This window comes from Dickeya sp. MK7, assembly GCF_000406305.1.
Taxonomy (GTDB): Bacteria; Pseudomonadota; Gammaproteobacteria; order Enterobacterales; family Enterobacteriaceae; genus Dickeya; species Dickeya fangzhongdai.
Genome location: NZ_CM001984.1, coordinates 613391 through 821190, shown reverse-complemented (window position 1 = coordinate 821190; position 207800 = coordinate 613391). Strand labels below are relative to the sequence as shown.

General features: G+C 57.3%; 179 protein-coding genes, 7 tRNA genes, 1 pseudogene and 1 CRISPR repeat array. Of the genes and pseudogenes, 72 read left to right on the top strand and 115 right to left on the bottom strand.

The genetic code is table 11. The features are described 5' to 3' along the window. Positions 1-151 precede the first annotated feature (151 nt). The 8 genes from iolB to iolG form a co-directional block, all read right to left on the bottom strand. On the bottom strand, positions 152-979 hold the full coding sequence (iolB, locus tag DXXMK7_RS03775) for a 5-deoxy-glucuronate isomerase (protein ID WP_038917928.1): 828 nt from the start codon (positions 977-979) through the stop codon (positions 152-154). A 24-nt stretch (positions 980-1003) separates the two neighbouring features. Continuing rightward, entirely contained in the window at positions 1004-1894 is an 891-nt protein-coding gene (iolE, locus tag DXXMK7_RS03770; protein WP_038917927.1) for a myo-inosose-2 dehydratase, read from the bottom strand. Between the two features lie 28 nt (positions 1895-1922). Next, positions 1923-3887 (bottom strand): 5-dehydro-2-deoxygluconokinase, encoded by a 1965-nt coding sequence (gene iolC / locus DXXMK7_RS03765; protein ID WP_038917926.1) that lies wholly within the window; start codon positions 3885-3887, stop codon positions 1923-1925. 54 nt (positions 3888-3941) lie between these two features. Then, complete coding sequence (locus DXXMK7_RS03760; RefSeq protein WP_038917925.1) at positions 3942-5090, bottom strand: Gfo/Idh/MocA family protein; 1149 nt, start codon at positions 5088-5090, stop codon at positions 3942-3944. Positions 5091-5107: 17 nt separating this feature from the next. After that, positions 5108-6142, bottom strand: a complete 1035-nt coding sequence (locus DXXMK7_RS03755; protein ID WP_038668909.1) for an ABC transporter permease — start codon at positions 6140-6142, stop codon at positions 5108-5110. A 16-nt stretch (positions 6143-6158) separates the two neighbouring features. Then, entirely contained in the window at positions 6159-7706 is a 1548-nt protein-coding gene (locus DXXMK7_RS03750; RefSeq protein WP_038917924.1) for a sugar ABC transporter ATP-binding protein, read from the bottom strand. A 56-nt stretch (positions 7707-7762) separates the two neighbouring features. Beyond that, positions 7763-8701: a substrate-binding domain-containing protein gene (locus DXXMK7_RS03745; protein ID WP_033111610.1), complete on the bottom strand. Its 939-nt coding sequence runs from the start codon at positions 8699-8701 to the stop codon at positions 7763-7765. A gap of 215 nt (positions 8702-8916) precedes the next feature. Continuing rightward, positions 8917-9903, bottom strand: coding sequence for an inositol 2-dehydrogenase (gene iolG, locus DXXMK7_RS03740; protein ID WP_038917923.1), 987 nt, complete (start codon positions 9901-9903; stop codon positions 8917-8919). Between the two features lie 152 nt (positions 9904-10055). On the opposite strand from iolG, the gene DXXMK7_RS22490 reads away from it, so the two are divergent. The 9 genes and pseudogenes from DXXMK7_RS22490 (at position 10056) to DXXMK7_RS23235 (ending at position 15161) form a co-directional block, all read left to right on the top strand. Further along, positions 10056-10319, top strand: coding sequence for a hypothetical protein (locus tag DXXMK7_RS22490; RefSeq protein WP_123251654.1), 264 nt, complete (start codon positions 10056-10058; stop codon positions 10317-10319). Positions 10320-10625: 306 nt separating this feature from the next. Further along, the gene (locus DXXMK7_RS23000; RefSeq protein ID WP_238555977.1) at positions 10626-11015 is read left to right on the top strand and encodes an AAA family ATPase; all 390 of its coding nucleotides are present in this window, start codon (positions 10626-10628) and stop codon (positions 11013-11015) included. Further along, positions 11012-11374 (top strand): AAA family ATPase, encoded by a 363-nt coding sequence (locus DXXMK7_RS22995; RefSeq protein WP_238555976.1) that lies wholly within the window; start codon positions 11012-11014, stop codon positions 11372-11374. Before DXXMK7_RS23000 ends, DXXMK7_RS22995 begins: the two co-directional genes overlap by 4 nt. A 190-nt stretch (positions 11375-11564) precedes the next feature. Further along, positions 11565-11924: a hypothetical protein gene (locus tag DXXMK7_RS22485; RefSeq protein ID WP_127353470.1), complete on the top strand. Its 360-nt coding sequence runs from the start codon at positions 11565-11567 to the stop codon at positions 11922-11924. Positions 11925-11959: 35 nt separating this feature from the next. Beyond that, positions 11960-12211 (top strand): hypothetical protein, encoded by a 252-nt coding sequence (locus tag DXXMK7_RS03730; protein ID WP_038917921.1) that lies wholly within the window; start codon positions 11960-11962, stop codon positions 12209-12211. Beyond that, positions 12211-12504, top strand: a complete 294-nt coding sequence (locus DXXMK7_RS21585) for a 2Fe-2S iron-sulfur cluster-binding protein (RefSeq protein ID WP_071605154.1) — start codon at positions 12211-12213, stop codon at positions 12502-12504. The genes DXXMK7_RS03730 and DXXMK7_RS21585 overlap by 1 nt, the downstream gene beginning before the upstream one ends. 8 nt (positions 12505-12512) lie before the next feature. Further along, entirely contained in the window at positions 12513-13178 is a 666-nt protein-coding gene (locus tag DXXMK7_RS03725; RefSeq protein WP_038917920.1) for a hypothetical protein, read from the top strand. Between the two features lie 678 nt (positions 13179-13856). Continuing rightward, positions 13857-14639: pseudogene (locus DXXMK7_RS23240) on the top strand (PAS domain-containing protein); the annotation flags it as partial. A gap of 78 nt (positions 14640-14717) precedes the next feature. Next, positions 14718-15161 (top strand): methyl-accepting chemotaxis protein, encoded by a 444-nt coding sequence (locus DXXMK7_RS23235; RefSeq protein ID WP_225622676.1) that lies wholly within the window; start codon positions 14718-14720, stop codon positions 15159-15161. 209 nt (positions 15162-15370) lie between these two features. On the opposite strand, the gene DXXMK7_RS03715 is transcribed toward DXXMK7_RS23235, so the two are convergent. Continuing rightward, the gene (locus DXXMK7_RS03715; RefSeq protein ID WP_049842630.1) at positions 15371-15892 is read right to left on the bottom strand and encodes an NUDIX hydrolase; all 522 of its coding nucleotides are present in this window, start codon (positions 15890-15892) and stop codon (positions 15371-15373) included. A gap of 130 nt (positions 15893-16022) precedes the next feature. Here DXXMK7_RS03715 and sbmC point away from each other — a divergent pair, with 130 nt between their 5' ends. Continuing rightward, positions 16023-16484, top strand: a complete 462-nt coding sequence (sbmC, locus tag DXXMK7_RS03710) for a DNA gyrase inhibitor SbmC (RefSeq protein WP_038917919.1) — start codon at positions 16023-16025, stop codon at positions 16482-16484. A 194-nt stretch (positions 16485-16678) separates the two neighbouring features. Here sbmC and iolD read toward each other — a convergent pair whose 3' ends face one another. Both iolD and DXXMK7_RS03700 read right to left on the bottom strand, forming a co-directional pair. Then, positions 16679-18610, bottom strand: coding sequence for a 3D-(3,5/4)-trihydroxycyclohexane-1,2-dione acylhydrolase (decyclizing) (iolD, locus tag DXXMK7_RS03705; RefSeq protein ID WP_038917918.1), 1932 nt, complete (start codon positions 18608-18610; stop codon positions 16679-16681). A 26-nt stretch (positions 18611-18636) separates the two neighbouring features. Continuing rightward, complete coding sequence (locus DXXMK7_RS03700; RefSeq protein WP_038917917.1) at positions 18637-20148, bottom strand: CoA-acylating methylmalonate-semialdehyde dehydrogenase; 1512 nt, start codon at positions 20146-20148, stop codon at positions 18637-18639. Positions 20149-20460: 312 nt separating this feature from the next. Here DXXMK7_RS03700 and DXXMK7_RS03695 point away from each other — a divergent pair, with 312 nt between their 5' ends. After that, entirely contained in the window at positions 20461-21318 is an 858-nt protein-coding gene (locus DXXMK7_RS03695) for a MurR/RpiR family transcriptional regulator (protein WP_038917916.1), read from the top strand. Between the two features lie 221 nt (positions 21319-21539). Next, positions 21540-22346 carry a 2,5-didehydrogluconate reductase DkgB gene (gene dkgB, locus DXXMK7_RS03690; protein ID WP_038917915.1) on the top strand — a complete coding sequence of 269 codons (807 nt, stop codon included), beginning with the start codon at positions 21540-21542 and terminating at the stop codon, positions 22344-22346. A 66-nt stretch (positions 22347-22412) separates the two neighbouring features. On the opposite strand, the gene yafC is transcribed toward dkgB, so the two are convergent. Continuing rightward, the gene (gene yafC, locus DXXMK7_RS03685) at positions 22413-23300 is read right to left on the bottom strand and encodes a DNA-binding transcriptional regulator YafC (protein WP_038917914.1); all 888 of its coding nucleotides are present in this window, start codon (positions 23298-23300) and stop codon (positions 22413-22415) included. 106 nt (positions 23301-23406) lie between these two features. Between yafC and DXXMK7_RS03680 the strand changes: the two genes are divergently transcribed. Next, on the top strand, positions 23407-24582 hold the full coding sequence (locus DXXMK7_RS03680) for an MFS transporter (protein ID WP_038917913.1): 1176 nt from the start codon (positions 23407-23409) through the stop codon (positions 24580-24582). 64 nt (positions 24583-24646) lie between these two features. Here the strand turns inward: DXXMK7_RS03680 and DXXMK7_RS03675 are convergent, their stop codons facing one another. From DXXMK7_RS03675 to DXXMK7_RS03660, 4 genes are all read right to left on the bottom strand, one after another. Next, positions 24647-26068 (bottom strand): APC family permease, encoded by a 1422-nt coding sequence (locus DXXMK7_RS03675; protein WP_038917912.1) that lies wholly within the window; start codon positions 26066-26068, stop codon positions 24647-24649. A 111-nt stretch (positions 26069-26179) separates the two neighbouring features. Beyond that, positions 26180-27334 carry an iron-containing alcohol dehydrogenase gene (locus DXXMK7_RS03670; RefSeq protein ID WP_038917911.1) on the bottom strand — a complete coding sequence of 385 codons (1155 nt, stop codon included), beginning with the start codon at positions 27332-27334 and terminating at the stop codon, positions 26180-26182. 11 nt (positions 27335-27345) lie between these two features. Beyond that, the gene (locus DXXMK7_RS03665) at positions 27346-28716 is read right to left on the bottom strand and encodes an aspartate aminotransferase family protein (protein ID WP_038662126.1); all 1371 of its coding nucleotides are present in this window, start codon (positions 28714-28716) and stop codon (positions 27346-27348) included. Positions 28717-28883: 167 nt separating this feature from the next. Continuing rightward, the gene (locus DXXMK7_RS03660) at positions 28884-29708 is read right to left on the bottom strand and encodes an AraC family transcriptional regulator (protein WP_038917910.1); all 825 of its coding nucleotides are present in this window, start codon (positions 29706-29708) and stop codon (positions 28884-28886) included. Between the two features lie 182 nt (positions 29709-29890). Here DXXMK7_RS03660 and ddlA point away from each other — a divergent pair, with 182 nt between their 5' ends. After that, positions 29891-30991, top strand: a complete 1101-nt coding sequence (gene ddlA, locus DXXMK7_RS03655) for a D-alanine--D-alanine ligase (RefSeq protein WP_038917909.1) — start codon at positions 29891-29893, stop codon at positions 30989-30991. Positions 30992-31036: 45 nt separating this feature from the next. Here ddlA and DXXMK7_RS03650 read toward each other — a convergent pair whose 3' ends face one another. Both DXXMK7_RS03650 and DXXMK7_RS03645 read right to left on the bottom strand, forming a co-directional pair. Then, the gene (locus DXXMK7_RS03650; RefSeq protein WP_038662136.1) at positions 31037-31321 is read right to left on the bottom strand and encodes a YciI family protein; all 285 of its coding nucleotides are present in this window, start codon (positions 31319-31321) and stop codon (positions 31037-31039) included. A gap of 14 nt (positions 31322-31335) precedes the next feature. Then, the gene (locus DXXMK7_RS03645) at positions 31336-31731 is read right to left on the bottom strand and encodes a VOC family protein (RefSeq protein WP_038917908.1); all 396 of its coding nucleotides are present in this window, start codon (positions 31729-31731) and stop codon (positions 31336-31338) included. Positions 31732-31820: 89 nt separating this feature from the next. Here DXXMK7_RS03645 and DXXMK7_RS03640 point away from each other — a divergent pair, with 89 nt between their 5' ends. The 4 genes from DXXMK7_RS03640 to DXXMK7_RS03625 all read left to right on the top strand — a co-directional run bounded on the left by DXXMK7_RS03640 (position 31821) and on the right by DXXMK7_RS03625 (position 35739). After that, positions 31821-32003 carry an N-acetyltransferase gene (locus DXXMK7_RS03640; RefSeq protein ID WP_231348840.1) on the top strand — a complete coding sequence of 61 codons (183 nt, stop codon included), beginning with the start codon at positions 31821-31823 and terminating at the stop codon, positions 32001-32003. Positions 32004-32077: 74 nt separating this feature from the next. Further along, on the top strand, positions 32078-32317 hold the full coding sequence (locus DXXMK7_RS03635) for a DinI family protein (protein ID WP_013316433.1): 240 nt from the start codon (positions 32078-32080) through the stop codon (positions 32315-32317). Between the two features lie 399 nt (positions 32318-32716). Next, complete coding sequence (locus DXXMK7_RS03630; RefSeq protein WP_038917907.1) at positions 32717-34153, top strand: glycoside-pentoside-hexuronide (GPH):cation symporter; 1437 nt, start codon at positions 32717-32719, stop codon at positions 34151-34153. A gap of 35 nt (positions 34154-34188) precedes the next feature. Further along, entirely contained in the window at positions 34189-35739 is a 1551-nt protein-coding gene (locus DXXMK7_RS03625; RefSeq protein ID WP_038917906.1) for a glycoside hydrolase 43 family protein, read from the top strand. A 192-nt stretch (positions 35740-35931) separates the two neighbouring features. Here the strand turns inward: DXXMK7_RS03625 and DXXMK7_RS03620 are convergent, their stop codons facing one another. Next, positions 35932-36657, bottom strand: a complete 726-nt coding sequence (locus DXXMK7_RS03620) for a YnfC family lipoprotein (protein WP_038917905.1) — start codon at positions 36655-36657, stop codon at positions 35932-35934. Positions 36658-36753: 96 nt separating this feature from the next. Between DXXMK7_RS03620 and DXXMK7_RS03615 the strand changes: the two genes are divergently transcribed. Next, positions 36754-37377, top strand: a complete 624-nt coding sequence (locus DXXMK7_RS03615) for a LysE family translocator (protein ID WP_038917903.1) — start codon at positions 36754-36756, stop codon at positions 37375-37377. A gap of 9 nt (positions 37378-37386) precedes the next feature. On the opposite strand, the gene DXXMK7_RS03610 is transcribed toward DXXMK7_RS03615, so the two are convergent. Further along, the gene (locus DXXMK7_RS03610) at positions 37387-37932 is read right to left on the bottom strand and encodes a GNAT family N-acetyltransferase (RefSeq protein WP_038917902.1); all 546 of its coding nucleotides are present in this window, start codon (positions 37930-37932) and stop codon (positions 37387-37389) included. Positions 37933-38070: 138 nt separating this feature from the next. After that, positions 38071-38493 (bottom strand): hypothetical protein, encoded by a 423-nt coding sequence (locus DXXMK7_RS03605; RefSeq protein WP_038917900.1) that lies wholly within the window; start codon positions 38491-38493, stop codon positions 38071-38073. A 551-nt stretch (positions 38494-39044) separates the two neighbouring features. Here DXXMK7_RS03605 and nifJ point away from each other — a divergent pair. The 6 genes from nifJ to DXXMK7_RS03575 all read left to right on the top strand — a co-directional run bounded on the left by nifJ (position 39045) and on the right by DXXMK7_RS03575 (position 48977). Beyond that, positions 39045-42578 carry a pyruvate:ferredoxin (flavodoxin) oxidoreductase gene (nifJ, locus tag DXXMK7_RS03600; protein WP_038917899.1) on the top strand — a complete coding sequence of 1178 codons (3534 nt, stop codon included), beginning with the start codon at positions 39045-39047 and terminating at the stop codon, positions 42576-42578. Positions 42579-42827: 249 nt separating this feature from the next. Continuing rightward, positions 42828-43916 (top strand): L,D-transpeptidase family protein, encoded by a 1089-nt coding sequence (locus tag DXXMK7_RS03595; RefSeq protein ID WP_038920798.1) that lies wholly within the window; start codon positions 42828-42830, stop codon positions 43914-43916. A 298-nt stretch (positions 43917-44214) separates the two neighbouring features. Next, complete coding sequence (locus tag DXXMK7_RS03590) at positions 44215-44670, top strand: MarR family winged helix-turn-helix transcriptional regulator (RefSeq protein WP_038917898.1); 456 nt, start codon at positions 44215-44217, stop codon at positions 44668-44670. Then, positions 44667-45788, top strand: coding sequence for an HlyD family secretion protein (locus DXXMK7_RS03585; protein ID WP_038917897.1), 1122 nt, complete (start codon positions 44667-44669; stop codon positions 45786-45788). The genes DXXMK7_RS03590 and DXXMK7_RS03585 overlap by 4 nt, the downstream gene beginning before the upstream one ends. Beyond that, positions 45775-47379, top strand: a complete 1605-nt coding sequence (locus DXXMK7_RS03580) for a DHA2 family efflux MFS transporter permease subunit (RefSeq protein WP_038917896.1) — start codon at positions 45775-45777, stop codon at positions 47377-47379. Before DXXMK7_RS03585 ends, DXXMK7_RS03580 begins: the two co-directional genes overlap by 14 nt. A 101-nt stretch (positions 47380-47480) precedes the next feature. Next, on the top strand, positions 47481-48977 hold the full coding sequence (locus tag DXXMK7_RS03575) for a mannitol dehydrogenase family protein (protein WP_174213727.1): 1497 nt from the start codon (positions 47481-47483) through the stop codon (positions 48975-48977). Positions 48978-49132: 155 nt separating this feature from the next. Here the strand turns inward: DXXMK7_RS03575 and DXXMK7_RS03570 are convergent, their stop codons facing one another. Further along, entirely contained in the window at positions 49133-49342 is a 210-nt protein-coding gene (locus DXXMK7_RS03570; protein ID WP_038917895.1) for a helix-turn-helix transcriptional regulator, read from the bottom strand. Between the two features lie 452 nt (positions 49343-49794). Between DXXMK7_RS03570 and DXXMK7_RS03565 the strand changes: the two genes are divergently transcribed. From DXXMK7_RS03565 to DXXMK7_RS03550, 4 genes are all read left to right on the top strand, one after another. Continuing rightward, positions 49795-51321, top strand: a complete 1527-nt coding sequence (locus tag DXXMK7_RS03565) for an MFS transporter (protein ID WP_038917894.1) — start codon at positions 49795-49797, stop codon at positions 51319-51321. A gap of 259 nt (positions 51322-51580) precedes the next feature. Continuing rightward, positions 51581-53449: a DUF1800 family protein gene (locus DXXMK7_RS03560; RefSeq protein WP_231348839.1), complete on the top strand. Its 1869-nt coding sequence runs from the start codon at positions 51581-51583 to the stop codon at positions 53447-53449. 14 nt (positions 53450-53463) lie between these two features. After that, the gene (locus DXXMK7_RS03555) at positions 53464-54687 is read left to right on the top strand and encodes a DUF1501 domain-containing protein (protein WP_038917891.1); all 1224 of its coding nucleotides are present in this window, start codon (positions 53464-53466) and stop codon (positions 54685-54687) included. Positions 54688-54714: 27 nt separating this feature from the next. Beyond that, a complete protein-coding gene (locus DXXMK7_RS03550; RefSeq protein WP_157987364.1) occupies positions 54715-56529 on the top strand; it encodes an addiction module in 1815 nt (604 codons plus the stop codon). Positions 56530-56836: 307 nt separating this feature from the next. Here the strand turns inward: DXXMK7_RS03550 and DXXMK7_RS03545 are convergent, their stop codons facing one another. The 12 genes from DXXMK7_RS03545 to DXXMK7_RS03490 all read right to left on the bottom strand — a co-directional run bounded on the left by DXXMK7_RS03545 (position 56837) and on the right by DXXMK7_RS03490 (position 71444). Beyond that, complete coding sequence (locus DXXMK7_RS03545; protein WP_038917890.1) at positions 56837-57289, bottom strand: hypothetical protein; 453 nt, start codon at positions 57287-57289, stop codon at positions 56837-56839. 495 nt (positions 57290-57784) lie between these two features. Then, positions 57785-58795: an AI-2E family transporter gene (locus DXXMK7_RS03540; protein ID WP_038917889.1), complete on the bottom strand. Its 1011-nt coding sequence runs from the start codon at positions 58793-58795 to the stop codon at positions 57785-57787. Positions 58796-59021: 226 nt separating this feature from the next. After that, positions 59022-59972, bottom strand: coding sequence for a DUF4880 domain-containing protein (locus DXXMK7_RS03535; protein WP_038917888.1), 951 nt, complete (start codon positions 59970-59972; stop codon positions 59022-59024). A 4-nt stretch (positions 59973-59976) separates the two neighbouring features. Next, positions 59977-60450, bottom strand: a complete 474-nt coding sequence (locus DXXMK7_RS03530) for a sigma-70 family RNA polymerase sigma factor (protein WP_038917887.1) — start codon at positions 60448-60450, stop codon at positions 59977-59979. Between the two features lie 227 nt (positions 60451-60677). Further along, positions 60678-61451 carry an ABC transporter ATP-binding protein gene (locus tag DXXMK7_RS03525; protein ID WP_193745948.1) on the bottom strand — a complete coding sequence of 258 codons (774 nt, stop codon included), beginning with the start codon at positions 61449-61451 and terminating at the stop codon, positions 60678-60680. A 42-nt stretch (positions 61452-61493) separates the two neighbouring features. Then, positions 61494-62387 (bottom strand): ABC transporter ATP-binding protein, encoded by an 894-nt coding sequence (locus tag DXXMK7_RS03520; protein ID WP_082202662.1) that lies wholly within the window; start codon positions 62385-62387, stop codon positions 61494-61496. Beyond that, complete coding sequence (locus DXXMK7_RS03515; RefSeq protein ID WP_369831427.1) at positions 62359-63162, bottom strand: ABC transporter permease; 804 nt, start codon at positions 63160-63162, stop codon at positions 62359-62361. Before DXXMK7_RS03515 ends, DXXMK7_RS03520 begins: the two co-directional genes overlap by 29 nt. 98 nt (positions 63163-63260) lie before the next feature. Then, positions 63261-64319: an ABC transporter permease gene (locus DXXMK7_RS03510; protein WP_038917884.1), complete on the bottom strand. Its 1059-nt coding sequence runs from the start codon at positions 64317-64319 to the stop codon at positions 63261-63263. 85 nt (positions 64320-64404) lie between these two features. Continuing rightward, on the bottom strand, positions 64405-66015 hold the full coding sequence (locus tag DXXMK7_RS03505; protein WP_038917883.1) for an ABC transporter substrate-binding protein: 1611 nt from the start codon (positions 66013-66015) through the stop codon (positions 64405-64407). 79 nt (positions 66016-66094) lie between these two features. After that, the gene (locus DXXMK7_RS03500) at positions 66095-67249 is read right to left on the bottom strand and encodes a mandelate racemase family protein (RefSeq protein ID WP_038917882.1); all 1155 of its coding nucleotides are present in this window, start codon (positions 67247-67249) and stop codon (positions 66095-66097) included. Between the two features lie 822 nt (positions 67250-68071). Next, positions 68072-70459: a TonB-dependent siderophore receptor gene (locus DXXMK7_RS03495; RefSeq protein ID WP_038917881.1), complete on the bottom strand. Its 2388-nt coding sequence runs from the start codon at positions 70457-70459 to the stop codon at positions 68072-68074. A 592-nt stretch (positions 70460-71051) separates the two neighbouring features. Continuing rightward, the gene (locus DXXMK7_RS03490) at positions 71052-71444 is read right to left on the bottom strand and encodes a hypothetical protein (RefSeq protein ID WP_033569682.1); all 393 of its coding nucleotides are present in this window, start codon (positions 71442-71444) and stop codon (positions 71052-71054) included. 757 nt (positions 71445-72201) lie between these two features. Here DXXMK7_RS03490 and acs point away from each other — a divergent pair. The 3 genes from acs to actP all read left to right on the top strand — a co-directional run bounded on the left by acs (position 72202) and on the right by actP (position 76250). Next, entirely contained in the window at positions 72202-74163 is a 1962-nt protein-coding gene (gene acs, locus DXXMK7_RS03485; protein WP_038917880.1) for an acetate--CoA ligase, read from the top strand. 120 nt (positions 74164-74283) lie between these two features. Beyond that, positions 74284-74595: a DUF485 domain-containing protein gene (locus DXXMK7_RS03480; RefSeq protein WP_038917878.1), complete on the top strand. Its 312-nt coding sequence runs from the start codon at positions 74284-74286 to the stop codon at positions 74593-74595. After that, positions 74592-76250, top strand: coding sequence for a cation/acetate symporter ActP (gene actP, locus DXXMK7_RS03475; protein ID WP_038917877.1), 1659 nt, complete (start codon positions 74592-74594; stop codon positions 76248-76250). Before DXXMK7_RS03480 ends, actP begins: the two co-directional genes overlap by 4 nt. A 47-nt stretch (positions 76251-76297) precedes the next feature. On the opposite strand, the gene DXXMK7_RS03470 is transcribed toward actP, so the two are convergent. The 4 genes from DXXMK7_RS03470 to DXXMK7_RS03455 form a co-directional block, all read right to left on the bottom strand. Next, on the bottom strand, positions 76298-77944 hold the full coding sequence (locus tag DXXMK7_RS03470) for a Na+/H+ antiporter (protein ID WP_038662213.1): 1647 nt from the start codon (positions 77942-77944) through the stop codon (positions 76298-76300). Positions 77945-78157: 213 nt separating this feature from the next. Beyond that, complete coding sequence (locus DXXMK7_RS03465) at positions 78158-79525, bottom strand: NCS2 family permease (protein WP_038662216.1); 1368 nt, start codon at positions 79523-79525, stop codon at positions 78158-78160. A gap of 793 nt (positions 79526-80318) precedes the next feature. After that, positions 80319-81242 carry a kdo(2)-lipid IV(A) palmitoleoyltransferase gene (gene lpxP, locus DXXMK7_RS03460; RefSeq protein ID WP_100850402.1) on the bottom strand — a complete coding sequence of 308 codons (924 nt, stop codon included), beginning with the start codon at positions 81240-81242 and terminating at the stop codon, positions 80319-80321. Between the two features lie 253 nt (positions 81243-81495). Beyond that, complete coding sequence (locus tag DXXMK7_RS03455) at positions 81496-81924, bottom strand: molybdopterin-binding protein (protein ID WP_038917874.1); 429 nt, start codon at positions 81922-81924, stop codon at positions 81496-81498. A gap of 231 nt (positions 81925-82155) precedes the next feature. Here DXXMK7_RS03455 and DXXMK7_RS03450 point away from each other — a divergent pair, with 231 nt between their 5' ends. From DXXMK7_RS03450 to DXXMK7_RS03430, 5 genes are read left to right on the top strand one after another with little or no spacing between them, the layout of a single operon-like run. After that, positions 82156-83028 carry a carbohydrate ABC transporter permease gene (locus tag DXXMK7_RS03450; protein ID WP_038917873.1) on the top strand — a complete coding sequence of 291 codons (873 nt, stop codon included), beginning with the start codon at positions 82156-82158 and terminating at the stop codon, positions 83026-83028. Further along, positions 83018-83905, top strand: coding sequence for a carbohydrate ABC transporter permease (locus DXXMK7_RS03445; RefSeq protein WP_038917871.1), 888 nt, complete (start codon positions 83018-83020; stop codon positions 83903-83905). The genes DXXMK7_RS03450 and DXXMK7_RS03445 overlap by 11 nt, the downstream gene beginning before the upstream one ends. A 10-nt stretch (positions 83906-83915) precedes the next feature. Then, the gene (locus DXXMK7_RS03440; protein ID WP_038917870.1) at positions 83916-84737 is read left to right on the top strand and encodes a phosphodiesterase; all 822 of its coding nucleotides are present in this window, start codon (positions 83916-83918) and stop codon (positions 84735-84737) included. Continuing rightward, a complete protein-coding gene (locus DXXMK7_RS03435; RefSeq protein ID WP_038917869.1) occupies positions 84737-85822 on the top strand; it encodes an ABC transporter ATP-binding protein in 1086 nt (361 codons plus the stop codon). Before DXXMK7_RS03440 ends, DXXMK7_RS03435 begins: the two co-directional genes overlap by 1 nt. Beyond that, positions 85815-87137, top strand: a complete 1323-nt coding sequence (locus DXXMK7_RS03430; protein WP_038917868.1) for an ABC transporter substrate-binding protein — start codon at positions 85815-85817, stop codon at positions 87135-87137. Before DXXMK7_RS03435 ends, DXXMK7_RS03430 begins: the two co-directional genes overlap by 8 nt. 60 nt (positions 87138-87197) lie before the next feature. Here DXXMK7_RS03430 and DXXMK7_RS03425 read toward each other — a convergent pair whose 3' ends face one another. Together DXXMK7_RS03425 and DXXMK7_RS03420 are read right to left on the bottom strand one after the other, a co-directional pair. Further along, on the bottom strand, positions 87198-87746 hold the full coding sequence (locus DXXMK7_RS03425; protein ID WP_038917867.1) for a sugar transferase: 549 nt from the start codon (positions 87744-87746) through the stop codon (positions 87198-87200). A 9-nt stretch (positions 87747-87755) separates the two neighbouring features. Beyond that, on the bottom strand, positions 87756-88730 hold the full coding sequence (locus DXXMK7_RS03420) for an NAD-dependent epimerase/dehydratase family protein (protein ID WP_038917865.1): 975 nt from the start codon (positions 88728-88730) through the stop codon (positions 87756-87758). A 155-nt stretch (positions 88731-88885) separates the two neighbouring features. Between DXXMK7_RS03420 and DXXMK7_RS03415 the strand changes: the two genes are divergently transcribed. Then, entirely contained in the window at positions 88886-90787 is a 1902-nt protein-coding gene (locus tag DXXMK7_RS03415) for a nucleoside-diphosphate sugar epimerase/dehydratase (RefSeq protein ID WP_038917864.1), read from the top strand. A 190-nt stretch (positions 90788-90977) separates the two neighbouring features. Here the strand turns inward: DXXMK7_RS03415 and DXXMK7_RS03410 are convergent, their stop codons facing one another. From DXXMK7_RS03410 to DXXMK7_RS03380, 8 genes are all read right to left on the bottom strand, one after another. Next, positions 90978-91355 (bottom strand): helix-turn-helix domain-containing protein, encoded by a 378-nt coding sequence (locus tag DXXMK7_RS03410; protein ID WP_038917863.1) that lies wholly within the window; start codon positions 91353-91355, stop codon positions 90978-90980. A gap of 230 nt (positions 91356-91585) precedes the next feature. Then, positions 91586-92305: a phosphatase PAP2 family protein gene (locus tag DXXMK7_RS03405; protein WP_049842624.1), complete on the bottom strand. Its 720-nt coding sequence runs from the start codon at positions 92303-92305 to the stop codon at positions 91586-91588. A gap of 149 nt (positions 92306-92454) precedes the next feature. Next, a complete protein-coding gene (locus DXXMK7_RS22480; RefSeq protein ID WP_127353471.1) occupies positions 92455-92679 on the bottom strand; it encodes a hypothetical protein in 225 nt (74 codons plus the stop codon). Between the two features lie 137 nt (positions 92680-92816). Continuing rightward, positions 92817-93395 carry a class I SAM-dependent methyltransferase gene (locus tag DXXMK7_RS03400; protein WP_038917862.1) on the bottom strand — a complete coding sequence of 193 codons (579 nt, stop codon included), beginning with the start codon at positions 93393-93395 and terminating at the stop codon, positions 92817-92819. A gap of 75 nt (positions 93396-93470) precedes the next feature. After that, complete coding sequence (locus tag DXXMK7_RS03395; protein ID WP_038917861.1) at positions 93471-94895, bottom strand: heavy metal sensor histidine kinase; 1425 nt, start codon at positions 94893-94895, stop codon at positions 93471-93473. After that, positions 94879-95580, bottom strand: a complete 702-nt coding sequence (locus tag DXXMK7_RS03390; RefSeq protein ID WP_038917860.1) for a heavy metal response regulator transcription factor — start codon at positions 95578-95580, stop codon at positions 94879-94881. The genes DXXMK7_RS03395 and DXXMK7_RS03390 overlap by 17 nt, the downstream gene beginning before the upstream one ends. Then, complete coding sequence (locus DXXMK7_RS03385) at positions 95577-98657, bottom strand: efflux RND transporter permease subunit (RefSeq protein WP_038917859.1); 3081 nt, start codon at positions 98655-98657, stop codon at positions 95577-95579. The genes DXXMK7_RS03390 and DXXMK7_RS03385 overlap by 4 nt, the downstream gene beginning before the upstream one ends. Next, complete coding sequence (locus DXXMK7_RS03380) at positions 98657-99784, bottom strand: efflux RND transporter periplasmic adaptor subunit (protein ID WP_038917858.1); 1128 nt, start codon at positions 99782-99784, stop codon at positions 98657-98659. Before DXXMK7_RS03380 ends, DXXMK7_RS03385 begins: the two co-directional genes overlap by 1 nt. A 293-nt stretch (positions 99785-100077) precedes the next feature. Between DXXMK7_RS03380 and DXXMK7_RS03375 the strand changes: the two genes are divergently transcribed. Next, positions 100078-102597 carry a hypothetical protein gene (locus DXXMK7_RS03375; RefSeq protein ID WP_038917857.1) on the top strand — a complete coding sequence of 840 codons (2520 nt, stop codon included), beginning with the start codon at positions 100078-100080 and terminating at the stop codon, positions 102595-102597. 437 nt (positions 102598-103034) lie between these two features. On the opposite strand, the gene DXXMK7_RS03370 is transcribed toward DXXMK7_RS03375, so the two are convergent. The 3 genes from DXXMK7_RS03370 to DXXMK7_RS03360 all read right to left on the bottom strand — a co-directional run bounded on the left by DXXMK7_RS03370 (position 103035) and on the right by DXXMK7_RS03360 (position 104757). Beyond that, positions 103035-103108, bottom strand: a tRNA-Gly gene (locus DXXMK7_RS03370). An 85-nt stretch (positions 103109-103193) separates the two neighbouring features. Further along, a complete protein-coding gene (locus DXXMK7_RS03365; RefSeq protein ID WP_038917856.1) occupies positions 103194-103865 on the bottom strand; it encodes a LysE family translocator in 672 nt (223 codons plus the stop codon). A gap of 136 nt (positions 103866-104001) precedes the next feature. Beyond that, complete coding sequence (locus DXXMK7_RS03360; protein WP_038917855.1) at positions 104002-104757, bottom strand: AraC family transcriptional regulator; 756 nt, start codon at positions 104755-104757, stop codon at positions 104002-104004. Between the two features lie 456 nt (positions 104758-105213). Between DXXMK7_RS03360 and DXXMK7_RS03355 the strand changes: the two genes are divergently transcribed. The 4 genes from DXXMK7_RS03355 to DXXMK7_RS03340 all read left to right on the top strand — a co-directional run bounded on the left by DXXMK7_RS03355 (position 105214) and on the right by DXXMK7_RS03340 (position 109933). After that, positions 105214-106641, top strand: coding sequence for an alkaline phosphatase family protein (locus DXXMK7_RS03355; protein ID WP_038917854.1), 1428 nt, complete (start codon positions 105214-105216; stop codon positions 106639-106641). A 149-nt stretch (positions 106642-106790) separates the two neighbouring features. Then, positions 106791-107255, top strand: coding sequence for a hypothetical protein (locus tag DXXMK7_RS03350; protein ID WP_038917853.1), 465 nt, complete (start codon positions 106791-106793; stop codon positions 107253-107255). Positions 107256-107265: 10 nt separating this feature from the next. After that, positions 107266-108861 carry a GMC oxidoreductase gene (locus DXXMK7_RS03345; RefSeq protein ID WP_038917852.1) on the top strand — a complete coding sequence of 532 codons (1596 nt, stop codon included), beginning with the start codon at positions 107266-107268 and terminating at the stop codon, positions 108859-108861. Positions 108862-108871: 10 nt separating this feature from the next. After that, positions 108872-109933 carry a ferritin-like protein gene (locus DXXMK7_RS03340; protein WP_038917851.1) on the top strand — a complete coding sequence of 354 codons (1062 nt, stop codon included), beginning with the start codon at positions 108872-108874 and terminating at the stop codon, positions 109931-109933. A gap of 83 nt (positions 109934-110016) precedes the next feature. On the opposite strand, the gene lysS is transcribed toward DXXMK7_RS03340, so the two are convergent. The 5 genes from lysS to xerD all read right to left on the bottom strand — a co-directional run bounded on the left by lysS (position 110017) and on the right by xerD (position 116265). After that, complete coding sequence (gene lysS, locus DXXMK7_RS03335) at positions 110017-111534, bottom strand: lysine--tRNA ligase (RefSeq protein WP_038917850.1); 1518 nt, start codon at positions 111532-111534, stop codon at positions 110017-110019. Between the two features lie 8 nt (positions 111535-111542). Further along, positions 111543-112641 (bottom strand): peptide chain release factor 2 gene (prfB, locus tag DXXMK7_RS03330; RefSeq protein ID WP_100848936.1). Its coding sequence is split into 2 segments (ribosomal slippage): positions 111543-112565 and positions 112567-112641, totalling 1098 coding nucleotides; the frame shifts between segments, so codons are not numbered across the junction. Positions 112642-112806: 165 nt separating this feature from the next. Further along, entirely contained in the window at positions 112807-114537 is a 1731-nt protein-coding gene (gene recJ, locus DXXMK7_RS03325; RefSeq protein WP_038917848.1) for a single-stranded-DNA-specific exonuclease RecJ, read from the bottom strand. A 23-nt stretch (positions 114538-114560) separates the two neighbouring features. Beyond that, complete coding sequence (gene dsbC / locus DXXMK7_RS03320; RefSeq protein WP_038917847.1) at positions 114561-115277, bottom strand: bifunctional protein-disulfide isomerase/oxidoreductase DsbC; 717 nt, start codon at positions 115275-115277, stop codon at positions 114561-114563. 88 nt (positions 115278-115365) lie between these two features. After that, positions 115366-116265 (bottom strand): site-specific tyrosine recombinase XerD, encoded by a 900-nt coding sequence (gene xerD / locus DXXMK7_RS03315; protein WP_038917846.1) that lies wholly within the window; start codon positions 116263-116265, stop codon positions 115366-115368. A 262-nt stretch (positions 116266-116527) separates the two neighbouring features. Here xerD and DXXMK7_RS03310 point away from each other — a divergent pair, with 262 nt between their 5' ends. Next, on the top strand, positions 116528-117853 hold the full coding sequence (locus DXXMK7_RS03310; RefSeq protein WP_038662304.1) for an MFS transporter: 1326 nt from the start codon (positions 116528-116530) through the stop codon (positions 117851-117853). Positions 117854-117981: 128 nt separating this feature from the next. Continuing rightward, positions 117982-118500, top strand: coding sequence for a flavodoxin FldB (gene fldB, locus DXXMK7_RS03305; RefSeq protein WP_038917844.1), 519 nt, complete (start codon positions 117982-117984; stop codon positions 118498-118500). Between the two features lie 99 nt (positions 118501-118599). Here fldB and DXXMK7_RS03300 read toward each other — a convergent pair whose 3' ends face one another. Together DXXMK7_RS03300 and sdhE are read right to left on the bottom strand one after the other, a co-directional pair. Next, the gene (locus tag DXXMK7_RS03300) at positions 118600-119031 is read right to left on the bottom strand and encodes a protein YgfX (RefSeq protein ID WP_023637601.1); all 432 of its coding nucleotides are present in this window, start codon (positions 119029-119031) and stop codon (positions 118600-118602) included. Then, a complete protein-coding gene (gene sdhE / locus DXXMK7_RS03295; protein WP_023637600.1) occupies positions 119012-119278 on the bottom strand; it encodes an FAD assembly factor SdhE in 267 nt (88 codons plus the stop codon). Before sdhE ends, DXXMK7_RS03300 begins: the two co-directional genes overlap by 20 nt. Before the next feature lie 310 nt (positions 119279-119588). Between sdhE and ygfZ the strand changes: the two genes are divergently transcribed. Next, entirely contained in the window at positions 119589-120569 is a 981-nt protein-coding gene (ygfZ, locus tag DXXMK7_RS03290) for a tRNA-modifying protein YgfZ (RefSeq protein WP_038917843.1), read from the top strand. Between the two features lie 72 nt (positions 120570-120641). Here the strand turns inward: ygfZ and DXXMK7_RS03285 are convergent, their stop codons facing one another. Continuing rightward, the gene (locus tag DXXMK7_RS03285; RefSeq protein ID WP_038917842.1) at positions 120642-121292 is read right to left on the bottom strand and encodes a hemolysin III family protein; all 651 of its coding nucleotides are present in this window, start codon (positions 121290-121292) and stop codon (positions 120642-120644) included. A gap of 210 nt (positions 121293-121502) precedes the next feature. On the opposite strand from DXXMK7_RS03285, the gene DXXMK7_RS03280 reads away from it, so the two are divergent. Further along, the gene (locus tag DXXMK7_RS03280) at positions 121503-122111 is read left to right on the top strand and encodes an HD family hydrolase (RefSeq protein WP_038917841.1); all 609 of its coding nucleotides are present in this window, start codon (positions 121503-121505) and stop codon (positions 122109-122111) included. A gap of 70 nt (positions 122112-122181) precedes the next feature. On the opposite strand, the gene DXXMK7_RS03275 is transcribed toward DXXMK7_RS03280, so the two are convergent. From DXXMK7_RS03275 to gcvT, 4 genes are all read right to left on the bottom strand, one after another. Continuing rightward, a complete protein-coding gene (locus DXXMK7_RS03275; RefSeq protein WP_038917839.1) occupies positions 122182-122832 on the bottom strand; it encodes a LysE family translocator in 651 nt (216 codons plus the stop codon). Between the two features lie 177 nt (positions 122833-123009). Continuing rightward, positions 123010-125883, bottom strand: coding sequence for an aminomethyl-transferring glycine dehydrogenase (gene gcvP / locus DXXMK7_RS03270; RefSeq protein WP_038917838.1), 2874 nt, complete (start codon positions 125881-125883; stop codon positions 123010-123012). 169 nt (positions 125884-126052) lie between these two features. Then, positions 126053-126460, bottom strand: a complete 408-nt coding sequence (gene gcvH / locus DXXMK7_RS03265; RefSeq protein WP_038662332.1) for a glycine cleavage system protein GcvH — start codon at positions 126458-126460, stop codon at positions 126053-126055. 31 nt (positions 126461-126491) lie between these two features. Beyond that, complete coding sequence (gene gcvT, locus DXXMK7_RS03260) at positions 126492-127592, bottom strand: glycine cleavage system aminomethyltransferase GcvT (protein ID WP_038917837.1); 1101 nt, start codon at positions 127590-127592, stop codon at positions 126492-126494. 652 nt (positions 127593-128244) lie between these two features. Here gcvT and fucO point away from each other — a divergent pair. After that, positions 128245-129396, top strand: coding sequence for a lactaldehyde reductase (gene fucO / locus DXXMK7_RS03255; RefSeq protein WP_038917835.1), 1152 nt, complete (start codon positions 128245-128247; stop codon positions 129394-129396). A 308-nt stretch (positions 129397-129704) separates the two neighbouring features. Here fucO and alsS read toward each other — a convergent pair whose 3' ends face one another. Together alsS and budA are read right to left on the bottom strand one after the other, a co-directional pair. Then, a complete protein-coding gene (gene alsS / locus DXXMK7_RS03250; RefSeq protein WP_038917833.1) occupies positions 129705-131384 on the bottom strand; it encodes an acetolactate synthase AlsS in 1680 nt (559 codons plus the stop codon). Between the two features lie 55 nt (positions 131385-131439). Continuing rightward, on the bottom strand, positions 131440-132228 hold the full coding sequence (budA, locus tag DXXMK7_RS03245; protein WP_087881257.1) for an acetolactate decarboxylase: 789 nt from the start codon (positions 132226-132228) through the stop codon (positions 131440-131442). Between the two features lie 111 nt (positions 132229-132339). Between budA and DXXMK7_RS03240 the strand changes: the two genes are divergently transcribed. Together DXXMK7_RS03240 and DXXMK7_RS03235 are read left to right on the top strand one after the other, a co-directional pair. Beyond that, positions 132340-133233: a LysR family transcriptional regulator gene (locus DXXMK7_RS03240; protein ID WP_038917832.1), complete on the top strand. Its 894-nt coding sequence runs from the start codon at positions 132340-132342 to the stop codon at positions 133231-133233. Positions 133234-133361: 128 nt separating this feature from the next. Beyond that, a complete protein-coding gene (locus tag DXXMK7_RS03235; RefSeq protein WP_013316348.1) occupies positions 133362-133646 on the top strand; it encodes a DUF1435 domain-containing protein in 285 nt (94 codons plus the stop codon). A 116-nt stretch (positions 133647-133762) separates the two neighbouring features. Here the strand turns inward: DXXMK7_RS03235 and DXXMK7_RS03230 are convergent. From DXXMK7_RS03230 to DXXMK7_RS03215, 4 genes are all read right to left on the bottom strand, one after another. After that, positions 133763-133848 (bottom strand) — tRNA-Leu (locus tag DXXMK7_RS03230). A 90-nt stretch (positions 133849-133938) separates the two neighbouring features. Next, positions 133939-134024: transfer RNA gene (locus tag DXXMK7_RS03225), tRNA-Leu, on the bottom strand. A gap of 31 nt (positions 134025-134055) precedes the next feature. Further along, a tRNA-Leu gene (locus DXXMK7_RS03220) sits at positions 134056-134141 on the bottom strand. 116 nt (positions 134142-134257) lie between these two features. Then, entirely contained in the window at positions 134258-135160 is a 903-nt protein-coding gene (locus tag DXXMK7_RS03215; protein WP_038920793.1) for a LysR family transcriptional regulator, read from the bottom strand. 112 nt (positions 135161-135272) lie between these two features. Between DXXMK7_RS03215 and DXXMK7_RS03210 the strand changes: the two genes are divergently transcribed. Next, positions 135273-136268, top strand: a complete 996-nt coding sequence (locus DXXMK7_RS03210) for an aldo/keto reductase (RefSeq protein WP_038917831.1) — start codon at positions 135273-135275, stop codon at positions 136266-136268. 37 nt (positions 136269-136305) lie between these two features. On the opposite strand, the gene rsmC is transcribed toward DXXMK7_RS03210, so the two are convergent. Continuing rightward, on the bottom strand, positions 136306-137334 hold the full coding sequence (rsmC, locus tag DXXMK7_RS03205) for a 16S rRNA (guanine(1207)-N(2))-methyltransferase RsmC (RefSeq protein ID WP_038662357.1): 1029 nt from the start codon (positions 137332-137334) through the stop codon (positions 136306-136308). 162 nt (positions 137335-137496) lie between these two features. On the opposite strand from rsmC, the gene DXXMK7_RS03200 reads away from it, so the two are divergent. From DXXMK7_RS03200 to DXXMK7_RS03175, 6 genes are all read left to right on the top strand, one after another. Beyond that, positions 137497-137916: a DNA polymerase III subunit psi gene (locus DXXMK7_RS03200; protein ID WP_038917830.1), complete on the top strand. Its 420-nt coding sequence runs from the start codon at positions 137497-137499 to the stop codon at positions 137914-137916. Next, positions 137885-138328: a ribosomal protein S18-alanine N-acetyltransferase gene (gene rimI / locus DXXMK7_RS03195; protein ID WP_038917828.1), complete on the top strand. Its 444-nt coding sequence runs from the start codon at positions 137885-137887 to the stop codon at positions 138326-138328. Before DXXMK7_RS03200 ends, rimI begins: the two co-directional genes overlap by 32 nt. Positions 138329-138446: 118 nt before the next feature. Beyond that, positions 138447-138986: a sigma-70 family RNA polymerase sigma factor gene (locus DXXMK7_RS03190; RefSeq protein WP_038917827.1), complete on the top strand. Its 540-nt coding sequence runs from the start codon at positions 138447-138449 to the stop codon at positions 138984-138986. After that, a complete protein-coding gene (locus DXXMK7_RS03185) occupies positions 138983-139966 on the top strand; it encodes a FecR domain-containing protein (RefSeq protein ID WP_038917826.1) in 984 nt (327 codons plus the stop codon). The genes DXXMK7_RS03190 and DXXMK7_RS03185 overlap by 4 nt, the downstream gene beginning before the upstream one ends. A 93-nt stretch (positions 139967-140059) precedes the next feature. Then, the gene (locus DXXMK7_RS03180; protein ID WP_049842622.1) at positions 140060-142528 is read left to right on the top strand and encodes a TonB-dependent siderophore receptor; all 2469 of its coding nucleotides are present in this window, start codon (positions 140060-140062) and stop codon (positions 142526-142528) included. Positions 142529-142559: 31 nt separating this feature from the next. Beyond that, positions 142560-144242, top strand: a complete 1683-nt coding sequence (locus DXXMK7_RS03175) for an ABC transporter ATP-binding protein/permease (protein ID WP_038917825.1) — start codon at positions 142560-142562, stop codon at positions 144240-144242. Between the two features lie 71 nt (positions 144243-144313). On the opposite strand, the gene deoD is transcribed toward DXXMK7_RS03175, so the two are convergent. The 4 genes from deoD to deoC all read right to left on the bottom strand — a co-directional run bounded on the left by deoD (position 144314) and on the right by deoC (position 148753). Further along, the gene (deoD, locus tag DXXMK7_RS03170; protein WP_038917824.1) at positions 144314-145039 is read right to left on the bottom strand and encodes a purine-nucleoside phosphorylase; all 726 of its coding nucleotides are present in this window, start codon (positions 145037-145039) and stop codon (positions 144314-144316) included. Positions 145040-145141: 102 nt separating this feature from the next. Beyond that, the gene (gene deoB, locus DXXMK7_RS03165) at positions 145142-146365 is read right to left on the bottom strand and encodes a phosphopentomutase (RefSeq protein ID WP_038917821.1); all 1224 of its coding nucleotides are present in this window, start codon (positions 146363-146365) and stop codon (positions 145142-145144) included. 172 nt (positions 146366-146537) lie between these two features. Beyond that, positions 146538-147911, bottom strand: coding sequence for a thymidine phosphorylase (deoA, locus tag DXXMK7_RS03160; RefSeq protein WP_049842628.1), 1374 nt, complete (start codon positions 147909-147911; stop codon positions 146538-146540). Positions 147912-147973: 62 nt separating this feature from the next. Further along, entirely contained in the window at positions 147974-148753 is a 780-nt protein-coding gene (gene deoC, locus DXXMK7_RS03155; protein WP_038917820.1) for a deoxyribose-phosphate aldolase, read from the bottom strand. 183 nt (positions 148754-148936) lie between these two features. Next, a CRISPR array of direct repeats spans positions 148937-149678; the repeat unit is 29 nt; unit sequence CGGTTTATCCCCGCTGACGCGGGGAACAC. A gap of 205 nt (positions 149679-149883) precedes the next feature. Between deoC and DXXMK7_RS03150 the strand changes: the two genes are divergently transcribed. Further along, entirely contained in the window at positions 149884-150186 is a 303-nt protein-coding gene (locus DXXMK7_RS03150) for a GIY-YIG nuclease family protein (RefSeq protein WP_038917819.1), read from the top strand. On the opposite strand, the gene DXXMK7_RS03145 is transcribed toward DXXMK7_RS03150, so the two are convergent. Then, positions 150173-150676 carry a GNAT family N-acetyltransferase gene (locus DXXMK7_RS03145; RefSeq protein ID WP_038917818.1) on the bottom strand — a complete coding sequence of 168 codons (504 nt, stop codon included), beginning with the start codon at positions 150674-150676 and terminating at the stop codon, positions 150173-150175. The genes DXXMK7_RS03150 and DXXMK7_RS03145 overlap by 14 nt on opposite strands. After that, complete coding sequence (locus tag DXXMK7_RS03140) at positions 150670-151194, bottom strand: SCP2 domain-containing protein (RefSeq protein WP_038917817.1); 525 nt, start codon at positions 151192-151194, stop codon at positions 150670-150672. The genes DXXMK7_RS03145 and DXXMK7_RS03140 overlap by 7 nt, the downstream gene beginning before the upstream one ends. 319 nt (positions 151195-151513) lie before the next feature. On the opposite strand from DXXMK7_RS03140, the gene DXXMK7_RS03135 reads away from it, so the two are divergent. The 3 genes from DXXMK7_RS03135 to DXXMK7_RS03125 all read left to right on the top strand — a co-directional run bounded on the left by DXXMK7_RS03135 (position 151514) and on the right by DXXMK7_RS03125 (position 154547). Beyond that, complete coding sequence (locus DXXMK7_RS03135) at positions 151514-152512, top strand: peptidase U32 family protein (protein ID WP_038917815.1); 999 nt, start codon at positions 151514-151516, stop codon at positions 152510-152512. Positions 152513-152532: 20 nt separating this feature from the next. Beyond that, entirely contained in the window at positions 152533-153411 is an 879-nt protein-coding gene (locus DXXMK7_RS03130; protein ID WP_038917814.1) for a U32 family peptidase, read from the top strand. Between the two features lie 116 nt (positions 153412-153527). Next, positions 153528-154547, top strand: a complete 1020-nt coding sequence (locus DXXMK7_RS03125; RefSeq protein WP_038917813.1) for an LLM class flavin-dependent oxidoreductase — start codon at positions 153528-153530, stop codon at positions 154545-154547. A 79-nt stretch (positions 154548-154626) separates the two neighbouring features. On the opposite strand, the gene DXXMK7_RS03120 is transcribed toward DXXMK7_RS03125, so the two are convergent. The 17 genes from DXXMK7_RS03120 to rlmE all read right to left on the bottom strand — a co-directional run bounded on the left by DXXMK7_RS03120 (position 154627) and on the right by rlmE (position 172631). Then, the gene (locus DXXMK7_RS03120; protein WP_038917812.1) at positions 154627-156507 is read right to left on the bottom strand and encodes a DEAD/DEAH family ATP-dependent RNA helicase; all 1881 of its coding nucleotides are present in this window, start codon (positions 156505-156507) and stop codon (positions 154627-154629) included. Positions 156508-156519: 12 nt separating this feature from the next. Next, positions 156520-156579 carry a protein YrbN gene (gene yrbN, locus DXXMK7_RS23230; RefSeq protein ID WP_107760761.1) on the bottom strand — a complete coding sequence of 20 codons (60 nt, stop codon included), beginning with the start codon at positions 156577-156579 and terminating at the stop codon, positions 156520-156522. Between the two features lie 108 nt (positions 156580-156687). After that, positions 156688-157572, bottom strand: coding sequence for a lipoprotein NlpI (gene nlpI / locus DXXMK7_RS03115; RefSeq protein WP_013316326.1), 885 nt, complete (start codon positions 157570-157572; stop codon positions 156688-156690). A gap of 127 nt (positions 157573-157699) precedes the next feature. Beyond that, on the bottom strand, positions 157700-159820 hold the full coding sequence (gene pnp / locus DXXMK7_RS03110; RefSeq protein ID WP_038920790.1) for a polyribonucleotide nucleotidyltransferase: 2121 nt from the start codon (positions 159818-159820) through the stop codon (positions 157700-157702). Positions 159821-160070: 250 nt separating this feature from the next. Then, positions 160071-160340, bottom strand: coding sequence for a 30S ribosomal protein S15 (gene rpsO, locus DXXMK7_RS03105; RefSeq protein ID WP_012771120.1), 270 nt, complete (start codon positions 160338-160340; stop codon positions 160071-160073). A 107-nt stretch (positions 160341-160447) separates the two neighbouring features. Continuing rightward, positions 160448-161404, bottom strand: a complete 957-nt coding sequence (truB, locus tag DXXMK7_RS03100; RefSeq protein WP_038917811.1) for a tRNA pseudouridine(55) synthase TruB — start codon at positions 161402-161404, stop codon at positions 160448-160450. Continuing rightward, entirely contained in the window at positions 161404-161805 is a 402-nt protein-coding gene (rbfA, locus tag DXXMK7_RS03095) for a 30S ribosome-binding factor RbfA (RefSeq protein WP_038662414.1), read from the bottom strand. The genes truB and rbfA overlap by 1 nt, the downstream gene beginning before the upstream one ends. A 74-nt stretch (positions 161806-161879) precedes the next feature. Further along, positions 161880-164594: a translation initiation factor IF-2 gene (infB, locus tag DXXMK7_RS03090; protein WP_038917810.1), complete on the bottom strand. Its 2715-nt coding sequence runs from the start codon at positions 164592-164594 to the stop codon at positions 161880-161882. Between the two features lie 25 nt (positions 164595-164619). Beyond that, on the bottom strand, positions 164620-166110 hold the full coding sequence (gene nusA, locus DXXMK7_RS03085; RefSeq protein WP_038917809.1) for a transcription termination factor NusA: 1491 nt from the start codon (positions 166108-166110) through the stop codon (positions 164620-164622). 21 nt (positions 166111-166131) lie between these two features. Continuing rightward, positions 166132-166584, bottom strand: a complete 453-nt coding sequence (gene rimP, locus DXXMK7_RS03080) for a ribosome maturation factor RimP (RefSeq protein ID WP_013316320.1) — start codon at positions 166582-166584, stop codon at positions 166132-166134. Positions 166585-166802: 218 nt separating this feature from the next. Next, positions 166803-166879 (bottom strand) — tRNA-Met (locus DXXMK7_RS03075). A 59-nt stretch (positions 166880-166938) separates the two neighbouring features. Then, positions 166939-167025: transfer RNA gene (locus tag DXXMK7_RS03070), tRNA-Leu, on the bottom strand. A gap of 55 nt (positions 167026-167080) precedes the next feature. Beyond that, positions 167081-167416 carry a preprotein translocase subunit SecG gene (gene secG / locus DXXMK7_RS03065; protein WP_038662423.1) on the bottom strand — a complete coding sequence of 112 codons (336 nt, stop codon included), beginning with the start codon at positions 167414-167416 and terminating at the stop codon, positions 167081-167083. A 299-nt stretch (positions 167417-167715) separates the two neighbouring features. Continuing rightward, complete coding sequence (gene glmM / locus DXXMK7_RS03060) at positions 167716-169053, bottom strand: phosphoglucosamine mutase (RefSeq protein WP_038662425.1); 1338 nt, start codon at positions 169051-169053, stop codon at positions 167716-167718. 8 nt (positions 169054-169061) lie between these two features. Further along, a complete protein-coding gene (folP, locus tag DXXMK7_RS03055) occupies positions 169062-169895 on the bottom strand; it encodes a dihydropteroate synthase (protein WP_038917807.1) in 834 nt (277 codons plus the stop codon). Between the two features lie 106 nt (positions 169896-170001). Continuing rightward, complete coding sequence (gene ftsH, locus DXXMK7_RS03050) at positions 170002-171954, bottom strand: ATP-dependent zinc metalloprotease FtsH (protein ID WP_071605151.1); 1953 nt, start codon at positions 171952-171954, stop codon at positions 170002-170004. Between the two features lie 47 nt (positions 171955-172001). Beyond that, the gene (gene rlmE, locus DXXMK7_RS03045) at positions 172002-172631 is read right to left on the bottom strand and encodes a 23S rRNA (uridine(2552)-2'-O)-methyltransferase RlmE (RefSeq protein ID WP_038917805.1); all 630 of its coding nucleotides are present in this window, start codon (positions 172629-172631) and stop codon (positions 172002-172004) included. A gap of 158 nt (positions 172632-172789) precedes the next feature. On the opposite strand from rlmE, the gene yhbY reads away from it, so the two are divergent. Continuing rightward, positions 172790-173083 (top strand): ribosome assembly RNA-binding protein YhbY, encoded by a 294-nt coding sequence (gene yhbY, locus DXXMK7_RS03040; RefSeq protein ID WP_013316313.1) that lies wholly within the window; start codon positions 172790-172792, stop codon positions 173081-173083. Between the two features lie 125 nt (positions 173084-173208). On the opposite strand, the gene greA is transcribed toward yhbY, so the two are convergent. Continuing rightward, positions 173209-173685 carry a transcription elongation factor GreA gene (greA, locus tag DXXMK7_RS03035; protein WP_019843796.1) on the bottom strand — a complete coding sequence of 159 codons (477 nt, stop codon included), beginning with the start codon at positions 173683-173685 and terminating at the stop codon, positions 173209-173211. Between the two features lie 216 nt (positions 173686-173901). On the opposite strand from greA, the gene dacB reads away from it, so the two are divergent. After that, the gene (gene dacB / locus DXXMK7_RS03030) at positions 173902-175335 is read left to right on the top strand and encodes a serine-type D-Ala-D-Ala carboxypeptidase (RefSeq protein WP_038917804.1); all 1434 of its coding nucleotides are present in this window, start codon (positions 173902-173904) and stop codon (positions 175333-175335) included. 105 nt (positions 175336-175440) lie between these two features. Here the strand turns inward: dacB and cgtA are convergent, their stop codons facing one another. The 4 genes from cgtA to rplU form a co-directional block, all read right to left on the bottom strand. Then, positions 175441-176616, bottom strand: a complete 1176-nt coding sequence (cgtA, locus tag DXXMK7_RS03025) for an Obg family GTPase CgtA (protein ID WP_038917803.1) — start codon at positions 176614-176616, stop codon at positions 175441-175443. A 266-nt stretch (positions 176617-176882) separates the two neighbouring features. Next, positions 176883-177827: a DMT family transporter gene (locus tag DXXMK7_RS03020; protein ID WP_038917802.1), complete on the bottom strand. Its 945-nt coding sequence runs from the start codon at positions 177825-177827 to the stop codon at positions 176883-176885. A gap of 121 nt (positions 177828-177948) precedes the next feature. Further along, positions 177949-178206, bottom strand: a complete 258-nt coding sequence (rpmA, locus tag DXXMK7_RS03015) for a 50S ribosomal protein L27 (protein WP_022632116.1) — start codon at positions 178204-178206, stop codon at positions 177949-177951. A 19-nt stretch (positions 178207-178225) separates the two neighbouring features. Then, complete coding sequence (gene rplU, locus DXXMK7_RS03010; RefSeq protein ID WP_016943772.1) at positions 178226-178537, bottom strand: 50S ribosomal protein L21; 312 nt, start codon at positions 178535-178537, stop codon at positions 178226-178228. Positions 178538-178797: 260 nt separating this feature from the next. Between rplU and ispB the strand changes: the two genes are divergently transcribed. After that, positions 178798-179769, top strand: coding sequence for an octaprenyl diphosphate synthase (gene ispB, locus DXXMK7_RS03005; protein ID WP_038662450.1), 972 nt, complete (start codon positions 178798-178800; stop codon positions 179767-179769). Position 179770: 1 nt separating this feature from the next. Here the strand turns inward: ispB and DXXMK7_RS03000 are convergent, their stop codons facing one another. Together DXXMK7_RS03000 and DXXMK7_RS02995 are read right to left on the bottom strand one after the other, a co-directional pair. Beyond that, on the bottom strand, positions 179771-180145 hold the full coding sequence (locus DXXMK7_RS03000; RefSeq protein WP_038920789.1) for a DNA-binding protein: 375 nt from the start codon (positions 180143-180145) through the stop codon (positions 179771-179773). 226 nt (positions 180146-180371) lie between these two features. Continuing rightward, positions 180372-180758: a DNA-binding protein gene (locus DXXMK7_RS02995; RefSeq protein ID WP_038917801.1), complete on the bottom strand. Its 387-nt coding sequence runs from the start codon at positions 180756-180758 to the stop codon at positions 180372-180374. A 188-nt stretch (positions 180759-180946) separates the two neighbouring features. Here DXXMK7_RS02995 and DXXMK7_RS21575 point away from each other — a divergent pair, with 188 nt between their 5' ends. Further along, positions 180947-181228 carry a helix-turn-helix transcriptional regulator gene (locus tag DXXMK7_RS21575; protein ID WP_071605150.1) on the top strand — a complete coding sequence of 94 codons (282 nt, stop codon included), beginning with the start codon at positions 180947-180949 and terminating at the stop codon, positions 181226-181228. Positions 181229-181298: 70 nt separating this feature from the next. On the opposite strand, the gene mdh is transcribed toward DXXMK7_RS21575, so the two are convergent. Beyond that, a complete protein-coding gene (mdh, locus tag DXXMK7_RS02990; protein WP_038662455.1) occupies positions 181299-182240 on the bottom strand; it encodes a malate dehydrogenase in 942 nt (313 codons plus the stop codon). Positions 182241-182730: 490 nt separating this feature from the next. Here mdh and argR point away from each other — a divergent pair, with 490 nt between their 5' ends. Continuing rightward, positions 182731-183201, top strand: coding sequence for a transcriptional regulator ArgR (gene argR, locus DXXMK7_RS02985; RefSeq protein ID WP_013316302.1), 471 nt, complete (start codon positions 182731-182733; stop codon positions 183199-183201). A 45-nt stretch (positions 183202-183246) separates the two neighbouring features. Here argR and tsaD read toward each other — a convergent pair whose 3' ends face one another. After that, positions 183247-184260 (bottom strand): tRNA (adenosine(37)-N6)-threonylcarbamoyltransferase complex transferase subunit TsaD, encoded by a 1014-nt coding sequence (tsaD, locus tag DXXMK7_RS02980; protein WP_038917799.1) that lies wholly within the window; start codon positions 184258-184260, stop codon positions 183247-183249. A gap of 246 nt (positions 184261-184506) precedes the next feature. On the opposite strand from tsaD, the gene rpsU reads away from it, so the two are divergent. From rpsU to DXXMK7_RS02960, 4 genes are all read left to right on the top strand, one after another. Beyond that, positions 184507-184722, top strand: a complete 216-nt coding sequence (gene rpsU, locus DXXMK7_RS02975; protein WP_001144069.1) for a 30S ribosomal protein S21 — start codon at positions 184507-184509, stop codon at positions 184720-184722. Positions 184723-184849: 127 nt separating this feature from the next. Continuing rightward, the gene (gene dnaG, locus DXXMK7_RS02970; protein WP_038917798.1) at positions 184850-186604 is read left to right on the top strand and encodes a DNA primase; all 1755 of its coding nucleotides are present in this window, start codon (positions 184850-184852) and stop codon (positions 186602-186604) included. A gap of 156 nt (positions 186605-186760) precedes the next feature. Next, entirely contained in the window at positions 186761-188596 is a 1836-nt protein-coding gene (rpoD, locus tag DXXMK7_RS02965) for an RNA polymerase sigma factor RpoD (protein WP_033570667.1), read from the top strand. 262 nt (positions 188597-188858) lie between these two features. Beyond that, positions 188859-188934: transfer RNA gene (locus DXXMK7_RS02960), tRNA-Ile, on the top strand. A 149-nt stretch (positions 188935-189083) separates the two neighbouring features. On the opposite strand, the gene DXXMK7_RS02955 is transcribed toward DXXMK7_RS02960, so the two are convergent. From DXXMK7_RS02955 to DXXMK7_RS02940, 4 genes are read right to left on the bottom strand one after another with little or no spacing between them, the layout of a single operon-like run. Continuing rightward, entirely contained in the window at positions 189084-190085 is a 1002-nt protein-coding gene (locus tag DXXMK7_RS02955; RefSeq protein WP_038917797.1) for an NADP-dependent oxidoreductase, read from the bottom strand. 29 nt (positions 190086-190114) lie between these two features. After that, positions 190115-190519, bottom strand: coding sequence for a hypothetical protein (locus DXXMK7_RS02950; protein WP_038917796.1), 405 nt, complete (start codon positions 190517-190519; stop codon positions 190115-190117). A gap of 16 nt (positions 190520-190535) precedes the next feature. Next, positions 190536-191348: an oxidoreductase gene (locus DXXMK7_RS02945; RefSeq protein ID WP_038917795.1), complete on the bottom strand. Its 813-nt coding sequence runs from the start codon at positions 191346-191348 to the stop codon at positions 190536-190538. Positions 191349-191360: 12 nt separating this feature from the next. Then, positions 191361-192224 carry an SDR family oxidoreductase gene (locus tag DXXMK7_RS02940; protein ID WP_038917794.1) on the bottom strand — a complete coding sequence of 288 codons (864 nt, stop codon included), beginning with the start codon at positions 192222-192224 and terminating at the stop codon, positions 191361-191363. Positions 192225-192335: 111 nt separating this feature from the next. Between DXXMK7_RS02940 and DXXMK7_RS02935 the strand changes: the two genes are divergently transcribed. Continuing rightward, positions 192336-193385, top strand: coding sequence for an aldo/keto reductase (locus DXXMK7_RS02935; RefSeq protein ID WP_038917793.1), 1050 nt, complete (start codon positions 192336-192338; stop codon positions 193383-193385). 92 nt (positions 193386-193477) lie between these two features. Beyond that, positions 193478-194059, top strand: coding sequence for a TetR/AcrR family transcriptional regulator (locus DXXMK7_RS02930; protein WP_038917792.1), 582 nt, complete (start codon positions 193478-193480; stop codon positions 194057-194059). A 37-nt stretch (positions 194060-194096) separates the two neighbouring features. On the opposite strand, the gene DXXMK7_RS02925 is transcribed toward DXXMK7_RS02930, so the two are convergent. From DXXMK7_RS02925 to uhpA, 9 genes are all read right to left on the bottom strand, one after another. After that, on the bottom strand, positions 194097-195068 hold the full coding sequence (locus DXXMK7_RS02925) for an FAD:protein FMN transferase (protein WP_038917791.1): 972 nt from the start codon (positions 195066-195068) through the stop codon (positions 194097-194099). A gap of 119 nt (positions 195069-195187) precedes the next feature. Then, a complete protein-coding gene (locus tag DXXMK7_RS02920) occupies positions 195188-197965 on the bottom strand; it encodes a flavocytochrome c (protein ID WP_038917790.1) in 2778 nt (925 codons plus the stop codon). Positions 197966-198661: 696 nt separating this feature from the next. Continuing rightward, the gene (locus tag DXXMK7_RS02915) at positions 198662-200098 is read right to left on the bottom strand and encodes a coniferyl aldehyde dehydrogenase (RefSeq protein WP_038917789.1); all 1437 of its coding nucleotides are present in this window, start codon (positions 200096-200098) and stop codon (positions 198662-198664) included. A gap of 160 nt (positions 200099-200258) precedes the next feature. Next, positions 200259-201308 carry an FAD:protein FMN transferase ApbE gene (gene apbE / locus DXXMK7_RS02910; protein ID WP_038917788.1) on the bottom strand — a complete coding sequence of 350 codons (1050 nt, stop codon included), beginning with the start codon at positions 201306-201308 and terminating at the stop codon, positions 200259-200261. A gap of 223 nt (positions 201309-201531) precedes the next feature. Continuing rightward, positions 201532-201999, bottom strand: coding sequence for an ATP-independent periplasmic protein-refolding chaperone Spy (gene spy, locus DXXMK7_RS02905; RefSeq protein ID WP_038917787.1), 468 nt, complete (start codon positions 201997-201999; stop codon positions 201532-201534). 282 nt (positions 202000-202281) lie between these two features. After that, the gene (uhpT, locus tag DXXMK7_RS02900) at positions 202282-203673 is read right to left on the bottom strand and encodes a hexose-6-phosphate:phosphate antiporter (protein WP_038917786.1); all 1392 of its coding nucleotides are present in this window, start codon (positions 203671-203673) and stop codon (positions 202282-202284) included. A gap of 254 nt (positions 203674-203927) precedes the next feature. Then, positions 203928-205289, bottom strand: coding sequence for an MFS transporter (locus DXXMK7_RS02895; protein ID WP_049842621.1), 1362 nt, complete (start codon positions 205287-205289; stop codon positions 203928-203930). After that, positions 205289-206800, bottom strand: a complete 1512-nt coding sequence (gene uhpB / locus DXXMK7_RS02890; protein ID WP_038917785.1) for a signal transduction histidine-protein kinase/phosphatase UhpB — start codon at positions 206798-206800, stop codon at positions 205289-205291. The genes DXXMK7_RS02895 and uhpB overlap by 1 nt, the downstream gene beginning before the upstream one ends. Next, positions 206800-207390, bottom strand: a complete 591-nt coding sequence (uhpA, locus tag DXXMK7_RS02885) for a transcriptional regulator UhpA (RefSeq protein WP_038917784.1) — start codon at positions 207388-207390, stop codon at positions 206800-206802. The genes uhpB and uhpA overlap by 1 nt, the downstream gene beginning before the upstream one ends. Between the last annotated feature and the right edge of the window lie 410 nt (positions 207391-207800).

The window sequence follows — 207800 nt, the reverse complement described above, 5'->3', positions numbered from 1 at the left end:
AAGCCTCTCCTTGTCGTGCGTGCGATGAAATGGCAAAGAAACGGCTCTGTTCATTCCGCACGAAACCATTCACTGCCCAGACAGACTTCACCATACCAAACAACATGACCAGTTGGGTTGGCAACCCGGTTTTGTCTGCACGATAAAAACCTCACCCGCTGTGCTTTGCCGCGTATTCCGCACTATTCACCCACTGGTGGTCCTGCTCCCAGCTAAAACGCCACTGGCGCACCGGCCCGGCCATCACGTTGAGGTAGTAGCTGTCGTAGCCCGCCAGCGTCGCCACCGGATGATAACCGCGCGGCACCATCACCACGTCCCGGTCATACACCGCCATGCATTCGTCCAGCGAGCGATCCTCGGTGTAGACCCGTTGCAGGCAGAACCCCTGCGGCGGGTTGAGCCGGTGATAGTAAGTTTCTTCCAGATACGTTTCCTGCGGCGGGTTGTCCACATCGTGCTTGTGGCTGGGGTAAGAACTGGTGCAGCCCTCGTCGGTGTAGACCTCGACCACCAGCAGGCTATCCGCCACCTTGTCCTCCGGCAGGATGTTGTGCACGAAACGGCGGTTGCGCCCGCTGCCGCGCGCTTGCGCGCCGATATCCTGCGGGGCGATCAACCGGGTGGGGTGATTGCTCCACCCCGGCGCGGCGCATACCGCCAGTTCCAGCGGCGTATCGGCGGTGACGGTCACCGTTTCTCCCGGCGCGACGTACACCGCCCAGGGTTTCTTGCGCTCGAACGGGTTCATGCGATCGCCGATATGCTCAAACCGCGCCTGCGGCGTCGCCACCGTCGCCCGACCGCCCACCAACACCAGACAGCGCTCCTCGACCACCGCCGGTAGCGCCAGCGTTGCGCCGGTCGACAACTGGTAAACCTCAAACCCGACATGACGCCAGCCCGCGCGAGCCGGGGTAATCTGCTGGATACGACCTTGCTTATCCGGCGCATGATAACGGGACAGTAATTCAGACATCGCCCACCTCCCTGCCTGCAACAGTCAGATCAGACCCGCGTCGCGGGCAAACCGCTGCAGATTGTTGAACCCCAGCGTGGCGTAAGTCAGCGGATGCGCCACCGCCGGGTCCTGTTCGGCTTCCACGACCAGCCAGCCCTGATAATCATGCGCTTTCAGCAGCCGGAACAGCGACGGATAATCGACGCAGCCGTCGCCCGGCACGGTGAACACGCCGCTCAACACCGCATCCAGGAAGCTGGTTTTGCGGTTTTTCACCTCTTTCAGCACCTCGGGACGGATATCTTTACAGTGCACATGGTTGATGCGTTGCACCCAGCGCTGCGCCACCGCCAGCGGGTCGGCGCCGGCAAAGGTCAGGTGACCGGTATCCAGCAGCAGGCCCACTTCCGGCCCGGTGTGGGTCATCAGTTGATCCACGTCGTCGGCGGTTTCAATCACGGTGCCCATATGGTGGTGATAGGCGATTTGCACGCCCTGCTGCTGGGTATAGCGGGCGAATTCGCTGAGCTTGTCGCCGTATTCCTGCCAGCGCGTCGCCGGAAAACGCGGGCGCAGATGCACCGGCGTACGCTGATCGCCATGCACCGCGCCGGTCACTTCGGCGAACACCAGTACGGTGGCGCCCAGCTCGCGCAGCAGGTTAAGGTGATCCTGCACCGCGGCGATCTCGTCTTTTACCGAACGGGTCAGCAACTGGCCGGAATACCAGCCGGAAACCAGACTCAGCCCATGTTTTTTCAGAATCGGCCCCAGCACGCCGGACTGGCGCGGGAACTTGTTGCCCAGTTCGAACCCGGCGAAACCGGCCTGACGCCCTTCGCTCAGGCAGGTTTCCAGCGGAGTTTCCGCCCCCAGCGACGGCAGGTCATCATTGGTCCAGGTCAGCGGATTGATACCCAGTTGAACAGTCATTCTCGATTCCCTCTCATAATAAATGGATTTAGCCGCGTTGACGCCACAGGGCGATCAGCTGCAGGTAGTTATCTTTGACGTCGGCGATCAGTTGCCGATCGTCGATATCGCCGCGCAGCCACTGCTGCGCCGGCTGCGCAAACAGCGTGCGCCCCACCGCGAACCCTTTCACCACCGGTTGGCCGGCGGCAGCGTTGAACCCCTGACGTAATATTTCGATCGGCGCGTCCAGCCCGAGGATCACCACGCCGCGGCAGTGGGGATCGCGCTCTGCCAGCAATCGCTCCAGCCGCTGCCAGCCGTCGGCGGACAGCGGCGGCAGTTTCCACCAGTCCGGCCGGACGCCGATGTTGTAGAAACGCTGGATCGCCCGCAGGTAAAGGTCATCGCTGCGCGGCATGTCGGCAGGCAGAATCACCTCCAGCAGCAGTTCGTGGCCGGACTGACAGCAGGCGCGATACACCTCGCTCACCTGCCGTTCCTGCGTCAGCCGCAACGGGCTGTCGTCTTCCGGGTGGAAAAACACCAGGCACTTCACCACATGCTCCAGCGGCCAGCTCACCAGTTGCGAGCCGATGTTGCCGTGCTCCAGCACCAGCGGGCGCGAACCCGGCAGTTCGATCGGGCGACCGATCCACCAGCCTTGCCCGGTAATGGTATTGAGCGCGTCCTGCCCGAAGGTGCCATCGCATAATAATCCGGCTTTGCCGGGCGATAATCCGGCCTTGCCGGACGGCAATCCGTCTTTACCCGATGATGATCCGGCGCTCTGTAGTCCGGCCTGCTGCGCCGCCTGCTGGCTGGCCTGCAAAATCAACTGTTTAAGCGCTGGGATCCGGCGGCGATCGGCGCCGCAGGCCAGCGCCATCTCCTCCAGTTGGCTGCGGTGATCAAAGGCGATCACGCACAGTTCTTCCCAGCGCTGACGGCGGGTGGTGACGCGATGTAAATGGTTCAGTTCCGGGTCCAGATCCGGCCGCGGCACCGCATGGGCGCGCGCCAGATAGTTATCCAGCTCGATGCGGCTCGGCATCGCCGGGGCGCAGCCGTGGCGAGACACCACCAGCGCGCCGCAGGCATTGGCGTAAGCGCAGGCTTTCTCCCAGCCCTCGCCGCTCAGGTAGCCACGCAGCAGGCCGGACATGAAAGCGTCGCCCGCCCCCAGCACGTTGAGCACTTCGACGCGCACGCCTTTGACGGTAATGCCCTCATCCAGCGACGCCGGAATGTCGCCGGTGAACACCGAACAGCCGAGCGGACCGCGCTTGCACACCAGCTCCGCCGCGGTATGCGCCCGCACCTGACGCAGCGCCTGTAGAGTGTCGGTGCTGCCGCCGGCGATATGAAACTCCTCTTCGGTGCCGACGATCAGATCGAACAGGTTCAGCACCTGTTGCAGTTGCGCCGTTACCGCCGTTGACTCGATGAAACGGGTTTCGCCGTCGCCTAACGAAGTCAGCCCCCACAGCACCGGCCGGTAGTCGATATCCAGCACCGTTTTCACGCCGTGACGACGGGCGTAACGCAGCGCAGTCAGCACCGCCTCGCGGGTGTTCGGGTGCGACAGATGGGTGCCGGTGATCGCCAGACAGCGCGACGAGGCGATGTAATCCTCGCTGACGTCCTCCGGCGTGATCGCCATATCGGCGCAGTTATCGCGGTAGAAGATCAGCGGGAAGGTTTCCCGATCCTTGATGCCGAGCAGCACCAGCGCGGTCAGGCGCGTCGGATCGGTTACCAGATGACTGGTGTCGCAGCCGACCTGCTGCAACTCTTCGCGCAGAAAGCGCCCCATGTGCTCGTCACCCACCCGCGCCAGCATTGAGGAACGCAGCCCCTGCCGGGCGGTACCGTAGGCCACGTTACCGGAAGAGCCGCCCAGGTATTTGGCGAAACTGCCCATGTCTTCCAGACGCGCGCCGATCTGCTGACCGTACAGGTCCACCGCCACGCGCCCCATGCAAATCACATCAAACTGCTTTTCCGTACTCATAACGCCCATTCCTGTCAGTCAAAAAAGGAAATCGACAACACGTCGGCACGACCGTTATCCCGCTTCATGCACTGTCACCTCATGTACCGCCACCCAGCGCGCGGCCTGATGCGACAGCACGATGGCGTCCAGCACCCGGGAGACGCGCCAACCTTCGTCAAAATCGGGCCACAGCGGACTCCCGGCGGCGATGCCGTCGATCAGGTCGCGCACCTCGACGGTTTTCTGATCGTTAAAACCGATGCCGTGCCCGGCGCTGGCGCAGAACGCGGCGTACTCCGGGTGCTGCGGCCCGATCAGCAAGGTCTGAAACCCCTGTCGGTTGACCGGGTCGTCATGCCGGTACAGTTTTAGTTCCGCCATGCGTTCCTGGGTAAAACTGATGGCGCCGCGGGTGCCGGTGATGACATAACTCAGCCCCATCTTGCGTCCGCATGCCACTCTTGACGCCTCGATCACCCCGCGCGCGCCGCTGGCGAAACGCACCATCGCGTGCGCCTGATCCTCGTTTTCCACCGCCACCCGGTCGGCGCTGCCCGCGCTCACCGGCCGCTGCGGCACCACCGTCTGCAGATCGCCGCACACCTCGATGATGTCACCCACCAGGTAGTGCGCCATATTGACGATGTGCGCGCCCACGTCGCCCAGCGCGCCCAGCCCGGCGGTGTGCCGGAAGCAATGCCAGTCCGCCGGTTTCAGCGGGTCGGCCAGATAGTCTTCGTTATGGGTGCCGTAGAAATGGGTCACTTCGCCGATCTCGCCGCGCGCGATGATCTCTTTCGCCAGTTGCGCCGCCGGGTTCTTCATGTAGTTGAACCCCACCAGCGTTTTTACTCCGGCCTGACGGGCGGCGTCCGCCATCGCACGTGCGTCGGCGGCGTTGAGCGCCAGCGGCTTTTCCGAATAGACGTGTTTGCCGTGGCGAATCGCCGCCATCGCCATTTCCTGATGCAGAAAATTAGGCGCGCAGATATCCACCACGTCGATAGCCGGGTCGGCCACCAGTTGATGCCAGTCGCTGGTAAAACGGGCGAAGCCCAGTTCCCGCGCCCGCTGCTTTGCCAGCTCCGGCGAGACTTCCGCCAGCATCTCGCACACCAGTTGCCCCTTGAGCGGGTACACCACCGGCGCCTGCGCATAGGCGATGGCGTGGGCGCGGCCGATGTAGCCGGTGCCGATCAAACCGATTCGAACCTGTTTCATGCCTGTCGCTCCCTGTGTCAGATGGCGCCGCGTCGGCTCTTGGCGTAGGTATCGAAGGCTACCGCCAGCACGATGATGAGCCCGGTGATGATCTGCTGGTAGTAGGCCGAAACGTTCATCAGCACCAGCCCGTTAATCAGGATCCCCATAATGACGGAGCCGATGATGGTGCCGCTGATGCGCCCGTAACCGCCCATCAGCGAGGTGCCGCCAATCACCACCGAGGCGATCACCCGCAGTTCGAACGAGATGCCCGCCACCGCTTCGGCGCTACCCAGCCGGGCGCTGAGGATGAACCCCGCCAGACCGGCCAGCGCGCCGATCACCACGTAGACGCTGACCAGTACCCGCTGCACGTTGACCCCGGCCAGCCGCGCCGCCTCGGTGTTGCCGCCGATGGCGTAGACGAAGCGCCCCCAGCGGGTTTTATGCAGCGCCAGCCAGCCTACCAGCGCCACCAGCGCGAAGATCCAGATCGGGATGGAGATGCCGAGCAAATCACCCCGCCCCCACCAGCGGTAACCGGGGTCAAACCCGGCGATGGGCGCGCCGTCGTTGACAACCAGCGTCAGGCCGCGCCAGATGGTCATGCCGCCCAGCGTGACGATGAACGGCGACAGCCGCAGACGGGTAACGCCCAGTCCGTGCAGGAAACCGATAACGGTGCCCATCGCCAGACAGATGCCAAGCCCTACCAGCCAGCTCATGCCGCCCCAGGCCTGAGCATCGACGGTGGTGAAGTTATCGCCTTTGATCACGTAGGCGGCGGTCATGGCGCACACCGCCAGAATCGACCCGACCGACAGGTCGATGCCCGCGGTCAGGATCACGAAGGTCATCCCCACCGCCATGATGCCGTAGATGGACACCTCGGTGAGGATGTTGGTGATGTTGCGTTCGGTCAGGAAGTTGCTGTTCTGCGACTGGAAAAAGATCAGCAGCAGGATCATGAAAATGAACACCCCGAAACGCTCGAAGAAGGCGATCGGGTCGATGCGTCCCCGGCCGTTAGCCGGCGCCGGCAGTTTGGTACGGGATAAGGGTTGCTGCATGCTCATGGTATCTCCGTTATGCGGCCTGTGGTGCGTCATGGCAGATGGCCATCAGGGTCATCAGCCGCTCTTCCGTGGCGTCATCGCCGTGCAGTTCGCCGGTGACCCGGCCTTCGCTAAGGGTGATGATGCGATCGGAAATCGCCATCACCTCCGGCAGATCGGAGGAAATCACGATCACCGCCACGCCCCGTTTCGCCATATCGAACAGCACCTGATGCACTTCGGACTTGGTGCCGACGTCGATACCGCGCGTCGGCTCATCGACGATCAGCACCCGGGGGTTGAGCGCCATACAGCGCGCCAGAATCACTTTCTGCTGGTTGCCGCCGGAGAGCTTGCGCACCTCCTGCTCGCTGTCCACCATCTTGATGCGCAACGCCTGCCGGTAGGATTCGATCAGGTCGTCCTCGCGGCGGGTGTCGACGAAGTAGCGCCAGCGCAGCAGCGACGACAGGCTGGAAAGCGACAGGTTGTTGCGGATCGACAAGCCCAGCACCGCGCCCTCTTTCTTACGATCTTCCGGCACCAGCGCAATGCCCAGATCGAGCGCGTGCAGCGGATCGACCGGATGATAGGCTTGGCCGTCAAGCCAGAATTCGCCGGAGGTAAACGGGTCGGCGCCGAACAGGCAGCGCGCCACCTCGGTACGCCCAGCCCCCACCAGCCCGGCGATGCCGAGGATCTCGCCCGCGTGCACCTGAAAACCGATGTTGTCGAGCGCGATGCCGTGCGGATCGAGCGGCGGTTTTTCCCGGCACAGCCCTTTCACTGCCAGCCGCACCGGTTGGTCCTGATGATGGGTTTCCGACGGCGGGCGACGGCTGAACACCACGTCGCGCCCGACCATCATGCGGATAATGCCCGCCACGTCGATGTCGGCCACGTTGCCGGAGCCGGTGTAACGGCCGTCCTGCAATACGGTGAAGCGGTCGCACAGCTGGAACACTTCGTGCAGCCGGTGCGTCACATAAATCACGCTGACGCCGCGCGCTTTCAGCTCACGCACCACCCGGTGCAGGCTCTCCACCTCGCTATCGCTCAGCGCGGCGGACGGTTCATCCATCACGATCAACCGGGCGTTGAGGGTCAATGCGCGGGCGATTTCCACCATCTGCTGCTGCGCCACGCTCAGCCGCGCCACCTGCGTGGTCGGTGATATGTTCAGTTGCAGGTACTCCAGCACCGTGCGAGCTTCCTGATTGACCGCCTGCGCATCGACAAACAGCCGGCTGCGTTGCTGTTCGCGGCCGAGAAACATGTTTTCCGCCACCGTCATGTTGGGCAGCAGGTTGAATTCCTGATAGATGGTGACGATGCCGCGGTTCTGCCGTTCTACCGGCGAGTCCTGCGGCGACAGCAGTTCGCCGTTGAAGCGGATATCGCCGCTGGTCTGGGGTTGCGCACCGGCCAGCGCCTTGAGCAAGGTGGACTTGCCGGCGCCGTTCTCGCCCAGCAGGGCGTGGATCTCTCCCGGTAGTACCGTCAGTTGCACTTTATTGAGCGCCCAGACGCCGGAGAAATTCTTGGCCAGATCGGTAATGTTCAGTAAGGGTTCAGTCATGGGATGGCCCTCGTTGCGCACCGGCCGCCGGGCCGGTGCGTGAGTGGTATGTCCGCTTATTTGCCCGCTTCGCCGATACGTTCCGCGTCGTTCAGGTTGTCTTTGGTGATCATGGTCGGCGGGTAATCCGCGCCGGTGATCGGCGACTTGGTGCGAATATTGTTGGTCAGTTGGGTCATCGCCTGCGTCACCGCGTAGCCGGGGCGTTGATCGGCGGTCACCGACAGCCAGCCGTCACGCACGCGGGCCAGCGCTTCCGGCACCGCGTCAAACCCAGTCACCATCACTTCGCCCGGTTTCAGCCCCTGACTTTGCAGCGCTTCGATCGCCCCCAGCGCCATGTCGTCGTTGGCCGACAGAATCACCTGCGGACGCTTGGGCAGCGACGGCAACACGCTTTCCACGATGCGCATCCCTTCGGAACGCATCCAGTTGCCGGTCTGATCCGCCACCAGGCGATACTTGCTGCCGCCCGCTTTCAGGCTGTCGCGGATACCCTGGGTGCGTTCAATATTGGACGATGAACCCGGTTGTCCGGTCAGCAGCACGATGTCGGCGCCGTTCGGAAAGCGCGCTTTGACGAAATCGGCAATCGCCTGACCGCCCTTGTAGTTGTTGGCGCCGAAGTGCGGCACTTTCTTGTCGGTCTTCACCGAGCGGTCCAGCGTCACTACCGGCAGTTTGGCGTCCTGAATCTCCGTTACCGCGCCCGACACCGCGTTGACGTCATTAGGCGACACCACAAAACCCTGCGCGCCACGGGTGATGGCGTTTTCCAGATCCGCCACCTGTTTCGGGGAACTGCCCTGGCTGTCCAGCACCTGCAGGTTAACGCCCAGCTCTTTGGCGGCCTTGACCGCGGTACGCTGCATGTGAACTTCAAATGGCATCGCCAGATTGGGGGTACTGAACACAATCTGCTCGTTCTGGGCCTGCGCCAGACCGGACGACATCGTGAAGGCCATCGCCGCGGCCATGATGGTTATCTTTTTCATGGTGTTGTCTCTGCATCAGTTGGGTGTAAGTTATCCCCGTCATACTTCAAGTTGCCGATGCGTTGGCTTTCCTCGCTCACCCCAGTCACTTACCGATGTAAGCTCCTGGGGATTCACTGCGTCGCCGCCTTCCTGCAACTCGAATTATTTAGGGTATAAACGTCAGGTCATGTTGTTATGTCAGGGGCCGCCGCCGTGCCGGCCCTCTGGTTATGTCAGAGCGAAATAGCGCGCCCCGTCGCCAGCGATTCCAGCGCTTTGTCGGCCAGATACAGCGCCCGCTCGCCGTCGACGCCGCTGCACTCGGGCGGGGTACGCCCGTGCAGCACCTCGACGAAATGACGCCATTCCGCCGCGTAGGCATCGCGGTAACGCTGCAGGAAAAAGTGTTCCGGTTTGGCGGCGAGGCACCCCGCGTCGCCCCAGTGTTCCACCTGATTTTCACGGATGTTGCCCGCGCTCAGCACGCCGAGCTCGCCGTGCAGCTCCAGGCGCTGGTCGTAGCCGTAGCCGGAGCGGCGGCTGTTGACGATGGTCGCCATCGCGCCGGAGGCGAATTTGAACACCACCAAAGCGGTGTCGATGTCGCCGGCCGCGCCGATGGCCGGGTCCACCAGATTGCTGCCCTGCGCGAACACCGACACCGGCTCTTCGCCCATGATGAAACGCACCATGTCGAAATCGTGAATGGTCATGTCGCGGAACATGCCGCCGGACACACGCACATACTCCGCCGGCGGCGGCGATGGGTCGCGGGAGATAATCATCAGCGATTCGGGCTTGCCGATACGTCCTTCGCCCGCCAGCGTTTTCACCCGGCGAAACTGCGGGTCGTAGCGGCGGTTAAAACCGACAAACAGCGGCACCTGCTGCTGCTCCACCACCTTCAGGCAGTCGCGCACCCGGGCGATATCCAGATGCACCGGTTTTTCGCAGAAGATGGCTTTGCCGTGGCGGGCGGCCAGTTCAATCAGGTCGGCGTGGGTATCGGTGGCGGAGGCAATCAGCACCGCGTGTACCGCCGGGTCGGCCATCGCCTCGTCGACGGTTTGCAGACGGGCCTGATATTTATCAGACAGCGCCCGGGCGTTGGCGGGGTTGGGGTCCACCACCGAATAGAGGCAGGTTTCCCGATGTTCGGCGATGTTGACGGCATGAACCTGGCCAATGCGGCCGGCGCCCAGTAAAGCAATGTTAAACATGGCTACTCCCTCGATACCGCGGGGTATCACTGGTTGGTTGTAGGGGTTCAGGGTCTGTTGTGCTTTTAGAGTAAAGACAATAAAACGTTTATTTCAATTTCAGTAAAACTGGAAATTATGTTTTTGCGCGCCAGCTAACATTTTGGTGACATATGAGCAAAATAGTGTTAGCACAATCACGAAACCGCGGCCGGGTCGTCAGCGCGTTGCAGGACGAAAAAAAACGTAATCAAGGCATGGAATTAGTAAACAAGGATGACGTCGTGTCTTGCGGCTGGCGCGCAGATAAAGCGGCCGGAGCACCTGCAGGCATCACCGCCCGGCCGTCCCCGGCTGCGAATAAAAATGAAATAAATATTTCAATAGCTGCCTCTGTTGCAGCGCAGCAAGAACCTCAGCACCATATTTTTTCATAGGAATAACGGTTCTCCTGAAAATAACGGTTTCCCTAAAAACAACGTTGATCTTGATAATGATAACCATTACTATCTGTGTGGTTGTTGGTTTTAGCGACCATGCATCGCCTCATAAAAAAACAAACGAATGATATTGCCTGCGGTTTAACAAAACGGTTCACCAGCATTGCATACCGCCCGGGAATAAAGGCATTGGAATAATTGACCCACTGTGGTAGTGAATAGCTGTAGTAGCAAATAGCTATGGTGGTAAATAGCTATGGTGGTAAACAGTTGTGGGCAGTCCATGGCAGGAAATGACGCAGAATGATTTCGACTCAATACATCAGCCGTATCTCTCTTAATCGCGATAAGGTGCCATCATTTGACCTTTATCCGTTTTCTATTCCAGCGATTCATTCGTTTGACTTTATTGACCCCCATCCCAAGGTTACTTTTTTTATTGGCGAGAACGGCGCCGGAAAGTCAACGCTGCTGGAAGCCATTGCCGTATCAATGGGGTTTAACCCTGAAGGCGGCACCCGCAACTTCAATTTCAGCACACGGGCGTCGCATTCAGAATTATCGAATTACCTGAGAATCGCCAAAGGCGTACCACGTCCCCGTAATGGATTTTTTTTCGTGCCGAGAGCTTTTTTAACCTGGCCTCCGAAATCGAACACCTTGATGCCGAACCGTCTTTCGGCCCGCCGGTGATTAATTCGTATGGCGGCCACTCCTTGCATGAGCAGTCGCACGGCGAATCTTTTCTCTCATTAATGATGAACCGTTTTGGCGGCAAAGGGCTGTATCTGCTCGACGAACCGGAAGCCGCGCTGTCGCCGGCCAGGCAGTTGGCGATGCTCGCCAGAATGCATGACCTGATTCTGGATGATTCCCAATTTATTATCGCCACCCATTCGCCGATTCTGCTGGGTTACCCGGACGCATTAATCTATCAGTTTGATGGCGATAGCCTCTCCCAGGTGAATTATAAAGACACGGATCATTATCAAATCACGCGTTCGTTCCTGAACAATCCTGAAAAAATGCTGCAGGAGTTAATGAAGAAGTAATAGAAAAGCCATTAAAACCACGTAGTGCATTCAGTTGCCTATACACCATTAATGATCATTGCATCCATAAAGTCATGGAGGAATATCAACGACCGAATTTTAAAAAAACCATATGAAATCACACAGAATCATTCTGATTTAACAAATCAATAAAATTGTACTTCTGAGGGCATCTTTAAAGGAATAATAGATGATCAATCTATCTATAAAAAGAATATTATTTACTTCAACGTTATTAACCATGACCTTATTTTATCAAAACATAAGTATCGCCGATGGAGATATAAATGCAAAATTGACATACAAAAATGAGCGTGAGACAATAAAAAAATTAGCAAATTATTCCAGAGTCAGCGCGTCATGCGCTATTAAAAAAAATAAAATAGTGCCAGACTCAGCCAGTAGCACGCTGAATTCAAGCATGGGAGATAAGAAAGACCGATGCATACAAGAATGTTTATACACATTACCAACTGGCTCGTTTGATGGCGGCTCCTTTCACAGCTGTATGGCTGAGTGTATGGGAATGATCCCCATGTGTGATATTTAATTTTTATTTAAAAACAAAATTATGGAGTCATAACCATGTTCATTTCAGACAAAGACGTCGCCAGGAAAGTCATTAATAAATCATCGGCACTCATCACTTTAATTGAAAAAGAACTGACCGATCTGGGAAGTCAGCTGCCAGAAGAAGAATATAACAACTGCAAACGTATCGCAGGCGAGCTCCTTTATACCCTGTGTATGAACGTTTTAAATGAAATCTCCATTGATCACCCTGACTTAAAGCCAAAAGGATTTACCGTTTACGTTCAAAAGGAGGAGAAAAAATAATGCCGATTTATCATATAAGCATCATGAGCTGTGGAACAACGAAGACAATAAAATGCAGCGATGACCAATATATACTGGATGCCGCGGAGCAAGAAGGAATACAACTGCCCTACAGTTGCCGGGCCGGCGCATGCTCGTCATGCGCATGCAGACGTTTAACTGGACAATATGATGACTCTGATCAGTCTTTTCTCGATGAAAGCCAACGGGGACAATATATACTCCCATGCGTCACCTATCCACAATCTGATATGTTTATCATGTCTCATGCCGAGGAGGATTTGACCTCATGAACAGGAGAATGTTCATCATATCCGGGTTAGCGTTAGGGCTTTATGGCGTCACGCATCGAACGTATAGTGCCCTAACGAAAAAGCCCATCATAATAAATACCGCACTCATTAACGACGAGCAGAAAATTATCGGCAGGCTGGATAAATTTCTCTTTAAAAAGGGGCAATGCAGTTTTTCAGACTCGAAAGGCCGTATCCCTGTAAAATTCATTTTGCGTTTTTTTGAAAAAGACACCATGAAGCCGCTGACTGGCGCTAAAGTAGGGCTGTGTCTTTCTGATGCGTTCAAAGCACAAGGGAAAACGCCTTCAGTAAATAATACGTGTAATGCAACATGGGCAGAGGTGACGGAGAGCAATCATTTGGAATTTGCCACCCACATCCCCAAAATTACGCTTAAAAAAGACCGACTCATGAACCCCATCGATTTTATCATCAGAAAAGAGGATAAATTCTCGATATCCAGATTTAACTTCTCGAATGATTTTCTGCAAACACGGAGAGATCTACATACGGAGGTTAAAAATGGCGTATATACCCATACATTAACCGATCGGGCGCTGGAAGTTTATGGTCAGGACGTTGATAGTGCGGTAGCGGAGTTAGTGCCTGAAATGATGAACGGCTATTTTCACGTCGCGATGGATTTTATTGTCGAAGATCTTAATTCATAGCGGTATGAATGGCGGTGAAAAAATAGGGGGATGCTATTGCCTCCCCCTCCGACTAATACCACCAATGCCACCAATGCCACCAATGCCAGTGCAGCGATGAGTGATGCGGCAGGAAAACCGACATCACCGAATAAGGTTCTCGTAGCCCAACAACCGGGCGCTTCTGTCGAGAGAAAGGCAGGCAGAGCCTTACAGAGGCGTCATGTCCTCATCATCAAGGCATCGGCATGAAATAAAAATTTTACTGATTACCGTGCATCATGAAGACCGCGCCGGGAAAAACCGGTGCAGTAATCCCCCGCTGAATGCCGTCATTTCGATGCTAACGCCAGAACGGGCATGCGCCTAACATACTGACGGACTGGGTCACCGGGCGCTGACAAAGCCGGGGCGGTCGATAAATCGCAGGAACCGCATTCGGCGCGATATGGCGCGGCCCAGTCGGACAACGCCTGAAACGAGCCCGTTAACGCGGCCCACTCGGCTAAAACGGTATGACCCATCAAAAATGAATAAAACAGCATTAGGGGCTGCCATAAATCCAAATCTGCACTATTACTTTCTTATCAGCTCCACATCATTTACCCGTCATGCTTCAGGTTGCAGGCATGCTGCCCTTCCTGCAACCCGAATTACTTAGGGCATAAAAAGGTCACTGGTATGTTTCCGGTATAGGGGATGGCGATGTTTGGATTATCAAAAGTGCTGAGCACAGAAGGAAAAAAGATTACGGCATCGAAGGCAAGCACGTCGGAACAAGATATGAATGCGATTAAGCAAAGCATCGCTTATATCGAATTTCTGCCTGATGGCACCATTCTTTATGCCAACCCGATTTTCCTCGACCTGCTTGGTTATACGCTGGATGAAATACAGGGCGAGCATCATCTTATATTTTGCGACCCGCACTACGTATCCACGGAGAATTACCGTATATTCTGGCGCCGACTGGCCAGCGGCGAATCCTTTTCCGGCGTATTCGATCGCTATAACAAGCAACACGATAAGTTCTTCCTGAGAGCCACCTATTTCCCGGTAAAAAACCGTAATGGCGAGGTAGTGAAGGTCATCAAACTGGCGTCCGACATTACCCAGAACCATCAGGCGCTGGTGGATAAAGACGCCATTCTCTCCGCCCTGCACCGTTCATTGGCGGTGATTGAATTCACCCCGGAAGGAAATATTATCTGGGCCAACGATAACTTCCTGAAAACCATGGGCTATAGCCTGGAAGAAATACAAGGCCAGCACCATCGGATGTTCTGCTACGACATGTTTTACCGGGAAAACCCGCGCTTCTGGGACAAGCTCAATAACGGCGAGTCGTTCGTCGGCCGTTTTGAGCGCAAAACCTCGCAGGATGAACGGGTCTGGCTGGAAGCGAGTTATAACCCGATTCTCGATGCCCACGGCAACGTGTACAAAGTCATAAAATTTGCTTCCGATATCACCACCCGAGTCGAAAACGCCAAACGCATCGCGGATATCGCGGTCACCACGTCGGAACAAACCTCGCAAATCACCTACAATGCCAGCGAGGTGCTGACGGAAACGGTCAACAATTCCGAACGGATTACCGCGCAGGTCAAGTCGGCATCGGAAATCGGCGCCAGCCTGAATGAGCATGCCAAGAACATCAGTGCGATTATCAGTACCATCGACGCTATCGCTTCCCAGACCAACATCCTGGCGCTGAACGCGGCGATTGAAGCCGCGCGGGCCGGCGAGTCCGGGCGCGGTTTCTCCGTGGTGGCGGAAGAGGTACGAAAACTGGCGATCTCCACCTCGACGGCGACGCAAAAGATCACCCATATGGTTGAGGACAACGCCCGATTAATCGAACAGATGTACCAGCAGCTGGATCAAATTAATCAATTCTTAGGGGACGAGAGAGAGAAAATACACGACCTGTCGCGCGGCTTTAGTGAAATTAACAGCGGCGTGTCCGCATTTGTCGATGTGATACATAAATTAAACGTGTAATTCAGCTACGATTCCGGCGACTTATTTTTATGACCAGATAATAAATAATCTCCAGATCATTATTTTGGCGATCATATAAATATGACCCGACGTAAGATACGCCGCCGGTTTTTAACGTTATCGTTTATTAATGCTATCGTTTGTTAATGCTATCGTTTATTAATGCTATCGTTTGGAGCGCATATATATTGAAGGGACTGCTTGAAGCGTTATTCATCCCAGACTTCGAGCGGTTCATCAATTATGCGACCGGCTATAAGGGCATCGGCATGACGTGGAAGGGTGATGGGATAGAACGTTTCTTGCGATACCCTTAATTCGCCCAACGGCCACCACTGATAGCGAAGGTGGTCCTCACGTTCGAACGGTTCTCTATAACGCTCATCAATGGTTTGAGGCGCTATCTCGATCCTGGCACAACAAATCGCCTCATGCTGCAGGCGGCGCTCTCCGCGGTAGGTATAGAGGACGTCCCGCTTCCATAGCGGTGAGCTTACGGACGAGGCTGAGAGGGTGATTCCCGTTTCCTCGTAGAGTTCGCGTATCACTGCCTGTGTGATCGATTCGCCCGCTAAAACGCCGCCGCCGGGCAGTTCCCAGGATTCTAAAAACTCCGGATTGCTGGCGTCTCGGGTGCTCAGGAGAAGAACGCGGTTTGAACCGTCAATAAGCAGTACACGCGCAGCGAATCGCTCTTTACGTCCACTGAGGTTCTTTATCGACTTCGGCATGGCTATCAATCTCGTTAATTTGTCCCACAATGGGATCTTACACGGTATAGCTCGATGAAACATGCCGCTATCATGCCCTCAGCCGGTAACACCGATAAATACACAGTCATCATCTTCGTAAGGATCAGATATGGATTACAACGTTCAGCATGTGAATAAACGCCATGCGGCCGGGTTCCATCTGGTGGGTCCCTGGGAACAAACGGTGCCGCAAGGATTTGAACAACTGATGAAATGGGTGGACGAGCACGCGGTACAGCCGCTGGAATGGATTGCGGTTTATTACGGCAACCCGCAAGAAACCCCGCCGGAAAAACTGGCGGCGGATACCGTGGTAAGCGTGACCGCTGAGTTTCGTCTGCCCGCCAACAGCAGCGGGGCGATCGCGACGGAGATCGCCGCGGGGCGGTACGCGATTGCCCGCGCGCGCGTATCCGACGATGATTTCGGCCTATCGTGGCAGGCGTTTTTTGCCGCGTTACTCGGCGATGGTAACACCGTCGACACAACGCGATCCTGTTTCGAGGTCTACCTCAATGACGGTTATAGCGACGGCTACTGGGATATCGACATGCATATTCCGATTCAGTGACGCATAGCACGTGGCATGCCTCAGCCGTATTGATAGCGGCATTGATACGGATATAGCAGCATTGATATGTAGTAGCGGCGATAGTAGTAACGATGAGAGTAGTAACGATGATGCGCATCTGCGCCTACGACGAAATCATCGTGAGCGCAGATGCCGCTAAACATGCCGCCTGAAAGGTGTATTCGTCATCAGCCCTAATACTGCCGTGCTTTCGCGCGTTGTAATTGCACCTCGCGCGCCGCGGTTTCAATCGCCGGGTTGTCCGCCACCTGCGCGGTGCCGGTGTTCCACCAGGCGTCGTAGCCGTGGGTCATGGTTTTCGGCAGCACTTTGATATCCAGCAAGCACGGGCCGGGGTGCGCCTGCGCCTCGCGCAGCGCCTGCAATAACGACGCCTCGTCCCGCACCGTCCATGCCCGACAGCCGTAGCTTTCGGCGTTGCGGGCGAAATCCACCGTCACCAGCGAACCGGTCAGTTTGCCGCTGTCCCGATCGCGCCGCCGGTTCTCGGTGCAGAAACTGCCCATCCCCTGACTCATCTGCAGGTTGTTGATACAGCCGAACCCGGCGTTGTCGAACAGCAGCACGGTAATTTTGATGCCTTCCTGCACCGCGGTTTGCAGCTCGCTGTGCAGCATCAGGTAAGAACCGTCGCCCACCATCGCGTACACCGGCTGTCGCGGCGCCGCCAGCCGCGCGCCCACCGCCGCCGCGATCTCGTAGCCCATGCAGGAGTAACCGTACTCCAGATGATAGCTGTCCGGCGTTTTCACCTGCCACAGCCGTTGCAGGTCGCCGGGCAGCGACCCGGCCGCGCCCACCACGATGGCGTCGTCTTCCAGCGCGTCGTTCAACAGCCCCAGCACGCGGGTTTGCGTCAGGCGGGTGCCAAGCGTCTCGCGGTACTCCGCCAGTTGCGCGTCCAGATGTCCGGCGATTTCCAGCTCCTGCCCGTCTTCGTCGCGCCGCTCAAACAGCCGCTGACGCTCTCGTTGCCAGTCGAGACGGGCCTGCGCGACCTCATCGCCCCAGCCGCTGCGATAGCCCTGAGCCTCCAGCGCCTGCGCCAGTTGCGTCAACCCTTCGCGGGCGTCGGCGATCAGCGCGACGGCATCCAGTTTGAACGCATCGAACTCCGCCACGTTGAGCAGCAAAAACTCAACCTGCGGATGGGTAAACAGCGATTTGGAGGCGGTGGTGAAGTCGGTCAGCCGGGTACCGACGCCAATCACCAGATCCGCCTGCGCCGCCAGCCGGTTCGCGGCCTGCCCGCCGGTCACGCCGATGCCGCCGGCGTTAAGCGGGTGCTCCGACACCAGCGCGCCCTTGCCCGCCTGGGTTTCGCCAAACGGCAGATTAAAGCGCTCGGCAAACTGGCGGAAAGCATCGTGCGCGCCGGCATAACGCACCCCGCCGCCGCAAATCAGCAACGGGCGGCGTTTGCGCGCCAGTAATGCCGCCGCCTGCGCCAGCCGGGCGCTATCCGGCGGACGGCGTTCCAGATGATGTACCCGCCGCTGGAAGAACGCCGCCGGGTAATCCCAGGCTTCCGCCTGCACGTCCTGCGGCAGGCACAGCGTCACCGTGCCGGTATCCGCCGGGTCGGTCAGCACCCGCATGGCGTTGACAAGCGCGCTCATTAGCTGTTCCGGGCGGCTGATGCGGTCCCAGTAGCGCGACACCGGCCGCAGGCAATCGTTGGTGCTGATGGTGGCGTCATGATACTGCTCGATTTGCTGCAACACCGGGTCGGGCTGACGGCTGGCGAACAGATCCCCCGGCAGCAGCAACAGCGGAATGCGATTGGCGGTGGCGGTGGCCGCCGCCGTCACCAGATTGGCGGACCCCGGCCCCACCGAGGTGGTCACCGCGTACACGCGCCGCCGCCGGTGCTGTTTGGCAAAACCCACGGCGATGTGCGCCATGCCCTGCTCGTTGCACCCCTGATGCACCTGCAGGTGCCCGGCATCCTGCTCCAGCGCCTGCCCGATGCCGAGCACGTTGCCGTGCCCGAAGATGGTCATCACCCCGGCGAACAACGGCGTTTCCTCACCGTCCACCTGGAGATACTGCTGATTGAGAAACCGGACCAGCGCCTGCGCCATGGTCATTTTCAACGTGTCCATCGTTTGCTCCCGCAAGTCAGGTGGAATTACTCCAGCGTTGGCATCACAAAACTACTGGCGTGCTGCTCCAGCCGCACGCTGGCCGGCCAGCGGCTGGTGACGGTTTTCATGCGGGTGTAGAAACGCACGCCGTCGTTGCCGTGCACGTTGAGCGCGCCAAAAATGGAGCGCTTCCAGCCGCCGAAGCTGTGGAACGCCATCGGCACCGGGATCGGCACGTTAATCCCCACCATGCCCGCCTGCACCTCTTCGCTGAACTGGCGGGCGGTTTCGCCGTCGCGGGTGAATATCGCCGTGCCGTTGCCGTATTCGTGCTGGTTGATCAGGGTCAGCGCGGTCTGGTAATCCGGTACGCGCACCACCGACAGCACCGGGCCGAAAATTTCTTCCCGGTAGATCTGCATCTGCGGCGTGACGTTGTCAAACAGCGTCGGCCCGACGAAATAGCCCTGCTCATGTCCCGGCACCCGAAGTCCGCGGCCGTCGACCCGCAGCGTGGCGCCCTGATCGATACCGCTTTGAATATAGCCGGTAATCTTGTCGCGGTGCGCGCCCGAAATCACCGGCCCCATGTCGTTTTCCTTGCCGTCGACCAGGCCGGGGCCGACGCGCATGGCGGCGACCTGCTGCTCCAGCTTGCGGCACAGCGTCTCGGCGGTGTCATCACCCACCGCCACCACCACCGACAGCGCCATGCAGCGCTCGCCCGCCGCGCCGAACGCCGCGCCGAGGATGGCGCTGGCGGCCATGTCCATATCGGCGTCCGGCATCAGGATGCAGTGGTTCTTGGCGCCGCCCAACGCCTGACAGCGCTTGCCATGAGCCGACGCGGTGCGATAGATATACTCCGCCACCGGGGTGGAGCCGACAAAGCTCACCGCCTGTACGCGCGGGTCGGTCAGCAGCACGTCCACCGCTTCTTTATCACCCTGCACCACGTTGAACACGCCGTCCGGCAGCCCGGCCTCTTTCAGCAGCTTCGCCAGCAGCAGCGACAGCGACGGGTCCTTCTCCGACGGTTTGAGCACGAAGGTGTTGCCGGTCGCCAGCGCGATCGGGAACATCCACATCGGCACCATCGCCGGGAAATTGAACGGCGTGATCCCCACGCACACCCCCAGCGGCTGCATCAGCGAATGGCTGTCCACGCCGGTGCCGACGTTGGCGGAGTGCTCGCCTTTTTGCAGATGGGGAATACCGCAGGCGAACTCCACCACCTCCAGCCCGCGGGTCAGTTCGCCCACCGCATCGGAATAGACTTTGCCGTGCTCTTCGGAAATCAGCCGCGCCAGCGTGTTCAGGTTCTCTTCCAGCAGGGCTTTGAAACGAAACAGGATGCGGGCGCGACGCAGCGGCGAGTGTTTCGCCCAGTCGGGAAACGCCGCCGCCGCCGCGCTGATGGCCTGCTTCACCTCATCGGCGCTGCTCAGCGCCACCTGACGAATCTGTTCGCCGCTGGCCGGGTTGAACACCGGCGCGACGCGCGCGCTGTGGCTGGGCGCGATTTCGCCGTGAATGAAATTGGATACGGTTTCCATGGTTACACCTCTGCAGGGGTTTAGGGTGACAGATGGCTGATATCGCCTTACTGTATATGAAATAAAAATTCCATTTTAATAAGAAATAAAACAAATGTTGATTATTGTGATCCAGGATAGATTTTCCGGTAAACGGCAGGTAACCAGCGTTTAACCGGCTTTTTACGCGGTTTCATCAGCCGGTAACGCACAGAAAAACTGAATTATTCATTCTATTTTTCACCGAAAAAATGACAAATCGGTTTGAAATGCCGGTTCAACTCACTAGAATCGGATCAACAGCATCCCGCCGGGATGACGGAGAACAACACTATGGCTATGGCGACCAGCCTGAGAGAATTACAGGAGCAGATCCGCGCGCGGTACGACTCCCTGAGCAAGCGTTTGCAGCAGGTGGCGCGCTACGTGCTGGACAACACCAACAGCGTGGCGTTCGACACCGTGGCGGTGATTGCCGAGCAGGCGGACGTACCGCCCTCCACGCTGATCCGCTTCGCCAACGCCTTCGATTTCAGCGGTTTCAATGAAATGAAACAGCTGTTCCGCATGAATCTGGTGGAGGAAACCGCCAGTTACACCGATCGGGCGCGGCTATTTCGGGAGATGGAAGACACGGTGCCGGAACGTCCGCAGGACATCCTGCACGAATTCGCCCGTTCCAACGCGCAGGCGATGCAGCAACTGGCGGCGCGCACCCAGCCGGAAGACCTGGAAAAAGCGGTCGACCTGCTGGCGCAGGCCGACACGATCTACATCGTCGGGCTGCGGCGCTCGTTCAGCGTCGCCACCTACCTGTCCTACGCGCTAAGTCATCTGGAAAGCCGCCCGGTGCTGGTCAACGGACTCGGCGGCATGTTCCGCGAGCAGTTGTGCCGCCTGAACGCCAAAGACATCGTGGTGTCGATCAGCTTCTCGCCGTACGCGCAGGAAACGGTGATGGTAAGCGAAATGGCCGCCAGCGCGGGCGCGCGCCAGATCGTGATCACCGACAGTCAGGTAAGCCCGCTGGCGACGCTCAGCGATGTGTGCTTTGTGGTAAAAGAAGCGCAGGTGGACGCGTTCCGCTCCCAGTCGGCCACGCTGTGTCTGGTACAGTCGCTGATGGTGTCGCTGGCCTATCGTCAGGGCAACAGCCTGCGCCAGCGCGAAGAAGGCCAGAAAAGCGCCTGACTGCTGCATCCATTATCGATTTAAGTCAGAGGAGCCCCGGTGTTGTGCCGGGCTTTTTTCCGTCTCAGCTTTTCTGCCGCTACGTTCCTATACCTGTACCGCCGGTCTTCCGCCGTATTATTGCCGCAGCAGCAAAAAACCTCTGCATTTGTTCACCTTTTTCACAGAGTCGCGCCTCGTGATAATTCTCCGCCTTATTCCTGTGACAAACGAGGTCAATCATGGCAGTTCCTGCATTCGGGTTAGGTACGTTCCGCCTTAAAGACGAGGTGGTGATCGCATCGGTCAAAGATGCGCTGGCGCTGGGCTATCGCGCTATCGATACCGCGCAGATTTATGACAACGAAGCGGCGGTGGGTCAGGCGGTGGCGGAAAGCGGCGTGCCGCGCGGCGAGTTATATCTCACCACCAAAATCTGGACCGAAAACCTGAGCCGGGAAAAACTGATCCCCAGCCTGAAACAGAGCCTGCATAAGCTGCGCACCGATGATGTGGATCTGACGCTGATCCACTGGCCGTCGCCCGGCAACGCCGTCAGCGTGGCGGAATCCATGCAGGCGCTGGTGGAGGCGAAACAGCAGGGGCTGACGCGCGAAATCGGCGTGTCCAACTTCACCATCGCGCTGATGCAGCAGGCGATTGACGCCGTCGGCGCCGGGCAAATCGCCACCAACCAGATAGAGCTGTCGCCGTACCTGCAAAATCGCCGCGTGGCGGACTGGGCGCGTGCGCACGGCATCCATATCACCTCGTATATGACGCTGGCCTACGGCAATGCGCTGAAGGATGAGGTCATTGGCGCGATCGCCGCGAAGCATCAGGCCACGCCCGCGCAGGTGGTTCTGGCCTGGGCGCTGGCGCTGGGTTACGCCGTGATCCCGTCATCGACAAAACGCGAGAACCTGCAAAGCAACCTGCTGGCGCCAACGCTGACGCTGGATGCCGACGATATGGCGGCCATCGCCGCGCTGGAACGCCATGGCCGACTGGTTAGCCCGGACGGGCTGGCGCCGGAGTGGGATCGGTAATCCGGTTCTGGCGAATAGCCGTCAGGCCCGTGCCGCCTTGCCGCACGCCGGACGGTTTTTGCTTTTTCACCGCGTCACCTGCTCGCTCAGAAAATCGATAAACGCCCGGATGCGGGTGCTGACGGCGCGGTCGCTGTAATAGACCGCGCTGAACGGCATCGCCACCGGCAGGCGCCGATCGGCAAGCAGTTCCACCAGCTCGCCGCGGGCGATTTCCCCGTCAATCATGTAATCCGACAGGCAGGCGATGCCGTTGCCCGTCAGGCTCAGTTGCTTAAGGGTTTCGCCGCTGTTGGATGATAACCCCACCTCAATCTCATACAGTTGACCGTCTGCGCGCGCCACCGGCCAGGTGTTGAGCGATACCGGCTCGGTAAACCCCAGACAGAGATGCTGCGCCAGCGCATCCACATGCTGCGGCGCGCCGTGTTTCGCCACATAGTCCGGCGAGGCGACGATCTTGCGATAGCTGGTAAACAACGGGCGGGCGCGCAGGCTGGAGTCGGTCAGCGTTCCGGCGCGGATCGCCACATCGACCTTGCGCTCAATCAGGTTGATAAACGTCTCCGACGACACCAGCGACAGCGTCACCTCCGGGTAACGCTCGCGAAACGGTTTGACCAGCGGCATCAGCAGATGCAGCACTACCGGCGTGGCGGCGTCGATACGCAACAGACCGCGCGGCGTGCGCCGGGTTTCCATCAGTTCGGTTTCCGCCGCCGCCATCTCCTGCAATATCTGCTGTACCCGGCGAAAATAGCGCTCGCCCTCTTCCGTCAGGCTCAGTTGCCGCGTGGTGCGGTTCAGCAGGCTGACCCCCAGTTTCATTTCGAGTTTTTTCACCGCCCGGCTCACCGCCGAGTTCGCCAGCCCGAGCTGTTCCGCCGCCCGGCTGAAGTTGCCGCTTTCCACCACCGAGACAAAAATCGCCAGCTCTTCCGAGGTCGCCTTCATTTTTGCTTCTCCAGCAAAATTCCATTGAGATTTTAGCTATTTTTGTTATTTAAGCAGTTCTCCATACTGTTCGCCATTATTCGAACCCCGTTCTATGGAGATAATTATGCCGCTGGCGTTACTGGCTCTGACCATCAGTGCCTTTGCAATTGGCACCACCGAATTTGTGATTGTCGGCCTGGTGCCGACCATCGCCGACCAACTGGCGATCTCGCTGCCCTCGGCAGGACTGCTGGTTTCCATTTACGCGCTGGGCGTCGCCGTGGGCGCGCCGGTGCTGACCGCGCTGACCGGCGCGCTACCGCGCAAACCGCTGCTGGTCGGGCTGATGGCGCTATTCACCGCCGGCAACCTGTTGGCCTGGCTGGCCCCCAACTACGCCACGCTGGTGGCGGCGCGATTGCTGACCGGGCTGGCGCACGGCGTGTTTTTCTCGATTGGCTCCACCATCGCCACCAGTCTGGTGCCGAAAGAAAAAGCCGCCTCGGCGATCGCCATCATGTTCGGCGGACTGACCGTGGCGCTGGTGACCGGCGTACCGCTGGGTACCTTCATCGGCCAGCACGCCGGCTGGCGCGAAACCTTTCTGGCCGTCTCGGCGCTGGGAGTGATTTCATTGTTAAGCAGCCTGATGCTGGTGCCGAACACCATCCCCGGTAGGGCCATCGCCAGCCTGAAAGCGCAGTTGCAGGTGCTGACTCACCCCAGGCTGCTGATGATCTACGCGATTACCGCGCTGGGTTACGGCGGCGTGTTCACCGCCTTCACCTTTCTGGCGCCGATGATGCAGGATCTGGCAGGGTTTAGCCCGGCCGCCGTAAGCTGGATTTTGCTGGGTTACGGCGTGTCGGTGGCGATTGGCAATCTCTGGGGCGGCAAACTGGCGGATCGCCACGGCGCGGTGCCGGCGCTGACATTTATCTTCGCCGCGCTGGCGCTGTTGCTGCTGGTGTTCCAGTTCACGGCATCTATTCAATACGCGGCGCTGGCGACGGTGCTGGCGATGGGGGTGTTCGCATTCGGCAACGTGCCGGGCCTGCAGGTCTATGTGGTGCAGAAGGCCGAACAGTATGCGCCCCACGCCGTGGACGTCGCCTCCGGTTTGAACATTGCGGCGTTTAACGTCGGCATCGCGCTGGGGTCGGTGATTGGCGGGCAGACGGTCGCCCGCGGCGGACTGGCGCAAACCCCGTGGATTGGCGCGGTGATTGTCGCGGCGGCGCTGCTGCTGATCACGCTCAGCGGCCGGCTGGACAGGCAGCCTCGTCCGCTGCTGGATTGAAAAAACAGCGCATGCCGGGGACTCTTCTCCCCGGCAGGACGCCTCTCCCCGGCATGTTCCGCCGTTATCCCTGTGAATCCATGTTCTCCAGCGTGAAGGCGCGCCCCGTTTGCCGGGGCCAGCAGGCGAACAGATACCCCGCCAGCGCCATCCCCACCACCGCCCACGGGATGAAGAACACCAGTTGTGACGAAGACCCGCTCAATACGTCCATGTTGTCGCTCACCATCAGCAACGCCACGCCCATCAAGACTGCCGAGCACAGCGGCGCCCAAAGGCGACTCCAGGCGGACGCCGAATAATGGGGCGCGCGATGGAAGAACATCACTACCGCCACCGATACCCCGCCCTGCAGCAGCAGGATCGCCATCGTCGCCACCGCCGATCCCCAGGCGAAGATATGCATCATCGGGTCCGCGCCGCTCGCCGCCAGCACCAACAGCAGCGTCAGCATCATCAGGGTTTGCACCAGGCTGGCGACGTAGGGCGTGCCTTTGTCGCCGCGCACCCGCGCCATCTTCGACCACAGGACGCCGTCGCGGCTGATGCTGAACAGGTAACGGGAAATGTTGTTGTGGAACGCCTGCGCGGCGGCGAACAGGCTGGTGATCAGCAACAGCGACATCACCTGCTCCGACCAGGGCCCCAGCAGGCGGCTGGCGACGTCGAACACGAACCGCCCCGGATTGTTGAGCGCCTGCTCGCGCACCTGATCCAGCCCATACGCCTGCACCATCGCCCAACTGGTCAGCGCGAAGAACAACGTGATTAACGTTACCGCCAGCAGGGTGGCGCGGGGAATGGTTTTGGTCGGCTCCCGACACTCTTCGCCGTAAATGGCGGTCGATTCGAAACCAATAAAGGCGGCGATGGTGAACACCAGCGCGATCCCCAGATTGCCCTGCTGGATCACCGAGGGCATAAAGGAGGCGAACGTCAGCGGTTGCGGTCCGTGCGACCACAGGATCGCGACGTCGGTCAGCAGCACGATGCCCACTTCCAGCAGCATCAGAATGCCCAGCACCTTGCCGCCGATCTCCACGCTTTCGATCCCCAGATAGCAGATCACCAATAGCATCGCGCCGCTGTACGCCCACCAGGGAAAATTGACGCCGAGATGATCCTGCACGTACATCTGGCTGAAGAAACCGAACAGCGCCACCACCGCGATCTGGATGGCGAAATAGGCCAGCAGCGCCACCGTCAGCGCGCTCACGCCGGTGCGCTGCCCCAGCCCCAGCGCGATGTAACTGTAAAACGCGCCCGCGTTGGTCACATAACGGCTCATGGCGATATAGCCAAAGGAGAACACCAGCAAAATCGCCCCGGCCAGCACATACATGGCGGGAATGCCCGCGCCGTTGCCCGCCGACATCGCCACCGGCAACCCGCCGATCACCCCGGTCAACGGCGAAGCGGCCGCGACCACGAAAAACACCAAAGACCACAGCCCCAGACTGTTCTTTTTCAGTTGATTCTCTTTCATTTCGGCCCTCGCGATCTCGCAGCGGGTTGATAAGCTGAAGGACGTCACCGCCGCGCCGGCGGCAGTGCGTCCGTATGGTTGTGTCTACATGGTTGTGTCTACATGGCTGTGTTACAGGCAGGCCCGGTACAGGGCTTCCACCTCATCCCGCGTGGCGATGCGCGGGTTCTGCTGCAGGCTGAAGCCCATCGTCTGCACGCAGTTGTCCGCCATCCACGGAATGTCTTTCTCATCAACGCCCAGATCCCGCAGCGTGAAGTTCAGCGCCAGCGTCCCCAGCAACTGCCGGACCAGCACGATGCTGCGCTGAGCCTGTTCTTCTTCGCTCAGCGTCGCGACATCGTCGCTCATCGCCCGCGCCACCGCGGCAAACCCGGCTACGTTGTCGCGCCAGGAAAACGCCATCAGCGCCGGATAAAGCGCCGCCAGCCCCTGACCGTGGGTGATGTTGTACAACCCGCTCAGCGGGTGTTCCATCGCGTGCGGCAAGCCGCAGGCCGACAGGCCAATCGCCATGCCGCCGAGGGTATTGGCCCAGCACACCTGATCCCAGGCGTCCAGATCGCCGGCGTCGCGCCAGACGCGCGGCAGATAGCGCGCCAGCAGGCCGATGGCTTCCCGGCTCATGATCGCGGTCATCGGCTGAACATAGCGCCCGACCAGCGCTTCGATGTTGTGGCTCATGGCGTCAAAGCCGGTAGACGCCACCATCGCCGGGGTCTGGGTCACCATCAGCGTCGGGTCGATGATGGCGGTGTGGGCGAACAGCGCCGGGCTGACGAACACCAGTTTGTCGTGGGTGGCCGGGTTGGTGACTACCGCCACGCAGTTGCCTTCGCTGCCGGTGCCCGCCGTGGTAGTCATCAGCACCAGCGGCAGCGCGTCGCCCGCCGGGGCGGGAACGGATAAATACTCGACCACCGAACCGGTATGCTTCGCCATGAAGGCGATGGCTTTGGCGGCATCCATCACACTGCCGCCGCCGACCCCCAGCACTACGTCGCACTGGTGCATACGCGCCAGCCGCGCGCCGTCATCCACCGTAGTGCTGAGCGGGTTGGACTCGATGCGTTCAAACAGAAAACAGGTCACGCCGCTGGCCGCCAGCGCGTCCGTCACCCGGTCCAGCAGGCCGGTTTTGCGGCAACTGGCGGTGCCGGTCACCAGCAGCACCTTGCGGCCCAGCTGCGCCACCACCTGCCCGACCCGCTGCGACTCGCCGCGGCCAAAGCACAGGTTGACCGGTTGTCGATAAGAGAATTTCATGGCGTCACCTCTCATGCCGGCGTCGCCGACAGGGCGGCGGCCTTCACCTGCTCCACCACCTGCGCTACCGAGGCTTCGAACGCATCCAGCGCGTAATCCAGCTCCTCGTCGGTGATGGTCAGCGGCGGCAGGAAGCGGAACACCGCCAGATTATTGATGGTGAAATTCACCTGAATGCGCCATTTCTCCACCATCAGGCCGGCAATGGGCGCGGAGTAGTAGTCGCCGAGCGACGCGCGCAGCGCTTCCGGCATCGGGCAAAATTCCATGCCGATCATCAGCCCTTTGCCGCGCACCTCGCGGATCACGCCGGGGTAGCGCCCCTGTACTTCGCGCAACCGCTGCATCATGCGCTCGCCTTTACGCGTCGCCATGCCGCACAGATCGTTTTCAACGATGAACTGCAACGCGCCCAACGCCGCCGCCGCGCTGAGGGTATTTTCCTGATAGGTGGCGGTGTGGTGATAACAGGTTTCGATGGTGCCGTAGGCCGCTTCGTACAGCGCTTCGGTACACAGGTAACCGCCGAACGGCACCAGCCCGCCGGACAATCCTTTGGCGAACACGATGCAATCCGGCACCACGTCTTCGTGCTCGCAGCACCAGAACGTGCCGGTACGCGCCGCGCCGCACTGGATTTCATCCAGCACCAGCAACGTGTCGTAACGGTCGCACAGCTCGCGCGCGGCCTTCAGATACCCCGCCGGCGGCACCAGAATGCCGCCTTCGCCCTGAATCGGCTCGACCACGAACGCCTTGTACTTACCGGTGGAGAGCGCCGCCGCCAGTTCGTCGACCGAACCGTAGGCCACATGGTCGATGTTGCCGAGCGTCGGCTGCTGGCCGAAGCGCCATTTGTCCTTGCCGCCCAGCGACACCGCGCCGGAGGTCTTGCCGTGAAACGCGCCCAGCGTCGCCAGCAGGTGGGTTTTCTCCGGCTTGTGGCGGGTGCCGAGCTTCACCAGTTTGATCATGCCTTCGATGGCTTCGGCGCCGCCGGTGGCGGTGCCCATTTTGGTGAGTTTGCCCTGCGGCGAGAGCAGCGCCATGTTATGCGCCAGCGCCGCCGTGACGCTGTGGTAGGAGATGGCGCCCATCATGAACAGGCGATTGTCGAAACACTTCTGCAGGCAGGACCAGACGAACTCGTTGTTGTTGCCGACCGTCACCACCCCAACCGCGCCGATCATATCCAGATGCTTGTCGCCGTTGTCGTCGATAAAGGTGCTGCCTTCCGCCCGTACGAAATACTTGGCATGCCCATCCAGCGACCGCATGCGGTTCAGGTGGGTCAATTGCAGTTCCCGCGTTGTTTTGCCATCCAGCGCGATCGCTTCGTCAATGGTATAGAACCCCGGCACAACCTGTTTTGCATCCGCCATAACACCCTCGCTCAACTCTGATTGATGAAGAAAGAAAAACGTTCTGTGAGCTGTTTATAGCGGGATGGCGGGGTAGGAAAATAGAATAAATCGGCACAGGCCACGGTGCAGAACCGGCGTTGTTTTGGTGCATTTTCGCACTAAAAAAAGGCACCCGCGCAAAGACGTCAACACTGCCGGATGCGGTGCTGATAACGAATGGCCTGAATCCCCGCCAGATAGGCTTTCGGCGAGCAGGAAGCGAAGTCTTTAAATTCGCGCAGGAAATGCGACTGATCGGCATAGCCGAGCCGCTGGGCCAGCATCGCCATGTTCTGCGCCTCGCCCTGATTGAGCAGCGACAACGCGCGCTGAAAGCGGATGGTGCGGCAAAACGCCTTGGTGGACATGCCGCAGTGATCGTGAAACAGCCGGTGGATATAACGGGCGGAATAGAGGGTTTTCCGCTCCAGCTGTTCAACCCGGATCACACCGTCATGCGCCATGATCAGATCGATCATCTGCAACAGCAACGGCGGAGAAACCCTACCCATCTGGCGGGAAAAATAGGCCAGAAACAGCGATACCTGCTCGCCGAAGTCCCGGCTGTCGGCCAGCCGCTCCACCAGCCGCCCGGCGCCGGGCGCCGCGTCCTGAAACGCGACCTCCTGCCCGGCCAGTTCGCCGGCGGACAGATCCAGCAACGCCGGCATCACGCCCGGCATAAAGCGTACGCCGAAATAACGTTCTCCCGGGCTGAGTCGGGTCGCCTGCGCCGCCTCGGTGCTGCCGCATACCCGCCCGAACGGCGCGTCGCGATTGATGTTGAACAGAATATCCACGCTGCCGTCCGGCACCGCCAGCGTCACCGGCTGTTCTCTGGCCACGGAAAAACAGTAAAAATGCGCAATCGGCGAGTCGATAAGCGCCTTTTTCAGGTAATCTTCAGCAGCATTGATCACAAACCAGGGCTGCAGCGGCCTGACTGCGAGCGACGTTGAACCGGTACGCATACCCTTCTCCTGTTGCGCATGTCTTCCGGATGAGCAATTTCTGCGCCAGAACCGGAAAGGCGCCGCCGCCGGCCGGAAAAAAGTCCCGCGTTGCGGCATGAAGTGATACTCTTGCAACCACAGGTCAAATGACGTCTTATCAAGCGGTAAACAGTACAACGATCCATAATGGAAAGAGTGATATGAGTAAAATTCGGGTTGGCGTGGTTTTTGGTGGTAAATCCTCTGAGCACGAAGTGTCACTGCAGTCCGCAAAAAACATTGTAGACGCCATTGATAAAACGCGGTTCGACGTGGTGTTGCTGGGCATCGACAAGCAAGGGGAATGGCACGTCAACGACGCCTCCAACTATCTGCTCAACGCCGATAACCCGGCGCTGATCGCCCTGAACCGCACCAGTCAGAACGTGGCGCTGATCCCGGGCCAAACCCACCATCAGTTGATCGATACCGCCAGCGCCAGCGCGCTGTCGCAGATTGACGTCATTTTCCCGATCGTTCACGGCACGCTGGGCGAAGATGGTTCGCTGCAAGGGCTGTTGCGCATGGCGAACATTCCGTTTGTCGGCAGCAGCGTGCTGGGATCCGCCGTCAGCATGGACAAAGACGTCACCAAACGGTTGTTGCGCGACGCCGGCCTGCTGGTGGCGCCGTTCGTCACCCTGACCCGCGCCAACCGCGCCCGCCATCCTTATGACGACGTTACCGAACAACTGGGGCTGCCGCTGTTCGTCAAACCGGCTAATCAGGGGTCGTCCGTCGGCGTGAGCAAGGTGCGCAATCAGGCGGAATTCGAGCGGGCGGTGGATCTGGCGTTCCGCTACGACCATAAAGTGCTGGTGGAATCGGCGATTGTCGGCCGTGAAATCGAATGCGCGGTGCTGGGCAACGACTATCCGAAAGCCAGCCTCTGCGGCGAAATCGTGCTGCACGACGAGTTCTACTCCTACGACACCAAATACATCAACGAAGATGGTGCGGCGGTAGCGATTCCGGCGGCGATGGACGACGAGGTGCACCAGCATATCCGCGATATCGCCCTGCGGGCTTTCCAGACTCTGGATTGTCAGGGTATGGCGCGGGTAGACGTGTTCCTGACGCCGGACCAGCAGGTCATCGTCAACGAGGTCAACACCCTGCCCGGTTTCACCAACATCAGCATGTATCCGAAACTGTGGGAAGCCAGCGGCCTCAACTACACCGACCTGATCACCCAGTTGATTGAACTGGCGCTGGAGCGCCACGCGCAGGATAGTAATCTGCAAAGCTCGGTGCGCGAGTGATGGATGCGCTCCGGTGCGCGCGCGGCGCATACCGGAGCGTATTACTCAGATGCGGCTGAGGGCCGCGAAGGTATCAACGGTCATGGACGGTTGGAAATCGATCACCTCGTAGTTGGCCACCGCCTGAAACGGATCCTGCTTTAGAAAATCCTCCAGCTCTTCCCGTTCGACGCTCTTGGCCAAAATCACCCCCCCGGTACGCGGATTTTTACGCCCGGACGCCACAAACACGCCTTGTTCATATCCCCGTTTCAGCCAGGTCACATGTCGTTCCAGCAAGTTTTCCACTTCATCCAGCGGCGCGTTGTATGTCAGATTGATGATATACATGGTTATTCTCTTCGTTATAAGTCGGCATTCGGCCAGCGCCCTTGCTGCAACACTACCCGGTAACCGTCGGGATCACGGAAAGTTTTGCCCTGCCGCTCCCAGTAAGGATTAAATGACGCCACTACGCTGAACCCGGCCTGCACCATGCGATCGCAGGACGTCTGCCACCCTTCATGGTCGGAAACGTACAGCACCAGTAAATCGTCTTCCGTCGGCGCTGGCATGACCGGATGAGTATGACAAACGGTAAACTCAAGGTGCCAGGCCAGCCCCCGCCGACCCAGCATAACACCACTGAAGCCGCCGTGTTGCGCAAAGGAGCCTAATTTCTGCAACCCCAGCCCGTCACAGTACATCCGCTCGCTGCGCTGTAGGTCCGTTACCGGCCGCGCCACGCGTAATGTGGTCATGCGTTACTCCTTCTTATGGCTGAAAAGTCTTATGGCTGAAAAGTCTTATGGTTGAAAAGTTTTATGGTTGAAAAGTTTTATGGTTGTTGATGCGCCAGTTGGAAAAGCATGCGCGTCTGGCGGGTTGTCGGGTGATCCGGCTGGAAACCAGCATACATCAGCCGCAGGCGATCCGGCTCTATCTGCGTCATGGCTATCGCCAGCGCGGGCCATTTTTTCCCTATGACGACGATCCGCTTAGCGTTTATATGGAAAAAACGATCGCTGGCTGATCCTAAAAAACCGATTGCAGAACTTTGAACCAATGCTGTATATTTAGCCAGTATTTTTCATGGAGATGCAGCTAATGTACGTAGAGTTGGTTTACGATAAAAGAAACGTGAGCGGGTTACCCAACGCGGCGGAGCAGATTAAAAACGAACTCGCCAAACGCATTCATCGGGTATTTCCAGACGCGGAAATCAAAATAAAACCGATGCAAGCCAACGCCATTAATTCCAACGCCAGCAAACAGGATAAATCCACCATTAACCGGATTATCGAAGAGATGTTTAACGAAGCCGACGAATGGCTGACGCCGGAATGAATGGCGGTCAGGCCGGTTTCCTGTTTCGCTCGCGGCACCGCTTCGCCGCCGCAAACGCCATCATGACCCGCTAACCGGATCGTTGCCGGGCGCGCCTGACCGGCATAACCGTTCCCGGCGGTTCGCAGGCTGCCAGCGGTCAGCGGACCAGCCAACGGCCACCACATTGTTATACCACCCCACCACCTGACTGACAGGTTAATAGGCTGTATTTAAAAGCAAAAAAACCTATCACTGCCGTATATCGTCTGCTCTTCTTCCACAAATTCGTGAGCGGTATAACAGATACCAGTAAACATAATCGGCATAAGAAATTCCGCAATAGTCACCCGTTCAACTAACCACAACAATACGCGGGAACAAAGCAAACGCTGCTTTTATCCATCATCGGAGTTTCCAATGACTAACAATAACAAGTTAAGCACGGCGGAAAAAATCGGTTTCGGCATGGGAGACGCGGCCTGCGGCATCGTCTATTCCTCTGTGACCATGTTCCTGACCTATTTTTATACCGATATTTACGGCATTTCCGCGGCGGCGGTGGGCGTGATGTTTCTGGTAACCCGCGTACTGGACGCCGTCGTCGACCCAATGATCGGCCTGCTGGCTGACCGAACCCGCACCCGCTGGGGACATTTTCGCCCCTGGTTGATCTGGTTCGCGGTCCCGTACGCCGTCATTGCTGTACTGACCTACACCACGCCGGACCTGGCCGGCAGCGGGAAACTGGTTTACGCCTACATCACCTACACCCTGTTGATGATGTTCTACACCTTTATCAACATTCCCTACTGTTCGCTGGGCGGGGTCATCACCACCGACGAAAAAGACCGGCTTTCCGCCCAGTCTTACCGCTTCACCATCTCTTCCGCCGCCGGGCTGCTGGTGTCGGTGGGAACCCTGTGGCTGGTGGACTGGATCGGCCGCGGCGATAAGCAGCTCGGCTATCAGGGCACCATGGCGGTGATGGGCGTATTGGCCGTCATCATGCTGATTTTCTGCTTTTTCACTACGCAGGAGCGAATCAATCCACAGGTGGATCAAGGGCAGAACGTCTGGGACGATGTGAAAAATCTGCTGAGCAACGACCAGTGGCGCATCGTCGCCGTCATTACCTTTTTCTCCAGTATGGCCGGCGTGATGCGCGGCGCCGCCACGCTGTACTACGCCACCTACCTGATGGTTGACCCGGCACATACTGGTGCCGTCGGCACCGCGATGAAAAGCGCGTTTATCACCACCAGCGTGGTCGGCACCATTATCGGCGCCATGCTGGCCGGTTATTTCGCCAAACGCTACCGCAGCCTCAGCCTGTTCAAAAACATCAACCTGCTGCTGGTCGCTACCGGTGTGGTGCTGTTTTTTGTGCCGCCCACCTGGCTTGCCGTGGTGTTTCCGCTGTATTTCCTGGTCGGTTTCTTCCACCAGATGTATCAGCCGTTTAAGTGGAACATGATGGCGAACGCCGCCGACTACGGCGAATGGAAAACCGGCCGCCGCATCACCGGCCTGTCTTTCTCCGGCAATCTGTTCGCTCTCAAGCTGGGAATGGCGGTCGCCGGGGCGCTGGTCGGGTTCGCTCTGGGCTGGTTCGGCTATGTGGCGGGTTCGCCCACCCAGACATCGCTTGCCACCACCGGCATCATTGGCCTGCTGAGTATCGGCCCGTCGCTGTCCTACCTGATTCTGTACTGGCTAACGCGTTTCTATAAACTGGATGACAAGACTATGGAACAGATCCAGACCGACCTCGCACGCCGTCATGCCGCGCCGCAGCCGGCGCCAGAGCAGGACGACGGCGTCAATCCGCACCTGACCCCGCGCGGCGTGGCCTGACAGTTAAGGAGAAGAACAACGTGGAACCTTCACCGATGACATCCCCCTGGAACCCGGATCGGGGCGACGGCCGCTACCGTAACCCCATTCTGTTCGCCGACTATTCCGACCCCGATATCGTGCGGGTGGGCGACGACATTTATCTGGTGTCGTCCAGTTTTAATCACATGCCGGCGCTGCCGATCCTGCATTCGCGGGATCTGGTGAACTGGACGCTGATCAACCACGTGTTTGCGCGTTTCGACCTGCCGGGCTACGAGCGGTTTCAACCGGGAAAAGGCGTCTGGGCGCCCAGCATCCGTTACCATGCCGGGAAATTCTGGGTGTTTTTCAGCACGCCGGACGAAGGGATCTTCATGTGTCAGACCGACGAGCCGCGCGGCGACTGGAGCGCACCGCATTGCGTGAAGGCAGCCAAAGGCTGGATCGATCCCTGTCCATTCTGGGACGACGACGGCAGCGCCTGGCTGGTTCACGCCTTTGCCTTCAGCCGCAGCGGGCGCAAGCACCAGCTTCAACTGTGCCGGATGAGCAGCGACGGCCATCAACTGCTGGATGAAGGCCGGATTATCGTCGACGGCACCGCCAGTCAGCCAACGCTGGAAGGCCCGAAACTCTACAAGCGCAACGGCTGGTACTACATTTTTGCCCCGGCCGGCGGCGTGCCCACCGGCTGGCAGACGGTGCTGCGCGCCGCATCGCTACAGGGGCCGTGGCAGGCGCGCGTGGCGCTGCATCAGGGGTCTTCCGCCGTTAACGGCCCTCATCAGGGCGGCTGGGTCGAGCTGGAAAACGGCGAGAGCTGGTTCGTGCATTTTCAGGATCGCCACGCTTACGGCCGTGTGGTGCACCTGCAACCGATGCAATGGCAGGATGACTGGCCGCTGATCGGCGCGCCATCGGGCGACGGCGGCCCGGGCGAGCCGGTGGCGGAAGCGGCCATGCCCGCCGTCAGAGCAAACAACATCCGCGCCCAGCCGGCGACGTCTGACGATTTCACGGCCGACCGGCTCGGTTTGCAGTGGCAATGGCAGGCCAACCCCGATGCAGGCTGGTACGAACTGCGCCGACCTGGACTACGGCTGTGGTGCCAGCCGATGCCACAGCGTCATGGCGTGCCGTCCTGGTATGACGTTCCTAACCTGCTGATGCAGAAATTTCCGGCGGAGACCTTTACGGTCACCACCCGGCTACGGGCAACGCTGGAAAACGTGGGCGATCGCTGTGGGTTGATCGTCTACGGCGAGCGCTTCGCTTTTCTGGGGCTGGAAAAAACGGCGGACGGCGTAGCGCTGACAAACGGCTATGGCTGGATGACCGACGCACAGGAACTGCGCCAGTACGCCGGAGCGACATTGCCTTTTGAGGAAGCGCACACGCTTGAACTGCGGGTGACGGTGCTGCCGAACGCACGCTGCCAGTTCGCGTGGCGCACGCCTGACGGCGGTTTTACCCCGGTCGGGGAGCCTTTCGCCGCCGGGCCGGGGAAATGGGTGGGCGCCAAAATCGGGCTGTATGCGCTGTCGTTACCGGAACAGCACGGTCAGGGCCGCGCCGACGTCGATTTTTTCCACGTTACCCCCTGAACGCCAGTCGCGGCCCGCATCCGGGCCGCACCGGCAAACCGCCGGCTGTATTCAACCCACGGCAATGGTTGCATCCACGCGCAATGAGCGCATTCACCGGCAATGACCGCGGCGGCGGTCACGCAGAATCGCGGTCGTCGCATTAAACGATCGCCGCTAAATAGCGGCTCCACGCATAAGAAAAGGCGCAGCCTAGTAATACTCGATTTTGGTGGTATGCGTCAGAGTGGTGACCGTTTGCGCAGCGCCTTTGCCGTTCGAGACCAGCACCTGACACAAACGCGGATTGAAATGCTGGTCATACTGACAACTGGTGCGGGTCACGCTGACCTGTTCGTTGTTTTCCGTCACGATAACGGTGGCATCAAGCCGTTTTTGCGCCGGCGCATCGTTGCGCATCTCGACCTTAGTCACGTTGCCGTTTTCCGGCGAGACAAACGTCATGCTGACCGGGAAGCCGTCATCGTCGTAGCGATAGCTCGCCAGCGGCGTCGGCTTATCGCGGTAAACCACCTCAGCGATGGCGTGTTGGTCGTTCGAACGGTAGCTCAGGCGGCCATCGGTGGTTTTCGCCAGTTGGCAGTGATCCGTCAGTTGAAACAGCGCCTGACGATCGCTCTGCTCCACCAGCGTCTGCCCATCGCGCACTAGATCCAGGTCGAGATTCATCGACGGCTGATAGGTACGCAGCGCAGCGAGGCACCCTTCGGCATCAAATTCGCCCTCGACATAGGCCGTCACCTTGCCGGCCTCATCGGTCTGGGTTTGCGTAAAGCGTTTGACCTTTCCCCGCAGCGCATCAAAGCCAAAGATATTGGAAAGCCCGGCCAGTACCGGGTTCACCGGCTCTGCGGCCGGTTTCAGGTCACACCCGGCCAGTAATACCGAGCCCGCCAGCAGCGTGGCGCGTAGTTTCATAGTCCTTATCCTGGATACCTGTTGAATCGCGTCAGTTTACGCCAATTCCAAAAGAGAGGATAAAGATAACTATCCATCACAACCAAGGAGCAGGGAATGGGCAGTGACATACTGGCTATCGCCGCCATCGGCGGAGTACTGGCGCTCGGCGCCATGAGTCCGGGGCAAAGTTTCATTCTGGTCGCGCGGACCGCGCTGGCTTCATCCCGGCGCAATAGTCTCGCCGTCTCGCTGGGGATGGGCGTCGGCGCAGCCATCTTCGCGCTGGTGGCGTTGCTGGGCCTGCAATCGCTGCTGCTGGCGGTGCCCTGGTTATATCAGACGCTGAAAATCGCCGGCGGGATTTACCTGCTGTATCTGGCGTTTACCCTGTTTCGCGCCAGACCAGACCACGCCGCGCCAGCGCTGCACAGCGGCCACGAGCCGCCTCAGACGCACGCCTTTCGGCTGGGGCTGTTGACGCAACTCAGCAACCCGAATACGGCGCTGGTGTTCGGCGGGGTGTTCGCCGCGCTGCTCAGCCAGCACATTGCGGGCTGGATGTACGTGGCGTTGCCGTTGCTGGCGTTCGTGATCGATTTTCTGTGGTATGCGCTGGTGGCGTTGTTGCTGTCTTCCAGCGGGCCGCGCGGCGCCTATTTGCGGTTCAGAACGTTATTTGACCGCCTCAGCGGTACGGTGATGGCGGCGCTGGGCATCCGGTTGCTGCTGCAAAAATAGACCGGCGCCTCATGCCGTCGCCATCGCCGGCGACGGCATCATATAAACGGCAACGGTCTCCTGCCGCTGGCGGGAAGCCAGAAACACATGGCGCATTCCCAGCGAATGAAAACCGCATTTGAGCAATACCCGGCCGGACGCCACGTTCTGCGGCAAATGACAACCGTAGATTTTCTCAACATGCAGTTGGCTAAAGGCAAACTGGCATAGCGCCAGGCTGGCTTCGGTGCCGAATCCCCGTTGCCGGAAATCGGCGCCCAGCCAGTAACCGATCTCCGGCTGGTCGGTTTCCAGCGACACCAGCGAAATCGAGCCAATCAACTGCTGACTCTGCGATAAACAGATGGCGTAGGCCACCCCTTTACGCCGCTCCCAGTTGCTCTGCAAATCGGCAATCCAGTTGACCACCGTTTCACGCGGGCAGGGATAGGGAATCAGCATGGTCATAGCGGAAATATCGGGCGCGCTGTTCAGCAAGGTGCAGACATCAGTGACGTCCTGCGCCTGCAGCGGCCGCAATTGCAGATGTTCAGTGGTCAGGGTAGGTTGTCGCATCAGATTCTCCTCATCAGTCATGTCCACGGGCGCTCTGTTAGGTGGCATCATGGCGGAGAATGGTTCCGGACCGGCGACGCTTGCGCCGGCCCCACATGCAAAGGATGATAGCCTGTCGTCCTCGTTGGTCGACAACTCTCAGGAATACAGGCTGTTCGCTGCCTGCTCGCTTTCCTCACGGGAGAATCCCCCGTAAGTCATGGCGGAGATAAACGCAGCGCGGTCGGTCGTGGGGTAAACCTTTTCATGCAGCACCAGCCGGCCAACTTCTTCCGCAGTTAACTGTGGAAACTGCTCATGAATACCACCTACGACATCCCAACTGGCGTACCCCAACATGCGGATGATCCCCGCGATCTCCTGCGGTGAGGTTTCATCCTGGTAAGTCGAGTGAATCACATCGGCTATCAGTTTCGAGGTCAGCACATTGACTTTGGACACATCGCTATAACGGCTGCCCAGAGATTGAACAATATGATTGATGGCTTCTTCCGGTCCATAGCCTCTTTCACGGATTCTGGCTAATACCGATACCATTTTGTCTCTCAGATCGATAAACATAGTGCTGTTCCTTCGTCAAAGTCGATAATCAACCCGAAGAGCGCGAAGGCTATCCCTGAAGTATGAACAGATTTCCTTAATGGTCGCGTCTGGGATTTTTCTGCCGGCCTGACGCTGACGCCCGCATCAGGAGGTGTCCGGCGCTTTATTTCAGCATAGGCGCAGATGCCTATCCTTCCACTGGCATTTCCCGCTTTGCGGGCGAATGCCGGATTTTTAATCGGACAGCGCCACGCCCTTGTCAGACTGTACGATAATAGGTGATATAGTCTGATTTTATTAACGATACATTAACACCGCTGTTTATCGCCAGCGTCATCTTCCCTCGCAGGGATGTGAACGGCCGGGCAAAGGATCTGCCGCAACGTATCCGGTTGGGAACTGCACAGTATGTCCCTAAACTGCTATTATTGCCGGCCTGTGGCGCGCCGCCTGCTCGCCATATACATATTGAAACAACTCAGCGGGCTATAATCGGTCAAAAAAACTCGCCGGGCAGCGATAATAGCCGCCACACAGGGACATCGTTCAGCAACAAAGAAGGTTAAGTCATGATCACCACCGACGGTAATAACGCGGTCGCTTCGGTCGCCTGGCGAACCAATGAAGTTATCGCTATCTACCCCATCACCCCCAGCTCCACCATGGCCGAACAAGCGGCCGCCTGGTCGAGCGACGAACGCAAGAATATCTGGGGAGATACCCCTCGGGTGGTTGAAATGCAATCCGAAGCGGGCGCCATCGCCACCGTGCACGGCGCATTGCAGACCGGCGCGCTGTCCACGACCTTTACTTCCTCGCAGGGCCTGCTGCTGATGATCCCGACGCTGTACAAGTTGGCCGGTCAGTTGACGCCGTTTGTACTGCACGTCGCCGCCCGTACCGTGGCGACCCACGCGTTATCCATTTTCTGCGACCATTCGGACGTGATGGCGGTGCGTCAGACCGGCTGCGCCATGCTGTGCGCCAGCAACGTGCAGGAAGCGCAGGACTTCGCGCTGATTTCCCAGATGGCGAGCCTCAACAGCCGCCTGCCGTTTATTCATTTCTTTGACGGCTTTCGCACCTCGCACGAAATCAACAAGATCGAGCCGCTGAGCGACGCGCAATTGCACACCCTGCTGCCGCAGGCGGCGATTGATGCGCACCGTGAGCGGGCGCTTACTCCTGAGCGTCCGGTGATTCGCGGCACCGCCTCCAATCCGGATACCTTCTTCCAGGCGCGCGAAGCCACCAACCCGTGGTACAACGCGGCATTCGGTCATGTGGAACAGGCGATGAACGACTTCGCCCGCGAAACCGGCCGTCAGTACCAGCCGTTCGAGTATTACGGCCATCCCGACGCCACCCGCGTTATCGTGATGATGGGCTCCGGCGTCGGCACCTGCGAAGAGGTGATCGACACCCTGCTGACGCGCGGCGAGAAAGTCGGCGTGGTGAAGGTTCGGCTGTACCGGCCGTTCTGTGCGCATCATCTGCTGGCGGCGATTCCGCAAAGCGCGCAGTCCATCGCGGTACTGGACCGCACCAAAGAACCCGGCGCCCAGGCTGAACCGCTGTATCTGGACGTGATGACCGCGCTGGCGGAGGCGTTCTCACGAGGTGAGCGCCCACTTATGCCGAAGGTGATCGGCGGCCGTTACGGTCTGTCTTCGAAAGAATTCACCCCGCAGTGCGTCGAGGCGACGTATAAAGAGTTAGCGCTTACTAACCCCAGACCGCGTTTTACCGTCGGTATTTATGACGATATCACCCACCTGTCGTTGCCGCTGTCCGAGCAGCCGATGCCGACGCAGGCGTCGCTGGAAGCGCTGTTCTACGGGCTGGGCAGCGACGGCACCGTGTCCGCCGCCAAAAACTCGATCAAAATCGTCGGTAATTCGACCCCGCTGTTCGTGCAGGGCTATTTCGTTTACGACTCCAAAAAAGCCGGTAGCCTGACGGTTTCCCACATGCGCGTCGGCCCGCACCCGATTCATTCCGCCTACCTGATTGAACAGGCGGATTTCGTGGCCTGCCACCAGTGGCAGTTCATCGACAAATACAGCATGGTGGAGCGCCTGAAACCGGGCGGCATCTTCCTGATCAACACGCCTTACAGCGCCGACGACCTGTGGCACCGGCTGCCGCAGGAAGTACAGGCCGGGCTGAACCAGCGTCAGGCGCGGGTGTTCTGCATCAATGCGGCGAAAATCGCCCGCGAATGTCAGTTGGGCGCGCGCATCAACACCGTGATGCAGATGGCGTTCTTCCATCTGACGCAAATCCTGCCGGGCGGCGACGCGCTCGACAAACTGCGCGCCGCCATCGCCAGCAGCTACGGCAGCAAAGGCCAGGAACTGGTGGAACGCAACTGGCGCGCGCTGGACGCGACGCTGGCCGCGCTGGAAGCGCTGGCGCTGGAGCCGGTGAATCCGGACAGCCCGTGCCGCCCGCCGGTGGTCTCCGACGCCGCGCCCGATTTCGTCAAAACCGTCACCGCCGCGATGCTGGCCGGTCTGGGCGACAGCCTGCCGGTGTCCGCCCTGCCGCCGGACGGCACCTGGCCGGTCGGCACCACCCAGTGGGAAAAACGCAACATCGCCGAAGAGATTCCGTTGTGGAAACCGGATCTGTGTACCCAGTGCAACCACTGCGTGGCCGCCTGCCCGCACTCCGCTATCCGCGCCAAGGTAGTGCCCGCCGACGCGATGGCCGACGCCCCTGCGTCGCTGCAGTCGCTGGACGTGAAAGCCCGCGACATGCGCGGTCAGAAATATGTGCTGCAGGTTGCGCCGGAAGATTGCACCGGCTGTAATATGTGCGTGGAAGTGTGCCCGGCCAAAGATCGCCAGAATCCGGAAATCAAGGCCATCAACATGGAATCGCGTCTGGACCATGTGGCGACCGAGAAAACCCATTACGATTTCTTCCTCAAACTGCCGGAAATCGACCGCAGCAAACTGGAGCGCATCGATATCCGTACCTCGCAGTTGATTACGCCGCTGTTCGAGTACTCCGGCGCCTGTTCCGGCTGCGGCGAAACCCCGTACATCAAGCTGCTGACCCAGCTGTACGGCGATCGTCTGCTGGTGGCCAACGCCACCGGCTGTTCCTCGATTTACGGCGGCAACCTGCCGACAACGCCCTGGACCACCGATGCCAACGGCCGCGGGCCGGCATGGGCCAACTCGCTGTTTGAAGACAACGCCGAATTCGGGCTGGGCTTCCGCCTGAGCGTCGACCAGCATCGCCAGCGCGCCCTGCGCTTGCTGGATCAGCTCAAGCCGCAATTGCCCGCCGATGTGGTGGCCGACCTGCTGGAAGAATCCGTTGCTGCCGATACGCGCCGCGAACAGATTGCCCGCCTGCGTCAGTCACTCAGCGCCATCGACAGCGCCGACGCTCGTCAACTGATAGAGGAAGCCGATCATCTGGTGGATAAATCCATCTGGCTGATTGGCGGCGACGGCTGGGCCTACGATATCGGCTACGGCGGTCTTGACCACGTGATGAGCCTGTCGGAAAACGTTAACGTGCTGGTGCTCGACACCCAGTGCTATTCCAACACCGGCGGCCAGCAATCCAAAGCCACCCCGCTCGGCGCCGTCACCAAGTTTGGCGAGAATGGCAAACGCAAGGCGCGTAAAGACCTCGGCATCAACGTGATGATGTACGGCCACGTCTACGTGGCGCAGATCTCGCTGGGCGCCCAGCTTAACCAGACGGTGAAGGCGATTCAGGAAGCGGAAGCCTGGCCGGGTCCGTCGCTGATCATCGCCTACAGCCCTTGCGAAGAGCATGGCTACGATCTGGCGTTCAGCCACGACCAGATGCGCCAGTTGACCGCTACCGGCTTCTGGCCGCTGTACCGCTTCGACCCGCGCCGCACGGCGGAAGGCAAACCGGCGCTGGTGACGGATTCCCGTCCGCCGTCAGCCAGCCTGAGCGAAACTCTGCTCAACGAGCAACGCTTCCGCCGGCTCAATAGCCAGCAGCCGGAGGCCGCCGCCCTGTTGTATGAAGAAGCCGAGGCGGATCTGCGCCGCCGCTATGACTTCCTCAGCCTGCTGGCGGGCAAGGCGGAGAAAAACGCCCAGGAATAATGCCGTTTAGTCGGATCACACAGGGAGCGGGAAACCGCTCCCTGATTCTTTCTGGCACACGTCGGCCACACGGTTCGTTCCCTTTATTGGTCGCCTTATTTCCCCGCACCGAAGCTTATAATGTAATGGATTGTACATCTGGTTTTCCTGCCGCCCTTCTGCACATATAATGCGCATCCGGACTTTTTGTACCGGATAACAACAATTCCTTTGCCGCAATGGCTTTTAACACTCAACAAAGATATGAAAATGAGTATTCGCGCGATCCTGACATTAGTTGTGGCGGCGGCTGCTTTCAGCCAGACAGCACTCGCCGTGGTTTATCCATTGCCAGCCCCGAATAGCCGGCTGGTGGGTGAAAATATCCAAGTTACCATTCCCAGCGATAGCACCGACGCGCTGGAACACTTTGCCGCTCAGTACCAGATGGGCCTGAGCAACCTGCTGGAAGCCAACCCGGGCATTGACGTTTATCTGCCAAAACCGGGCAGCACCATGACCGTGCCGCAGCAACTGATTCTCCCTGACGCTCCGCGCGAAGGCATCGTGATCAACAGTGCCGAAATGCGTCTGTATTACTACCCGAAAGGTTCCAAAACCGTGGTGGTACTGCCGATCGGCATCGGCCAGCTCGGTAAAGACACCCCGATCAACTGGGTGACCTCGGTTCAGCGTAAGAAAGAACGCCCGACCTGGACGCCGACCGCCGCCATGCATGCAGAATACGCCGCCCGCGGTGAATTCCTGCCTCAGGTTTACCCGGCCGGTCCGGACAACCCGATGGGCCTGTACGCGCTCTACATCGGTAACCTGTACGCCATCCACGGCACCAACGCTAACTTCGGCATCGGCCTGCGCGTAAGCCACGGTTGCGTGCGTCTGCGCGACAAAGACATCAAATACCTGTTCGACCATGTTCCGGTCGGCACCCGCGTTCAGTTCATCAACGAGCCGGTGAAAGCCACCGTCGAGCCGGATGGTTCACGTTATGTCGAAGTTCACAACCCGCTGTCCCGTACCGAGGAAGAGTTCAACTCCGACACGCCGGTTCCGCTGAAGCTGACCCCAGCAGTAACCAAAGTGCTGGCGGACGCCAGCGTCAGTGAAAGCACGGTGAATCAGGCGCTGCAAACCCGCATCGGTATGCCGACGAAAGTGAACGGTCCGGCGGAAAACATCGCGCCGATCGCGCCGGCTGAACCAGCGGCTCCGCAGGCGCCGGCCATTCAGCAGACCAGCACGCCGGATAATGCACAACCGGCGGCGCCTCAAGCCCAGCCGACGGCAACCGACGCCGTGCCGGCAACCGCTGCTGCGACTGACGCCAGCAAATCCTGATCGATCCCCGGATTTTAATCCTGTTCACAGGGCAGCTTAGGCTGCCCTGTTTGTTTTTGGTGAGTTCTTTCCTGCACTCACCCGTTTCATCCCGCCTGACTATCATCGATAACCCTCATCGATAAATCCTCATTGATAACCTTTCATTGATAAAACCCTCTCCCCACGCCGCGGTAAGGCGTAATTTGCATTAGCAGTCTGTTGCACCGCTGTTTATGATTCACTTCACAAAATCAATTGACTTATCATTAGTTGACTTGTTAACTAATAACATTTCATCTATCCCACGGACTTCATCATGTCACAGACCGAATCTTCCGCCCGTCGACGCTTCGCCCTGCAGTTGGGTCAGACCTCCCGCTTGTGGCGCCGGGTTATCGACCGGGAATTGCAACCGTATGGATTGACCCAGGCGACCTGGCTGCCGTTGCTGTTCATCGCCCGCGAAGAAACCCCCATCCACCAGAAAGCGCTGGCCGAATCGCTGGGGCTGGACGCTTCCGCTGTGGTCCGGGTACTGGATAGTCTGCAAAAGCAGGGATTTATCGAAAGACGTGAAGGCAACGATCGCCGTTTTCGCGAGATCCATCTCACCGCGCTCGGGCTGGAGCTGGTGAAGAAGGTGGAGTCTATCGCCGGTCAGGTGCGTAATCAGGCGCTGGCTGGGGTATCGGAACAGGATATTGAACAGGTCAGCCGGATCATCAATCAGGTTATCAGCAACCTCTCCCGAACCGAAAACGGTCACTCATGAATACTCACGCATCCAAACTGGCGGGGTTCCGGCGTCTGAGCCAACGCCAGCGTACCTTTTTTCTGGCCGGCGCCGCCTTGCTGTTGCTGGCGGTGCTCGTACTGGCGTACTGGTTTCATCAGCGTTTCACGCATATCGGCGAAACCGACGCCCGCGTAATGGGCGAAGTGATTTCGCTGGCCAGTCGGGAAAGCGGCTGGGTGACCGCCCGTCCCGTTATTGACGGCGATGCTATCCGCAAGGATCAATTGCTGGCGCAGATCGACGATCGCGACGCCCGTTTGCGGCTGGCGGAGCAGGAGGGCAATCTGGCCGCCGCCGATGCTCAAATCAGCTACAGCCAGACACAGCGTCAGGTCACCGATCTCACTACTCAGGCCTCGCTGGATGAAGCGCGGGCGAAACTGGCGTCGAGCGAATCCGCGGTAAACAACGCCGGTTACCAGCTCAGCCTGGCGCAGAACAACTTCCAGCGCGACGATCAACTGCTGAAAAGCAACCTCACCGCCCGCAAAACCTGGGATGAGTCCCACACCACGCTGTTGCAGCGTCAGGGCGAATTGCGGGAAGCCGAAGCCCAGCGCAGCGCTCAACAGGCGGCGTTGAACAACGCCGTGGCGCAGCGCAACACGCTGCAGGTGCTGGACCGGCAGATCGAGATGCAGCGCCAGCAGCGAATCGCGTTGCAGGCGCAGGTGGATCAGCTCAAGCAGGAGATCGCCGACCGGGCGTTGCGTTCCCCGGTGGACGGTGTGGTGGATCGCACCATTGTGAATGTGGGCAGTTACGTACAGGCCGGACAGTGGATCATGCTGGTGCACGACCCGCGCAATCTGTGGGTCGAAGCCAACATCAAGGAGACGGCCATCGGCCGGGTTCGGGTCGGTCAAAAAGTGGAGATTCAGGTGGACGCCTACCCGGACAAACATTTCAGCGGCCATGTGATCCGGGTCGGCGATGCAGCCACCAATCAGTTTGCACTGCTGCCGAGCCCGAATCCGTCCGGCAACTTCACCAAAATCACCCAGCGCGTACCGGTGCGTATCGCGCTGGACGATCCGGACAACGGCCTGAAGCCGGGCCTGATGGCGGAAGTCAGCATCAATGTCGCCGATTGAAGCCCAGGCCGCCCGTTTCGGTCACCGCTATCGCTGGCTGGCGACGGTCACCATCATGCTGGGTACCATCGCCACCACGGCCACGGCGACCATCGTCAATGTCGCGATGCATGACATCATGGGCGCGTTCGGCATGGGTCAGGATCAAGCACAGTGGCTTTCCACCGCCTTCCTGGCCTCAATGACCGCCACCATGCTGGTCACCGCCTGGACGCTGGAGCGCTTTGGCTACCGCGCCACCTACGTCGGCTCACTGGTGGTGTTCGTCGCCGGCAGCCTGCTCGGCACCTTCAGCCAGAGCAGCGCCGAGGTGATCCTCGCCCGCATTCTTCAGGGCGGCGCCAGCGGCGTGATCCAGCCACTGGCGATGATCATCATTTCGCAGGTGTTTCCGGTATCGGAACGCGGCAAAGCGATGGGTATTTATGGCGTCGGGGTAGTGCTGGCGCCAGCGCTGGGGCCGGCCGCCGGTGGGCTGATGGTCGATCAACTCGACTGGCGCGCGGTCTTCATGGTGGTGGTGCCGTTCTGTCTGGCCGGGATCGCCGCCGCACTGGTGATCCTGCCGGCTAAAAGCGCACAGACCGACAGCACGCCCCGGCGTTTCGACACCCTGGGGTTTATTCTGCTGGTGACGGCGCTGACCTCGCTGCTGGCCGGGCTGTCCAACGGGCAGCGCGAAGGCTGGGGGTCGTTCTTCATTCTCTGCCTGCTAACCACCGCCGTGATCGCCACGCTGGCGTTCATCGTCCGCGAATTCACCACGCCGCACCCTCTGCTCAGCCTGCGAGTGTTCGCCAACCCGGCGTTTACCTCCGGCTGTATCGTGGCGTTCGCGCTGGGCGCGGGTATCTACGGCTCGACTTACATCATCCCGCTGTTTGTGCAGAGCATTCAGGGATACACCCCGACCCGTTCCGGCCTGCTGCTGATGCCGGCGGGACTGGCGCTCGGCATGGTGTTCCCGCTGGCGGGATCGCTCAGCGACAAGCTCAAACCCCACCTGCTGGTGGTGGCGGGTTTGCTGCTGTTCGGGCTGTCCTGCTGGCTGTCCAGCGCGGCGGACACCGATACCCCGTTCTGGACCATGGCCTGGTGGATTGTCATCGGCCGCGTCGGGCTTGGGGTGATGTTGCCCGCCATGAACGCCGGCGCGCTGCGGGCGCTGCCGCACGCTCAGCTGGCGCAGGGCGCGGGCAGTCTCAATTTCATCCGTCAGTTGGGCGGCGCGATGGGGGTCAATCTACTGTCGGTATTTATCGAACGGCGCGCCACCTTTCACGGCCAGATGCTGGCGCAGTCGCTGACGCTGGACAATATCCGCAGCACCGACGCCATCCGCCAGCTCAGTCTGCTGTTCGGCCACGGCGGCAATCCGCTCGGCGATCCGCTCAGCACCAGCATCAACCCCGGCATCATGACCTACCTGCAATCGGTGCTGGCGCCCAAAGCGCAGATGTTCGCCTATCAGGACGGCTTTTTCATGGTGGCGATGTTCTTTTTTCTGGCGATGTTGCCCGCCTGGTTTATTCGACCGCGTCCGGTGCTAAACCCAACCTCGCAACCCGGTGCGGCCAAGGCGCCGGCATGACTCTGTGAACCGGCTTCAGAACACGCCATATGACAGTTGCCGCCCAACCGAAAGACCGTTAAGGTTGGGCGGTTAATTTTTCTCTTTTCAGGACGCCATCTATGTCCAGTAACAGTTTGTCCGGCAACGAAAAAAATCTGTCCAACACGCTGCTGCCCGCCGCAGTGCAACAACCCCGTTACGACCGTCAGTCGCTGAAGCCTCGTATCGTACACATCGGCTTCGGCGCGTTTCATCGCGCGCATCAGGCGTTGCTGACCGATCGGGTGCTCAACCGTCAGGGCGGCGACTGGGGGATTTGCGAAGTGGTGTTGTTCAGCGACGATACCCTGATTTCCGCCCTGCGCCGTCAGGATCACCGGTTTACCGTGCTGGAGAAAGCCGCCCACGGCAATCAGGCGATCGTGGTTGGCGCGGTCTGCAAGTCGCTGCACGCCCGAGTGGAAGGGATCGCGGCGATTCTGGAACAGCTGGCGGACCCGATCGTCGCGATCGTCTCGCTGACCATCACCGAGAAAGGCTACTGCCGCGCAGGCAACAAAGGAGAACTCGATCGGGACAATCCGCTGGTGCAGCAGGATCTGGCCCACCCGCGCCAACCTTCGTCGGTGCCGGGATTGCTGGCCGAAGCGCTGCGTCTGCGCCGTGAGCGAGGCATTACGCCCTTCTCCGTGCTTTCCTGCGACAACGTACCGGAAAACGGCAAAGTGACGCGTCAGGTGGTGGTGGATGCCGCACGCCTGCAGGATCCCGCGCTGGCGGACTGGATCGCGCAGCATGTCACCTTCCCCAATACGATGGTGGATCGGATAGTACCGGCCGCCACGCCGGAAACACTGAGCCAGGTAGCCGACGCCGTCGGCGTGGCGGATCCGTGCGGCATCGCCTGCGAGCCGTTTATTCAGTGGGTGGTGGAAGACAGCTTTGTCGCCGGCCGCCCCGACTGGGAACTGGCGGGCGCCCAACTGGTGGACGATGTGCTGCCGTTTGAAGAGATGAAACTGCGCATGCTCAACGGCAGCCACTCTTTCCTGGCCTACCTCGGTTATCTGGCGGGTTACGAGCATATCAACAACGCTATGGACGACCCTTGCTACCGGCAGGCGGTGCGCCACCTGATGCTGCAGGAGCAGGCGCCGACCCTGCATGTGTCCGGCGTAGACCTGACCGCCTATGCCGACCAGTTGCTTGAGCGTTTTGCCAACCCGGCGCTGAAACACCGCACCTGGCAGATTGCGATGGACGGCAGCCAGAAACTGCCCCAGCGCATGCTGGCGTCGTTACGCTGGCATCTGGCGCGCGGCAGTGACCATCGCGCGCTGACGCTGGGCGTAGCAGGTTGGATGCGTTACGTCGGCGGGGTTGATGATGCCGGCCAGGCGATCGATATCCGCGATCCGCTGGCCGCCACGTTGCAGCAGATCGTCAGCACCACCCGTGACGACGCAGAGCGGGTCCGCGGTCTGTTGTCCATCAGCGCGCTGTTTGGCGATGACCTGCCCGGCAACGCGACGTGGGTAGCGGCACTGACCGACGCTTATCTGTCGCTGCGCGACAACGGCGCCAAAGCAACCGTTGCGGCGTTATTCAACGACTGATCTGTATTCAACGACTGATCGGTGTGGCGCCATATCACACGGCGCTGACGCCATCCCCACATGCCGCGCTCAGGAAAGTACTCGGAGCGCGGCTGTTCAGATGCCGTCTGTACGCCGTGATATCCCGATGCCGCCCCTCTCAGGCGCACCGGCCATCACTCTTCCGGCGAATACTCCAGCACATCGCCAGGCTGGCAGGACAGCACCTCGCATATTCTCTGCAATGTATCGAACCGGATGCTTTTCACCTTGCCGGATTTCAGCAGCGAAAGATTCTGCTCGGTAATGCCGATCAACCCCGCCAGCTCGCGAGACTTCATCTTTTTTTGTGCCAGCAGCACGTCCAGTCTGATAATGATTGGCATAGCCCGTCTTACCAACAATTCACTCATGACCCGATAAAATACACTGTCTGGTGCCGTGAGATAAATCACACTTTGCGTCACGCGTAATATCCAGGATCACAAGCCGATCACAGTTCATCGCTATTTTTTACAATTATTCTTGATTTTTGCGGGCCGGCATTGCGAAATAACGATGATAGTTTCACCACCTTCCCCGACGCTATCGTTCCTGCCGCCGATAATTTTTATCGTCTTACGATAAAAAAATGATGCCAACCGACAAACATCGCGTTTTTCAGGTCAATACTCGTGATCAAATTAAAAAACTTATTTCATGATCTCCCTGACAGATTCCTATTAAAAGCAGCCAGGAGTGGGATGGCTAGTTTACTTTTGTCTCGAACGGGCAAATGATAAGAACATAAGTTCATTTCAAATGAAATAATGTTTTAATATTGTTAGGCGAATTGATCATGAGTAAACCCATAACTTTGAAACACACGCTCTGTTACGGCAGCGCGAACTTGCTAGGCAGTGGCGCCTTAGCCATTAGTGGCGCCTGGCTAATGTACTTCTATACCACCTTTTGTGGATTGTCTCTGGTTGAGGCCGCTGCCATTTTCTCCGTGGCCAGCGTCATCGACGCCATCAGTAACCCGATCATGGGTTACATCAGCGACAACTTCTACAATACCCGCATCGGCCGCATGTTCGGTCGCCGTCGCTTCTTCATCCTGCTCGGTATTCCTTTGGTACTGGTCTACCCGATGCTGTGGATGGAAGGGCTCGGCTTCTGGTACTACCTGTCGACCTATGTGCTGTTCGAGCTGATTTACACTTCCATCATGGTGCCGTACGAAACGCTCGCCACCGAGATGACCACCGACTTCAAAGTCCGCTCCAAACTGACCGGCTCCAAAGCCATCTTCGGTAAGGTCGCCAACTTCCTGGCCGCCTTTATTCCGGGGCAGTTCATCGGTATCTACGGTAAAGACTCCGCCACGCCGTTCTTCTACACCGGTCTGGCTTATGGCTTCATCATGTGTGCGGCGATGATCGCCCTCTACTTCACTTCCTGGGAACGTTCTCCGAGCGAAGTGGCGCGTGAACACACCCAGAACCTGTGGCAGTCGCTGAAAAAACTCAGCATCGACATGGCGTCTACTTTCCGTCTGCGTATTTTCCGTAAACACCTCGGGATGTACCTGTTCGGTTTCGGTGCTGAATGGCTGTTCGCTTCCGCCTTTACCTATTTCATCGTATTCGGTCTGAAGCAGAGCACCGCGGTAGTGTCCCAGCTCAACAGCTTCAGTTCGATTATGCAGTTTATCTCCACCTTCCTCTTCATCGGCATCTGCGTGAAAATGGGCTTCGGTCGCCCGTATCGCCTGGCGCTGACGGTGGTAATTGTCAGCGTGATCGCCTACGCAGCGCTCTATTTCACTGGCTGGTCTCAAACTGCGACCATCATCGTCCTGTTCGGTATCACCGCTATCTTCGGTCTGAGCACCGGCGGTATCTACTACATTCCCTGGACGGTCTACACCTTCCTGGCGGACGTGGATGAAGTGCTGACCGGTCGTCGCCGTGAAGGGATTTACGCCGGCGCCATGACCTTCGCCGGTAAGATGGTGCGTTCCGTTATCGTCTTCGCCATGGGCTGGATTCTGAGCCAGTTCGGATTCGTATCCGGCAAAGCGGCACAGCCGGAAAGCGCCGTGCTGGCGATTGTGGGCGTGTTCTCTCTGGGCGTGGTTGCTCTGGCGGTCGTCGCGATCTACTACAGCACCCAGATGCGTCTGGACCGTAAGAATCACATGATTCTGCTGCAGGAAATTGCTCGTATCAAAGCTGGCGGTGCGATTGCCGATGTTCCAGCGGAAGCCCGCGCGGTTGCCGAAGAACTGACCGGCTGGAAATACGAACAGTGCTGGGGCAATAACCCGCTCGGTATGCAGCAAGACGTTCCGGAACCAGTGGTTGCGACGTCTCATCGCTAAGATTACCCTCGGTCTATCATCATTCAATGCCGCCCTCCGGGCGGCATTTTTCTTTTCTTAATTCTTATCGGCTCTCTCTTTCTTTCCCGACACCAACAGGGGGGGAACGGTTCCACCTGGCACGTCGGCTAAAACACCATAAAGTAGTCCATACAGCAGGATGCTGTAGTTTCGGACCACTAAGGAAACAGCCACGATGCCAGCATACTTTTCCGTCCTTTGCGCACGCCTATCACGTCGCTTTTTCATCCGTTCATCTATGGCTGGAATCTTGCTGCTGGTTTGTACCAGCGCCAGCGCACTGACCGTCGATGAAGCCAGGCATTTACTGGGACGAACCAGTTTTGGCGCCAGTCAGCAAGATATCAACGCGTTACTGCCGTTATCCAAAGAGCAGGCGGTCTCACGGTTATTATCATCACTTGAGCAACCCAACTACCTCCAACCCCCGTCTTACCTTTCACAACCGCGCCCGAATTACTGGGACAAGGACTGGGAAAAACAGGACGTGGTGGCTTATCGCATCAATGAAATTAGCCAGTTGCAGAGTTGGTGGATACAGGAAATGATTGAAACCCCCTCGCCATTTGCCGAACGTCTGGCCCTGTTCTGGCACAACCATTTTGTTTCACGTTTCCAGAACACTCGCGTTTCCGCGCCTTTTTATGATCAACTGATGTTGTTTCGCCAATGGGGCGGAAAAAGCTTTCGTGAACTGCTGAAAGGAATACTGCGCGATCCGATGATGTTAAGCGGGCTGGACAACGTTAAAAACACCCGTATCTCTCCCAATGAAAATCTGGCTCGCGAACTGATGGAACTGTTCACACTGGGCATCGGCCGCTATAGCGAACAGGACGTTAAGCAGGTGGCCCGCCTGCTGGCCGGGCATACCGTAGACCAAAATCAGGGTTGGTATTACAAGGTCAACGAGCAGGACAGGGACACGGGCGTAAAAACCGTACTCGGTCAAACCATTGCCGCAAGCGCCTCGGACGAACTGGATCAACTGGTGGAGGTTTTACTGCGGCAACCCAGCACCGCGGAACGGATTGCCGCCAAATTTTTCTACGAATTCGTATCCTTGCAGCCCAATGCTAGCGAAATTGCCCAACTGGCCACCACGCTACGTGAAAGTAACTATGACCTGAATGCACTGCTGAAAACCCTGTTGCTCAGCGAGGCATTCTGGGCGCTGGAGAACCGCGGCAGTCTGATCAAATCACCACTGGATCTGGTTGTCGGATTTGCGCGCACTTTCCGCCTGCGCCTGCCGGATTATCGTGTACTGGCCGACTACAGCGAAGTGCTGGGGCAGGAACCGTTCCTGGCACCGGATGTTTCTGGCTGGAAAGGGGGCTATCACTGGCTTAACAATAGCAAGATCATTAACAGAAAACGCATTATTGAACGATTGTGGGTCGCCGTTGATCAATCACGCAAGCTCGCCGCGACGCCGACCGACGGCCTGCATATCCGCTTCAACTCAGAATACCGCCGCACGCCCGCGCAATTCAGCGTGCGCGTCAACGGCCGGCCGGTAGCCGATATCACGGCGCAGGCCGGTTTGCACACCCAGGGTATCGAGAAGGCGTCCAATGAGTCTGCGGCGATGAAACCGATGTGGGAAAACGCGCATATCCCGGTTTCCGCACTGCCGGCAAACCCGAAAACCGTCACCATCGCCTTTACGCTGACGGATGTGGATACCCATCTATTTATCAACTGGATAGCGCTGAACGGGCAGCGTTACAACCCGGCGGGGTCGCGCTGGGTCAATACCACATACGGGCGTTGTCCACTGGGGGTGCCGCCAGCCTCCTTTTATTGCGACGCCCAGTTGGAATTCACGCTGAACCCGGCAAGCAGTCCGGAACAGGCGTCACTGGACGACCTGCGCACACCGTTGAATTCCAGTATCGAATACGGTACGGCGCGCCTGCAGCTGATGCCGCAACAAGCATCGGCTAACACGCCGCCCCCACTGACTCAAATGCCGCCACTCATGCCAACGTTCACCGACGATATGGCACCGATGATGCAGGAAACGTCCGTCAGCCAGGTGTTAAGTCTGCAACAGCAAATCTACCGGCTCCTCACGCTAGACCCGGCATATAACCTGAAATAACTCATGGAGTTGTTATGGATAAATCTATCCTGCGTACCCGCAGAAACCTGCTGAAACTGTTTGGTTCGCTGCCGCTGGTGTCATTATTACCAACATCGTCGCTGGCGGAAAATCTTCAGGCGCTGAGTCGGCAAACCGGTCGGCGTCGGCTGATTATTCTGGAATTATTTGGCGGCAACGATGCGCTGAATACGCTCATTCCTTACCGCGACCCGCTCTATCGTCGCTACCGCCCCAATCTGGCGATTTCCCCCAAGGATTGGATCAGCTTAAGTGATGAGCTGGCGTTTAACCCGTCATTCAAACCTCTGGGAGAACTTTATCAGCGCGGCGAGCTGGCCGTGATACCGGACGCAGGCTATCCCAATCCATCGCTGTCGCATTTCGATTCCACCGCTATCTGGAACACCGGCTATGTTGACACAGCACAGCGTTCCGGATGGGCTGGACGCACTATCGCGGCAAACCGTAGCTGGGCCGTGCCCCATGACGCCAACGGCATCGTTTTTTCTGGTTCGCCCGCGTTTCTACAGCAAGAGGGGGTACGCATTCTGGAACTTCAGGATACCAGCGCCCTGATGTCCTCCGATGACGTGGCGCTACGGCCTGCCGTTCAAGCGCCTAATTCAGCGACTCACTACATCCGTTCATTGCTTGAAAACCATCGCGATATCAGCCAACGAATCCGGCAAAAACTCAACCGCCCCAACCCGTTCGAACGGCTGTTCAGGAGCAGCGAGTACGGCTACCTGGAGCCGATTTACATTCAGGGCGCACAACTCCTGTGGCTGATTGCCTGCGATGTAGACACGCCGGTATTTAAGCTAGGCATGTCTGGGTTTGATTTACATGGTTTGATGAATGAACTGCACCGTCCGCTATTACATCAGGTGGCCACGCTGCTGATGGGATTACGGCGGGGATTAATGGACATCGGCACCTGGCAGGACACGCTGATTCTGGTGCAATCCGAGTTTGGCCGTCGCCCGGAGGAAAATGCCTCCGGCGGCACCGATCACGGCACCAGTGGTGTCGCCCTACTGCTGGGCGGCGCGTTAAGCGGCGGGATTTATGGCTCACCCAGTGACCTTGGTAAGCTGGATGAGGCGGGAAATCCATACTTTACCACTGACTTTCGCCGTATTTACTCCAGTATTGTGACCGATTTTTGGCGGCTGCCTCACAATCCATTACGGAATGAAGGCTTTGAACCACTGGCCTTGCGCCTTTCGGCCTAAACGCTCATGTTGACAAGGATGACTCTCATGAACAGGATTTCCCCCGCTCTTGCCGCCGGAAACCGGGCAATACCACAGACGGATACGTTTGCTGTAGCGATTGAAGCGCTGCCGGAGGGCAGACTGATTTATCCCCGGCACTTACCTGCCACCAGTAAAATAATGGCCTGTGTAACGCTATACAATGAGCCGCCCGCAGCGCTGCTGAATACGCTGACAGCGTTGTGCGCCAGCCAGTTTTCCACCACGCTCGAAGACGCGCCGTCGCCCCCGCTGGTGATATGCATGGTTACCGATGGCGAAGCGGCACTGCATCCGCAAACTCGGACACAGTTGTCTTCGCTGGGTTTTGACCTGTCTTCTCCATCACCGCCTTCCGACGCCGATAAAAATATGGGTAACCAGTTGACGCTTCAGTGCCTTACCTTATCCGCCAGTGAAATATTGCCGCCGTCGCCACGCATCTCCCCCACACAGAACGCATTATCATCGGTGACGCTGGTACTGGCTCTTAAGCACCATAATCGCGGCAAACTGGACTCACACAGCTGGTTTTTCCGCCATATTTGCCGGCTGATCACGCCGAGCTATGCTCTGCAAATTGATACCGGCTCTGTTCCCGATGCTCATTGCCTGTCTCGCCTGCATGACTATCTGGAAGAACACCACCACTGTGGGGCGGTGACAGCCCGTATCCTCACCCCGCCGCCGACCGACCGGCGACTGATACTGAACTGGCAATATGGCGACTTTTGGTGGGAAAAAATCACTGACTGGCCCGTCAACCAACGGCTGGGGTATATGGAGGTCGTGCCGGGTCAATGCAGCCTGATTCGCTATGCAACGTTCAGCATGCCGTCTTCAACCACGTCATCGCCACTTCAGCGTTATTTACGCGGCCTGCACCCGCAGGGCTTGCTGGAGCATAACCAATTTCTGGCTGAAGATCGGGTGTTGGGGTTTGAGATAGTCAGGGAGAGTATTCCGCCTTCTACGACCGAATATCGTTCTGACGCCATACTGGAAACCGATCCCTGCCACACCTTTGCCGAACTGGTGCGACAACGGCGCCGCTGGATTAACAGCACACTGGCGGTACGAGCCACCACCTTGCTGGCCTTGCCCGCGCTATGGCGACAAAACACGCTCTCATCGGCCAGAAAAAGGCAAATCATCGCGTCCCTGTTCTGGAATTACAGCCAACTGCTTACCTTGTTTCTCTTCCCTTCGCTGTTTAGTGTATTGGGAGCCGCGGGTGTCGAATCATTCGTTCCGACTTCATTCGGTGAAACCGCACGCTATGTGGCGGCAGGCAGCCTGCTTGGGCTCTGGTGCGGCGTGCTGTGGCTCAGTCGGATATACAACGTCAACACCCCGACGGGGGTACGCCTGCATAGTTTTGCCATCAGCATGATGGGGCTCATCATCAATCTGATCATGCTTATCAACATCAGTAACCACCCGGTGCCAGGCAGCTTTCTCCTGCTGGTGCCGCTACTGGCGCTGCTCTTATCTTCATTGAGGAACCTAAATACGTTATGGCGCGTAGCAGTTTTTTATTTACCGAGTCTGCCGTTCTTCCACTTTTATCTCACGAGCTATTCTGTGGCGAATTTCAGCGATATTAGTTGGGGTACAAAAGGATTGACGCAACAAACCAAGCTCTCCCAGTCAGGGGCCTGGTCACGACAGCGTGACATACTGCTGTGCGCCTGGGTTGGATGTAATACGGTACTGACGTTTTCCATGCTGGTGTTGGGGCAGCAGGCCAGCACGACTTTTGTGTCTATCTTTATTCTATTTATGCTGGCGCGTTATCTGTGCGCCGCACTATGTAGGTAGCCGCCTGACCGAGCGTATTCTTCTTTTCTGTGCCAGCCGGGTTCTCTCAACGCGACAGCCGCAATAACCTGACAACAGTATCATCCGGAACGTACCATAATATATATCTGGTGCGTTTCGGACTACTCGCTGTGCCAAAAATCGGTTCAGTCAGTCGTATTATTTTATCCGCCGCCATTACCTTTCTATTTTTTACCTTATCTGCAAACGTTAGGCATACCAATTGAAGAGTTAAAGGCTGAATAACTCCCAATCGTTTTCAGCCGCATATATATACTGCCACGAAATAGTCAGATGATGCGGCCGACTATCCGTCGGCCATAATTTTTCGTAACGCACGCTCTGTCATGCCAAAATCCCGCGCGATCTGCTCCAGGTTCACGCCTGACTGTAATAGCAATCTAATCGCAACATTTCTCAGCTTCAGATAGATCCCCCATGCAGAGGGAATGTCCAGCACACTATCAGAAGCTGAGTGCAGTAACATGTTCCGGTATGTTTTTTCCGATAACGCGATGCCTACTTTTTGTGTAAACGCGGCATAATCTTTATTAATATAGATCCGACAGCCGCCATAACGCCTGACAAACTCCAGCATTATGTCGAACCCATCATTTTCAATTAATTCGGAAACCAGCCAGGGTAATGTTGCGAGCACGTCGATTTTATTATTCTGATAGAAATCATCAAATAAATAGAAACGCGGATCGTCAACAGAAGGCAATCCAGAGAAAATCCCCTGAAGTATTCTATAATCCATAATTACTCCTATCCTTGAGCAATATATTTTATTTATATACCCAAAACAGTTTTAGTTGCAGAAAAAAAACACTTGCGTTTTGAACAACGCAACGCGTTGGCCTTCAGGACGAGGCCATGAATAGGCCAGGTAATAAAGACAGCACTCCTGCAATTTAACGTATGACGGGTATAATAATTAAAGGCATCAAATAGCCTTATTCTTATAAAAATCATCAGCCCAGAAACTGATGTTTTTTCAGCCTACAATAAAAAAATAAAAGACAAGGATATCTATTTAACGAAAGGGTGGCTCTAATATTTATAATATATCTCGTATTACCAATACGTTGGCTATATGACGTTCATCATCACCTATAGATAATCAGGAAAACATTATTATTGTCAGAGTAATATATGACTATCTACGAAAACATAGCCAGGTCGTCTGCGCACACGACCTGGCTATGAATGGTTATGCGGCTGAGGCTGCATCCGGTAATGATGCAGGCGCAGCCTAAATCAGCGCCGCTTCCCGTAGTTCGCTTTTTAGGTAGGCGTAGTAAATGGGTGCGGCAATCACGCCGGAAATACCGAATGCGGCTTCAAACACCAGCATCGCCAGCAGAATCTCCCAGGCGTGCGCCTTGATGCGGGTGCCGACAATCTGGGCATTGAGGAAATACTCCAGTTTGTGGATCAGCATCAGATAGACCAGCGCCAGCAGCGCGATCGGCACAGAAATCGACAGCGCGGCGATGAACACCACCGAGTTGGAGATCAGATTGCCAATCACCGGCAGCAAACCAAAAATGAAGGTCAGCACCACCAGCGTTTTGGCAAACGGCAGATGAATGCCGAAGCCGGGCAGCACGCCCAGAATGAAAATGGCGGACAGCACCGTGTTTACCAGCGAAATCTTCACCTGCGCGAACACGATGTTGCGAAACGAGGAGGACAACAGCGCCACCCGGTGCATCAGTTCGGTTTTCAGCAACGGCTTATCCACCGTCGGCTCGATGTTATACAGGGAGATGATCGCCCCGAGGATCATGCCGATCAGCATGGTGACGAAACCGTGCAGGAAATCTTTCCCCATGTTTTGCAGCATCACCACGTGCTTTTGCAGCCACATCACGAACTCGTGCTGCAACTCCTCCACGCTGACCGGCAGATAGCCCGGCAGGTAGGTCATGATCTGCTTTTGCACATCGTCGAGAATAAAGGCGATGCGGGCGTTGAACACACTGGTGTCTTTCATTTCCTGCATCAGCAACCCGACCAACGCGCCGAAAATCACGCTCAACAGGCAGACCACCAGCGTGCTGATCACCGCCACCACCGCCAGCCGGGCGCGTTTGCCGCTGATCACCTTCTGGAAATACGGCGTCAGCAGATTAATGATTTCATACACCAAAAAACCGGCGATAAAGCAGGCAAGCAGGCGCAGCTCAATCAAGAGCAACAGCCCCCCCATGATAAAGACGAAGCTCAACAATCTGGCCTGTTTCAAATTCAACAACTGCATATGACATCCTGTTTCGTACTGCTACGTCAGGGGAATCGCAGCGCCTGCCAACGAAGGGGATCGCCCCGTCGCCAGAGGTGGCAATACTCTGACCGTGAAATAATATTTCAGCGACCATTCTTAGCATTTTAACCACGAAACACCAGCGTGATTAGCGTCATTTTTGGGCGTCTATCGTGTGGATAGACAAGGTAATGGCGGGAAAAATTTCAGAAACGGCAGGAAATTACGCCTGACGCGAGCGGATCATCACCCACCAGTGAAAACGCTGAGAAAGGGTGATCGGCAGGGTTTTCGTCAACGCATTGAACAGCCGTTCGGTGTCCTGCAACGGGAACACCCCGGAAATACGCAGCGCCGCCACGCCGTCATCCAGTTGGAAATGCAGCCGCTGATAACGGGCGATCTCCCCGGTCAACTGATCCAGCCGCATATTATCGGCCACCAGCACGCCGCCCGACCAGCTTTGCCGGAAGGCTTGCACCGCCACCGGCGGCTGCCACTGTTCGCGCGAGTAAGTCACTTCTTGCCCGGCAGGCAACCGCAGGCGATGGTCAGCTCCGGCGCCCAGTTGCAAGTGCGCTTCGCCGCCGAACACCGCCAGACAGCTGCGCTGCTCCCAGGTTCGCAGGGACAGCTTACAAGATGAAGCGGGCATCACGCTGCCCTGCCCCGTTTCCAGCCGCAGCACCGTATTCCCGCCGGCTGCTCGCTCCAGCAACAGTTCACCCGACAGCAGTTGCAGCACCAGTTCCTCGTTCTGATGGCGAACATTCAGCGCCGAATCGGTATTCAGCCATACCTGAACCCCTTGCGCCAACGTCAGCTGACGGCGTTCTCCCACGCCGGTGCGATAATCGGCGGCATAGCTGCGCCACGGCAGGCTATAGCCTAATGCCCCGCTCACACTGGTCAGCACCAGCAGTTTAAGCGCGCTACGCCGCTCGCGCCCCTGACGGCTCAGCACCGAGGAGATCAGCCGGTTGTCCGGCGTCTGAAAACGCGCCTGAATCTGTTCCACCTGACGCCAGGCCAGTTGATGACGTTCATCGCTCTCCAGCCAGCGGCGCCAGGCGCGCCGCTCCTGTTCGCCGCATCCTTCGTCGTGCAGCGTGGCGAACCACTCCGCCGCGGCGGACAGGATATCGGAAGACAAGGAGGAGGACGGCGACGTCATGGTATTACGCTTGAGCGGTCAGGCAGGTCAGCATGGCCTGCGCCATGTACTTTTTCACCATGCGCTCCGACACCATCAGGCGTTCCGCTACCTGACGATAGGTCAGCCCTTCCAGTTGCACCCACAGGAACGCCTGTCGGGCTTTGGACGACAACGAGGACAACAACGCGTCGATCTCCACCAGCGCATCGACGATCATCGCCTGCGCTTCCGGCGACGGACTGACCACAAACTCCTGGCTGGCCAGCGTCTGCAAATACGCCTGTTCCAGATCTTTGCGCCGCCAGTGATTGACCATCAGCCCATGCGCCACGGTGCTAAGCCAGGCGCGCGGTTCACGAATCGGTTCGGCGGGAAAGTGCGTCAGCAACCGCAGAAAGGTATCCTGCGCCAGATCCGCCGCCTGCTGGGAACAGCCGAGGCGACGCCGCAGCCATCCTTGCAGCCAGGAATGGTGCTCGGAATAGATCTGCTGCACACGCCGTTGGTCATCATGGCGGTCATCAGCCTGTTCGGGGCAAAGGGCGGCGGAGTGATTCACGTTGCTGGCTCGTCAGAAAACAATCAAATGATTTTCATTCTCAATATTATCAATGTCAACCTTTTATCCGCCCGTTTCCAGAATGGAAACGGGAAGGCAACCGCCGTCGCCCTCCCGTCTTATTACGCATCCGTCTTATGCACATCCATCCATAGACGCCCGGTTTACATCCGCTCCGATCGCACCGCCAAATCCCGACTGTACTGTCGGCTGGCATCCACCAACATCGTGGTATAAGCACTTTTGGGCGTATCGCGGGCTAAATCGCCGATCGCGAGCGTTTCCAGAATACGGCCATATTGCATCACCGCGACGTTGTGGCACAGGTGCGCTATCACCCCCAAATCGTGCGTCACCATGAGGTAGGTCAATTTCTCCTGCTGCTGTAATTCCGCCAGCAGATTGAGGATTTCCGCCTGCACGGACACATCCAGCGCCGAGGTGGGTTCATCCAGCAGCAGCACCCGCGGTTCCAGAATCAACGCTCTGGCGATCGCCACGCGCTGACGCTGCCCGCCGGAAAGCTGGTGAGGATAGCGGCGGCGAAACTGCGGTCCCAGCCCCACCTTGCCCAATAACGTACCGATACGGTCATCCCGATCGTCGAAGCGATGAATTAACAGCGGTTCTTCCAGAATCGTCTCCACCGTATGACGCGGGTGCAGCGAACCATAGGGATCCTGAAACACCATCTGCACCCGTCGGCAGCGCGCCTGCTCGATACGATGCGCCAGCGGTTGACCATCGATCCATAACTGCCCCTGCCAGTGATTGAACAGCCCGGCCAGACATTTCAGCACCGTGGTTTTTCCGGAACCGGATTCGCCGACCAGACCGAAGATCTCACCGTCATTGACGGTGAGATTCACATCGTACAGCACCTGATTTTGCGCGCTTCCCTCGCCGAACGTCAGGTTCAGGTTACGCACCTCAATCATCGCCCGCGTCTTGTGGTTTGCCTCAGTCGTCATATGCGCTCCTTAGGGGTTAAGCCAGGCTGGATCGCGATTCATGACCGGCAGGCGCGGCCGCGGATGATCGATATCCGGCAATGAATTGAGCAAACCTCGGGTGTAGGGGTGTTGCGCATGGTCCAGATCGACGGCCGCGATCGATTCCACCACCCGGCCGGCGTACATCACCAGCACCCGATCGCAGAAGCTGCGTACCAGATTGATGTCGTGACTGATAAAGATCAGCCCCAGACCGCGCTCGCTCACCAGATCATCCAGCATCGCCAGCACCTGCAGGCGCACGGAGACATCCAGCGCCGAGGTCGGCTCGTCGGCAATCACCACTTCCGGCTCGGTGATCAGCATCATCGCGATCATAATGCGCTGCCCCTGACCGCCGGAAACCTCGTGCGGGTACAGGCCGTATACCCGTTCCGGCTGGCGGATGCGCACGATGTCCAGCATCGCAATCACCTTTTCCTTCGCCGCCTGCCGCGAGACGCGGTGGTGCGCAAGATAGGCTTCGGCGATCTGATCGCCGACGCACACTACCGGATTCAGCGAATACTTAGGATCCTGCATGATCATGGAGATGCGTTTGCCGCGAATCTGGCGCATCCGCGCTTCATCCGCCGCCAGCAGGTCAATGCCGTTAAAATCCATCCGGTCGGCGGTGATGCGGGCGCTACGCGGATGCAGCCGCAACAGCGCGCGCCCGACGGTGGATTTGCCGGAGCCGGATTCACCGACAATCGCCAGCTTTTCACACCCCAGCGAGAAGGACACGCCGCGCACGGCATCGGTCACCGCGCGGCCATTGACGAAACTCACCCGCAGATTGTCCACCTCCAGCAGCGAACCTGCTTCCAGCTTGCGGTGAGCCGCATTCACATTATTCAGTTCTGGGATCGAGGATGTCACGTAAGCCGTCTCCAAGGAAATTGAACGCCAGACTGTTGATCAAAATCGCCAGCCCCGGAATCGTCACCAGCCACCAGCACTCCATCATGTAGCGGCGGCCGGCCGAAATCATCGCCCCCCATTCCGGGTCGGGCGGCTGCGCCCCCAGCCCGAGAAAGCCCAGACCGGCCGCGGTCAGAATGATCCCGGCCATGTTCATGGTGATACGGATAATCACCGACGGCAGGCACAGCGGCACAATGTGGTGCAGCAGAATGCGCAGCGAAGACGCGCCCTGCAGTTTCACCGCCGAGACAAAATCAGCCTGACGCAGCGACAGGGTTTCCGCCCGCGCCAGACGCGCTATCGGCGGCCAGGCGGTGAGCGTAATGGCGATCACCACATGCTCCAGCCCCGGGCCGAGCGCCGCCACAAACGCCAGCGCCAGCACCAGACTGGGAAAAGAGATAAAGATATCGGTGATGCGCATCAGAATGGTGTCGACCACCCCGCCGTAATACCCCGCGACCACGCCCAGCAGCAGCCCGATCGGCCCGACGGTGATCGACACCAGCGCCACGATATACAGCGTGATGCGGGAGCCGTACACCAGACGACTAAACACATCGCGTCCGAACTCGTCGGTGCCGAACCAATGGCTGGCGCTCGGCGCCTGCAGCGTGTTGGCGAGATCCTGCGCCAGCGGGTCATGGGTGGCCAGCCACGGCGAAAAAATGGCCATTAGCATCAGCACCAGAACAATCGCCGACCCTATCGCCGTCAGCGGGTTGCGCATCAACAGCGACAGAAAACCCAGAATACGCGCGCCGCGCAGCTTCAAACGGCCGGCGCGCTTGTGCGGCCGGGCGCGCAATACCGGCTCGGAGGAAATCGTCATACTCTCGTCCTCGGATCAAAGACCTGATACAGCATGTCCGACAGCAGATTCAGGCTGACGAAAATCAACCCGACCAGCAGGACACAACCCATCACCGCGTTCATGTCGCCCAGCAACAGGCTACCGGTGAGATAAGAGCCAAACCCCGGCCACGAGAACACGGTTTCAATTAATACCGCGCCTTCCAGCAGCGACCCGTAAGCCAGCGCCACCACCGTCAGCAGTTGCACCAGAATGTTGCGGAACGCGTGCGCCCACACGACGCGAAACTCCGACAGCCCTTTCACCCGCGCGGTGATGATGTATTCCTGCGACAGCTGCGCCAGCATGAAACTGCGCGTCATGCGGCTGATGTACGCCAGCGAGTGGAACCCCAGCAGAGTGGCGGGCAGCACCAGATGATTGAGCGCGCTGCGAAACACCTCCCAGTTGCCGTCCAGCATGGCGTCGACCAACAGCAGGCCGGTGCGGTTTTCCACCAGCCCGTCATAGGCCATGTCCACCCGCCCGGCGCCGCCAACCCAGTTCAGCCAGGCATAGAACACCAGCAGCCCCATCATCCCCACCCAAAAGATCGGGGTGGAATAGCCGGCCAGGCTGATGAAACGCACCACATAGTCCGCCCATTTGCCACGCCTTGCCGCCGCCAGCACGCCGAGCGGCACGCCCAGACCGGCGCCGACGATGATCGCCATCGTCGCCAGTTCAATGGTGGCGGGAAAAACGCGAATAATGTCGTCGATAACCGGGCGGCCGGTCAGCAGCGCATTGCCAAGATCGCCATGCAGCAGCGCGTTGAAATAGATCCAAAACTGAACGTATAGCGGCTTATCCAGCCCCAGTTGCTGGTAAACCTGTTGGTAGGTGCTTTGGTCGGCATCCTGCCCCACGATCGCCAGCACCGGATCGATGGGCATGACGCGACCGATAACAAACGTCAGGATCAATAAGCCGAACAATGTGACCACAACCTGGAATAAGCGTTTCGCCAGCCGGCGCAACACGCCGCCCGGTTTAAGCCACTCGCCTGGTTTGATCCGATCAGAGAAAACCATGTTCTTTCTCCCGAGCCCCCGGCCGGCGACGGACATCAGGCCGCCGCCGGCGCAGTGATTTCACGTTGACGTTCTGCGTCGCCAACTAGCGTTGCTTGTACACGTCCCGCAGATGGGTCGTGGAGGACGGATGCGGCACATACTTCATGACATCCTTGCGTAGCACGACCGAATCGATCATCTGGGAAACCGGGATAATGGCCGGGTACAGCGCCTCATAACGGTTCTGGACGTCGATGTACATTAGCTTCTGCTTTTGCGGATCCTTTTCCAGCAACGCCTGATCGATCATCTCGTTCAGCTGTTTGTCGTAGAACGAGGTGCGCCAGCCCTGAAAATTGGTCAGTTTGGCTTCGTCGCTGTTATCCGGGTTGTAGACCACGGAACGCAGGCTGGAATGCGGATGAGGATCGACGCCGCCGCCGCCGCGCCCGACCAGCATGTCGAACTTGCGATCGCGCATCGCGCCATACACCTGATTGCCGGTGCCGGAGAGGATCTGAACTTTGATGCCGGCTTGCGCCAGCGTGGACTGCACGGAGGTGGCGAGGTTCAGGAACGGCTGATCCGACAGCACTCGCAGCGTGGTGTCAAACCCGTTCGGATAGCCCGCTTCCGTCAGCAGGGTTTTGGCCCGCGCCACATCCAGTTTGTAGCCCGGATCGGGCAGCGTGGCGTCCATCCCTTTCTGGATCGGGCGCTGATGATAGAAACCATAGCCGGTCATCACAGTGTTATTGATGCCGTTGTAGTCGATCAGATAACGCACCGCTTCGCGCACTTTCGGATTGGCGAAGTACGGGTTCTTCAGGCTCATCGCCACGTAATACAGCGTGCCTTTGGTCACCTCCTTCACCGTCACGTCTTTATCCTGCTTGAGCGCATTGATATCCGGCACCGACATGCCGGTCGCCACGTCAATGTCGCCTTTCTCGATCATCAACCGCAGCGCCTGCGATTCGGTCATATGTCGGAAAATGACGCGCTTCATTTTGGCGTCGCCCTGCCAGTAACCGCTGACGCGGCTGATGCGCAGCACATCTTTCGCCTGCCACACATCCAGCTTGAAGGGGCCGGAACCGGCTTCATTGGTGGTCAGCCAGCCATTGCCCCAGTCGCCGTTTTTCTCGTGTTGCAGCACCGTTTTGCGATCCAGCACCGAGCCGCTGCCCAGCGTCGCCAGCGAGTAGATGATAAGCTTGGGATCGTTGGGCTTGGGCAGTTCGATCTCCACCGTATGGGCATCTTTGGCGCGGATCATCTTCGCGACGTTTTCCGCGGTAAAGCCGTACGATTTCCAGGTGGTCGCCTGCGCCATGTTCAGATGCAGCAGCCGGTTCATTGACCAGACAAAATCTTCCGCGGTCACCGGGTTGCCGGAATGGAATTTCGCGTTATCGACCAGATTGAAGGTAATGACGTTGCCGTCGTCGCTGACGCTCCAGCTTTTCGCCAGCGCGGGCAAAACGTGGCTCAGGTTGTCGGGGTCCAGTTCGACCAGCGAGTCATAGAGGTTTACGACCACCCCCACCACTTCATTGCCGGTCATGGCGGCCGGATCCAGTGACAGCATGTTGTTCATGTTCATGCCGACAATCAGTTGATCGTCAGGGGTTTTGGCTGACAGCATGGCCGGCGTGGCGGCCATACACAGTGTGCTCAACAGCAGGGTACGAAGTATTGCTCGTGCTTTCATTATTCTTCTCCAGGTGTGGAAGTATGGAAGACGACAACATTTGTTTTTTTAGTGGTTACTCGCGTACAGACCGCAAGCGCTACGCCTGACTCAGGGTATGCGCTTCAATCCAGTCAAAATTAATGTCTTCCCCCAGTCCCGGACGCTGGGGCAGATGAACGAATCCGTCGTCGTCCATCGGGTCGATGAGAGAATTCAGGTAGGCGACAGGTTCGTCGTAATCAAGGAACGGATGCAGCAGGCCGCGTTCGTACCAGCGGCAGTTTTTAATCGCCCCCACCACCGCCAGGTTCGGCGCGCCGTTGCCGTGAATTTCGCAATCCATGCCGAAGGCTTCCGCCAGATGCGCCACCTTGAGGCACGGCGAAATCCCGCCCACGCCCTGCACCCCGGCGCGCAGAATGTCGCAGGCGCCCTCTTTCACCCAGTCGGCGCGGCTGAAATATTTCCCGCCCAGGCTTTCCGGCCCGATGACGTCAATGTCCAGATTCTTGTTCAGCCAGCTGTAGGACGCCATGCTCTGCTCTTCCATCGGCTCTTCGAACCAGGTGAAGTTCAGTTTTTGCAGTTCACGGCCGATATACAGCGCCTCGCTGCGGCTGTACCAGTGGTAGCCGTCCAGCATCAGGCAGATATCCGGCCCCACCGCCTCGCGCACCGCCGCACAGGCTTTGACGTCCATTTTCGGGCTGGGCGCGAACGACACCGGCGGCATCCAGGTGTGCAGTTTGATGGCCTTGTAACCGCGTTTCACCAGCTTTTCAGCAAACTGGCCGTATTCTTCCGGCGTGGACAGGCCGCCTGTCAGCTCGTCGCCGCACATGGTGCTGCCGTAGGCCGGCACTTTATCGCGGTAGCCGCCCAGCAGTTTGTACACCGGCAGGTTCAGCGCGCGCCCGGCCAGATCCCACAGCGCCTGCTCGGCGATCGCCAGCGCGCGGTCGGTCAACTGGTTGGCGCTGCCGCGCTGCCAGTGCACCAGATCCTGCCACAACCGCTCGCGATCAAACGGATCCTGCCCAATCAGCACTTTGCGGAAAAAGCTGTTCACCACATACGGGCGGATCACTTCCGGCGGCGCAAACGCATAGCCTTTGTGACCTTCATCGGTGCTGATCGTCAGTAACGCCATGCGGGCCTGATTCTCGGCGCCGGGATGGGAATGTCCGGCGCTGTCGGAGACGCGACGAGTGGGATAGGTGAAGACGGTGACATCAATCGATTCTATTTTCACGTTGTTACCTGCCTGGATAGTTAACTCATTTACAAGATTTTCAGCAATAAACTGTGTGTATCGAAAAATGCATCAGATATATGGCGTAAGTCTGTATCAAGCAAAGCGCAGATATATTTCTCTGTCGCCATACGGCAGAGAGATCAACATCACAAAAAAGGAACCATGTATTAATTAAAGAAAAACCCTGTTTTATTTAAATTATTGTGGCTGTGTTTCATTTAGTCATTAGGCAATATCTCCCATATGATGAAATTATGACATGGAAAATTAGGCAAACGCCCATAACCTTGTGAGCATTATCACGAGGAAAAATCTATCCCTTATCATTTGAAAGGTTAAAGACAGGCAGGAGACAGGCGGGAGCGAGGCAGGCAAGGCGCAACTACCGGAAGGGCCAATGTCGTTATAGATAAAGACAATTTATCAATTGGAAGTGCACCGTGACGCATCACGGCAGGCTGGTATCGGTATGACTGGCGCCGTCGGAACACCTGCAGCAGCGACGTTGGTTCAGGCGTATACCCTGGTTAATTCATTTATTTTTTTATTAGCCTGCAACCTGCGGGAATATATAAATATGACGTCGATTAATCAGATGATAAATATTGCATGTAAGAGGCAATATCCCGCCGTTAAATATAACGGGATACTGCCTGATGCATCGTTTATACCCGTCATACTTCAAGTTGCAGGCGCGTTGGCGGCCCTCGCTCGGTTGCCGCGTTGCAAGGCTCTTAATGAGCCTTGCCCTAAGGGCCAGCGCATTGCATTGTTCAACACGCGAGCGAGTTGTCCTGCAACTCGAATTATTTAGGGTAATTACCAGCGATACGTCACATTGGCGGTAATATCACGCCCTTCTCCGTAATAACACCAGAAATTACAGGCGCTGACATAGTGATGATCCGCCAGATTGGTCGCGTTAACCTGCACGCGCCAGTTCTTGGTCACATCGTAGGCGATCATCGCATCCCACAGCGTATACGCCGGGACTTTCAGGCTGGCGCTTTCCAGACGGTCGCCGTAGGAACTGCCGATGTAGCGCACGCCGCTGCCGACGGTCAGCCCTTCCAGCGGACCGCTGAACGCGTAGCTCACCCAGGTGGAGAACATATGTTCCGGTAACCCCGGCAGCCGCTTGCCGTTTTCTCCCGCTACGCCGGATTGGGTGGTTTCCACATTGTTATAGGTGTAGTTGCTGGTTAACGTCACGCCTTTATACACTTCACCGCTCAGTTCAAGCTCGATCCCACGGGAACGCGCTTCGCCCGACTGCACCTGACGGCTCGGGTTATTGACGTCGGTGGTCAGGATATTTTCCTGACGCAGGTTATACAGCGCCGCCGAGGCATAACCGTTGAACCCTTGCGGGGTATACTTCACCCCCACTTCCGTCTGTTTGCCCATGGTCGGCTTGTACTGGTTGCCATAGGCGTCATAATCCGCCAGCGGCTGGAACGACTCGGCATAGCTGACATACGGCGAAATGCCGTTATCAAACAGGTACATCGCGCCAGCCGTTTTGGTGAACTTGGTGTCGCTGGTGCGGGAGTCGATCCCCATGATCGTGTTGCGCGTGTAGGATTTGGCGTCGTCGTAACGGCCGCCCAGCAGCAGGATCAGACGATCGTCATACTTGATCTGGTTCTGCACATAGTAACCGTTCTGATGACGACCAGAACGGTGATTGGACAGCTGGTTATCGCTCAGGGTGTAACGGCCATAGACCGGGCTGAAAATGTCCAGCGGCGCGCTGTTGAACTGGTAGAGCGAGGCGTTGTACGGCGACAGATCCGCATCGCGGCTCTGGGTATTGGCGCGACGGTAGTCAACGCCCAGCAACAGGGTATTGTCGATATCGCCCCAGCGCCATTCGCCTACCATGCGGTTATCCACCGACCAATTCTGCGCAAAGCCGTCGCGGTAGGTCAGCCCACGATTAACGGTACGATCGTCCAGTTGGCCCATGGCATAGACCCCGCGCAGGTCCATGTTCAGGTAGGTGTAGTTCGTGTTCTGGTGGAAGGTCCAGGTATCGTTCAGGTGGTGCGTGAACTCATACCCGAGGTTCAGTTGGCGGCTATCGAACCGGTTCAGGCTCGGTTCCCCCAGCGAGGTCTTGTAGCCAACCTTGCCGTAGGGCGTGTCGTGCAGGGTGCCGTAGGGCGTCTTGAAGCCATTGGTCATCCCGGAACGGGTATCCATGTAGCTGCTCAACAGCGTCAGTTCGGTATTGTCGCCCATCAGGAAAGTCAGGCTGGGCGCGAGGTAAAACCGCTTGCTGTCGGCAAAATCCACTTCGCCGGACGTATCGCGCGCGGTGCCGACCACCCGGTACAGCACCGTGCCGTCGTCGTTCAGCGGGCCGGAGCTGTCCACCGCCAGCTGACGGTAGTCATTGGAGCCGTACTCCACCGATACCTGACCCTGCGGCAGACGCGTCGGACGCTTGGTGATCACATTCACCAGCCCGCCCGGCGGATTCTGACCATACAGCACCGATGCCGGGCCTTTCAGTACCTCAATGCGTTCCACGCCGAACGGTTCCAACTGCTGAGTATAAAACCCGTCTTCGTTCAGGGTAGCCAGCCCATTCTGGAAGCGGGAAAGATCGCTGAAGCCGCGGATCACCAGCCATTCGGTCTTATTGTCCGGCCCGTAGGGCGTCGCCAGCACGCCCGCGCTGTAACGCAATGCCTGATCGATCTTCTTGGCGCCGCGCTCTTCAATCTGCTGTGCGTTCACGACTGCGACGGCGCGGGGCGTTTCCGACAAGGGCGTGTCCAGCTTCAGGGCGGTATTTGGCGGCGCGGTCACCACTATCTGCTCGTTTTTGGCGGCTGTGTTCGCCGGCGCGGCGGCGGGCGTTGCCGTCGTCTGCTTCGCCAGCGTAACCGTTCCATCCGCGCCAACCTGCGCCTGCAGACCACTATTGGTCAGGATGGACTGAAACCCTTGCTCAACACTGAAGGAACCACGCAGGCCCTGACTGGCTTTTCCCTGGGTCAGCGCCGGATCGTAAGAAAGCAGTACCCCGGATTGCTGTGCAAACTGATTCAGCACCTGGTTCAACGGCCCGGCGGAAACGGCGTAAGTCCGGGTGACGGCGTTGGCCGATGCCGCCTGACTCACCCCCACGGGCAGCGCCGCATACACGGATAGCCCCAGCACCCCGGCCCGAAGCAGGCGGGTACGATATGTCAACATAGTGATTCCCCTTCAGTATCGAATTTTCAGCATCAATCATGTGGTCTTTAACGCCGTTGGCGGTGTCTATTCACCGCACTCATGCATCGACCAGGGACACAACCGCATCACGTCCCAGGCACCACCTGATTGCTATGCCAAACCAGTCACGCCAAAAGGGAACCGCCGATCAAAAAAATTTTCGCGCAGCTTCTGATTCAACGGGCGGCTACACCGCGACAAGCGGGAATAAAGCGCCTTTAGCGCTGCGATATTCCGGCAAAATAACCCGAACAAGCCGCGAATAATTAGCCTTGCAACGTTATGTCGCCATTATTGAAGGTGAGTAAAAAAAGAATCTTTTTCTGTTGTCCATTTTATTATGGATTATGTAAAAAAGACACTTAACGCTAAGAAGTGTATTTAAATATGGATTTGTTATTCGCTTGATCGTGGAGTGAGGTATCGAAACGTATCGATATAAAAACAACACAAAAAGAAAGAGAATAGCGCTATCGTTAGGACGCTTGATAATAGCCGACATGAAAACACAAAAAAATCACATCAATGAATGAATTGATACGGTGTGCGTTTAATTTCCGGACATCCGGCGTCATGACGCCATGGTTGTGGTGATGTCGCCATCATCCTGGTTGAGGATTAACAGCGACAATACCCGATCTTCCACATTCAACTTGGAAAACGAGAGCGTACTGAGCGGCTTTTTGGCAAACCCGTCAGACAGGAGATCCCAGGCGACATGTGTACTGAGCAGATCGTTGTTGGTCATGAAATCCTGATACGCGAACCGCACATTCACCGGGAGCACTTCGTCAATGGAAGCCGGCGTTGTGGTGCCGGTGCGCAAACCAAAATGTGCATTAAATGCGGAATTCGCGCAGAGTATCTTGCATTTGTCATCAATGACTGCGATCGCTCGTCTATCATTGTGAACAGGGGCGCTTAACATACTCATGATCTCATTCTGCCCAAATATCAGACTCATATGTCCTCTGCTTCTTGCTATGTGAAATCTATCCCCCCTGAAGCTGCCTAAATGTGGACGGCTCGGGGAGTCCGGGGATAGTTTTAAAGTCAACCAGATAAATTACCTGGTAAATGCAATAATTAAACCGTTGATATAATTAGAATTCAGCCAACTAGGACAAAGGGTGTTCTGAGCAAGAACTTAATTTCCTGCGTTATTATGCAGTCCAAACAATATAGATATTATACTTTGGTAAATTATATCCCACGTCTTCCGGCGGACTGAAAGTCGAAATTATCTATCACAATAATCAGCCCATTTATTGCCTACAAATTGTTTACAACCAAAACAATTTCGTAACGAAATAGAGGCATTAAATGTCACCCTTTTAGGGATCATTAGCACTATATCTGCTTTCGCCGGGAGTCGATCGTCCAAATAAGGCCGATCTTTTGCTTGTTTGATCATATCGTCCGATCAAATTCTTATTAATGATAGTTAATGTCGATGAAATAGTCATTTTCATTAACTATTCCCTTTACGAATTCAAAGAACGACACATAAGTAACAAAAATGTGAGCAAAGTCGCACAAACTTGTGTGCTTTGGCTGCTTCCTGCGCATGCCGCCGCCAACTCAGACTATCTTTAAAAGCAAACGTCTCAGCTCTTTCCTGCAATGCGTGATCCATCGCGCAAAAAAGAAACAAATGTTAATGGCTCACTGTTATTAACTATTGATTGACATAATATTAACAATGTTTAAGGAGAAGCGCTATGAGCCAATATAATAAGCACCCTATACCCGCCGCCATTGCGGAAAACGCCTTAATCACCGCCGAACAATATAAAAAGATGTATCAGGAATCTGTGCAGGATCCTGATGCCTTCTGGCGGGAACAAGGCAAGATCGTTGATTGGATCAAACCCTATCAACGGGTTAAAAACACCTCTTTTGACCCGGGCCATGTCCGTATCCGCTGGTTCGAGGACGGTACATTAAATGTAGCGGCCAACTGCCTCGATCGCCATCTCGACACGCTGGGTGATCAAACCGCGATCATCTGGGAAGGCGACGACGCCGGAGAAAGCAAAAAAGTCACTTACCGCGAGCTGTATCAGGCGGTTTGTCGTTTCGCCAACGTACTGAAATCCAAAGGTATCCGTAAAGGCGACGTGGTCGCTATTTATATGCCGATGGTGCCGGAAGCCGCCGTGGCGATGCTGGCCTGCGCCCGCGTCGGCGCCGTGCATTCGGTGATCTTCGGTGGATTCTCCCCGGAGTCCATCGCCGGCCGTATTGTCGATTCCAACGCCAAACTGGTGGTCACCGCCGATGAAGGCATTCGCGCCGGGCGGGCAATTCCGCTGAAAAAGAACATTGATGAAGCCCTGCGCAACCCGGCGGTCACCAGCGTCAATCATGTGATCGTATTCCGCCGCACTGGCAATCCCGGCAGTTGGCAAAACGATCGGGATCTGTGGTGGCACGAATTGATCGCTCAGGCGGACGATCATTGCCCGCCGGAAGAAATGAACGCCGAAGATCCGCTGTTTATCCTGTATACCTCCGGCTCCACCGGTAAACCCAAAGGGGTGTTGCACACCACCGGCGGGTATCTGGTGTACGCCGCCACCACTTTTAAATATGTGTTCGATTATCACCCCGGCGACATTTACTGGTGTACCGCCGACGTCGGTTGGGTCACCGGTCACAGTTACCTGTTGTACGGCCCGCTGGCCTGCGGCGCTATTACGCTGATGTTTGAAGGCGTACCCAACTGGCCTACCGCCAGCCGTATGGGGCAAGTGGTGGACAAACACCAGGTCAATATTCTGTATACCGCGCCCACCGCCATTCGCGCGCTGATGGCGGACGGCGACAAGGCGATAGAAGGCACCTCGCGTCAGTCGCTCAAAATCATGGGCTCGGTGGGGGAACCCATCAACCCGGAAGCCTGGGAATGGTACTTCCGGAAAATCGGCAATAGCCGCTGCCCGATCGTCGACACCTGGTGGCAGACGGAAACCGGGGGATTCATGATCACCCCGCTGCCGGGCGCCATCGAAGCCAAACCGGGATCGGCGACGTTGCCGTTCTTCGGGGTGCAACCGGCGCTGGTGGACAACCTCGGCAACCCGCAGGACGGCGCCTGCGAAGGTAATCTGGTGATTACCGACTCCTGGCCCGGTCAGGCGCGCACGCTGTTTGGCGACCACGAGCGCTTTGAACAGACCTATTTCTCCACCTTCAAAGGCATGTATTTCAGCGGCGACGGCGCACGCCGCGACGAAGACGGCTATTACTGGATCACCGGCCGCGTGGACGACGTGCTGAACGTTTCCGGCCACCGGCTGGGAACGGCGGAAATCGAATCCGCGCTGGTTTCGCACCCGAAAATCGCCGAAGCGGCGGTGGTCGGCATTCCGCACAGCCTCAAGGGGCAGGCGATCTATGCCTATATCACCCTGAATCACGGTGAAGAACCTACCAGCGAGCTGTATACCGAAGTGCGCAACTGGGTACGTAAAGAGATCGGCCCCATCGCCACCCCGGATATCCTGCACTGGACCGATGCGCTACCGAAAACCCGATCCGGCAAAATCATGCGCCGTATTCTGCGCAAGATTGCAGCCGGGGATACCAGCAATCTTGGGGATATCTCCACCCTCGCCGATCCTGGCGTGGTAGAGAAACTGCTGGAAGAAAAACAAGCCATGAATCACACACCGTCCTAACTGTCATCTGATAAAACAGCGCCCCCGCACCAGATCGCATTACGCCGTCTGGTGTGTGGTGGCACCTAAAAAAACAGCCGCCCGTAAGGGCGACGCGACTTATCTGACTGGAGATTTATGATGAATGATCTCATTTATCAACGGATTGAAGATAACCCGCTATTTAAAGAACTGATCCAGAAACGGCAGCGCTTTGCCGCCTTTCTTTCACTGATCATGCTGGTGTTGTACGTCGGTTTCATTCTGTTGATCGCCTTTGCGCCGGGTTGGCTGGGGACGCCGATCGCGCCCGGCGCGGGGACGACCCGCGGCATCCCGTTGGGTATTGGGCTCATCGTTATCTCTTTTGTGCTTACCGGTATTTATGTCTACCGCGCCAATGGCGAATTTGACCGCCTGACCAAAGAGTTGCTCAACGAGGTGCAAAAATGAAAAGCCGCATTTTCCTGCTGACCGCTTTGCTGGGGCTACCGATATGGGCGCAGGCGGCGGATGCCGTTTCCGGCAACGTCCAGAAGCAACCACTGAATATTCAGGCCATCGCACTGTTCGTACTGTTTGTAGCGGCAACGCTCTACATCACCTACTGGGCTTCCAAACGCACCCGCTCGCGTAGCGATTACTACACCGCGGGCGGCAACATCACCGGCTTTCAGAACGGGCTGGCGATTGCCGGCGACTATATGTCCGCGGCCTCGTTCCTCGGCATTTCGGCGCTGGTCTACACCTCCGGCTTTGACGGCCTGATCTACTCGCTCGGCTTTCTGGTGGGCTGGCCGATCATCCTGTTCCTGATTGCAGAGCGGTTACGCAATCTGGGCCGCTATACGTTCGCCGACGTCGCCTCCTACCGGTTACAGCAAAAACCGATTCGGACGCTGTCCGCCTGCGGCTCGCTGGTGGTGGTGGCGCTGTACCTGATTGCCCAGATGGTAGGCGCCGGCAAGCTCATTCAGTTGCTGTTCGGGCTGAATTACCACATCGCGGTGGTGCTGGTCGGTATTCTGATGGTGATGTACGTGCTGTTTGGCGGCATGCTGGCCACCACCTGGGTACAAATCATCAAAGCGGTGTTGTTGCTGTGCGGCGCCACCTTCATGGCGATCATGGTGCTGAAAACGGTGAACTTCAGCTTCGATAGCCTGTTCACCGAAGCGACCAAGGTTCACGCGAAAGGTATTGCGATCATGAAACCCGGCGGGCTGGTGTCCGACCCGATTTCCGCGCTGTCGCTCGGGTTGGGGCTGATGTTCGGCACCGCCGGCCTGCCGCATATCCTGATGCGTTTCTTCACCGTCAGCGATGCCCGTGAAGCACGCAAAAGCGTGTTCTTTGCCACCGGGTTTATGGGGTATTTCTACTTCCTGACCTTCATCATCGGTTTCGGCGCGATTCTGCTGGTAGGCGCCAACCCGGCGTTCAAAGACGCCGCCGGCGCGCTGATCGGCGGCAACAATATGGCGGCGATACATCTGGCGAATGCGGTAGGCGGTAACTTCTTCCTCGGCTTTATCTCCGCCGTGGCCTTCGCCACCATTCTGGCGGTGGTGGCCGGGCTGACGCTGGCCGGCGCATCAGCCGTATCGCATGACCTGTATTCGAACGTCATCAAGAAGGGTCAGGCTACCGAGCGCGACGAACTGAAGGTATCGAAACTCACGGTGCTGGCGTTGGGGATCATCGCCATCCTGCTGGGTATTCTGTTCGAAAATCAGAATATCGCCTTTATGGTGGGACTGGCGTTCTCGATTGCCGCCAGCTGTAACTTCCCGATTATCCTGCTGTCGATGTACTGGTCCAAACTGACCACCCGCGGCGCCATGATCGGCGGCTGGGCCGGGCTGCTGACAGCGATAGTGCTGATGGTGCTTGGGCCGACCATCTGGGTGAAAATCCTCGGTCACGCCAGCCCGATTTACCCGTATGAATACCCGGCGCTGTTCTCGATGCTGGTGGCGTTTATCGGTATCTGGTTTTTCTCGATTACCGACAATTCAGCCAACGCCGTCGAAGAACGCGGCAAATTCAAGGCACAGTTCATCCGTTCGCAAACCGGCCTTGGCATCTCCAAAGGGTCATCTCACTAAGTTCCACAATACTCACGACAACCGGGGAGCGTGCTCCCCGGTTTTTTTTACACTTTCTCGCTGAGTACCGCTTCCAGCAAATCCAGTTCGCGCAGCATTTTCTGCAACGTTTCGTTGCTGATGCGCTGCGTGGCGCGCAGGTGATACAGTTCGGCGCGCTCTGCGCTGACGGCGGCCAGACGGAAGCGCCGTTCCAGATTCTCCACCGCCATGTTGTTTTCCAGCTCGTCGGTGCCCGCCACGCGACGATGCAACATACCGATGACGCGCGCGCTCACCTCCGCCAGCACCTGATCGTCCAGGTTCTCTTCCCGGTCCGCCGCCAGTCGCTCCTGCATTTTCTTCAGGCTATCGATAGCGACCTGCGCCATCGTTACCCGCGCGATGCGTTCCTCTTTTTTCTGTACGCTGTGGTCGGTCAGCGTAATGCCCCTGAGCAGCAGCGGTAGCGCCATCACACCGCACAGCAGTGAAAACAGAATCACGCCGGTGGCGATAAACACCAGTTGATAGCGGGATGGGAACGGCTCGCCGCTGCTCAGAAACAGCGGAATGGACAGCACACCCGCCAGCGTGATGGCGCCCCGTACGCCGGCAAAGGTGCTGATCCAGATCTCGCGCGAGGTGTAGTCGGCGAACAGCATCGGGCGTTTGTTCTGTACATAACGGCTGTAGAGCTTCATCAGCCACAGCCAGGCAAACCGCAGCAACAGCAAGGCGCAGTAGATCAAGGCGATATCGGCGAACAGCATCCAGGTTTCGATGGTCGGATCCAGCTCCGCCTGCACAATCGACTCTTCAATCACGCCGGGCAATTGCAGCCCCAACATCAGGAACACCATGCCGTTGAACACAAACTCCAGCATGTTCCACACGCCGTTGGCGCGCAGCCGCATGTTGAGCGGCGCCTGCCGCAACAGCTGGGTTCGGCTGATGGTCATCCCCGACGCCACCGCCGCCAGAATGCCCGATACGCCGAAATGTTCGGCGATCAGGTAGGCGGCGAACGGCAACAGCAGCAGTAATACGATTTGGGTGGCGGCATCGTCATCGTTCTGATGGCCGAGCAACGACAGGGATTTACTGTACACCCAGGTAACGCCGATCCCGGCCAGCAGGCCGCCCAGCGCCACCTGCAAAAACGCCAGCGTCGCGCCGGAAACCGTGAACACCATAGTTCCCATGGCGATCGCCACCGCAAACTTGAGCGACACCAGCGCCGAGGCGTCGTTCATCAGCGCCTCGCCCTGCAGGATCCCCATCAGCTTTTTCGGGATCCGGTCTTCACCAACGATACCGGACAGGGCCACCGCATCGGTAGGAGACAGGACGGCAGCCAGCGCAAAGGCGGCCACCAGCGGCATTTCCGGGATCATCCAGTGCAGCAGGTAACCGATACCCACCACGGTAATCACCACCAGCACCAGCGCCAGTCCCAGAATTTCACGCATATGGTGCAGGAACTCGCGTGTCGAGGTTTTCCAGCCGTCGGCGAACAGCAACGGCGGAATAAACAGCACCATAAACAACTCGGGATTGAAATCGACATGCAGACCGAATTGCGGCCAAGCCAGCATGGCGCCCAGAGCGATCTGCATCAGCGGCAGCGGTATCTGGAAAGGCAGGATGCGCGTCACTACGCCTGAAAGAGAAACGATCAGCGTCATAATCAGAATGGTGAAAAATATTTCCATGTGTTCCCTGGTTGCTTGCCGTTACATGAAAGGAGGTCGGGTAGCTGCCATCGGGCGCCGACTGCACCATCCGGTGGATGATCTGTTGAAATAATAACAAGATACAAAGCAATGAACAGGAATCGAAGACAAAAAAACAGCGCTTTCGGCACAGAGAAACAAAAAAGGGGAACCCGCGTTCCCCTTATTACATGGTGTGGAATAAAAGACGGCTTAGAGCGCCCAGCCGCCGGCGTAAAATACCACCAACGCTACGGCGATAATCACGGTGCCGAGATTGAGTTTACGCCATTCGCCAGAGAACAGACGGCCTAATACCAGAGAGCCAAAGCCCAGCATGATGCCGGTGACGATGTTACAGGTCAGCACGATGAATACCGCGCACACCAGGCCGGACATGGCGTCGACAAAGTCGTTGAAATCCAGTTTGGAGACGTTGCTCAGCATCAGCAACCCGACATACATCAGCGCCGGCGCCGTGGCATAAGCCGGCACCAGATAAGACAGCGGCGACAGGAACAGGATCAGCAGGAACAGCACGCCCACTACGGTCGCGGTCAGACCGGTTTTACCGCCTGCGGCAGTACCCGCTGCGGACTCAATGTAGACCGCCGCCGGCGACGTTCCCACCAGACTGGAGAAAATGCTGCTGACGGAGTCGGCGGTCAGCGCGCGGCCGCCATTGATAATCTGGCCGTCTTTGTCCAGCAGGTTGGCCTGCCCGGCCACTGCGCGAATGGTGCCGGTGGCGTCAAACACCGCCGTCATCACCAGCGCCAGCACGCTCGGCAGCACTACCGGCTGCAACGCGCCCTTGATGTCGAGGCTGAAAATCAGCGACTGGCCGTTAGCATCGGTCAGGCTCGGCAGGGCGAACAGCCCCTGATATTTCACGTTCGGGTCAAAAATCAGACCGATGACTGAAATGGCGACGATCACCAGCAGGATCCCGCCCGGCACGCGGCGTTTTTCAAGACCGATAGTAGCAGCCAGACCGATCAGCGACATTATCACCGGAAACGCGGTGAAGTGACCCAGCGCCACCGGCAAGCCGTCGATCGGGTTCTTGATCACCAGACCAATGCCGTTGGCGGCGATAATCAGCAGGAACAACCCGATACCAATGCCTGCGCCATGCGCCACGCCCATCGGCAGGTTGCGCAGGATCCAGGAGCGGATGCCGGTAGCGGAAATCACGGTAAACAGCACGCCCATCATGAAGATGGCGCCCAGCGCGACCGGCACGCTGATATGCTGGCCCAGCACCAGACTGAAGGCGGTAAACGCGGTCAGCGAAATCGCACAACCGATCGCCATCGGCAGGTTGGCCCACAATCCCATCAGCAGTGAACCGAACCCGGCCACCAGACAGGTCGCCACAAACACCGCTGCGGGCGGAAATCCGGCTTTACCCAGCATGCCCGGTACGACGATGACCGAGTAAACCATCGCCAGAAAAGTAGTCAGGCCCGCCAGCACTTCCTGACGAACGCTGCTGCCGCGCTGCGTAATCTTGAAAAAGGCATCAAGCGCGCCTGCGGGACGAGCCGCATCGTCAGCCTGACGAGTGGTATTGGACATGGTGTATCCCCTGAAATGTCGTTTTATGGTTATCAAACGTTATGGTTCAAACGTTATGGTTATCAAGCGCCGTGACCGGCACTTGGCCAGTATTCGGTGAAAACGGTGTGATTCGACGCCCCTTGCCAGACGCCGGACAGCCTGCCGTTTTCCCACTCCAGCCTGACACGCAAACGATTAACCGTTGCGTTACAAAGCGGCTGAATCCTGCCAGTTGTTGTTGAGGCGGCAGATTATCCTGCCTTCGGGACATCCATTTCAACTGCTATTCCCCGCATTCACGCCGTGGTCGCGCTGAAAATGACGCAAACCAAACGCCGCATGCCGTTGCCGCGATCATCAGACCAACGGCTCTTCGCCACCGTTCGAATAGCAACATCTTGAGTATGAAAGAAAATAAAACCGCGGTTCAGTCAGAGTAGACTACTCGTTCATCTTTTTGTGATGCGCGTCACAAAAAAGTTGACCACTCCCTGAGCAGGGTGTATCTTTAAAACCGTGAACAACGTCACAGAAATAATGAATCACACAGAGGAATACGACAATGAAACTGCTGCACAAAATTATCGCCATGTTTGAAAACTTCACCATCAACTTCGGTACTTTCAACCAATAATTCTTTTATGCGTATGGGGGAAACACCATGAGTATTGTCCGTCAAATCACTCAAATCCTAAAAGCGCTGGGCAAAACCTACCGCGGTGTTAATCCCTACGCGCTGTTTCGTTAATCATCAGTCATTCTCTCCTTCTTGTGGCTGCCTTCGGGCAGCCACTTTTTTTTGCGTCTGGCCTTAGCGGTACAGCGACGCCTCGCCGCACGGGCGGGTCTTGAAGCGACGGTGCAGCCATAAATACTGTTCCGGCGCACGCAGGATTTCCCGCTCAATCACCCGATTCATGTACTGCGCCGCCTGCTGCTGATCCTGACTCGGATAATCTTCCAGTTCCGGCTCAATCACCAGCTGATACCCTTGCCGGTTCGGCTTGCGAATCAGTACCGTGGTAATTATCGCCGGTTTGGCCAGACGATGGATGGTGGCCGTACCGCAGGTCGTCGCCGCCTGCTCTACCGCAAAGAAAGGCGCGAACACGCTGCCTTTCGGGCCGTAATCCTGATCGGGAGCGAACCACACCGCTTCGCCGCTTTTCAGCGCCTGCACCATGCCGCGCAGATCCTTACGGTCGATCATCGCTTTGTTGGAGCGGGAGCGCCCCCAGGTCTGCACCAGTTCCATCAGTTTATTGTTATGCCGCCGGTACATCGCCATCATCGGCTGACACAGCCCCATAGCGCGGCCGCCCAGTTCCAGCGACATAAAATGAATGCCAATCACCATCACGCCGCGCTGTTCGCGCCCGGCCTGCTGAAGGTTCTCGAAGCCGGAGACGTCGAACCACGCTCTGACTCGTCTGTCCGACCAGAACCAGGCCATGCCGGTTTCCATCAGCGCCATCCCCAGCGAGGCGAAATTCGCCTCCAGCATCACTTCACGTTGTGATGCCGGCATATCGGGGAAGCACAGTTCCAGGTTGCGGCGGGCAATACTCACCCGACGCTTGAGAAAATGACGGGAACTACGCCCCAGTCGACTGCCCAACCGCATCAGCAGCGGATAAGGCAACTGCACCAGCAGAAACAGCACGGCAAGGCCGAACCACAGCAGCCAGTAGCGGGGGTGGAACAATTCCCTGGTAAAGGTTTGTTGAGTCATTATGAATATCTTCTTGATTGCCATACCAGCCAGTTTTAACAAACTAACCATGCACGACATTGTCGTTATCCAGGCAGCCCGGAAGAAAACACAGTCAATGTGAAAAAAGAGGAGAAACGTGCGGCAAAGTACAGTCCGGCGCATGCCGCACGTCTCTGCCGCTAAAAAGCGACTCAGATTACCCGAAATCCACCGAATAAAGGAGGGATTCGAGTGTAAAGATTGTGTGCGGCGTCAATGTCGTTGCCGCTCGCCATCAGGCGCGGGTCGCCAGAATGACGCTGGAAGCCTTGATCAGGGCGATCACCGCCGATCCGGCCTGCAATCCCATCTCTTCCACACTTTCGTTGGTGACGCTGGCAGTCAATTTCAGACCTTTGGCGGTGGTGATATGCACCGTGGCGTGTACCGCGCCTTTGACCACGTCATCAATCGTACCGCTGAACTGATTACGGGCGGAGAAGTTCAGGCCGCAATCGGCCGAAGCCAGAATCACCCACGGCGCCTTAATCAACGCCAGCGCCGCTTTACCCGGCGCCAGTCCGAGCGTCGTCACGCTGCTGCGGGTAATCACGGTAGTCAGTTGCTCGCCGCTTTCCAACGTTAGCACCACTTCGCTATTGACCGCGCCTTCCGCCACGCTGGCCACTGTTCCACTAAGTTGATTTCGTGCAGAAACGGACATAGAACCTCCTGGATAAATCGGTAAATAACCATAAAAGCGTTTAATGGATCATCAAACGCTTTTTCCCGCCGCAGTACAAGCCATCAGCAACAGTTTTATTTTATGGAAACCTTCGTCACCAAATCGTCACCGGCCTGCCATGCCCTTGCAGTATTCCCTGCGCAGCATATGCCTTCCGTTTTACGAAACCCGTTGACTGGCATTAACCATCACCATGCGAAAACTATCACCATGCAAAAAAACTGGCTCCCCTGGGTGATTCTGTCGCCTTCTTTGCTGTTCCTACTCTTGTTCACCTACTTTCCACTGTTGCGCTCCGTTTATGACAGCCTGTTCGATACCCGTATGGCGGGCGCAGACGCGCCGTTCGTCGGTTTGGGAAACGTGGTTCGCCTGCTGAATGACGCCGTATTCTGGCGCGCGCTGTTCAATAACCTGGCCTATATCCTGCTGACGGTGATCCCCGGCGTGGTGCTGGCGTTGCTGCTGGCGGTGGCGCTATGGGAAAACCACGCGGTCAACCGCTGGCTGCGTACCGCGTTTTTTTTCCCGATGATCATCCCGATGGTCAGCGCCGCCGCGCTGTGGCTGTTTATCTTCATGCCCGGCATCGGCCTTCTGGATTACTATCTGGCCAAGCTGTTCGGCCCGATGAACAACAACTATCTGGGCCGCAGCAACAGCGCGCTGCTCGCCCTTGCGCTGATTGGCGTATGGAAATTCGCCGGTTACTACATGCTGTTCTTTCTGGCTGGTTTGCAGAGCATCCCGCCGTCCACCCGCGAAGCCGCGATTATGGAAGGCGCCACGTCGACGCAGGTGTTTTTCCGGGTCACGCTGCCGCTGCTGCGCCCAACGCTGAGTTTCGTCATTACCACCGCGCTGATTTACTCCATCACCCAAATCGACCACGTGGCGGTGATGACCCACGGCGGGCCGGACAACGCCACCACCGTGTTGCTGTACTACATCCAGAACCTGGCCTGGGACACCCACGACCTCGGCAAAGCCTCGGCCGCTACCTTCCTGACGCTGGCGGGGCTGTTCGTTTTCTCGCTGATTAACCTGAAAGTGCTTGAGAAAGGGGCGCATTATGAGCGTTGAGATCTCCCCCGCCGTTGCCTGTTCCACCCGCGCGCCCTTGCCGGCATGGCTGCGCTGGCGCCAGTCGCGCCGGGCGACCCTGAGCCTGTTGATGATCTGCGCCGCGCTGCTGTGGATAAGCCCGTTTATCTGGATGCTCTCGTCGGCATTCAGCGCCACCACCTTTGGCGTGGGAATGGCGTCGCTGTTGCCGCGCTGGCCGCTGACGCTGGATAACTTCCGCGACGCCTGGCAGAGCGCCGACTGGCTCAGCCTGTACGCCAACACCATTTTCTTTACCTTCGGCACCTTTTTCGTCCAGTTGCTGACCATCACCACCGCCGGTTACGTCTTCGCCTGCCACGAGTTTCGCGGCAAGCAGACGCTATTCCTGCTGTTTCTGGTGCAGTTGATGATCATGCCGGTGGTGATGATGGTGCCCAACATGATGACGCTGAAGGCCTTTGGCCTGCTCAATACCCTGACCGGCGTGATGATGCCCTATTTCACCTCGGCGTTTGGCGTATTTCTGATGCGTCAGGCGTTTCTGGCTATTCCCAAAGAGATTGAAGAAGCCGCGCTGATGGAGGGCTGCCGCTGGTGGCAGGTGTTATTCCGCGTGCTGCTGCCGATGTCCTGGCCCTCCATTCTGGCGTTCGCCACCGTCAGCATTACCTATCACTGGAACGAGTATTTGTGGCCGCTGATGATGCTCAACGACCCGGACAAACAGGTGCTGACCGTTGGGCTGGTGTCATTCGCCATGGGCGCCGAATCCGGCGGCCAGTGGGGAATGATCAGCGCCGGGACGCTGATGGTGTGCCTGCCGCTGATGCTGGCGTTTATCGTTTTCCAAAAACAGTTCCTGAGAAGTTTTGGTTTCTCAGGAATAAAATAAGGAGTTTTTCATGCTGTTAGCGCAAATTTCCGACACCCATTTTCGAAGCCCAGGGCAGAAACTGTACGATTTCATCGACATCAACGCCGGCAACGCCGACGTGGTGTCGCAGCTTAACGCCCTGACCGAATGCCCGGACGCGGTGGTGATTAGCGGCGATATCGTCAACTGCGGTCGCCCGTCGGAATACCAGGTGGCCCGCCAGATTCTGGGCAATCTGGCCTACCCGCTGTACATCATCCCCGGCAACCACGACGACAAAACCCACTTTCTGGAGTATCTGCAACCGTTGTGCCCGCAACTGGGCCACGACCCGCAGAATATGCGCTACGCAATTGACGATTTCGCCACCCGGCTGCTGTTCATCGACTCCAGCCGCGCCGGCACCTCCAAAGGCTGGCTGACGGAAGAGACGCTGGCCTGGCTGGAAGCGCAACTGATGCGTGATGACAAGCCCACCTCCGTGTTTATGCACCACCCGCCGCTCGCCCTCGGCTCCGCGCAAATGGACCGCATCGCCTGCGAAAACGGCCACCGCCTGCTGGAACTGGTGGAGCGTTTTCCATCGCTGGTGCGCATTTTCTGCGGGCATAACCACTGCCTGATCATGACCCAGTACCGTCAGGCGATCATCGCCACCGTGCCGGGTACGGTCCATCAGGTGCCCTACTATCACGAAGACACTCGCCCTTACTACGACATGTCGCCGCCGGCCTGTCTGATGCACCGTCTGGTGGACAAACAGTGGGTCAGCTATCTGCACCCGCTGTCGCATTACGCCGGTCCGTGGCTGTACAACGAAAGCATCAGTTGCCCGGTGGATGAGCGTTAATGGCTACGTTACGACTGCACAACGTCAGCAAACGATTTGACGACAAACCGGCGCTGCGCTCGCTGTCGCTGGAGATCGCCGACGGCGAATTTCTGGTGCTGGTCGGGCCGTCCGGCTGCGGCAAAAGCACCCTGCTGCGCCTGCTGGCCGGGCTGGAAACGGTAAGCGACGGCGAGATTTGGCTGGATGGCGACGACATCACCGCCCGGTCGCCGCGCGAGCGCAACTTCGCGATGATTTTTCAGAACTACGCGCTGTTTCCGCACCTGACGGTGAAGGACAACATTACCTTCGGCATGCAGATTCGCCATGAACCGAAAGCGAGCTGGCAACCCCGGCTGGAGAAAGTGGCGCAGTTGCTGCAACTGGACGAACTGCTGGACCGCAAACCGGGCAAGCTGTCCGGCGGCCAGCGTCAGCGGGTGGCGATGGCGCGCGCCATCGTCCGCAACCCCAGGTTGTTTCTGATGGATGAACCGCTGTCCAATCTGGACGCCCGGCTGCGCACCGAAGTGCGCGACGGCATCATGACGCTGCACCGGCAGTTAAAAACCAGCACCGTCTACGTCACCCACGACCAGACCGAAGCCATGTCGATGGCGGATCGCATCGTGGTGATGAACAACGGCGAAGTCCAGCAGGTCGGCACGCCGGAGCAGTTGTATGCCTTCCCGACCAACCGGTTCGTGGCGAGTTTCATCGGTTCGCCCGCCATGAACCTTATTACGCTGCCTTGCGCAGGCGGCGCGGTGCAGGTGGGTGAGCAAGCGCTTCCTCTGCCGCCGCACGCCGGCCAGCTCCAGCAGGTGATTTTCGGCATCCGCCCGGAACACCTTACCGATGCTCCGGAAACCGAACAGCATACGCTGCGTCTGCCCGGCACCGTGACGCAACGAGAATTGATGGGCGCGGACTATCTGCTGCACATCAGCACGCCGATTGGCGAACTACGCTACAGCCGCAAAAACCGCGGCGACGCCCCGATGGTCGGCGATACCGTCAGCCTCGGTTTTTCACCTTTTGATGTTCATCTTTTTCATGCTGATACACAGCAGAACGTATACCAGGAGATCCCCCATGCATAAGCCCCTGAAACAGCGGTTACAGGCGCTCACCCTCGGCATCACGCTGGCCTTCGCCGGTTCGGCGCTGGCCAAACAGAACATCGATTTCATGTTTCCAGCCCCGGTGGACGGCAAACTGACGATGGAAATGACCCGCATCATCAAAGAATTCAACAGTTCCCAGCAGGATGTAGAAGTGCGGGGGATTTTCACCGGTAACTACGACACCACCAAAATGAAAGCGGAAGCGGCGCAGAAAGCCGGCCAGCCGCCCGCGCTGGTGATCATGTCCGCCAACTTCACCACCGATCTGGCGCTGAAAAACGAAATCCTGCCGATGGACGAACTGTTCAAATTCGGCAACGAAAAAGCCGGTACGTTTTTGACCAACGAATTCTGGCCGGCCATGCACAAGAACGCGCAGGTGATGGGCGTAACGTACGCCATTCCGTTCCACAACTCGACGCCGATCCTCTATTACAACAAGACGATGTTCGAAAAAGCCGGCATCGCTCAGGCGCCGCAAACCTGGCAGGCGCTGCTGGAAGACGCCAAAAAGCTGACCGACCAGAGCAAAGGCCAGTGGGGCATCATGCTGCCGTCCACCAACGACGACTACGGCGGCTGGATTTTCTCCTCGCTGGTGCGCGCCAACGGCGGCAACTACTTCAACGAGGACTATCCGGGCGAGGTCTACTACAACACCCCGACGACCATCGGCGCGCTGCGCTTCTGGCAAAACCTGATCTACAAAGACAACGTGATGCCGTCCGGCGTACTGGATTCCAAGCAAATCAGCGCTGCGTTCTTCTCCGGCAAACTCGGCATGGCAATGCTGAGCACCGGCGCGCTGGGTTTTATGCGTGAAAACACCAAAGACTTTGAACTGGGCGTGGCGATGCTGCCCGCCAAAGAGCAGCGCGCGGTACCGATCGGCGGCGCCAGCCTGGTAAGCTTCAAAGGTATTTCCGACGAGCAGAAAAAGGCCGCCTACCAGTTCCTGAGCTATCTGGTCAGCCCGCAGGTTAACGGCGCCTGGAGCCGCTTCACCGGCTATTTCTCGCCGCGCAAAGCCTCATACGACACGCCGGAAATGAAAACCTATCTGGAAAAAGACCCGCGCGCCGCCACCGCGCTGGAGCAGTTGAAGTATGCCCATCCGTGGTACTCCACCTATGAAACCGTAGCGGTGCGTAAAGCGATGGAAAACCAGCTGGCCGCGGTGGTGAATGACGAGAAAGTCACGCCGGAAGCGGCGGCCAAAGCCGCCCAGCAGGAAGCGGACACCATCATGAAACCCTACGTGGACCAGACGGCGCTGGCCCCGGTGAAGTGATCCTTCCACACCATGAAGAGATGTTAGTTACGATGCCGGTTTGACCGGCATCGTTTTTTCTCACCGCACCCGATCGCCGGAACCTTTGCCGACCACCGTTTGCACCAGATAAGTGAAGTAATGTTTTACCGACAGGGTCTGAATCATGCGTTGATCCCACTCCGCCAGTTTCTGCGGCGTAGACATATCGATAGCGTTAACCTGCGCCAGCCCGGTAATCCCCGGCAACACATCAAATACGCCGCGCGCCTGACGTTCGGCAATCAGTTCCTGTTGGTTAAACAGACAAGGACGCGGCCCCACCAGGCTCATCTCCCCTCTCAACACATTAATAAACTGAGGCAACTCATCCAGCTTGGTTTTACGCAAAAACGCGCCTAATCGCGTCACGGCACTGCGGCTGGCGAGGTGCGTCGCCACTGACTCGGTCGTCACCGCCATCGTGCGGAACTTAATCAGGTTAAACGGGCGCTGATGTCGGCCGACCCGCTGCTGAATAAAAACCGGCGAACCGGTATCAAACAATCCCAACACATAAACAATCAGCATCACCGGCCACAGACACAGCAAGCCAATCAGCGCCAGTAATACATCCAGAACACGCAGCATAATAATCGGTCAACCTTTTTTGGATTCGGACTCGGAGACGCCGGACGTTTCCGACAGAAACGCCCGCGCCGTGATGGCAATCGCCTGATGATAAGGGACGGCGGGCTGCCAGCCAAGCCGTTGCCGGGTTTCGCGGATATCCACCTGCAGCGAACCCAGCAGGCGCTCCGCCACCGCGGATTTTCCCAGCAGGGCCGCGGCGCTTTTCAGTACCCACGGCGGCAGCGGCCAACAGCGGTTTTTCACCCCCAGCGCCGCCGCCATATCCGCCAGCAGATCGGCGGTGGAGACGTCGTGGTCGTCCGACGCCAGCCACACCCGCCCCGGAGCCTGCGGATGGCGCAGACTCAGCAGAATCAGGTCGGCCAGGTTGTCCACAAATACCAGACTGCGCTGGTTTTGAACCGCCGCCAGCGGCAGCGGCACGCCTTTGCTGGTCCAGTTCATCATCGCCCGGAAATTGGCTTTGACGCCCGGTCCATATACCAGCGGCGGGCGAATAATCACCACCTCAAGACCGGTTTCCTGCGCCAGACGCATCAGCGCCTGCTCCGCCTCGTATTTGCTCACGCCGTAAGGATCAGCGGGCGGTACCGCCACATCGGGCTGAAAAGGCCGGCCAGGCTGAGTGGTTTCGCCATTCACCTTGATGGAACTCAGAAAGACAAACCGTTTAACGCCGGCTTCCGCGGCCTGCTGCGCCAGTCGCAACGTCCCCGCCACATTGGTTTCCCGATAAAGCGCCAATGCATCACCGCCGTCCTGCATCTGATGCACTCTGGCGGCGCAGTGTACCACCGCATCCACACCCTGCAGCGCCGGCGTCCAGTCGGTCGTGGCGGTCAGATTGGCGCGAATCATCGGGCTATCGGATACCTCTGCACGCTCGCTGCAATGCAGAACACAGGCGATGCCTTGCTCGCCCGCCAGCGCGACCAGCCGCTTCCCGATAAACCCACGGCTTCCCGTTACTAAGATTTTCAATATGGTTACCTTCCGCAGGAAAATACCTGATAATACCTTGGTACCCGCTATACCAGAAATTGAGATTCTCACAGCTGGTCAAGACGTTGTCGGACCACTAAAATGTCCGCCTAATTTACTCCAATTGTCGTCTCACACAGACATTCAGGCCCCAGATGTTTAAACCCATTCCATTTTTGCTAAGTACTGAGCGTAGAAACAAACGCATCATGACGGTGCTCTATGATGCGATAGCCATTGTAGTTTCACTTTATCTGGCCGTCGCCGTTCGTTTGGGCACCTTGGATTTTCCTGTGGGTTACGCTGAAATCGCCAGCGTCCTGATCACGTTGTCCATCACGCTTTTGGTATTTATTCGCTGCGGTATGTACAGGGCCGTGCTGCGTTACATGATGCTGCCGGCAATGGGGTATGTTTTTCTGTCGGTGATTCTGTCGGCCATCAGCCTGGCGCTGAGTAGTTTCTTTTTTCAGTCGTTTGTGCCGCGCAGCGTCCCTTTTATCTACGCCGGACTGGCGACGCTGGCGCTGGGCAGCCCTCGCGTACTCATTCGCACGTTTTATTACCACTATTACAAACGTCAGAAGCCAAATGTCTTTATCTATGGCGCGGGAGCAACCGGGCGTGACCTGCTTTATTCCCTGATCCAGGGAGACGAGTTTCATCCGGTGGTGGTGCTTGATGATGACGAAAAAAAGATTGGTCAAATCATCTGCGGCATCAAGGTGCATCACAGTAGCGAATTCGAAAAACTGAAACCGTTATATCAACCGGTAAAACTGCTGCTGGCGATTAATAACATCAAAAAAGGCCAGCGATTGAGATTGCTGGAAAAATTGTCGCACTGGCCGATTGAAGTGCAATCCGTACCCTCGGTCGAAGACATTGCCGCCGGAAAGGCTGTTGCGACAGAAATACGGGATTTGGACGTGGCGGACTTGCTGGGACGTGAAGCGGTAGGCCCCGACAAGCAGCTGATGTCTAAAAACATTACCGGCAAATCGGTCATGGTTACCGGGGCTGGCGGTTCCATCGGCTCAGAGCTCTGCCGCCAGATTCTGACGCAGCACCCCCGCACGCTGGTGCTGTTTGAACTGAATGAATACAACCTCTATACCATCGACCAGGAGCTTCAGGGCATCAAGAAACGTTTGCTGCTTGATACCAAAATCGTTGCCGCACTGGGGTCGGTGCAAAAGCAAAACCGGATCCAGAAGCTGATGCGGGCCCATCAGGTAGAAACCATTTATCATGCCGCGGCTTACAAGCATGTGCCGTTGGTGGAAGACAATGTCATCGAAGGTATCCGCAATAATGTCTTCGGCACGCTGGCCTGCGCCGAAGCCGCAATAGAGGAAGGGGTGCGCAACTTCACCCTGATTTCGACCGACAAAGCGGTGCGCCCCACCAACATCATGGGGACCAGTAAGCGAATGGCAGAACTGATTCTGCAAGCGCTGGCGGAACGGCAAAGCCAGACGACCTTCACCATGGTCCGTTTCGGCAACGTATTAGGTTCCTCTGGCTCTGTCGTTCCGCTGTTTAAAAAACAGATTCGTCAGGGAGGCCCGGTTACGGTAACCCATCCGGACATTACCCGTTATTTCATGCTGATACCTGAAGCGGCGCAACTCGTTATACAGGCAGGCGCGATGGGGATTAACGGCCAGGTTTTTGTTCTGGATATGGGGGAGCCGGTTAAAATCCTCGATTTAGCGCGCAGAATGATCAACCTGATGGGAATGAAAGGGTGCATCGAAGGCTATGGCGAAGATGGCGATATCGTTATTAAATTCACGGGATTACGCCCGGGAGAAAAGCTCTACGAGGAATTGTTGATTGGCGAAAATGTAGAAGGCACCAGCCACCCCAGAATCATGACCGCGCAGGAAGAAAGACTGAGCTGGCAGGAAATGGAACAACTGTTACAAAAGCTCGACAAGAGTTGCCATGATTATGATGTCGGCGACATCAAGGAGATATTGCTGGAAGCGCCAACGGGATATACACCCATCGCCAATAATAATATTGCGAATAATAAAGAGCGGAAGGATTAACGGGTATGATTAATGGCCGGGGCCGACCTCATACCGCGGCTTTTTAATAACCCCCGTCCGTAAATCGCTGAGATTGCCTGTTCCCGATACATTGCATGTATCACGACAGGCATCATCGCCTTTTCAAAAGGCCAGTCGGATTAAACCGCAGCCCTCATCGTCGGATAGAGAAGCGCTACCGATTAAACGATTATGCCGCCGTGGAAGCCGAATTAAGCTCGTCGTAGCGCTGCTGGGCGAGCATGACTTCATCAATATTGCTCTCTGCCCAGTGGGTCAGTTCGTGTACGGTCTTGACCAGCGTCTTACCCAGCGAGGTAATCGAATACTCCACCGTCACCGGCACCGTGGCGAACACCTGCCGACGGATCATGCCATCGCGCTCCAGATGCTTCAGCGTCTGCGACAACACCTTCTGCGATACGCCTTCAATGTCACGTCTTAATTGATTAAATCGTACCGGCTCGCACGCCAGACGATCCAGAATCAACAGCGACCACTTATTGGACAAACGATCCAGCACCACGCGCGCCGGACAGGTTTTGCTGTAGACATTGAATTCAGGCATCTTGTTACCTCTGCTCCATCTGCTGCCGTTGATGAGTTTCTATTTCATACCTGCATAACCATACTGCATTTTGTTTCCTTTTGGGAGCTGGTTTATTTTTGAAACTGTTAATAGCATGTCGCGTTGTTCAGGCACCTCAAGGTATGCGGCACATACGGTTATGCCGCGCTCAGCCAGTGACTGATCTGAACCGGTCTATCCGATGGATACCCCGTCGATGCGCGGGTCGTTCAAACCGGAACCGTACGGTTGATCATCTTGATCGAAGGATACGTCAGGATCAGAGCCAGCCCTGTCGATCCAAGCAAGTCGACCGGCCAGTGCATACCAAGCAGGAGACGGCTTGCCAGCACGCCGGCGGCCCAGGCGATCAGCGCCACCGCGCCGATAAAACGCCGCCGCGGCCACAGTAACCCGACCCCGAGCATGGCCCAGGCGGCGGCGAAAATAGAGTGACCGGAAGGAAATGAATAGCTGGTTTGCTCCGCCCAGTGGGCTTTTTGCCAGACAGGCATCGTGGCATGGTCCTGAAGGCCGTCAAATACGATGCGGCGGCGTTTATCGGTATCCAGATTGTAGAAACGGTGAATTTCCGCTGGCTGGTTGTGGCTTAACCACGCCACAAACGGCCGCGGCTCCTGTACGCATCGCTTCAGTACGCCAACGGACACTTGTCCCAGCAAAATGGGCGCGATAATCAACAAAGCGCATCGCCAGACGAGCGTCTTCGCGGGTTTTAACACCCATAGTAGCGCGCCCAGTAAAAACAGCGCCGTGATAATACCGAACGGATTACTCACCGTTTGCGTCAGAAAATAAAAAAAGGCCAGCAGCCGGGACGGCGCATCCGGATTCCACTGCCAGCCCGTCATCCATGCGATACAGGGCACCGCCAATAACGCAGCCAGGCAAACGCCTATTCCGGTGAATACTTTCGGTTGTTTTTTCATTACGCGAACATCTCTTTTTTTAGCGTACTATCAGCCGCTGTTGAAATACGATAAAACACCTGTTCCGGGCAGTATCACGTCGCCGGAGTCAGGATTTATCCGCTGTTATTGATTAGCAATAACAAAGGGGGTTCTGTTTATTTCTCACCTTATTTATCGGTAGATAACCGATGGGGAAAGTCATTATTTCCCGTTGAGTTTTTATTAATATCGAACGGATGATTTTCGGGTGTCGTATCCGTATGGGGATACCAGGCCGCCGGAGAAAGTATCCATGTATTTCCCACTTTATTTACACTCGCCTGGGCAGGGCTTTGCTCGATAAGAAAAAACGACGCCGCCGCCAGCATTATGTATAAAATATTTACTTTCATCCGACCTCCTCGCTACAGGACTAAAAAAACCGATATTCTCCGCCTGCCGGGATAATATATCGCCGCAGGCGATGTGAGGCTGTACGGAAACAGCACGGCGATATCGTATCGAACACAGGGAACAGCAAAGAAATGCGTTATTCTTCCCGCAGCGTACAGACGTAGACCAGCGCGGGCGGAACGTTTTTCACCACGACAATCCGTTGCCAGTTAAAATAATGCGACAATAATTTCTCCGACAGCGGACTATATTGAAACTGAACAAACGTACTGTGCGGCGCCATACATTTACGAATCTGATTCAGAATGCGCACGGTAATTCTGGTGGGCATCGACAACAGCGGCAGGCAGGAAAAAACAATATCATAACGATTAATGAGTGTTTCTGCCGATGCAGCGACGACATTCAGCCGTTTATCTCCAATCTTTTGTAGCTGATTAACGAACCCCGGATTAATTTCATACGCATCCAGCACCGCGTCGGCGCGCATTCGCTCAAGAATGCCTTTGGTCAATACGCCGTTCGCCGCGCCAAGTTCGGCGATAGAAAGATTCGTGCACCAGTCCACCTGGTTCATCATCGCGCGGCACAGCGTGGCGGATGACGGAATAACGGAGCCTACCGAGCGCGGCGCGGCAATAAACTGCCGGACATATGAAAAATAATTTTTCAGTTGAGCGCGAGACAACGCGGTGTTTTGCCTATTCTGAATCATAGTCTGAACCAGCCTCCTGTATGATAATAGGGTCTATTATCAGTGCGTCATGATGACCCAGGCTCAACGCATAAATTACAATTTTGTCAGGTTGGCGATGTCTTCCTTGCGCGTCGGCAGCACCAGCGTAAAACAACTTCCCTTCCCTTCCTCGCTCGCCACCTGGATTTTGCCGCCGTGCATCTCGGCGATGGTTTTCACCAGCGCCAGCCCTAAGCCGGTGTTTTCCGCGTTGCTGCGGGCGTCATCCACCCGATAGAAACGGTCGAAGATATGCGGCAAATGATCCGCGCTGATGCCTTCGCCGTTATCAATAACGCTCAGACAGGCCTTGCCGTTGTAGTTCACCGCGCTCAACAAAATCCTCCCGCCGGGCGGCGTATGGCGCAGCGCATTGGACAGCAGATTCGCCAGCGCGCGCTGCAAATGAATGGGATCGGCATAGAAAACGACGTCGCCTTCGCTCGACAAGTCGATATTCTTTTCTTCCGCGAGAATATCGTAGAAATTGATCAACCGGGCGAATTCGGTTGCGCTGTTCAGCTGTTCCACGTTGAGCGGCTCGCGGCTGTTATCCGCACGAGCCAGAAACAACATGGATGAAATCATGCGCGACAGCCGCTCCCCTTCCTCCACAATCGCCGCCAGCGTTTCGCGGTACTCATCCTGACTGCGCGCCTTGCTTTGCGTCACGCTCGCCGCCGAAATCAAATTGTTGATTGGGCCGCGCAACTCATGGGCGATATCCGATGAAAAGCGGCTCAACTGCTTAAACGATGCCTCCAGGCGGGTCATCATGCCGTCGAACGAGGCGGCCAGCGTATTCAACTCCGACGGCCAGCGCTGTGTGGACAGGCGGGTGTGCAAATCTTCCGCGTGGATATGTTCGATTTCCCGGCTCATCGTCCGCAGCGGCAGCAGCCCTTTGCGGGCCAGCCAGTAGCCAATGGCGGAGAAAATGACGATGGACAGCGCCGCGGCAATCTGCATGCGCTTCCAGTAATCCTCAATGATTTCATTGTTTTTTGAGACGTTCAACGCCGCCTGCACCAGCCACGGCTGGTTATCCTTGAGGACAAAATCGGTCGAGGCGATCAGGTATTTTTCGCTGGCTTCGTGCGCGCGATAGCGCCACGCGCTGTAGCGAAACTCGCTGGATGGCGCGGGAAAATCCTGCTGCGGAACGCGCATATTTTTCGACTGCGCCCAGACTTTGCCGTCCGGGCTGATGATCCTGAGCGAAAGGCGTTCCTGACGGGCGACGAACTCGAACAGCTCCTGCTGCCAAAGGTCTTTCGGCCCCTGACGTTCGCTGATGGTAGCGGCGATTTCCTGCTGAAAGCGCAGCGTACTGCGCAGTTCATCTTCATCCTTCTGGCTAAGCTGGTTGCGCATCGTGGAGTACAGCAGCCCCGAAACGCTGTACAGCACCAGACTCATGGCGAGGGAAAAATAAAGCGTCAGCCTCAGGGTGATCGGAAAATTACGCGGTATCAGCATCGTTTCTCACTTCCAGTACATATCCGGCGCCGCGGATAGTGTGCAGCAGTTTGATCTCATAGCCATCGTCGATTTTGCTGCGCAGCCGGCGAATCGCCACGTCAATGACGTTCGTTTCAGGGTCAAAATTCATGTCCCAGACCTGCTCCGCCAGCACGGTGCGCGACAGCACTTCGCCGCTGCGGCGCATCAGCAGGCTCAACAGCAAAAACTCTTTTTGCGTCAGCTCGATGCGTTTTCCGCCGCGCGACACGCGATGTTTAAGGAAATCCAGCTGCAAGTTGCTGATTTGCAGAACGGATTCCTCCACCGCCGGCGCATGTACCGCCTGCCGCCGCATAATGACACGCACCCGCGCCAACAGCTCGCTAAAGGAAAAGGGTTTGATCAGATAATCTTCCGCGCCCAATTCCAGACCACGCACCCGGTCTTCCACCTCGTCGCGCGCCGTCAGGAACATGACGGGGGTCAGTTTCCCGGCCTGACGCGCCAGCTCCAGGATCTTCCAGCCGTTCATACCGGGCAGCATGACGTCGAGGATCGCCAGATCATAATCGTTGGTCAGCAGATAGTGCAGGCCATCCACGCCATCGTGAGCGACATCGACCACAAAATCATTCTCCTTGAGCCCTTTGGAGATGTAATCCGCCGCCATGGTTTGGTCTTCTACCAGCAATAGTCTCATTGTTCCTCCACCTGATGCGCCATCGTCGCCATTTCAACGTTTGGCCGATCAAACAGCAGATACAGAACGGGGGTAATAAACAGCGTAATCAACTGCGAGAACAGCAACCCGCCTACCACCGCCACGCCCATCGGCTGACGCAGCTCGGCCCCGGCGCCCCAGCCAAAGGCAATGGGCAGCGCCCCCATCATGGCGCACAGCGTCGTCATCATGATCGGCCGAAAGCGCTGCATGCACGCCTGTATAATGGCGTCATGGGGCGACAGACCCCGCGTCCGCTGTGCGACAAGAGCGAAATCGATCATCATGATGGCGTTCTTTTTTACGATGCCAATCAGCAACAGAATGCCGATCATGGCGATAAACGTCAGATCCAGATTCAGCAGCCGCAACGCCAGCAGCGCGCCCACCGCGGCGGACGGCAACCCCAGCAGGATAGTCAGCGGATGGATCCAGCTTTCATACAATACGCCCAGAATGACGTAAATCACCGCCAGCGCCATCACAATCAGCCAGACCTGACTGGTCTGGGACTGCTGGTAGAGCGCCGCCTGCCCCGCGTAGCTGCCGATAACCGAATTAGGCATCTGGATAGCCTGCTGTACCTGCGCGATCGCGTTGGTGGCGTCGGAAAGCGATTTCCCGGGCGCCAGATCGAACGAAACGGTGATCGCCGGAAGCTGCCCCTGGTGGTTTACCGCCGTCACCCCCTGTGAACGCGTGATGTGGGTAAAGGTCGTCACCGGCAGCAAGGTGTTCGCCGACGAGCGGACATAGATTTTCGACAGGTCGCTTTCATTCTGCCTAAAGGCGCTGTTCACCTCCATGATGACCTGATAACTGTCTTCCGGCGCGTAAATGGTCGATGCCTGCTGCGTCCCGAAGGCGGCGTACAGGTTGCTGCGGATCTGATCGATATCCACGCCCATCAGCGACGCTTTGTTGCGGTCAATCTGCAACTGCGCCTGCAAACCGTTCAGCTGCGCGTCGCTGTTCACGCCCACGAAAACGCCGGTTTTTTTCATTCCGTCCATCAGCCTGTTCGCCCAGTCATTTAACGATAGTCCATCGCCGCTGTTCACCGACTGTAGCGTGTACTGGTAGTTGCTTTTTGACGAACGCCCGCCGACTTTCAGGTTCTGCACCGGGCTGTAAAACACGGTAATCCCCGGCAGATAGCGCGTTTCGGCGCGCATTTTCTGCAACACCTGCGCCATCGGCGGCCGCTGCGCGCTGTCTTTTAGCGTCAGCATCAGTTGCGTGGTGTCATGGTCGACTTTGGTCACCATATCGCTGACGGCCAGGTCCTGTAGCAGGGTATTGCCCAACTGCTGCGCCACCTTCAACCGCCCTTCGTAGGACATATCCTGCGGCGTATCAATATTCGCCGTCACCTGGCCGAGATCTTCCTGCGGAAAAAAACCTTTGGGCGCACTCCAGTACAGTAAAACGCTGAGTAATACCGTCGCCAGCGCGGTGAGCACCATCACCCAGCGATGCCCGATGGCCCAGTCGAGCGCGTTACCATACCCGCGGCGCAGGGATTCAAACCCGCGTTCAAATAGCTGGCTCCAGGCCGGCTCCGGCGCCGGATGTTCCTGATGCTTGATCAGCATCGGCACCAGCAGCGGAATCACCGTCAGCGACGCCGCCGCCGACACCAGTATCGCCAGCGACACCACCCAGGCGAATTCATGGAACAGTAGCCCCAACGTGCCGGGCATAAAGAAAATGGGGATAAACACCGCCACCAGCGACAGCGAAATCGACACCACGGTAAACGCCACCTCTCTGACCCCGAGCAGCGCCGCCCGCCAGGGCGACTCGCCCTCCTCCATGTAGCGCATGATGTTCTCCAGCACCACAATGGCGTCGTCAACCACCAGCCCCACGGCAATCGTCAGCCCCATCAGCGAGATATTGTCGAGGCTCATCCCGAGCAGGTACATCAGCGCAAAAGCGCCCAGCAGGGACACCGGCACGCTGAGCGCCGGGATCAGCGTGGCGCGGAAATGGCGCAAGAAAAGCAGAATAACCAGCACCACCAACGCGATGGTCAGCATCAGGGTGAGATTCACATCATGAATCGCCTGACGAATCGAGACTGAACGATCGTTCAGCAGCTTCATTTGTACCGACGGCGGCATCTGCGCCTGCAATTTGGGCAGCAGTTGGTTGATGGCGTCGAGCGTCGCCACGATGTTCGCCCCCGGCTGGCGGTTGATGCTCAATACAATCGCGGTATGCCCGTTGACCGCGCTATAGCTTAGGGCATTTTCGATGCTGTCCTGCACGCTGGCGACATCCGACAGCCGTACCGGCTGCCCGTTACGCGTAGCGATAATCACGTTGGCGAAATCCGCCGCCTTCATCAGATCGCCGCGGGTTTGCAGCATCATCATCTGACGCTTGCCGTCCAGCTCGCCGATGGGCGAATTCGCATTGGCGGCCTTCAGCGCCGTCTGCACTTCAGACAACGTCATATCGGTCGCCGCCAGCCTGTCGGGGTCGATTTCCACCCGCACCGCATAGCGTTTCTGGCCGATCACATTCACCTCCGCCACACCTTTAATGGTCGATAGCGCGGGGGAAATCAGGTTATCGGTGAAACGGTTGAGATCGGAAAGCGTCATGGATGGCGAGTCGATGCCAATCGCCGCGATGGGCGCGTCCGCCGGGTTCACCTTGCGAAACGAGGGCGGCGTCGTCATCTGCGACGGCAGCTTTTTCATCGTCTGGTAGAGCGCCGACTGCACGTCAACGGCGGCCGCGTCGATGTTCACGGACGGGTCGAACTCCAGCACGATGGTGGTCGCCCCCTGCAAACTGGTCGAGGTCAGCATCGACAAACCGGGGATCGTGGACAGGTTCTTCTCCAGCGGCGTGGCGACCGACGACGCCATCGTTTCCGGGCTGGCTCCGGAAAGCGATGCGCTCACCCTGATGGTGGGCATATCAAACGACGGCAACGCCGCCACGGGCAGTTTCGTCCAGCAGATGACCCCGGTGACGATCACCGACAGCCATAGCAGCATCACGGCAATGGGGCGGGACAGGCACAGTTCGGCGAGTTTCATCAGTTCTGCCCTGCCGCATCTTTTTTCGCCACGGCGACTTTCATACCGGGACGCAAATTGTTGGCGCCCTCAATCACCACATCGGTCCCCTGCGATATGCCGTCCACCACGGCCATCTGCTGCTGGATGCGCAACAGGTTCACCGGCTGCATCACCGCCTGACGTTGTTTATCGACGAGATAGACGAAATGCCCGTCCGGGCCGTTCTGAATCGCCTGCGGCGGCAGCACGACCACGTTTTCCGCGCCCGCGTCAATGTTGACCGCCTGATACGCGCCCGGCCACAGCAGATTACCGGCGTTGCTAAACCGCGCCTTCAGCGCGATGGTGCCGGACTCGGTGCTGACGGTGTTATTAATAAAATCCAATATGCCTTCCACCGCCTGCCCTTTGGCGTTATTCACCCATACCCGTACCGGCCCTTGCGCCTGCGCGGCCAGCACCGGGTTGAGATCTTTTTCCGGCAGCGTAAAAGAGACGCCAATCGGGTCGAACTGGCTGACGGTGACAAGGGGAAGCGAACTGCCGGGTTGCACCAGGCTGCCCGGATGAACGTTCAGCGCGCCGGTTTTGCCGTTAACCGGCGCGTAAATGCGCGTGTAACCAAGCTGCGCCTGCGCGCTGCGAATATCGTCCCGCGCCGCGTTGAACTGCGCGTCATACTGTTGTCGCGCGCTTTGCAGCGCGTCCCAGTCGGACGCCGAGATATAATTCTGCGCTTTCAGCGCCCGTCCGCGGTTTAGATCCCGCTGCGCTTTATCCAGCAGCGAGCGTGATTCCGCCTGCGACGCCACCGCCCGGTGCAAGGCCGTCTGCTGCGTGTTGTCATCCAGCGTGAACAGCAGTTGTCCCTGATGCACCACATCCCCTTCTTTGAACTCCACCGATTTTACGGTTCCGGTAATCTGCGACTGGATATCGACCTGATTTAGCGAGACGACATGCCCCTGCGTGGCGAGCGTCAGCGGCAGCGATTTGACCTGCGCCGGCACCAGGCTCACCAGCGGAGCGGGCGCGCTGTGCGGAGTGGCGGAAACGGCGCTTTGGCGGGAATACAGAAAATAGAGAATAACGGCGCCAACCATCAGGCTGGCAACGATAAACGGCCTTGAGCGTAATAATTTCATGGCAATGAACACCCGGAAAGAAATAGCTCAAGTCTACCCACCGCCAACCGACAGAAATGCGCTGCCCAGATGACAATTTTGTCATCTCAGTCGTGAGGACAGGATATGCCTACTGTTGTAGGGGCGGTCCAAATGTGGAAAATAATAGCCAGTTGCTGGAGGCGAGCATTACGCTTGCACAAGCCCATGGCGTCTCGAGAAGAGACAAGAGCATTAAAAACGCGGATGATCTGGACGCTTTTATGATGGCGTGATGCCGGGATGAAACAGTTAAAGAAAGGATAAAAATAATAATGCTACAGATAATTGGTGCATTAATTCTTCTGGTTATAGGGTTTGTTGTCCTTAAAGCGTTGTTTCGGGCATCGCTCAATATTCTGGGCGTGGTATTTGGCCTCGGCGTACTTATCGTGGCAGGCCCGCCGTTATTAGCGGGCTATATTGTGGAACGAGTAACCTTTGCGCTTCGCCTGCGCTGGCTGCTGGGTGTTCCACTCGTCATTGTTGGCATGATAATTAGCTTTATGTGGGGACTGGACGGCGAACACATTGCCTATGAAGCACATACCTTTGATTCAATGAAGTTTATTTTGACTGCGGCGCTTGCCGGCGGCCTACTGGCGGAACCCCTGCAAACCAAAGCTATCCTGAAGAATGGGCTCGCTCCCGTCGATATTGCCGGAAAACTCAAAGAATACTATTGCTGTTTTTACACATCTTATTTTCTTATGGCCTGCTCGGCGGTTACACCGTTTATCGCATGGGAATACGCTATTTCGCCTTCACTAATGTGGTGGGCAGGGCTGCTTTACTGGATTGCAGCCTTACTGACGCAGTTCTATGCAGCAAACCAGCTTCAGGAACTGAAGAAGCTAACGATGGCCGTTAAAGAAGGATTGAAGGAACAAAAAGCGATCAATAGCCGGAGCTGGCTGGCGGAGCTAAAGAAAGCAAGCAACCTCTCCGCAGAATTAACCGAAAGCGTTTTTCTAAAGCTAGTCTCGCAACATATTCTGCAGGGCGAGACACGAGAGCAAGAATTGGCGGGTGATAACTGGTTGTTGAATGATGCCTGGTATGAAGGAAAAATGGCGGAATTCAACGGGCAGTTGAACAGCAAGCTAACGCATTCGCCGGATGAAGTAAAAACGCTCTTCAGCAATCGACTGAATTTACCTGCCGCTGCAAATGATGACCTTCTGAATCGTTATCTTGACGGTGGGAGTTATTATTCGTTTTCAGACGGGCGCAAATTTGTATCATTCCGCTTTATTGATGAGCTTTGTACCTGCGCGTCATGCGGTTTGAGTGAGATTAAAAGCGTGAGCGGTTCCGGTAGCGGAAATCATGAATGGTATTGCTCTGATATATGCCGTGAAACCGAAAAACTTTGCCAGGAAATCCATGAAAGACCGCAGGCTGAATTTATTTCCAGCGCGGCGACGAATGGCCTGATTCTCATGACGCTGCCAGAAGCCTGGAATACCAACGAAAAAATGTTCGCCGTGGGCGGACAAGGACATGGTTTTGCTGCTGAACGGGGCAACCATCTTGTCGATAGAGTACAACTGAAAGACGCTCAAATCCTCGGTGACGACAATGCAAAAAATGGCGCAGACAGGCTGGTTAACGGTACTGAGATCCAAACAAAATATTGCTCAACCGCCGCGCGCAGCGTAGGTGCCGGTTTTGATGGGCAAAATGGACATTATCGTTACTACGACAGTAACGGCGCGCCGATGCAGCTCGAGGTGCCAAAAGACCAGTACGCAAAAGCGCTTGAGACCATGGAGAACAAAATTCGCGATGGCAAAGTGCCTGGCGTTAACGATCCAGCCGAAGCGACAAAACTGATACGTCGGGGGCACCTCACCTACGCGCAGGCGCAAAATATCACTAAATTTGGTACGTTCGAATCCATTACCTACGATCTTGCGGAAGGATCCATTGTCAGTCTTGCCGCAGGCGGGATTAGTTTCGGTCTGACGGCTTCCATTTTCTATCTCAATACCGGCGATCGTAAGGCTGCGTTACAAACTGCCGCGATACAAGCCGGGAAAACCTTTACCCGCACGCTGACGGTTTATGTAACGGTCCAGCAATTACACCGTATTAGTGCCGTTCAGGGGCTGCTTAAAAATATCGATTTCGCTGCTGCCAGCCCGACGGTACGTAATGCGCTTCAGCGGGGAGTCGGAGCCAATAATCTAAATTCTCTAAATAAAATGATGCGTGGCACGCTGGTGACCTCTTTCGCGCTGGTAGCCGTTACCACTGGCCCGGATATGATCAAGATGGTACGTGGTCGTATTTCAGGAGCCCAGTTCATAAAAAATCTGGCTGTAACCTCTTCCGGCGTCGCTGGGGGTGCCATTGGCTCTATTGCCGGCGGTGTGATGCTTAGCCCATTAGGGCCGTTTGGCGCTTTAGCTGGACGTGCAGCAGGTGGTTTACTGGGCGGCATGATTGCAGCGGCTATTTCCAGAAAAATTGCCGGCGCGCTGATTGAAGATGATCGGGTTAAGGTGCTGGAGCTAATTCAGGAGCAGGTGGCATGGCTTGCGGCAAGTTTTCTGCTTACAGAGCATGAGCTGGAAAACCTTAACGCGAATCTGGCAAGCGTGCTCAACCAAAAAACGCTGGAGATCATCTTCGCCGCTAAGGAACAGGGCCGCGCAACAGCAAATATGTTGCTCAAGCCGCTGGTGGTGAGTGTGGTTAAGCAACGACCAGTTCTGACATACGGGCAAGAACAAATCAGCGAGATGGTTGATCAAATGGAGACGGCTGTTCCAGTTTCTGCCGCTGCATAACGAAAGTACTACAGAAACAATTTTTTGACGCATCCAATCGGACTGGGCTGAGCGTGTTGCAGCCCAGCCACAAACTTGAATAAGGGCGCAGGCGCGCTTCTTTGATAACTCGCTTTATTACCTATAAATCAATGCTACAGGCTACGTCTCGTTAACTGTAACAGTCTGCCAGGAATGGCAGACTACTCCAAACCACCACGGCTCCAGGGCATTTTATTGCAAGGAAAAAAATGACCGTATACACACGTGATAGATTCAAGGAGTACCGAATTGAACCAAGGGAAGAGAGCAAACCTGACGAGCAGTTAACTTCATTGAGGGTAAGTTTATATCCCCATTCCCCTACATCAACGTTGAGTATGAGTGACGAAAAAATTCTATAATTGATTATTTAACAAGGAAAAATTGAATTTAGTGCAGTTCAGGAGCGTTGATTTTGGAGCGGGCGAAGGGAATCGAACCCTCGTATAGAGCTTGGGAAGCTCTCGTTCTACCATTGAACTACGCCCGCGTCGAAAGTGACTGGCATTATAGCGTCATCTGTCTGGCGGGCAAGACAAAACACCGGCTGACTGCGCGCGTTTTAAGCAGTCGATTCAGTTGGCCGGCGTCAGCAGCGTTTGGTATCCGTTAACGATCACCTGTGCGGCGAACACGGCGAACAGCACGGCGGATAACGCGCTGCAATAAAACGACAGTCGGCCTTTCAACGCGCCGCGCCCGTACTGGATCAACAGCGCCATGAACAGCGTCCAGAGCACGCCGCCGATAAAGAATCCCCCCAGAAACAGCGCTATCTGTCTGGCGGAGCCGTCGGTGGCCTGTGCAATCAACGTCCCGCCGACCGCCGCAAACCACAGCAACGCGCTGGGCGACGCCAGCGCCATTCCCATTCCGCTGATAAAATCGCGGTGAGCCGACGCCGGCGCGCGCGGCGAAAACACGGTAACGGTATCGATCGGCAAACCGCGCTGCTGGCGGTAGTCGCGCCAGGCGCTGCGCGCCATGCTGAACGACAGCCACAGCAGTACACCGCCGCCGCCTATCCACAACAGCCAGCGTACCGGCGTATAGTTGAAAATCACCGCCATCCCCAGCACCGACAGCGTGGCGTAAATCAGGTCGCCGAAGCAGGACCCCAGGCCGATAAAAAACGCCGCGCCTGCGCCATCCCGGACGCCGCGATTAATAATGGCGGTATTGACGATCCCCAAATCCAGGCACAGCGACAACGACAACAGCAAGCCGCTCAGCATCACCAGTAACATAGCGTCCCTCAGTTATTCTTTTTTCCGGTAACGTTTTTCCGGTCGCTCTGGTGCGTTTCCGGTAATTAATGTCTGTTTCCGGTAACTTAATGATTAATGTGCGACGAGCTTACGGCGATATTCACCGTCTGTATTGTCAAAATTTGATATCGCGAAACTGCCCCGGCGTCATGGCGCTATAACGGCCGAACGCCTTGGTGAAATGCGCCTGATCGGCGAACCCCAGCGCCAGCGCCACCTGACTGATAGGCATCCCCTGACGCAGCCAGATTCGCGCACGGCGCATACGCACCTGCATCAGCCACGCCAGCGGCGAGATACCTTCCGAATGGGTGAAACCGCGCACCAGATGGGCGGCGGAAATACCCTCCTGCCGCGCCAGTTCGGACAGCGTTGGAATCTCGGCCAGATCTCTCGCCAGCCGCGCCTTGATCCGGCGGATCCGGGCCGGCTCCCGTATGGGATGGGGAACAGAAGCGCCGCGGGCTTGCGTCATCAGTTCAGATAACCACATCACTATCTGTTCCTCACGCTGCGCGGGCGTCATCACCGCCGTCACCAGTTGGGTCAATTGGCGGGCCAGCCGGGGAGACACGCTGGCCGGACGTGAAAACAGGAACGATTGCTGGAAATAGTCTTCGAACGCCCGTGGTTGTACGTACAGCGACGCGCATTGCCAGCGGTCGTGGCTGTGTTCGCTGCCCTGCAACTGGCCGGGATTATAGGTCGTGACCATCGACGTGTCGGCAACAAAGGTGTCGCCGTCCAGCCAGACCTGCTCCAGCCCGCCCAGATTGGCGCTGATGACGAATTCGTCATGGCTGTGACGAGGGAAACGCTTGCCGTTGGTCAGCAACGCCAGCTCGAACGCGTCATTACGGTACGTGATCATCATCATCCCCGGTTAGAAACAACATACCGACGATAACACGGCGACTATCGCAGAAAGAAGCGATGCCCGCTTTTCCGCCGCCGGCATCCCCAGTAATGATCATTCTGCGCTAATTCCCTTAGGTAAAGTAAGCGAATTAATTATTTTACCCTCTGTCTATTCCCGACAAAAAAACATTTATATTAAAAATAGACACTTCAGCATGTCATTTATTTTTAATTTGACAGAATAAACAGCCGGACTAAATTATCGATACATAACACGAATAAAATCCTTTATTCCCGCCCTTGTATCAATTGGCTTCATGACATCCCCACCAGGCCGAGAACCCAGGCAAAGCTACCAATACATTGATATATAACTTTTATACCCGTCATACTTTGAGTTGCAGGTGCGTTGGCTTTCCTGCAACTCGAATTATTTAGGGTATATATCAACATTCGCTGAGAGGTTGTCATGGCCAATACCGGATTATCGAATATTGAGCATATTGTTGTATTAATGCTGGAAAACCGTTCTTTTGATCATATGTTGGGATTTCTTTACGCCGACCGGAATAACCTTTCTCCGCTCGGGCATCCCTTCGCCGGTTTAACCGGAAATGAAACCAATCCAGACAGTAACGGCAATCCGGTTCAGGTATTTAAAATTACGCCGGATACGCCCAATGCGTATTTCATGCCGGGATCCGACCCCGGAGAGGGGTATTACGCGACGAATTCGCAACTGTTTGGCGATATTCATGCGCCAGGCGCCCCACCCGCCGACAGCAATCAGGGATTCGTCACCGATTACGCCTACACTCTGGGCTGGCAGTCGCAGGAAAGCGGCTGGAAAATCCTGCCTGGCACCCAGGCCGACAATATCATGGGTTGCTTTACGCCACAGGCGCTTCCGGTATTATCCGCGCTGGCGACGGGCTATGCCGTCTGCGATCGCTGGTATGGCTCCGCGCCCACCGAGACGCTGCCCAACCGGGCGTTCGTTTCGGCCGCCACCTCTCAAGGGCACATGAATGACAAGACCAAGAGCTATACCTGCCCTTCCATTTTTGGCCTGCTCAGTCAGTCAGCCATCACATGGTCCATCTACGGTTATGACCAGCCGCCGCTGACCCGCCACAATTTTCCCGATACTCAACAGGCTGATGACAGTCACTTCGGCTTGTTCAGCAATTTTCAGCAGGCGGCCCGCAACGGCACGCTGGCGTCGTATGTTTTTCTGGAGCCCAGTTGGGGTGAAGATGGCAACAGCCAGCACCCGGTCGCCGACGTCGCGCAGGGGGAACAGCTGATTCACGATGTTTACTATGCCCTGCGCAATAGCCCGCTCTGGAACAAGACGTTGTTGATCATTACCTACGATGAACACGGCGGCTGCTACGACCATCTGCCTCCTCCGTGGAATGCGACGCCGCCGGACGACAGTACCGGCGAGTACGGCTTCGACTTCACCCGTTTCGGGCCGCGCGTGCCCACCGTACTGGTTTCCCCCTGGGTTGAAGCGGGTACCGTATTCCGGGTTCCGGATCAGGCTACGCCGCTGGATCACACCTCGATCCTCAAAACCGTGGAACAACGCTGGGCGCTGTCGCCCCTGACAAACCGCGATGCCGCCGCCTCCGGCGTGGGGGAAGTTCTTACGCTCACGACGCCACGCACCGACGATCCGCTGGCTGGAGTGGCCGTTCCCACCTCAACCGGAAAAAATCCGGCGCTGGGCATGCCGTCCCATCTGCAACAGGTCCATGCCGAGCTGGTCAGCGAACTGCCGGTATCGGACGCGCAAGGCGGAATGCACCATCAGATGCCCGATATGACCACCGCGGCCGAGTACGCCGACTACATCCGCCAGCGCACACAAGACTGGCTGAATTCCCGTTAACCGTTTCCCGGCCAGACCGGGATCGGACGACAGAATCAGCGGGGGCGCTACCGCTCGGCCCGCGTCCCGCTGTGTTTTGGCAAGGTTTTCACCCGCAACGCTTCAAACCTTGCTGTTTTTCTTTCTCCTGCGCATTTCTGTGAGGACCTATGTCTGACATCAACACACAACATTACCTTAGCGCCCAACTGGCGCCTCTGGGTATAACCACGCTGGACGCCATGTGGCAACTGTTTGTACACATCGGCAAGTTCTGGCGCAATCTGGACGACTCGCCCACCTATCAGCCGCTGCTGTACTCCTTCATGGCAAACCGTATTGATACCAACCCGCTGTACCAACAGTACTACGCCACCGCCCAAACGGTGATCGCACAGTTGATACAGGAGCATGGTCAGGAAGGCGCTTATACCTTCCTGTTTACCGACGCGAGCGCCAATCAGCCCCCGGCCCTGACGCCGTTGACCATTACCCGGCAGAAAGTCTCCAATGAATTCATTGCCCTACAGTTATCGCTGGGCGGCTTCAAATCCTTCGGCGGCGCGCTGAACTATCCGGGGTACTTTGGCGGCGCCAACGTTCCCGGCGCTCCAATACCCTATCGTTCATTCTGAGGGCTCCATCATGCGTGTCGATACGTTGATTATTGGTTCCGGCATCGCCGCCGCCGCCCTGTCGCAGCGTCTGCTGGATCACGATCCCCATGCCTCCATCCTGCTGCTGGAAGCCGGCGGCAGGGTGAAAATGCAGGATTACAACACCTGGACGACCTATCTGGTCAACGGCAAGCTGCCTTATGAAAAGTATTACGATCTCCCTTACCCGGAACGGGATCATCCGGGAGAAAACCTGAATGCCGGCGGTACGGAAATCCCGCTGGCCGGCGCACGGGCGCTAACCTACGGCGGCTCGACCATCCACTGGGGCGGCTGGTCCTTTCGTCTCAAACCGGAAGATTTTTTCCTGCACAGCAATACCGGCGAGTCGATCGACTGGCCGTTCGATTACCACGAACTGGAGCCCTATTACTGCGCCGCGGAGCATTACATCGGCGTCTCCGGCGACTCCCACGACCCCACCGTACCGCGCAGCGCTGGCTATCCGTTCCCGGCCTTCCCCTATACGCTGGAGGACCAACCGATGGCGACGGCGATGGAATCGCTCGGCATCGGCTATAGTCACGTCCCGATCGCCCGCCACGGCATGACGGATACCGTGTCTCGCCATGCGCCGTGCCAGACGACCGGCACCTGCAAGTACTGCCCGTTCGGCGCCCGCTACGCCGCCACCAACTTTCTCAACGATATGCAGACATGGGAAAACCACGAAAACTTCCATATCCGCACCAACGTCATCGTTGAGAAAATCCTGATGGACGGCAAACAGTCGGCAACCGGCGTGGAATGCGTTGATAAAGAGGACGGCCAGACGGAAGTTATCCACGCCAAACGTATTATCGTTGCGGCAGGCACTATCGAATCCGCCAAACTGCTGTTACGTTCAACCTCGACAAACTGGCCCGGCGGGCTTGGCAACCAGCATGACCTGGTCGGTCGGAATTTTATTACCCATCCTTATTTCATCTTCACCGCCAACCTGCCGGACAACCCGCAGGCGCTGCAGCCGGAGATGAATTTTCCCACCCTGTGCTCCCGCCATTTCGACAGCCCGGAAGAGCAGGCCAAAGGGAAGTTCATGCTGATCAATCCGCCCGGCAGCCCGCTGCTCAATCTGGCGCAGCAGATGCAAAACGGCCTGACGCGCGAAAAGATGGATGCCTATGTTTCCGGTCCGACGCAAATCCAGTTGCACGGTATGCTCGAAGTGTTTTCACGCTATGACAACCGCATCCTTAACTTTAACAAGATCAATCATCTGGGAATGGAGGAAACCCTTGTCGACTACACCAAAGATGCAACCTTCGACCAGCGGATGATGGAAATTCAGTCCCATGTTAATCAACTGTTTGGGCAAATTGGCGCTACGCTGGCCGGCAAACCCAGCATTTCCTGGCGCGCCGACCACGCGGCCTGCGTGACCCGAATGAGCCACGACGAAAAACAGGGTGTGGTCGATCCGCACCTGCGCATTCATGGCACCGACAATGTCTACGTCTGTTCGAATGCGGTGTTCCCTTCAACCGGCGCCATCAACCCGACCCTGACGCTGACGGCCCTGTCTCTGCGTCTGGCGGATCACCTCCACCATCGTGGCCTGTAAGGAGTTGAACATGAGCCTTGAAATCCAAAAGACCGAGCTGCTTGACTGGCTGAAAACCGCCATGACGCTGGAGTTCGGCACCATTCCGCCTTACATGATGGCGCTGGTCAGCCTGCACCCGGATAAAAACCGGGTGCCCGCCAATCTGATCAGAGCGGTGATGATTGAAGAGATGCTGCACATGACGCTGGTCGGTAACCTGATCAACAGTCTGGGCGGCCGGGTCGACCTCGGTCCGGACTCGCTGCCGAGCTATCCGCTGGCGATGGAGTTCAGAGGAAAGCGCTTCAAAGACCGGAAGTTTGACGTCAACCTGCAGGCGTTCAGCCCGCAGGCGATCGAAATCTTTATGATGATTGAGCTGCCTTCCGATTGGGCGGAACGGGAGTCGTTGATGCTGATGGCCGCCGACGAACTGGATATCGACGGCCTGACGATTGGCGACTTTTACCTCAACATCTTGCATCAACTGGAAGAACTGTGCGGCAAGTACGGCGAAAGCGCCGTTTTTTGCGGCGACCTCGCCTTGCAGATCAGTCAGGATTATTACTGGTCCAGCGGCGGCAAACCGATCGTGATCACCAATCTGTCCAGCGCCCGGGAAGCGATTACAACCATTATCGAACAGGGTGAAGGGTCATCCACCAGTATCTACGACGATGACCACCTTACCTTCGGGCAACCGGTGGAACTGGCGCATTTCTACCGGTTCAGGGAGATTTATTTCGCCCGCTATTACCAGCCCGGCGACGAACCGCATCAACCGCCCAGCGGCGAGCCTTTTCCGGTCGACTATCAGGCCGTGTACCCTATCAAGACCAACCCGGTGGCGAGCGATTACGCGCCGGACACGCCGCTGGCGACGCTCAACGAGCAATTTAACCGGCAATACACGCTGATGCTGTTGCAATTGCAGCAGGCCTTTAGCGGCCATCCGAGAGCGCTGTATACCGCGATCATGAACGGCATGCACGGCATGGTGCCCATCGCCATCAATATGGCCAGCCAGCCGATACCCGGCGATGCCGATCTGCGTCACGGCACGCCGACATTCAGTTGGTTTACGCCCTAGCGCGCCCGGCGCAAGTTGCAGCCATAAAAAAACCGGTGCCAGCAGGCACCGGTTTTTCATCGTGCGACCATCGCCAGACAGAATTATTTCTGCGGACGCATCGCCGGGAACAGGATCACGTCGCGAATGGTGTGGCTGTTGGTGAACAGCATGACCATACGGTCGATACCGATGCCCAGACCGGCGGTCGGCGGCAGGCCGTGCTCCAGCGCGGTGACGTAGTCTTCGTCGTAGAACATGGCTTCGTCATCGCCGGCGTCTTTCGCAGCAACCTGATCCTGGAAGCGTTGCGCCTGATCTTCAGCGTCGTTCAGCTCGGAGAAACCGTTGCCGATTTCACGTCCGCCGATGAAGAATTCAAAGCGGTCGGTGATTTCCGGGTTCTGATCGTTACGACGCGCCAGCGGAGAGACTTCCGCCGGGTATTCGGTGATGAAGGTCGGCTGAATCAGATGCGCTTCCGCTACTTCTTCGAAGATCTCGGTTACGATACGGCCCAGACCCCAGCTCTTCTCAACCTTGATGCCGATGGACTCCGCGATGGCTTTCGCCGCGTCGAAGCCGTCCAGATCCGCCAGGTTGGTTTCCGGGCGGTATTTCTTGATCGCCTCACGCATGGTCAGCTTCTCGAACGGCTTGCCGAAGTCGAACAGCTGGTCGCCGTACGGCACTTCGGTGGTGCCCAGCACGTCCTGCGCCAGCGTGCGGAACAGCGACTCGGTCAGTTCGATCAGGTCTTTATAGTCCGCGTACGCCATGTAGAGTTCCATCATGGTGAACTCAGGGTTGTGACGCGGCGACACGCCTTCATTACGGAAGTTACGGTTGATCTCGAACACGCGTTCAAAACCGCCCACCACCAGACGCTTCAGATACAGTTCCGGCGCAATACGCAGGTACATGTCGATATCCAGCGCGTTGTGATGGGTGATGAACGGACGCGCGGATGCGCCGCCGGGGATCACCTGCATCATCGGGGTTTCCACTTCCATGAAGTCGCGGCCGACCATGAACTGGCGGATACCGGCCAGAATCTGCGAGCGCACACGGAAGGTGTGGCGGGACTCGTCGTTAGCGATCAGGTCCAGATAGCGCTGACGGTAACGGGTTTCCTGATCCGCCAGGCCGTGGAACTTGTCCGGCAACGGGCGCAGCGCTTTGGTCAGCAGACGCAGTTCGGTACAGTGGATCGACAACTCGCCGGTCTTGGTTTTGAACAGCTTGCCGCGCGCGCCGACGATATCGCCGAGGTCCCACTTTTTGAACTGTTCGTTGTAAACGCCTTCCGGCAGATCGTCGCGCGCCACATACAGCTGAATGCGGCCGCCCACGTCCTGCAGCGTAACGAACGACGCTTTGCCCATGATACGGCGGGTCATCATGCGGCCGGCCACGTTCACTTCCAGACCCAGCGCTTCCAGCTCTTCGTTGTCTTTTTCGTCGTAGCTGGCGTGCAGCCGATCGGCAGTGCTGTCACGGCGGAAGTCATTCGGGAAAGCCACGCCGGTTTCACGCAACGACGCCAGCTTCTCGCGGCGCGTTCTGAGTTCGTTATTGAGATCCAGCGCCTGCTCGGCACCCTGGTTTTGTGGTTCAGACATGAGATTCCTTATAACCCCGCTTTTAAACTTGCTTCGATAAACTTGTCCAGATCACCGTCCAGCACCGACTGGGTATTACGTGTTTCCACCCCGGTGCGCAGGTCTTTAATGCGGGAGTCATCCAGCACATAAGAACGAATCTGGCTGCCCCAGCCGATGTCGGACTTGTTGTCTTCCATCGCCTGTTTCTCCGCGTTCTTCTTCTGCATTTCAAACTCATACAGCTTGGCTTTCAGCTGCTTCATGGCCTGATCTTTGTTCTTGTGCTGGGATCGATCGTTCTGGCACTGGGTAACGATATTGGTGGGAATGTGGGTGATACGCACCGCGGATTCAGTACGGTTAACGTGCTGGCCGCCGGCGCCGGACGCGCGGTATACGTCGATACGCAGGTCCGCGGGATTGATCTCGATATCAATGTCGTCGTCCACTTCCGGATACACGAAAGCGGAACTGAACGAGGTGTGACGACGGCCGCCGGAATCGAACGGACTCTTACGCACCAGGCGGTGTACGCCGGTTTCGGTACGCAGCCAGCCAAACGCATAGTCGCCCATGATCTTGATGGTGGCGGATTTGATGCCGGCCACTTCGCCTTCGGACTCTTCAATGATTTCAGTCTTGAAGCCTTTGCTTTCCGCCCAGCGCAGATACATGCGCAGCAGCATGCTGGCCCAGTCCTGCGCCTCGGTGCCGCCGGAACCGGCCTGCAGGTCAAGGTAGCAGTCCGCGCTGTCGTACTCGCCGGAGAACATACGGCGGAATTCCAGCTGACCCAGCTTGTTTTCCAGCTGATCCAGCTCGGCAGCGGTTTCGTTGAAGGTGTCTTCATCGTCTTCTTCCACCGCCAGTTCCAGCAGACCGGAGACATCGTCCAGCCCCTGAACCATCTGATCAATGGTGTCGACAATCATTTCCAGGGAGGAACGCTCTTTCCCCAGCGCCTGCGCGCGTTCAGGCTCGTTCCATACGTCGGGCTGTTCCAGCTCGGCGTTTACCTCTTCCAGACGCTCTTTCTTGGCGTCATAGTCAAAGATACCCCCTCAGAACAGCTGTCCGTTCAGACAGGTCCTGAATGCGGTTTTTTACCGGATTGATTTCAAACATGGTGTTAGGATCTTAATGTTGTTTGTCGATGACAGAATGCATGTAAACGGCGAATTGTAGCGGATCCGCGCCGTGGTTTATAGCTTTTTACCGATTTTAGCGGGATACGCCGCATAGCGAAAAGAAAACGCCGGGAAACCCGGCGTCAGTTGTGGCGCCTGCATACTACAGCGGCCACAGGTGTTCGATCAGCAGTTGTACCGAGCGTTTGCCGCGGAATTCGTTGACGTCCAGTTTGTAAGCCAGTTCAACTTCGCGCACGCTGCTGTCGGGCCACAACAAGGTGTCGACGTTGAAAGCGATGCCGTCCAGCAGCGGGCCGCCGCCCAGCGGTTCCACCATCACCTTGAGGTGGCGCTCGCCGACCAGTCGTTGCTGCAACAGCCGAAAACGCCCGTCGAAGGTCGGCTCCGGAAACGCCTGCCCCCACGGCCCCGCTTCACGCAGCATTTCAGCGGTGCCGAGCGTCAGTTCAGGGATCGCCAGTTCGCCGTCGGACCAGACGACGCCTTCCAGTTGCGACGCATCCAGCCACTCGCCCACCAGCTCGGCAAAACGCTGGCGAAACTCGTCAAAACGGTCTTCCACCAGCGACAATCCCGCCGCCATCGCGTGGCCGCCGAACTTCAACATCAGACCGGGGTGGCAGGTATCAAGGCGCTCCAGCGCGTCGCGCAGATGCAGCCCGGCGATAGACCGCCCGGAACCTTTCAGAATACCGTCGCCCGCAGGCGCAAACGCGATCACCGGGCGGTGAAAACGCTCCTTGATGCGCGACGCCAGAATCCCCACCACGCCCTGATGCCACTCCGGGTGGTACATCGCCAACCCCAGCGGCAGCGTGTCGCGGCTGCGCTCCAGCTGTTCGCACAAATGCAGCGCTTCCACCTGCATGCCGGCTTCGATTTCACGGCGACTCTGGTTCAGCGCATCCAGATCGCTGGCCAGCATCCGCGCTTGCACGATGTCGTTGCATAACAACAGTTCTACGCCGACGGACATGTCGTCCAGCCGTCCCGCAGCATTAAGACGCGGCCCCAGCGCAAAGCCCAGATCGCTCGCCACCAGTTGGACGGCGTCGCGGTTGGACACTTCCAGCAGGGCGCGAATCCCCGGTCGGCATTTGCCGGCGCGAATCCGGCTTAATCCCTGCGAAACCAGAATACGGTTGTTGGCGTCCAGCGGCACCACATCCGCCACCGTGCCCAGCGCCACCAGATCCAACAGTTCCGTCAGATTGGGAACGGCAAGACCGCGTTCGGCAAACCAGCCGGCGTCGCGCAGGCGCACGAACAGCGCCATCATTAAATAAAACGCCACCCCGACGCCCGCCAGCGCTTTCGATGGAAACGCGCAATCCGACAGGTTGGGGTTGATCATCGCCTCGGCCGCCGGCAGGGTTTCCCCCGGCAGATGGTGGTCGGTCACCACCACCGCGATGCCGCGCCGGTGCGCATCGTCCACCCCGGCGTGCGACGAAATGCCGTTATCGACGGTCACGATCAGCTCCGCGCCTTTGGCGGCGGCCTGCGCCACCACTTCCGGGCTGAGCCCGTAGCCGTCCTCAAACCGGTTGGGCACCAGATACTGAATCTCGCGGCCGCCCATGCTGCGCAGCGCCAGCACCGTCAGCGCGGTGCTGGTGGCGCCGTCGGCGTCGAAATCGCCGACGATCACGATGCGACGGTTGTCCGCCAGCGCCTGACGTAACACCTCTACCGCCTGCTCAATGCCGCCAAGCAGACGGTAATCCAGCAGGCCGCGCAGACTGCGCTCAAGCTCCTGCATCTGTCGTACGCCGCGCTGGGCGTATAAACGACGCAGCAATGCGGGGAGGGAGTCGGGTAACTCTGTCTCCGTCGTCGGGCGACGACGGAGTTGGGTAACAACATTCACGCTTGATTAACCACTCGATTCAATTAACCGCCTGATTTCAGCGAGGCTTTGTGCGCATCCAGCATCGCCATCATCTCTTTTGGCGGCTGATACCCCGGCACCACCGTGCCGTCTTCCAGCACGATCGCCGGCGTACCCTGCACGCCAAACAGCACGCCCAGTTGATAATGGGCGCCGATGTCGGTTTTACAGGTGGCGGGCGACACGTCATCGCCTTTCATGGCGGCGTCAAACGCCTTGTTGCGATCCGCCACGCACCAAATCGACTGCATGTCTTTCGCCGCCTGAGAGTTCATGCCCTGACGGGGATACGCCAGATAACGCACGGTAATGCCGAGCGCGTTGTAGTCTTTCATCTGCTCGTGCAGTTTGTGGCAGTAACCGCAGGTGATGTCGGTAAACACGGTAATAACATGTTTTTCCTGCGGCGCTTTATAGACGATCATCTGGTCTTTTAACGCATCCAGACGCTCGTTCAGAATATGGTTGGTGACATTCACCGGGTTCTTGCCGCTGACGTCATACAGCGGCCCCTGCAGCAGGTGCTTGCCGTCTTCGGTGATGTAGAGCACGCCATTCTCGGTCAGCAGGGTTTTCATCCCGCTGATGGGGGAATCCTTCACTTCCGCGCTCTGCAAGCCCAGACGGTTTATGGTCTGCTTGATTGCGGCGTCATCCGCGCGCGCCGCGCCGCTCAGGGCCAGAGTCAGCAATGAAAAGAGTACTACACGTTTTTTCATGGAATTATCCTGTTATCAGGGCGCAAGCGCCGTGCTTATCCATCATTGGCGGGGAACCCGCCATGACATCCTGTCAGCCCGCCGGACATCATGCCCGGGGATGGTGCTGTTGATGCAGCTGTCGCAGCCGCTCCGTCGCAACGTGGGTATAAATCTGCGTAGTGGACAGATCGCTGTGGCCCAATAACATCTGCACCACTCGCAAATCCGCACCGTGATTCAGCAGGTGGGTTGCAAAGGCATGACGCAAAACATGCGGAGAAAGTTTATTGCTGTCAATAGACGCCAGTGTCGCATAGTGCTTGATGCGGTGCCAGAACGTCTGGCGCGTCATCTGCTGGGCGCGGTTGCTTGGGAACAATACATCCAGCGTCTGGCCGTTCAGCAGCCAGGGGCGGCTGTACTCCAGATACTGCTCCAGCCAGTACACCGCCTCTTCTCCCAGCGGCACCAGCCGCTCCTTGTTGCCCTTACCTATCACGCGCACCACGCCCTGCCGCAGGCTGACATCGCTGATGGTCAGCCCCACCAGTTCCGATACGCGCAGGCCGGTGGCGTACAGCAGTTCCAGCATCGCTTTGTCGCGCAGTTCAAGTGGCTGATCGGTAACCGGCGCCGCCAGCAGCGCTTCCACCTGCGCTTCCGTCAGATCCTTCGGCAGCCGCTGCGGCAGTTTCGGCGACGACAGCGGCGCGCTCGGGTCGTCGGTTCGCTGCTTTTCCCGGTACAGGTACTGAAACAAGCGCCGCATCGCGCTCAGCAAACGCGCTGAACTGGTGGCCTTGTAGCCGCCTTCCAGGCGTTCAGCCAGAAAGTCCTGCAAATCCGACGGCTGCGCCTGCAACAGGCTACTGTCGTGATGAGCCAGCCAGTCCGCCAGCGAACGCAGGTCGTTGCGATAGGACGACAGCGTATTTTCCGCCAGATTGCGCTCCAGCCACAGGGCATCCAGAAACTGCTCGATTAACGTCTGATCCTGTTTCTGCATCACTCTCTCCCGTCATGCCGCCAACGGCTCCATCCCGCCATTATGCCTCACAGAGTATGTTCGGGGTACAATTCGGTAATCATTCTCAACTTCATCACATCCTGTGGCAAAACGAAGCGCGGAAGGGATTATATTTTCTTATTCCAGCGTATCCCGGAATGCCTTTGCCGCAAGGGCCGGCGTCAGTCGCGGCGCTGGTTTGAAAAGAACTTTTTTCTATGCATAGAATGCGGGTCCGTGTGTTACAAAAAAGCAAAAAACTATGCAAGCCTCCATCTCATCCACTATTGATAATCAAACACCAGATGCGCCGGTAAACTCGCGCAATAAAGTGGTGGTCGCCTCGCTGATCGGCACCGCCATCGAATTCTTCGATTTTTACATTTATGCTACCGCTGCCGTGCTGATCTTTCCGCACATTTTCTTCCCGCAGGGTGATGCTACCGCCGCCACGCTGCAATCGCTGGCGACCTTCGCCATCGCGTTTGTGGCGCGCCCGATCGGCTCCGCGCTATTCGGCCACTTCGGCGACCGTGTCGGCCGCAAAGTGACGCTGGTCGCGTCGCTGCTGACCATGGGTATTTCCACCGTCTTGATCGGCCTGCTGCCGAGCTATGAAACCATCGGCGTACTGGCTCCGCTGCTGTTGGCGCTGGCCCGCTTCGGCCAGGGGCTTGGCCTCGGCGGCGAATGGGGCGGCGCGGCGCTGCTGGCGACCGAAAACGCCCCGGCCAACAAACGCGCGCTGTACGGCTCCTTCCCGCAGTTGGGCGCGCCGATCGGCTTCTTCTTCGCCAACGGCACCTTCCTGCTGCTGTCCTGGGTGCTGACCAACGAGCAATTCATGAGCTGGGGATGGCGTGTGCCGTTCATCGCCTCCGCCGTGCTGGTGATCATCGGTCTGTATGTGCGCGTATCGCTGCACGAATCGCCGGTATTCGCCAAAGTCGCCAAAGAAGGAAAACAGGTGCGCGTGCCGCTGGGCACCCTGCTGAGCAAACACGTGAAAGCCACCGTTCTCGGCACCTTCATCATGCTGGCGACCTATACCCTGTTTTACATCATGACCGTCTACTCCATGACTTACGGCACCACCCCGGCGCCGGTCGGGCTTGGTATTCCACGCAACAACTTCCTGTGGATGCTGATGATGGCGGTGATTGGTTTCGGTCTGACGATTCCGGTGGCGGGCTATCTGGCTGACGCCTTCGGCCGTCGCAAGACCATGATCACCGTGACCTGCATCATGCTGGTGTTCGCGATGGCGTTCCCGTCTTTGCTGGGCTCCGGCAACCAGACGCTGATTATGGCGTTTCTGGTATGCGGCCTGAGCCTGATGGGGCTGACCTTCGGCCCGATGGGCGCGCTGCTGCCGGAACTGTTCCCGACCGAAGTGCGTTATACCGGAGCATCATTCTCCTATAACGTCTCTTCTATTTTGGGCGCGTCCGTGGCGCCGTACATCGCCGCCTGGCTGACCAGCCACTACGGGCTGTTCTACGTGGGCGTTTACCTCGCCGCGATGGCATCACTGACGCTGATCGCCTTGTTGCTGACGAAAGAAACCCGCCACCAGTCTCTCGGTTAAGTCTTTTAGGGATGAAGGCATCGCCTTCATCCCTTCTTCCGCTCCCGCCCTGTACGCTCTTGTGATATTCCGTTAGGCTAAACGCTCTGCGATACCGCCTTTATTGATGCAATCACGATCAGACACTTATGAAGATAGGACTTTTTTACGGCACCAGCACCTGCTACACCGAAATGGCGGCGGAGAAAATCCGCGACATTCTGGGCGAGGAACTGGTAGACCTGCACAACGTGAAAGACGTTGCGCCCCAGGAAATGGAAAACTACGAGATGCTGATTCTTGGCATCCCCACCTGGGACTTCGGTGAAATTCAGGAAGACTGGGAAGCCGTCTGGGCGCAACTGTCGACGCTGAACCTGAAAGACAAGATTGTCGCGCTGTATGGCATGGGCGACCAGTTGGGGTACAGCGAATGGTTTCTGGATGCGCTCGGCATGTTGCATGACCAGCTCAAGCCGCTGGGCGTGCGTTTTATCGGCTACTGGCCGACCGAAGGATACGACTTCACCAGCCCGAAGCCGGTAACGGAAGACGGTAAACACTTTGTTGGTCTGGCGCTGGATGAAGTGAATCAGTACGACATGAGCGACGAGCGGATTCAACAGTGGTGCGAGCAGATCCTGCACGAAATGGCGGAGTTACTCTGACGCGCTACGCCTGGGGCGGCGTTCAGGCGTTGCGTGCATGCCATTCGTGACATTAATGCAACGCCTGATGCCGATTCGATGCGGCTCCCGCCGGCAGCCTTAATGATGGCGGGAAGATTCAGTTCCCTGCAGCGGGTGCTGCTGCAACAGCTGGCGCAACAGCCGCCATTCTTCATTGCCCATACTGTCTGACGCCAGCCACAGGCGCTGATGCCCTTTGCCGGTCGTCGCCCGCAACGACAGCAACACGCCGTTGCGCATCACCCACGGTCGCCGGGCTATCTGCCAGTCACGCTGCTGCCAGTGCAGTTGGTTTTCCCCATGCAGGGAAATTTCCCCCTGACGCGACTTGATGATGCGCTGACTGCGCACGAAACCGAACACCACCAGCGTCACCAACCCCAGCCACAGCGGCGCATAGCCGTCCGGCCAGGGAGCCAGCAGGATCATCAGCACCAGGAACCCGTGCGTCAGCAGAGAAAACAACTGCATGCGCCAGGATACACGCAAATCACATTGCCACTGGGCCACGGTCTTTATTTCGCGTCTGAATAAGGGAAACCATGCGCTTCAGCTCCGGATCCACCGGCTCGCCGTGGTTCATCAGCCAGTTGAACAAGTCGGGATCGTCGCACTGCAACAGACGGATGAAATGCTGCTTGTCGTCGTCGCTCAGCGTGTCGTACTCATGCTCGAAAAACGGCATGATGGAAATATCCAGTTCACGCATTCCGCGTCTGCACGCCCAGTGAATGCGTGATTTGTTATTGATGTCCATGTTCATTTCGCCCACTTCTCTGTATGGTTATCCGCGCAGGGTGATGATGACCGTCGGTGTAACCCTATTCTACCTGATGGCCTTCTACTAATAGTAACACTTTGACATATTTTCGCGTATTACCGCGTGTACTATTTCACGGATGCGCAGCATATCGCACGATTAGACTATCCTTTTGCCTTCTCGCCCCCGCCTTCTGTTCCCCCCGTTCGCCGCCTTATGGCGGAACACAGCCTAAACTGCTTGCAAACCGTTGTCGCTCTTTTACCATTGGGTCATTCGCTGACATTACGCATCGCAGGATTGTAATATGGCTCATCCGTTTACCGCACGACCGCTGTTTTCTTCTGCTCAACTCCCCGCCACCCTGATAGCGCTGGATGACTGGGCGCTGGTCACCCTTACCGGCCCGGACACGGTCAAATACCTTCAGGGCCAGCTTACGGCCGACGTCGATGCCTTGCAGACCGGTCAGCACGTGCTCTGCGCCCACTGCGACGCCAAAGGGAAAATGTGGAGCAATGTGCGCCTGTTCCATTATGGCGACGGGCTGGCTTATCTGGAGCGCCGCAGTGTGCGGGATAGCCAGTTGACTGAGCTGAAAAAATACGCGGTCTTCTCCAAAACCACCATCTCGGCCGACGACAACGTGGTGCTGTTGGGCGCCGCGGGCCTCGACATTCGTTCGCATCTGGCGCCCCTGTTCGATGTGCTGCCCGACGCCGATAACGCCGTGGTGCAGCAACCGGGAGCGACGCTGTTGCATCTGGCCCACCCCGACGAACGTTTCCTGCTGGTGCTGGATGCGCAACGCGCCGCCGCGCTCATTGAAACGCTGCAAGCCAGCGTCAAGCTCAACGACAGCCGCCAATGGCAAGCGCTGGATATCGCGGCCGGGCTGCCCATTATTGACAGCGCCAACAGCGCACAGTTCATTCCACAAGCCACCAATTTACAGGCGTTACAAGGCATTAGCTTCACCAAAGGGTGCTATGCCGGTCAGGAGATGGTCGCGCGCGCCAAATACCGCGGCGCCAACAAACGCGCGCTGTACTGGCTGGCGGGCACCGGTGCGCAGGCCCCCGCGGCAGGCGATGAGCTGGAACTGAAACTCGGCGATAACTGGCGCCGTACCGGCACCGTGCTGGCGGCCAGCCAGTTGCATGACGGCACGTTGTGGGTTCAGGCGGTGCTGAACAACGATCTGGAGGCTGACAGCGTGCTGCGGGTGCGCGACGACAGCGGCAGCCAGCTCGCCATTCAGCCATTGCCTTATTCTTTGGAAGAGTAACCGGTCCTGCAAAGCATCGGGGATGCCCCGGCTCCCTGATGCTTATCCGGCTGACGGCGATATCTGCACCGGTTATCCCACGTACAGATAGATCGCCAAAAAGTGGCACACACTGCCTCCCAGCACAAACCCATGCCAGATGGCGTGATTGAACGGTATACGCTTGCAGACGTAAAACACCACGCCCAACGTATATACCGCGCCGCCGATCGCCAGCAACGTCACTCCGCCGACGGACAGTTTCATCGCCAACTGATAAATAACAATCAGCGATAGCCAGCCCATCACCAGATAGGTCATCAGCGACAGCATTTTAAACCGGTGCGCAAACGCCAGCTTGAATATGACGCCAAGCAACGCCAGGCTCCAGATGGTGATCATCAGTCCACGCGCCAGCGGCGAGTTAAGGCCCACCAGCAGAAAAGGCGTATAGGTTCCGGCAATCAGCAGATAGATAGCGCAGTGATCAAATTTCTTCAGCCAGCGTTTTGCGCGCTGATGAGGAATGGCGTGATACAACGTCGATGCGAGAAACAGTAAAATCAGGCTGCCGCCATACAGACTATAACTGGTGATAGCCAGAGACGTGGCGCCATTGTCCAGCGCCTGCACCAGTAATAACACCAGCCCGACAATCCCAAAGATAAAACCAATTCCATGGCTGATACTGTTGGCGACTTCTTCCGCCAGCGTATACCCCGATTCCCCCATTTTTTTCTTCATGCAAACCTCTTGTCCCACACTTACCCCTATGCTCGCACCGGCGGCCTTCCCTGCCACGCTGAGCAAGCTTTGAGCAGCTTAACTGAGAACAATTCCAGTGTACACCTGTACGCTAAAATAAAAATCAGCGGCTTTCAGACGGTATTCTTGCATGTTCATCTTATGGCGCATCCCCTACAATAGAGCCTCTTTATTGCAGGAGATTAACGGATGTCGTTCGCTTTACCCGTACTGGATTTCGGCCCCATGACCGATGTCGTCCGGTTTCTGATGGAAATCGACAAACTCAAGAGCGTTCAGCGCCGTTCCAAGGTGATTGGCACCGATCGTCAGGAAGACTCTGCAGAGCACAGCTGGCATTTTGCGGTCGCGGTGATGAGCCTGGCGCCTTATGCCGATGACGGTATCGATATCACCCACGTGCTGAAAATGGCGCTGATTCACGACATCGTGGAGATCGACGCCGGAGACGTGCTGGTGTATGACCTGAAAGCCCGCGAAGCCATTCAGGAACAAGAGCAAGCCGCCGCGGCGCGCATTTTCGGCCTGCTGCCGCAACCGCAGCACGACCAGTTTCTGGCGTTATGGCACGAATACGAAGCCGGAGATACCGCCGAAGCGCGTTTCGCGCTGATGATCGACCGTGTAATGCCGGTGCTGATGAACCTGCACAACGGCGGCCAAAGCTGGGTGGAACACGGTATCCGGCTGGAGCAGGTGTTGAGCCGCAACGCCTTTATCAGCGACGTCAACCCGGCGCTGTGGAGCTATCTGAAACAGCACCTGGAAGAGGCGCAGGCGAAGGGCTGGCTGAAATAGCCGACGATCGTCAACCGCATGAGCGGCGCCAGAGGCCGCTCATATCGGCGAACAAAAATGTCTGTATCGGTCAGTTTTTTGCCGTCATCGCCAGCTTCACGCCCAGTGAAATAAACAGCACGCCAATGGTTTTATTCAGCCAGAAGCGCACCATTTTGCTGACTTTCAGCTTGCTGCTGGCCAACGCGGTCGACGCGGCCAGAAAGTGACACCACAGCATGCCGTTGAAATTGAAGATCAATCCCAGAACGATAAACGCCAGCGCTTTCTGCGGCGCCTGCGGGTCAATGAACTGAGGCACGAACGCCAGAAAGAACAGCGCTACTTTCGGGTTTAACACGTTGGTGAGGAACCCCTGCCAGTAGATTTTCCGCATGGAAAGCACAGGCCGGTTGGCCGGCAGAGCACCGCTGTCGGCATTAGCGCGGTGAGCGGATTTATCCAGCAACGCTTGCACGCCCATATACACCAGATAGACAGCCCCCAGCACTTTCACCACCGTAAACGCGGTGGCCGAGGTAGCCAGAATGGCGGACAGCCCCAATGCCGCGGCCAGAACATGCACCAGCGTGCCGGAACCGATGCCCAGCGCCGCAGCCGAGCCCGCGCGCCATCCCTGCGACGAACTCTTGGTCATAATCAGCAACGAATCCGGTCCCGGCATGATGTTGAGCAAAATGCCGGACAGGATAAACAGTGAAATATCGTGAATGCCTAACATGATTTTCCCGCCATCTATTAATATTAATTCTGCTTCAGCTCCCGCTTCATTTTTCAGGGGGAGAAGCGACCACTCTACCACGCCGGACAAAAAAAACGGGCGCCGCTCACGCTGCACCCGTTTGTATCAGGAGGCTCTCGAACCACCTCCCAATTATTCACACTGTAAAAACCGCGCTTACTGATATTCGCTCATCGGCACGCAGGAGCAGAACAGATTACGGTCGCCGTACACGTCATCCAGACGTTTCACCGCCGGCCAGTATTTGTGGGTCTGTCCGGCCGGGAATACCGCCAGCTCGCGGCTGTACGGATGCGACCAGTCGGCTGCCAGCTCAGTCTGGGTGTGCGGCGCATTTACCAGCGGATTGTCTTCGTGCGGCCATTCGCCCGCCGCCACGCGGTCGATCTCGGCACGAATCGCCAGCATCGCGTCGATGAAACGGTCCAGTTCCACTTTGCTTTCCGACTCGGTCGGCTCGATCATCAACGTACCCGCCACCGGGAACGACATGGTCGGCGCATGGAAACCGTAGTCGATCAAGCGCTTGGCGATATCCATCTCGCTGATGCCGGTGCTCTCTTTCAGCGGACGAATGTCCAGAATGCACTCGTGCGCTACGCGATCATCACGGCCGGTATACAACACCGGATAAGCGTCTTTCAGGCGCGTCGCCACGTAGTTGGCGTTCAGGATCGCCAACTGGCTGGCCTGTTTCAGCCCATGCGCGCCCATCATGCGGATGTACATCCAGCTGATCGGCAGGATGGAAGCGCTGCCGAACGGCGCAGCGGAAACCGCGCCCTGACGAGTCAACACGCCGTCCATCGCCACCACCTGATGGCCCGGCACAAACGGCGCCAGATGCGCTTTCACGCCGATCGGTCCCATGCCTGGGCCGCCGCCGCCGTGCGGAATGCAAAACGTTTTGTGCAAGTTGAGGTGCGACACGTCCGCGCCGATGTGACCCGGCGAGGTAATGCCTACCTGCGCGTTCATGTTGGCGCCGTCCAGATACACCTGGCCGCCGTACTGATGAACAATCTGGCACACTTCGCGGATAGTTTCTTCGTACACCCCGTGGGTGGACGGGTAAGTCACCATGATGCAGGAGAGCTTATCGCCGGCCTGCTGCGCTTTTTCCCGCAGGTCGTGCAGGTCGATGTTGCCCTGCTTGTCGCAGGCCACCACCACCACCTGCATCCCCGCCATCTGGGCGGAAGCCGGGTTGGTGCCGTGGGCGGAACTGGGGATCAGGCAGAGGTTGCGCTCGCCTTCGTTACGGCTTTCGTGATAACGGCGGATCGCCAGCAGACCGGCGTATTCGCCCTGAGCGCCGGAGTTCGGCTGCATACACACCGCGTCATAGCCGGTTAGTTGCACCAGCCAGTCGGACAGCTGCGTGATCAGTTGACGGTAACCCAGCGCCTGTTCGGTCGGGCAGAACGGATGCAGTTCGGCGAATTCCGGCCAGGTAATCGGCAGCATTTCCGCCACCGCGTTGAGCTTCATGGTGCAGGAGCCGAGCGGGATCATCGCCTGATTCAGCGCCAGATCCTTACTTTCCAGACGATGCAGATAGCGCATCATTTCGGTTTCGCTGTGGTACTGGTTGAATACCGGATGAGTCAGGATGTCGTCACTGCGCAGCAACGCCGCCGGGATCGACGCCGACCGGCTGCTGACCGCCGCATCCAGCGTATCGATATCCAACCCGTGATCGTCGCCCAGCAGCACGGCGAACAGCGCCAGCACGTCGTAGCGGCTGGTGGTTTCATCCAGCGCGATGCCGACCGCGCCATCCAGATCGGCGCGCAGGTTAATGCCGGCGCTCAGCGCGCGGCCCTGTACCGCCGCCTTATCGGCGACCTCAACGGTCAGGGTATCGAACCAGTGCTGATGACGCAGCGTCAGACCGCGTTGGGTCAGCCCGGCGGCCAAAATGTCGGCCAGACGGTGGATGCGCCCGGCAATGCGTTTCAGCCCCTGCGGCCCGTGATACACCGCGTACATGCCGGCAATGTTGGCCAGCAGTACCTGCGAGGTGCAGATGTTGGAGTTGGCTTTTTCGCGGCGAATGTGCTGCTCGCGGGTCTGCATCGCCATGCGCAGCGCGGTGTTGCCGGCGGCATCGCGCGAAACGCCGATAATACGGCCCGGCATGGCGCGTTTGTATTCGTCGCGGCAGGCGAAAAACGCCGCGTGCGGGCCGCCGTAGCCCATCGGTACGCCGAAACGCTGGGCGGACCCCAGCACAATGTCGGCGCCCTGTTTGCCCGGCGCGTCCAGCAGCACCAGCGCCATGATGTCCGACACCACGCTGATGATCACTTTGCGGTTTTTCAGCTCAGACATCAGCGCGCGATAGTCATGCAGCTCGCCGGTGGTGCCTGTCTGTTGCAACAACACGCCGAAGACGTCGTCATACTTCACCGCGTCAGCCGCGTTGCCGGTAACGATGTCAAAGCCGAAGGTCTGAGCGCGGGTGCGCACCACGTCCAGCGTCTGCGGATGCACGTCGTCGGCGACGAAGAAACGGTTTGCCTGCTTGAGCTTGCTGACGCGTTTGGCCATCGCCATCGCTTCCGCGGCGGCGGTCGCTTCATCCAGCAACGAAGCGGAAGCCAGCTCCAGACCGGTCAGATCCTGCGTCACCTGCTGGAAATTCAGCAGCGCTTCCAGACGTCCCTGCGACACCTCCGGCTGATACGGCGTATAGGCGGTATACCAGCCCGGGTTTTCCAGCACGTTGCGCAGAATCACCGGCGGCGTCAGCACCGCGTGGTAGCCCATGCCGATGTAGCTTTTATAGCGCAGGTTGCGGCCGGCGATCGCCTTCAGCTCGGCCAACGCCTGATATTCGGTGGCGGCATCGCCTACCGCCGGCGGTTGGGGCAGTTGGATGTCGGCGGGTACGATCTGGCGGGTAAGGCCGTCCAGTGAATCCGCCCCGATAGCGGCCAGCATCTGTTGTTGCTGAGCGGCCGACGGGCCAATATGGCGCTCCGTGAAGGCGCTACCGTGTTCGAGCTGACTGAGAGTCTGGGTCATGTGGGGGAATTTCCTGCATTTAGCACAGTGATGTGCAGCACAATTAACTAATTCAGAAAACAAGCAAATCATTCAGAAAAACAAGCAAACAATTCACAAAACAAACAGATCACAAAAACAAGCGGACAATAAAAACGCCCCGTCGCGGGGAGCGAACGGGGCGTCAGGCTTATTCTTCGTCGTCGCCGTCTTCTTCTTCCAGCAGCGCCTGATAACCAGCGGCATCAAGCAATTCGTTCAGTTCGTCTTCATCAGACGCCTTGATGCGGAACAGCCAGCCTTCAGCATACGGCGCGCTGTTCACCAGTTCCGGTGCGCCTTCCAGTTCTTCGTTGATTTCCACCACTTCGCCGCTGATCGGCGCGTAGATGTCGGACGCGGCTTTGACGGACTCCGCCACGGCGCAGTCATCACCGGCGTTGACCGTGCTGCCGACTTCCGGCAGATCGACAAACACCATATCGCCCAGCAATTCCTGCGCGTGCTCGGTGATGCCCACGCTGTAAACGCCGTTGCCTTCCGCCATCACCCATTCATGGGACGAGGTATATTTCAATTCTGCCGGAACATTGCTCATTGCCACCTTCTCCTTCCATTAACGCCAAAAATTAAAACTGAACCAGCGCCTTGCCGGCGCGAACGAAATTGGGTTTGGTCACATGCACCGGCATTTCGCGATTACGAATCTGCACGATAGCCTGTTCGCCGATACCGGCGGGAACACGAGCCAGAGCGATGCTGACGCCCAGCGTGGGCGAAAACGACCCGCTGGTGATCACACCTTCCTGCATGACGCCATGATTATCGGTAAAGCGGACCGGCTGACCGTGACGCAGCACGCCTTTTTCGGTCATCACCAGGCCGACCAGTTGTTCGGTGCCTTCCGCCTGCTGACGCTCCAGCGCTTCACGGCCGATGAACTGGCGGTCTTCCGGCTGCCAGACGATGGTCCAGCCCATGTTGGCCGCCAGCGGCGAGATGGATTCATCCATGTCCTGACCGTACAGGTTCATGCCCGCTTCCAGACGCAGCGTGTCGCGCGCGCCCAGTCCGCAGGGTTTAACGCCGGCCGCCAGCAGTTGTTGCCAGAAGCCGACCGCCTGTTCCTGCGGCAGCGCGATTTCATAGCCCGCTTCGCCAGTATAGCCAGTGGTGGCGATAAACAGATCGCCCGCCTGTACGCCAAAGAAGGGTTTCATGCCGGCTACTTGCTCACGCTGGGCATCGTTCAGCAGACTCCGCACTTTTTCCTGCGCCTGCGGCCCTTGCACCGCGATCAGCGACAGATCCTCACGTTCGGTAATCTCCACCATGAACGGTTTGGCATGCTCGGTGATCCAGGCCAGATCCTTCTCGCGGGTGGCGGAGTTCACCACCAGCCGGAAATAGTCTTCGGTCTGGAAATAGACAATCAGATCGTCGATCACGCCGGCGGAGGGCGTCAGCATCGCGGTATAGAGCGCTTTACCGGGCTGGGTGAGTTTGGCGACATCATTCGCCAGCAGATAACGCAAAAATTCACGCACGCGGGCGCCGCGCAGATCCACGATGGTCATGTGCGACACATCAAACATGCCGGCGCTGTTGCGTACGATGTGATGTTCGTCCAGTTGAGAACCGTAGTGCAGCGGCATCATCCAGCCATGAAAGTCCACCATTTTGGCGCCATCGGCCAGATGCTGTTGATACAACGGAGTGTGGTTTGCCATTCTTTTCTCTCTACGTTAGCCGCGCGTTGTGACGCCAGGCCCCACGACGCAAACGTTTATCCTGCCCCAGAACTTACCACCGAAGCGCGCGTTCCACCACTCCCACAACCATAAGTTTATCTATATAAAAAGCCAAACCGGCATTGAATTACCCAATCACCCAATCAGGATATAAATCCGTAAAATTTCACAAAATAAAAATTTAAATCCAAATTAAAAAATAAAACCAATACCACAAATTATTAATGCATGACTTTCTGGTTTGATGTCAGAAGAGACAACCACAAGTTAAATTAGATTAAGTAATGCGAAAAAACCCTAAAATTAGATTATTTCAGGTAAGGCCACGCCCGTTTTTCATTGTCTTCACACTCCGATTCTGTGATCACCGTCGTGGACACCTTCCCGTCAGCGACAGTACGACGCGGCTGATGGCAGCCGTAAGAAGGCAGCGAGTCCCGACCGGTTTCACACTGGGTTCATCGGCGGGTGATCCCTCTGACAAAGGTTTGACTTTTATCAACCGGAAGCGAGCTTTTGTCTCGCTCTGCGCGGTGCGCGACTAGATTAACTATTAACCACACCGGCTACTGGCGCAAATGGATAACCGATACGCCTAAATGATTAAAAATCAATGCGTTAAGGAGAAATCATGGCACACAGAATGATACTGAATGAAACGTCCTATTTTGGCGGCGGCGCCATCGCCCACCTGACCGAAGAGGTACAGCGACGCGGCTTTCGCAAGGCGCTGGTGGTGACGGACCAGGAACTGATGAAGTACGGCGTAGCGGGTAAAGTAACCGCGCTGCTGGACAAAGCAGGCCTGCCTTATGACATCTATGACGGCGTGATTCCCAACCCAACCATCGCCGTCGTCCGGCAGGGCGTCGAACGTTTTCAGGCATCTGGCGCCGACTACCTGATCGCGATTGGCGGCGGTTCGCCGCAGGACACCTGTAAAGCCATCGGCATCATCATCAACAACCTGGAATTCGCCGATGTGCGCAGCCTGGAAGGGGTCGCGGCCACCCGCAAACCCAGCGTGCCGATTCTCGCCATTCCTACCACCTCCGGCACCGCGGCGGAAGTTACCATCAACTACGTCATCACCGATGAAGAGAAACGGCGTAAATTCGTCTGCGTCGACCCGCACGATATCCCCATCGTGTCGTTTATCGACGCGGACATGATGAGCAGTATGCCCGCCTCACTCAAAGCCGCCACCGGCATCGACGCCCTGACCCACGCCATCGAAGGGTTCACGACTCTGGGCGCCTGGGAATTGACCGACATGCTGCACCTCAAAGCCATCGAGATCATCAGCCGTTCACTGCGCGACTCGGTGGCCGGCAAACCGCAGGGCGTGGAAGCGATGGCGCTGGGGCAATATATCGCCGGTATGGGTTTTTCCAACGTCGGCCTGGGACTGGTGCACGGTATGGCGCATCCGCTGGGCGCGTTCTATAACACCCCGCACGGCGTCGCCAACGCGATTCTGCTGCCCCATATCATGGCCTGGAACGCGGAATACACCGGTGAGAAATTCCGCGCCATCGCCGTGGCGATGGGGGTACAAGGCGCGGGCAACATGCCGCTGACGCAGGCGCGGAACGCGGCGATTCAGGCGGTGCGGCAGTTGGCGCAGGATGTGGATATCCCGGCGCAATTGCGTCAGGTCGGCGTTAAAGAGCAGGATATTCCGGCGCTGGCGCAGGCGGCGTTCGACGATGTCTGCACCGGCGGCAACCCGCGCCCGGCCAGCGTGAAGGAGATTGAGGCGTTGTATCAGTCGATCTACTGATAATCAAACCAAATGACAATCAAACTGCGGATCGTGCGATTTGTCGATGCGTGACGGGAAGTGACAAAAAACGCGCGTCCTGCCAATGATGAACCGGAACCTGCCGCGTCAAACGCCGCGGCAGGCCGGTCAAGCCCGTATTACTATCGGGGCTTCAGGACGCGTGGAGCAACCAGCGCCTGTGACGAACATTCAGCATTCACAATGCAGCATTTACGCTGGAATATTCGTTACAGGCGAACACGGCTCAAAGGCTGCAAAGCCTTGCAGCAGGTAGGATCGTAGCATCTGAACCGAGCGTATCACGCTCAGATCAGGTGGCTGATATTCACGTTCTCCATCAGATAATGGTTGTCGGAGTAATCCACCGGAATGGCAATCACCGCCGGGCCATCCACATCCATCGCCTGCCAGAGCTTCGGCACCAGTTCGGCGGCGGACTCCACGGCGAAACCTTTAGCGCCGAAGGCTTCCGCATAGGCTTTGAAGTCAATCGGCCCGAATTTGACGCCGGAAGCGCGGTGATATTTTTTCTCTTCCTGAATTTCCACCATGTTGTAGGCGTTATCCACCCAGATGATGTGCAGAATGTTGGATTTCAGCCGCACCGCGGTTTCCAGTTCCATACTGGACTGCATGAAACCGCCATCTCCGGACACCGACACCACTTTCTGTTGCGGATTCACCAGCGCGGCGGCGATCGCCCACGGCAGCGCCACCCCCATAGTCTGCTGACCGTTGGTCATCAGCACCTGACGGGCGCGGAAGCTGTAGAGATAACGCGCCAGCCAGATATGGAAGCTGCCCATGTCCACGCACAGGGTAACGTCTTTATTGACCAGATCCTGCATCACCCGCACCAACCGCAGCGGATGAATAGCGAAGCCGTCCATGTTGATGGCGCGGGTCGCCAGTTCATGGCGCAGTTGACGACGCTCCTCCAGAATCGCCTCCGACTGGGACGACAGCACGATCGGCGAACTCAGTTGCTCATTGAGCGTATCAATGGTGATGCTGATGTCGCCAACCAGTTCCACATCCGGGCGGTAGGCGTTTTCCACTTCGGCGGGCAACACATCAATGTGCACCAGCGTGGCATTACCAGAATTCCACAGCGCCGGCGCATACTCCACCGGGCTGTAGCCGACCGTGACGATAAGGTCGGCCTGCTGTAGCAGCTTGTCGCCGGCCTGATTGTTAAACAACCCTACCCGTCCGGCGAAATGGTCAAAATGCTGTTGATCGATTACCCCGGCGGCCTGATAGGTACTGGTCACCGGCAGGCGGCTGTGATGCAGCAGGCGGCGCAGCGCCTCGGCATTTTTCGGCTGGCTGGCCATCAGCCCCAGCAACAGTATCGGGTTTTTGGCTTTCTTGATCAGCCCGACCACCCGTTCAACATCCGCACGCGGCGCGCTATTGAGGGTCGGCAGCGAGGTACGAGCCAGAATCGGGCTGTCTACCGGTTCATTGACAATATCTTCCGGCAGACTGATGAACGACGCGCCCGGCCGACCGAGCTCAGCAGCGCGAAAGGCGTTAGCCATCACTTCTGAAATGGCGGACGACACCGTGATTTCGGCGCTGTATTTGGTCACCGGCTGAAACAGGCTGACGGTATCCAGGCTCTGGTGGGTCAGTTTCAGGCGGTCGGCGCGTTTGACCGCACCTCCCAGCGCCACCAGCGGGTCGCCTTCCGCCGTCGCGGTCGCCAGCCCGGTCACCAGATTCGAACAGCCCGGCCCCGACGTCACCAGCGTCACGCCGGCCTTGCCGGTAAGACGGCCGACGGCGGCCGCCATAAAGGCGCCATTAGCCTCATGGCGCACGGGAATGGTTTGAATCGGCGAATCCACCAGCGAATCAAACACGCGGTCTACTTTTGCACCAGGAATGCCGAAGACATAGTTGACGCCTTGCTGCTCAAGATGTTTTACGATCAGCTCCGCACCGCTAGACCAATGCTGTTGACCATCCCTATTTTCCATAATGTTTATCCTCTGCATAACAGTGTGCTTTTGCTTTCAGTACCTGCTCGATGCCTCAGCTCTCCACGGAGTGAATGACGCTATCGAGATTTTCAGGGGATAAATTGGCTTTCAGGAAATCCCTGTCGCGGGGAAGGTCAATAACCAGTTTGGCGATAGAGCCAAAGGTCAATACGCCTTCTTCCAGTCGATAATCAAGGATATGCCCGCCGCCTTTGCGGTCATCAGTGATGAAATGCTCGTGATAACCGGCAACATTAATCCCCTGGACATAGGCAGGACTACGGAAACCGATAACGCTGCCCTGACACTGTTCGAAACGGAACGTGGGTTGTTGGGCAATCGCTTCCAGCATCGGTTTATAAGGGCGTTCCTGGCGAGGTACCGTACGGGTTTCCACGTGGCTAAAGCGGCCATCTATCCGCAGGGCACAAAACAGATTATCTGTTGCAATCAAGTCATTAATGCGCTGATGAATCGCTTCGCGGCTGGTGGCCTGCCCGAAATGGATTTGCTCCGTCGGGCGGAAAAAGGTCATTACCGCGAAGGGAGTTTTTTGATACGGCAGCGCTGCTCGCGCGCTGCCATCCTCACGGAGCTGGAAGATACGGCTGTTAAGCGCCACCAGTTCACCGTCGAGATCATTAAACGTCCCTAATCCAAAATCGCCATGTTTCAGAAGTTCTTCCATAGTGATGTTACCTTCATAAACGCCATTAATAAGCCCGCTCATTAATGACGTCTGATAAATAACGCACTCTGGATGCTGTTTCTGATGATGAAGTGCAAAGCTGGCCAGTTCCCTGACACAGGAGTCGACGCAGTTAACATCTTTCATATCCATTCCCTTCTGACGATGATCAACTTAAATTTATTTAATGTTTCACTTGAATATTGACCTCCGTCACACCAAAGTTCCAATACAGAGATGTGGCCATTTGGAGATCGAAAATATATGGAATTACGTTACCTGCGCTATTTTGTCGCAGTGGCCTCAACCCGGCATTTCACCCGCGCGGCGGAAATTCTCGGCATATCACAGCCGCCGTTAAGCCAGCAGATTCAAAAACTTGAGCGGGAAATCGGGACGCCGTTGTTCAAGAGGCTGACCCGTGGCGTGGAGATGACGGAAGCTGGCGAAGCGCTGTATCAGGACGCCAGCCATATTCTGGAACTGGCCGAATCGGCCGTGGAGAGAGTGCGCAGCATCGCCCGCGGGGAGAGCGGCGCGATCAACATCGGCTTCTCCTGTGCGGTGACGTTTCATCCCACGGTGCTGGCGCTGTTGCGCCGTTACCGGCAGCATTATCCCAGCGTCCAGCTGCGGCCGCGGGAAGAGCACATCAACGAGATTCTGGAGAGCCTGCGCAACCGCACCACCGACATCGCGTTTGTGCGCCTGCCATGTGATATCGGCGAGGAGTTCGAAGGCGAATTACTGGCGGACGAGCCGATGCGGCTGGTACTGCCGGAAAACCATCCGTTCAGCGATCAAACGCGAATCAATCTGGGACAGCTGCGGCAGGAACCGTTGATCATCTTTCCGCGCGAACTCTGCCCTAGTCTGCACGACCTGATTATCCGCGCCTGCTACCTGTCGGGCTACCAGCCAAAAATCAACCCGCTGGCGCCGCATATCACCGCCACCATCAGCATGGTGGCGTCCGGTTTTGGCGTGACCTTTGTCCCTGAATCGCTGGCCAGCATCCAGACCGGCAATGTGACTTATCACGACACCAACACGCCGCACCTCACCACGCAGATTGCCGTTATCTGGCGCAAACATGACCGCTCCGCTACGCTGCTGAACATGCTGCAACTGGTGCGCGACTATCTGCACAGCGCCTGATCGTTCTCAGGCATCCAAAAACCTGCCGTCGTCAAACGGCAGGTCACACAAAAATCATGCGGCACCGGTTGTATAGCGGCAAATCTTATATATGATATTAGTTATCATTATCAACAAGAGAAGCCACAATGCTGACCGCCATGATCGCCGCCTGCGGGCTATGGGGAATAAGCTGGTATTTTGGCAAGCGTCTGTCCAGCGCCTGGGGCGTTCTGCTGCCGGCGGCGCTGATGCCGTTGCTGGCCCTGCCGGAACTAAACCTGACCCACCTGAAGTACATCTGTGCGCTGGCGATGCTGCTTACGTTGAGCATGCTGTTCCATCGCCGTATGCGTCACTATCTGCTGCTGCCGTCCTGCATTGCGCTGGCAGGCGGCCTGGCGGCGCTGTCGCTTACGCTAAAGGGATGGTGATACCGACCCTGAACGGGCATAACGCACAAGATAAAGGAAGAAAACGCGCTGTTGATTTTATGAGCGAGAAGAATTGCTGTGCTGGAAAAAGACAAGAAATATAAGGATGAGGAGAGTGGTGCGAAGAGAGGGACTTGAACCCTCACGTCCGAAGGACACTAACACCTGAAGCTAGCGCGTCTACCAATTCCGCCACCTTCGCACTGTTTACTACGATACTATTTACTATTCACTACTTACTACGATTACTACTTACTACGATAATGCTGCTATATCTTGATTTGTATCCCAGTGGTGCGAAGAGAGGGACTTGAACCCTCACGTCCGAAGGACACTAACACCTGAAGCTAGCGCGTCTACCAATTCCGCCACCTTCGCAGGTACTGTGAAATACAAATCTGTGGTGATTTGGTGCGAAGAGAGGGACTTGAACCCTCACGTCCGAAGGACACTAACACCTGAAGCTAGCGCGTCTACCAATTCCGCCACCTTCGCAAACCAAGCAACATTACGTCACACAATGTCACCACGGAGGCGAATTCTAGAGATTTTCGCACCAACGTCAATCATTATTTCCATGTCGTTAAAGCGTTTGCTGTAAAAAACAGCATTCAGACAAACGGGGCCTGCTGGAAGCATTGTTGAAGCCACTCAATCACCACCCGGATGCGCGGCGCCAGAAAGCGCCCGGAGGGATACATCACATACAGCGGCATATCGGGCGGCGGCAACTGCGGCAGGATCTCCACCAGTTCCCCGCTCGCCAGCAACGGCGCCAGACCGTAGCGCGGCGCCTGAATAATCCCCATTCCGGCCTGGCAGGCGGCGATATAGGCATCGGCGCCGTTGATTTCCACCAGACTGGGCAGCGAGCGGGTAATGACTTGCCCCTGCTGCATAAATTCCAGCGGGTAACGCTGCGATGTGCGTAGCGAAAAATAGCTCACCATACGATGAGACGTCAGCGCCTCCAGCGTGTCGGGCACGCCGTATTCGGCGCAATAAGCCGCGGAAGCGCAGGTTATCTGCGGCAGCGACGGCAGCGAACGCGCCACCAGCGAATCATCATCCACCTGCCAGGCGCGCAGCACGCAGTCCACGCCTTCGCGCACCACATTAATCGCGGCATCGTTGGCGCTCAGCACCAACGCAATCTGCGGATAGCGGCGGTAAAACGCGGGCAACGACGGGATCACCACCTGCCGGGCCAGCGAATGCGGCATGTCGATTCGCACCCGTCCGCTGGGCTGCTGGCGCTGACGGGAAAACAGCGCGTCCGTTTCCTCAATTTCCGCCAGCAACTGCACGCAGCGCTGGTAGTAAAGCAAACCTTCGTCCGTCACCTGCACCTGACGGGTGGTGCGTTGCAACAGACGCACCCCCAGCCGCAGTTCCAGCCGTTTCAGCGTCTGGCTGACGGTCGCCCGCGGCAGTCCCAGCTTTTCCGCCGCCCGGCTAAAACTTTCCGCTTCCACAATGCGCACAAACACCCGCATCGCCTGAACCTGATCCATCACCGGCCCCATTGTTTGCATTTTACAAACAGTGTTGCATAAAACTGCGAATTTATCTTTTTGATTCAAACAACCACACTGAAAAACGCGGTTAATAACACGGAGCAATAACATGCAACAGCGAAAACTGGGCCCGCAGGGGCCAACGGTATCTGCACTGGGTCTCGGCTGTATGGGGATGAGCGATTTCTATTCCACCGGGCAAGATGAAAAAGAGGCTGTCGCCACCCTGCATCGTGCGCTGGAACTGGGCGTCACCCTGCTGGATACCGCCGACATGTACGGCCCTTACACCAATGAAACGCTGGTGGGCAAAGCCATCAAAGGCAAACGGGATCAGGTATTTCTGGCTACCAAGTTTGGCATTCTGCGCGACCCGGCCAACCCGAACCTGCGTGGCGTCTGCGGCCGGCCGGAGTATATCCGTCAGGCGGTCGAAGGCAGTCTGAAACGTCTGGGCGTCGAGGTCATCGATCTTTATTACCAGCACCGCGTCGATCCGGCAGTGCCGATTGAGGACAGCGTCGGCGCGCTGGCCGATCTGGTTAAGGCAGGCAAGATTCGTTATATCGGCCTGAGCGAAGCCTCCGCCGCTACGCTGGAACGCGCGCACCGCGTTCACCCTATCACCGCGCTGCAAAGCGAATACTCATTGTGGACGCGGGATGTGGAAGCGGAGATTCTGCCCGCCTGCCGCCGTCTGGGCATCGGCTTCGTGCCTTACAGCCCGCTGGGACGTGGTTTTCTGACCGGCGCCATCAAACGACAGGACGATCTGGCCGCGGACGATTTCCGACGCGCCAACCCGCGCTTCAGCGATGAAAACTTTGCTAAAAACCTGCAACTGGTGGACAAAATCACGCAGCTGGCTCAGGAAAAATCGGTAACGCCATCGCAGCTGGCGCTGGTCTGGGTGCTGGCGCAGGGCGAGCACATCGTACCGATTCCCGGCACCAAACGCCGTCGCTATCTGGAAGAAAATGTCGGCGCGCTGTCGGTTTCGTTGACGCCGCGCGAGCAGGATGACATTAACGCCATCTTCCCGCCGAAGATCGCCGCAGGCGCGCGCTACGGACAGGAAGGCATGGCGACGCTCGATAACGCCTAAGCGTCGCATCGCGCCCGGCGAAAGCCGGGCGGATCAGTTAACGTTTTTTATTGCGGCGCAGCACCGCGCGATAAACGCGGAAACGACCGGTCTGGGCGATAACTTCATGGCTGCCGAAGGTTTCGTCCAGCAGCGCCGGGTACGGCAGGAAAGCGTTGGCGACAATGCGCAATTCGCCTTCCATATTCAGGTGCGAGGCGGCGCCGCGAATCATCACTTCCGCCGCGTGCAGGCTGGTCTGCATGCCGTCATGGAACGGCGGGTTGGAGATAATGAGGTCAAAACGCCCCTGAATATCCGAATACGCGTTGCTGGCGATCACCTGCCCTTCCAGACCGTTGGCCGCCAGCGTCGACCGGCTCGCTTCCAGCGCGGCGGCGCCGACATCGCTGAGCGTCAGGCGGATTTTCGGCGATATGCGGGCAAACGACGCCGCCAGCACCCCAGCGCCGCAGGCGAGATCCAGTACCTTGCCCTTGCGATGCGGCTCCAGCGTCGAGAGCAGCAACTGGCTGCCGGTGTCCAGCCCCTCGCGGCTGAATACGCCCGGCAACGTGTGTACCGGCACGCCATCCACGTCATACTCCAGCCACCAGTCCTCCAGCGCAAAAGCAGACGGTGCTTCCAGACGACCGTGATACAGGCCGCAACGGCGGGCGCTGTCGATCTTGTTGATGGCGGCGATCGGCTCCAGAATGCCCTCGGCGCTGCGTACCCCGCTGCGGTTCTCGCCGACGACGAAAATGTCGCAACCCACCGGCAGCAGCGACAGCAGGTTGGACAGCTGGAACTGCGCTTCCTGTTTGCTTTTCGGCCAGTAGTAGATCAGGGTGTCGCACCCGGCTACGGTTTCCGCCTGCGCCAGCAGCGAGAAATGCACGTTGTCGCCCAGTACGGGCTGCAACTGCTGCCAGTGATGATACTGCGTGGTGTGCACGGTGACGGCGGCTGCGTCAAAATGAGCGGGCAGCGTATCTTGCAGATCGCCGGCAAACAGCACCCGGCGGGAAACAAATTCATCACTGTGGCGCAGTATCACTTCACTGGCGGGGGTTAATGCTGACATCAGGTCTGGCTCCTCAATAAACTGAGCGAGGATTATAGTGGTTTGTTGGCGCATGTTCAGCGATTTGTTAGCATAGCGCCGCACAATCGTGCGCCACTATTGTTTATCGCGATGATCATATCGCGGTTATCGTATCGCGGTTATCGCGCGCGGAGTTAAGGCATGACATCAAGACGGGACTGGCTGTTGCAGCAACTGGGGATCACCCAGTGGACTTTGCGTCGTCCGTCGGTGCTGAAAGGCGAAATCGCCGTCAACCTGCCGCCTGACGTCCGGCTGCTGATCATCGCCGATCCGCTGCCCGCCAGCGACGATCCGCTATTGCAGGATGTGGCGCGCAGCCTGAATCTCGCCCCGCAGCAGATAGTCAGCCTGACGCCGCGTCAGGCGCAGATGCTGCCGGAACACACTCGCTGCCACAGCTGGTGGCTTGGGCAGCCCGCCGCCGACCCGTTGACGTTGGACGGCGTGCAACTGACCAGCCCGGCTCTGGCCGAGCTTTATCACAACGCCGGGGCGAAACGCGCCCTGTGGCAACAGATTTGTCACCATGAACATGATTTCCACCCTGACCACGGCTGACCTGCCGCGGGCGTTTGAGATTGAATGCTTAAGCCACGCCTTCCCGTGGAGCGAAAAAACCTTCATCAGCAATCAGGGCGAGCGTTACCTCAACCTGAAACTGTGCCATGACCAGCAGTTGGTGGCCTACGCCATCACCCAGGTGGTGCTGGATGAAGCCACGCTGTTCAACATCGCCGTCGCCCCCGACCATCAGCGTCACGGCTACGGACGTCAGTTGCTGGAACACCTGATCGCCGAGCTGGAGCGCAGCGATGTGGTGACGCTGTGGCTGGAAGTACGTGCCTCCAACGCGCGCGCCATCGCGCTGTATCAAAGCATGGGATTCAACGACGTGTCGGTGCGGCGGGATTATTACCCGACCGTCGGCGGCCGGGAAGACGCCATCATTATGGCGCTGCCGCTGGGCTGACGGCGCGCTTTTCCCATCAGTCCGGCCGTTTCCTTCCGGTTGTCAATAATTTGAAATGGAAATCATTCTCAATTAATATGCGGCGATATTTTGCGCTTTCCGTTTTCAGGAACCCGTTATGTCCGCCGTCAACACCGCCAGCCCTTGCGACCTTCAGCAGCTTTATCAGCAGCATCACGGCTGGCTGCAGGGGCTGCTGCGCAAACGGCTGGGCAATCTGTGCGACGCCGCCGATCTGGCGCACGATATTTTCGTACAGCTGCTGACCCGTCCGCGCCACTTCGACAGCCATGAAGGCGCGCGCGCCTACCTCAGCGTGATGGCGCAGGGCCTGTGCGTCGATCTGTGGCGCCGCCGGGCGCTGGAACAGGCCTGGCGGCAGTCGCTGAACGACTGCGAGCAAGTGCATGCGCTGTCTGCCGAGCAGCACACCATCATTCTGGAAACCCTGTATCAGGTCGACGCGATGTTGCGTCAGTTGCCGGACAACGTGCGCGTCGCCTTTATCCTGGCGCAGATTCAGGGGCAGACCTACGCGCAGATCGCCGTCACACTCGGCGTCAGTGAGCGGATGGTGAAAAAATACATGGCGCAGGCGATGCTGCACTGCATCCTGCTGGAAGCGGAGTATCACGGCCATGAGGCAATGCAGCGGTGAACCGACAGACGCCGGCGTCGCCACCGGATTATCAGGCGCTGCAACAGGCGGCCGACTGGTACGCCCAACTGCTGGATTCCGCCCACGACAGCGAGCTGCATGCCCGCTGGCAACAGTGGCTGTCGGCAAGCGACGCGCACCGTCTGGCCTGGCAATATGTGGAAACCGTCAGCCAACGCTTTCAGCCGTTGCGCGGCGACGTCACGCCGTTGACGGCGCAGACGCTGCTGCAACCGTCTACACCGCTCACCCGCCGCCATACCCTGCGCCTTGGCGCACTGCTTGCCACCGGCTCGCTGCTGTCCTGGCTGACCTGGCGCCACACGCCGGTGCGCGAAAGCCTGCTGGCGCTGACAGCCGACTACCGCACCGGTACCGGCGAAATCCGCGACTTTACGCTCAGCGACGGTACCCGGCTCTGGCTTGATACCGCATCCGCGCTTGATGTCCGCTACACCGATACCCGTCGCCAGTTGAACCTGATCGCCGGCGAAGCGCTGATCGACACCGCCGCCGACAAGCGGCGACCGCTGTTTGTCGCCAGCCGGGAAGGCAGCATGCAGGCGCTCGGCACCCGCTTCAGCGTGCGCCAGTTGGCAGGCAGCACCCAACTGACCGTATACGCCGGCAGCGTGGCGGTCACGCCGCGGCAGACAGGCCCGCTGCGCCAGATCGACGCCGGTCGACAGTGGCGATTTGACGCCAGCGGCGCCGGGTTCGAAACGTGCATCAGCGCGCAGGATGCCGACTGGCGTCAGGGAATGCTGCACGCCAACAACACCCCGCTGGGCGACGTGGTGGCGCGTCTGGCCCGCTACCGCCACGGTCATCTGGCCTGCGCGCCGGATGTCGCCGCGCTGCGCGTGGTCGGCACTTTCCCGCTGATGGACACCGATCGGGCGCTCGCCATGCTGAGCCGGGTGCTGCCGGTGCGCATCCACCGCCGTTTCGACTGGTGGATCACCGTCGAACCTGTCTGAAAAAAATTATCGCCCGCCGGTTCCCTTTTTGCGCCGCTCGTTCGATTCCCACTAAAAGCACGCTCTTTTACTCTGGGATACAAGGCATTCATCATGACATTCACTACACCTGCTCGCGCTGGCCTGCGCCAGATTCTCCGCCCACAAAAACCGCTGGTCGTCGCGCTGCGCCTCGCCCTGCTCAGCCTGTCGCTGCAGTGCGTCATTCCAGCCAGCGCCGCGCAGGAAAGCCCGGCGACGCGCCATTACGCGCTCGCCGCCGGTCCGCTTGGCAACCAATTGAACCAGCTCGCCGGGCAGGCCGGCATCTATCTCGCCGCCGACGCCAGCCTGACGCAGGGGCTGAGCGGCCCGGCGTTGCAGGGCGATTACACGGTGGATGAGGCGTTACGTCGCCTGCTGAGCGGCAGCGGGCTGACCGCGTCACGCCAGCCGGACGGCAGCTACGTGCTGAGAAAGCCGGCGGACGGCGAAGAAATGTATGTTATCCGCCAACCCAGCCTGAACGGCCCGACCGAAGACACCGGCGCCTACACCACCCGTAATCTGAGCACCGCCACCCGGATGACGCTTTCGCCGCGCGAAACGCCGCAATCGGTCAGCGTGGTCACCCGCCAGCAGATGGACGACCAGCACATGACTTCGCTGGAAGACGCGATGGCCGTATCCACCGGCGTCACCGTGGTGAAAGAGAGTTCGTATCAGACCCGTGTCCAGTCCCGTGGCTTCATGATGGACAACGTGCAGGAAGACGGCTCCGGCAGCTCGTTCCAGAACAGCGTGTCGGGCATGGGCTCGGCGGAATCCTCCAGCGAGTCGCCCGATCTGGCGATCTACGATCGGCTGGAAATTCTGCGCGGCGCGTCCGGGCTGTTGCAGGGCAACGGCGAGCCGGGCGGCACCGTCAATCTGGTGCGCAAAAAACCGACCTACGATTTTCGCAGTACGCTCAGCACCAGCGCAGGCAGTTGGGATCATTACCGTCAGGAAGCGGATGTGTCCGGCCCGCTCAATAGCGACGGTTCGCTGCGCGGCCGTTTTGTCGGCGTCACCCAGAAAAAAGACAGCTTTGTCAATGAGGTACACAGCGAACGCCATGTCATGTACGGTACGCTGGCCTATGATCTCACCAGCGACACCACCGTCACCACCGGTGTTAACTGGCAGAAAACCCGCACCGTGCCGGATCTCTACGGCGTACCGATGTCCACCGATTACGCCAGCCTGAACCTGCCGCGATCCACCTTTCTGGGCGCCAGCTGGAACCGGATCGCCTTCGAGAAAATCAACGCGTTCGCCGAACTGGAACACCGCTTCAGCAGCGACTGGACGCTGAAAAGCGCGCTCAACTATACCCACTCCACCGCCGTCGGGCGCTTTACCGGTATTTTCGGCAACGGCACCAGCGGCGTCGGCAGCAACGGCACCGGGCGGCTCAACAACATGCTGGCGCGGGATAATCAGGCCGATCAATGGAGCTATAACCTCACGCTCAACGGGCCGTTCGAACTGCTCGGGCGTCGCCATGAGCTGGTGGTGGGCGGCGATTACCAGAAAGAAAACTTCGACAACCTGTTCGGCCGGGTGATCAACACCAACGTCGTGAACGTGTATAACTGGAACCCCGACGCGCTGGCCGAACCTGCCTGGCCCGCCTACAGCAACAATTACACCTACGATCTCTACCAGCGCGGCCTGTTCACCACCGCCCGCTTTACGCTGGCGGACGACTGGAAGCTGATTGTCGGCACCCGCTACAGCAACTTCAGCTATACCAACAACTTGCGTAATCTCAGCAGCGGCTCCGCCACCCAGACCCACTTTAAAGCCAACGAACAATGGACGCCGTACGGCGGCCTGCTGTGGGACTTCGCCGATCACTACACCTGGTATCTGAGCTACGCCGATATCTACAAGCCGCAGGAAAATATCGACAACCGCGGCAATCTGCTGCCTGCCGTCACCGGCAAAAACTACGAAACCGGGGTGAAAGGCGAGTTCTTCGGCGGCGCGTTGAACACCTCGGCAGCGCTATTCCGCATCGTGCAGGAAAACCGGGCGGTCGAAGATATCAACTGTCAGGTTTCCACCACCTGTTACCGCGCCGACGGCAAGGTGGAAAGTCAGGGACTGGAACTGGAAGCGGCCGGCAAACTGGCGACGGGCTGGCAGTTGTCCGCCGGTTATACGCTGACCAACAGCAAATACCTGAAATCCGATGAGGGCACGCAGGGGCGACGCTACAGCCTCAATACGCCGCAGCACCAGTTCAAGCTTTACACCAGCTATCAGTTGCCCGGCAGCCTGAATCAATGGACGGTAGGCGCCGGGCTGACCGCGCAAACCGACACCACCACCAGCCGGGGGGTGACGCAGGGCGGTTATACGCTGCTCAACGCCAACGTGAACTATCAGTACAACTCGCATCTCAGCTTCAACCTGGCCGGGTATAACCTGACCGACAAGGTGTACTACGTGAACGTGTCGAACCGTCATCGCGGCGGCAACAACTTCTACGGCGACCCGCGCAATGTGATGCTAACCGCCAAATGGGCCTTCTGATGGCGGCGCTAAACCTTTGGCGCCGGGAGCCATGACCAGCCTGCGGCGTTTCTGCCGGCTAGCCGCGCCGCTGTGGCTAAGCCGCGGCGCGTTATGGTTATGGCTGCTGCTGTTTGCGGTTATCGGGCTGACGCTGTCGGTCGTGTGGATCAGCGTACAGTACAACAACTGGAGCAAAGCCTTCTACGATGCGCTGGCGGACTACTTCCGCCATGCGTCGATCCGCGCGCTGGCGCTGAGCTATCTCGGCTACACCGCGCTGTTTGTCGCGGTGGTGGTGTGCGGCAACTGGCTGAAAAAACTGCTGATGCTGCGCTGGCGCGAGCAGATGACGCGGCAGTTCGAACAGCAATGGTTGCAGCGCCACGCGCACTATCGGCTACAACTGATGCCCAACGGCGCGCCGGATCACCCCGACCAGCGCATCGCCGAGGATATCCGCCTGCTGACGGAACAAAGCCTGACGTTGCTGCTGTCGTTGCTGAAAAACACCGCCCGGCTGTTCTCCTTCCTTGCCATCCTGTGGCAGATCTCCGGCGTGCAGACCATCACGCTGGGCGACTGGCGCCTGACCGTGCCGGGGTATCTGGTCTGGATTGCGCTGGGGTATGCGCTTTTCGGCAGCGCGGTCACACACTGGCTCGGCGCGCCGCTGCATCGCGTCAATGCCCAGCTACAACAGGTGGAAGCCGGCTATCGCGGCACGCTGTTGCGTATCCACGACCACAGCGAGCAAATCGCGTTTTATCAGGGGCAGACGGCGGAACACCAGCGGATGCAACGGCACTTCGGCGCGATCGTCGCCAACGCCTTTCAACTGATGGGGCGCGAGTTTCGACTGGAGAGCTTCACCACCAGCTACTTCCGCCTGAGCCTGATTATTCCGGTGTTCGCGGTGCTGCCGCTTTACCTGCTGCAACAGATTTCGCTGGGCGCCATCATGCAGGCGCGCGCCGCCTTTGGCTACGTGCTGGACGCCTTTGGCTGGTTCATCGACAGCTACCGGGAACTGGCGCGCTGGTCGGCTACCGTCGACCGGCTGTGGGAACTGCAACAACAGTTGCAGCAGTTGCCGCCCTGCCCGACCCCGCAGCGCCGGGGCGAGGCGCTTATCGTCGATCGCCTGCAACTGCGCTCTCCACAAGGGCATGCCTTACTGGAGTCGGTGTCGCTATGCCTACAACCGGCCAACTGGTGCCAGTTGCAGGGCGCGAGCGGCAGCGGCAAAACCACCCTGCTGCGGGCGCTGGCCGGGTTATGGCCGTTCAGCGCCGGACCGGTGATCCACCCCGCCGGCGAAGTGCTGTTCTTGCCGCAAAAACCCTATCTGCCGCAGGGAACGCTACGCCAGCTGTTGAGCTATCCGTCGCCGCACACGCCGCACGATGATCAGTTGCAGGCCGTACTGCAACAGGTGCAGTTGCCTCATCTCGTGCCGTTGCTGGACTGCGAGCACCCCTGGTCGATGCGTCTGTCCGGCGGCGAGCAGCAGCGGCTGTCGCTGGCACGCGCCTTGTTACAAAAACCGGCGTTGTTGTGCCTGGATGAAGCCACCAGTCAGTTGGACGATGACAGCGCGTATCTGCTCATGCGGGAATTGCGTCATCAGTTGCCGCACGCCATCGTGCTGGCGGTGACGCATCAAACGGTGCTGGCGGAGCTGTTCGATACCACGCTGACCACAACGACAGCCGGGCGGGCGAACGCGGCCTGAGCGACAGGGAAAAATACCGTCAGGAAAGAAACCAAAGAAAGCGGCCCGAAGACAGCGGGCCGCCAGAGGGATTAGGCGTCGGCTTTGTCGCCCAGCAGTACCGATTCGAGCGCGATCTCGATCATCTCGTTGAAGGTGGTCTGACGCTCGGCCGCGGTGGTCTGCTCGTGGGTACGGATATGGTCGGACACGGTGCAGATAGCCAGCGCTTTAGCGCCGAATTCCGCCGCCACGCCGTAGATACCGGCCGCTTCCATTTCCACGCCCAGAATGCCGTATTTTTCCATCACGTCGAACATTTGCGGGTCCGGCGTGTAGAACAGATCGGCGGAGAACAGGTTGCCGACGCGAGCGTCGATGCCGCGCGCTTTGGCTGCGTCCACCGCATGACGCAGCAGATCGAAATCGGCAATCGCCGAGAAGTCGTGATCTTTAAAGCGCATCCGGTTCACTTTGGAATCGGTGCAGGCGCCCATGCCGATCACCACGTCACGCAGTTTCACATCGGCGCGCACCGCGCCGCAGGAGCCGACGCGGATAATTTTCTTCACGCCGTATTCGGTGATCAGCTCTTTGGTGTAAATGGAACAGGACGGAATGCCCATGCCGTGGCCCATTACGGAAATGCGGCGGCCTTTGTAGGTACCGGTGAAACCCAGCATACCGCGCACATTGTTCACTTCCACCGCGTTTTCCAGAAAGGTTTCCGCGATGTATTTGGCGCGCAGCGGGTCACCCGGCATCAGCACTACGTCGGCGAAGTCACCCATTTCTGCATTGATATGTGGCGTAGCCATGCTTTTTCTTCCTTTTCAAATTCAGTGTGAAATCATGATGATAAATTATAGCGCCCGTCACCGGTCCGTGTCACAGCATTGACCTGTCACAGAATAGTCCTGTCACAGAATAGACTGGCCGTAATCCATCGGCGACAGCCCGAAATAACCGGTAACCGTCTGGCCGATATCGGCAAAGGTGGTGCGGTGGCCGTAATCGCCCGGCTTAACGTTCGGCCCGTAAATCAGCACCGGCACATGCTCGCGGGTGTGATCGGTGCCGGGCCAGCTCGGGTCGCAGCCGTGGTCGGCGGTCAGGATCAGGATATCGTCGCCGGTCACGCGCGCCAGCATCTCCGGCAGACGGCGGTCAAACAGCTCCAGCGCCGCCGCATAGCCGGGCACATCACGGCGGTGGCCGTAGGAAGAGTCGAAATCGACAAAGTTGGTGAACACGATGGTGTCGTCGCCCGCCTGTTCCATCTCTTTCAACGTGGCGTCAAACAGCGCATCGATACCGGTGGCTTTCACCTTTTTGGTGATGCCGACGTTGGCGTAGATATCAGCGATTTTGCCCACTGACACCACGGTGCCATTTTTCTCGTCCACCAGCTTTTTCAGCATGGTCGGCGCCGGCGGTTCGACCGCCAGATCGTGGCGGTTGCCGGTGCGCTGGAACTGACCCGCTTTGTCGCCGACGAACGGACGGGCGATCACCCGGCCGATATTGTAACCGCCGTCGGTCAGCTCTTCGCGGGCGATTTCACACAGCTCGTACAGTTTCTCCAGCCCGAAGGTTTCTTCATGGCAGGCAATCTGAAATACCGAGTCCGCCGAGGTATAGAAAATCGGTTTGCCGGTTTTCATGTGTTCCTCGCCGAGCTGGTCGAGGATCACGGTGCCGGAAGAATGGCAGTTGCCAAGATAACCCGGCAGCCCAGCGCGTTCGACCAGTCGGTCCAGCAGCGCCTGCGGGAAACTGTTGTGTTCGTCGAGGAAATAGCCCCAGTCGAACAGCACCGGCACCCCGGCGATTTCCCAGTGGCCGGACGGCGTGTCCTTGCCGGAGGAAATTTCGCTGGCGTACGCGTAGGCGCCGATGATATCGGCCTGTTCATCCAGCCCCGGCGGGAACTGCCCGGTGGAACCTTCCGCCGCCTTGCCCAGCCCCAGACGGCTCAGGTTCGGCAGCCGCAGCGGCCCTTGTCGGCCGACATCGGCCTTGCCTTGTGCGCAGGCTTGTGCGATATGGCCCAGCGTATCTGAACCTGCGTCGCCAAACCGTTCGGCATCAGCGGCGCTGCCAATCCCGAACGAGTCGAGAACCATAATAAATGCACGTTTCATGTAGTTATCTCCTGCGTCGTGCGTAAGGCACAGCTTATACGTAAAACGTAAAGCATCGGTGTACGTAAGGCCGGGCGGCGACAGTGCGGTTATACCCGTCATACTTCAAGTTGCAGGTGTGTTGGCTGCGTTCGTTCACCCGAATCACTTACCTGAGTAAGCTCATCGGGATTCACTCACTTGCCGCCTTCCTGCAACTCGAATTATTTTGGGTATAGATGTCCGTAGCGTCCAGACGACGATAAATCAGCGGACAAGGCGCAGGCGGTTGATCGTCAAGGCGAATCGCCTCGCGCAGCGCCTGCGCGGCCAGTTGCCAGTCCGACTCGGTTCTGGCGTGGACAACCGCCAGCGGACGCTGCGCATCCACCCGATCGCCCAGACTGACCATGTCGCTCAGCCCGACACTGTGATCAATGATATCACTGGCCTGACGTCGACCACCACCCAACGCCACCACTACCATGCCCAACGCGCGCGCATCCATCGCGCCGACAAAGCCGTCGCGCCCGGCGAACACCGGTTTGCTGAGCGTGGCGGGCGACAAATAGCGATCGTAATGTTCGACAAAATCCGTCGGGCCGTGCTGGGCCGCCACCATACGGCCAAATACCTCCGCCGCCCGGCCGTTGTCCAGCACCGACTGCAGTTTCGCGCGCGCCTCGGCGGCATCGCGCGCCAGGTGGCCCGCCAGCAGCATGGATTCGCACAGCGCCATCGTCACCTCGAACAGACGCGGGTTACGCTGCTCGCCGGTCAGAAAGCGCACAGCTTCGCGCACTTCCAGCGCGTTACCGGCGCTGGAAGCCAGCACCTGACTCATGTCGGTCAACAGCGCGCTGGTGCGGCAGCCGGCATTATTGGCCACGCCGACAATCGCCTGCGCCAGTTGCTCCGACTGTTCATAGGTCGGCATAAACGCGCCGGAACCGACTTTGACGTCCATCACCAGCGCGTCCAGCCCTTCCGCCAGCTTTTTCGCCAGAATCGAGGCGGTGATCAGCGGGATGGAATCGACGGTGGCGGTGATATCGCGGGTGGCGTAAAAACGCTTGTCCGCCGGCGCCAGCGAGCTGGTCTGCCCGATAATCGCCACCCCAACCTGACGGATGATCTGCCGAAAGACGTCATCCTCCGGGAAGATGTCCAGCCCAGGAATCGACTCCAGCTTGTCCAGCGTACCGCCGGTGTGGCCCAGACCGCGGCCGGAAATCATCGGCACATAGCCGCCGCAGGCCGCCACCATCGGCCCCAGCATCAGCGACGTGACATCGCCGACGCCGCCGGTCGAGTGTTTGTCCACCAGCGGACCGTTCAGGTTTAGCCCGGACCAATCCAGCACCGTGCCGGAATCGCGCATCGCCAGCGTCAACGCCACCCGTTCATCCATGTTCATATCGTGGAAGAAGATGGTCATCGCCAGCGCGGCGATCTGCCCTTCCGACACGGTGTTATCGCGCACACCGTTGATGAAAAAGCGAATTTCCTCCGCGCTGAGCGGATGCCCGTCGCGTTTTTTGCGGATAATTTCCTGAATCAGAAACAAGGTGCGTTCTCCTGCATAATCCATGAGTACCGATGTATCGCGCCCGTCAGGCGCGAACCGCATCAGTAGCCGCTGCGTGCCTGCCCGGCTTCGTGGCCCAGCGTGGTCAACAGGCTACCGAGCAAGCCGGACGCGCCAAATCGGAAATGGCGGGCATCCGCCCAACCGTCGCCCATGATAGCGTCGGCAAGTTGCAGATAATGCGCCGCATCTTCCGCCGTGCGCACGCCGCCGGCCGGTTTAAAACCGACGCGCTCGCCCACGCCTTTATCGCGGATCACGCTCAGCATCACTTCGGCAGAATGCAGCGTAGCGTTCACCGCCACTTTGCCGGTAGAGGTTTTGATGAAATCCGCTCCGGCGTCGATGGCAATTTCGCTGGCTTCGCGAATCAGTTCATCGCTTTTCAGCTCGCCGGTTTCAATGATTACTTTCAGCAGCACGCCCGCCGCGGCACAGGCCGCCTTACAGGCTTTCACCAGCTCGAAACCGACCTGACGGTTGCCGGCCATCAGCGCCCGATAGGGGAACACCACGTCCACGTCGTCGGCGCCGTAAGCGATAGCCGCATTGGTTTCCGCCAGCGCAATGTCAATGTCGTCGTTGCCGTGCGGGAAATTGGTCACGGTAGCGATGCGGACATCCGGCGTGCCCTGCTCGCGTAGCACCTTGCGCGCCAGCGGCACAAAACGCGGGTAGATACAAATGGCGGCGGTTTTTCCCGCCGGGCTGTTAGCCTGACGACACAGGGCGATCACCTTCTCATCGGTATCGTCATCATTCAGGGTGGTTAAATCCATCAGTCCCAGCGCGCGTTGCGCCGCCGCAGTCAAATCACTCATACAACACTCCCGCTCTCAGCCACACTATTGCGTTTCCTGGCATTTAACCCTGATAACGCACTCTGTTATGTGATTTTATTCACACCAAAAAGAAATTAAACGCACATAAATCATCATTTGTGTGAATATTGTAACACCAAAGAAGGTAAGCACTGTATCGAATTATATGAAGCCTGATAATGCAGGCTTATCCCCGCTAGCGCGGGGAACACGGTAGTTGTTATTGGTCAGAACTCCCGGAAGACGGTTTATCCCCGCTGGCGCGGGGAACACCGATCGACTTCACTCGCCAGCGTGCCAAAATCCGGTTTATCCCCGCTGGCGCGGGGAACACGTACCATCCATAAACGACACCAGCGCGTGACCCGGTTTATCCCCGCTGGCGCGGGGAACACATCAGCAGTTTCGAGCGGTTTACTGTCAGTCGCGGTTTATCCCCGCTGGCGCGGGGAACACTAATAATACCGCCCCAGTAAAGCCGGGGGCACCGGTTTATCCCCGCAAAGGGGTCGAGGACCAGATCGCCGGTCGGTTTATCCCCGCTGACGCGGGGAACACGTCGAGCAGACGGATTACAGCAACGACAACGTCGGTTTATCCCCGCTGACGCGGGGAACACACGAAGACGCTATCGGCGACAGAAATATCCCGCGGTTTATCCCCGCTGACGCGGGGAACACTATGAATTATCTTCTGGAACGACTGAAAGAGCCGGTTTATCCCCGCTGACGCGGGGAACACGTTGGCGGGGTCCGTATGAAAAAACATTCAACCGGTTTATCCCCGCTGACGCGGGGAACACGCAGACCCCGGTTTTCGCGGCAGCGTCTGCCATCGGTTTATCCCCGCTGACGCGGGGAACACGCTTTCCGGGAGTGTGATTTTGTTCAGCCTGACGGTTTATCCCCGCTGACGCGGGGAACACTCTAAAACTATATACTTGTTTTTTAATGACTTTTAAAGCCTGGAAAATTCCACCAACTTTTTTATGTTGTTAAATAGCGCTAACTTATTGATAAATAAAAGCCTCAAATTTTTCCACCATCGGCCACCGACGAATACGGCAGCACAGGCAGCCTTTATCGAGATATCACCGTAAGATAAGCGCGGACCCACGAAAAGGAAATGACGTGAAAAACAGTGAGACCACATGGTTTCTGTACCTGCTGCGCACCGACAGCGGGCTGCTTTATACCGGCATCACCACCGACGTGACGCGGCGGCTGGCGCAGCATCAGGCCGGGAAAGGAGCGCGCGCGTTGCGCGGCAAAGGACCGCTGACGCTGGCGTATCACTGCGTGGCGGGCGATCGTTCCACCGCGCTGAAATGGGAATATCGCGTCAAACAGCTAAGCAAAATGCAAAAAGAAAGGCTGGTGCAGCACCAGCCTCCGACGCTTACCGATTTTATGCCCCTGTTCAGAAGCGATTGAACGGCGCGGCGTATTCCACCAGACCGCTGGCGCCCTGAAAGTGGTTGTCCGCCAGCGGGTAAACCTGAAAGGCCCGTTCGCTGCCCGGCCAGCGACAGCGCAATTGCTGCTCCTGCGCCGGCACAAAACCAAAACGAGCGTAATAATGCGGGTCGCCCAGCACCACCACTGCGGTGTAGCCAAATTCGTTGAGCGCATCCAGCCCTTCATACACCAGTTGCTCGCCGATCCCCCGGCGGCGCAGGCTTTCGTCTACGGCCAACGGCGCCAGCGCTACCCACTGCAGGTCTTCGCCGCCCAGCGTCACCGGGCTGAACGCGGCATATCCCACCACGCCGCCTTCGTCGTCGGTAGCGACGATACCCAGCGTCAACTGGCCGTCCTCACGCAGCTGATGCACCAGCTCCGCTTCGGCCTCGCTGGAGAACGACCGCCGCAGCAAGGCGTCGATGCCAGGCGCATCAACCGGAATTTCGACACGAATCAGCATGACACTGGCGCGTGCGGACTGGCTTGCTCTGCGCCCTCCTGTAAACCGGCGGCCACGAACCCGGCCAGTTGCAGCAGCGCAACGCGCAGCGGCGCGGGCATACTTTCCAGCTCAATGGCGTCCATCAGGTTCTTGACGTACAGCCCCAGTTCGGTGTCCCCTTCAATACGCAGGCGGCGCTGGAAAAACAACGTGTCCGGATCTTCACGACGGGCGGCGATCAGGATCAGATCGTTGGCATCGGCGCTGAAGCTTACATCCGCCAGTTCGTTGTGACTGATTTCCAGCCGGTTATCCCGCAACGTGACAAACCACTGCAAACCGATATCGCGGACTTCGATCTGCAACCAACGCCCGTCAAGAAAATCCAGCTCGCCTTCTTCCAGCGCCTGACGGAACTGCCACCCCAGCAGTTGCTCCAGCACCCGGCGTTGCAGGAAGAAAGGCGTTAACGCTAACGGCTTACTCAGTAAACGTGGCCCTTGACGCACAATCTGCGCACGTAGTTTTTCCAACACTGGCGTACTCCTCATAAAGCGATGCTGCTTAACCGATATGGTCATTATTCTGCCACAGAACGGGAAACCGGCAGCAGGGGTCTACATCAATAAAAAACGCCAGACGCGTTTTTTAACATCGCGTAGCGACCCCCGCAGGCAAGTCGCTGGAATGTGACGAGTTAAATTTAGCCTGTTCTGCGCCAAATCACGACCGGTAAGCGCCAGCAATTCCCCGATATGCTGGTTTAAATCAAAGTCGCTGGCAGCCGGGTTCACTAAGATTCCTTTTCATTGCAAACCGGCCCGCTGCGTCAGGCCGTGATGAAAGGACGTAAGAATGGAACTGCTTTGCCCCGCCGGTAATCTGCCGGCACTAAAAGCCGCCATCGACCATGGCGCCGACGCGGTGTACATCGGGCTGAAAGACGACACCAACGCCCGCCACTTCGCCGGCCTCAATTTCAACGACAAAAAACTGCAGGACGCCAGCGACTACGTGCATCGCCACCGCCGCAAACTGCATATCGCCATCAATACCTTCGCCCACCCGGACGGCTATCAGCGCTGGCAGCGGGCGGTGGATACCGCGGTGCAGACCGCCGGCGCCGATGCGCTGATTCTGGCGGATCTGGCGATGCTGGAATATGCCGCCGAGCGCTATCCGACGGTAGAGCGACACGTGTCGGTGCAGGCATCCGCCACCAACGAGGAAGCCATCCGTTTTTATCAGCGCCACTTCGATGTCGCTCGTATCGTGCTGCCGCGCGTGCTCTCCATTCATCAGGTCAAACAGCTTTCGCGCACCAGCCCGGTGCCGCTGGAAGTGTTCGCCTTCGGCAGCCTGTGCATCATGGCTGAAGGGCGCTGCTATCTGTCCTCCTACCTGACCGGCGAGTCGCCCAACACCGTAGGCGCCTGCTCGCCGGCACGTTTCGTGCGCTGGCAGCAAACGGAAAACGGCATGGAATCGCGGCTGAACGATGTGTTGATCGATCGCTATCAGGACCATGAAAACGCCGGCTACCCGACCTTGTGCAAAGGCCGTTATCTGGTGGACGGCCAGCGTTATCACGCGCTGGAAGAACCCACCAGCCTGAATACGCTGGAACTGCTGCCGGAACTGATGGCGGCCAATATCGCCTCGGTGAAAATCGAAGGCCGTCAGCGCAGCCCGGCGTACGTCAGCCAGGTAACCCAGGTATGGCGGCAGGCGATCGACCGCTGCAAGGCCGATCCGGCGCATTTCACCCCTACCGCCGAGTGGATGGAGGCGCTGGGCGCCGTCGCCGAAGGTACGCAGACCACACTAGGCGCCTATCATCGCCAGTGGCAGTAGACAGGAGACATCGACACAACATGAAATATTCACTGGGCGCCCTGCTCTACTATTGGCCCAAAGCCGACATTGAAACGTTTTATCAGGCAGCGGCCGCCAGCAGCGCCGATATCATCTATCTGGGTGAAACCGTGTGCAGCAAGCGCCGGGGCATGAAAGTCAGCGACTGGCTTGACCTCGCGCGCGCGATCGCAGCCAGCGGCAAGCAGGTGGTGATCTCCACACTGTCGCTACTACAGGCGCCTTCCGAACTGACCGAGCTGAAAAGGTATGTGGAAAACGGCGAATTCCTGCTGGAAGCTAACGATCTGGGCGCGGTCAACATGGCGGCGGATCGCGGCCTGCCGTTTGTCGCTGGCCACGCGCTCAACTGTTATAACGCCTACACCCTGCGGTTACTGCACAAACAGGGCATGATGCGCTGGTGTATGCCGGTGGAACTGTCGCGGGACTGGCTGCAACATCTGCTCAACCAGTGCGATGAGCTCGGTTTTCGCCATCAGTTTGAGGTGGAAGTGCTGAGTTATGGTCATCTGCCGCTGGCGTATTCCGCCCGCTGCTTTACCGCCCGTTCGGAAAACCGCCCCAAGGACGAATGCGAAACCTGTTGCATCAATTACCCGCAGGGGCGCCAGATGCTGTCGCAGGAAAACCAGCAGGTGTTTGTGCTTAACGGCATCCAGACCCAGAGCGGTTACTGCTATAACCTCGGCAACGATCTGGCGTCAATGGACGGGCTGGTGGATATCGTGCGCCTGTCGCCGCAAGGGCCGGATACGCTGGCGATGATCGATAATTTTCGCGCCAACCAGCACGGCGAACAGCCGCTGACGCTGGCAAACCAGCAGGATTGCAACGGCTACTGGCGACGGGTAGCCGGGCTGGAGCTGGTCGGTTAAATCAGTCGGGACGATGCGCACGCATCGTCCGTTGCAAATTGTTAAGATCGCGTAACATCTCATTTGTGTTTATTTGGGCTGGCACCGTCAGCCCCTCAACCCGATGAGTCACGCTTATGACAGCTACCGTTCCTTTCTCGCTGCTCGATCTGGCCCCTATCCCGCAAGGCAACACAGCCCGCGATGCGTTCCACCATTCTCTGAGTCTGGCGCAGCACGCGGAAAAATGGGGATATCAACGCTACTGGCTGGCGGAACATCACAACATGACCGGTATCGCCAGCGCGGCCACGTCGGTGCTGATCGGTTACATTGCCGGCGGTACGCAACGTATCAAGCTCGGTTCCGGCGGCGTCATGCTGCCAAACCATGCTCCGCTGGTGATTGCCGAACAGTTCGGCACGCTCGAATCACTCTATCCCGGTCGGATTGAACTGGGTCTGGGACGCGCGCCGGGCACCGACCAACGTACCATGCAGGCGTTGCGCCGCCATCTGAACGCCGATATTGACGATTTTCCCCGTGATGTGCAGGAACTTCAGCGCTACTTCGCCCCTGCTCAGCCGGGACAGGCCGTGCAGGCGGTGCCGGGACAGGGGCTGAACGTCCCGATCTGGTTGCTTGGATCCAGCCTGTACAGCGCACAGTTGGCTGCATCGATGGGATTGCCGTTTGCCTTCGCCGCCCATTTCGCGCCGGACATGCTCCTGCAAGCATTGCAGCGCTATCGGGATAACTTCCAGCCATCCGCCCAGCTTGAAAAACCGTATGCCATGGTGTGCGTCAACGTGGTCGCCGCCGACAGCGAGCGGGACGCCCGTTTTCTGTTCACCTCGTTGCAGCAGCAGTTTATCAACCTGCGACGCGGCACGCCGGGACCGTTGCCTGCGCCGGTAACGTCGATGGAGGCGCACTGGTCCGCCGCGGAACAGTTTGCGGTAGAACAGACTTTACGACTGGCGGTGGTGGGCGATCCGGCCAAAGTGCGTCACGGCCTGCAAACCCTGTTGCGGGAAACCCAGGCGGACGAGCTGATGATTAACGGCCAGATATTCGACCATCAGGCGCGGCTGCGTTCATTTGAACTGGTGGCACAGTTGCAAGCGGAAATCGTGCGGGAACCGCGCATTCAGTGATCAAAAAACCATCACATAAAAATCGTGACATAAAAAAACCAGCCCGAGGGCTGGTTTTTCATATCAACGTCAGACGTTATCAGGCATTGCTGAAACGGCGCGGCGCGCGCTGACCGTCACGGCTGCCGCCACGACGTTCGCCGCCTTCACGACGTTCGCCATTGAACGGACGACCGCGGCCATTGCCGGCACCGGCGCGCTCGCCAAAGCTACGACCACCACGATCGCCGCGCTCACCGCCTTCACGACGCTCACGGCGTTCATGCGGCTGAGCATCGCCCATCAGTTGCATATTCATCGGCTTGTTCAGAATACGCGTACGAGTGAAGTGCGACAGCAGATCGCCCGGCATGCCTTTCGGCAGCTCAATGGTGGAATGCGAGGCAAACAGTTTGATGTTGCCAATGTAACGGCTACTGATGTCGCCTTCGTTAGCAATCGCGCCCACGATATGACGCACTTCCACGCCGTCGTCGCGACCCACTTCGATCCGATACAGATCCATTTCGCCGACGTCACGACGCTCACGACGAGCCGGACGATCCTCGCCACGCGGGCCACGATCGTTACGGTCGCCACGACGTTCGAAGCGCTCGTCGCGTTCGCGGAATTCACGGCGCGGACGACGCTCAACCACCGGATCCGGCGGCAGAATCAGCGGACGTTCGCCCTGCGCCATCTTCAGCAGCGCGGCTGCCAGCGTTTCGATGTCCAGCTCTTCCTGCGGTTGCAGCTTGCTGAGCAGCGCACGGTACATGTCCAGATCGCTGCTTTCCAGTTGCTGCTGTACTTTAGCGGCAAACTGCGCCAGACGGCGCTGACCCAGCAGTTCGGCGTTCGGCAGATCCACTTCCGGAATCGTCAGCTTCATGGTGCGCTCAATGTTGCGCAGCAGGCGGCGTTCGCGGTTTTCCACGAACAGCAGCGCGCGTCCGGCACGGCCAGCACGACCGGTACGGCCGATACGGTGTACGTAGGACTCGGAATCCATCGGGATGTCGTAGTTCACTACCAGGCTGATACGATCAACATCCAGACCACGCGCGGCAACGTCGGTCGCGATCAGGATATCCAGACGACCGTCTTTCAGGCGCTCCAGCGTTTGTTCACGCAGCGCCTGATTCATGTCGCCGTTCAGCGCGGCGCTGTTGTAACCGCTGCGCTCCAGCGCTTCGGCCACTTCCAGCGTGGCGTTCTTGGTGCGCACGAAAATGATCGCCGCATCAAAATCTTCCGCTTCCAGGAAACGGATCAGCGCTTCGTTTTTACGCATGCCGTATACCGTCCAGTAGCTCTGGCTGATATCCGGACGAGTGGTCACGCTGGACTGAATGCGGACTTCCTGCGGATCGTTCATGAAACGGCGGGTGATACGACGAATCGCTTCCGGCATGGTGGCGGAGAACAGCGCCGTCTGATGTTCAGCCGGGATCTGCGCCATGATGTTTTCCACATCTTCGATGAAGCCCATGCGCAGCATTTCGTCAGCTTCGTCCAGCACCAGACCGCTCAGGTTGGACAGATCCAGCGTACCGCGTTTCAGGTGGTCCAGCAGACGCCCCGGGGTACCGACGACAATCTGCGGTCCCTGACGCAGCGCGCGCAACTGCACGTCATAACGCTGGCCGCCATACAGAGCAACCACGTTGACGCCCTGCATATGTTTGGAAAATTCGTTACAGGCTTCCGCAACCTGCACCGCCAACTCACGAGTCGGCGCCAGCACCAGCAACTGCGGCGCTTTCAGGTCAGCCTTGATATTGTTCAGCAGCGGCAGGGAAAATGCCGCGGTCTTGCCGCTCCCGGTCTGCGCCATACCCAGTACGTCGCGCCCGTTGAGCAGATGAGGAATACATTCCGCCTGAATCGGGGACGGCTTTTCGTACCCCATCTCAGACAGTGCATTCAGAATCGGAGCGGACAGCCCCAGACTAGCAAAAGAGGTTTCAAACTCTGCCATGTAAACTTTGCCTCACTTCAAAATGGCGGCCAGTCTACATAACTTGTCGAGAAAATACTCAATCATTTTCATTGAAAAGTGTGAACCGGCTCAAATTGGATTAAAAAGCGAACAAAAAAGCCTCGCCCGTTAAGGCGATGAAGAAATCGTCATGATTTCAGGCTGAAAGGTGTTCGTCAGCTATTGCTGGTCCGATCCTGATAGGTCGTCTTGCTCTTGGCCTAACTGCGCCAATTCCAACAATGCATAGCGGTGCTCAACAAAGTTGTGAACATTGTTAGCAACCGTCAGCTTGAACAACGCCTCGGCGGTGTTCTTGTCCCCCAGACTTAGGTAGTGCTTACCTAAATAGAAGTCAGTTTCACTGAGATGCTCGGCGAGCGAAGTGTTATCCTTAGCTTCTTCCTGCACACGCTGCATCAACACTTTTTCGTTGATGTCGCCCAGGTAGAATTCGACAATCGTCCATCCCCACACACCTTTCTTTGCCCCTTCGTAGCGTTCTTTCAACGCTGATTTGGCCTTCTCGGGATTGATTTCTCTCTCCACCAGGTAAAGCCACAGGGAACGGAAAGGATCATTAGGATCGTCGCGATAAAACGCTAGCAGATCATCCTGCGCCAACAGGTAGCGACCGCCGTAGTACAAAGCGATGCCCCGATTCAAACGCGCATAATTGTAAGTTGGATCAAGCTCTAATACAGAATCAAACGCTTCATAGGCAGCATCAAAATTGCCTGCCTGCGTCAAGTAAATGCCGAGATAGTTAAATACTTCCGGCATATCGGGACGGATGGAAAGCGCTTGTGAAAAATCATTTCGCGCCAACGCCCGTAACCCGAGGCTATCATACAGCACTCCGCGCTCATATAACAGCTGTGCTCGTTCATCGGGAGTAATTGCCCGGCTCGCCAGGATCTGCTCCATGCGCGCCAGGATGACTTCCTGCTGCAGCGTTGGCTGCAACGGTACCGCCAGCAATGCATCTTTGCGCCAATCCGTGTTGCTGCATCCTGCCAGCATAATTGCTGTCGCAACATAACACCAGCGCAAGAAAGGCTTCATTTCCCACTCCCGAAGACAAACATTGGATGAACATCCTGTCCCCGACTGCTCAGCATAAGGATATCCGTTCCTTATAATACACGCAGCTCCTTCACATCGTAAGGAGCTGCCAATCGATTATCCGCTATTATTCTTCCTCGGAAACCGGAACAGTTTCCTGAGATTGAGCATTTGCTTCTTTTATGCTCAAACGGATACGACCCTGACGGTCCACTTCCAGTACCTTGACCGGTACTTCCTGGCCCATCTGCAGATAGTCGGTCACTTTCTCAACACGCTTGTCAGCGATCTGAGAAATATGTACCAGACCTTCTTTACCGCCGCCGATGGCGACAAATGCGCCAAAGTCAACGATACGGGTCACTTTGCCCTGATAGATACGGCCCACTTCGATTTCAGCCGTGATCTCTTCGATACGACGAATGGCATGTTTCGCTTTTTCGCCGTCGGTCGATGCGATTTTCACCGTGCCGTCATCTTCGATCTCGATGGTAGTACCGGTTTCTTCGGTCAACGCACGGATCACCGAACCACCTTTACCAATCACATCTTTGATCTTGTCGGTGCTGATCTTGATGGTGTGAATACGCGGTGCGAATTCGGAGATATCGCCACGCGGCGAGCTAATCGCCTGTTCCATCACGCCCAGAATGTGCAGACGCGCACCCTTGGCCTGATTCAGCGCCACCTGCATGATTTCGCGGGTGATACCTTCGATTTTGATGTCCATCTGCAGCGCGGTCACGCCTTCACTGCTACCAGCCACTTTGAAGTCCATGTCGCCCAGGTGGTCTTCGTCACCCAGAATGTCAGACAGAACCACGAAGTTGTCGCCTTCCTTCACCAGACCCATCGCGATACCGGCAACGGCAGCCTTGATCGGCACACCGGCATCCATCAGCGCCAGCGACGCGCCGCACACGGACGCCATAGAAGAAGAACCGTTGGACTCAGTGATTTCGGATACCACACGCACGGTGTACGGGAAGGCTTCCGGTTTCGGCATCACAGCCAACACACCGCGTTTAGCCAGACGACCGTGGCCGATTTCGCGGCGTTTCGGCGAACCGACCATACCGGTTTCGCCCACGGAGTACGGCGGGAAGTTGTAGTGCAGCAGGAAACGATCGGTACGTTCGCCGGTCAATTCGTCAATAATCTGCGCGTCGCGCTCGGTACCCAGCGTCGCGGTCACCAGCGCCTGAGTTTCACCACGGGTGAACAAAGCGGAACCGTGAGTACGCGGCAGTACGCCGGTACGAACGTCCAGACCACGTATCATGTCTTTTTCACGACCGTCGATACGCGGTTCGCCGCTCAGGACACGGCTACGCACCACATTCTTCTCGATGCTGCCGAGAATATCGCGCAGTTCATTCTCGTCCAGCGTGTCATCTTCCGCCAGCAACGCCGCAACCACGTCGGATTTGATGGTATCAACCTGAGCGTAACGCTCCTGTTTCTCGGTGATGCGATAGGCATCGCCCAGACGGGATTCAGACAGCGCCTGCACACGGTTGTGCAGTTCGACATTAACTTCCGGCGCCTGCCAGTTCCACTTCGGCTTGCCGGCTTCCGCCGTCAGTGACTTGATGTTTTCGATAACAATCTGCTGCTGATCGTGACCGAACACTACCGCGCCCAGCATCTGATCTTCGCTCAGCAGATCCGCTTCGGATTCAACCATCAGCACCGCGCCTTCAGTACCGGCAACCACCAGATCCAGACGGCTGGTTTTCAGTTCTTCGGTAGTCGGGTTCAGCACATACTGGTCGTTGATGTAACCAACGCGAGCCGCGCCAATCGGGCCGTTGAACGGAATGCCGGACAGACTCAGCGCAGCGGAAGCACCGATCATGGCGACGATATCCGGGTTAACCTGCGGATTAACGGAAACTACAGTGGCGATAACCTGCACTTCATTAACGAAACCATCCGGGAACAGCGGACGAATCGGACGGTCGATCAGACGGGAAATCAGAGTTTCGCCTTCGCTCGGACGGCCTTCGCGACGGAAGAAACCACCGGGGATGCGGCCAGCAGCGTAGGTACGCTCCTGATAGTTAACGGTCAGCGGGAAAAAGTCCTGACCCGGTTTGGCCTGTTTGGCACCTACCACGGTCACGAATACCGCGGTGTCATCCATGCTGACCATCACGGCGGCAGTGGCCTGACGAGCCATCATGCCGGTTTCCAGTGTCACGGTATGCTGACCGTACTGGAATTTACGAACGATCGGATTAAGCAAAATACTGTCCTTTACCAGAGGCGCGCGCCATATCCCTGATACGGCACACCAGTTAATACCCGACCCGCTCATTACATCCTCGCGACTAATGACAGTCCTCATCCGACGCCACAGATAAAGCCTCTCATTAGCCGCGCGAATCGCTGTAATAACGGATCATATTCACAACAGCAATACATTACTCTGTTTTGCTGGCACTTCCTAGAAGAAAGGGGCCCAAAGAGGCCCCTTTCTCCTGAAACTCGTCGAATTAGCGACGCAGACCCAGACGTTCAATCAGGGTGGTGTAGCGTGCCAGATCTTTACGCTTCAGGTAGTCCAGCAGCTTACGACGCTGAGAAACCATACGCAGCAGACCGCGGCGGCTGTGGTGATCTTTCTTGTGCTCGGCAAAGTGACCCTGCAGATGGTTAATCTGAGCAGTCAGCAGAGCAACCTGAACCTCGGTAGAACCGCTGTCATTCGTACCACGACCAAATTCCGCAACAATTTTCGCTTTCGCTTCAACGCTTAGAGACATGATTTACTCCAAAATATTATAGATAGAACAGGCGCCGATCTCTAATTCAGCCGCCCAGGATTTAAGCCGCGTCATTTTACTCTCAGCGCCATCTAATCGCAAGGCGCTCAGGCATCCGTCGGCACAGGGTTTTCTACTACCAGACGACGCGGCGCGACCCGACCTTCGTCATCGATTTCCCCCATACCGATAAACCGGCGCGCGTCACCCTCGGTAATGCGCACCATACCGTTAGCCGGCGTAGCGGCAGCACGCACCGCTTGCCCCAGCTTGAGATAACCCGCCACCACCGGCGACAGATTAACTTCCGGAAACGCCTGCACAGCGGTATCCATCGGCAACAGCAGCACATCCAGCAATTCGCCGATCGGCTGCTCCTGCGCTTCCGCCTGTTCACGCAACGCCTGCAACTGCTCCAGAGTCACCATCCGCTCGATCGGATAAGTCGCCACCTGCAACCGGCGCAGGTAAATCACATGGGCGCCACACCCCAGCTTCTCGCCCAGATCATCAATAATGGTGCGGATGTAAGTTCCCTTGGAACAATGGATTTCCAGTTCCAGCTCATCCCCTTCCCAGCGGATAAACTGCAACTCATACACCGTGATATCACGCGCTTCACGCGGCACGGTCAGCCCCTGACGCGCATATTCGTACAGCGGGCGACCCTGATATTTCAGCGCGGAATACATTGACGGCACCTGTTGGGTATCGCCGCGGAAACTGTCCAGCGCCTGCATCAGCAGGTCATGGGTAAAGGTTACCGGACGCTCCTGAATCACATTGCCGTCGGCATCCGAGGTATCCGTACGCTGCCCCAGACGAGCTATCACCCGGTAGCGTTTATCGGCATCCAGCAGGTACTGGGAAAACTTGGTCGCCTCACCCAGACATATCGGCAACATGCCGGTTGCCAGCGGGTCCAGCGCGCCGGTATGCCCGGCTTTATTGGCATTAAAGAGGCGTTTTACCTTCTGCAGCACATCGTTGGACGATGCTCCTTGCGGTTTATCCAGCAGCAAAACGCCGTGGATATCCCGGCCGCGGCGACGAGGACGCGACATTACCCCTCCTGCTCATCATCTGCGGCAGGGGTACGACGTTCCGCATCACGTCTGACCACGTTGGTCACCAGATTGGACATCCGCATCCCTTCCACCAGGGAATTGTCATAGGAGAAGGTCAGTTCCGGCACTACGCGCAGACGCATGGCCTTGCCCAACAACATACGGATAAAACCGGACGCATCCTGCAACGCCTTCACTCCGGCTTTGACCTGCTCCGGTTCGTTGTCATTCAGAAAGGTCACAAATACTTTGGCGTAAGCCAAATCGCGCGACACTTCCACGCCGGATACCGTCGCCATGCCCACACGCGGATCTTTCACTTCACGCTGAATGATAATGGCGAGTTCTTTTTGCATTTCCTGAGCCACACGCTGCGTGCGGCTGAATTCTTTTGCCATGATGAATCCTCAGAGAAAAATCGGGGGGCACTCGGCCCCCCAGCATGAAAACATCAGGTACGTTACTGCACGTATCAGTCGATGGTGCGTTTGATCTCAATGGTTTCAAACACTTCGATCACGTCGCCAGTGCGAACGTCATTGTAGTTCTTCACGCCGATACCACATTCCATACCGTTACGGACTTCGTTGACGTCGTCTTTGAAGCGGCGCAGGGATTCCAGCTCGCCTTCAAAGATAACCACGTTGTCACGCAGCACGCGGATTGGGTTGTGACGTTTCACCACCCCTTCGGTCACCATACAGCCGGCAATCGCGCCAAACTTCGGTGACTTGAACACATCGCGCACTTCCGCCAGGCCGATAATTTCCTGCTTGTATTCCGGCGCCAGCATACCGCTCATCGCCTGTTTCACTTCGTCGATCAGGTCATAGATGACGGAGTAGTAACGCAGATCCAGGCCTTCCGCCTCGACGATACGACGGGCAGAGGCATCCGCACGCACGTTAAAGCCAAGGATGATCGCGTTGGAGGCCGCGGCCAAGGTGGCATCGGTCTCGGTGATCCCACCCACGCCGGAACCCACAATCTTGACTTTGACTTCGTCGGTGGACAGTTTCTGCAACGAATCGGAAATCGCTTCCACAGACCCCTGAACATCGGCTTTCATCACAATGTTCAGCTCGGAAACTTCGCCCTCGGTCATGTTGGCGAACATGTTTTCCAGCTTGGACTTCTGCTGACGCGCCAGCTTCACTTCGCGGAACTTACCCTGACGGTAAAGCGCCACTTCACGAGCTTTCTTCTCGTCACGCACCACTGTCGCTTCGTCACCGGCCGCCGGTACACCGGACAGACCCAGAATTTCCACCGGAATGGACGGACCCGCTTCGGTGATTTCGCGACCCAGTTCGTCACGCATGGCACGCACGCGGCCATATTCGAAACCACACAGTACGATGTCGCCCTTGTTCAGCGTACCTTCACGTACCAACACGCTCGCAACCGGACCACGACCTTTGTCCAGGAAGGACTCGATCACCACGCCGCTGGCCATGCCGCTGCGAATAGCTTTCAGTTCCAGAACTTCGGCCTGCAGCAAAATGGCTTCCAGCAGTTCATCGATGCCTTCGCCGCTTTTGGCGGATACATGCACAAACTGCGATTCACCGCCCCACTCTTCCGGCATGATGCCGTACTGAGACAGTTCGTTTTTGACGCGATCCGGATCGGCTTCCGGTTTGTCGATTTTGTTGACGGCAACCACCACCGGTACCTTGGCGGCCTTGGCATGCTGAACAGCTTCGATGGTCTGAGGCATCACACCGTCATCAGCGGCCACAACCAGCACCACGATATCCGTAGCCTGCGCGCCACGCGCACGCATGGCGGTAAACGCGGCGTGCCCCGGCGTATCCAGGAAGGTAATCATGCCGTTGTCAGTTTCAACGTGATAGGCACCGATATGCTGGGTAATACCGCCAGCCTCGCCAGCCGCTACCTTGGTGGAGCGGATGTAGTCCAGCAACGAGGTCTTACCGTGGTCAACGTGACCCATGATGGTCACTACCGGCGCGCGCGATTCGGCGGAGGACAAACCGGTATCGCGGTCGCTCATTACCGCTTCTTCCAGCTCGTTTTCACGGCGCAGGATCACTTTATGACCCATTTCTTCCGCTACCAGCTGCGCGGTTTCCTGATCGATAACCTGGTTGATGGTGGCCATCGCGCCCAGTTTCATCATGGCCTTGATGACCTGAGAACCTTTGACGGCCATCTTGTTCGCCAGCTCGGCCACAGTAATGGTTTCGCCAATCACCACGTCGCGGTTGACCGCCTGCACAGGCTTATTGAAGCCCTGCTGCAGGGTACTCGGCTTACGCTTGCCTTTACCGCCGCGAGTCACCGCACGGGCTTCTTCGCGATCGGCCTTCGATTCAGACAGACGGCTGCCTTTTTTCTGTTTGGTAACCTTGCTGCCGCGACCGCGACCGCGACGATCGCCTTCCACCTGACGATCATTCTCATCTTCCGCTTCACGCGCGTGATGGGAGGTGGTTACGTGGTAATCCGCGTCTTCGGTTTCATCGCCTTCTTTTTCCCAACGTCCGGCATTTTCTTCTGCCATCTGGCGAGCCTCTTCTGCGATACGACGAGCTTCTTCCTCGACCTTACGACGAGCCGATTCTTCCGCCTTACGCTTGAGCTCAGCCGCTTCCGCTTCGCGACGCGCTTTCTCAGCCTGAGCTGGTTTAGTCATACTATCGTTTTGTTGGTTGCTCACTTTCTCTTTTTCCGCTACGTCACGCTTAGCTTTTTCAGCGGCCTCACGTTTGGCTTGCTCTTCAGCAACAGCGCGCTTTGCCTTCTCTTCTTCCTCACGTTTGGCCTTTTCTTCGGCCTCGCGTTTGGCTTGATCTTCGGCTGCGCGTTGCGCCTGTTCTTCCGCTTCACGCCGTGCCTGCTCTTCCTCAGCCGCAGCCTGCTGCTCGTCGTGAGGATCGCGTTTTACATAGGTGCGCTTCTTGCGGACTTCGATCTGCACCGATTTACTCTTACCACCGGTGCTGGGGATATTTAAAGTGCTACGTGTTTTACGCTGCAGTGTCAATTTTCCCGGCGCGCCGCCGCGGTCGCGGTTCAGGTGCGCCAGCAGTGTTTCTTTTTCATTCTGAGTCACAGAGTCCGATGCAGACTTGGTGATTCCCGCATCAGCAAACTGCTGTATCAGGCGGTCAACCGGCGTCTGGATCTCTGCGGCCAGTGATTTTAGGGTTACATCTGTCATGCTGTTCCTTTCCTGCTACAGTTCGTTATTCGTTACTGCCACCAAACCAACAGATATTACGTGCAGCCATAATCAGCTCGCCGGCTTGTGTTTCATCAAGCCCTTCAATATCTGCCAGGTCGTCGACGCCCTGCTCAGCAAGATCTTCCAGCGTGCAAACACCGCGCGCGGCCAGTTTAAACGCCAGCTCGCGGGACAGACCAGATAAATTGAGCAAATCTTCCGCTGGCTGACCACTGCCACGGTTTTCTTCATTCGCCAGAGCCAGCGTGGTCAGCGCCGCTTTTGCCCGTTCGCGCAGAGCTTCGATGGTTTCTTCATCCAGACCATCGATCTCCTGCAGCTCATGGATTGGCACATAAGCCAGTTCTTCCAGCGAAGAGAAGCCTTCTTCAACCAGCGCCGTCGCGAATTCTTCGTCAATATCCAGGTGCTTGGTGAAAATATCGATGGCGGCATGAGCCTCTGCCTGGTGTTTCGCCTGCAGATCTTCAATCGTCATCACGTTCAGTTCCCAACCGCTCAGTTGAGAAGCCAGACGAACGTTCTGACCGTTGCGACCGATAGCCTGCGCCAGATTGCCGGCTTCAACCGCGATGTCCATAGTGTGTTTGTCTTCATCAACTACAATGGACGCCACATCGGCCGGCGCCATGGCGTTAATGACAAACTGCGCCGGATTATCGTCCCACAGAACGATATCGATACGCTCGCCGCCCAGCTCGCTGGATACCGCCTGAACGCGCGCGCCGCGCATCCCCACACATGCACCGACCGGATCAATACGCTTGTCGTTGGTTTTGACCGCGATCTTGGCGCGGGAACCCGGATCACGGGCTGCAGCTTTGATCTCAATAACTTCTTCGCCGATTTCCGGCACTTCGATACGGAACAATTCAATCAGCATTTCAGGGCGGGAACGGCTCACAAACAGCTGCGCCCCACGCGCTTCCGGACGAACGGCATACAGGACGCCGCGAATACGGTCGCCCGGGCGGAAGTTCTCACGCGGCAGCATGTCTTCACGGCCGATCACAGCTTCAGCATTGCTGCCCAAATCCAGCGTGATGTTATCGCGGTTAACTTTTTTGACCACGCCGGTGACGATCTCGCCTTCCTGTTCACGGAACTGGTCAACCACCATGGCGCGCTCGGCTTCGCGCACTTTCTGCACGATAACCTGCTTGGCGGTCTGAGTGGTGATGCGGTCGAAAGTTACGGATTCGATCTGATCTTCGATGTAGCCACCCAGTTCCACGCTTGGCTCTTCAAATTGCGCCGCTTCCAGGGTGATTTCGCGTGTCGGCTGGGTGACTTCGTTCACGACCTGCCAACGACGGAAGGTATCGAAATCGCCGGTTTTGCGATCGATACAGACACGAACATCAATTTCCTGCTCGTATTTTTTCTTGGTCGCTGTCGCCAGTGCAGTCTCCAGCGCTTCAAAAATCTTTTCACGCGGCACGGCTTTTTCATTGGAAACCGCTTCAACAACAGCCAGAATCTCTTTATTCATCCTAGTTGCCTCATCCAAACTTTAAAAGTGGGGTACCAGGTTCGCCTTCTGGATATTGCTCAGCGCGAACACTTCATCTTTGCCTTCCACTGTTACGGTGATCATCTCGCCTTCAACGGATTTGATGATGCCCTGCCACTTACGGCGATTCTGCACCGCCATGCGCAGCACCAGGCTAACTTCTTCACCCGCGAAACGCTCGTAATGCGCAGCGGTAAAGAGCGGCCGTTCCAGGCCCGGCGACGACACTTCCAGGTTATAGGCAACGGATATGGGATCCTCAACATCCAGTACCGCACTGACCTGGTGGCTAACATCAGCACAATCATCAACAGTGATGCCATCTTCACTATCAATATAGATTCGCAGTGTCGACTGGCGTCCCCGAATGAACTCAATGCCTACCAGCTCATAGCCCAGGGCTTCAACAGGTGCCGAAATCATCTCTGTTAACTTTTGTTCTAATGTGGACAAGCCCACCCCCAAGACATAAAAAAAGGGCTTAATAGCCCAGTAATTCTGCTGTCAGATAACAAAAAACCCCGATATATCGGGGCTTTGTGCAACTGGACCCTATTTACCGCAAACTACTGCGGCATAACTACCATCAAGTATTCTTTCAGAATTCACCGTAGATAATGCGCTTGATGCAATACAGTTTATTTGAAAAAAAACTTTTCTGGGAAGTTAAGTGGTTGCGGGGGCCGGATTTGAACCGACGACCTTCGGGTTATGAGCCCGACGAGCTACCAAGCTGCTCCACCCCGCGTCCGAAAACGTGGCAAATACTACGCTGACAACCGCAAAAATGCAAGTTATCTATAGGATTGGTACCGAGGACGGGACTTGAACCCGTAAGCCCAATCGGGCACTACCACCTCAAGGTAGCGTGTCTACCAATTCCACCACCTCGGCATCACAATTGCTTTTTATCATCAGCGGCGTTTACCCGCCGATGAAACGCCCGCGATTATTTAGGAATATCGCTTGACGGTGCAGTCGGTGCTTTTGACTGCTCTGCTTTTTCGGGCGCAGCTGGCTGACTCAGGTTTTCCCACTCGCTGCCTTTCTTGCTGTGGTCGGAACTCATGTTCCCCAGAATCAGGCTGAGTACGAAAAACAGCGTGGCAAACAGCGCCGTCATTCGGGTCATAAAATTGCCGGATCCGCTCGAACCAAACAAGGTAGCGGAAGCCCCTGCTCCGAACGACGCTCCCATATCTGCACCTTTACCTTGTTGCAGCATGATAAGACCAACCAGGCCAATCGCCACAATCAGGAAAATTACCAGAAGAGCTTCGTACATAGTCGTACCTGTTATTTATCCCCACCACCTGGTGAGGCATCGCTAATTCTTGCGGCTTACCCGCGACTACCCGCCAGGAGAGGTAACTCCCCTATAAAGCGGGTCTGAATACTAACTAAAGCATCGGGCGTACGCAAGGGTAATTTGGCGCCAACCCACTGATTGAGGAAAAAACCAGCGGCCGAAAAAGAAAGACCGGAAAATACTGGCTAGCCGACTGATTACATAGGCATTCACGCTATCACGCCGTGTGACAGGCATTCGCAGCCTGCCACCACCGTCGGCGCATTATTCTGCCCTTAGCCGGCCGCTTTTACCGCATCGGCAATGCGATTTGCCATCTGCGTCACCGTCGCTTCGTCTTCCCCTTCCACCATGACCCGGATCAAGGGCTCTGTACCGGACTTACGCAGTAATACCCGGCCACGACCGGCCAATTGCTCTTCCACCGCTTGCGTGGCCTGCTTCACCAGCTCGCTTTCCAGCGGATCTCCTTCTCCGGAGAAGTGCACATTGACCAGTATTTGCGGAAAGAGCTTCATGCCGCTGCACAGGTCATGCAGGCTCATATGGTTGCGGACCATGGCAGTCAGTACCTGTAAGCCTGCGATAACGCCATCACCGGTAGTGGTTTTATCCAACAGGATAACGTGGCCGGAGTTTTCAGCGCCCAGACGCCAGCCTTTCGACTGCATCAACTCCAGCACGTAGCGGTCTCCCACCTTGGCACGAGCAAACGGGACGCCTAACTGTTTTAGCGCCAGCTCCAGTCCCATGTTGCTCATCAATGTACCGACCGCACCACCGCGCAATTGCCCCTGACGCAGCGCTTCGCGCGCGATGATGTACAGGATCTGATCGCCATCGACTTTGTTGCCCTGGTGATCAACCATAATCAGGCGATCGCCATCACCATCAAACGCCAGACCGACATCCGCTTTTTCAGACAGCACCCGCGCCTGCAATTGCGTGACGTCAGTAGCTCCGCACTGTTCATTGATGTTCATGCCATCGGGTTCACAACCAATGGCAATCACCCGTGCGCCTAACTCACGCAGCACGCTGGGCGCAATGTGGTAGGTAGCGCCATTGGCGCAATCCACCACGATTTTAAGTCCGCTGAGGCTCAGTTCACTGGGAAACGTGCCTTTACAAAATTCGATATAGCGCCCGGCAGCATCAACGATACGGTTCGCCTTGCCCAATTCGGCGGATTCGACGCAGGTCAATGGTTTTTCCATTTCTGCTTCGATCGCCTCCTCCACTTCGTCCGGCAACTTGGTGCCGTCAATCGAAAAGAACTTGATACCGTTGTCGTAGTAGGGGTTATGTGACGCCGAAATCACGATCCCGGCTTCAGCACGAAAGGTACGGGTCAGATAAGCCACCGCCGGGGTTGGCATAGGTCCGGTGAACGATGCGGACAAGCCAGCCGCCGCCAGCCCGGCCTCAAGCGCAGACTCCAGCATGTAGCCGGAAATACGGGTATCTTTGCCAATAATAATTTTTCTGGAACCATGACGCGCCAGAACTTTGCCGGCAGCCCATCCCAGCTTCAATACAAAATCAGGCGTAATCGGCAGATCGCCCACCTTGCCCCGAATACCGTCAGTGCCAAAATATTTGCGGCTACTCATAATTGTTGTTATTCCTTCGCTGATAGAGTTGCTTCGACTACACGTATTGCATCCACCGTCGCTTTCACATCATGGACACGGATAATATGGGCACCCTTCATCGCGGCAATAACCGCCGCTGCTACACTGCCATAAACCCGTTCAAGCGGCGGAACACCCAGCAATTGCCCAATCATGGTTTTTCTGGACATACCAACCAGCAACGGCAAACCGAAGCGATGTAATTCTTCCAGGTTCCCCAGCAACCGATAATTATGCTGCAGATTCTTGCCGAAGCCGAACCCAGGATCCAGCAATAACTGGTCGCGCGGAATACCGGCGGCGACACAACGGGCAATATGATGCTCAAAAAACGCCGAAACCTCACCTACCACATCGTCATAATGCGGCGTATGTTGCATGGTTCTCGGCAATCCCTGCATATGCATCAGGCACACAGGAAGACCTGTTGCCGCCGCCGCCTCCAGCGCACCCGGCTCTCTAAGCGCCCGAATATCGTTGATAAGGTGTGCGCCGGCCTGCGCACAGGCGGTAATCACTTCAGGCTTGGACGTATCCACCGAAATCCAGGTTTCAAAGCGTTGCGCCAGCGCTTCCACCACCGGCACAACCCGCTCCAATTCTTCATCGGTACTGACTTCGTCTGCGCCCGGTCGGGTAGACTCGCCCCCCACATCAATGAAAGTGGCGCCGGCAGAAATCATCTGCTCGGCATGGATCAAAGCCGTGTTCAGCGTGTTGTGTTTACCGCCGTCGGAGAAGGAATCCGGAGTGACATTCAAGATCCCCATAACCTGGGGACAGGAGAGATCCAGCGTCAATCCACGAGCGTTCAGTTTCATGTTTTGCTTCTCAAATTCGTCTAGCCAGCATGCCCTACCGGAGTAAAAAACCCCGGCAAGCCGGGGTTGGAGGGAAGCTGTGGCCCGCCAGGGGGCCGTCATACCATTACTTGTCGTTCAAAGGCCCGGACATGGTATTGCCCGGTGTCGGCGCATGAGGTTCATCCGCCGGCGTCGGCGCCTTAGGAGCCCCGCCATTGTCAGACGACGAAGAGTTATTGCCCGAAGTCGGTTCTTCCCAGCCGGCTGGCGGGCGAACGTCTTTACGCGACATCAGATCATCGATTTGCGGCGCATCGATAGTCTCATACTTCATCAGCGCGTCCTTCATCGAATGCAGAATGTCCATATTGGCCATCAGCAATTCGCGGGCACGCTGATAGTTGCGTTCGATCAATGCCTTAACTTCCTGATCGATGATACGCGCCGTTTCATCCGACATATGCTTGGCTTTGGCTACAGAACGGCCGAGGAACACTTCGCCTTCTTCTTCCGCATACAGCAAAGGCCCCAGCTTTTCCGAAAAGCCCCATTGCGTCACCATGTTGCGGGCGATGGACGTCGCCACTTTGATGTCATTGGAAGCGCCGGTAGAAACATGCTCGGATCCGTAGATGATTTCTTCAGCCAGACGGCCGCCGTACAGCGTGGAAATCTGGCTTTCCAGTTTCTGACGGCTGGCGCTGATCGCATCACCCTCAGGCAGGAAGAAAGTCACACCCAGAGCACGGCCGCGCGGGATGATCGTCACTTTGTGCACCGGATCGTGCTCCGGCACCAGACGGCCGATAATCGCATGGCCCGCTTCGTGATAGGCGGTGGATTCTTTCTGCGCTTCGGTCATCACCATAGAGCGGCGTTCCGCCCCCATCATGATTTTGTCCTTGGCCTTCTCGAATTCCACCATCGAAACCACGCGACGGTTGCCGCGAGCCGCAAACAACGCAGCTTCGTTCACCAGGTTAGCCAAATCCGCCCCAGAAAAGCCCGGCGTACCGCGTGCGATAACGGAAGCGTCAATATCCGGCGACAGCGGTACGCGGCGCATATGGACTTTCAGAATCTGTTCACGTCCACGGACATCCGGCAAGCCAACCACCACCTGACGGTCAAAACGACCGGGACGCAGCAACGCCGGGTCCAGCACGTCGGGACGGTTAGTCGCGGCGATAACGATGATGCCTTCGTTGCCTTCAAAACCATCCATCTCAACCAACATCTGGTTCAGCGTCTGTTCGCGTTCGTCATGACCACCGCCCAGACCCGCGCCACGCTGGCGGCCCACGGCGTCGATTTCATCGATAAAGATGATGCAGGGCGCAGCTTTCTTGGCCTGCTCGAACATGTCACGCACACGAGAAGCACCGACGCCCACAAACATTTCTACGAAGTCGGAACCGGAAATGGTGAAAAACGGCACTTTCGCTTCACCGGCGATGGCTTTCGCCAGCAAGGTTTTACCGGTCCCCGGCGGGCCGACCATCAGCACGCCTTTCGGAATTTTACCACCCAGTTTCTGAAAGCGGCTCGGCTCGCGCAGGTACTCCACCAGCTCGGCAACTTCTTCTTTGGCTTCATCACAGCCCGCCACATCGGCGAACGTGGTTTTAATCTGATCTTCCGTCAGCATCCGTGCCTTGCTTTTACCAAAAGACATGGCACCTTTGCCGCCTCCGCCCTGCATCTGGCGCATGAAGAAAATCCAGACACCAATCAGCAACAGCATCGGGAACCAGGAAATGAAGATAGAAGCCAGCAGGCTCGGTTCTTCCGGCGGTTCGCCAACCACTTTCACATTTTTGGTCAGAAGGTTATCCAGCAGTTTAGGATCGTTGACAGGGATGTACGTGGTGTAGCGGCTGCTGTCTTTTTTGACAACATTGATCTCGCGCCCGTTGATACGCGCTTCACGGACCTGATCCTGATTCACTTCAGTCAAAAAGGTTGAATAATCCACCCTACGGCCATTCGACTCGCTGGGCCCAAAGCTCTGGAATACGGACATCAGCACTACCGCGATGACCAACCAGAGAATCAGGTTTTTCGCCATGTCACTCAAGGGATTAACCTCATATTACAACTGTGTTAAAAAATAGCGTCAGGGTACTACAGTTTACGACCTGTCGCTACAATGTACACCTCACGGGACCGGGCTCGCGAGGCATCTGGCTTACGAATCTTCACCGTCGTAAACAGGGAGCGAATCTCACGCAGATACTCATCGAAGCCCACTCCCTGAAATACTTTCACTACGAAACTGCCACCGGGCGCTAATATATCCCGACACATGTCCAGCGCAAGTTCAACCAGATACATGGCGCGGGGAATATCCACCGCCGGAGTACCGCTCATGTTCGGGGCCATGTCGGACATCACCACCTGAACCTTCTCGTCTCCAACCCGCTCCAGCAGGGTTTTGAGCACTAATTCATCACGGAAATCCCCTTGAAGGAAATCGACTCCAACAATAGGATCCATCGGTAAAAGATCGCACGCGATAATGCGCCCTTTTCCACCAATCTGACTGACAACATACTGGCACCATCCGCCTGGCGCTGCGCCAAGATCCACCACGGTCATGCCGGGTTTGAACAGCCGGTCAGTCTGCTGTATCTCATCAAGTTTAAACCAAGCGCGCGAGCGAAGCCCTTTTTTCTGCGCCTGCTGTACATATTTGTCGCTAAAGTGTTCCTGCAACCAGCGGGTGGAACTTGCAGAACGCTTTTTGTTAGCCATCGATTTTCCAACTATGATTTTTTCTAACTAGTGTTAATTAAGTGCCAGCGGCGGGCAAAACGTCTCAACGACAGCCAATCTGTATAGCCGGATTGGTGATAATCATGAGATGGCGGTAGAATGGCCCGTTTTCAATCCCAACCTAAGCAAAAAAGACAATGAATCTGAGTAACAAACAAAAACAGCACCTGAAAGGCCTGGCTCACCCGTTGAAGCCGGTCGTCATGCTGGGCAACAACGGCCTCACTGAAGGTGTGCTGGCTGAAATCGAGCAGGCTTTGGAACATCACGAACTGATCAAGGTGAAAATCGCCGCTGAGGATCGTGAAACCAAGGGCCTGATTGTCGATGCCATTCTGCGCGAAACCGGCGCCAGTAATGTCCAGGTCATCGGCCACACTCTGGTACTCTATCGTGCGTCAAAAGAACGCAAGATTGTGTTGCCCCGTTAACATTTTCGGTTCAGGTTACCCTGTTTCCCGGCAAGGTTCCATGACCCGCTGGTGAGAAAAAAGGCCGATATCGGCCTTTTTCCTTTCTTTACAATCGAGGCTGGCGCCTTGCCAGTCAATAGGAATCAGAGATATTCCACCTTCAGGATTTCGTACTCCACGACCCCGCCCGGCGTGCTGATCGTCACCACGTCATCCTCTTCTTTGCCTATTAACCCCCGCGCAATCGGCGAGTTGACAGAAATGAGGTTCTGTTTGAAGTCGGCTTCGTCGTCACCCACGATACGGTAGGTCTGCTCTTCTTCGGTATCCAGGTTCATCACGGTTACCGTAGCGCCAAAAATCACGCGACCGTTCGCCGCCATCTTGGTGACGTCGATAACCTGGGCGTTAGACAGTTTGGCTTCAATTTCCTGAATCCGACCTTCACAGAATCCCTGCTGCTCGCGAGCGGCATGGTATTCTGCGTTTTCTTTCAAATCACCGTGCTCACGCGCCTCGGCAATCGCCGCAATAATTTCGGGCCGGCGTACTGACTTCAGGAAGTCCAGCTCCTCGCGTAACTTTTCAGCACCACGCAACGTCATCGGAAATTGTTTCATATCGTCACTACCTCTAAAAAATCCGTACGGCTCACGTTACCGTCATCCTGACAATTTAAACAAAAATAGCCTCGCCCGGAACATTCCTTCCAGGCCAGACGCGTTTTTGCATTTTGATACGCATTTTACCCCAGAGTTCCACCAGGGTCATCGTTTACTTTATCCCTTGATGCGCCGTAGTATGACCACCACGTTACCCTGTACTTAATTGAGATTATGCGTTTTTTATCGATTCTGACCGGTTTTGCCTGCGCAGTTGCCCTACAGGCCAACGCCGCCCCCATTGACGAGTACACCAAATATCTGCCCGATGGGGCCAATCTGGCGCTGGTGGTGCAAAAAGTCGGAGCATCTACCCCGGCTGTCGATTATCACAGTCAGCAGATGGCGCTGCCCGCCAGTACGCAGAAAGTCATCACCGCGCTGGCTGCGCTGTTGCAACTGGGGCCGGATTACCGTTTCGTCACCACGATGGAAAGCAAAGGCACGCTCGCCAACGGGGTATTACGCGGCAATCTGGCGGTGCGCTTCAGCGGCGATCCATCGCTGAAACGACAGCAACTCCGTAACATGGTACAGGAACTCAAGAAACGGGGAATTCGAGAAATCAGCGGTGACGTCCTGATCGATACGTCCGTATTCGCCAGCCACGACAAGGCGCCCGGCTGGCCCTGGAATGATATGACTCAGTGTTTCAGCGCGCCGCCCGCTGCCGCGATTGTCGACAAAAACTGTTTTTCCATCTCGCTCTACAGCGCCCCCAAGGCAGGCGATAACGCATTTATCCGCGTCGCGTCCTATTATCCGGTGCAAATGTTCAGTGAAGTTCGCACCCTGGCGAAAGGCTCCCCAGACGCTCAGTATTGCGAGTTGGATGTAGTGCCGGGTGAACTCAACCGCTTTACCGTTACTGGCTGCCTGACGCAGCGCGCCGAACCGTTGCCGCTGGCGTTCGCCATACAGGACGGCGCCAGCTACGCCGGCGCGATCGTGAAAGACGAACTGCAACAGGCGGACATCCGCATCGCCGGCAGCCTGCGCCGGCAATCGCTGCCTGGCGCTCCCGGCACCGTACTGGCGCAAACCGAGTCGGAGCCGTTGCACGAATTGTTGACCACCATGCTGAAAAAATCGGACAACATGATTGCCGATACCGTATTTCGCACCATCGGGCATGAGCGTTTCAAGGTTCCCGGAACCTGGCGCGCCGGCGCTGACGCCGTTCGCCAGATCCTGCGTCAGAAAGCCGGAATCGACCTGGGCAACACCATCATCGTTGACGGCTCAGGGTTGTCCAGACATAACCTGATCGCGCCGGCAACCATGATGCAGGTGCTGCAGTATATTGCTCAACACGATAACGAATTGAATTACATCAAGATGCTGCCGCTGGCGGGCTATGACGGGACATTACGCTATCGTGCCGGCCTGCATGAAGCCGGGCTTGATGGCAAAGTCTCGGCCAAAACCGGCGCGTTGCAAGGGGTGTACAACCTGGCGGGCTTTATCACCACCGCCAGCGGCCAGCGAATGGCCTTCGTACAGTATCTCTCCGGTTACGCGGTTCCACCGGAAGATCAAAAAGAACGCCGCATTCCGCTGGTTCGCTTCGAAAGCCGCGTTTACAAAGATATATACCAGAACAATTAACTGACTGATAAAAAATTCCCTTATCTGCCTGGCTGATAAGGGAAACATACACAACTAACAAGCAAATTTTTCTTTTCGACCACTGCCTAGATGGCCTGGTGGCGATTAATGCTGGTAAATAATTTCAACGCCTTCGTCGTCATCTTCATCCCAGTCGTCATCCCACTCCTCTTCAGCTTCCGCCTTGGCGGCTTCCAACTGTTCGCGGTGGTAATCATCCCACATGAAGTCGACTTTCTCAGGCGCCTTGTTCTCTGCTTCGGCCAGCACTTTCGGCTGAGTATTGAGGAAATTCATCACATCCCAGCACAGGGCATTTACCCCTTCCCGGTTGGCTGCGGAAATCAGGTAATATTTACCTTCCCAGCCAAGTGCGGCCGCGATCTCTTTCGCGCGTTTTTCCGCCTCGCCTTTCTCCAGCAGATCAACCTTGTTGAACACCAGCCAGCGCGGTTTTTCCGCCAGAGACGCGCTGTACTGCTGCAATTCATTAACGATCACTTTGGCATTTTCGATCGGATCGGATTCATCGATCGGCGCCAGATCGATCAGATGCAGCAACACGCGGCAGCGCTCCAGATGCTTCAGGAAACGGATCCCCAGCCCAGCGCCTTCGGACGCGCCTTCGATAAGACCGGGGATGTCTGCCACCACGAAGCTCTTCTCGCTGTCCATGCGCACCACGCCCAGGCTCGGCACCAGCGTGGTAAACGGATAATCCGCCACCTTCGGCTTAGCGGCCGACACTGCGCGAATAAACGTTGATTTCCCGGCATTCGGCAAACCCAGCATACCGACATCCGCCAGCAGCAACAGCTCCAGCATCAACTCACGCTCTTCGCCCGGCGTACCGTTGGTTTTCTGTCGCGGCGCACGGTTGACGGAGGATTTGAAGCGGGAATTACCCAGCCCGTGCCATCCGCCTTTGGCGACCATCAGTTTCTGCTGATTACGGGTCATGTCACCCAGTACTTCACCCGTGCTTTTATCCAGCACGCGCGTACCGACGGGGACCTTGATGGTGATGTCTTTGCCACGCTTGCCGGTGCAGTCACGGCTCTGACCATTCTGGCCGCGTTCCGCACGGAAGCTTTTCTCAAAGCGGTAGTCAATCAGGGTATTAAGGTTTTCATCCGCCAGCAGGTAGACGTCACCGCCGTCGCCGCCGTCACCGCCGTCAGGCCCGCCATTGGGAATATATTTTTCACGACGGAAGCTGACACAGCCATTGCCACCGTCACCCGCCACCACCAGAATGGTGGCTTCATCTACAAACTTCATGAACTGTCTCCGCAAAAAACCAATAGAGAATGACCGACGCGTTTGAATAATTTATTGGTTCTCTTTGGCTCAACGAATTGGGTTGATGACAGATAACCGCAGTATGTCACCTGCCACTGAAAAACCGACGCATCAGAACCGTTCCGATAAAAGGGCGCTGATTGTACCTGCTTGGCGAAAGGATTTCACCTGTATTAAAAATAATCAGCCCTGATTCGCTTCGCCACCCTTTGTTCAGAGTATCCGCGCGGCCTGTTCCTACCTCATCAAACCCTAGGACGCTTGTCGCGTTTTAATGCGATCAGACGATGCCCAATCGCAGAGAACATCGCGCCGGTCACCACGACAAAGGCGCCGATATACCCCAGCAGATTGAGAGCCGGCGCGGCAAATACCGAAGGCCAGGCCAATGACAATAAATCCGAAAAAAACAGCGTAAACAACGGCGTCAGCGTAATGATGGTACTCACCTGAGCGGCCTGCCAGCGCGCCATAGCCTCAGCCAGCGCCCCGTATCCCACCAGAGTATTCGCGCCGCAAAACAGCAGACAGGCCAATTGCCAGCCAGTCAGTTGGAAAATCACCCCCGGTTTTGCCAACGGGGTGATAAACAGTACACAGAGCGTATACAGCAGAAAAAGCAGCTGTTGCGAAGTCAGACGACGCAGTAACACCTTTTGTGCCACTCCATAGGCCACCCATACCGTGGAAGCCGCTACCCCCAGCAATATCCCGAAGGTGTAATCCGTCAGTCGGGTAAAAAGCTCCACCAGACTATTGTTGAAAAACATCAATAATCCGCAAATCAGTACCCCGGCGCCGATGATTTGATTCACGCGCATCTTTTCCTTGAGGATCACAACGCTGGCAACCATCAACCCCACCGTCGACAACTGCCCGATCACCTGCGACGCCGTAGGGCTCAGATATTGCAAAGATGAGCTGAACAGCACGAAATTGCCCAGCAACCCGCCGGTGGCTATCAACAGCAGAATCCACCAACGCTGATGATCAAATACCCGCGGCGTCGGCAATTTGCCTTTGCTGTACAGGAAAATCCACAGCCCGACGGAGGCGATCAAAAAGCGGTACCAGACGATGGTATAAGGCTCCATCGCTACCAGAACCTGTTTCATCGCGATTGGCAGCGCTCCCCAGCATATGGCGGTAGTCAGCGCCAGACAAAACCCGATGACAGCATTCTGTTTCATCACATCACCTGTTCTTTTTATCGATTTCTGTATTATGCCGCGTATCTGTATTGTGCCGCGCAAATGTAAAAAGCCCTGCAACAAGTTGCAGGGCTTTATTATTCAACCTGATACCGAAAAATTACTCAGCGACGATGCTGATATATTTACGGCTGTTCGGGCCTTTAACTTCGAATTTGACTTTACCGTCAGACAGAGCAAACAGGGTGTGGTCTTTACCGCAGCCTACGTTGCTGCCTGCGTGGAACTTGGTGCCACGCTGACGAACGATGATGCTGCCAGCCAGAACTGATTCACCGCCGAAGCGTTTTACGCCAAGACGTTTGCTTTCTGAGTCGCGGCCGTTACGAGTAGAACCGCCAGCTTTTTTGTGTGCCATTAATCCGCTCTCCTAAAACTTAAGCGCTGATGCCGGTGATTTTCACGTCAGTGAACCACTGACGGTGGCCAGCCTGCTTACGGTAGTGTTTACGGCGACGAAACTTAACGATTTTAACTTTCTCGCCACGGCCGTGAGCAACGACTTCAGCCTTGATTTTGCCGCCGTCGACGAAAGGAACGCCGATTTTGACATCTTCACCATTGGCAACCATCAGAACCTGGTCAAACTCAACAGCTTCACCGGTTGCGATGTCCAGCTTTTCCAAGCGAACGGTCTGGCCTTCGCTTACTCGGTGTTGTTTACCACCACTTTGGAAAACCGCGTACATATAAAACTCCGCTTTCCGCGTGCTTCTTTGAATGATGTGAAGCGCGCTATAAATATTCACAATAGGGCGCGAATTCTACGCAAAAAACCCACTGATGACAAGCGCAGAATCAATCAATGTGAAGAAAAAGGATACAACCCATGAACTGCCGTTTATCTGCGCCGTTTTTCAAGTACAATCAGGCCTAACGTTCCCCTTTTCAGTGCCGACACCATCAGCATTTTCACGGCAGAAACAGAAGCAATCAGCTGGCAGAAACAATGAACTTAGAGCAAATCACAGCGTTAAGCGCACAGGATATGGCCGCCGTCAACCAGACCATACTGGATCAGCTCAACTCCGACGTTGTCCTGATCAATCAGTTAGGAAATTACATCATCAGCGGTGGCGGCAAGCGTATCCGGCCTATGATTGCGGTATTAACCGCCAGGGCGCTGAACTACCAGGGTGACAAACACATTACCGTTGCCGCGCTGATTGAATTCATCCATACCGCCACTCTCCTTCACGACGATGTGGTCGACGAATCCGATATGCGTCGGGGAAAAGCTACGGCAAATGCCGCGTTCGGCAATGCCGCCAGTGTGTTGGTAGGCGACTTCATTTATACCCGCGCTTTTCAGATGATGACCAGCCTGGCTTCGTTGCGCGTCATGTCGGTGATGTCCGACGCCGTCAACGTCATCGCAGAAGGCGAAGTGCTTCAGCTCATGAACTGCAACGATCCGGACATTACCGAAGACAGTTACATGCGGGTGATTTACAGCAAAACGGCCCGGTTGTTCGAGGCGGCGGCGCAGTCATCCGCCATTTTGTCGGGCGCCAGCAGCGAGCAGGAACAGGCCTTACAGGACTACGGCCGTTACCTCGGCACCGCCTTCCAACTGATTGACGATTTGCTCGATTACAGCGCCGACGGCAAAACGCTGGGGAAAAATACCGGCGATGATCTGAACGAAGGCAAGCCCACGTTGCCGTTGCTGCATGCCATGCATCACGGCAACGAAGAGCAGCGCGCCATGATCCGCCAGGCGATCGAAGAAGGTAATGGGCGCCATTTGCTGGAGCCCGTGCTGGCGGCCATGCAATCCTGCGGCTCTCTGGCTTACACCCGACAGAGAGCCGAAGAAGAAGCCGACAAAGCTATTACCGCTATTCAATGCCTGCCTGCCAGTGATTTTCGCACGGCGCTTGAAGGCCTGGCTCATCTCGCGGTACAACGCGACTTCTGAGTCATTCTTCCTTAATTTTGTACTCCTGCGGCCCGTTTTCCAGGCGGGCCAGCATTCCCATCGCCCCTTCGCGCAGAATATGTCCAATCAGCCGGGTACGTTCTTCCACGGAAAGCTGGTGGTAAATCTGTATCCAGGTGTGTTCCTGAACAGTCGCCGATTTCCCGACGTAGTCGGGCGGGGTTTCCTGCATGAGGCTGGTTTTCACCTCCTCCGGCAAGCTCCAGACAGCGTATTCGACGCCCTTACCCTGAACACCTTTGCGACGCCGTTTCTCCCAGCCATGTTCCTTGGCTCTTTTATTGAGCCCCTGGCGAGACTTCGGCAACCCTGCCACGCCTAACAATTCATTGGTGGTAAACCATGCCTTTTCCATCATCCTTCTCCCTTTCATCTCGTTCCTGATACGAATACGCAATTAGATGACTAAAACAGCAATTACGTTTCCATATAATAGACTAATTTTATTCAAACCACTAATGCAATAGTGTTAAAGGTAGCATTAATCGCGATCAGGAAAGTTCCACAGAGAGAAATCAGGTGAGGATAAAGAGGGGAGAAAGCCATTCCGCAATACAAAAAATCGGGAATGGCTGAGTCACTTAATCAGAAAAATCTTTTATCAAAGTCGCGCTTGCCGGATTGGCAAGACCCAGCTGTTTCAGCGTGGCAGACACGCCTTCGCGCATGATATACGCAATCAGTTTTTCCCGTTCCGGGACAGATAACTGATGGTAAATCTGGATCCAGACTGACAGCATGTCTGACGGCTTTGCCGAATATTCACCTGACGTTTCCTGCATCAGCAGTGTTTGCTGAACAGACTGAGGCAAGCTATGGATAGAATATTCTACCCCTCGTCCTTGTACACCTTTACGGCGACGCTTTTCCCAACCATCTTCTCGGGCTCGCTTATTCAATCCTTGCCGTGATTTAGGGAGTCCGCCAATACCAACCAATTCGCTGGTCGCAAACCACTCTTTTTTCATGTCCTTTTCATCCCGATAGAGATACTCGTTACCTATTCAGATCCATTTGGAAATTAATTTGGAAATATTAAGGAAATTGGTGCTATATTATTTCCAAATAATGGCTTTTGGTTAGCGAAACCATTCACCATGAGCCGTTAGTTATACCATTAATACGCTGTCGTCTTAATAGCAATAAGGGAAGGATTATGAATTCAAGGAAAAATGACTGGCATCCCGCCGATATTATTGCGGCACTGAGAAAGAAAGGGACAACGCTCGCGGCCGTATCACGAGCCGCCGGGTTGAGTTCTTCCACGCTGGCCAATGCTTTATCCCGCCCATGGCCGAAGGGCGAATGGTTAATAGCCGACGCGCTGGGTATTCACCCATCGGAAATATGGCCCAGTCGCTATTACGATCCTGAAACACAAGAACTACTCGACCGCAAAAAACTGATCCGTCCGCCGTATGATCCGCAATCCGAATAATGCTTCCGGAAAAAAGAAAGGCCGGGGAATAGACTCCGGCCTTATCAACAGTATGTTCACACAAAGGTGATTATTTCTTGTTAACGAACTCTTCGCCCAGCGCGATATCCTGCTTCAGGGTATCCAGCATGCTAACCAGAGCCTGCTGTTCAAACGCGCTCAGCGCACCGATGTCTTTACGCTCAGCAATGCCGTTTTTGCCCAGCAACAGCGGTTGAGCAAAGAAACGAGCGTGTTTGCCATCGCCTTCCACATAAGCGCACTCAACCACGCCGCTTTCACCCTGCAGAGCGCGAACCAGAGACAGACCAAAGCGTGCGGCTGCCTGGCCCATAGAAAGGGTTGCTGACCCGCCGCCGGCTTTCGCTTCCACAACTTCGGTGCCCGCATTCTGAATACGTTTGGTCAGATCGGCCACTTCCTGCTCGGTGAAGCTCACGCCCGGAATCTGGGACAACAACGGCAGGATGGTGACGCCGGAGTGGCCGCCGATAACCGGCACGTCGATGGCCTGCGGCTGTTTGCCTTTCAGTTCGGCAACGAAAGTGCTGGAACGGATAATGTCCAGCGTCGTGACGCCAAACAGTTTGTCTTTGTCATACACGCCGGCCTGCTTCAGCACTTCGGCGGCAATCGCCACCGTGGTATTGACCGGGTTGGTGATAACGCCGATACAGGCTTTAGGGCAGGTACGGGCAATCTGCGAAACCAGGTTACGCACAATCCCTGCGTTCACATTAAACAGGTCGGAACGATCCATCCCCGGCTTACGGGCCACCCCGGCAGACATCAGCACAACATCTGCGCCTTCCAGAGCAGGAGTAGCATCTTCACCGCTGAAACCTTTGATTTTCACATCGGTGGGAATGTGGCTCAGATCGACAGCTACACCCGGCGTAACGGGGGCGATATCATAAAGAGAGAGCTCTGAACCTGAAGGAAGCTGGGTTTTGAGGAGAAGGGCAAGGGCTTGACCAATACCACCTGCGGCTCCGAGAACTGCAACTTTCATCCTAAACTCCTTATTATGTTAAGTAAAATTACCGTGGATGCGTTTAGTTAAAAACGTTTATGCTCGCGAGAGAAGCCAGGCGTCAGACCTGTTTTCAGAAGGACACTACATAGGTCCGCAGCGATAAATAGGCACGCAGCGATAACGCACTATGTGATTAATAATAAACTAACAATCTGCCTGATATCTGAAAGGTAATTAAAGTAACAGGCAATTGTAGTATGCCCCGGCATAAGCCCACGACTGATTAACGGGTGTGTTACATTACACCGACCATCAGCCTCCAAACAACATCATTTTGATAACATTTATTTTACTTTTATGTGATGAAGAGCACATTTTTTGACACCCTGGTAAAGTATTGCCCCACCGCCCACTAAGTCCGCTGTCTCAGGCCAATAATCCGGTTTTATACGCGCTCATATTGCATAAAAATTCATTCAAATGCATAATGGCCGCATGTTCCACTTTTTCCCGGACACGGTGCAGAATGCGTAACTCCACTAAACAAGAAGATCTGGTTAAGGCGTTCAAAGCGCTGTTAAAAGAAGAGAAATTCAGTTCGCAAAGCGAAATTGTGCAGGCGCTGCAGGACGATGGGTTCGAGAACATCAACCAGTCCAAGGTATCCCGCATGCTGACCAAGTTTGGCGCGGTGCGTACCCGCAACGCGAAGATGGAAATGGTTTACTGTCTGCCTGCCGAACTGGGTGTTCCCACCACCACCAGCCCGCTAAAAAACCTGGTGCTGGACGTGGATTACAACGACGCGGTGGTCGTGATTCACACCAGCCCTGGCGCAGCCCAGCTGATCGCCCGCCTGCTGGACTCGCTGGGCAAATCGGAAGGGATTCTCGGCACCATCGCCGGCGACGATACCATTTTCACCACCCCAGCCCGGGGCTTCAGCGTCAAGCAACTGTATGAAGCAATACTGGTATTGTTTGAACAGGAACTGTAATGCTTCTCCGCCCCGCTATGCGTTTGGGGCGGAATAGCCGGAAAATCACAGCGCAGGCAATTCAGCCAGCGGCCAACGCGGCCGAACCGTGATGCCAAGCTCATCCGTCACGCCCTGGGCAAGACGAACCGCTCCGGCATAAGCAATCATCGCGCCGTTGTCGGTACAGAATTCAGGGCGGGCATAGAACACGTCGCCGCCTCGTTTCGCCATGATGTCCGCCAGCCGCTGGCGCAATGTCCGGTTGGCGCTCACGCCGCCGGCCATCACCAGCCGGCTGAACCCTGTCTCATCAAGCGCACGCCGGCATTTGATGGCCAACGTATCCACCACCGCATCTTCAAACGCCCGCGCGATATCCGCCTGCGTCTGCGGATCGCTGCCGTTTTCACGGATAGTATTGGCGGCGAAAGTCTTCAGCCCGGAGAAACTAAAATCCAGACCGGGTCGATCGGTCATCGGCCGGGGAAAAACAAAACGGTCGGAATGTCCGCCTTGCGCCATTTTCGACAGCAACGGCCCACCGGGATAATCCAGCCCCAGCAGCTTGGCGGTTTTGTCGAACGCCTCGCCAGCCGCATCGTCAATGGACTCACCCAGCAACCGGTATTCGCCAATGCCGGTAACGCTGATCAACTGGGTATGGCCGCCGGACACCAGCAGCGCGACAAACGGAAACGCCGGCGGATTATCTTCCAGCATCGGCGCCAGCAAGTGACCTTCCATGTGATGCACCGGAATGGCCGGCACATCCCAGGCAAACGCCAGCGAGCGCCCTACCGTCGCACCGACCAGCAGCGCCCCAACCAGACCAGGGCCGGCCGTGTAAGCGACGCCATCGATATCACTGTGCTGTAGCCCGGCGTCTTTCAACGCCGCCTGAATCAGCGGCACGGTCTTGCGAACATGATCGCGGGAGGCCAACTCAGGCACCACGCCGCCATAATCGGCATGCAACTTCACCTGGCTGTAAAGCTGATTCGCCAGTAGCCCGGCCTGCGTGTCATAAATCGCGACCCCGGTTTCATCGCAGGATGTTTCAATACCCAATACGCGCATTGCTGTTTTCACTCTCGTTTACATTTACGGCGGCGGTTACATTTACGGCGGCCCGCCACGGCTGCTTGATTCAGGCGGGGCATAGTCTATCATAAGCCAGTCCACTGACGAGCGAACCGGCGCCGCGCGTTTTATGATCGCTGATGCACTTTACAAACGCGCCACAGTTGCAGTAGAATTCCGCACCATTTTGAAAAGGCTGGCACAAGGCCAGCAGCAAACCGAATTTACTGAGGTGAGAGGCACATGCCGGTAATTAAAGTACGTGAAAACGAGCCGTTCGACGTCGCTCTGCGTCGTTTCAAGCGTTCCTGCGAAAAAGCAGGTGTTTTGGCTGAAGTTCGTCGTCGTGAGTTCTATGAAAAACCGACTACCGAACGTAAGCGCGCTAAAGCTTCTGCTGTGAAACGTCACGCCAAGAAGCTGGCTCGAGAAAACGCACGCCGCACTCGTCTGTATTAATTTTCTGGAGGGTTATCCTCCACCGCGTGATTAATCCGCAGACTTAGCAGTTGCATACGAAGGCCGTGCTTTCCGAAAGGAATGCGCGGCTTATTGTCGTTTATAAACGTATATAGATAAGGGGCTTATGGCTGGACGTATTCCCCGCGTATTTATTAATGACCTGCTGGCCCGCACCGACATCGTTGACCTGATCGATGCGCGCGTCAAACTGAAAAAGCAGGGCAAGAATTATCACGCGTGTTGCCCGTTCCACCACGAGAAAACCCCTTCGTTCACCGTTAACGGTGACAAGCAGTTCTACCATTGCTTCGGCTGCGGCGCCCACGGCAACGCGATTGATTTCCTGATGAATTATGATCGTCTGGAATTTGTTGAAAGCATTGAAGAACTGGCTGCAATGCACGGCCTGGAAGTTCCTTACGAAGCAGGCACCGGTCCGACCCAGCTCGAACGCCACCAGCGGCAAAGTTTATACGAGCTGATGGAACAATTAAGCGCTTTTTACCAACATACCCTGAACCAACCTGCGGGTACGCCGGCCAGAGAGTATCTGTCCAGACGCGGCCTGAGTGATGAGGTGATCCGGCAATTCGCCATCGGATGTACGCCGCCAGGGTGGGACAATGCGTTAAAGCGTTTCGGCCGCAGCAGCGAAAACCGGACCACGTTGACCGACGCCGGCATGCTGGTGACCAACGATAATGGCCGTACTTACGACCGTTTCCGCGATCGGGTGATGTTCCCAATCCGCGACAAACGTGGACGGGTTATCGCTTTTGGCGGTCGGGTGATGGGCGATGGTATGCCCAAGTACCTGAACTCGCCGGAAACCGAGATTTTTCACAAAGGCCGCCAGCTGTACGGCTTGTACGAAGCGCAACAGAAAAATCCGGAATTGAAGCGGTTGTTGGTAGTCGAAGGCTATATGGATGTGGTCGCGCTGGCCCAGTTTGGCATCGATTACACGGTGGCCTCGCTAGGAACATCAACGACTGCGGACCATATCCAGTTGTTGTTTCGCGCCACCGATCAGGTGGTGTGCTGTTACGATGGCGACCGCGCCGGACGCGACGCCGCCTGGCGCGCGCTGGAAACCGCGCTACCCTATCTGGATGACGGTCGGCAGTTGCGCTTTATGTTCCTGCCCGACGGCGAAGACCCGGATACGCTGGTGCGTCAGGAAGGCAAGGCTGCTTTCGAGCAACGTATCGAACAGGCAATGCCGCTGTCGGCGTTTTTGTTCGACTCGCTGCTGCAGCAGGTGGACATGAGCACCCCGGACGGGCGCGCCAAGCTCAGTACGCTGGCCCTACCTCTAATTGGGCAGGTACCGGGCGAAACGTTGCGATTATACTTACGTCAACAACTTGGCAATAAACTGGGGCTGTTGGACGACAGCCAGCTGGATCGCCTGCTGCCGAAAGCGGCGGAGCAAACATCGTCCTACCAGCCTCCACGGCTAAAAGTCACAACTATGCGTATACTGATAGGACTTTTAGTACAAAATCCGAGGTTGTCCGCCGAGGTGCCGGAACTGGCGCTGGAAGGGGTGGAAGAGAACAAAGTTGCAGGACTGGAGCTGTTTCTGGATCTGGTGAAAACCTGCAATGAAAGCCCAGGCATGAACATGGGACTGCTGCTGGAAAAATATCGCGAAAGTAAATATCGCAAGCAGCTTGAAACCCTGGCCGCCTGGGACCATATGATTGAAGAGGAAGAGCTCGAAGAAAAATTCAGGGTCAGCCTGGCCGAGCTCTACGACCAGTTGCTGCAGTTGCGGATGGACACGCTAATCGCCCGCGAGAGAACGCATGGGCTGAGCACGAACGAGCGCAAGGAACTGTGGTCGCTGCAACTGGCGCTGACGCGAAAAAACTGATTTCCCGCGGCTTAATTGCCGATAAATAGTAGGGTCGAGCCCTACAGCGTGCCGCTACGGGGGCTGCGGCGATAAGAAAAATTCCCCTAATGTTATTGTTAGCGATTTACGCTGACCGACACCAACCCCAATATTCTGAAGTGTGGATACCGTCTTATGGAGCAAAACCCGCAGTCACAGCTCAAGCTACTTGTCACCCGTGGTAAGGAGCAAGGCTACCTGACCTATGCCGAGGTCAATGACCATCTGCCGGAAGATATCATCGACTCCGATCAGATCGAAGACATCATCCAGATGATTAACGACATGGGCATCCAGGTGATGGAAGAAGCACCGGATGCCGATGATCTGATGCTGGCTGAGAATACCGCCGATGAAGACGCTGCCGAAGCAGCGGCGCAGGTATTGTCCAGCGTTGAATCGGAGATTGGCCGCACGACCGATCCGGTTCGCATGTACATGCGTGAGATGGGTACCGTCGAACTGCTGACCCGTGAAGGGGAAATCGATATCGCCAAGCGAATCGAAGACGGTATCAATCAGGTTCAGTGCTCCGTAGCCGAGTATCCGGAAGCCATCACCTATCTGTTGGATCAATACGATCGCGTCGAAGCGGGAGAAAGCCGCCTGTCCGATCTGATCACCGGTTTTGTGGATCCGAACGCCGAAGAAGATCTGGCGCCGAATACCACGCCCGAGAACGCCGAATTGGCCGACGACGGCATGGATGATGACGACGACGAAAACGAAGAAGACGAAGACGACTCCGATGATGACAACAGCATCGACCCGGAGCTGGCGCGTCAGAAATTCACCGAGCTGCGCGATCAGTATGAAGCGACCCGCGTAAGCATCAAAGCGCATGGCCGCAGCCACCCGACCGCGATTGATGAAATCAATAAGCTGTCTGAAGTGTTCAAGCAGTTCCGTCTGGTGCCGAAGCAGTTTGACCTGCTGGTGAACAACATGCGCACCATGATGGACCGCGTGCGCACGCAGGAACGCCAGATCATGAAACTGTGCGTCGAGCTGTGCAAAATGCCGAAGAAAAACTTCGTAACGCTGTTCACCGGCAATGAAACCAACAGCAAGTGGTTCGACGCCGCGCTTTCCATGGGCAAACCCTGGTGCGAAAAATTGCGCGAAGTGGAAGACGACGTGCACCGCAGCCTGCAGAAACTGCAACAGATCGAAGAAGAAACCGGCCTGACCATCGAGCAGGTGAAAGACATCAACCGTCGCATGTCGATTGGTGAAGCCAAGGCGCGCCGCGCCAAGAAAGAGATGGTGGAAGCCAACCTGCGTCTGGTTATCTCGATCGCCAAGAAATACACCAACCGCGGCCTGCAGTTCCTGGACCTGATTCAGGAAGGCAACATTGGCCTGATGAAAGCGGTAGACAAATTCGAATACCGCCGCGGCTACAAGTTCTCCACCTACGCCACCTGGTGGATCCGTCAGGCGATCACCCGCTCCATCGCGGATCAGGCGCGCACCATCCGTATTCCGGTGCATATGATTGAGACCATCAACAAACTCAATCGTATTTCCCGCCAGATGCTGCAGGAAATGGGCCGTGAGCCGACGCCGGAAGAACTGGCCGAGCGTATGCTGATGCCGGAAGACAAGATCCGCAAGGTATTGAAGATCGCCAAAGAGCCGATCTCCATGGAAACCCCGATCGGCGATGATGAAGATTCGCATCTGGGGGATTTCATCGAAGATACCACGCTGGAACTGCCGCTGGATTCCGCAACGTCGGAAAGCCTGCGCTCCGCCACCCATGACGTGCTGGCCGGCCTGACCGCCCGCGAAGCCAAAGTGCTGCGTATGCGTTTCGGTATCGACATGAATACCGACCATACGCTGGAAGAAGTCGGCAAACAGTTCGACGTAACCCGCGAGCGTATTCGTCAGATCGAAGCGAAAGCGCTGCGTAAACTGCGTCACCCGAGCCGTTCCGAAGTACTGCGTAGCTTCCTGGACGATTAATAAGATTCTTTATTGAATCGGTGCTATCAACCCCCGGTCCCGACCGGGGGCTTTCTTTCTTATATCCGTGGTTACTCACTGCGTAACGCCAGACCAATACATTCTGGTCCCCTGCCTTTATTCACGATTACCGCCCTATCCCCACGGTAAATACAATGAATTCTTAATAATAACAATCTGCTGAATACTGGATATAAAACAACCATATGGCCGCCAGACTATAGACCCCACCAGCCGGATTACCTATAATCGAAGTATAATTGGCCCCTTAGCTCAGTGGTTAGAGCAGGCGACTCATAATCGCTTGGTCGTTGGTTCAAACCCAACAGGGGCCACCAGATTTCAGCAGAAAAATCATATAATTAAGCCACCTTTGACGGGTGGCTTTTTTACTAATGCAGCTTAGCGTGGCGATTCAATGCCAAAGTAGCACACAGGACCATCGGGCAGCTAAGCCGTCACGCATCCCTTCACCAACAGATAACCACTATCTCAATCTGACGACCACCTTACCTTTCGCCCGCCCGGTCTCAACGTAAGACAGCGCATCTGCCGTTGCATCAAATGGAAAGACCCGATCCACCACCGGCCTGATGATGCCTGACTCAATGAGAGCGCTAATTTCATCAAGCTGCTCTCCGCTAGCCCGCATAAAGACAAACGCATAACTCACGCCCTTCTGCCGGGCCTGCTTCCGGATACGGTGACTCAGGAGACGCATCACCTGTTTCAGTCCCCATGACAACCCCTGTTCTGTCGCAAACTCCGGTGCGGGCGGGCCGGAGATGGAGATGAGCTGCCCACCGGGTCTCAACACCCGCAGCGATTTTTCCAGCACGTCATTGCCCAAACTGTTCAGCACCACATCGTAGCCATGCAGTACGGTTTCAAAATCCTGCTTCCTGTAATCAATGACCACATCCGCCCCCAGCGCTTTTACCCATTCAACGTTACTCGTGCCGGTGGTGGTGGCGACGAAAGCGCCGAGATGTTTGGCAAGCTGGATAGCGATGGCGCCCACGCCGCCGGAGCCGGCATGAATCAGCACCTTCTGCCCTTTCTTCAACTTTGCGGTTTCAACCAACACCTGCCAGGCCGTCAGGCTGACCAGCGGAATAGAAGCCGCTTCTTCCATGCTGAGGTTGCCGGGTTTCAGCGCCAGCGAATCCTCTTTGACGGCGATGAATTCGGCAAAGGCGCCGATACGTTCCTGGTCTGGCCGTGCGTAGACCTCATCGCCCGGCCTGAATCGCGTTACCTTTGACCCGACGCGAACGACAACGCCTGCGACATCGTTTCCCAACGCCAACGGCAAACGATACGGCAGAATCAGCCTGAATTCGCCGTTCCTGATTTTGGCATCAAGCAGATTGACGCCGGCGGCATGAACCTGAATCAGGACGTCATCGCCCCGTAACTCCGGCTCAGGCATTTCGCCAATTCGTCCGCTGCTTCTGCGGCCATAGCGATCGATAATGAACGCCTTCATAAAGTGTTGCTCTCCAGAATGATTACCTATTAACGGCCTGCCCGCCCGCGGTTATCGGTACGAATGACGGAAAGAAAAGCCAGTGCGAGGACCACTTCTAACACGGCAGCCAGCAGGATCCCGCTATTGGCGTGTCCTGCAACAAACTCCCCCACCCCAAGCGTTGCAAGTATCATGCAAGTGACCACTACGCCCTTCATCAGGGATGAGCGGGCTGGCGATGGCGCTACATTTCTGGCCAGGAAGAACATGACGCCAACTCCGGCATACAGCGCCGCTGAACGACGACTAACCAGCCCCGCAGAACTATTGAAGTCAACGCCCCAACTGGCCAGCATCAGAGCTGGCACCGATATCCAGGCGACGGCGAGCACAAAGAACAGCAGCGCCGACAAGATAGCCAGCGGCCGGAATCTGAGTGATAAGACGGTCATATGCTGAGTTCCTAAGCTACGCATCAAGCTGCAAACTTTTGCGGATACCCGAGTCTAGTAAACCCGGCGCGAATCGGCGCAGCAGTCGCAGGCGAGCCGCGGCCGCGCCTGCCGTATAGCGAAGTTCCGGACGTTTTGCGCGGGCCGCTTTCAGTACAACCTCAGCTACCACAGCCGGATCATCCGCGCTCGCCATTGCCAGCCTCACCACCTTTTCCAGCGCCCGGCGTACCGGGGCGTATTCATCCAGCACCGCATCCGGCGGCACGTTGTTGGACTCGAACTGCGTTTTGGTATACGCAGGCTCAATGACCGAAACCCGGATACCGCGCGTGCGTAATTCGTGATCCAGCGCCTCTGAATAGCCTTCGACCGCATGTTTGCTGGCCGCGTAAAGCGCCACATAAGGCATCGGCACAACGCCGAGAATGGAACCGATGTTGATGATGCGGCCGCCGCCCTGTTGGCGCATGTGGGGCACCACGGCGCGGGTCATGCGGACAACGCCCAGAAAATTGGTGTCGAAGACCGCTTGCGCCTGTTCGATTGAGCTTTCTTCCGCCCCGGCCGGGCTAAGTCCAAAACCCGCGTTGTTCACCAGCAGATCGATACGCCCTTCCCGCCGGAGTAGCTCGCTCACGGCGGCGTCGACCGATTCATCAGAAGTCACATCCAGCGCCAGCAGATCAAACCGCCGCTGCCCGGCCTGAGCACCTCGTCTGCTGGTGCCGTATACCTTATAGCCGGCCTGTACCAGCCGTTCCGCTGTAGCTTCACCGATTCCCGATGAGGCGCCGGTAACCAGCGCGATGGGTTTATTTGATGTCATAAAATACCTTGTCTATTGCTTCGTCATCAGGCTGTCTGTTGCCTGAGTAAATAAAACCGGCGCGCTACGGACGCAATTCTGTATCGGCGAGTGCATCAGTCGATAACGTGCGGCGGCATTCGCCTGCGAAAACCCCGGCAGCATGGCTTGCCGGGCGTGTTGATAAGCATCCCATTGCCCGGCTTCGTGGAGCGGCGGGATAGTTACCGGCTCGCGGCGATCAAAACCAACCAGCGCGGCATCCACCAGTTCCTCAACTTCCATCACGGCGGGAAGCGTATTGATGTCGGTGCCTGAACGTTCCCAAATCTCTGTGCGCGTCGCCGCCGGAAGCACCGCCTGAACGTAGATGCCCCTGGGAGCCAGTTCGAGGCTGAGTCCCTGAGAAAGAAACAGCACAAACGCCTTGGTCGCACCGTAAACGGTCAACCCGAACTCCGGCGCCAAACCGACTACAGAGCCAATATTGATGATGGCGCCCCCGCCTGCCGTCGCCAGACGCGGTGCAACCGCGCTGGCAAGCCGCACCAGCGCCATCGTGTTGAGCGCGACAAGCCGCTCGATATCGTCCGTCGCCTGTTCAAGGAAGCTCCCACCGATATTCATACCCGCGTTATTCACCAGGATCCCGATATGGCTGTCTTCGCGCAGTCGCGTCTCCACCGCAGCAAGCTCGTCAGGTTGGGTAAGATCGGCGGGCAGGACATCAACCGTCACGCCGTAGTCCTGACGCAGGCGAACAGCCAGGGTATCCATCCGCGTATGGTCGCGGGCAACCAGCACCAGATCATGGCCGCGACGCGCAAAACGTTCGGCATAAACAGCGCCAATCCCCGATGACGCACCAGTGATGAGAACAGCAGGAGTGGTATTCATTCATTTATCCTTTTGTCAGCGTGAAGAAGGTGGATGTCGCACTTGCCAAATAGATGATGAATGACATATATAATAGATGTCAATCAACATTTAAATAAAAGGATCGATAGCATGCAATACACCACGTTTGGCCGAAACACAGGATTACGCGTCTCTGAACTGGCCCTCGGTACCGGTAACTTTGGCACCGGATGGGGTTATGGCTCAGAAAAAGAAGAAGCGAAACAGGTATTTGAACGCTACGCTGACGCCGGCGGCAATTTCATCGACACGGCAGACGCCTATCAGTTCGGCCAGTCTGAGCAGTTGGTAGGGGAGTTCATCGCTGCCGAGCGCGATCACTTCGTGGTCGCCACCAAGTATACCCTTGGCGCGGCGCCGACCCCGGATATCGCACAGACCGGCAACAGCCGCCGCAATATGATTTCCTCGGTGGAAAATAGCCTGAAACGGTTGAAAACCGATCGCATTGATGTGCTATGGGCACACTTTGACGACCAGTTAACCCCGCTTGAAGAGATCGTCCGCACCTTTGACGATCTGATCCGTGCCGGAAAAATTCAGTATGCCGGGCTATCCAATTTTCCTGCCTGGCGCATCGCCAGAGCGGATACGATGGCGGAACTGCGCGGCTGGTCGCGTATCGCCGGGATACAGGTGGAATACAGCCTGGCACAACGCACTGCCGAGCGGGAACTGCTGCCGATGGCGGAAGCGCTGGGGCTGGCGGCAACGCTCTGGTCGCCGTTGGGCGGTGGTCTGCTGACCGGAAAATACCGTCACAGCAATGAAGGGCGTCTGACGGGGTTTGGCGGCAGGTTGGTGCATATCGAGCGGGATACCGCGCTGCTGGATGAAGTCATCGCCGTATCACAGGAGCAACAGCGACAGCCCCTGCACATTGCCATCGCCTGGTTGCGACAGAAAGCGGCCCATTCCAGCACCAGTCTGATCCCCATTCTGGGTTCCCGCACCCGAAATCAGTTGGATGATACCCTCACAGCGCTGGAGGTGACGCTAAGCGATGAACAGATGGCGCGCCTTGAGATCGCCAGCGCCATTTCGCTCGGAACGCCGCACGATCAGATCGCCGGCAGTCTGCCCCGCGCTCAGGGCGGCGACAGCGCTCGCATCGCCAGTCTACGACCGCCGCGCGCCTGAACCGGTTGATCATTATTGATGAAGGGCATCATCTATTGAGTCTGGTATTTCCATGCCCTAAGATGATGCCCGTCCGATGAGAGGAGAAAGTCATGGCCCGTGTATCAAAACAGCAGATGGAGCGTAACCGCGAAGAAATTATTCAGGTTTCTTCACAGCTCTTTCGTGAACGTGGCCTGAATGGCGTCAGCGTGAATGATTTGATGGCGGCAGCCGGGTTAACCCACGGTGGTTTCTACGGACACTTTGCCTCCAAAGATGAACTGGCCGCTATCGCCAGCCGTAAAGCTCTTGAAGATTCCAGCACCCGCTGGCAGGCGCTCAGCCAACAGCCGGATCAACACAACCTGCGTACGCTGGTAGAAAACTACCTGTCTTCCGCCCACCGCGATGGCGTGAAGGACGGATGCGCGATCAGCGCGTTAGCCAGCGATGTGGCTCGGGAAAGCGAAGATAAGCCAGTACGCGAGGTGTATCTCAATGGCGTGAAAGCCATGCTGGGCAGACTGGAGTCCCTTTCCGATACGGAAGACGACGAACCGCGCAGGCAACAGGCGCTGACGCAGGTGGTTTTGTTGGCCGGCGCGCTGATGTTGTCACGCGCGACCGCCGGGGACCCATTGTCGGATGAGTTTCTCGCCGCAGCCAAAAAAGCGCTGCTGGGCGAAGAGTAACACTTTCGCATTCTCGCATTCTCGCATTCTCGCGCTATCACACCGCAGCCAGCTCGTACCCCGTATCCAGCAGCGTAAAAGCATACTGCCGCTGCGAGGAGAGAATCACCCGCCGGTCTTTGGTCACGAAAATGGCTTCGATATGCGGTAGCCGGGACAGGTAAGCCACGCCTTTTTCCACGCCCAGGCCGTAAATCAAGGTGGTGTAGATGTCCCCGTCGATGGAGGCATCGGAAATGATGGTCACGCTGAGCAGTTCGTTATCCAGCGGGTAACCGGTTTTCGGGTCGAGAATATGGTGATAAAGGCGGCCATCGCATTCGAAATAACGCTCGTAAATGCCGGACGTCACCACCGACTTGTTCGCCACGTGAACCACGCCGATCAGCTCGCCGTTGTCGCCAAACGGCTTTTGCAATCCTACCGACCAGCCCGCCTGACCGCCGCTTTTCGGTCTGCCAAGCGCCAGTACGTTGCCGCCCAGATTGATCAGCGCATGATAGACATGGTGCTGATACAGGAATTGCCTGACGACATCGGCGATATACCCTTTCGCGATCGCCCCCAGATCGATTTCCATCCCCGCTTTTTCCAGCCATACCGAGCAGTCCTGCGCATTGAGCACGACGTGGTGAGGGTCGGTCAGCGCCAGTAACGCCCGCAATTCGTCGGCGGGCGGCACGCTGTGGCCCTGAAAGCCGATTTTCCAGCGTTTCACCACCGGCCCGATGGTGAAATTGAAGCAACTGCCCTCCAGCAGGCTGACCTCTCTGGCGCGCTTAATCAGATTGAACAGCGGTTGGCTGACGACAACCGGGTGTTTGCCTGCGGCACGGTTGATGTCCATGACTTCGGAATCAGCCCGGTTAACGGTCAACGCATCCTCCAGTTGTTTAATGCGGCCAAACACCTGCGATGCCAGATGTTCATTCGGTTCAAACAATTTGAGAAGAATGGGCGAGCCCATGAGTACGGTGGAATAGACGTAAACCCGATCGTCTGACGGCATGGCGGATAGTCCTGGAAGAAAAGCGAATAATGCCTGCATCAGCAACGGTCGCTGACGCAGGCAATTCTTGCTTACAACGGCATTTACTTACAACTGCCTTTACTTATAACTGCCTTTACTTATAGCTGCACGTAAGATGCCGCGTTACGGCCCGCCTGAATACCAAAAACGATGATATCGGCGACGGCGTTGCCGCCGATGCGATTACCGCCGTGGATGCCACCCACCACTTCACCGGCGGCGAAGGCGCCCCGGATCACCCGTTTCTTGCTGTCCAGCACCGCGGTATCGGTGTTGATCACCACGCCGCCCATGGTGTGGTGCACGCCGGGCGCGATGCGGATAGCGTAGAACGGCCCCTGATTGATGGGGTGGCGCAATGCGGTTTTACGGCCGAAGTCGTCATCATGCTGCTTGTCGACAAACAGGTTGTAGCGTTCCAGCGTCGCCAGCAGAGCGTGGAAGTCGATAGACAGCTTGTCCGCCAGCTCGCGCGGAGAAGCGGCGCTCACCACAAAACCACGGGACAGATATTCGTCCGCCGCCTTGTTCTTCGCCCTCACCTGCTCGTCAAACAGGATATAGGCATACTTCTCCGGCAGGCCGATAATTGCCGCCGACACCTTGTCGCGGGTTTCCATCTCGTTAAAGAAGCGATGCCCCTGCTGGTTCACCAGAATCGCACCGCCGCCGCGGATGGATTCGGAGATCAGGTAAGACGTGGTCTGCTCGACCGTCGGGTGGATCTGAATTTCCCCCAGGTCGACGGTATCGGCGCCCACTTTCTCCAGAATCTCGATACCGCTGCCGGTAGCGCCTTGGTGGTTGGTGGTGACGAAGCCGTCCAGATCCGGGCGGTATTTCACCACCATCTCGCGGTTGGCGCTGAACCCGCCGGTGGCGACCACCACGCCTTTGGTGGCGATGGTCAGTTGTTCATTGTCCTCGTTAAGCACCCGTACACCGGTAATCGCGCCGGCGTCATGGACGATATCGATAACCGACGTATCCAGCATCACATCGATATTGCGCTTGTTGATGTTTTTCACCAGACCGCTGATCAGGAAGCCGCCTACCGCCGAACCATCCGCCGGGCGATGGGTGCGATCCACGCTCATCCCACCGGTAATGGTAATGTCGTTCAGTTCGATGCCGCGCTCCGCCAGCCACTCGATCGCCATCGGCGCACCTTCCACGAATCGTTTCAGCAATTCGGGATTATTTTTTAGCTTACCGCCTTTCAGAGTCTCCTCGTAGAACCGTTCCTTGTCGTCTACGATGCCTTTTATTTTCTGGAAACGAGTTCCTGCCGCGTTCATACCCACGGACGCCTTGATAGTGTTGCCGCCGATGCTGGACATCTTCTCGACAATCAGCACGTTGGCACCGTCATCGCAAGCCTGAATCGCCGCAGCCAGACCGGCGCCGCCGCTGCCGATCACCACCACGTCATAACGCTGCATGTCCGCCGGGTCGCCGCCTTCCGCCATAATCGCCGCTTTACAGGACTTAGCCAGCGCCTTGGACACCGCTTTTTTCACCGCTTCGCTCTGGGTGGTGGCGCCGGTGACCGCATCCACATGCGGGCTATTGGCGTCAAGAATACGGGAGCGGATAACCTCAAAGCTGCTGACGAAATCGGTATTCAGCTGCGAATTAGGCTCCAGCGTAACATCGGCGATGCGATCCGTTTCCAGGCTGACGTTGATCACCAGCTCGCCGGCGTCGTCCTGCACTTTCTCCTGAAACACGCCCGCCTTGAATTTTTTCGCCGACAAGCTCATGTCGCGGATCATCGCTTCCACCAGCGAGAAGCGCCACAGCGGTTCGGGAATGGTCAGGGCTTCACGTTGGGTGCTGTCGATAAACAGTTCGAGCTTCTGTTGATTGATGAGGCGATCGGTCCAGTCCGGATAGGCAATGCAGGCTTTCCCCACCGCCACCAGATCGTAACCGTGTTCCAGCGCCGCGTCGGCATCCGCTTTATTCACCACGCCGCCGACGCCGATTACCGGCACCTTAGCCAGCGTATCGGAACGCATGGCGACATATTTGCCAATCAACGGGGTGGGATCGGTGGTATCGACGATGGATGAGCGCAGAGTGTATCCCATAGAAAAATGCAGGTAATCCAGCCCACGCGCCGCCAGTTTTTCCAGCAGGTACAGGGTGTCGTCAAACCGGATGCCCGGCTCTTCGATTTCCTCCGGCGAGAAGCGATAGCCGATGATGAAGGACGCATCCGCATACTGGCGCGCCATCTTGTGGGTGATTTCCAGCACGGCGAGCGGGAATCTGGCGCGATTGTCGCGGCTGCCGCCCCATTCATCGGTGCGCTGGTTGGAGTTCGGGGAGTAAAACTGCTGAATCAGGTAGGTATTGGCGCCGTGGATTTCCACGCCGTCGAAGCCGGCTTCAATGGCGCGGCGCACCCCTTCGCCAAATTTGGCGATCATGGCTTCCACCTCTTCGCCCGTCAGCGCGACCGGAACAGCCGCCCCTTCGCGCGGCGCGGCAACGGCGCTCGGCCCGACCGGCGACTGGCCGCCAATCAGTTTCGGCTCCACCATGCGCCCGCCGTGGTAGATCTGCAAAATGGCTTTCGAGCCCTTTTCCTTGATGGCCGAGGCGACTTTCGCCAGTCCGGCGATCTTGTCGTCGTTGTCGATGCCAATCGCGCCCGGAAACGCCAGCCCTTTATCATCGATAAAGCAGCACTCCACAATCACCGCGCCGATGCTGCCGGCACGCACCTGATAGTACTCCACCAGCTCTTTGGTGACGGTTCCGTCATAAAAGCCGGTGCAGGTGGTCATCGGTGCCATCAGGAGACGATTTTTAAGCTCGACGCCATTTGGCAAGATAAACGGACTCAACACCTGGTCGTTAATGTTCATAGTCAGTGACTCCATAATTACAAATATTTCATAGGCTTTAAATTTGTTATCGGTTTATTGTTTTTTATTTTGCTTAGCGGGCCGATGTCATAACGTTAATATGATTGGCTTTTTAGTTTATAAATAATCAAATTAGTTAATTAACTAATATTCCACTATTATGTCATAGCGTTGTTTAAATACTGATTCAGTAAAAAATAAACCATTCACATTCGGTTAAAATAAAGTAACGCTTTATTTACCTGAATATGCCGCACCCCGAATATATGTGCTATACCCTAAATAATTCGAGTTGCAGGAAGGCGGCAACCAAGTGAATCCCCTGGAGCTTACATCAGTAAGTGACTGGGGTGAGCGAGGGCAGCCAACGCATCTGCAACTTGAAGTATGACGGGTATATTCTTCAGGTTACCGCGCCATGAACCCAGACCAAAGCCAGCCCAGACTGCTCATACGCCACATGGCCATGCGCTGTTGAACGATGTCAGCCGCCTCTGCCGGGGCAATCTTAAATATGACCAATCACGCTTAATAAATAAAACACCGGTTCATTATTATTCGCTCCAGAATACCTTTAATAATTAACCTTGTTTTTTGTAAGTCTATTGCATCTGACAACCCGGTTATTTATTACCACCCTGAGAGTGGGCCGATATAAAAAAGCCGCCTGATGGCGGCTCATATAAATGATTACGCTCAGGCCATGTCCTCGTCGATTAATTGCGCCACCCTCCGGCGGGACGCTTCGTCAAACGGCGCACGCATCAGCAGATTCGATTCTCCCCCGGCGCTCTGATAAAACACCGGCCGCGCGTGCGAGAACCGTTTGAAACCGATATCGCCGTGATAAGCCCCTATCCCCGACGCGCCAACGCCGCCGAACGGAATGTCATGCACCAGCACATGGCTCATCACGTCATTGATCACCAGCGCGCCGGATAGCGTGCGGTGCCGGATCTGCCCGATCTCTTGCGGGCTCTCGCCGAAATAGTAAGCGGCCAGCGGACGATCCATCCCGTTGATGATCGTCAGGCACTGCTCGATATGGTCGTAGGCGATCACCGGCAACAGCGGTCCGAAGATTTCCTCCTGCATAATGCGGGCGGTGGGCGGCGGGTTGATTACCAGCGTCGGCGCCATACGTCGACGCGGCAAATCGTCTACCTCCTCCGTCGCGCGCACCAGTGTCGCCCCCTGATGACGCGCGTCATCCAGCAGCGCTTTCAGCCGTGCGGTCTGGCGGGCATTAACCACGGAGGTGTATTCGCGGTTTTCGATAAACGCCCCGTAGGTCTGGCGCAGAAACACGCAGGCCTGTTCGACCAACGCCGGCAGATCATCCCGGTGCACCAGCACATAGTCGGGCGCAATACAGATTTGCCCGGCATTAAACGTTTTGACGGTCATGATGCGCTGCGCCGCCAGTACGATATCGCTGCCGCGCGACACGATGACCGGCGATTTGCCGCCCAGCTCCAGCGTCACCGGGGTGAGGTTTTCCGCCGCGGCCTTCATCACCTGCCTGCCGGTAGCGGTGCTGCCGGTAAACACCAGATGATCGAACGGCAGCGACGAGAAGTGTATTGACGCGTCAACACCGCCCTGCAACGTCGAGATTTCGTCTTCGGCGAACCGTTCCGCAATCAGCCGACACAGCAGCCGGCTACCGTTTTCAGCCAGTTCGGAGGGCTTAATCATCGCCCGGTTGCCGGCGGCGATCACCCCGGCCAGCGGGCCAAACGTGAGCACCAGCGGGAAATTCCACGGACTCATGACGCCAATCACCCCCAGCGGTTTGTACTCCACCACCACCCGGGTGCCGGGAAACGGCGAGGTTCCCTGCTCTTCCTCCGCCCATTGCTCCAGATGGCGCGCCGCGTGGCGCAGCGCATCAATCGAGCCGAGAATATCGGAAATCAGCGTGTTGCCGGGAGCGCGGTAGCCGAAATCCTGGCTGTAGGCGTCGCACAGCTCATCCTGATGCGCTTTCAGCAATTCAATACAGCGATTCAGAATGGAAATACGTTCGGGGATTGTCAGCGGACGGTCGGTGGCGGCCGCGTGCATACGAGAAAGGTGCTGTGCAATAACATCAGCCGAAACAGGCTGATTATTAAGAATAAAATGACTCATGACGACTCACTTAACAAACATGGGAAATGGCGCCTTCTGAAAAGAAGGATGCGGAGATATGAATTTGATAAGTAAGTAGCCGGGGCGGATTGTACGTGCGCGGCGCCGGATTATCCAGCACTAACCGAGCCTGATGAGAGGCATCAGGCTCGTTGTCTGATTACGGCGTCGGCAACAGAAACGCCTTGAACTGCGGCGTCATGACGGCCTCAAACCCTTTATCGGTTTTGGTGATCAAATAGACCGCCAGTCCTTGCTGTTCCGCCAGTTTCAGCGCCTTTTCGGTGCCCAGCACCATCAGCCCGGTATCCCAGCCATCCGCCTCCAGCGCGGTTCTGGCAATCACGGTGGCGGAAACCAGCTGATGCGTAATCGGCCGACCGGTGGCCGGGTCGATGACATGAGAATAGCGTTTGCCGTCCTGCTCAAAATAGTTGCGATAGCTGCCGGAAGTGCTGATGCCGTAGCCCTGCAGGTCTACCGCCGCCTGAATGGCATTCTCCTTGTCGGTAGGTTTCTGAATGGCGACCCGCCAGGGCTGCCCCTGACCGTTGACGCCGCGGCTGGAAATCGCGCCGCCCACCGACACCAGATAGTTGGTGATGCCTTTGCGGGTCATCAGTTGCGCCAGCAGGTCCGCACCGTAACCCTCGCCCATAGTAGACAGATCCACATACAGGCCCGGCAGATCTTTCTGCAACCATTCGCCCTGATGATTGCTGATCAGGCGTAGGTGGTTCAGCCCCACTTTCCGTCGCGCATCATCAATCTGCTGCTGGCTGGGAATCGCCACCGGCTGCTTCTGCGGCCCGAATCCCCACAGGTTGACCAGCGGCCCCACCGTGATATCCATCGCCCCGCCTGTCGCCCGGCCGATGCGCTGCGCGGCCAGAATGATATCCGCCATGCCATTGCCGATAGGCTGCGGGTCAGTACCGGTGTCGCGGTTAAAACGGGACAACACCGAGTCGTTACGGTAGGTGGAAATGTCGTTGTTGGCCTGTTCCAGCAAGGCGTCGATCTCCTGCTGCAACTGTTGCCGGTCTTCCGGCAATTCTCCGCTGATCTTCACGCTATAGAAGGTACCCATCGTTTTACCCTCAAACGTGGTAAACGGACGTGAGCTGTCCGCGGTCGCCCCCGGTTTGCAGGCGCTCAGCACGCTGAGCACAGCCAGAAAAAGGATGGATTTTAAGGCGGAAAACGCCATGAGCCGCACTCCCTGAATCACAATGACGCGCTATTGATAGAGCAAGATCGGGCGATTGAAAAGTGCTGATGGGGAAAAACCTGTCTGAACGCAAGAGATCGGCCAAAAGCGGTGTGCCGGTCGGCCAGGCTGGCGCAGAAAAACCGCGCAGAAAGATGAGCGCTTGCGGCGATAAAGACGAAACGCGCCAGCAGGCGCGTTTCGGGTATATCAGGCTAGACGGTTATTGCGGCGCTTTTGCCGGCGCCGGTTCTTTCAGGTGTTTGGCAAAGTTGTCGTTGAACTGCTTTTTCTGTTCCGGCGTCAGCACGTTGTACATCTTGTTCTGGATTTCCAGACGTTTCAGCATATGGGCTTTGCTGGTTTCAGCCATTTTGTTGGCCACCGCTTCGGCTTTGGCTTGATCAAAGCTGTCGGCGGCAATCAGGCTGTGCCATTCAGTGCGTTCCTCAGCCGAAGGCCGCTCACGGTCCTGTTTAGCGTTCTCCATGATGTCACGCATTTTCTGGCGCTGTTCATCGGTCAGATTCAACCCTTTGAACATCATGTTCTTTTCCATGCCGCGCTCGCCGTCATGATGCTTCATCATACGCGCGCCCTGATCCGGCGGGGTATTATCCTGAGCGTAGGCGAACCCGGCGCTACTCAGCGCCAGCGCAGAGGCAATCACAATCGCAGTTAACTTAGACATAAGACCTTCCTTCACGTTACGGTTTTAATTATTAACGCACCGGAATGCGTCAACCTTTGCGATGCAGTATAGGCCGGGGAATTTCAGTTAACCGGGGGCTAGGGTAAAGCTTTGCAAGGGAGATATTCACAATTGCGCCAATTGTGGAGAAAGCGGAAATATTCCGTAAGAGGCCGGTCAGAAGAACAGAGCAACGGCGCTGGCCCACCGGTGAAAGCCGCTGGCAGGCCGCCGCGCCGTGGCTCGTCACCCGCCGCCGGCAATGCACCGGCGGCGGCGTCATCAGGCGGCTTGCGTCTGACGCAGGCGTTTTTCGCGGCGGATTTTGCGCTCTTCCATCACCGCTACCAGCGCCATCAGGCAGATACAGCCGATCGCGGCGGCGTCCAGCGCGGCAAAGGTGCCCGCCCAGCCGGTCAACCCGAAAATCGGGGTGCCGTCGGCGATCATGCCCAGCCCCAGCTTGGCGAAGCTGTCGCCAATCAGATAGGCGAAGGTGCCTTTGATGCCGTCGGCGGCGCTGATGGCTTTCTTCGGCACAAAACCGACGGCGGCCACGCCAATCAGCAACTGCGGGCCGAACACTAAAAAGCCCAGCGCAAACAGCGACGACAGATAAACATACTGGTTGCTGGCATGCTGATAGACGCCAAGCGTCACGATGATCAACGCCAGCGCGATGCAGGCCACCAACCCGCGGCGACCGTTGGCGAGATCCGACAGCCAGCCCCACAGCAGCGTACCCACCAGCGCACCGGCCTCGAACAGGGTAAAGCCCTGAATCGCCACCGCTTTCGGCAGTTTCAGTTCCTGATAGGCGTAAACCGTGGACCACTGGTCGATGCCGATGCGCACCACATACAGAAAGATGTTGGAGAAGCACAGCAGCCAGATCACTTTGTTTTTCAACACATACTCGACGAAGATCTGCCATTTGGTCATGGCGCCGTCTTCCGTCTCCTTGTCTTCTTCGGAGATAGCCTCGTCAAACAGCTCTTCGGCTTTCCCCAGGCCGTAGGCTTCCGGGGAGTCGCTGCCGAAACGCAGGCCGATGAAGCCGACAATCAGCGCGATGATCGACGGGAAGATAAACATCCCGATTACATGGCCGTCGAACAGGTAGTTAGCGCCGAACAGCGCTACGCCCGCCGCGCCCGCGCCGCCGAGGTTATGAGAAATGTTCCACAGCCCCAGATAGGTGCCGCGTTTGCGGCGCGGCGTCCACTTGGTGATGGTGGAGTAGCTACACGACCCGCCGGTGCTCTGGAAAAAGCCGCTCAGCGCATAACACGCGATCATCAAAAACAGGCTCACGGACCCCGTCCCCATGCTGGCGCTGAAACCGAGCATGCAAATGGCGGACAGGATCAGCATAAACGGCAGGAACTGCTTGGTGTTTTTGCCGTCCGCATAATAGGACACCAGCGTTTTCCCAACGCCGTAGGTTATCGAAAAACCGAGGCCAATCATGCCAAGCTGCGTCATGCTCAACCCGTAGGTGCTGATCATGTCGTTCTGCGCGATGTTGAAGTTCTTACGGATCAAATACATGGTCAGGTAGCCGATGAACACCACCAGATAAGACTGCATGAACGGCTTGAACCACATTTTACGCCGCACATCGAGCGGCAGATCCAGCGTCGGTTGACGCACCTGGGTTAAAAAGTTAAGCATGATGTTTCCTCTTACAGGACGAAACGGCTTGCGGCCTTATCTCGCCCGCATGGGCTTTGTTTTAGGTGATTTGTTTTTGGGTAATTCGTTTTGGGTGATTCGCTTTGAATGATTTGTTTTGAGTGATTTATTTTGAATGATTTATTTTGAATGAATTGTAAAAAAGCCCGCGAATGCGGGCCTGAGGGAACGTCCTGCTTCAACTAGGAAATTTTCCCGGTTTTCGCCGATTCAGCGCAAAAGGGTGAAGCGAATCACGTTATGTCGGCCGCGGCGCGCGGCGACGAGGCGCGCAGGAAAGGCAACAGCAGTAGCGCCGAGACGCCGGCGGCCACCGCAATCACCGCGAAAAAGCCGCTCCAGTGCCACACATCCATGATGCGCGCCAGCGGCCAGCCGGACAGCGACGCGCCAAGATAGGCGAACAGCCCCACAAATCCGGTGGCGGCGCCGGCGGCGTCTTTGTGGGAGCATTCGGCGGCCGCCATGCCAATCAGCATTTGCGGGCCGAAGACGAAGAAACCGGTGGTGAAGAAGCAGGCGGCCTGCATCACGTAGCTGGCGAACGGCATCAGCCACAGCGAACCGACGGACAGTAAAATGCCGGCGGCGAAGATCAGGTTCATCGGGCCGCGGTTGCCGTTAAACAGCTTGTCCGATCCCCAGCCGGCCACCAGCGCGCCGATAAACCCGCCCAGTTCGAACATGGTCACCGCCGAGTTGGCGGTCACCAGATCGACCCCCAACGTTTCCGACATGTAGAGGTTGCCCCAGTCGTTGATGGCGGCGCGCACCACGTACACCAGCACATAACAGCAGGCCAGCAGCCAGATATACGGATTGGTGAACACGTATTTATGCAGGATTTCCCGACGCGACAGCCCGGCGCCCTCCCGCTGCTGGGCGATCTCCAGCGCATCCTGACGCCACTCGCCCACGCTTGGCAGGCCGAGGGTCTGCGGCTTGTCGCGCAGTCGCCAGCATAAAAACAGCCCGGCGACGATCGCCAGCGAACCGGCGATCATCATCCCGGCGCGCCAGCCGTAATGCAGCGCCGCCGCTCCCACCACCATCGGGATCAACGCACCGCCCACGTTATGCGCGGTATTCCACAGCGCCCACCAGCCGCCGCGCTCGGTGCGCGAATACCAGCTGGTGAGCAGCCTGGCGCACACCGGCGCGCCCCAGCCCTGAAAAAAGGCGTTCGCCATCCACAACGCGGCGAAGGCCCACAGCGACGAGGAAAAGCCAAACAGAATATTCACCACGCCGGTCGCCAGCAGGCCGATGCCCATAAAGTAGCGGGCATTGGAACGGTCGCTCACGATGCCCGAGAGGAATTTCGACGCCCCGTAGGTCACGTAAAACAGCGTCGCCAGCATCCCGATATCGGTACGCGCCATCAGCCCGCTGGCGAGGATTTCCGGCACCGCGGCGTTAAAACTTTTACGGGTGAAGTAAAACAGCGCATAGCCCAGATATAGCGTCATCAGGATATGCCGACGCCAGTAACGGTAGGCTTCATCAATGGCCTGACGGTCGGCCAGCGGCGGCGCGCCGGCGGGAATTTTAAGGAAACGCGTATTCAGGAAACGAATGTTCAGAAAGCCGGACATCAAGACTCCTCGCTGGCTGGCAGCGGCAGGATGACGGTTAAACGGGTGCCATGAGTACAGGAAAGCTGCAAGGTGCCGCCCAGCGCCGTGACGCGCTCGCGCATCCCGAGCAGGCCAAAGCCTTCCGCGCCGGAACCCGGCGGCAGCCCGCCGCCGTCGTCCTCGATCACCAGCGTCAGTCGCTCGCCCTGCTGCCAGACCTGCAACGTCACCGCGCTGGCGTTGGCGTGTTTCACAATATTATTCAGCCCTTCCTGACACACGCGAAACAGCGTTACCCGCAGCCCTTCGCCGAGCGACGCTTCGTCAATGTGCCAGGCGAGATGGCTGACGATGCCATTCGCTTCCAGCTCCATCTCGCGCATCAAAGAACGCACCGCCTGCTCCAGAGTGAGATCGTCCAACTGGCGCGGACGCAGGCGACCCATCAGCCGGCGCACCGAATCATACACCCCGAGCGATAACTGCTCGATGAGCGCGCCGCTCTGCCGCACGTTGCGGTTCTCCGGCGCCAGCCGTTGCAAAATGCCCGCCTGCGTACGAATCGCGGTGATGGTCTGGCCGATGTCGTCGTGCAGCTCCCGCGCGACGTCGCGCCGCACGTATTCTTCCGTCGCCAGCAATCGTTCCGCCAGACGGCGATTACGCGCCAGCTGATTTTGCAGCGACAGGTTCAGCTCGCGCAGGCGCTGGATGCCGGCGCCGAGCAGCAGCCCGGTCAGACTCTGAGCCAGCAGCGACAGCAGCAAATCCACCGGATGTTCATGCCAGGTCTGGCTGGCGATCAGCGCAATGGCGTTCATCAGCGTGGCGATCAGCGCGCCTTGCCAGCCATAGTGCCAGGCGAGCGCAATGATCGGCAGCGCCAGACAGAACGGGGTAAAGCGCGACAGCTCCGCCGGCAACCCCAGTTGCAGCCACAGGCTCACGACAAACAGCAGCAAATACCAGAGCAGATGGCGCCCGCGCCAGTTCACCGGCTGGGAAACCAGCGACGGCCCGAGCGGCAGCCAGGTAGAACTGGACAGATAGTGCCAGATAAGCAAACAGGTGGGCGAAAGCGTCAGTCCGCCGGTCAGGGTCAGCAGCAACACCGTGAGCGCGTCCTCGCCGCGGCCGAGCCACGGCAGGGATTGCAGCAGCGCCGCCGCAATCAGCGCGCCGCCCTGCCACAGCAGCGTGTGCCAGTCATCCTGACGCGCCCGCCGCGATGCCAGCATCACCGGCAGCAGCGCCAGTACGCTGCCCGTCAACAGCAGCGGCAAATGCGCCAGCGCCACTTCCTTCGCCAGCCAGACCAGAAGCAACCACTCGCTGCCCAGCAGCACCGGCCAGAAACGGCGCGGCGATTGCAGCATCAGCCCCAGCCGCAGGCCGAAAGGAAACAGCAGCGCGGCCAGATCCGGGCGCGTCACCAGATGCAGGCTGATGCTCCACAGGCAAAACCACGCGGCGGAGAAGATAAAACAGCTGGCGAAGGCGGCGATAAGCCAGGTAGCAATCGGGCGCATCACCAACCATCAAACATGCGGCGGGCCAACTCCACGTCGTTGCTGACGCCCAGTTTTTCCATCAGGTTGGCCCGGTGAACGTGTACCGTTTTCGGCGACAACCCCAGTTCGGCGGCGATGGCTTTCACCGCCATCCCCTGCGCCAGCTTTTCCGCTACCTGACGCTCACGACGCGTCAACGGATCTCGCCGGCCCGACGCCAGTTTCAGCGCGATATCCGGCGTCAGGTAACAGCCGCCGCCCGCGACGGTGCGCACCGCCGCGATCAGCTCATCCGGGCTACAGCGTTTAGAGAGAAAACCGCGCGCCCCGGCGTTCAGCGCCTGTTCTATCAGCGCCGGGCTGTCGTGTACCGATAGCATAATCACCGCCATGCCTTTCGGCAGTTGACCGAGCAGTTCAAGCCCGGAGAGATCCGGCATCGAAATATCGCAGATGCAAACCTGCACGCCCCGCCCCGGCAACCCGGCGAGCGCCTCGCGCCCGGAGCCGAATTCCCCCACCACCTGCATATCGGGCTCAAGCCCCAGCAGTTGGGCAAAACCGGAACGGACAATAAGGTGATCGTCGATAAGAGCGAGGGTAATCATGGTTGAACCTGGGTGACCGAGAGGCGCTTACCTTAGCGTTAAGACCTGGCGTGTTCAAGGGTTGAGCAATCAGGTGTTGAACTACCCGGCATGGAGCTATCAGCTAATGAGTAAAACGGGCTGTCGCCAGCCCGTTTGGATTGCTGACAAAGTCCTTAGTACAAGATGAAGCATTTTCCCGGCGTCAAAAACTGCGCTGAGGTGGGCGACTTCGCCGGGTGAGCGACAGGACGTCGCGAAAGCCCGTGCCGCTCCGGACAAAAACGTCGGGAACGTTTTTGAACAGCGTTTACGCTGGCCCGAAGGGCGAGCCCCAGGGATGGGGCGAGTAACCGCGTCACGGGCGGCCCGAACAGCGAAGGCGAACGCCGAAGGTAGCGCGCAGCGCCGCAGTTTAGCCTCCAGCCAGT

Excerpts from the sequence above, each read along its gene's own strand:
- apbE (WP_038917788.1), bottom strand. The coding sequence starts at position 201,308 with ATGGCGTTTTCCGCCTTAAAATCCATCCTTTTTCTGGCTGTGCTCAGC.
- DXXMK7_RS03645 (WP_038917908.1), bottom strand. The coding sequence starts at position 31,731 with ATGACCACATTACGCGTGGCGCGGCCGGTAACGGACCTACAGCGCAGC.
- sdhE (WP_023637600.1), bottom strand. The coding sequence starts at position 119,278 with ATGGACATCAATAACAAATCACGCATTCACTGGGCGTGCAGACGCGGA.
- DXXMK7_RS03490 (WP_033569682.1), bottom strand. The coding sequence starts at position 71,444 with ATGAGTCTGATATTTGGGCAGAATGAGATCATGAGTATGTTAAGCGCC.
- iolE (WP_038917927.1), bottom strand. The coding sequence starts at position 1,894 with ATGACTGTTCAACTGGGTATCAATCCGCTGACCTGGACCAATGATGAC.
- dnaG (WP_038917798.1), top strand. The coding sequence starts at position 184,850 with ATGGCTGGACGTATTCCCCGCGTATTTATTAATGACCTGCTGGCCCGC.
- DXXMK7_RS03570 (WP_038917895.1), bottom strand. The coding sequence starts at position 49,342 with ATGCCAATCATTATCAGACTGGACGTGCTGCTGGCACAAAAAAAGATG.
- DXXMK7_RS03375 (WP_038917857.1), top strand. The coding sequence starts at position 100,078 with ATGCTACAGATAATTGGTGCATTAATTCTTCTGGTTATAGGGTTTGTT.
- DXXMK7_RS22490 (WP_123251654.1), top strand. The coding sequence starts at position 10,056 with ATGAGCAAAATAGTGTTAGCACAATCACGAAACCGCGGCCGGGTCGTC.
- rlmE (WP_038917805.1), bottom strand. The coding sequence starts at position 172,631 with ATGGCTAACAAAAAGCGTTCTGCAAGTTCCACCCGCTGGTTGCAGGAA.
- DXXMK7_RS02920 (WP_038917790.1), bottom strand. The coding sequence starts at position 197,965 with ATGAACATTAACGACCAGGTGTTGAGTCCGTTTATCTTGCCAAATGGC.
- tsaD (WP_038917799.1), bottom strand. The coding sequence starts at position 184,260 with ATGCGCGTATTGGGTATTGAAACATCCTGCGATGAAACCGGGGTCGCG.
- DXXMK7_RS03725 (WP_038917920.1), top strand. The coding sequence starts at position 12,513 with ATGTTCATCATATCCGGGTTAGCGTTAGGGCTTTATGGCGTCACGCAT.
- acs (WP_038917880.1), top strand. The coding sequence starts at position 72,202 with ATGAGCCAATATAATAAGCACCCTATACCCGCCGCCATTGCGGAAAAC.
- spy (WP_038917787.1), bottom strand. The coding sequence starts at position 201,999 with ATGTCTAAGTTAACTGCGATTGTGATTGCCTCTGCGCTGGCGCTGAGT.
- DXXMK7_RS03630 (WP_038917907.1), top strand. The coding sequence starts at position 32,717 with ATGACTAACAATAACAAGTTAAGCACGGCGGAAAAAATCGGTTTCGGC.
- rpmA (WP_022632116.1), bottom strand. The coding sequence starts at position 178,206 with ATGGCACACAAAAAAGCTGGCGGTTCTACTCGTAACGGCCGCGACTCA.
- yhbY (WP_013316313.1), top strand. The coding sequence starts at position 172,790 with ATGAATCTGAGTAACAAACAAAAACAGCACCTGAAAGGCCTGGCTCAC.
- DXXMK7_RS03440 (WP_038917870.1), top strand. The coding sequence starts at position 83,916 with ATGCTGTTAGCGCAAATTTCCGACACCCATTTTCGAAGCCCAGGGCAG.
- iolD (WP_038917918.1), bottom strand. The coding sequence starts at position 18,610 with ATGGACACGTTGAAAATGACCATGGCGCAGGCGCTGGTCCGGTTTCTC.
- dacB (WP_038917804.1), top strand. The coding sequence starts at position 173,902 with ATGCGTTTTTTATCGATTCTGACCGGTTTTGCCTGCGCAGTTGCCCTA.
- DXXMK7_RS03465 (WP_038662216.1), bottom strand. The coding sequence starts at position 79,525 with ATGTCCAATACCACTCGTCAGGCTGACGATGCGGCTCGTCCCGCAGGC.
- DXXMK7_RS03200 (WP_038917830.1), top strand. The coding sequence starts at position 137,497 with ATGACATCAAGACGGGACTGGCTGTTGCAGCAACTGGGGATCACCCAG.
- DXXMK7_RS03545 (WP_038917890.1), bottom strand. The coding sequence starts at position 57,289 with ATGGATTATAGAATACTTCAGGGGATTTTCTCTGGATTGCCTTCTGTT.
- DXXMK7_RS03585 (WP_038917897.1), top strand. The coding sequence starts at position 44,667 with ATGAATACTCACGCATCCAAACTGGCGGGGTTCCGGCGTCTGAGCCAA.
- yafC (WP_038917914.1), bottom strand. The coding sequence starts at position 23,300 with ATGAAGGCGACCTCGGAAGAGCTGGCGATTTTTGTCTCGGTGGTGGAA.
- DXXMK7_RS03650 (WP_038662136.1), bottom strand. The coding sequence starts at position 31,321 with ATGTATATCATCAATCTGACATACAACGCGCCGCTGGATGAAGTGGAA.
- DXXMK7_RS02925 (WP_038917791.1), bottom strand. The coding sequence starts at position 195,068 with ATGCCGTCAGACGATCGGGTTTACGTCTATTCCACCGTACTCATGGGC.
- nusA (WP_038917809.1), bottom strand. The coding sequence starts at position 166,110 with ATGAATAAAGAGATTCTGGCTGTTGTTGAAGCGGTTTCCAATGAAAAA.
- DXXMK7_RS03415 (WP_038917864.1), top strand. The coding sequence starts at position 88,886 with ATGTTTAAACCCATTCCATTTTTGCTAAGTACTGAGCGTAGAAACAAA.
- DXXMK7_RS03275 (WP_038917839.1), bottom strand. The coding sequence starts at position 122,832 with ATGTTAGGCATTCACGATATTTCACTGTTTATCCTGTCCGGCATTTTG.
- DXXMK7_RS03515 (WP_369831427.1), bottom strand. The coding sequence starts at position 63,162 with ATGCGCAACCCGCTGACGGCGATAGGGTCGGCGATTGTTCTGGTGCTG.
- DXXMK7_RS03360 (WP_038917855.1), bottom strand. The coding sequence starts at position 104,757 with ATGATCACGTACCGTAATGACGCGTTCGAGCTGGCGTTGCTGACCAAC.
- DXXMK7_RS03635 (WP_013316433.1), top strand. The coding sequence starts at position 32,078 with ATGTACGTAGAGTTGGTTTACGATAAAAGAAACGTGAGCGGGTTACCC.
- DXXMK7_RS03555 (WP_038917891.1), top strand. The coding sequence starts at position 53,464 with ATGGATAAATCTATCCTGCGTACCCGCAGAAACCTGCTGAAACTGTTT.
- DXXMK7_RS03385 (WP_038917859.1), bottom strand. The coding sequence starts at position 98,657 with ATGAAACTCGCCGAACTGTGCCTGTCCCGCCCCATTGCCGTGATGCTG.
- budA (WP_087881257.1), bottom strand. The coding sequence starts at position 132,228 with ATGGATATGAAAGATGTTAACTGCGTCGACTCCTGTGTCAGGGAACTG.
- DXXMK7_RS03615 (WP_038917903.1), top strand. The coding sequence starts at position 36,754 with ATGGGCAGTGACATACTGGCTATCGCCGCCATCGGCGGAGTACTGGCG.
- deoD (WP_038917824.1), bottom strand. The coding sequence starts at position 145,039 with ATGGCTACGCCACATATCAATGCAGAAATGGGTGACTTCGCCGACGTA.
- DXXMK7_RS03565 (WP_038917894.1), top strand. The coding sequence starts at position 49,795 with ATGAGTAAACCCATAACTTTGAAACACACGCTCTGTTACGGCAGCGCG.
- rpsU (WP_001144069.1), top strand. The coding sequence starts at position 184,507 with ATGCCGGTAATTAAAGTACGTGAAAACGAGCCGTTCGACGTCGCTCTG.
- DXXMK7_RS02945 (WP_038917795.1), bottom strand. The coding sequence starts at position 191,348 with ATGACATCAAATAAACCCATCGCGCTGGTTACCGGCGCCTCATCGGGA.
- nifJ (WP_038917899.1), top strand. The coding sequence starts at position 39,045 with ATGATCACCACCGACGGTAATAACGCGGTCGCTTCGGTCGCCTGGCGA.
- DXXMK7_RS03620 (WP_038917905.1), bottom strand. The coding sequence starts at position 36,657 with ATGAAACTACGCGCCACGCTGCTGGCGGGCTCGGTATTACTGGCCGGG.
- DXXMK7_RS03715 (WP_049842630.1), bottom strand. The coding sequence starts at position 15,892 with ATGCCGAAGTCGATAAAGAACCTCAGTGGACGTAAAGAGCGATTCGCT.
- DXXMK7_RS03730 (WP_038917921.1), top strand. The coding sequence starts at position 11,960 with ATGTTCATTTCAGACAAAGACGTCGCCAGGAAAGTCATTAATAAATCA.
- DXXMK7_RS02940 (WP_038917794.1), bottom strand. The coding sequence starts at position 192,224 with ATGAATACCACTCCTGCTGTTCTCATCACTGGTGCGTCATCGGGGATT.
- DXXMK7_RS03135 (WP_038917815.1), top strand. The coding sequence starts at position 151,514 with ATGGAACTGCTTTGCCCCGCCGGTAATCTGCCGGCACTAAAAGCCGCC.
- DXXMK7_RS02895 (WP_049842621.1), bottom strand. The coding sequence starts at position 205,289 with ATGTCCGGCTTTCTGAACATTCGTTTCCTGAATACGCGTTTCCTTAAA.
- DXXMK7_RS03700 (WP_038917917.1), bottom strand. The coding sequence starts at position 20,148 with ATGGAAACCGTATCCAATTTCATTCACGGCGAAATCGCGCCCAGCCAC.
- DXXMK7_RS03190 (WP_038917827.1), top strand. The coding sequence starts at position 138,447 with ATGTCCGCCGTCAACACCGCCAGCCCTTGCGACCTTCAGCAGCTTTAT.
- DXXMK7_RS03280 (WP_038917841.1), top strand. The coding sequence starts at position 121,503 with ATGTCGTTCGCTTTACCCGTACTGGATTTCGGCCCCATGACCGATGTC.
- DXXMK7_RS03745 (WP_033111610.1), bottom strand. The coding sequence starts at position 8,701 with ATGAAAAAGATAACCATCATGGCCGCGGCGATGGCCTTCACGATGTCG.
- DXXMK7_RS03575 (WP_174213727.1), top strand. The coding sequence starts at position 47,481 with ATGTCCAGTAACAGTTTGTCCGGCAACGAAAAAAATCTGTCCAACACG.
- DXXMK7_RS03750 (WP_038917924.1), bottom strand. The coding sequence starts at position 7,706 with ATGACTGAACCCTTACTGAACATTACCGATCTGGCCAAGAATTTCTCC.
- DXXMK7_RS03525 (WP_193745948.1), bottom strand. The coding sequence starts at position 61,451 with ATGATTGAGGTGCGTAACCTGAACCTGACGTTCGGCGAGGGAAGCGCG.
- DXXMK7_RS03455 (WP_038917874.1), bottom strand. The coding sequence starts at position 81,924 with ATGTCCGTTTCTGCACGAAATCAACTTAGTGGAACAGTGGCCAGCGTG.
- fldB (WP_038917844.1), top strand. The coding sequence starts at position 117,982 with ATGAAGATAGGACTTTTTTACGGCACCAGCACCTGCTACACCGAAATG.
- DXXMK7_RS03580 (WP_038917896.1), top strand. The coding sequence starts at position 45,775 with ATGTCGCCGATTGAAGCCCAGGCCGCCCGTTTCGGTCACCGCTATCGC.
- rbfA (WP_038662414.1), bottom strand. The coding sequence starts at position 161,805 with ATGGCAAAAGAATTCAGCCGCACGCAGCGTGTGGCTCAGGAAATGCAA.
- DXXMK7_RS03380 (WP_038917858.1), bottom strand. The coding sequence starts at position 99,784 with ATGAAATTATTACGCTCAAGGCCGTTTATCGTTGCCAGCCTGATGGTT.
- DXXMK7_RS03020 (WP_038917802.1), bottom strand. The coding sequence starts at position 177,827 with ATGAAACAGAATGCTGTCATCGGGTTTTGTCTGGCGCTGACTACCGCC.
- DXXMK7_RS03665 (WP_038662126.1), bottom strand. The coding sequence starts at position 28,716 with ATGGCGGATGCAAAACAGGTTGTGCCGGGGTTCTATACCATTGACGAA.
- iolG (WP_038917923.1), bottom strand. The coding sequence starts at position 9,903 with ATGTTTAACATTGCTTTACTGGGCGCCGGCCGCATTGGCCAGGTTCAT.
- DXXMK7_RS03610 (WP_038917902.1), bottom strand. The coding sequence starts at position 37,932 with ATGCGACAACCTACCCTGACCACTGAACATCTGCAATTGCGGCCGCTG.
- DXXMK7_RS03310 (WP_038662304.1), top strand. The coding sequence starts at position 116,528 with ATGCAAGCCTCCATCTCATCCACTATTGATAATCAAACACCAGATGCG.
- DXXMK7_RS21585 (WP_071605154.1), top strand. The coding sequence starts at position 12,211 with ATGCCGATTTATCATATAAGCATCATGAGCTGTGGAACAACGAAGACA.
- DXXMK7_RS03540 (WP_038917889.1), bottom strand. The coding sequence starts at position 58,795 with ATGCAGTTGTTGAATTTGAAACAGGCCAGATTGTTGAGCTTCGTCTTT.
- DXXMK7_RS03660 (WP_038917910.1), bottom strand. The coding sequence starts at position 29,708 with ATGCGTACCGGTTCAACGTCGCTCGCAGTCAGGCCGCTGCAGCCCTGG.
- dsbC (WP_038917847.1), bottom strand. The coding sequence starts at position 115,277 with ATGAAAAAACGTGTAGTACTCTTTTCATTGCTGACTCTGGCCCTGAGC.
- ddlA (WP_038917909.1), top strand. The coding sequence starts at position 29,891 with ATGAGTAAAATTCGGGTTGGCGTGGTTTTTGGTGGTAAATCCTCTGAG.
- DXXMK7_RS03450 (WP_038917873.1), top strand. The coding sequence starts at position 82,156 with ATGCAAAAAAACTGGCTCCCCTGGGTGATTCTGTCGCCTTCTTTGCTG.
- DXXMK7_RS03425 (WP_038917867.1), bottom strand. The coding sequence starts at position 87,746 with ATGCTGCGTGTTCTGGATGTATTACTGGCGCTGATTGGCTTGCTGTGT.
- DXXMK7_RS22480 (WP_127353471.1), bottom strand. The coding sequence starts at position 92,679 with ATGAAAGTAAATATTTTATACATAATGCTGGCGGCGGCGTCGTTTTTT.
- infB (WP_038917810.1), bottom strand. The coding sequence starts at position 164,594 with ATGACAGATGTAACCCTAAAATCACTGGCCGCAGAGATCCAGACGCCG.
- DXXMK7_RS03285 (WP_038917842.1), bottom strand. The coding sequence starts at position 121,292 with ATGAAGAAAAAAATGGGGGAATCGGGGTATACGCTGGCGGAAGAAGTC.
- greA (WP_019843796.1), bottom strand. The coding sequence starts at position 173,685 with ATGAAACAATTTCCGATGACGTTGCGTGGTGCTGAAAAGTTACGCGAG.
- DXXMK7_RS03560 (WP_231348839.1), top strand. The coding sequence starts at position 51,581 with ATGGCTGGAATCTTGCTGCTGGTTTGTACCAGCGCCAGCGCACTGACC.
- iolB (WP_038917928.1), bottom strand. The coding sequence starts at position 979 with ATGTCTGAATTACTGTCCCGTTATCATGCGCCGGATAAGCAAGGTCGT.
- rpoD (WP_033570667.1), top strand. The coding sequence starts at position 186,761 with ATGGAGCAAAACCCGCAGTCACAGCTCAAGCTACTTGTCACCCGTGGT.
- cgtA (WP_038917803.1), bottom strand. The coding sequence starts at position 176,616 with ATGAAGTTTGTAGATGAAGCCACCATTCTGGTGGTGGCGGGTGACGGT.
- fucO (WP_038917835.1), top strand. The coding sequence starts at position 128,245 with ATGGCACACAGAATGATACTGAATGAAACGTCCTATTTTGGCGGCGGC.
- ispB (WP_038662450.1), top strand. The coding sequence starts at position 178,798 with ATGAACTTAGAGCAAATCACAGCGTTAAGCGCACAGGATATGGCCGCC.
- DXXMK7_RS03670 (WP_038917911.1), bottom strand. The coding sequence starts at position 27,334 with ATGAAATTCTCTTATCGACAACCGGTCAACCTGTGCTTTGGCCGCGGC.
- DXXMK7_RS03000 (WP_038920789.1), bottom strand. The coding sequence starts at position 180,145 with ATGGAAAAGGCATGGTTTACCACCAATGAATTGTTAGGCGTGGCAGGG.
- gcvH (WP_038662332.1), bottom strand. The coding sequence starts at position 126,460 with ATGAGCAATGTTCCGGCAGAATTGAAATATACCTCGTCCCATGAATGG.
- DXXMK7_RS03410 (WP_038917863.1), bottom strand. The coding sequence starts at position 91,355 with ATGCCTGAATTCAATGTCTACAGCAAAACCTGTCCGGCGCGCGTGGTG.
- DXXMK7_RS03755 (WP_038668909.1), bottom strand. The coding sequence starts at position 6,142 with ATGCAGCAACCCTTATCCCGTACCAAACTGCCGGCGCCGGCTAACGGC.
- DXXMK7_RS02995 (WP_038917801.1), bottom strand. The coding sequence starts at position 180,758 with ATGAAAAAAGAGTGGTTTGCGACCAGCGAATTGGTTGGTATTGGCGGA.
- DXXMK7_RS03495 (WP_038917881.1), bottom strand. The coding sequence starts at position 70,459 with ATGTTGACATATCGTACCCGCCTGCTTCGGGCCGGGGTGCTGGGGCTA.
- DXXMK7_RS21575 (WP_071605150.1), top strand. The coding sequence starts at position 180,947 with ATGAATTCAAGGAAAAATGACTGGCATCCCGCCGATATTATTGCGGCA.
- DXXMK7_RS03215 (WP_038920793.1), bottom strand. The coding sequence starts at position 135,160 with ATGGATCAGGTTCAGGCGATGCGGGTGTTTGTGCGCATTGTGGAAGCG.
- DXXMK7_RS03145 (WP_038917818.1), bottom strand. The coding sequence starts at position 150,676 with ATGCTGATTCGTGTCGAAATTCCGGTTGATGCGCCTGGCATCGACGCC.
- DXXMK7_RS02955 (WP_038917797.1), bottom strand. The coding sequence starts at position 190,085 with ATGAAGGCGTTCATTATCGATCGCTATGGCCGCAGAAGCAGCGGACGA.
- sbmC (WP_038917919.1), top strand. The coding sequence starts at position 16,023 with ATGGATTACAACGTTCAGCATGTGAATAAACGCCATGCGGCCGGGTTC.
- DXXMK7_RS03405 (WP_049842624.1), bottom strand. The coding sequence starts at position 92,305 with ATGAAAAAACAACCGAAAGTATTCACCGGAATAGGCGTTTGCCTGGCT.
- DXXMK7_RS02930 (WP_038917792.1), top strand. The coding sequence starts at position 193,478 with ATGGCCCGTGTATCAAAACAGCAGATGGAGCGTAACCGCGAAGAAATT.
- DXXMK7_RS03595 (WP_038920798.1), top strand. The coding sequence starts at position 42,828 with ATGAGTATTCGCGCGATCCTGACATTAGTTGTGGCGGCGGCTGCTTTC.
- iolC (WP_038917926.1), bottom strand. The coding sequence starts at position 3,887 with ATGAGTACGGAAAAGCAGTTTGATGTGATTTGCATGGGGCGCGTGGCG.
- DXXMK7_RS03340 (WP_038917851.1), top strand. The coding sequence starts at position 108,872 with ATGAGCCTTGAAATCCAAAAGACCGAGCTGCTTGACTGGCTGAAAACC.
- DXXMK7_RS03675 (WP_038917912.1), bottom strand. The coding sequence starts at position 26,068 with ATGAAAGAGAATCAACTGAAAAAGAACAGTCTGGGGCTGTGGTCTTTG.
- dkgB (WP_038917915.1), top strand. The coding sequence starts at position 21,540 with ATGGCAGTTCCTGCATTCGGGTTAGGTACGTTCCGCCTTAAAGACGAG.
- DXXMK7_RS03180 (WP_049842622.1), top strand. The coding sequence starts at position 140,060 with ATGACATTCACTACACCTGCTCGCGCTGGCCTGCGCCAGATTCTCCGC.
- DXXMK7_RS03470 (WP_038662213.1), bottom strand. The coding sequence starts at position 77,944 with ATGGAAATATTTTTCACCATTCTGATTATGACGCTGATCGTTTCTCTT.
- DXXMK7_RS03550 (WP_157987364.1), top strand. The coding sequence starts at position 54,715 with ATGAACAGGATTTCCCCCGCTCTTGCCGCCGGAAACCGGGCAATACCA.
- DXXMK7_RS03395 (WP_038917861.1), bottom strand. The coding sequence starts at position 94,895 with ATGCTGATACCGCGTAATTTTCCGATCACCCTGAGGCTGACGCTTTAT.
- truB (WP_038917811.1), bottom strand. The coding sequence starts at position 161,404 with ATGTCGCGTCCTCGTCGCCGCGGCCGGGATATCCACGGCGTTTTGCTG.
- DXXMK7_RS03590 (WP_038917898.1), top strand. The coding sequence starts at position 44,215 with ATGTCACAGACCGAATCTTCCGCCCGTCGACGCTTCGCCCTGCAGTTG.
- ygfZ (WP_038917843.1), top strand. The coding sequence starts at position 119,589 with ATGGCTCATCCGTTTACCGCACGACCGCTGTTTTCTTCTGCTCAACTC.
- folP (WP_038917807.1), bottom strand. The coding sequence starts at position 169,895 with ATGAAACTGAACGCTCGTGGATTGACGCTGGATCTCTCCTGTCCCCAG.
- DXXMK7_RS22485 (WP_127353470.1), top strand. The coding sequence starts at position 11,565 with ATGATCAATCTATCTATAAAAAGAATATTATTTACTTCAACGTTATTA.
- DXXMK7_RS03125 (WP_038917813.1), top strand. The coding sequence starts at position 153,528 with ATGACAGCTACCGTTCCTTTCTCGCTGCTCGATCTGGCCCCTATCCCG.
- DXXMK7_RS03625 (WP_038917906.1), top strand. The coding sequence starts at position 34,189 with ATGACATCCCCCTGGAACCCGGATCGGGGCGACGGCCGCTACCGTAAC.
- uhpA (WP_038917784.1), bottom strand. The coding sequence starts at position 207,390 with ATGATTACCCTCGCTCTTATCGACGATCACCTTATTGTCCGTTCCGGT.
- DXXMK7_RS03355 (WP_038917854.1), top strand. The coding sequence starts at position 105,214 with ATGGCCAATACCGGATTATCGAATATTGAGCATATTGTTGTATTAATG.
- DXXMK7_RS03390 (WP_038917860.1), bottom strand. The coding sequence starts at position 95,580 with ATGAGACTATTGCTGGTAGAAGACCAAACCATGGCGGCGGATTACATC.
- DXXMK7_RS03400 (WP_038917862.1), bottom strand. The coding sequence starts at position 93,395 with ATGATTCAGAATAGGCAAAACACCGCGTTGTCTCGCGCTCAACTGAAA.
- DXXMK7_RS03345 (WP_038917852.1), top strand. The coding sequence starts at position 107,266 with ATGCGTGTCGATACGTTGATTATTGGTTCCGGCATCGCCGCCGCCGCC.
- DXXMK7_RS02935 (WP_038917793.1), top strand. The coding sequence starts at position 192,336 with ATGCAATACACCACGTTTGGCCGAAACACAGGATTACGCGTCTCTGAA.
- DXXMK7_RS03445 (WP_038917871.1), top strand. The coding sequence starts at position 83,018 with ATGAGCGTTGAGATCTCCCCCGCCGTTGCCTGTTCCACCCGCGCGCCC.
- DXXMK7_RS03680 (WP_038917913.1), top strand. The coding sequence starts at position 23,407 with ATGCCGCTGGCGTTACTGGCTCTGACCATCAGTGCCTTTGCAATTGGC.
- DXXMK7_RS03480 (WP_038917878.1), top strand. The coding sequence starts at position 74,284 with ATGAATGATCTCATTTATCAACGGATTGAAGATAACCCGCTATTTAAA.
- glmM (WP_038662425.1), bottom strand. The coding sequence starts at position 169,053 with ATGAGTAGCCGCAAATATTTTGGCACTGACGGTATTCGGGGCAAGGTG.
- DXXMK7_RS03640 (WP_231348840.1), top strand. The coding sequence starts at position 31,821 with ATGCGCCAGTTGGAAAAGCATGCGCGTCTGGCGGGTTGTCGGGTGATC.
- DXXMK7_RS03535 (WP_038917888.1), bottom strand. The coding sequence starts at position 59,972 with ATGACGTCGCCGTCCTCCTCCTTGTCTTCCGATATCCTGTCCGCCGCG.
- DXXMK7_RS03430 (WP_038917868.1), top strand. The coding sequence starts at position 85,815 with ATGCATAAGCCCCTGAAACAGCGGTTACAGGCGCTCACCCTCGGCATC.
- DXXMK7_RS03175 (WP_038917825.1), top strand. The coding sequence starts at position 142,560 with ATGACCAGCCTGCGGCGTTTCTGCCGGCTAGCCGCGCCGCTGTGGCTA.
- actP (WP_038917877.1), top strand. The coding sequence starts at position 74,592 with ATGAAAAGCCGCATTTTCCTGCTGACCGCTTTGCTGGGGCTACCGATA.
- DXXMK7_RS03435 (WP_038917869.1), top strand. The coding sequence starts at position 84,737 with ATGGCTACGTTACGACTGCACAACGTCAGCAAACGATTTGACGACAAA.
- DXXMK7_RS03760 (WP_038917925.1), bottom strand. The coding sequence starts at position 5,090 with ATGAAACAGGTTCGAATCGGTTTGATCGGCACCGGCTACATCGGCCGC.
- DXXMK7_RS03130 (WP_038917814.1), top strand. The coding sequence starts at position 152,533 with ATGAAATATTCACTGGGCGCCCTGCTCTACTATTGGCCCAAAGCCGAC.
- deoB (WP_038917821.1), bottom strand. The coding sequence starts at position 146,365 with ATGAAACGTGCATTTATTATGGTTCTCGACTCGTTCGGGATTGGCAGC.
- DXXMK7_RS03365 (WP_038917856.1), bottom strand. The coding sequence starts at position 103,865 with ATGTTACTGGTGATGCTGAGCGGCTTGCTGTTGTCGTTGTCGCTGTGC.
- DXXMK7_RS03505 (WP_038917883.1), bottom strand. The coding sequence starts at position 66,015 with ATGAAAGCACGAGCAATACTTCGTACCCTGCTGTTGAGCACACTGTGT.
- DXXMK7_RS03210 (WP_038917831.1), top strand. The coding sequence starts at position 135,273 with ATGCAACAGCGAAAACTGGGCCCGCAGGGGCCAACGGTATCTGCACTG.
- gcvT (WP_038917837.1), bottom strand. The coding sequence starts at position 127,592 with ATGGCAAACCACACTCCGTTGTATCAACAGCATCTGGCCGATGGCGCC.
- lysS (WP_038917850.1), bottom strand. The coding sequence starts at position 111,534 with ATGTCTGAACCACAAAACCAGGGTGCCGAGCAGGCGCTGGATCTCAAT.
- rimI (WP_038917828.1), top strand. The coding sequence starts at position 137,885 with ATGAACATGATTTCCACCCTGACCACGGCTGACCTGCCGCGGGCGTTT.
- uhpB (WP_038917785.1), bottom strand. The coding sequence starts at position 206,800 with ATGCGCCCGATTGCTACCTGGCTTATCGCCGCCTTCGCCAGCTGTTTT.
- gcvP (WP_038917838.1), bottom strand. The coding sequence starts at position 125,883 with ATGACCCAGACTCTCAGTCAGCTCGAACACGGTAGCGCCTTCACGGAG.
- deoC (WP_038917820.1), bottom strand. The coding sequence starts at position 148,753 with ATGAGTGATTTGACTGCGGCGGCGCAACGCGCGCTGGGACTGATGGAT.
- secG (WP_038662423.1), bottom strand. The coding sequence starts at position 167,416 with ATGTACGAAGCTCTTCTGGTAATTTTCCTGATTGTGGCGATTGGCCTG.
- DXXMK7_RS03235 (WP_013316348.1), top strand. The coding sequence starts at position 133,362 with ATGCTGACCGCCATGATCGCCGCCTGCGGGCTATGGGGAATAAGCTGG.
- rplU (WP_016943772.1), bottom strand. The coding sequence starts at position 178,537 with ATGTACGCGGTTTTCCAAAGTGGTGGTAAACAACACCGAGTAAGCGAA.
- uhpT (WP_038917786.1), bottom strand. The coding sequence starts at position 203,673 with ATGCTTAACTTTTTAACCCAGGTGCGTCAACCGACGCTGGATCTGCCG.
- DXXMK7_RS03350 (WP_038917853.1), top strand. The coding sequence starts at position 106,791 with ATGTCTGACATCAACACACAACATTACCTTAGCGCCCAACTGGCGCCT.
- DXXMK7_RS02950 (WP_038917796.1), bottom strand. The coding sequence starts at position 190,519 with ATGACCGTCTTATCACTCAGATTCCGGCCGCTGGCTATCTTGTCGGCG.
- alsS (WP_038917833.1), bottom strand. The coding sequence starts at position 131,384 with ATGGAAAATAGGGATGGTCAACAGCATTGGTCTAGCGGTGCGGAGCTG.
- argR (WP_013316302.1), top strand. The coding sequence starts at position 182,731 with ATGCGTAACTCCACTAAACAAGAAGATCTGGTTAAGGCGTTCAAAGCG.
- nlpI (WP_013316326.1), bottom strand. The coding sequence starts at position 157,572 with ATGAAGCCTTTCTTGCGCTGGTGTTATGTTGCGACAGCAATTATGCTG.
- DXXMK7_RS03120 (WP_038917812.1), bottom strand. The coding sequence starts at position 156,507 with ATGGCAGAGTTTGAAACCTCTTTTGCTAGTCTGGGGCTGTCCGCTCCG.
- mdh (WP_038662455.1), bottom strand. The coding sequence starts at position 182,240 with ATGAAAGTTGCAGTTCTCGGAGCCGCAGGTGGTATTGGTCAAGCCCTT.
- DXXMK7_RS03605 (WP_038917900.1), bottom strand. The coding sequence starts at position 38,493 with ATGTTTATCGATCTGAGAGACAAAATGGTATCGGTATTAGCCAGAATC.
- xerD (WP_038917846.1), bottom strand. The coding sequence starts at position 116,265 with ATGCAGAAACAGGATCAGACGTTAATCGAGCAGTTTCTGGATGCCCTG.
- DXXMK7_RS23000 (WP_238555977.1), top strand. The coding sequence starts at position 10,626 with ATGATTTCGACTCAATACATCAGCCGTATCTCTCTTAATCGCGATAAG.
- DXXMK7_RS03510 (WP_038917884.1), bottom strand. The coding sequence starts at position 64,319 with ATGGTTTTCTCTGATCGGATCAAACCAGGCGAGTGGCTTAAACCGGGC.
- DXXMK7_RS03240 (WP_038917832.1), top strand. The coding sequence starts at position 132,340 with ATGGAATTACGTTACCTGCGCTATTTTGTCGCAGTGGCCTCAACCCGG.
- DXXMK7_RS02915 (WP_038917789.1), bottom strand. The coding sequence starts at position 200,098 with ATGAGTCATTTTATTCTTAATAATCAGCCTGTTTCGGCTGATGTTATT.
- DXXMK7_RS03695 (WP_038917916.1), top strand. The coding sequence starts at position 20,461 with ATGGCTATGGCGACCAGCCTGAGAGAATTACAGGAGCAGATCCGCGCG.
- rpsO (WP_012771120.1), bottom strand. The coding sequence starts at position 160,340 with ATGTCTCTAAGCGTTGAAGCGAAAGCGAAAATTGTTGCGGAATTTGGT.
- rsmC (WP_038662357.1), bottom strand. The coding sequence starts at position 137,334 with ATGTCAGCATTAACCCCCGCCAGTGAAGTGATACTGCGCCACAGTGAT.